The organism is Salmonella sp. SAL04157, assembly GCF_046551635.1.
Taxonomy (GTDB): Bacteria; Pseudomonadota; Gammaproteobacteria; order Enterobacterales; family Enterobacteriaceae; genus Salmonella; species Salmonella enterica.
Map to the genome: position 1 here is coordinate 57,008 of NZ_JBGDVS010000007.1, position 179,680 is coordinate 236,687.

General features: G+C 51.2%; 143 protein-coding genes and 9 pseudogenes. 54 read left to right on the forward strand and 98 right to left on the reverse strand.

Annotated features, from left to right (window positions below):
* The first annotated feature begins 947 nt into the window (after positions 1-947).
* Positions 948-1,208 carry a hypothetical protein gene (locus ACLJRE_RS16095; protein WP_222985083.1) on the forward strand — a complete coding sequence of 87 codons (261 nt, stop codon included), beginning with the start codon at positions 948-950 and terminating at the stop codon, positions 1,206-1,208.
* A 340-nt stretch (positions 1,209-1,548) separates the two neighbouring features.
* Here ACLJRE_RS16095 and ACLJRE_RS16100 read toward each other — a convergent pair whose 3' ends face one another.
* The 25 genes from ACLJRE_RS16100 to dnaB-PI all read right to left on the reverse strand — a co-directional run bounded on the left by ACLJRE_RS16100 (position 1,549) and on the right by dnaB-PI (position 25,962).
* Positions 1,549-2,961: a shufflon system plasmid conjugative transfer pilus tip adhesin PilV gene (locus ACLJRE_RS16100; protein WP_304988598.1), complete on the reverse strand. Its 1,413-nt coding sequence runs from the start codon at positions 2,959-2,961 to the stop codon at positions 1,549-1,551.
* Entirely contained in the window at positions 2,958-3,620 is a 663-nt protein-coding gene (locus ACLJRE_RS16105) for a prepilin peptidase (protein ID WP_071953602.1), read from the reverse strand. The genes ACLJRE_RS16100 and ACLJRE_RS16105 overlap by 4 nt, the downstream gene beginning before the upstream one ends.
* The gene (locus ACLJRE_RS16110; protein WP_024799088.1) at positions 3,617-4,093 is read right to left on the reverse strand and encodes a lytic transglycosylase domain-containing protein; all 477 of its coding nucleotides are present in this window, start codon (positions 4,091-4,093) and stop codon (positions 3,617-3,619) included. Before ACLJRE_RS16110 ends, ACLJRE_RS16105 begins: the two co-directional genes overlap by 4 nt.
* Before the next feature lie 9 nt (positions 4,094-4,102).
* Positions 4,103-4,699: a type 4 pilus major pilin gene (locus ACLJRE_RS16115; RefSeq protein ID WP_226649998.1), complete on the reverse strand. Its 597-nt coding sequence runs from the start codon at positions 4,697-4,699 to the stop codon at positions 4,103-4,105.
* A gap of 38 nt (positions 4,700-4,737) precedes the next feature.
* On the reverse strand, positions 4,738-5,823 hold the full coding sequence (locus ACLJRE_RS16120) for a type II secretion system F family protein (protein WP_071953603.1): 1,086 nt from the start codon (positions 5,821-5,823) through the stop codon (positions 4,738-4,740).
* Positions 5,820-7,535, reverse strand: a complete 1,716-nt coding sequence (locus tag ACLJRE_RS16125; RefSeq protein WP_071953604.1) for a GspE/PulE family protein — start codon at positions 7,533-7,535, stop codon at positions 5,820-5,822. The genes ACLJRE_RS16120 and ACLJRE_RS16125 overlap by 4 nt, the downstream gene beginning before the upstream one ends.
* A gap of 9 nt (positions 7,536-7,544) precedes the next feature.
* Complete coding sequence (gene pilP / locus ACLJRE_RS16130; protein WP_057520001.1) at positions 7,545-8,132, reverse strand: type IV pilus biogenesis protein PilP; 588 nt, start codon at positions 8,130-8,132, stop codon at positions 7,545-7,547.
* Positions 8,113-9,399 (reverse strand): type 4b pilus protein PilO2, encoded by a 1,287-nt coding sequence (pilO2, locus tag ACLJRE_RS16135; protein WP_222985086.1) that lies wholly within the window; start codon positions 9,397-9,399, stop codon positions 8,113-8,115. The genes pilP and pilO2 overlap by 20 nt, the downstream gene beginning before the upstream one ends.
* A 1-nt stretch (position 9,400) precedes the next feature.
* Positions 9,401-11,080: a PilN family type IVB pilus formation outer membrane protein gene (locus ACLJRE_RS16140; RefSeq protein ID WP_071953696.1), complete on the reverse strand. Its 1,680-nt coding sequence runs from the start codon at positions 11,078-11,080 to the stop codon at positions 9,401-9,403.
* A 14-nt stretch (positions 11,081-11,094) separates the two neighbouring features.
* Positions 11,095-11,532: a type IV pilus biogenesis protein PilM gene (pilM, locus tag ACLJRE_RS16145; protein WP_023226735.1), complete on the reverse strand. Its 438-nt coding sequence runs from the start codon at positions 11,530-11,532 to the stop codon at positions 11,095-11,097.
* Positions 11,533-11,534: 2 nt separating this feature from the next.
* The gene (gene pilL / locus ACLJRE_RS16150; RefSeq protein WP_222985087.1) at positions 11,535-12,788 is read right to left on the reverse strand and encodes a type IV pilin component protein pilL; all 1,254 of its coding nucleotides are present in this window, start codon (positions 12,786-12,788) and stop codon (positions 11,535-11,537) included.
* A 164-nt stretch (positions 12,789-12,952) separates the two neighbouring features.
* On the reverse strand, positions 12,953-13,891 hold the full coding sequence (locus ACLJRE_RS16155; RefSeq protein ID WP_071953607.1) for an Rpn family recombination-promoting nuclease/putative transposase: 939 nt from the start codon (positions 13,889-13,891) through the stop codon (positions 12,953-12,955).
* 65 nt (positions 13,892-13,956) lie between these two features.
* Entirely contained in the window at positions 13,957-14,493 is a 537-nt protein-coding gene (locus ACLJRE_RS16160) for a single-stranded DNA-binding protein (RefSeq protein ID WP_000157067.1), read from the reverse strand.
* 12 nt (positions 14,494-14,505) lie between these two features.
* Complete coding sequence (locus ACLJRE_RS16165; protein ID WP_000958171.1) at positions 14,506-14,724, reverse strand: hypothetical protein; 219 nt, start codon at positions 14,722-14,724, stop codon at positions 14,506-14,508.
* Positions 14,725-14,804: 80 nt separating this feature from the next.
* Positions 14,805-15,254 carry an STY4534 family ICE replication protein gene (locus ACLJRE_RS16170; RefSeq protein WP_000032520.1) on the reverse strand — a complete coding sequence of 150 codons (450 nt, stop codon included), beginning with the start codon at positions 15,252-15,254 and terminating at the stop codon, positions 14,805-14,807.
* 667 nt (positions 15,255-15,921) lie between these two features.
* The gene (gene topB / locus ACLJRE_RS16175) at positions 15,922-17,916 is read right to left on the reverse strand and encodes a DNA topoisomerase III (protein WP_222985088.1); all 1,995 of its coding nucleotides are present in this window, start codon (positions 17,914-17,916) and stop codon (positions 15,922-15,924) included.
* A gap of 38 nt (positions 17,917-17,954) precedes the next feature.
* A complete protein-coding gene (locus tag ACLJRE_RS16180) occupies positions 17,955-18,803 on the reverse strand; it encodes a PFL_4669 family integrating conjugative element protein (protein WP_078008812.1) in 849 nt (282 codons plus the stop codon).
* A 589-nt stretch (positions 18,804-19,392) separates the two neighbouring features.
* The gene (locus ACLJRE_RS16185) at positions 19,393-20,703 is read right to left on the reverse strand and encodes an STY4528 family pathogenicity island replication protein (RefSeq protein WP_410957462.1); all 1,311 of its coding nucleotides are present in this window, start codon (positions 20,701-20,703) and stop codon (positions 19,393-19,395) included.
* A gap of 29 nt (positions 20,704-20,732) precedes the next feature.
* Positions 20,733-20,981, reverse strand: a complete 249-nt coding sequence (locus ACLJRE_RS16190; RefSeq protein WP_000377626.1) for a hypothetical protein — start codon at positions 20,979-20,981, stop codon at positions 20,733-20,735.
* A complete protein-coding gene (locus ACLJRE_RS16195) occupies positions 20,981-21,538 on the reverse strand; it encodes a DUF2857 domain-containing protein (protein ID WP_000144322.1) in 558 nt (185 codons plus the stop codon). The genes ACLJRE_RS16190 and ACLJRE_RS16195 overlap by 1 nt, the downstream gene beginning before the upstream one ends.
* A gap of 84 nt (positions 21,539-21,622) precedes the next feature.
* Positions 21,623-22,345: a DUF2786 domain-containing protein gene (locus ACLJRE_RS16200; protein ID WP_071953609.1), complete on the reverse strand. Its 723-nt coding sequence runs from the start codon at positions 22,343-22,345 to the stop codon at positions 21,623-21,625.
* A complete protein-coding gene (locus ACLJRE_RS16205; RefSeq protein WP_000838568.1) occupies positions 22,332-22,592 on the reverse strand; it encodes a hypothetical protein in 261 nt (86 codons plus the stop codon). Before ACLJRE_RS16205 ends, ACLJRE_RS16200 begins: the two co-directional genes overlap by 14 nt.
* Positions 22,589-22,831, reverse strand: coding sequence for a TraR/DksA C4-type zinc finger protein (locus tag ACLJRE_RS16210; RefSeq protein ID WP_306415879.1), 243 nt, complete (start codon positions 22,829-22,831; stop codon positions 22,589-22,591). The genes ACLJRE_RS16205 and ACLJRE_RS16210 overlap by 4 nt, the downstream gene beginning before the upstream one ends.
* Complete coding sequence (locus tag ACLJRE_RS16215) at positions 22,806-24,605, reverse strand: ParB family protein (RefSeq protein ID WP_222985089.1); 1,800 nt, start codon at positions 24,603-24,605, stop codon at positions 22,806-22,808. Before ACLJRE_RS16215 ends, ACLJRE_RS16210 begins: the two co-directional genes overlap by 26 nt.
* Entirely contained in the window at positions 24,598-25,962 is a 1,365-nt protein-coding gene (gene dnaB-PI, locus ACLJRE_RS16220) for an SPI-7-type island replicative DNA helicase (protein WP_304988601.1), read from the reverse strand. The genes ACLJRE_RS16215 and dnaB-PI overlap by 8 nt, the downstream gene beginning before the upstream one ends.
* Before the next feature lie 221 nt (positions 25,963-26,183).
* Here dnaB-PI and ACLJRE_RS16225 point away from each other — a divergent pair, with 221 nt between their 5' ends.
* Complete coding sequence (locus ACLJRE_RS16225; RefSeq protein WP_304988602.1) at positions 26,184-26,627, forward strand: hypothetical protein; 444 nt, start codon at positions 26,184-26,186, stop codon at positions 26,625-26,627.
* Positions 26,628-26,725: 98 nt separating this feature from the next.
* Here the strand turns inward: ACLJRE_RS16225 and ACLJRE_RS16230 are convergent, their stop codons facing one another.
* From ACLJRE_RS16230 to ACLJRE_RS16240, 3 genes and pseudogenes are all read right to left on the reverse strand, one after another.
* A complete protein-coding gene (locus tag ACLJRE_RS16230; RefSeq protein WP_071953613.1) occupies positions 26,726-27,070 on the reverse strand; it encodes a hypothetical protein in 345 nt (114 codons plus the stop codon).
* Positions 27,067-28,098: a ParA family protein gene (locus tag ACLJRE_RS16235; RefSeq protein ID WP_262411510.1), complete on the reverse strand. Its 1,032-nt coding sequence runs from the start codon at positions 28,096-28,098 to the stop codon at positions 27,067-27,069. Before ACLJRE_RS16235 ends, ACLJRE_RS16230 begins: the two co-directional genes overlap by 4 nt.
* Positions 28,099-28,311: 213 nt before the next feature.
* Positions 28,312-28,386 (reverse strand): annotated as a pseudogene (locus tag ACLJRE_RS16240) (helix-turn-helix domain-containing protein); the annotation flags it as partial.
* A gap of 556 nt (positions 28,387-28,942) precedes the next feature.
* Between ACLJRE_RS16240 and ACLJRE_RS16245 the strand changes: the two are divergent.
* A complete protein-coding gene (locus tag ACLJRE_RS16245) occupies positions 28,943-29,695 on the forward strand; it encodes a non-specific acid phosphatase (protein ID WP_410957466.1) in 753 nt (250 codons plus the stop codon).
* A 142-nt stretch (positions 29,696-29,837) separates the two neighbouring features.
* Positions 29,838-30,883, forward strand: a pseudogene (locus ACLJRE_RS16250) (IS256 family transposase).
* Positions 30,884-30,971: 88 nt separating this feature from the next.
* Here ACLJRE_RS16250 and ACLJRE_RS16255 read toward each other — a convergent pair.
* Together ACLJRE_RS16255 and ACLJRE_RS16260 are read right to left on the reverse strand one after the other, a co-directional pair.
* A complete protein-coding gene (locus ACLJRE_RS16255; RefSeq protein ID WP_023212833.1) occupies positions 30,972-31,973 on the reverse strand; it encodes a DUF1202 family protein in 1,002 nt (333 codons plus the stop codon).
* Positions 31,974-32,310: 337 nt separating this feature from the next.
* Positions 32,311-33,192 (reverse strand): annotated as a pseudogene (locus tag ACLJRE_RS16260) (IS3 family transposase).
* Between the two features lie 116 nt (positions 33,193-33,308).
* On the opposite strand from ACLJRE_RS16260, the pseudogene ACLJRE_RS16265 reads away from it, so the two are divergent.
* The 3 genes and pseudogenes from ACLJRE_RS16265 (at position 33,309) to rtsB (ending at position 34,954) form a co-directional block, all read left to right on the forward strand.
* A pseudogene (locus tag ACLJRE_RS16265) lies at positions 33,309-33,531 on the forward strand (hypothetical protein).
* A 263-nt stretch (positions 33,532-33,794) separates the two neighbouring features.
* On the forward strand, positions 33,795-34,670 hold the full coding sequence (locus ACLJRE_RS16270) for an AraC family transcriptional regulator (protein WP_000921676.1): 876 nt from the start codon (positions 33,795-33,797) through the stop codon (positions 34,668-34,670).
* Positions 34,667-34,954 (forward strand): transcriptional regulator RtsB, encoded by a 288-nt coding sequence (gene rtsB, locus ACLJRE_RS16275; RefSeq protein WP_001269916.1) that lies wholly within the window; start codon positions 34,667-34,669, stop codon positions 34,952-34,954. The genes ACLJRE_RS16270 and rtsB overlap by 4 nt, the downstream gene beginning before the upstream one ends.
* Here rtsB and ACLJRE_RS16280 read toward each other — a convergent pair.
* Positions 34,947-35,129 (reverse strand): ATP-binding cassette domain-containing protein, encoded by a 183-nt coding sequence (locus ACLJRE_RS16280; RefSeq protein ID WP_001527266.1) that lies wholly within the window; start codon positions 35,127-35,129, stop codon positions 34,947-34,949. The genes rtsB and ACLJRE_RS16280 overlap by 8 nt on opposite strands.
* Before the next feature lie 19 nt (positions 35,130-35,148).
* Here ACLJRE_RS16280 and ACLJRE_RS16285 point away from each other — a divergent pair.
* A pseudogene (locus ACLJRE_RS16285) lies at positions 35,149-35,248 on the forward strand (hypothetical protein); the annotation flags it as partial.
* Positions 35,249-35,358: 110 nt separating this feature from the next.
* A pseudogene (locus ACLJRE_RS16290) lies at positions 35,359-35,493 on the forward strand (hypothetical protein); the annotation flags it as partial.
* Between the two features lie 294 nt (positions 35,494-35,787).
* Here ACLJRE_RS16290 and ACLJRE_RS16295 read toward each other — a convergent pair.
* Positions 35,788-36,693 carry an SdiA-regulated domain-containing protein gene (locus ACLJRE_RS16295; protein ID WP_023212836.1) on the reverse strand — a complete coding sequence of 302 codons (906 nt, stop codon included), beginning with the start codon at positions 36,691-36,693 and terminating at the stop codon, positions 35,788-35,790.
* A 303-nt stretch (positions 36,694-36,996) separates the two neighbouring features.
* Between ACLJRE_RS16295 and ACLJRE_RS16300 the strand changes: the two genes are divergently transcribed.
* Positions 36,997-38,397, forward strand: coding sequence for a DUF1996 domain-containing protein (locus ACLJRE_RS16300; protein ID WP_023212837.1), 1,401 nt, complete (start codon positions 36,997-36,999; stop codon positions 38,395-38,397).
* An 83-nt stretch (positions 38,398-38,480) separates the two neighbouring features.
* Here ACLJRE_RS16300 and ACLJRE_RS16305 read toward each other — a convergent pair whose 3' ends face one another.
* The 4 genes from ACLJRE_RS16305 to ACLJRE_RS16320 form a co-directional block, all read right to left on the reverse strand.
* Positions 38,481-39,074 (reverse strand): molecular chaperone, encoded by a 594-nt coding sequence (locus ACLJRE_RS16305; protein ID WP_001542855.1) that lies wholly within the window; start codon positions 39,072-39,074, stop codon positions 38,481-38,483.
* A 75-nt stretch (positions 39,075-39,149) separates the two neighbouring features.
* Complete coding sequence (locus tag ACLJRE_RS16310; RefSeq protein ID WP_000544920.1) at positions 39,150-39,923, reverse strand: dimethyl sulfoxide reductase anchor subunit family protein; 774 nt, start codon at positions 39,921-39,923, stop codon at positions 39,150-39,152.
* Positions 39,916-40,542, reverse strand: a complete 627-nt coding sequence (locus ACLJRE_RS16315; RefSeq protein ID WP_000816143.1) for a DMSO/selenate family reductase complex B subunit — start codon at positions 40,540-40,542, stop codon at positions 39,916-39,918. The genes ACLJRE_RS16310 and ACLJRE_RS16315 overlap by 8 nt, the downstream gene beginning before the upstream one ends.
* Before the next feature lie 13 nt (positions 40,543-40,555).
* A complete protein-coding gene (locus ACLJRE_RS16320) occupies positions 40,556-42,985 on the reverse strand; it encodes a DMSO/selenate family reductase complex A subunit (RefSeq protein ID WP_023207450.1) in 2,430 nt (809 codons plus the stop codon).
* Between the two features lie 374 nt (positions 42,986-43,359).
* Between ACLJRE_RS16320 and ACLJRE_RS16325 the strand changes: the two genes are divergently transcribed.
* The 5 genes from ACLJRE_RS16325 (at position 43,360) to fumA (ending at position 49,519) form a co-directional block, all read left to right on the forward strand.
* Positions 43,360-44,991 (forward strand): sensor histidine kinase, encoded by a 1,632-nt coding sequence (locus ACLJRE_RS16325; RefSeq protein WP_023212838.1) that lies wholly within the window; start codon positions 43,360-43,362, stop codon positions 44,989-44,991.
* Positions 44,988-45,707, forward strand: coding sequence for a two-component system response regulator DcuR (dcuR, locus tag ACLJRE_RS16330; RefSeq protein ID WP_000611307.1), 720 nt, complete (start codon positions 44,988-44,990; stop codon positions 45,705-45,707). Before ACLJRE_RS16325 ends, dcuR begins: the two co-directional genes overlap by 4 nt.
* Positions 45,708-46,023: 316 nt before the next feature.
* Positions 46,024-46,290: a hypothetical protein gene (locus tag ACLJRE_RS16335; protein ID WP_001642024.1), complete on the forward strand. Its 267-nt coding sequence runs from the start codon at positions 46,024-46,026 to the stop codon at positions 46,288-46,290.
* A gap of 146 nt (positions 46,291-46,436) precedes the next feature.
* Positions 46,437-47,777 carry an anaerobic C4-dicarboxylate transporter DcuB gene (dcuB, locus tag ACLJRE_RS16340; protein ID WP_000899149.1) on the forward strand — a complete coding sequence of 447 codons (1,341 nt, stop codon included), beginning with the start codon at positions 46,437-46,439 and terminating at the stop codon, positions 47,775-47,777.
* Between the two features lie 95 nt (positions 47,778-47,872).
* On the forward strand, positions 47,873-49,519 hold the full coding sequence (gene fumA, locus ACLJRE_RS16345) for a class I fumarate hydratase FumA (RefSeq protein WP_000037190.1): 1,647 nt from the start codon (positions 47,873-47,875) through the stop codon (positions 49,517-49,519).
* Positions 49,520-49,607: 88 nt separating this feature from the next.
* Here the strand turns inward: fumA and melB are convergent, their stop codons facing one another.
* Positions 49,608-51,038, reverse strand: a complete 1,431-nt coding sequence (melB, locus tag ACLJRE_RS16350) for a melibiose:sodium transporter MelB (protein ID WP_000028070.1) — start codon at positions 51,036-51,038, stop codon at positions 49,608-49,610.
* Positions 51,039-51,121: 83 nt separating this feature from the next.
* Positions 51,122-52,477: an alpha-galactosidase gene (gene melA, locus ACLJRE_RS16355; RefSeq protein ID WP_023212841.1), complete on the reverse strand. Its 1,356-nt coding sequence runs from the start codon at positions 52,475-52,477 to the stop codon at positions 51,122-51,124.
* A gap of 268 nt (positions 52,478-52,745) precedes the next feature.
* On the opposite strand from melA, the gene melR reads away from it, so the two are divergent.
* From melR to pmrB, 7 genes are all read left to right on the forward strand, one after another.
* Entirely contained in the window at positions 52,746-53,678 is a 933-nt protein-coding gene (gene melR / locus ACLJRE_RS16360; RefSeq protein WP_000106992.1) for a transcriptional regulator MelR, read from the forward strand.
* 232 nt (positions 53,679-53,910) lie between these two features.
* Entirely contained in the window at positions 53,911-56,178 is a 2,268-nt protein-coding gene (gene adiA / locus ACLJRE_RS16365; RefSeq protein ID WP_001542850.1) for an arginine decarboxylase, read from the forward strand.
* A 297-nt stretch (positions 56,179-56,475) separates the two neighbouring features.
* Positions 56,476-57,237 carry an AraC family transcriptional regulator gene (locus ACLJRE_RS16370; protein ID WP_001217075.1) on the forward strand — a complete coding sequence of 254 codons (762 nt, stop codon included), beginning with the start codon at positions 56,476-56,478 and terminating at the stop codon, positions 57,235-57,237.
* A 139-nt stretch (positions 57,238-57,376) separates the two neighbouring features.
* Positions 57,377-58,714, forward strand: a complete 1,338-nt coding sequence (gene adiC / locus ACLJRE_RS16375) for an arginine/agmatine antiporter (RefSeq protein ID WP_000093130.1) — start codon at positions 57,377-57,379, stop codon at positions 58,712-58,714.
* 133 nt (positions 58,715-58,847) lie between these two features.
* Positions 58,848-60,491 (forward strand): phosphoethanolamine transferase EptA, encoded by a 1,644-nt coding sequence (gene eptA / locus ACLJRE_RS16380; RefSeq protein ID WP_000919298.1) that lies wholly within the window; start codon positions 58,848-58,850, stop codon positions 60,489-60,491.
* Positions 60,488-61,156, forward strand: coding sequence for a two-component system response regulator PmrA (gene pmrA / locus ACLJRE_RS16385; protein ID WP_000697894.1), 669 nt, complete (start codon positions 60,488-60,490; stop codon positions 61,154-61,156). Before eptA ends, pmrA begins: the two co-directional genes overlap by 4 nt.
* A gap of 9 nt (positions 61,157-61,165) precedes the next feature.
* Positions 61,166-62,236 (forward strand): two-component system sensor histidine kinase PmrB, encoded by a 1,071-nt coding sequence (gene pmrB / locus ACLJRE_RS16390; RefSeq protein WP_071777313.1) that lies wholly within the window; start codon positions 61,166-61,168, stop codon positions 62,234-62,236.
* A gap of 7 nt (positions 62,237-62,243) precedes the next feature.
* On the opposite strand, the gene pmrR is transcribed toward pmrB, so the two are convergent.
* Together pmrR and proP are read right to left on the reverse strand one after the other, a co-directional pair.
* Complete coding sequence (pmrR, locus tag ACLJRE_RS16395) at positions 62,244-62,333, reverse strand: LpxT activity modulator PmrR (RefSeq protein WP_000844399.1); 90 nt, start codon at positions 62,331-62,333, stop codon at positions 62,244-62,246.
* Between the two features lie 69 nt (positions 62,334-62,402).
* Positions 62,403-63,905 carry a glycine betaine/L-proline transporter ProP gene (proP, locus tag ACLJRE_RS16400; RefSeq protein WP_000919710.1) on the reverse strand — a complete coding sequence of 501 codons (1,503 nt, stop codon included), beginning with the start codon at positions 63,903-63,905 and terminating at the stop codon, positions 62,403-62,405.
* A gap of 467 nt (positions 63,906-64,372) precedes the next feature.
* Here proP and ACLJRE_RS16405 point away from each other — a divergent pair, with 467 nt between their 5' ends.
* The 6 genes from ACLJRE_RS16405 (at position 64,373) to yjcO (ending at position 70,408) form a co-directional block, all read left to right on the forward strand.
* Positions 64,373-64,708, forward strand: a complete 336-nt coding sequence (locus ACLJRE_RS16405; protein WP_000056482.1) for a zinc ribbon domain-containing protein YjdM — start codon at positions 64,373-64,375, stop codon at positions 64,706-64,708.
* A gap of 119 nt (positions 64,709-64,827) precedes the next feature.
* Complete coding sequence (gene yjdN, locus ACLJRE_RS16410; protein ID WP_001131301.1) at positions 64,828-65,271, forward strand: VOC family metalloprotein YjdN; 444 nt, start codon at positions 64,828-64,830, stop codon at positions 65,269-65,271.
* Between the two features lie 151 nt (positions 65,272-65,422).
* The gene (phnO, locus tag ACLJRE_RS16415) at positions 65,423-65,857 is read left to right on the forward strand and encodes an aminoalkylphosphonate N-acetyltransferase (RefSeq protein WP_001527229.1); all 435 of its coding nucleotides are present in this window, start codon (positions 65,423-65,425) and stop codon (positions 65,855-65,857) included.
* Between the two features lie 257 nt (positions 65,858-66,114).
* Positions 66,115-67,023 (forward strand): lipid A hydroxylase LpxO, encoded by a 909-nt coding sequence (lpxO, locus tag ACLJRE_RS16420; RefSeq protein WP_000457029.1) that lies wholly within the window; start codon positions 66,115-66,117, stop codon positions 67,021-67,023.
* 371 nt (positions 67,024-67,394) lie between these two features.
* Entirely contained in the window at positions 67,395-69,542 is a 2,148-nt protein-coding gene (locus ACLJRE_RS16425) for a formate dehydrogenase H subunit alpha, selenocysteine-containing (protein WP_011233236.1), read from the forward strand.
* Positions 69,543-69,718: 176 nt separating this feature from the next.
* Positions 69,719-70,408 carry a Sel1 family TPR-like repeat protein YjcO gene (gene yjcO, locus ACLJRE_RS16430; protein ID WP_000803307.1) on the forward strand — a complete coding sequence of 230 codons (690 nt, stop codon included), beginning with the start codon at positions 69,719-69,721 and terminating at the stop codon, positions 70,406-70,408.
* A gap of 76 nt (positions 70,409-70,484) precedes the next feature.
* On the opposite strand, the pseudogene ACLJRE_RS16435 reads toward yjcO, so the two are convergent.
* The 9 genes and pseudogenes from ACLJRE_RS16435 to nrfA all read right to left on the reverse strand — a co-directional run.
* Positions 70,485-70,561: pseudogene (locus tag ACLJRE_RS16435) on the reverse strand (hypothetical protein); the annotation flags it as partial.
* A 4-nt stretch (positions 70,562-70,565) separates the two neighbouring features.
* Entirely contained in the window at positions 70,566-71,876 is a 1,311-nt protein-coding gene (gene gltP, locus ACLJRE_RS16440; protein ID WP_000793278.1) for a glutamate/aspartate:proton symporter GltP, read from the reverse strand.
* Between the two features lie 344 nt (positions 71,877-72,220).
* Positions 72,221-72,841: a heme lyase NrfEFG subunit NrfG gene (nrfG, locus tag ACLJRE_RS16445; protein ID WP_023212842.1), complete on the reverse strand. Its 621-nt coding sequence runs from the start codon at positions 72,839-72,841 to the stop codon at positions 72,221-72,223.
* Positions 72,838-73,257, reverse strand: a pseudogene (gene nrfF / locus ACLJRE_RS16450) (heme lyase NrfEFG subunit NrfF); the annotation flags it as partial. The pseudogene nrfF and the gene nrfG, both read right to left, overlap by 4 nt.
* A gap of 82 nt (positions 73,258-73,339) precedes the next feature.
* On the reverse strand, positions 73,340-75,076 hold the full coding sequence (locus tag ACLJRE_RS16455) for a heme lyase CcmF/NrfE family subunit (RefSeq protein WP_031610690.1): 1,737 nt from the start codon (positions 75,074-75,076) through the stop codon (positions 73,340-73,342).
* Positions 75,069-76,025, reverse strand: coding sequence for a cytochrome c nitrite reductase subunit NrfD (gene nrfD, locus ACLJRE_RS16460; protein WP_023207446.1), 957 nt, complete (start codon positions 76,023-76,025; stop codon positions 75,069-75,071). Before nrfD ends, ACLJRE_RS16455 begins: the two co-directional genes overlap by 8 nt.
* Positions 76,022-76,693, reverse strand: coding sequence for a cytochrome c nitrite reductase Fe-S protein (gene nrfC / locus ACLJRE_RS16465; protein ID WP_001278030.1), 672 nt, complete (start codon positions 76,691-76,693; stop codon positions 76,022-76,024). The genes nrfD and nrfC overlap by 4 nt, the downstream gene beginning before the upstream one ends.
* Positions 76,690-77,256, reverse strand: a complete 567-nt coding sequence (nrfB, locus tag ACLJRE_RS16470) for a cytochrome c nitrite reductase pentaheme subunit (RefSeq protein ID WP_000115067.1) — start codon at positions 77,254-77,256, stop codon at positions 76,690-76,692. Before nrfB ends, nrfC begins: the two co-directional genes overlap by 4 nt.
* A gap of 44 nt (positions 77,257-77,300) precedes the next feature.
* Positions 77,301-78,737: an ammonia-forming nitrite reductase cytochrome c552 subunit gene (gene nrfA, locus ACLJRE_RS16475; protein WP_000101786.1), complete on the reverse strand. Its 1,437-nt coding sequence runs from the start codon at positions 78,735-78,737 to the stop codon at positions 77,301-77,303.
* Between the two features lie 431 nt (positions 78,738-79,168).
* Here nrfA and acs point away from each other — a divergent pair, with 431 nt between their 5' ends.
* The 3 genes from acs to actP all read left to right on the forward strand — a co-directional run bounded on the left by acs (position 79,169) and on the right by actP (position 83,327).
* The gene (gene acs / locus ACLJRE_RS16480) at positions 79,169-81,127 is read left to right on the forward strand and encodes an acetate--CoA ligase (protein WP_000083874.1); all 1,959 of its coding nucleotides are present in this window, start codon (positions 79,169-79,171) and stop codon (positions 81,125-81,127) included.
* A 239-nt stretch (positions 81,128-81,366) separates the two neighbouring features.
* Positions 81,367-81,681 (forward strand): DUF485 domain-containing protein, encoded by a 315-nt coding sequence (locus ACLJRE_RS16485; RefSeq protein WP_023212845.1) that lies wholly within the window; start codon positions 81,367-81,369, stop codon positions 81,679-81,681.
* Positions 81,678-83,327, forward strand: coding sequence for a cation/acetate symporter ActP (gene actP / locus ACLJRE_RS16490; RefSeq protein ID WP_000832536.1), 1,650 nt, complete (start codon positions 81,678-81,680; stop codon positions 83,325-83,327). The genes ACLJRE_RS16485 and actP overlap by 4 nt, the downstream gene beginning before the upstream one ends.
* 38 nt (positions 83,328-83,365) lie before the next feature.
* Here actP and ACLJRE_RS16495 read toward each other — a convergent pair whose 3' ends face one another.
* Positions 83,366-84,055 carry an LrgB family protein gene (locus tag ACLJRE_RS16495; protein WP_001067096.1) on the reverse strand — a complete coding sequence of 230 codons (690 nt, stop codon included), beginning with the start codon at positions 84,053-84,055 and terminating at the stop codon, positions 83,366-83,368.
* Positions 84,048-84,458: a CidA/LrgA family protein gene (locus ACLJRE_RS16500; RefSeq protein WP_000257347.1), complete on the reverse strand. Its 411-nt coding sequence runs from the start codon at positions 84,456-84,458 to the stop codon at positions 84,048-84,050. Before ACLJRE_RS16500 ends, ACLJRE_RS16495 begins: the two co-directional genes overlap by 8 nt.
* A 103-nt stretch (positions 84,459-84,561) precedes the next feature.
* Between ACLJRE_RS16500 and ACLJRE_RS16505 the strand changes: the two genes are divergently transcribed.
* Positions 84,562-85,449 carry a LysR family transcriptional regulator gene (locus tag ACLJRE_RS16505; RefSeq protein ID WP_000354962.1) on the forward strand — a complete coding sequence of 296 codons (888 nt, stop codon included), beginning with the start codon at positions 84,562-84,564 and terminating at the stop codon, positions 85,447-85,449.
* Positions 85,450-85,543: 94 nt separating this feature from the next.
* On the opposite strand, the gene ACLJRE_RS16510 is transcribed toward ACLJRE_RS16505, so the two are convergent.
* The 4 genes from ACLJRE_RS16510 to soxR form a co-directional block, all read right to left on the reverse strand.
* Complete coding sequence (locus ACLJRE_RS16510; protein ID WP_023212846.1) at positions 85,544-87,190, reverse strand: Na+/H+ antiporter; 1,647 nt, start codon at positions 87,188-87,190, stop codon at positions 85,544-85,546.
* 149 nt (positions 87,191-87,339) lie between these two features.
* Positions 87,340-88,689: a guanine/hypoxanthine transporter GhxP gene (gene ghxP, locus ACLJRE_RS16515; protein ID WP_000106907.1), complete on the reverse strand. Its 1,350-nt coding sequence runs from the start codon at positions 88,687-88,689 to the stop codon at positions 87,340-87,342.
* A gap of 346 nt (positions 88,690-89,035) precedes the next feature.
* Positions 89,036-89,704: a glutathione S-transferase family protein gene (locus tag ACLJRE_RS16520; RefSeq protein WP_000958575.1), complete on the reverse strand. Its 669-nt coding sequence runs from the start codon at positions 89,702-89,704 to the stop codon at positions 89,036-89,038.
* 292 nt (positions 89,705-89,996) lie between these two features.
* A complete protein-coding gene (soxR, locus tag ACLJRE_RS16525; RefSeq protein WP_000412686.1) occupies positions 89,997-90,455 on the reverse strand; it encodes a redox-sensitive transcriptional activator SoxR in 459 nt (152 codons plus the stop codon).
* 86 nt (positions 90,456-90,541) lie between these two features.
* On the opposite strand from soxR, the gene soxS reads away from it, so the two are divergent.
* Positions 90,542-90,865: a superoxide response transcriptional regulator SoxS gene (gene soxS / locus ACLJRE_RS16530; RefSeq protein WP_000019483.1), complete on the forward strand. Its 324-nt coding sequence runs from the start codon at positions 90,542-90,544 to the stop codon at positions 90,863-90,865.
* Here soxS and ACLJRE_RS16535 read toward each other — a convergent pair.
* The gene (locus ACLJRE_RS16535) at positions 90,853-92,454 is read right to left on the reverse strand and encodes an EAL domain-containing protein (protein WP_023212847.1); all 1,602 of its coding nucleotides are present in this window, start codon (positions 92,452-92,454) and stop codon (positions 90,853-90,855) included. The genes soxS and ACLJRE_RS16535 overlap by 13 nt on opposite strands.
* Positions 92,455-93,016: 562 nt before the next feature.
* On the opposite strand from ACLJRE_RS16535, the gene ACLJRE_RS16540 reads away from it, so the two are divergent.
* Entirely contained in the window at positions 93,017-93,298 is a 282-nt protein-coding gene (locus tag ACLJRE_RS16540) for a YjcB family protein (RefSeq protein WP_023212848.1), read from the forward strand.
* Between the two features lie 277 nt (positions 93,299-93,575).
* Here ACLJRE_RS16540 and siiF read toward each other — a convergent pair whose 3' ends face one another.
* The 7 genes from siiF to ssb1 form a co-directional block, all read right to left on the reverse strand.
* Positions 93,576-95,642: an SPI-4 type I secretion system protein SiiF gene (gene siiF / locus ACLJRE_RS16545; protein WP_000358574.1), complete on the reverse strand. Its 2,067-nt coding sequence runs from the start codon at positions 95,640-95,642 to the stop codon at positions 93,576-93,578.
* Between the two features lie 39 nt (positions 95,643-95,681).
* Entirely contained in the window at positions 95,682-112,367 is a 16,686-nt protein-coding gene (siiE, locus tag ACLJRE_RS16550; protein ID WP_023212849.1) for a non-fimbrial adhesin SiiE, read from the reverse strand.
* 16 nt (positions 112,368-112,383) lie between these two features.
* Complete coding sequence (siiD, locus tag ACLJRE_RS16555) at positions 112,384-113,661, reverse strand: SPI-4 type I secretion system protein SiiD (RefSeq protein WP_001081935.1); 1,278 nt, start codon at positions 113,659-113,661, stop codon at positions 112,384-112,386.
* The gene (gene siiC, locus ACLJRE_RS16560; RefSeq protein WP_023212850.1) at positions 113,658-114,977 is read right to left on the reverse strand and encodes an SPI-4 type I secretion system protein SiiC; all 1,320 of its coding nucleotides are present in this window, start codon (positions 114,975-114,977) and stop codon (positions 113,658-113,660) included. The genes siiD and siiC overlap by 4 nt, the downstream gene beginning before the upstream one ends.
* Positions 114,967-116,355 carry a MotA/TolQ/ExbB proton channel family protein gene (locus ACLJRE_RS16565; protein ID WP_000875198.1) on the reverse strand — a complete coding sequence of 463 codons (1,389 nt, stop codon included), beginning with the start codon at positions 116,353-116,355 and terminating at the stop codon, positions 114,967-114,969. The genes siiC and ACLJRE_RS16565 overlap by 11 nt, the downstream gene beginning before the upstream one ends.
* On the reverse strand, positions 116,352-116,984 hold the full coding sequence (gene siiA, locus ACLJRE_RS16570) for an SPI-4 type I secretion system auxiliary protein SiiA (RefSeq protein WP_000389239.1): 633 nt from the start codon (positions 116,982-116,984) through the stop codon (positions 116,352-116,354). Before siiA ends, ACLJRE_RS16565 begins: the two co-directional genes overlap by 4 nt.
* Before the next feature lie 1,187 nt (positions 116,985-118,171).
* Positions 118,172-118,702 (reverse strand): single-stranded DNA-binding protein SSB1, encoded by a 531-nt coding sequence (gene ssb1, locus ACLJRE_RS16575; protein WP_000168322.1) that lies wholly within the window; start codon positions 118,700-118,702, stop codon positions 118,172-118,174.
* A gap of 247 nt (positions 118,703-118,949) precedes the next feature.
* On the opposite strand from ssb1, the gene uvrA reads away from it, so the two are divergent.
* From uvrA to ACLJRE_RS16590, 3 genes are all read left to right on the forward strand, one after another.
* A complete protein-coding gene (gene uvrA, locus ACLJRE_RS16580; RefSeq protein WP_000357722.1) occupies positions 118,950-121,775 on the forward strand; it encodes an excinuclease ABC subunit UvrA in 2,826 nt (941 codons plus the stop codon).
* A gap of 131 nt (positions 121,776-121,906) precedes the next feature.
* Positions 121,907-122,362 carry a hypothetical protein gene (locus ACLJRE_RS16585; RefSeq protein WP_000432213.1) on the forward strand — a complete coding sequence of 152 codons (456 nt, stop codon included), beginning with the start codon at positions 121,907-121,909 and terminating at the stop codon, positions 122,360-122,362.
* Complete coding sequence (locus ACLJRE_RS16590) at positions 122,349-122,687, forward strand: hypothetical protein (protein ID WP_000146586.1); 339 nt, start codon at positions 122,349-122,351, stop codon at positions 122,685-122,687. The genes ACLJRE_RS16585 and ACLJRE_RS16590 overlap by 14 nt, the downstream gene beginning before the upstream one ends.
* On the opposite strand, the gene ACLJRE_RS16595 is transcribed toward ACLJRE_RS16590, so the two are convergent.
* From ACLJRE_RS16595 to dnaB, 6 genes are all read right to left on the reverse strand, one after another.
* Positions 122,688-123,044 (reverse strand): MmcQ/YjbR family DNA-binding protein, encoded by a 357-nt coding sequence (locus ACLJRE_RS16595; RefSeq protein WP_000155665.1) that lies wholly within the window; start codon positions 123,042-123,044, stop codon positions 122,688-122,690.
* A gap of 2 nt (positions 123,045-123,046) precedes the next feature.
* The gene (locus tag ACLJRE_RS16600) at positions 123,047-123,463 is read right to left on the reverse strand and encodes a secondary thiamine-phosphate synthase enzyme YjbQ (RefSeq protein ID WP_000270392.1); all 417 of its coding nucleotides are present in this window, start codon (positions 123,461-123,463) and stop codon (positions 123,047-123,049) included.
* A gap of 128 nt (positions 123,464-123,591) precedes the next feature.
* Positions 123,592-124,305 (reverse strand): acid phosphatase AphA, encoded by a 714-nt coding sequence (gene aphA, locus ACLJRE_RS16605; RefSeq protein WP_000724436.1) that lies wholly within the window; start codon positions 124,303-124,305, stop codon positions 123,592-123,594.
* 186 nt (positions 124,306-124,491) lie between these two features.
* Positions 124,492-125,685, reverse strand: coding sequence for an aromatic amino acid transaminase (gene tyrB, locus ACLJRE_RS16610; RefSeq protein WP_023212851.1), 1,194 nt, complete (start codon positions 125,683-125,685; stop codon positions 124,492-124,494).
* A gap of 185 nt (positions 125,686-125,870) precedes the next feature.
* The gene (gene alr / locus ACLJRE_RS16615; protein WP_023212852.1) at positions 125,871-126,950 is read right to left on the reverse strand and encodes an alanine racemase; all 1,080 of its coding nucleotides are present in this window, start codon (positions 126,948-126,950) and stop codon (positions 125,871-125,873) included.
* A gap of 31 nt (positions 126,951-126,981) precedes the next feature.
* Entirely contained in the window at positions 126,982-128,397 is a 1,416-nt protein-coding gene (gene dnaB / locus ACLJRE_RS16620; protein WP_000918353.1) for a replicative DNA helicase, read from the reverse strand.
* 64 nt (positions 128,398-128,461) lie between these two features.
* Here dnaB and ACLJRE_RS16625 point away from each other — a divergent pair, with 64 nt between their 5' ends.
* Positions 128,462-129,445: a quinone oxidoreductase gene (locus ACLJRE_RS16625; protein WP_000235555.1), complete on the forward strand. Its 984-nt coding sequence runs from the start codon at positions 128,462-128,464 to the stop codon at positions 129,443-129,445.
* A gap of 174 nt (positions 129,446-129,619) precedes the next feature.
* On the opposite strand, the gene pspG is transcribed toward ACLJRE_RS16625, so the two are convergent.
* The 3 genes from pspG to ACLJRE_RS16640 all read right to left on the reverse strand — a co-directional run bounded on the left by pspG (position 129,620) and on the right by ACLJRE_RS16640 (position 132,425).
* Positions 129,620-129,862, reverse strand: coding sequence for an envelope stress response protein PspG (pspG, locus tag ACLJRE_RS16630; RefSeq protein WP_000891414.1), 243 nt, complete (start codon positions 129,860-129,862; stop codon positions 129,620-129,622).
* A 167-nt stretch (positions 129,863-130,029) separates the two neighbouring features.
* Positions 130,030-131,028 (reverse strand): tRNA dihydrouridine(20/20a) synthase DusA, encoded by a 999-nt coding sequence (gene dusA / locus ACLJRE_RS16635; RefSeq protein ID WP_023212853.1) that lies wholly within the window; start codon positions 131,026-131,028, stop codon positions 130,030-130,032.
* Positions 131,029-131,114: 86 nt separating this feature from the next.
* The gene (locus tag ACLJRE_RS16640; RefSeq protein ID WP_001039341.1) at positions 131,115-132,425 is read right to left on the reverse strand and encodes a conjugal transfer protein TraF; all 1,311 of its coding nucleotides are present in this window, start codon (positions 132,423-132,425) and stop codon (positions 131,115-131,117) included.
* 246 nt (positions 132,426-132,671) lie between these two features.
* Here ACLJRE_RS16640 and zur point away from each other — a divergent pair, with 246 nt between their 5' ends.
* Positions 132,672-133,187 carry a zinc uptake transcriptional repressor Zur gene (gene zur, locus ACLJRE_RS16645; protein ID WP_000416271.1) on the forward strand — a complete coding sequence of 172 codons (516 nt, stop codon included), beginning with the start codon at positions 132,672-132,674 and terminating at the stop codon, positions 133,185-133,187.
* Between the two features lie 99 nt (positions 133,188-133,286).
* Here the strand turns inward: zur and ACLJRE_RS16650 are convergent, their stop codons facing one another.
* The 5 genes from ACLJRE_RS16650 to ACLJRE_RS16670 form a co-directional block, all read right to left on the reverse strand.
* A complete protein-coding gene (locus ACLJRE_RS16650) occupies positions 133,287-133,496 on the reverse strand; it encodes a CsbD family protein (protein WP_001030592.1) in 210 nt (69 codons plus the stop codon).
* Positions 133,497-133,517: 21 nt separating this feature from the next.
* Positions 133,518-133,631: a hypothetical protein gene (locus ACLJRE_RS16655; RefSeq protein ID WP_001575282.1), complete on the reverse strand. Its 114-nt coding sequence runs from the start codon at positions 133,629-133,631 to the stop codon at positions 133,518-133,520.
* The gene (gene dinF, locus ACLJRE_RS16660; RefSeq protein WP_001128113.1) at positions 133,628-134,953 is read right to left on the reverse strand and encodes an MATE family efflux transporter DinF; all 1,326 of its coding nucleotides are present in this window, start codon (positions 134,951-134,953) and stop codon (positions 133,628-133,630) included. Before dinF ends, ACLJRE_RS16655 begins: the two co-directional genes overlap by 4 nt.
* Before the next feature lie 178 nt (positions 134,954-135,131).
* Positions 135,132-135,740: a transcriptional repressor LexA gene (lexA, locus tag ACLJRE_RS16665; protein WP_023212854.1), complete on the reverse strand. Its 609-nt coding sequence runs from the start codon at positions 135,738-135,740 to the stop codon at positions 135,132-135,134.
* Positions 135,741-135,848: 108 nt separating this feature from the next.
* Positions 135,849-136,217: a diacylglycerol kinase gene (locus ACLJRE_RS16670; RefSeq protein WP_000002900.1), complete on the reverse strand. Its 369-nt coding sequence runs from the start codon at positions 136,215-136,217 to the stop codon at positions 135,849-135,851.
* A 170-nt stretch (positions 136,218-136,387) separates the two neighbouring features.
* On the opposite strand from ACLJRE_RS16670, the gene plsB reads away from it, so the two are divergent.
* Complete coding sequence (plsB, locus tag ACLJRE_RS16675; protein ID WP_000017360.1) at positions 136,388-138,808, forward strand: glycerol-3-phosphate 1-O-acyltransferase PlsB; 2,421 nt, start codon at positions 136,388-136,390, stop codon at positions 138,806-138,808.
* 98 nt (positions 138,809-138,906) lie between these two features.
* On the opposite strand, the gene ubiA is transcribed toward plsB, so the two are convergent.
* The 5 genes from ubiA to malK form a co-directional block, all read right to left on the reverse strand.
* Positions 138,907-139,779 (reverse strand): 4-hydroxybenzoate octaprenyltransferase, encoded by an 873-nt coding sequence (ubiA, locus tag ACLJRE_RS16680; protein WP_000455249.1) that lies wholly within the window; start codon positions 139,777-139,779, stop codon positions 138,907-138,909.
* Positions 139,780-139,792: 13 nt separating this feature from the next.
* Positions 139,793-140,290: a chorismate lyase gene (gene ubiC, locus ACLJRE_RS16685; RefSeq protein WP_000019216.1), complete on the reverse strand. Its 498-nt coding sequence runs from the start codon at positions 140,288-140,290 to the stop codon at positions 139,793-139,795.
* A 180-nt stretch (positions 140,291-140,470) separates the two neighbouring features.
* Positions 140,471-141,388: a maltose operon protein MalM gene (gene malM / locus ACLJRE_RS16690; RefSeq protein WP_023212855.1), complete on the reverse strand. Its 918-nt coding sequence runs from the start codon at positions 141,386-141,388 to the stop codon at positions 140,471-140,473.
* Between the two features lie 163 nt (positions 141,389-141,551).
* A complete protein-coding gene (locus ACLJRE_RS16695; RefSeq protein WP_000973678.1) occupies positions 141,552-142,910 on the reverse strand; it encodes a maltoporin in 1,359 nt (452 codons plus the stop codon).
* 88 nt (positions 142,911-142,998) lie between these two features.
* Positions 142,999-144,108, reverse strand: a complete 1,110-nt coding sequence (gene malK, locus ACLJRE_RS16700; protein ID WP_000179176.1) for a maltose/maltodextrin ABC transporter ATP-binding protein MalK — start codon at positions 144,106-144,108, stop codon at positions 142,999-143,001.
* A 361-nt stretch (positions 144,109-144,469) separates the two neighbouring features.
* Here malK and malE point away from each other — a divergent pair, with 361 nt between their 5' ends.
* Positions 144,470-145,660, forward strand: coding sequence for a maltose/maltodextrin ABC transporter substrate-binding protein MalE (gene malE / locus ACLJRE_RS16705; protein ID WP_000695415.1), 1,191 nt, complete (start codon positions 144,470-144,472; stop codon positions 145,658-145,660).
* Here malE and ACLJRE_RS16710 read toward each other — a convergent pair.
* Positions 145,609-145,749 (reverse strand): annotated as a pseudogene (locus ACLJRE_RS16710) (hypothetical protein); the annotation flags it as partial. The gene malE and the pseudogene ACLJRE_RS16710 sit on opposite strands and share 52 nt — an antisense overlap.
* A 42-nt stretch (positions 145,750-145,791) precedes the next feature.
* Here ACLJRE_RS16710 and malF point away from each other — a divergent pair.
* The 3 genes from malF to xylE all read left to right on the forward strand — a co-directional run bounded on the left by malF (position 145,792) and on the right by xylE (position 150,036).
* Positions 145,792-147,336, forward strand: a complete 1,545-nt coding sequence (gene malF, locus ACLJRE_RS16715; protein ID WP_000382569.1) for a maltose ABC transporter permease MalF — start codon at positions 145,792-145,794, stop codon at positions 147,334-147,336.
* 14 nt (positions 147,337-147,350) lie between these two features.
* Entirely contained in the window at positions 147,351-148,241 is an 891-nt protein-coding gene (gene malG, locus ACLJRE_RS16720; protein WP_001252085.1) for a maltose ABC transporter permease MalG, read from the forward strand.
* A 319-nt stretch (positions 148,242-148,560) separates the two neighbouring features.
* Positions 148,561-150,036: a D-xylose transporter XylE gene (gene xylE / locus ACLJRE_RS16725; RefSeq protein WP_001091898.1), complete on the forward strand. Its 1,476-nt coding sequence runs from the start codon at positions 148,561-148,563 to the stop codon at positions 150,034-150,036.
* A gap of 45 nt (positions 150,037-150,081) precedes the next feature.
* Here xylE and psiE read toward each other — a convergent pair whose 3' ends face one another.
* The 6 genes from psiE to pgi form a co-directional block, all read right to left on the reverse strand.
* On the reverse strand, positions 150,082-150,492 hold the full coding sequence (psiE, locus tag ACLJRE_RS16730) for a phosphate-starvation-inducible protein PsiE (protein WP_000982752.1): 411 nt from the start codon (positions 150,490-150,492) through the stop codon (positions 150,082-150,084).
* Positions 150,493-150,634: 142 nt separating this feature from the next.
* A complete protein-coding gene (locus tag ACLJRE_RS16735; protein WP_000750812.1) occupies positions 150,635-152,731 on the reverse strand; it encodes a YjbH domain-containing protein in 2,097 nt (698 codons plus the stop codon).
* A complete protein-coding gene (locus ACLJRE_RS16740; RefSeq protein WP_000977972.1) occupies positions 152,731-153,468 on the reverse strand; it encodes a capsule biosynthesis GfcC family protein in 738 nt (245 codons plus the stop codon). Before ACLJRE_RS16740 ends, ACLJRE_RS16735 begins: the two co-directional genes overlap by 1 nt.
* Positions 153,465-154,103 (reverse strand): YjbF family lipoprotein, encoded by a 639-nt coding sequence (locus ACLJRE_RS16745; protein ID WP_000824808.1) that lies wholly within the window; start codon positions 154,101-154,103, stop codon positions 153,465-153,467. The genes ACLJRE_RS16740 and ACLJRE_RS16745 overlap by 4 nt, the downstream gene beginning before the upstream one ends.
* A 63-nt stretch (positions 154,104-154,166) precedes the next feature.
* The gene (yjbE, locus tag ACLJRE_RS16750; protein ID WP_001541297.1) at positions 154,167-154,409 is read right to left on the reverse strand and encodes an exopolysaccharide production protein YjbE; all 243 of its coding nucleotides are present in this window, start codon (positions 154,407-154,409) and stop codon (positions 154,167-154,169) included.
* 443 nt (positions 154,410-154,852) lie between these two features.
* Entirely contained in the window at positions 154,853-156,502 is a 1,650-nt protein-coding gene (pgi, locus tag ACLJRE_RS16755) for a glucose-6-phosphate isomerase (protein ID WP_000790032.1), read from the reverse strand.
* A gap of 387 nt (positions 156,503-156,889) precedes the next feature.
* Between pgi and lysC the strand changes: the two genes are divergently transcribed.
* From lysC to ACLJRE_RS16785, 6 genes are all read left to right on the forward strand, one after another.
* The gene (lysC, locus tag ACLJRE_RS16760) at positions 156,890-158,239 is read left to right on the forward strand and encodes a lysine-sensitive aspartokinase 3 (protein WP_000136392.1); all 1,350 of its coding nucleotides are present in this window, start codon (positions 156,890-156,892) and stop codon (positions 158,237-158,239) included.
* 376 nt (positions 158,240-158,615) lie between these two features.
* Positions 158,616-160,205, forward strand: coding sequence for a PTS sugar transporter (locus ACLJRE_RS16765; RefSeq protein WP_000716846.1), 1,590 nt, complete (start codon positions 158,616-158,618; stop codon positions 160,203-160,205).
* Positions 160,206-160,228: 23 nt separating this feature from the next.
* Positions 160,229-161,068, forward strand: a complete 840-nt coding sequence (locus tag ACLJRE_RS16770; protein ID WP_000472329.1) for a hypothetical protein — start codon at positions 160,229-160,231, stop codon at positions 161,066-161,068.
* Between the two features lie 16 nt (positions 161,069-161,084).
* A complete protein-coding gene (locus ACLJRE_RS16775) occupies positions 161,085-161,948 on the forward strand; it encodes a Cof-type HAD-IIB family hydrolase (protein WP_000924644.1) in 864 nt (287 codons plus the stop codon).
* Positions 161,935-162,693 (forward strand): DeoR/GlpR family DNA-binding transcription regulator, encoded by a 759-nt coding sequence (locus tag ACLJRE_RS16780; RefSeq protein ID WP_001068171.1) that lies wholly within the window; start codon positions 161,935-161,937, stop codon positions 162,691-162,693. The genes ACLJRE_RS16775 and ACLJRE_RS16780 overlap by 14 nt, the downstream gene beginning before the upstream one ends.
* A 210-nt stretch (positions 162,694-162,903) precedes the next feature.
* Complete coding sequence (locus ACLJRE_RS16785; RefSeq protein WP_001207628.1) at positions 162,904-163,176, forward strand: DUF3811 domain-containing protein; 273 nt, start codon at positions 162,904-162,906, stop codon at positions 163,174-163,176.
* On the opposite strand, the gene rluF is transcribed toward ACLJRE_RS16785, so the two are convergent.
* The 3 genes from rluF to ACLJRE_RS16800 are packed head-to-tail and all read right to left on the reverse strand — an operon-like array spanning position 163,173 to position 164,764.
* On the reverse strand, positions 163,173-164,042 hold the full coding sequence (rluF, locus tag ACLJRE_RS16790; RefSeq protein WP_023212856.1) for a 23S rRNA pseudouridine(2604) synthase RluF: 870 nt from the start codon (positions 164,040-164,042) through the stop codon (positions 163,173-163,175). The two genes, ACLJRE_RS16785 and rluF, sit on opposite strands and share 4 nt — an antisense overlap.
* Before the next feature lie 46 nt (positions 164,043-164,088).
* Positions 164,089-164,628, reverse strand: coding sequence for a DUF2058 domain-containing protein (locus ACLJRE_RS16795; RefSeq protein WP_001096724.1), 540 nt, complete (start codon positions 164,626-164,628; stop codon positions 164,089-164,091).
* A gap of 34 nt (positions 164,629-164,662) precedes the next feature.
* Positions 164,663-164,764 carry a hypothetical protein gene (locus ACLJRE_RS16800; RefSeq protein WP_031603453.1) on the reverse strand — a complete coding sequence of 34 codons (102 nt, stop codon included), beginning with the start codon at positions 164,762-164,764 and terminating at the stop codon, positions 164,663-164,665.
* A gap of 71 nt (positions 164,765-164,835) precedes the next feature.
* Between ACLJRE_RS16800 and pepE the strand changes: the two genes are divergently transcribed.
* Positions 164,836-165,525: a dipeptidase PepE gene (pepE, locus tag ACLJRE_RS16805; RefSeq protein ID WP_000421776.1), complete on the forward strand. Its 690-nt coding sequence runs from the start codon at positions 164,836-164,838 to the stop codon at positions 165,523-165,525.
* A gap of 74 nt (positions 165,526-165,599) precedes the next feature.
* Here pepE and ACLJRE_RS16810 read toward each other — a convergent pair whose 3' ends face one another.
* Together ACLJRE_RS16810 and metH are read right to left on the reverse strand one after the other, a co-directional pair.
* Positions 165,600-167,231: a Na/Pi cotransporter family protein gene (locus ACLJRE_RS16810; RefSeq protein ID WP_000956811.1), complete on the reverse strand. Its 1,632-nt coding sequence runs from the start codon at positions 167,229-167,231 to the stop codon at positions 165,600-165,602.
* Between the two features lie 266 nt (positions 167,232-167,497).
* Positions 167,498-171,181, reverse strand: coding sequence for a methionine synthase (gene metH / locus ACLJRE_RS16815; RefSeq protein WP_023212857.1), 3,684 nt, complete (start codon positions 171,179-171,181; stop codon positions 167,498-167,500).
* A 304-nt stretch (positions 171,182-171,485) separates the two neighbouring features.
* On the opposite strand from metH, the gene iclR reads away from it, so the two are divergent.
* Positions 171,486-172,310: a glyoxylate bypass operon transcriptional repressor IclR gene (gene iclR / locus ACLJRE_RS16820; RefSeq protein ID WP_000226430.1), complete on the forward strand. Its 825-nt coding sequence runs from the start codon at positions 171,486-171,488 to the stop codon at positions 172,308-172,310.
* 10 nt (positions 172,311-172,320) lie between these two features.
* On the forward strand, positions 172,321-172,728 hold the full coding sequence (locus ACLJRE_RS16825) for an ASCH domain-containing protein (protein ID WP_010989091.1): 408 nt from the start codon (positions 172,321-172,323) through the stop codon (positions 172,726-172,728).
* Here ACLJRE_RS16825 and aceK read toward each other — a convergent pair.
* The 4 genes from aceK to metA all read right to left on the reverse strand — a co-directional run bounded on the left by aceK (position 172,692) and on the right by metA (position 178,680).
* Positions 172,692-174,443 (reverse strand): bifunctional isocitrate dehydrogenase kinase/phosphatase, encoded by a 1,752-nt coding sequence (gene aceK / locus ACLJRE_RS16830; protein WP_001137275.1) that lies wholly within the window; start codon positions 174,441-174,443, stop codon positions 172,692-172,694. The genes ACLJRE_RS16825 and aceK overlap by 37 nt on opposite strands.
* A gap of 101 nt (positions 174,444-174,544) precedes the next feature.
* Positions 174,545-175,849 carry an isocitrate lyase gene (gene aceA, locus ACLJRE_RS16835; RefSeq protein ID WP_410957472.1) on the reverse strand — a complete coding sequence of 435 codons (1,305 nt, stop codon included), beginning with the start codon at positions 175,847-175,849 and terminating at the stop codon, positions 174,545-174,547.
* A gap of 31 nt (positions 175,850-175,880) precedes the next feature.
* Entirely contained in the window at positions 175,881-177,482 is a 1,602-nt protein-coding gene (gene aceB, locus ACLJRE_RS16840; RefSeq protein ID WP_001069371.1) for a malate synthase A, read from the reverse strand.
* A gap of 268 nt (positions 177,483-177,750) precedes the next feature.
* Positions 177,751-178,680: a homoserine O-succinyltransferase MetA gene (gene metA, locus ACLJRE_RS16845; RefSeq protein WP_001122767.1), complete on the reverse strand. Its 930-nt coding sequence runs from the start codon at positions 178,678-178,680 to the stop codon at positions 177,751-177,753.
* A gap of 156 nt (positions 178,681-178,836) precedes the next feature.
* On the opposite strand from metA, the gene ACLJRE_RS16850 reads away from it, so the two are divergent.
* Entirely contained in the window at positions 178,837-179,274 is a 438-nt protein-coding gene (locus ACLJRE_RS16850; protein WP_000973248.1) for an acetyltransferase, read from the forward strand.
* Positions 179,275-179,680: the final 406 nt, after the last annotated feature.

Below are 179,680 nucleotides of genomic sequence, written 5' to 3' on the forward strand. Positions count from 1 at the left end.
GGCCAGACCTGGAATGTCCCCCCGATTTTGAATGAAAATTTAATGCCTTGCCAGATACCGGATTGGCACGTTTGCCCGTGCCAATCCGGTATCTGGATTTCTTACCGGCTGAATTTCAATATTCAGACATTTAACGTCGGTAAAAATGTAGGAAATCAGTACCTAGGAGTACATGCCTATTGTGCATGGACAAATCTCAATGGCTCACCTCTGGGCGGGTTTCAGGAGATACACTCGAACGGTTCCAACGGCTGGTATGTCTCTAACTACAGATGGGGGAACTACGAATCCGGAGGTACTATTTCGGTAACTTGTTTGAACTTACCTGGCGCCGGATTATGAATTAAAGCCCTGCACCCGGCAGATTCAGGCATGTTACGGAAACGGTCGATCCTGTTTGAAAACCTCCGTAAGGGGTGTTCGTAACATACCAGGCGTTCCCAACATTGTAGACCCTCTGGCGTCCCCCTAGAGGAGCAGAAAATAGATGTGTCCAACTGCAATAAGCATGAATGCCTATGTACTGCGCATTCACATTCTGCCCTATGTCGTAGAGCTGAGTGGTGAACTTGGTTTTCCCCGAAATCCAGATACCGGATTGGCACGGGCAAACGTGCCAATCCGGTATCTGGACACTACTGGGTAGTTATACATTCAGTTTCGAAACTCTAGTGCCGTCCACCGGGCAACTTATTCGACCTGTATCGACTCATGTTTGTTATCCTTCAGGCTGGTTAAAACACCCAAATTCACGAAAGGGAGAATTTTTCCTCAAGGTACTAAACGGATGGTGGGTGGTAACTTCACACAATGGGCGACGACTTGAAATCACTTGTGCCCAATACAGAAATTGATTTACTACACACTGTTATCAGATCTTCGACAGAACTCGGTCAGCCGGTATTGTATACACGTCTTTTGAGTCGCAAAATAACTGACCAGGAAGCATGGGAAGCAACGAAACACCTTGTAATTTGCAAGATAATCAAAAGCATAAGGCATGTACGATTATCGATGCGTTTCTCTCTTTTGTCGTATCGCAAGTCGCAACCCAGCCATTATCACCAGCCGGGGCTGAATGGACTAGCCAAATACTACCGCCTGGTGTAAAGCAGTTTGCACCGCCACCGGTAACTTTTTTACCTACTGGACACCATGCAGTTGCGGATGGAAAACGCCATGCTTCAGCTGTAACACTGACCACCTGAATATCGCCATCTCCTACATTTTTCCAGATACCGGATTGGCACGGGCAAACGTGCCAATCCGGTATCTGGACATCGAGCGAAAAAATGTCCTTATTTGAAATGGCTACAGGTAATGATGCGTGTGGGAAGTACATTTACTCAAAGGCCTACTGCCCCACAGGAAAACAGCTAGTCTCCGGAGGTTTTATCCTTTCAAAGTGGAGTGGTGGTAGCGGCTGGAATAGTCCCGATCTATCCATGCCGTCACCATCAGAGAATGCCTGGCAAATATATACGGGTGGTGGTGTTACGGGGGGAACATGTCTGCGCGCAATTGCATGGTGTGCCAAAAATTAAAAAGCTAATGATATCGAAATACGCTGAAAGTACCGTAATCACATCCATAGGCCATCATGCCATTTGATGTAATCGAAAATGATGCTCCATTAGGTACATCAAATGAAAAACTTCCAGATTTATGCCACTCAGAATTCCCATCTACTGAGTTTGCCACCGTCAAGCCTCCCACACTGGCAGTTAGTGAAAACGTATTTGCACAGTTATCAGAGTTACCGAAGTTGATTTTTCTCGGAGGAGGGTTGCCTCCCCATACATAGATTTTAAATTGCTTTCCGGTTGTGTTGTTTCCGCTAAAAACCCCATTAAAAGCACCAAGATATGCGTAACTACCATCTTCTGGGTCAGAGGAACGCCACAGACCGGATTGGCACGAAAGTGTGGCACCTGCTGTATCACGACTTATTGCACCATTTACAGGACAAGCAGTGCCGGCAACATTAATCTTATCCAGCGTTAAAATACCGCCTGCCGATACGTCCCCATCCGCGCGAATCTTCCCACCGCGAATTTCACCACCGGTATAAAACCCCTTGTTATTCAGGATCCGTAACCAGTCGTTATCTGACATATACAAACCACCACCATGGGTCTCATCCATCCAACCTTTACCACTGCGGGTTACAATCCATCCCCCTGTGCTTCGAATATCTCCCCCCGCAGTGATCGGACCATTACTGACCAGACTTACGCCAAAATTCCCATTCTGGCCTGCCACATTACTGGCCGTAACAGTGCCGACGCTATTCAGGTTATTTCCTCCCATATCAATAGCTGTGTGCATCTTGTTCAAATCCGGACGACCATTGACCTGAAAACGATACAGCCTGTCCCCGTCTTCACGCGCACCTGACAGGTCATCCGTGCTCAGCATGACGGCCAGGTGACCTCTTCCGGTGCTGGTCCCGTAGGAGGACAGAGCAATTCGCCAGCTGCGCATCGCTCCTACCGCCGTTTGCCCATCTTCAACGTATCCCCCGAAGCCGGCGGTAATGTCTTTCGAGATCTGGCTTAGCGCTTTAAAGGGCATAGCATGACCACCGCGGCTGACCACCATGCCCTGAAGCAACTCCTGATTTTGCTGATTCCGGACTATCATCGCCTGATACTGCTGGCCATAACTGTTGGTCTCACTAAAGCTCGCCGGCAGCAAACCTGTATTCTTCAGCATTTGAGTTGTTACCACGGCAGGTGTAGTTGTGGTCGCTGATGCCAGCACAGTCGGATAAAACTTTCCGACATAGGATGAGACTGCCTGAGTGAAACGATTGGTTTGCATGGCTACGACCTGCCACTCACGGGATTTAAGATAATCTCCCATATATCGGGCAGCCAACGAGGCCATCACCAGAACAATGAGTAACCCGGCTCCCACACTCATCGCCACAAAGCCGCCATCATGTTTTTGTTTTTTCATCTCAGTATCCACTCAGGCTGGTACAACCTATCCACAATGACTGGTATGCACCCTGCACACAGCCAGGGGCCCAGAACCCCGCAACGCAGAAAGTCCCGATGGACTATCCACTGCCACAACATAAAACCACTCAGCCCAAAAAACGCCGCCTGCAGTGCATCCGTTACCCCCATCCAGCCTACCAGGGCACAGACCAGCCAGACATCTCCCACGCCAAGCTGAGGTCGCCGTCGGTTAACACCGTGACAAATAGACCCCATCACCACCGCCATCGCCGCGGTTTCCATAAAGCGAAGTTCCGGCTCCCGATGAAAAGCGAGACAGAACAATAATCCGCTACATAAACAGGCTGCGGTAAACGGTCGTGGCAACCAACCGCTGGTTGCATCCATCACTCCCAGTTGCAGCAAAAAACTGCACATAAACAGCATTCCGATACGTATCATCCAGACCTGAGGTGCCATAAGTATCAGCAAACCCGTTACCGCAAACAGCCAGATACCCACCACGACGGCACAATGGCGTGAGATATCCACCTCCGCTGCAGCCAGATAAAGACGTACCGGCCTTAACAGTACCGCCCCGAAAATGGCGCACCCGATAAAAGCAGGTATGGCATACACAGGAGGAAAAATGGTACCGATAAGAGAGACTGTCATTGAGCCCCCGTTTGCCGCTGATAAATTTTCCAGATCCGGTTTGCATAACGCTCCCGTGTTTCATGCCGGTCAGGCCGGAAGCCTGCGTTATAAGAGCCAAGGCAGTTCCAGCTCACCCCACAGACCTGAAAATGTTTCGCAAGGATCCACGTTCCAATCTGCACATTCAGGCAGGGTTTATTCAGTAAATCATTTTTGTCCCTGATGACGCCCATCGAGACAAGACGGGGAATATGCGTCGAATTAACCATCATCAGTCCATAATCCGTGCTTTTGATTTTCCCCGTTTTTTTGTCCCGGTTATCATTTGTTGCATGCGGATCGAGATTACTTTCACCAATGGCCATGGACTTAATCAGCAGCGGGGAGACATGGTATTTCGCCGCAGCAGCATCAAAGCAGAACGCCTGTACCCACAGCGGCACACTGCACAGCGCCATGAATAAAGCCAGTCGGGAAAAATATCCACACATCCCGCCTCCTCAGCCGTTGTAGGTAAAAACCAGCGTATTGGTACCGGCCCGGCCATTATCTGCCGTGCATTCACCGCTCGCGATTTCTGCCGTTACTTTCGCATCGGTGTGGTTATTGCCGTTTATTTTAATACCGGACGTGCCGCCTGAACGGCTCATACCTGTTGAAATGGATACGCAGGCAGATTGCGGAACTTTGTTTGTGGTAATGGTGAACCCATTATTAAACCCGGTTCCCCCCGCTGTATCCGGCGCCACCACAATCTGGCCACCCCATGAGTTCCACAGTGTCGCGGAACCGGAAGCAGGGTCTCCACTGACCGTCATCCCTTTTGCCGCCCCGGCCTGAATTAACGTACCGGTCATTTTAGCGCCACTGGTAAAAGCATAACCGTCAACGCCTTTCATCATGCCAATGGTGTTCGTGGCCAGGGTCTGATAGTTTGTCAGCTCCGTACCCGCATCCTTTTTGCCCCACATCGACCAGACCGCCGCGGCTATCACCCCAATGATCACCAGAATAAACAGTGCAGTGGCACCGGCATCTGCCGACATTCCCCGGTCAGGCCTGTTGCATGGATTTAATGTTGATACCTCATTCATCATCTTTCCCTCTGTTTCATTTTTCATTGAATTGCTTAACATCAGTACTGCCCCATACTCTCGGTCATCGAAGTCACCTCAATCACCGCCACGACCACAACGCCAATAAGCGCAAATAACATCACCATTGAGAACAGCATCACGGCTATTCCTCGTCGGTTAACTCGCTTCACAGTTTCCTCGAGCCATTCCTGCCCAAAGCGCGCAATCATCTGAGCGGCCCCGTCCCCACTGACCATAGAGAGATAGTTCACGGCTTCTTTTGAGGGGAAGGCATAACCACATTCACGCAGCGCCATACCAAAAGAGGCCCCCTCCTCCACTTCCTCCATCACCGCGGTCAGACGTACAACGAGCCAGGGAGAAGCAAAGCGGTGGATAACCTGCAGCGCAGTCAGGGTTCTGACCCCGGCGCACAGCAGAGCCCCCATATTGATGAGAAAAATCGCGCCCTGAATATCACTGTAAACCGCCCAGGGTACATGTCTGTCCGCAAGACGACGCAGACGGTCCGGACGTATCCAGTTCGACAGGGACCATCTGGTCCATGCGACCAACAGTGCCAGCCCGGCCCCCATCACCACGCCATGCTCAGTAAAAAAAATCAGCAGGCCGTTAAGGCTTCCCAGCACTCCGGTCCATGTCTGCGGATCTGACATCCCGGCCAGCGTTGGAATAAGCTGCGTCTGAATAACACCCAGCGTGCCACCGAGCATCGCAATGCAACCCAGGGGATAAATGGCCATCCTCATAATCGCCTGTCGGATACGCCGCCGGCAGTCAATGAGGATTTCCGCCTCTGCGAGCGCCTCAGGTAACCGACCACTGAACATACCCGCGCTGATGAGCGCCGCCTCCTCCGCCGGAACCCAGTTCGCAAGAGCATGCTCAAGGGAGTTATCCCCGCTGTTGTCAGTGAGTGCCGCCCGGCAGTCGTCCACCAGAAAACCGAAACCATGAGTCCGCTGCCCAAAATCGGTATACATATTGCTGATTTGCTCCAGCGCCTCTAACAACTTCACGCCATTTCTCATCTGCAACGACAGCATGCGGTAAAAACGCATACGGTATCCGGACGTAAAAAAACGTCGCGCCAGCGCCCGGCGAAGACGGTATAAAGGACTCATGCAACCTCCTTCAGCGCAGCCATCCCGGCAGCAACACCTTCTTTAATGGCTTCCTCAACGCCCTGCTTCAGTCCCTCTCTGACGCTGGCTGCAATTACCATGGCAAGGCGTTCAATCAGCGACGTATCAATGTCAGTCGATGATGTAACCTGATCACTTACCACCTGCATCACCTCATCCTCATCAAGAGGGATAATCAAATCGGCATCCAGCGGGTCAACCATCCCCTCGTTCAGTTTGTGAAGTAGATGAATACGACGGGTAATCCCCCCCATTTCACGGATCCAGTAAGCTTTTGCAGCTTCCTTACCCTGCTGTAATAACAGCCTGAAAAGCGTGGAATCCGTGCGAACCACCTCCGCCACCACACTGCGTCCGGCCACTCCCTTACCGACTGTTGCCACCTGTTTGCCACCGATAATGACCGCCTTCCGGCAAGTCGGGCACCCCTCCTCATTTCTGAAATGAAGATTTTCGGGCTGACAAACCCCCTCCACTGAACAGTACTTTTCCAGATATTCACGTTCTTCGGTGGTGAGATGTTCTTTTTTAACCGACCAGGGAATACGGCACTCGGGACACAGCACCTGAACCAGACGCTGGCTGATAAGCCCGACCAACAACTGGGCATCTGCTACCAGTCCGGCATTTGCACCCATCGTTATCATTCGCTCAGGGATGGAAAAGGCCGAGTTTGAATGCAGGGTACTCAGCACCAGATGGCCGGTCTGGGCGGCAAAAATCCCGGCCAGAATGGAGATAAGGTCACGAAGTTCACCAGGTAAAATGGCATCCGGATCGAGACGTAACGCTGAGGTCAGCGCCCGCTGCCAGGCCAGCCTGACTTCAGCCTCATCGGCTTTGTCACAGATAATAGGAGTCTGTATTGCCCCCACGATGCGTCCCTCCGGCGGATCTTCAACCGTCAGCAGGCGCTTTTTATACCGGGTACGCTTCAGATAGAGGTCGCTGCAGGCACGCAGGGTGGTGGATTTCCCGGCTCCGGTCGGGCCGGACAAAATAATCATCCCTTCCGGCAGGCGCAAAGTGCGCTTTATCAGGCGGATTTGTTCCGGCAGAAAACCGAGTTTTTCGAGCGTGGGAACCACATCACCATCATCCGGGATCACGCGCATCACAAAGTGAAGGCCATCTGCTGTCGGGGTGTGGCTGTAACGAGCGCCAAATAACCCCACCTTTCGCAGAAACTTTGCAGCCACACGACCATCCTGTTTTCGGCCGGCGTAGAACTGTGGTTCGGTCACATCACACATGGAAAGAATGATGGTGGCCGCCTGTGCTTTTCCGTCTTCTTCAGCCAGTTCCGAAACGGTCTCCAGTTCACCGTGCACACGCATCTCGATGCGCGTCAGTCCTGGCCGGGTAGTACCGTGAATATCAGACGCGCCGATATCTTTCGCGACCATAAAATAGTTGAGAACATCGCCCTGACGGCTGCTGACCTCTTTTTTGATGTCCTCAAGGCGCAGTCCTTTTTCTCCCTTCTCTGACTGCTGGCGAGCCATTTCACTGTACCTGAGCAACTCTGAACGGGTGACCAGCCTCATTGTGACACCGGGGTTTTCCTCCATCACAGACATCACCTTCTGCTGCACCGCCACGTCGGTACGCCGCTGGCTGTCAACCAGCAGCTCGAGGATCGTGGTGTCCGGGTTGTGGTAAAGCAGAACCGCATCGTTGTGTTCAGACATAATTCGTCCCTAAAACGTCAGTTGCTGACCGTCGCTGAGCGTGACGGATGAGAGAGTTATTGCCTTAACCTTCAGCGATGTTCCTGGCACCAGGCTGCCTGTGTGTACCTGACTTTGTCGGCCATCCGGAAATGACAGCGTGGCCTGCAGGGCGTTACCACGGCCACTCACTTCCAGAACCGTAATTCGGCCAGTTGCAGGGGGGGTGTGAACAGGAGTCGCATTCATGTCTGCCGGCATTCCCATAACGAACGGACTGGCCGAGGGCACATTGCCAACATCCCCCGGAGTTTGTGCCGAAGTCAGCTCTTTTAGCAGCCGGGCTGCCTGAACCTTTGCCTCCAGGAGCAGGTTTTTCCCCTGCAGCGCCTCCAGCTGTCCGGCCGTCACGCTGTTACCGGGGAAAATGGGGACTGTCTCTGATAAGTCTGCAGAGGACATCGATGCCTCTGCTTCCGTAGCGGGTTCACTGGCAGACATTGCAGAAATCACCTCTGCGGAAGGAGGAATTGCGGGTGTGGGCTGCGAAAATACCCCTGCGCTGAACGCCATCAGGAGAACACCACTGATGAAAACACTATTTTTTGGCATAAGCATAAAGATGCCCCTCAATCTGATAAGTAAACTGTCCCTGAGGACTCAGGGTGTAGCCCACAGAACTCAGCCGTACCCCCTGCATATCGAGTCCCTGTAAAATCCACTCAGGCATGTGTTTATCAGTGATACTGAACGTGTATTCATGCCAGTCCTGTATAGGCTGGGGCGCATCGTTGCCGATGCCATCACCGGGCATCGCGGGAGGAGTTTTCACTTCGGACAGAGAAAAACTGACCTGGCGTGACTGAAACCACGACACCGCCTGCATCAACTGGGTCCCCGCATCCGGCGCAGGCTCATCCTGTAATGTGAATTTCGCCCATGGAATAAACACCACACCTTCGTTGCCACCTGAAACAAGGTTGAATACTGGTGTACGCTTAAATACCTGCTTCACCCGCTCAGCAAAGCGTGCCGCCGTCCCACCGGGTTGCCGCTGATACACCGTCTCCAGCCCTTCAGCACTGCAACGAATCCGTTCAAGACGCCAACGGTCAAGACTTACAGGAACTGCGGCACGCCAGCGCTGACAGCGGCTCAAAAAGTGTCTGGCCACAGGCATATCTGCCCAGGGATGGGGAAGGTAAACAGGTTCAGGTGCTTTTTTAAACACATCCTGCACCGGTGGCGGTAACTCCTGCACGACAGGCACGACCGGAGGTTCGGGTAACCTGCTCCACCAGACTGCACCACCAAGCAGGGCAGTCACTGACAGCACTCCCGCACCGTATGCCCGCAAAGGATTAGACAAGCCCGCCACTCTGGCAAACCGGAGCTGTGCCGAAGATACCTGATCGACCAGAGTGTCCCAGGACTGGGGGAATTCCGGTGATGAAGGTATCGTCCATCCGTCCTCAGGAGCAGGGTTGAAGGACAGAAAGAGCTCTCTCGCCCGGATAATTTGATCTGGCGTTCCGATCACATCTGCCATCGGAGATGGCATCCCCTTCACCGTGGCCAGAAAGACCTGCCTGCCATCATCAAGCTGGTACACACCATAGCCATTGGGCGTACACTGCTGGCTGAACAGCGCCGCCAGGGAATACAGCTTCTGGTGACGCCAGCCGGCCTCAATTTGCCCCAACGCGGTCAACCGGCTCTTGCCCTCCTTCACCGTCAACACAACGTTCAGAACACCCCGACGTTGTACAGGGGCTCGACGTACCGACTTTTGCTTTTCTTCCCAGCGAAGCCCCACTACCCAGTTCTGGCGCTGCCAGCGCAAAACCTGCGTACGGGGTTTGCCGGATAACGGAATATCTGCCATATCAGCCACCGTTCCCCATCAGCTCCGGGGTGATAATAATGACCAGCGTACTGCGAGAATCATCGCCGTCCCGGCCTCCACCCAGCAGGAAATTACCCGGGGTAAAGGTGCCATTTTTGGTCATCCGGGTATTACTCTGATCAAAACCTGTCAGCACCAGTGCCTGCCCTGCGCGAAGGTTAGTTTTCTGACTGAGCGAGCGGAGTTTCGTGTACGGCATCTCGATGTACGAGTTGCCGTCTTTGGACGTAAAGTTACGAATAGTCGGTGGATCAGACAGGTTGAATGCCACCTGCAGTTGCACGTCACCACCATCCTGAATCAGTGGCAGTAACGTCATGTTGAAGCCGGTAGTCATCATACCCGGCGTCAGGGATGTGGTTGCACCCACATCGGTTGTGGTAGTAGTTGAACTCTGTGCCACGTAGACCGTCTGGTCGGCCATCTGAATAGGTACAGGTGTAAGGTTCGTGGTCACGCTACCCTGCGAGGTGACCACACTGACATCGCCCTGCTCTGACAGAGCTTTAATCAGCAGACTGGAGCCGGCAAATTTAGCCGCACTTCCGGTTGCTGAATCCAGAATAGATACCGACGCCGACGTGGCGTTGGTGATATCACCGCTTACATTATTGAGTGAAGCACCGGCTGAGCGCAGGGACTTGTAAACGATATTCCAGTCCAGTCCCAGTTGCTCCTTACGTGAAGTACTGACACTCAGTACCTGAACGTTGAGCCTGACCTGGCGGTTCATCTGACGGTTCTGCTGCTCAACATACGCCGCGATACTGTTGAGTACAGAAGAGGTATCCGTTACCGTCAGAGTGCCGGTACTGGCCGACAGCCAGAAACGTCCCTTTTGCGGAGTCACCATGGTTTCCAGCGTCTTTTTCATATCGTCATAGACATTACGGCTCTGGTCGACCGTCGTCTGCTGCGAAGAGCTTGAATCCCCTGACACCGAACTGTTTGTACTGCCACCACTGGTTCCCATACTGCTTGTTGAACCCGAGGTAACACTGGCATTACTGGTAATATTGGTATTCAGAAATGTGAACTGGAAAGTACGCGTCTCCAGGAGTGAAAACAGAATTGCCCCGTTATCCATACGCGGGGTGAGGCCTGTCCTGGCCGAAATCATGTCCAGCAGGCCGGACAGTTTGCCCTGCCAGCGCAGGCCACTCAGCACCACTGGTGTGGCAGTCGCGCGTGCCGAATCAACAGCGCCGCCCAGTTGATCCAACGGAATTCTTCCATTGTTATCCGGTACCGGTAATGGACCATTAAGTGCCCGCGTGGTACCGGACGACTGACCTGCTGCCAGCGCATCGGGTGAAAAAATTACCCTGACGCCGCAAAGCGCAGTGATTCGCTCTCCAACTTCCGGCAGGGTCAGTCCGTCCCGTGCCAGCGTTATCTGACAGTCAGGGAAGTTTTCCTGAGGGATACCCCGTGACACTGTCGGGACGGGTTTGAGATTGACCCAGGGTTTATCCGTCCAGACCAGCGCTCCCTGTGAGGATCGCATCTGCTCACTGACATGACCGCGGGCAATATCACCGCTGGCTTGCGCACTGCGCGACATCCTGTCCATTTCCTGAAAAGTACAGGCCGACAGCGAAAGTGCGGCGGCGATGGCTGTAGCTGCAACACGGAGCCTGACTTTGTAATATTTTCTTATCATTAAAGATTTTCCTAATTGAGGTAGACCACATCCCCGTTTTGAATACCTGCTGGTAAAGGCAACCCGGAAGCCACACCGGATAACCAGACCAGTTGCCCCTGCGTCACCGTGCCAGTTAATGCCGAACCACCTGATTGTTCACGCAAAGCATCCACCAGACCCGGGACCTCAGGCATCCAGACCCACAGCCGGTTAGCCACAATGACATGTCGGATACGGCTGTCAGGAGCCACCGGCAGGGCCAGTTCTGACAAGGCGACCGTTCCGTCCGTCAGGGTATGTCGGTAGCGCCAGTCATTAATGCCCGCGGCCAGCAATAACATCTGCCGGGCCAACAGATACGAACTCCCCGACTGTTGCGCTTTGACAACCTCGCTTCGCTGAGTGGTCTGGACATGTCCGACGACAAGCAGAAATACTGTGCCCAGAGCGACAATGAACCAGCCCATAGCTACGACCGGTCAGCCGGTTTATCCGCAACTGAAACCAGGCACTGCAGGCGGGAAGCTTCAGCAAATAAGGGCTTGTCAGCTTTCTTATAAAGGTCAAACACCTGAACCAGCGCCGTCTCAAAGTTGCCTTTAAATACCAGCGGTGCGTCAATGCGGTAATCCGTAGGGGTCTGCCAGATAACCACCCAGTGTCCTCCCCCCGGACAGTCAGCTCTTCCGGCCCAGTCAGTCAGGGACTCTTTGAGTGTGCTGCCAACAACCGCCTTCCACTCAGGGCCACTGGCCACCGCAGCTACAGGCGTGCCGGTTAACGGTTTTGTTGCCGTGGCCAGTACCGTAGCCGTCGCCGGATTTACAGCCTTAACGGTTGAAGGAGACGGTGTTTTGACCTGAGGCTTCTCTCCCACAGGCGCCGGTGAATGAGACGCCGACAGGGTGGTCCCGGTCAGGTTTTTTCCTGTGAACGGATTGCGCGGAGCCGGAGAAGAGACTGGTTTCACGGGGGGGACAGAAGACATTCCTGACGTTACCGGTGCCCCACCAGGTCTCAGGGCAGGGACAGGAAGTGACTGACTGACCGGTTTCAGTTCAGTACCTTTCTTTGCCGCCAGGAGCTGGCCGGCGATCACGGGTTCAGCTTTTTTCCCCGGCAGAACGCCGGTATAAGGATTGCGTGTTGTTTCCGGGGAGGAATAAACGCCGGCTCTTGCGGCGCCGGCCACGGCAGGTGCGACAGATGTCAGCGCTTTAGTTTTAGCCTGTACCAGATACGCATCACGCAATACGAAACAGACCTCCCGGTTGACTTCATCCACGGACATTCGCCAGGCAGGACCGGCGACGACCTGCAGTGCCTCACTGAGTCGCATCGGCCCAATTTTGCGCTGAACGGCCGGCAATGGCCGGTTAAGTAGCTCAGAAAAGTCAGCACCATAATGTCCGCACAGGGAATAACCAGACTGAAACAGCAGGTAGCGAAATCCGTCACCGACTGAGTTAACCAGTTGCCCAGGCATAGTAATATCGATGAGCTGGTTGAGCGGTTCCCGCTGCGCATCCTCACTTTTAATACTGACCAGCGTGTAACGCCCGCTGCGAGTCACCTCCGGTGATCGCTGGTAAATATCAGAGAAGACGGAAGGCTGCTGACTCTGTGCAAATGCGCTGTCGCGAGCGGTTTGGGTGGAGGTCTGCTGTGTACACCCGGCAATCACCAGCGGCAGGCTCAGGCAGAAAAGCGCTTGTGTGTTCATGAAAAATCCCGTGGATGACCGTAATTACGGCAATCGTGCGGAGATTTGGCTTAGCGCTCAATAAACAACTCTTTATGCAAAAATGAAAAAAAACGCCAGCATCATTGCTGGCGTTCTGCATACATGAATTTACTCAATGTAGAGAAGGTCGATAACCCTCGATGTTAATGACGCGGTTGTTCCAACGTCTCGCGGCTCAGACCTGTGGATTTAATCACCACTTCCAGGCTGACACCATTGTCAAGCAAGGCATACGCAGTTTCCAGTAACGTCTTCTGCTCACGCTCAAGGCTGGCCTGACGCTCCTGCTGAATACCCTGCTGGATACCTTCTTCTTTCAGTTGCTGTGCAATTGTGCCCATGATCAACTCCTTATACTCCGGGATCTCACCGGCCAGTTCGTATAAAAACGGCGTGATACTCTCGCTTGTCATGCCATTGTAGATAATATAACACAGGACGGCTTCCACCTGCTCCTGGGTATTTCCGGCTAGTCGAATCAGCTGTACAACATCACGCAGCAGCGATGCAGCGTCGCGATGCCGGATATCCCGCTGAACCAGCTCCAGTAATGCCATGCGTCGGTGAGACTGCAGGTCGCAGTCCTCCATGACGCTGACATCCACCAGGGGCCACGGCCGGGAGTAAACCTCCCGCGCCAGCGCCGGTACATCGAAACAGTCCATCCAGTCTGTACTGTATGGGTAAGGCCGCACCGTTCCCTGATAAAACAGCAACGGAACCACCACCGGCAGTGTCCCGTTACCCTTTTTCAGGTGGGCATCCATCACTGCCATCGAGTAACGCATCATCCGCCAGGCCATCATCCGGTCTGCGGTCGACTGGTGTTCCACAAGACAGTATATGTACCCGGCGTGACCTTCTGCGGTTTCCACCGAATACAGTACATCCGAGTGCAGTTCGCGAAGCTTCTGATCCACAAAACTACCCGCTTCAAGCTTCAGCGTATCGAGACGAACCTGCGCGCGGATATCTGCGGGAAGATGAACTGCCAGGAAATCCCTCGCAGTGTCCGGCTCACGCAGAAAAAGCTTAAACAGGCCATCGTGCCCGGGCCGGTTATGGCCCTTTTCGTTATCCATTCCGTATCCTTCATATGTTCAAAACATAATGCCTTCCACAGGAAGGCATTATTCAGCGACAATCTTCAGGACAGCACATAAAGCGCATGTCTGGCCACACTGTGCCCGAACGGCGCGAACGGGATATCATCGTCGAAGTCCATTGGCGGCTCATTTGCAGGATGCTGTTGAGGTGGCATCCCGCTGTGAGAAGGCGCTGCTGGTTGCTGAGGCTGACCCCAGCCGCCCTGTTGCTGCCCACTTCCCGCACTATTTCGTCCGCCCAACATCTGCATCGTACCTGACTGGCTGACGACCACTTCTGTAGTGTACTTTTCAACGCCAGACTGATCTGTCCATTTGCGGGTGCGTAATGCACCTTCGATGTATACCTGGGAGCCCTTACGCAGATACTCACTGGCAATTTCGGCCAGCTTGCCGTAAAGAACCACCCTGTGCCATTCAGTGCGCTCTTTTTTGTCACCGGTCTGTTTATCTGTCCAGGTATCTGAGGTTGCCAGACTGAGGTTTACCACGGCACCGCCATTTGGCATATAACGCACCTCAGGATCCTGTCCCAGATTTCCCACCAGAATAACTTTGTTTACACCTTTAGAAGCCATGAGTATCTCTCCTTAAGCCTGTTCACGCTGTGACCATGTGCCCTGTTTGAGCGCATGTTCTGCCTGAGACTGAGTGGAAAAGTACTCAACAGATTCACGGGATACCGGCCCTTCTTCATTTTGCGTGCCGATGTAATATCCGGCACCACTGCGAAGGACCTGTAAAGGTAAGGATAACCCGGCAAATTTTGCTGCCAGTAAACCAGTAGAAGATGATGGTGAAGTTAACATTGATTGTTCCTTTTACATTAAGTCAGGAACACACCTTCCTGACGGAAAGTGTGTTTCCATCAGGAAGGGTTAAGGAGAACTCAGAACGAATCTTCCGCGTACTGCTTCTGCGCGGGCTGGCTCTGGGCCGGAGGAGTGGAATCCGGTTTTTCTGCCTTATAGGCAATTGCACCGTCAATTTTTATCCAGTCAACCCGGATGAGGCGAGTCTTCAGGCTGACACGGTTTTCACCGGCATGATCACCTTTTGCTAGGGTAAAAATATCGGATTTGATCCCACTGAGAACAAAACCGATCATTACTTTTTTGTCCTCATCGCAGGACTTCTGGCAGCGGTTAATTAAACTCGTTGCGTCTTTGCCTGCGACTGTGACATCAAAGCGGGTGTAGTCTGCATTATCTGTCGGACCACTAAGGGCATTCAGCGTACAACAGGTAAACTTACTGTTACCGTTGACAACCTGACGTACATTCGTGATATAGCCCAGACCGTTGATATTCAGATTAAAGTAGTTAGTTTCTTTAGACATGATGTTTCTCCATGGAATGAAATCGTTGCGGAGAAAACATCTACCCTGGCGGGATGATGAATTCCCGCAGGGATATCAACGCTGGCTAAACGCTGATGATCAATAAGTTTAAAGTATCTTCATCGCAAAATGCTGCGACAGCCGTTTCCAAAGATTAAAGGGCTGTACCACCCGAAGGCGTCACCTCTCAGGCTGCGGTGACATTGGTGTGCAATCACCCGAAGGCGTCCCTCTCAGATTGCCGGAACATTGGTGTTGTGATCACCCGAAGGCGCTCCTCTCAGATCACTGGAACATTGGTGGTCGCTAAGCGACATAAGATGCGCGACCATTTTTAGAACATTAGTTAACCCTGTCAACCCGTTAAATGTTTTTTGTCTCGCCATAAAAAAATGGCCCTCGCTAACGCGAAGGCCATTTCTCAACCAAACTGTTGCACCTGAACATGAGGTAAAATCAAATCTCCGAAGCCGGTCAATGGCTCAGCGCGGTTTTCACGGAGTGATTGCGCTTTGAGGACGGATCCTTCGAGTAAAGATCGTTCTCCTGACTGGAGTTGCGAAAGGCATGCAAAGCTTTCGAACCGTTCCACAGCCATGGGTGCTGCTCTTATCAAAGCGATATAAGGCTACCAGAATTCAGCGAGAGAAAACAACCCGTTAGTCTTCTAGGCTGGCGAAGGTTTTCGTCTGCGTCCTCTGGGGCACTTGTTACTATTGTTCACGATACCTTTGCACTCCGGATATTTCAGGCAGCCCCAGAACAAGCCACTCTTTCCATTGCGCTGCAACGTCTTGCCGCCACATACAGGACAGGGGGGTGAAGGTGGCGCCTGCATAGTCAGTGGCTGTGCTCTCCCCTGAGCGACCAGCTGACTGACCCACTGACTTTGCTTTGCCATAAAGTCATCCAGGCTCACCCTGCCTGCAGCTACCTCATCCAGCATCTGTTCCCACAGTGCCGTAAGTCCTGGATTCGTTAACGTTCCTGGCAACACATCCACCAGGTTACGTCCAAGAGGTGTTGACTTAAGCGTCTTTTTCTCACGCACCAGAAACCCACGCTTCAACAGCGTGTCGATTATCCCGGCCCGTGTTGCTTCAGTTCCTATCCCCGCATTCTCTTTGAGCACCTTTTTCAGCGCGGCGTCAGTAACGAACGCCGCCGCATTGGTCATCGCGGCAATAAGAGTTCCATCGTTGTACGGTGCAGGCGGTTTTGTCTGCAGTACCTTCTGCTCAGCGCCCTGCACCTGGCAGACCTGGCCCGCCTGCATGGCGGGCAGTGTGGTTTCACCAGTATTGTCCTCATCATCTTCGGACATTTTGCCAAACAGAGATTTCCAGCCGGGTTTCACCAAAACGTTACCACGGGTACGGAAAAGCTGACCGCCAATATTAAATGTGGCCTCAGTCACATCAATTTCCATCTCGGGCAGGAACTGGGCCAGGTAGTGCAACCTGACCAGCTGATAGACATTGCGCTCAGCATCACTGAGTTTGCTCAGATCACCAGTATGTTTTGTCGGGATGATACCGTGATGAGCGGTTATTTTTTTATCATTCCAGATACGTGACACAAACTGAGTGTCCAGACTCGCGACTACCGGCTGTAGCGCCGGATCAGTTCCGACCACAGCAGACAGTACCTGTGGGATTTCTTCTCGCATCGATAACGGCAGATAACCACAGTCAGTTCTGGGATAGGTCGTCAGTTTGTGGGTTTCATATAACTTCTGGGCGATATCAAGTACCGTCTGGGCTGGCATCCCCCAGTGTCGGGAGCAGGCCTGTTGTAGTGTGCTCAGACTGAAAGCCAGCGGCGCTGATTGTTTTTTCCTCTCTGTCTGGCAATTGATTATCGCAGCCGTTGGCGTTTGCCGACACAACTGAACCACCTGTGCCGCTACACCCGACTGGATACAACGCTTCTCTTCATCGCAATACTGTGCAGCCGGTACCCATTTGGATGGAAACAACACGCCATTCACGGCCATCGTGGCAATAACTTCGAAGTACGGTTTCGACACGAAGTTATCAATTTCACGATCACGCTTTACCACTATCGCAAGCGTTGGCGTTTGTACCCGGCCAACTGAAAGAACGTTACCGATACCCGCTTCACGCCCCAGGAGTGTAAACAGGCGAGTCAGATTCATACCGATCAGCCAGTCAGCCCTGCTCCTGCCCACGCCAGCATAATAAAGCGATTCAGTTCGGGAAGACGGCCACAAATCAGCTAACGCTGACCGGATACTGGCATCATCCAGAGCTGACATCCACAACCGGAATACACGCCCCTGAAACTTGCAGTAATCCAGCAACTCACGGGCAATTACTTCACCTTCCCGGTCAGCATCCGTGGCAATTACCACCTCATCTACCTGCTTAAGCAGACGGTTAATTACCGCGAATTGGGCTTTTGCATCCGCTTTGACTACCAGTTTCCACTGCTGTGGTAATAAAGGAAGCACATCGGTGCGCCATGGCTTACCATACTGTTCGCCATATACTTCCGGTTCAGCTGTCTCCAGCAGATGGCCTCGAGCCCAGGTGACTGTAACTCCCGGACCACTCAGGAATCCTTCGCCTCTTTGAGTGGCGCCAAGAAACTTCGCAATATCTTTGCCCTGAGAAGGTTTTTCACACAACACCAGACGCATGATGATACTCCTTTCAGTAAACCCGCCTTTCTGCGGGCTTAACCATCGATGCGTTTCGAATCAGCGACAAATAAAGAAGGGTCAGCCACAATCTGCTCTTCTGACGGTTCTTCCAGGGATTGCACAGTATCTGCTTTGTCTGCTTTTGCATTTGCCGCCAGTAGAAGTTCAATACTCTCCTTACTGACTGGGGGTGAAAAAGAGGAACGTTTTTGCCCCAACAGAACAGCTTCGTCAATTTCGCCACCGTTCCTGATTGCCTCATGGTACTGAGCATTCTGTAATGCAAAATCGCGGCGGTTCACCTGAAAAAATCGATATTTCTGAGCGGCACCATAGATCTGACGGATTAGATGCCCTCCCCGTCGAAGGCTACGGTGTAGCTCTTGCCGGGAGATAAAACCATAATGCGCAGCCTGAAAAGCCTGCATTGCCAGTTGGTCAAAGCCAACCAGAAGCCATACACATCGATAACCCAGAGGTGTACGACTGAAAACTCCAATATTTAAAGGAGAAGTACAGTTGACTTCAGAAATAGTCGCCTGAGGGGGTAGCATTGACATTGACTTCTTGAGTGCAACAAGCTCTTCATTCATCTTGATCGAAGCGGACTGCAAAAGTGTCTCAAGCTCAAGCATCTTCTGATCAGCATACGGATTGTCATTAAATGAATCGGCATTAATACGACCTGCTTTTTGAATGAAGGCTGGCATACTGAAAATAAGACTCTGACGACGCTCTTTTTTCTTCCCCTCCTTTTCCCCCTCTTCTTCCGGAGGACGCCCCTGCCACAAATTTATTGCATAATCAGTATTCAACGCTATGTTCAGCGCCGAACGTAAAGCACCCGCTTTTCTGGACACTGATACCTGTTCGTTCTCACTCATCACCAAACCCTCACCATCGAATAAAACGTATTTAGTGAGGGCGATAATTAGTCAGGTAAGCCAGAAGTCACAATGCAAAATTCTTAATCCAAAGATTAGGTTTACAATAAGTGGTCGTTTTGTACCATGCAGCCTCGGGCAGTAAAGCTCGCTTTTTAACCAACAAGCCTTCTGGCAGACCCAAATACACTCACAGGTTATTTTTTATACCATGTTGCCACTGGCAGCAAAGCTCATTTTTTAACCAATACACTTTCTGGCAGACCTAAATACAGTCTCTGGTCATTTTTTATACCGCATTGCCACTGACAACAAAGCTCATTTTTTAACCAACACACTTTCTGGCAGACCTAAATACAGTCTCTGGTCATTTTTTATACCGTGTTGCCACTGGCAACAAAGCTCATTTTTTAACCAATACACTTTCTGGCAGACCCAAATATAGTCTCTGGTCATTTTTTATACCGTGTTGCCACTGGCAACAAAGCTCATTTTTTAACCACCACACTTTCTGGCAGACCCAAATACAGTCTCCGGTCATTTTTTGTACCATACTGCCACTGGCAGCAAAGTATATTTTTTTAACCAGTCATTGAGAGGAGTTCATTCTCTGACGAATTTGCTCCACCATCGCCTTCACGACTTCCTGACCTGCAGGGACATCAGCTTCAGCTGAGCATGTCGGGATTTTCCCGGCAGCGGATGGCTCAGCTGGCACGACAGATCTGCTCTTAACAGGCTGAGTGACAGCAGGTTCCAGACGATACAGTCCTGCCCTCGCTTGCCTGAGTGTAGTCAGCAAGTAGCCCACCGGATTGCTGATACGTTTCTGGTGCCAGCCATTCACCACGCTGAGGGCGATCTGTTCAGCCTGAACTGGTGATTTCTGTGCAAGCTGATTCAACTGTTGAGCCAGCATGGGTTGTTCACTTTCCGGCAGGATGGACTGCAGACCATCAGGCCACACGAACCCCTCGGGTATTCCGGCAACCGCATTTTTGCCGCTCTGGGGAGATACGTACGTTTTTTTAATCACACTTTGTGTAAAAGAACGTACGTTATTGCAGTCCGGTTGCCGGACTCTGTCGTAACTGTCTGATTTCAGGATGAGTCTGCTATCCGGACTCGGTGATTTCTCCCCCCTCTCACTACTGGGTCTGTTTACCGGACTAAGTGATTTATGCTCATTTTTTATGCTATTCAGACTGAGTCCGGTACCCGGATTTTGATGAGTGCGGGCAACATCACCCACCTTTGACGGGCGGGTCAGACGTTCCGCAATTTCCGTCATCCGCGAATGCCTGTGACGCATCATCGGATCATCAAGTATCCCGTTCAGTACATGAAAGGCCGTGTCGCTGACCTCTCTGTATTTGTGCTGGCAGGCTTTACCCACCATATCCAGCCATCCCGGGTCAAACATCTCTGCATCCTTCGCACTGACTGGCTCATCATGCTGGGCGTAAATATTTCCCCGTACCCGCCCCCCGTTATCACGCACCCGCTTGCACAAACTCAACCAGCCCGTTAGTCGAAGCATGGTCAGCGCACGGCTCACCGTATCGCGTGACGCCTGTCCGGAACCGGGGGAAGAAAGCAGTTTCTGAAGTTCATCATAAGAGGGGAAGATGGCACCGTCGTTCTGCAGGGCATACTGCCGTATCATTATCCAGCACATTTTATCCAGAGGAGAAAGGCGCATATCCAGGATTAGCGCCCGCGGGTAGGCGTCGTGAATATTACCTGTAAACAGCAGTCCGTTACGCTCCTGCCCCGACGAACCCGGCGTACCGTCAAGCCGTGCCTGCATCTTCGACAAGGTGTAGTCAATGATATCATCTGCAGGCAAACGGTGAACGGATGTACCGGGTTCTTCCATCACCTGAGCCGGTGTTTGCATCGTTCTTTCTGTTGTTATCGATGCGTCTCTCATCGTTTCAGTTCCCGGTTATAGGTCTGGTGAGACATAATTAACCAGCTTTTACCTGCATCCTTACTCAGCAGACGCCAGCGTAATCCCAGATCAATCTTGAGATATCCTGTCTGTCCTATCTGGCTGTAGACTCGCTTTCCCTGCTGGTACAGGGAAAGCAGTGTACGCGCCTTTGACGTGACAGCTTTACTCACATTTCTCGGGTCAGTACGGTAAAACTGAAAGGAGGGTGCCAGTGAATCCATCAGGCTACCTCCCCCGTACACCAGTTTTTGATTAATCCCCAGATCACAGTGAGACTGACATCGGCCTCTTCCGCAATAAGCATCATCGTTTCAAGAGAGTTAAGACTTTCTATATCGCTGATATTGGCCTCATGCCAGAGACGCCATATCTTCGCTTCACACTCCTCATCAGGTGACTGACAACGTCCCTGACGTGTCTGGATCCCCTCTAGCCGCCGTTTCGAACTGACATCTGAAGCATTCAGACCAAAGAAGATCCCCATCATCTCTATTGATGCACCAAGAGCAATAGCACGATCAATTCGTTCGCTACGCTTTTGCTCTCGATTGGCCTGGTCCAGCATTCGTTTTAGATTTTCATGATGTATTGCTACATTTAAAACAGAAACAGGGCTGCCTGACAGATAGTGCAGTTCTTCCATCGTCAGGCTTCTGAGGAGACGCATTTCTTCAGGTTTCAACCCCAGCGCCTCACATCGCCGAATGTTTCCACCTCTCAGTTCCATAACCAGATTAAACAAAAGACTGTTGGCACCCTGTGCAAGTGAAAAAGTCATATCGCCTCCTGAACGTGAACACTTTCATTATCCAAGACAATTAATTGATTACAGGCCCCTGGAGCGTGAAAAAACGCCAGAACGTTAACCATTGGATACCTCCTGAAGCGAATGTTCCTCACTGCGATAGTCCATAGCCGGATAAATCTCAGCCTGTCTTCCAGCTGTCCATGCAGCCTGCCTCACTTTTTTGGCGTTACGACACCCTTCCGGCTGCCGTACTTTCGCAGGGGTCAAATTGCGCTGCTGTTGTGTTAACCAGCGGTCGAGTAGAACTTTTTCTGATGTTTCAGGTTCAAATGACTCCAGAACCGTCCATACTCCGGCCACCCAGTACAAGCGGTATTCATCCATACGGCGACGGACAGTGGAAAGTTTCAGTAACGGATGTGCGCACGCGGTATGGAGATAATGTTCGGCATCACGCTTCAACTGACGGGAGACAACGCCAAACAGATAACCCGCCACCGCCGGACGCTCACCAAGCCCGTAAAATGTTACGCTGCGACGCTTCTTATGATCACTGTGCTGATACCAGCCGTAATAGCTGCGACAGCCCGCGGTCATGCAAACCACTGTAACCAGAGCATTCAGCCAACCCGGTACCGAAAGAGCATTACTGGGGATATTCCTGCAGGTCTCACTTGTTATTTCTCCCGGTACCACGCTCGCCGGGGTTACATCATATTTCATCATCAATGCCTGGGCCTGCCGTAAAGCCACTGATGCCTCATAGGGATTACCTGTTTTTTCGGCCAGTACCATTAGCTTCTTGATACGTGAAAGAACTTTTTCATTCGCCGACACGAGTCACCTCCTCAATTTCCGGATATGCCACAATATCAAGCATCTCAGGACGAATACGGGTCAGCCTTAGCTGAACACCGCAACACGGGCAGGCATCAAATATTACCGACAGCCCGCGCTTTGCTGCATTCACTACACCTCGACTTCCGACAGGAATAACCGCCAGTCCACTGCTCAACTCCTGTGTAGTAACAACCGTGGCACCGACCCACTGGTAATGTGAACGGGGCTTTTTCAGACTCTTCATGATTTTTTATCTCCTGATTCTCGCCATTCCTCACAGTGCATGCACAGGCTTACCCCGGGGATGGACTCACGGCGTGAGTCAGGGATTTCATCACCACAGTCCCGACAATGTCGTCGTGATACATGTCCCTGAATCCGAAGAGCAGCCCGGATTTCAGCAAACCGGCTGTCAATGTTTACCTGCGATTCGTTCTGAGCCATCGCATCATCAACATCAATGCTCATGCCCCCTCCCGTCATTTTGTTCAGCCGCCATATTTCTCTGCAACTCGCGCAGACGGCGAATAACACGAATAAGGCGCAGACTCTTCACTACATGCACATCGTCAAAAACAGGCGTATCTCCCGCTGATTGGGAGCCAAAGAAGTTGAGACAGAACATAAACATGTTGAATTGTTTATTAGGCACGTGACCGGAAAGCCCTGCCAGAAAAAGAGCAAATTCTCCGCCGTGTTCTGAAACAGAGAACCCGGCCGCACTGGCATTTTTATCTTCACTGACATGAACCTCACAGCCCATCGCCTCTGCAAGTTCATAAGCAAGCCGGTAAGCCATGTCCTGCAGATGTTCGATATCATCCTGCAGAGCCGGAATGGCCCAGATATCAGTAACAGGCTCGAGCCCTACGTTGGCAAACTCAACTGAGGAAAGTGCTGGTTCTGTGGGTAAAAGTGAGAGACCAGGCATCTCGCTGGCAATACTAACGGCGTCAGAAGGAGTATCCGCAGTCAATCCCACCTGAGCGCCAGCGAAAGCTGATGCACTGACAGCGATATTTCCGGCGTCGGGAATAAAGTGGTACCCATCAGGATTAACATCACCGGTTAAAACTGAGGGTCCCCCGAGGAAATCGTTCTGGACTTCAGTTTTAGGTAAACGAGGTGATCCACAAGAACCGAACCATTCGCCGGCCACATAATCGTTATCCCCATCGTCATTATCTGGATCTGGTTGTTTAGGTAAGACAGGGGCATTATTCAGCTTCGGTTTTAAAGAGGAACCGCCTTGTTGATTCTCATCGTTTGCAGTACCCGGCAATGATGCAGTGCTCTGCCATGTCTGGCGATCTGCATCCACCAGATGAGATGCCACAGGTTCTGGCTCACCAAATAACTTTCTCTGGTTACGTGCCTTAGGATCCAGCTCAAGTAGCCACCGATCATAGTTAAGAGAAGGGTGTGGTAAAACATTCACCAACATACCGATAAATTCATCTCTGAACATTTCGAAGGAATACACCTCCGGATCGTCAAACTGAGAACAGACACGACCGAACACCTCATTAAAATCACTATCAGTCTCAGTCATCACCGAATATTGCTGCCAAATTTTTAAAGCATCAGATCGCAGATTTAATAAATTAACTATCTGGGGCTTACCTAACCCAGAAATCAGCAACTCCGGCATAAAGGGATAAAGATACTCCACCGTATGTTCCATACGGCTGATCATTGAATAGTGAATGGGGTACCCCTGCTGTCCCAGCAGGTCCGCCAGCTCTCGCAGAGTTACCGTTCGCCCAAGAGTTTCTTCGTGAATGGCGCGGGCTTTTTTTATTCCCAACGCTTTGTCGATAAAGGTTAGATCCCCCCGTACATCATTCTCGGCCAGATGCCCTACCAGACACTCAAGCCTGCCAGGCCATGGCTTGAACAGTGCGTGAAAGCGGTAAAAGCGTTCATCCTGTGTTTCAGCAAACAGCTCTCGCAGAATGGCGTAGCGGGTGTTACCACCATCGCTGAAAATATAAGGAGAGCCGGGGATATCCGGGTTTTTCGTCACTTTAGGAACCGTATCCAGACCACGGGCTCGGATGGATTCCTTGATTTCATCGTACTTAGGATTGCGTGTTGTGCGAGGATTGTCCGGGTTAGGAGCTACCTCATCGAGCGTCAGCACCATCGGCATTTCACTGGTCGGCATAATCGCAACAGCAGCGGTTGTAGCTGCAGATGATTCCTTCGCCCCCTGTAGCAGCGCATTATTAAGATTTAACAATGGTGCTTTAGCCATAGCTCACCTCCCCATAACCAAGGTGATACTCCGAGAAGCGCATATACTCCCCCTCAAAGCGAACTTTGACAGTGCCCAGCGGTCCCTGACGTTGCTTGCCCAGAATGATTTCAGCTATGCCCCTGTCCGGGGAGTGTTCGTTATAAACTTCATCGCGGTACAGGAACATGATGACATCCGCATCCTGCTCCAGTGAGCCGGAATCCCGAAGGTCACTGACCATCGGACGTTTATCCTGGCGCTGTTCAACGCTGCGATTGAGCTGGGATAAAGCTGCCACAGGACACCTTATCTCTTTGGCCAGTGACTTGAGCGAGCGGGAAATCTCCTGAATTTCCTGAGTGCGGTTCTCGCGTCCTGGACAACTCATCAACTGTAGATAATCGACAAGAATGAGTGAGGGCTGACCGTATTTACGCACATTACGCCGCGCACTGATACGTAACGTGGAAGGCGTCTGATAACTGGTATCGTCTATCAGCAAACGTCCTTCCCAAGAGGTCAGTTTCGCTACGGCATCCGCAAGTAAACTCCACTGTCCTTCGCTCAGCAGACCTTTGCGCAGGTTATCGAAGGGCACTCTGGCCAGCATTGAAAGCAGACGCATTATCAGCTGCTGGGTTGGCATCTCTATGCTGTAGAACTGAACGGTCTTGCCGGGACTGCCTTCCAGCGCAGCAACGGCATGTTTCAGCGCTTCTGCTGTTTTCCCCATTGATGGCCGGGCACCCAGTAAAATCAGGTCACCGTCCTGCCAGCCACAGGTTTTCTCATCCAGTTCAGCAAAACCTGTCGCTGTACCGGTCACACCACTTCCCCCACTGACCGATTCCAGCCAGTTGACCGTGTCAGCGACCTGAGTCGTTACGCTCAGACAAATGTCGGGGTCACAGGCCTGCTGAGCCAGACTAAATAACTGCTTTTCGGCCTTTTCAATCAGACCGGGTATATCCGCATCGCCGACTGAGGCCAGTTGATGTAGCTCATGCCCCAGCTTAACCAGTCGTCGCTTACGACTGTACTCGCGCACAATTTCGGCATAAGCAACGATATTGGCGGCGCTGGGCGTGTTTTTTGACAGTTCAGCCAGATAAGCGAACCCCCCGCACCGCTCCAGCAGATCTTTTCGCTCCATGGATTCGGACAGGGTAATCAGGTCAATGGGCAGGCCGGCACTGACCAGACGCTCGATCTCCCTGAAAAGGAGTTGATGCTGGCCATAATAAAAATCACCGGAATTCAGAAGCGGCGCAATTTCATCCCAGCGGTCGTTATCGAGCATCAGGCCACCCAGAACGCCAGTTTCAGCACCGACGTTAAACAACATGGATTCTGCAGAAACAGCTTTCTGACTCATATCTCACCTCCGGTCGTTAAAAGACTTTTGGAGGTGTCCACAGAGCAGATGGCACCTGAGAAGTAAAGAACTGAAAACACAAAGTAAAAGGGTGTCGGACTCACCACTGCCGGGCGTATTATCCCGATTACTGACAGATCATTTTCTGACCGCAATGTTTGGCGACACCGGTCAGAACGTTCCGTCAGTAAAACCACATTCATCAGTATGAGGATTGGATAATGAATACCAATGAAAATTGGCGGGATGAACACGATCGTAAATATCAACAGTGGGAGTCCGACAAAGCGGTTATCAGTGACAAAAGCCGTACGTTTTACGCTCTTGTCGCGGAAAAATACCACGGGGTATATCCCGGCCCCGTTCTTGCGCAACAATATTTCCGTATGCTCTGGTTGGGAGAATACCTTCGTCAGAAATACAACTGGCATCACCAGTTCCACGAAATCAGTCCGCAAATGGCGCTGAAATACGCTTTGCTTAAGCAGTATGGGGAAAAATTCACAGACATTGATGCGCTTACACAGGAAGAAATGTCTCTGACCCTGACTGATTACTGGAGCGAATTTATGGCAGATAAGACATGGAAATCGAAGCGTTATGCTATCGAGAAAGCACTGGACTCTCTCGATTTCTGGACACCCGGATTTAGCTCCGCAGCCTGATGTACCTTCCTGCCTTCCCCGTCCTTCCTCAACGCAGGGCGGGGCGAAAACCGATATATACACGAGCTCATTCAGAGTCAGTTCGACCATAACATCGTTCATGATTTCACCTCCTGCAGAGCGTTCTCCAGGACTTCACGTAAGCGTGGTGATGCAACAAGAATCAGTGGATTTTGGTCATAAAAAACCTCACCATTTCCTCCGCCTGATTCCAGTAAGGGCAACCCTGTTGGTTCCTGAGAACCGTTAGCCATGTCCCGCAGTTCGGTTTCGTTCCAGAGGTTGTAGATATCGATAAATCCCCTCGCCACATTCCATTCTTCAGCAAGGCGTTCATAACAGCGTTTTTGTGCAGTAAGACTGTCCGGAGCTTCAACGAAGACATGTATTTCTTCGTGATTTACCGTAAATGCCACAGCCCGCCAGAGTAAGTTGTGATTCATACATCCGCCCCCTGACCAAATCCGGGCTGAGGCCGGTTAACCAGAACCGCATCAAACTTGTCTTTCCATTGAGGAAATAACTCACAGACCAGATGATGCATGGATTCCGCTGCCGGCAGGCTTACCCGGTCAGTTTTATATTCGAGACGATGAACTGGCTGCCCACACGCATGCCCACGTTTGTAGACTTCCAGTTGCTCTATTTCGGTATTCAGCATTGATATGGCAATACGGTCTGACTGGGGGTACTGACCTTTATCCACGATTGCCTTGAGTTCGTTGAGGGTGTTTCGATCCAGTACAGTGGGTTCAACACAGTTGGCGAGAATTCGAATATCGGGAATATGGATACCGTAGGGTTCCAGAACTAGAAGTTTGGATAAAAGACGTACAGTGCCGCGCAGGAACTCACGTACATCGGGTAAAATCGGTTTGATAACCCCCATGACACTTTGAGTCGCAGCGAGCACCACGAGCTCCACCATCACCCCGCCAGCGCCTTTGGAATCGACGATTATGACGTCATATTGTCTGAAAAGAGAATGCTGCAGGACATTACGCAGACGCATTCTGCCATCAGCTGCATGCAGCATATCATTGGAAAGACGATCGTCGGGGTCGTTGGAAATGATGACGTCAAGATTGGGAATAACCGTACGGGAAATGATGCTGTCAGGGTTGTTAAGGTCAGCAGTCTGCATGAGTAATTCATACAGTCCGCAGGGTGCTTCATAGTGGAGTTTAAAAATACTGCTGGCTGTTGGCTGATTATAATCACCATCGATTAGCAGTGTTTTCAGACCAGCATCGGCGGTGTAACCCGCAATATTGCCTGCCTTGGTTGACTTCCCTTCTCCGCCCTTAGTGGATACTACTGGCAATACTACCGGGAATTGTTGCTCATCAGGGAGTAACAACGAATGCGGTGAAACCTGCTGTGCCAAATGAATACTGGCGTCTGGTTTTCTTTCTACAGACTCCCCGGTTGAAACCTGGGGGGAACACTTAACGCGAGATACAGTTTGCATGCAATACACTCGAAATTTATTCGAATGTGTTCGCCTGCCTGCTACCAATTCAAAAAGTCAAAGCGGCGTCTAACTTTTTGACAAGGGGATTGAAAATCCCCGTGTCCTTGGTTCGATTCCGAGTCCGGGCACCACTTATTCAGAAAACCCAGCCTATGGCTGGGTTTTTGCTTTTCTGGGAATGGAAATCCGTAGCCCCCATCTCCGGCCTGACTAGCTATAACGAGAAGGCCAGATTTTCTCTGGCGCAACGCCCAGCGCTTCGGCGATCAGCCGCTCATCTTTGGGCCTGGGTCAAAAGCTTACTTAGCTACAGGGAGATTATTACCAGTAATAACGCGTATCACTCCATCTGACGGTTCGCTAGCCTCGACAAGTGAGTCCAATATCTCCGCCATGAACTTTTCCATCACTGACAACAACAATTCCTTCGCCAATTTTAGCATTTTTTCTTTTTCGGTTTCTTTATTCTTAAATACTGTTTCCGGCTCTTGTTCATAATCATAAATTAATACTCAGCACATCATAACTGGTGGTAACTGTCGGGGTAACAGGGCACATATTTTAAAATACTTATTCATACTTTGTTATTACGTAAACATTTTAACCTAATGCGTGTCAGTCAGGCACGCAGATAAAAAATAACCGGAGACAAAAGTTAAACAAAATGCTGTTAGCCGGAAATATCAGTATTGTTCTGTTGTCCGCTGCAGTCAGTCCGGTATGGGCAGACGATAATGCCAGTGCAGCGTCCTGCTTTTTTACCTGTATGTTGAATAACCATTGCAATAAATCATTATAGGATTACATCTGTTTATTATTTCCTGATCCGGAGTGAGTCTTTATGAAAAGTCGTTATTTACTATTTTTTCTACCACTGATCGTAGCTAAATATACATCAGCAGCAACAGTGCAACTCTTTCATTCTCCTGAAGAATCAGTGAACAGTCAGTTCTACTTACCACCACCGCCAGGTAATGATGATCCGGCTTTCCGCTATGATAAAGAGGCTTATTTTAAGGGCTATGCGATAAAGGGTTCCCCACGATGGAAACAAGCTGCTGAGGATGCAGATGTAAGCGTGGAAAATATAGCCAGAATATTCTCGCCAGTAGTGGGTGCTAAAATTAATCCCAAAGATACGCCTGAAACCTGGAATATGTTACAGAATCTTCTGAAAATGGGCGGCTACTACGCTACTGCTTCGGCAAAAAAATATTATATGCGTACTCGCCCCTTTGTCTTATTTAATCATTCCACCTGCCGTCCTGAAGATGAGAATACTTTGCGAAAAGATGGCTCTTACCCTTCCGGGCATACTGCTTATGGTACACTTCTGGCATTAGTATTATCCCAGGCCAGACCGGAACGCGCGCAGGAGCTCGCCAGACGAGGATGGGAGTTCGGGCAAAACAGAGTGATATGTGGTGCTCACTGGCAAAGTGATGTTGATGCTGGCCGTTATGTGGGAGCAGTAGAGTTTGCAAGACTGCAAACAATCCCGGCTTTTCAGAAGTCACTGGCAAAAGTCCGTGAGGAGCTGAACGACAAAAATAATTTATTGAGTAAAGAAGATCACCCCAAACTTAATTACTGAAGGTGAAAGTCTTCCCGCAAACTGGCCACAGCAAATGAAAGGAAGTGCAACTGCGTAGGGGCGACCGGGCGTGAGACTGTAATTAAAATTGTGTAAGTGCCTGTTTTTGATATGTTCACTCCAGTAACAGAGACAGGCAATTATGGACGAAAAGAAACTCAAAGCCCTTGCGGCTGAAGTGGCTGAAGGCCTTAAAACCGAAGCCGATCTCCATGCTTTTTCCCGCATGTTGACGAAGCTTACCGTCGAAACAGCGCTCAATGCGGAGCTGCCTGACCACCCCGGGTATGAGAAAAATGCGCCCAAAACAGGCTCAAACACCCACAATGGCTACTCGTCAAAAACGGTGTTATGCAATAACAGCGAGATCGAACTGAACACGCCGCGTGACCGTGAAAATACCTTCGAACCACAGCTGATTAAGAAGCACCAGACGCGCATTACGCAGATGGACAGACAGATTTTATCCCTCTGCGCCAAAGGCATGACTACCCGCGAAATCGTTGCCACCTTCAAAGAAATGTACGACTCCGATGTGTCGCCCACGCTGATATCTAAAGTCACCGACGCCGTAAAAGAGCAGGTCATTGAGTGGCAAAACCGACAAATGGATACGCTGTATCCCTTTGTTTATATGGACTGTATGTTGTCAAAGTTCATCAGAATGGCAGTGTGATAAACAAAGCAGTTTTCCCTGCGCTGGGGATCAATACCGAAGGTCAGAAAGCGTTGCCGGCATGTGGCTGTCCGGAAATGAAGGCACAAAGTTCTGGCTAAGCGTGCTGACGGAGCTGAAAAAGCGGGGCCTTCAGGACATCCTGATTGCCTGTGTGGACGGTCTGAAGGGCTTCCCGGATGCGATAAACAGCGTCTTCCCGAAATATCCGCAAATCAGCAAAAGCTGGCGTGCGCACTGGGAAAACCTCAATACGCTCTTCAGTTATCCGCCGGATATCCGCAAGACCATCTACCATCTACACTACAAACGCAGTCGAATCCCTGAACAGCGTGATCCGTGCCGCGATTAAGAAACGCAAAGTGTTCCCGACGGATGACTCGGTACGAAAGGTTATTTATCTGGCAATCAAGGATGCATCAAAAAAATGGAGTATGCCGATCCAGAACTGGCGGCTGGCGATGAGTCGCTTTATTATCGAGTTCGGTGACCGCCTGAGCAATCACCTTTAATATATTAGCAGTTACATAGAATTACTGACAGGCTCAAAAAAAGAGACCAGATTTCAGTCTCTTTTTTATCACTCATAATAATAGTCAGTTATTTTCTTTTATTTAGCTCTTCCATAAAATTTACCCAATTTTTATATTGATAATCAAGATTGCGAATCTCGTCTGAGATGGTTGATTGCTGCTGTATGAGACCACGTTTCTTTGCTATCAACTCTTGTAAACCATCATCGAGCACCTTCATTTTCGCTTTTATCTTCTCATTAATTTCATTATATTTTACGGAGTATTCTTCTTTATGTTTTTCTAATACAGCACGTTTCTCCGCCCTTATGTCATCAAAATCACTCAACCTGTAATTCTTTAATTTTTCCCGGCGAGCCTTCATTGCTGGGTCGAAAACTTCAGCATTGTACTTCTTCTCAAAATAATAAGGAGCATTTTCTTTATTAAAGAGTTCCAGCTCTTTATTCAAATCACGCTGAACAAAATAACGGCTTTGTGTTTTTCCATCTTCCCCTGTCCCCCAATACTCATCGATTTCTTTATTAATAACTAATATATTAGTTTTAACTTTTGCGATATCATTATTTAATTCGTTTAGTTTTGATTTCTTCCTGGCATATTCATCTTTAATTGCATTTATTTTATCATCAAAACCTGCTCCATCCATGATGATATATTTACCGTCAGTTTCAACATTAGGAATTGGATTGCCTTTTGGTGTTTCTGACATTTGTAATGAAGAAAATATTGTTTTCCATCCAGTATCTTTATTACCAAGACTGTTCAAAGTTGCTGAGAATTTAATATCTTTGCCTTTATCCCACGATTTTTGAACAACAATATAATCAGTTAACGAGGCAACTGGCGTATACAGATCGTAGCCAGTAGAAAGTAAGCCATCAGCAGCATATGTTCTCTTATTTCCATCAACCGATGTTTCCTTGATATCAATTGAATCAAGGATAAGACGCCCATGAAATTGATTACTAAATTGTTCTTTCAAGACTTTCTCTGTAGGGGTGTTATCGTCACCGCATCCGCTAATTAATAGCGAAACCAATAAACCACACAAAAATTTTCCTTTCATAACATTCATCCCAGAAATTAATAATATGCAATAAAATCATTTCAGCATCACACAACGAGTTAGCAAATTCAATATTTAATGATGTGTTATTTTCATTATAATACTGTGTCTTTATTTTTAAACCACCAGGACTCGCTATCTTAATGAAAGACAATACCTCTAATAAATCAGATAGTTGGAAAGTAATTTTTTAATGGGCTGGCTGAAGCCATTAAAATGATTTTTTCAATCATCCTTACTGTAGCCGGAGGTAAAGCTGTTACTTCAACTGACGATGAAGAACAACAGGCAGACTACAGAAATGGACTGATCCTACCCGCGTAATATGGACACAACCCTAAGCAAGGTTCTGGTTTTCAAATTGTTCCGGACTGAGACTGCCACAGGCACTGTGACGACGCCGTTGATTGTAATCACACTCGATATCATTAAACACTGCTGTCTGCATTATTTCCCAGCTGGCAAAGTCCTCTCCGTGGATACATTCCACCTTCAGCGTGTGAAAGAAGCTTTCTGCACAGGCATTGTCATAACAACAGCCTCTGGTGCTCATACTCCCCCGCAGATTATGTCGTTTCAGTAAGCTCTGCTAATCCGTTGAATAGTACTGACCACCTCTGTCTGTATGCACGCTGACTTTCCCAGTCGTTTACGCCGCCATTGCACCATCTGTAACGCATCGCAAGCTGGCCGCCACGGTTTTTATGTTATACATCCGTCAGGCGTGGCGCACCATAGCGCTGTTTGCGTCACTGAATGCCTCCCGGACGACGTTATCACAGATAAGGCGGAACTGCTGACGCTGGTTTATCTGATGACGACGCTGATGCCAGACGTACCAGCCACTACGGGCAACCTGAAGTACACGGCACATGGCTTTGGTACTGAATTCAGCCTGATGTTTTTCGATGAAGACATACTTCATTTCAGGCGCCTCGCGAAGTATGCCGCGGCCTTCTGGAGAATGGCCAGTTCCTCATCCCCTTCTGCCAGCGGACGCTTCAGATGGGCGATCTCTGCGGGCATCGCCTGTCCGCGGTCAGAAGAAGAGAGCTGATTTTGCTGTTTGCTTCGCCAGTTGTAGAGCTGTGATTCATACAGGTTAAGCTCGCGGGCGGCAGCGGCCCCCCAATGCGTTCAGCCAGTTTCAGGGCTTCCTGCGAAATTCAGGCGTGTGCTGCTTGCGTGGCTTTTTGGTGGTTGATGCTGGTTTTTTCATATGAGTCACCTCTTGCTTGAGAGTTTACTCACTTAGTCACGTGACCACTATTGCTGGGTAAGATCAAAGAACCTCAATAACGTGTTACACCGTTTTTCATAAAGCCAACCATACGATTGAATGCGTCCCCTCCCCCTCAAACTTCCGGATATCGCTACGCCATCTACCCGCCGCAGTATATATTTACCGCGTTGTATGCCTTTCCTAACCGAGAACGTTAATATTTACCTCCAGGATAAACCTTATCACAAATTAAAATCAGATCTTATACCTCATGCTAACTACCTCCATGAAATTAAAGAGCTATTCTCTAAAAGATTAAAGGAAATTATTACTTAATTCAAATTTTAAAGAGATAATTTGATAATAACATGAGCCAATTCTTGTAAATTTCCATCTTTTTTTTATACGCGACATAGTTTTTTAACGATACTATAATATGTAGAAATGCAATATAAAATAGCATTTTCCATAGAAAATGAAAAGATCGCCACCTGATACCTTAAGTTCGCAAATAATTATATAGCTATATATTAGTTTTTTTGAAATATTTTTCAGAATAATTTTTGATTTACACGCACATTTAATAAAAGGAAATTATCATGCTAAAAGTATTTAATCCCTCACCTGTCCAGGTGGGGAGCATTGAATGTTTACAATCAGCGCAAAACTGGCAGAGGAAATCCTTATCACTTCAGGGATTAAATTTACTGCAGTCCGTGCTCATCAAGCTCACCACGGGTAAAATTTCAATTACGACATCGTCCGGGGAGTATATTACGGCATCAGGGCCAATGTTAATATTTTTAGCTAAAGATCAAACCATTCATATCACAATGGAAGAGACTCATGAACAGTTAAATTATAATTTAATTGAATTAGATTCAGCGTCAATAAAAAATGCTTATAATTTTTTTCTGTATGAACATGCAGACTTTTCGGCCCCATTAACAAAACCGACGACAAAACATCTGTTAGCGCCAATAGAAACAGGCGTAGCAAGAGTATTCAACCTCTTACACTCTTCAAATAAAAGCCAAAAACTATCCCAAGATAAAAAGGAATATTTAATAAGATTTCTACTTTCAGAGTTCATCTATGAACCCGAAGCATTTGCTCTCTTCAGAGAACTATCGCAAAATACATTAGCCGAAAACATTTATAATATTATTATAAGCGACATAAGTCGAAAATGGGCGCTCAAGGATATTTCTGACTCACTCTATATGAGTTGTTCCACATTAAAGAGGAAATTGAAACAAGAGAACACCTCATTCAGCGAAGTTTACCTTAATGCGCGAATGAATAAAGCGACAAAACTTCTACGCAATAGTGAATATAATATTACCCGAGTGGCTTATATGTGTGGTTATGATAGTGCTTCTTATTTTACATGCGTTTTTAAAAAACACTTCAAAACTACACCATCGGAATTTTTAGCGTTTTTATCTTCCTCTCGTCATCAATATGTTAATTGAGATATCTGACAATGCAGTATAAGAACAAAGCAAAACATATTAATATAAGAGATGGGATTCTGTTGCTCGCTAAAAAATTCGACCTAACATTGAGCGAGAAAAAAGTCATTTATTACGTGGCAGCAGGATTATCTGTTAAAAGTTGCTCAAATTTATTAGATCGAAATATAAAAACGATTTCAACACAAAAGAGATCAGCCTATAAAAAAATGGATATTACTACTGATGTTGAATTAATCCATTTGATGCTGAATGAGTTTTACATATCAGTCGATATTACGTAATTTTTTCTAAAATGTTGCCAAAGTGGTAGGCAAGGCAATTCTGGATATCATCTTCAGAGATCGGTGTGATATCTACGTTGTTTAATTTAACTGTTCCCGTATAGCAATGACTGGAATTTGATAGTGCTTTGATTAAAGAAGATTTACCTGAACCTGATGTACCGATAATACCCATAAAATCTCCGGGAACAGCAGTGAATGAAAGCTGTTCAATCAGTGTTCGTTCCGCAAACGCTATGGGGTAATTCTTCGCTGTCTATCGGCTGGCTGACGATCGACTCTACTCCGCCAGTGTTGATAACGATACCGGTAACTGGCATGTTTCTGTTCCGCAATCCGCTATTCTGTCGGGGGGGGAGAATCAGTACATCATTACGGCCACCGATCCCGCCGGGAATAGCGCCACCGCCAATGGAACATTTACAGGCACATCGCCGACGTAAAACCCGGTTAACAAGAGTTCCGGCGTAGATGAAATGATTTCGCTTAGCGAGGCGACATGGCATTCGGTAAGTGTTGATGAAGAATATTATGCCTGATAACTAAACATCACCATGCGAGGTCTCTTCGGAGGCCTCCTGAAAAAAACAGAATAATATTTATTGTCTGTTAATTATTACAGAGAGAGTTAATTTATAAAAAAAAGCGGCAGACTACGCTGCCGCAAATATGAGGAGGACAATTACCGTTACGCTACACCACAAAGTAATCCGTTACTGAGGTAAGTAAAACATAAATATCCCCAACAATGAATCAACGAATCAAGCAATCGTCAAATCATGGTATTAATAACCTTGTTCTGTTTTAGCATACTGTGACAGTAAAAATAGATTTTAGCCATTCTGTATATCACACGAAAATTTATAAAACAGATTTGGTTCACTCACAATATACAAATTATTTTCATTATCCATGGCAATCCCTTCTGGTTGGGGGATATCGTCTCTGAGCCCTGACCACTCCGCCGTCAGGAACAATCGATCGCGCACCCGCCACTCGGAACTGACCTCCAGAATCATTTTTGACTCGTCCGACAACACCAGCAGCGAATCCGTTGGGGCATGGTATTCAAGTCCGGAGACATCGCTCACACTTGCAGTGATGGCAGAAGGCAACGCTCTGGTGATACCATTTTTGCTCATCTCTACTTCTTTGATCATAATGGGTTTTCTTTCTCTTGCGGCATATAATCTCTCATTTTTCGCATCCCATGCCGTACCTTCCAGCCCTTTATTTTTTGCTTTGTCATAACCCTCAAGCTTCACCATGGAGATTATCTGCATGGTGCCGCGCTGAATATCCACCTGTGTTTTATAAACCGCGCCATCTTTCTCACTGCCTATCTGGAACTGGTTGCCCCCACTCCATGCAATAGACTCCGGGTCGTGGATGCCCTGGAGCGGCATCCGCCCTACCAGCTGCCCTTCTGTCGTTAACCAGACCAGTTCAGGGGGATTATTAATAACGGCGAAAAGCATCCTGTCTTCGGCGGAGTAGGTCAAACCTGAAAGGTTACTCTTAACTCCTGCGACTGGTTTTTGCTGAATAACCGCTTTATAGCTACTCAGTGCTAGCGCCGAGGGTTTATCACCATATTTGAGGATCAGTTGATAAACATAGCGTATATCGTCCCTGACCATAAATAAAATCACGCCCAAGAGTACAACCACAATAACGCGTTTTAGTAATCTCATAAAAAATCCATAGCAGATCGCGCCACGACTGATGTCGTAACGCATTTCTTAAAAATAAAGCCGATGTCCGATAGAATCGTTATTCGGTTATGGCGAGCGCCATTAGCATAGGCAAAATGAAATAGTGAGGGTTATCACAAAAAGCCCGATTTTAATCACTAACGTACCCTTTTTGTAAATTGACATAATCAAGAGGAGGGTAGTTTCGGCTAATTATTTAAATAGTACGTCTGCAAATTCGCCCCTGTATGCAGGGCGAATGACAAAAAGTGATAATTAATGAGATGTAACACCGCAATCTGATCTGCTATTGCTGCTCCCACTTCTATTCAACCGGGCAGCAAAAAAATGAAACTCAACCTTATTACCGTCAGCCTGGCTACGCTCGTTGCCGCTGGCGCATTCCCGGCCCATGCCGGTCCTCAGGCGCATGTCGTGTGCGGCTATCACCACACGCTGGGCGATGACGCGATTATGATGTTTGGTAAAGCGAATCAGGCGATGTGGCATGACTTTTTTGGCAACACCCACACCGACGCGGTCTCTACCTACCAGACGTTGCGCGCGCAACCAGATACCACCTGTGATAATAAAGCCGACAGCTCCGCTTACTGGGCGCCGTCCATGAAATTACCCGATGGTGAAATCGTAAATCCGGCCTACCAAAAGACCTATTATCAATCTACAAATGTTGCGCAATATCCGCTCCATCCATTCCCGGCAGGGCTGGAGTTACTGGCAGGCGATCATCACGGTACTGGCCCCAGTTCCGCAATCACCTTTTTATGTGCCAACGGCAAAGGTTACACCAACAAGGTAGGCGAAATATGCGGCCTGCGTAAAGCGGGCGATGCCGTCCAGTTTAATATCGGGATCGCTTTCCCCAACTGTTGGGATGGCGTCAACCTGAAACCGACCCATAGCCACAATAACGCTATCTATGCCGACCACGGGAAATGTTCCGCAGACTATCCGGTCAAAATCCCGACGGTTAATATGAACATTGCCTGGGTACTCCCGCAGATCTCCTCGCTGGATACGTCCAAAGTAGAATTGTCGATGGACCCGGTAATGCATGGCGAAACCCGGGCAGATCGCTGGGGAAGTCTTTATACCGCCCATGCCGATTTTATGAATGGCTGGACGGAAGATGGCGCGCAGTTTATGACGGATCTGTGTATGAATCAGGGACTGGATTGCGGCACTACGGTTCCTTACGCCTACAGTAAAGCGGAAGAAAATACCTGGGTAAGCAGCGAAGATGACAAGCCTCATGCCAGCATCGATACCTTGTACGTACAGGATGACTGGACAAATGGCGGACGCACGCAGCACCCGGAAACGCTCACGCTGGTGAAATTTAAGATCCCGTCCCTGCCTACCAATATGGACGCTTCGCTATTCAAATACCGTATTCGCCTTTTTGGCGGCAAAACGGAAACGAACGGCGCCGATCAAATTTTCTTTTACCCGATCAGCAGTGACTGGCACGTCAGTACCGTGTCCTGGAACAATAAACCGACGATCAACTACCGTTCCGATGCCGTGTTATATCTGGACCATTCACATGAGTATCGTATGGTTGATGTCGATAAAACGGTGCGCAAAGCGCTGGCGGAAGGGAAAACGGAAATATCCTGGTATATCGGCGGCGACCGTCAGGGAAATCACTACGATTTCACGCCAGCGGACTCAAAACAGAGCCTGGTGCTGATGCTGACCGGTTTCAAAAAGACGCCGGAGCTGTAATAGTAAACTGTGCCCGCTGACACAACAGCGGGCACGATGGCGGCACAAGCATTATGGCACGCCATCAAAACCTGACCAATACCTCAGAAAAACAACCGTTTATTCTCAGGCTGTAGTCCCTGTTGCTGCTGAACATCCTGCAGATAACAGGTCGCTACGATGGCAAGCCGGGCATAGAAGGCGCTAACGGTATTGCGTTGCAGCAATTCCAGATAGCGGAATCCCCAGGGCAGCAGATGCGCCTCCAGTAACCGGTTGGCCGCCACGTTGTCGCCTCGTGCCAGCAGATCGCTACAGGCTAATAGCATCAGGCCAAACTGATCTTCCGGCTCGCGTTCACGGTCAGTGAATACCATGCCCTGCGCCTGTAAAAAAGCTCGATAATCGGCGGTGGTTTCCCCCATCAGCAAATTATCTTTTTCCAGATAGACCGATCCCCAGGGCGGGACGGGCATCTTTCCCTGGCCTTCAAACAACACGGAAAATTGCCATGTAAGCGCATCATCATCCGGTAGCGACCATGACGCACACAGTGATTCAATATGTCCGCGATCGCGCCAGGGGTAAAGCTCAGGCAACGTTGGCAAACAGTCGAACAACGCTTTCACCTCCGGCCTCTCAGGGGAGAAGTAAAACAGTGCGCCGAGGATACGCGGCAAAACAGCACGGGAAGGCATAGCAATAGCTCCTGAAATATTTCGCCTGATGACGCTACGCTTATCAGGCTTACATGGCATAAACCGGGCAAAAAACTACATTGGCAGCGTCCACAGATTGTAAAACGCAATCCTACCCGCCAACTCCGCCGCGATAACCACCACTGCCGTCATGGCCAGCACCGCAGCGCTCGATTTCAGGCGCGCGCAGGCCACCACCCCGACCACGCCCGCCGCCAGCAATATCGCCTGGGCGGTAAACCAGCTATGCTGCGCAGCGGTCAGAGCGCTATCGGCGCTCATCAGCGTCGCCATATAGCCCGGGCGCAGACAAAAGCTCACCAAAATCGCCAACACGCTGACCAGTAGCCCCAGACGGCGCACGCCAAACAATGCCGCCAACGCGCCGCCGCCAATCAACGGCGTCAATATCATCATTGCCGTGGTGTAAGATGAACGCCAGGTCGCCACCGTCGGCAGTTGGTAAATCTGCGGAACGGCGTATAAGAAGACCACCCCGACTATCGCCGCCAACCATACCAACGCGTTACACAGCGGCGTCGCCCGGTTCAGCAACAAACCGAGCGCCCCCAGACCGCCGAGCGCCGCAAAAGCCGCCGACAAGACAATCTCGTTACTCATCGGCGAATGTCCGACGCGCAGCAGCATATTCAGCGCGCGCAGCGGTTGCCCGACGTGGAAGATGCCGACAATGACGCCAAGCCCAAACAGGCACATCACCGAGAACAGACCGATAGCCTTACGCCGCGGCGCGACCAGCCCCATTGCGCCGCCAATCAGCAGCAGAATAAACGCGCCGACCGCGCTCTGGGTAAAGACCGTAAAAAAGACCAGCGGTAACTCATGCATGGCGCACCTCCCGAATGTTCATGATTGCGCCTTCCGTATCGCCCGTGGGTCTCGCTTTCGGATGCGGTTTAATAATGAGGTTAGGATGGGTGAACGACGCTGAAGGCAGCGGCGCGATTTGATTCTCCGTGCCATATTTTGCCCGTAATTCATCGACAGGGCCGAAATCCAGCGCTCGCTGCGGGCAAGAATCCACACAAATAGGGCGCAGATTGTTCTCCAGTCGGTCAAGACAACCGTCGCATTTACGCATCACGTTCGCCTGCGTATCAAACTGCGGCGCGCCGTAGGGGCAGCGCATTTCACAATAGCGACAGCCGACGCATACGCTGTCATCCACCACGACCAGACCATCTTCTTTGCGTTTATGCATCGCCCCGGTCGGACAGCCAGAGACACATACCGGCTCATCGCAATGGTTACAAGCAATAGAGAGGTAGTAGGTAAAGGTGTCGTGATGCCAGCTTTCCCCCTCTTTCACCCAGCTTCCGCCGCCATATTCATAGACGCGGCGCAGTTTCGGACCGACATCCAGATCTTTATTATCCTTGCAGCTTACCTGGCAGGTTTTACAACCTGAACAGCGCGAGGAGTCAACATAAAAGCCATACTGTTTCATCGTACATCACTCCTTAAGCGCGTTTAATTTCAACCAGATTGGTATGCTGCGGATTGCCTTTCGCCAGCGGCGAAGGGTGGTGGCTGGTCAGCGTATTGATACAGCCGCCGACATCAACGCCGTTGCCGTCAAGCCGCGTCCACGCGCCCTGCGGCATCGCCGCCACGCCGGGTAAAATGCGCTGGGTCACTTTACAGGGAAGCTCCACCACGCCGCGGTCATTGAATACATGCACCCGATCGCCGGACTTCAATTGGCGGGCGCTGGCGTCAATCGGGTTAATCCAGACTTCATCCGGCACCGCCTCATGTAGCATCAGCACATTGCTGTAGGTCGAGTGGGTGTGCCCTTTGGTATGGAAGCCGCTTAACTGCAACGGATACTTCGCCGTCAGCGCTTTGTTAAGATGCGACTCTTTCGCCGGACAAAATTCCGGCAATGCGGGAATTCGCTCGCCTTCTGGCAAAGTCCACGTTTGCGCCAGATCCGCCAGCGCCTGGGAGTAAATTTCAATTTTGCCCGACGGCGTGGAGAGTGGGTTAGCCTCGGCGTCGGCGCGGAAATCGGCAAACGCAAGGCTCTGCTGCTCGGTCGCGATACGCTGGTCAATCACGCCCATCTCTTTCGCCACGCTCCACTCCGGCAGGTATGGACGTTTCTCACGGATCTGCTGATAGTGCATCTCCGCCCACTGCGCCTGAGTTCGGCCCTCGGTATATTGCTCGCGCAGTCCAAGATGCCCGGCGATATCCGCGCAGATGTCATACGTGCTGCGCACTTCCCACATCGGTTTAACGGTTTTCTGAATCGCAATCATATAGTTATGCGATCCCGCCGCATAGGAGCTGTCCACCAGGTCTTCCGCCTCAAGATAGCTGGTCTCCGGCAACAGCAGATCCGCATACATCGCGCTGGGCGTCATATGGTTTTCAATCACGATAATGGTTTCACACAGCGATTCATCCGCGAGAATTTGACGGGTGCGGTTCGTTTCGCCGTGCTGATTCAGCAAGGTATTACCGGCCTGGTTGAAAAACAGCTTAATCCCGGTTTTTAGCCTGTCCGCGCCTTTCACGCCCATTGTCGTCGCGGTCATTTTCTCCGGATGCTGAATGGCGTCCGTCCATAAATAGCAAGGAATAGAGGTTTTGATCGGATTCTTACCGACAGGCAACAATGGCACGCCATACGGCGTACCGTAAGGCCAGTTGCCATTGTTGGTGCCGGGCCGCCCGAAGTGGCCGGTTAACGCTGGCAGCGTCTGAATAGCACGCACGGTTTGTTCGCCGTTGGCATGACGCTGCGGCCCCCAGCCCTGGCAAATATAGCAGGCGCGCGCCGAGGCGATTTCGCGCGCCAGTTGGCGAATACGCGTTGCCGGAATACCGGTGATATCCGCCGCCCATTCCGGGGTTTTCGCGATACCGTCATCGCCCGTGCCAAGAACATAATCTTTATAGCTGGCGTTAGGCGCAGCCGTGTCCGGCAAAGTGCTACGGTCATAGCCGACGCAATAGCGGTTTACCAGCGCCTCGTCGAGAAGCTGTTCGGTAATCAGCGTATGCGCGATGCCGGCGACTAACGCAGCGTCCGTGGTTGGGCGAATCGGTAGCCATTCGGCGTGTTCGGTAATCACCGAATCGGTATAGCGTGGATCGATAATAATGACTCGGGCTTTCGAGGTCTCCAGCGCCCGGCGCAGCTCTTCAACCTGACCGCCGCCGGACATCCGCGTTTCTGAGAGATTCAGACCAAATAGCACCACCAGATCGGAATGCGCGATCTGCGTAAAATGGCTACCGACATAATCGCCGTGGGTATAGGGCGTGGCGGTGGCGATTTGCGCCGTGGAATAGGTGTTGTGATAATTTAAATAACCGCCGGTGAGATTTAATAATCTTATCCAGGCGGGCCTGCCCTGCGTATGATAATATGCCCCGGATTGATAATTATAATAAATAGCTTCCCGGCCATATTGTTCACTAACGCGCGTTAATTCCGCTGCAATAAAGGCCGTGGCCTCATCCCATGAAATACGTTTAAATTTTCCTTCACCGCGTTTTCCCACTCTTTTCATCGGATACTTAATGCGATCCGGGCTATAGACGCGCCAGCGACTGGAACGCCCACGCAGGCAGGGACGAATCTGATGCTCGCCGAATACCGCGTCATCTTTCGCGTCTTCCGGCTCAATGCGCACGATGCGATCATTTTTCACGATAACCTTAAGCGGGCATCGGCTGCCACAGTTGACCAGACAGGCGCTGTGCCTGACGGTTTCGTCGTTGGCATCCTTCGGTATCGGGGTATCCTGCGCCTGGGCAGTGGTAGCAAAAGGCAGCGTAATCGCCTGGCTTAGCGTCACCGCCGCCCCTACTTTTGCAGTAGCGACAATAGCATCACGTCGGGTTATGGTTGTGTTCAGCCATTTTTTTATTTCCATGTTTTATTTCTCACATTGCTTCCATAATTATTAATAATATGTAATGAAAACTAATCATAATAGATTAAACATTAGCGCTGATTGATTGTGATCAAACGCATTCTGAACGTCAGTAAAAATAAAATGTGATATCGCATACGTTATTATAAAAATTAATGAAAAATTATTTTATGCAATTCTGATGAAAATAAATTACCCATCACGGTATCCGGCGATATTAATTAACGACATGACGTTTGCCAGTCGACATGAGCAGGTAGCGCCCCCTGCAAGGTAAGACGGGCTTTTCAACACTGGAGCAACATCGCCTATGCCTTTGAATTAGACGCCTCATCAGGGATAATAACCTTACGATTCGTCCGCTCAGGTCCACTATGAAACACTCCCTGCCATGCCGGGCGTTACGCAAACGCCCCATGAAACTCGGCACTACCGTCATTCTGATGGTCAGCGCCGTTTTGTTTTCGGTGCTCGTTGTGGTCCATCTGATCTATTTTTCGCAAATCAGCAGCATGACGCGCGACGCGCTGGCAGATAAAGCGCTGGCGGTGGCGCGCTCGCTGGCGGACTCTCCGGCAATTCGCGAGGGGCTGAAAAAACCGCCTGCGGAAAGCGGCATTCAGACGCTCGCCGAAGCGGTGAGCCAGCATAATGGCTTTTTGTTTATTGTGGTGACCAACATGCAGGGCATCCGTTATTCGCACCCAGAAACGCAGCGAATCGGTCAACCGTTCAAAGGCGATGATATTCTGCTCGCGCTGCAGGGAAAGGAAAACGTTGCCATTAATCGCGGCTTTCTTGCCAAAGCGCTGCGCGTTTTCACACCGGTTTATGATGAACATCACCGGCAGATCGGCGTTGTAGCGATTGGCCTGGAACTCAGTCACGTTACGCAGCAGATCAACAATAGCCGCGGCAGTATTATCTGGTCCATTCTGTTCGGCGCTCTGGTGGGGTTAGTAGGCACGTATGCGCTGGTCAAGGTGCTAAAACGTATCCTGTTTGGCCTCGAACCCTATGAGATCTCAACCCTGTTTGAACAACGCCAGGCAATGCTGCAGTCAATCAAAGAGGGCGTTATCGCCGTGGATGATAGCGGCGAAGTCACGTTGATTAACCATGCGGCGCAAGCGCTGCTCGATTATCGAAAAACGCAGGATGACGCCAGATTATCCACCCTGAGTCATGCCTGGTCGCAGGTGGTGGACATTAGCGAAGTGTTGCGTGACGGTACGCCGCGCCGCGATGAAGAGATCATCGTCAAAGGCCGCCTGCTGCTGGTGAATACCGTTCCGGTGCGCAGCAACGGCGAAATTATCGGCGCGATATCCACCTTCAGGGATAAAACAGAAGTTCGCCAACTGATGCAGCGGTTGGACGGGATGGTGAACTACGCGGATGCGCTCCGTGAACGATCCCACGAATTCATGAACAAATTACATGTGATTCTGGGATTATTGCACCTGAAGAGTTATAAGCAGCTTGAAGCGTATATTATCAAGACGGCCAATAACTATCAGGAAGAGATCGGTTTGCTGCTGGGTAAAATAAAGTCGCCGATTATCGCTGGCTTTTTGCTCAGTAAGATTACTCGCGCCTCTGATTTCGGGCACAGCCTGGTGATAAGCAGCGACAGCCAGTTACCGGATAATAACAATGAAGATCAGGTTACGGTGCTGATTACGGCGCTGGGTAATTTGATTGAAAACGCGCTGGAAGCGTTGAGCCAGGAATCCGGCGGCGAAATCAGCATCTCGTTACACTACCGTCATGGCTGGCTGCATTGCGAAGTGAGCGATGACGGACCGGGTATCGAACCTGAGCGCATCGAGGCGATTTTTGAAAAAGGCGTCTCGTCGAAAGGCGCCGAACGCGGCGTCGGTTTAGCGCTGGTTAAACAGCAGGTTGAAGCGCTTGGCGGCGTAATTTCCGTGGAGTCCGAGCCTGGGATCTTCACACAATTTTTTGTACAGTTACCCTGGGATGGAAAAAGGACCAGCCTATGATCAATGTATTAATTGTCGATGACGATGCGATGGTCGCGGAGTTAAATCGCCGCTATGTCGCGCAAATCTCCGGTTTTCATTGTTGTGGAACCGCTTCGACGCTGGAAAAAGCGAAAGAGTTTATCTTCAACAGTGAAAATCACATTGACCTAATCCTGCTGGATATCTACATGCAGCAGGAAAACGGATTGGATCTGCTGCCTGTCCTGCACAGCGCAGGCTGCAAAAGCGACGTTATTGTCATTTCTTCTGCCGCTGACGCCGCCACCATTAAAGATTCGCTTCACTACGGCGTGGTGGATTATCTGATCAAGCCTTTTCAGGCCACGCGCTTTGAAGAAGCGCTGACCGGCTGGCTACGTAAGAAAACGGCGATGGAAAAACGCCAGTATTACGAACAGTCTGAGCTTGACCTGCTCATTCACGGTAATTCATCCAGCGAGCAGGAGCCTCGCCGGCTGCCAAAAGGGCTGACGCAGCAAACGCTACGCACCTTATGCCAGTGGATTGATGCGCATCAGGAGCAGGAATTTTCTACCGACGAGTTGGCCAACGAAGTGAATATCTCGCGCGTCTCCTGCCGTAAATATCTCATCTGGCTGGTGAATTGCCATATCTTGTTTACCAGTATTCATTACGGCGTGACCGGCAGGCCGGTTTACCGCTACCGCGTTCAGCCGGAACATTACTCTTTACTGAAACAATATTGTCAGTAAGGATACCGCATAAAGCCGACGCGAAGCGTTATATCCTGGTAACATTTATTATAACAATGCCAATAAAAACGCTATCACATTAATAACAAATCTGGGAAATTGTGTCAGATCAAATATACTCAACCCAGGCCTGTTAACGTTATTTTCTATTATTACAGCGCTCTGCGCTGTTTTTAATTTCAAAACGCTAACAAAAGTTAATTAAGTATTATCCCATGCCGAGAGTGTGTATTTTTATTAAAAAAGGGATTTGTCCGGAATTTTCCTGACACTTAAATAAAATTATGTTTGTAGCAATGGAGCTTGTGCTACGCCTATGGACAATACGTATATTGGTGAGCAGATACGCGTCTCCACACGCCATACTAATAATTTAAAAAAATGGCGTGACAATGATCACATAAGTCACATTCTGTTGGATTTATCTCGTGATTTACCTGATGGCGAGACACAAAAATTAAATAATAAACGCCTGTTTTTAAAACAGACAAATCATAATTTACTGCTCTCGCTGACTCCACCTGCCCATCGCCAGAGGGTGCTTCCCTCTGAACATCACCATCGCAAGAAAATAATTACTTAAAGCAACTCTGTAAAAACCTTAATCGTTAATCGTCGCCACTGGCGCATTGAATATTCGCCATTTCCTGATGCTCATTCACACAAATCAGAGGATGGCTGTGATCCATTTATCAAAATTGACTGGGTTTATCGCGAGGATAAATAAAAATGTTATTTAGTATACAGCTTCTCATAATATTAATATGTCTGTTTTATGGCGCCCGAAAGGGCGGGATCGCGCTCGGGTTGTTGGGCGGTATTGGTCTGGTCATTCTGGTGTTTGTTTTCCATCTCCAGCCAGGTAAACCGCCCGTTGACGTAATGCTGGTCATTATCGCGGTAGTCGCCGCGTCGGCAACGTTGCAGGCGTCAGGCGGGCTGGATGTGATGCTGCAGATTGCCGAAAAGCTGCTGCGTCGCAACCCCAAATACGTCTCTATTGTGGCGCCGTTCGTCACCTGTACCCTGACGATTCTGTGTGGGACAGGCCACGTGGTCTACACCATTTTGCCGATTATCTATGATGTGGCGATCAAGAATAATATCCGTCCGGAACGTCCAATGGCGGCTAGTTCTATCGGCGCGCAAATGGGCATCATCGCCAGTCCAGTTTCCGTCGCCGTTGTTTCTCTGGTAGCGATGCTGGGCAACGTGACATTTGACGGAAAACATCTGGAGTTCCTCGATCTGCTGTCGATCACCATCCCGTCTACCCTGCTCGGTATCCTGGCAATCGGTATTTTTAGTTGGTTCCGCGGTAAAGATTTGGATAAAGACGAAGCGTTTCAGAAATTTATTTCCGTACCGGAAAACCGTCAGTACGTGTACGGCGATACCGCGACGCTGCTGGATAAAAAACTGCCGAAAAGCAACTGGCTGGCGATGTGGATCTTCCTGGCGGCGATTGCCGTGGTCGCTCTCCTGGGCGCGGACTCCGACTTACGCCCAACCTTCGGCGGCAAACCGTTGTCGATGGTGCTGGTCATTCAGATGTTCATGCTGCTGACCGGGGCGCTCATTATCATCCTGACCAAAACCAATCCTGCGTCTATCTCAAAAAACGAAGTTTTTCGTTCCGGTATGATTGCGATTGTCGCGGTATACGGGATCGCCTGGATGGCGGAAACCATGTTCGGCGCGCATATGTCGGAAATTCAGGGCGTGCTGGGCGAAATGGTCAAAGAGTATCCGTGGGCCTACGCCATCGTTCTGCTGCTGGTCTCCAAGTTTGTTAACTCCCAGGCAGCGGCGCTGGCGGCGATTGTTCCCGTCGCGCTGGCTATCGGTGTCGATCCGGCGTATATCGTGGCCTCTGCGCCGGCATGTTATGGCTACTATATTCTGCCGACCTACCCAAGCGATCTGGCGGCGATTCAGTTTGACCGTTCCGGCACAACCCGTATTGGCCGCTTCGTCATTAACCACAGCTTCATTCTGCCGGGTTTGATTGGCGTGAGCGTCTCCTGCGTCTTTGGCTGGATCTTTGCCGCAATGTACGGATTCCTGTAATGGCCGCGCGCGCCGCCAAGTTATGCGCGGCGCGCGACTTAGAGTCTGGCCCATGAGGCTCTTAATACATTTTCTTACTATTAGGCTGGAAGCACATGTCGAAAAAAGAGTTTATCTATCAGGCGCCTTTCCCGATGGGAGAGGACAAAACAGAGTATTATCTGCTCACCTCCGATTATGTCAGCGTCAGTGAATTCAACGGAGAATCTATCCTCAACGTTGAGCCGCAGGCGTTAACGTTGCTGGCTCAGCAGGCCTTCCATGATGCGTCTTTTATGCTCCGTCCTGAACACCAGCAGCAAGTCGCCGCCATTCTCCATGACCCCGAAGCCAGCGAAAACGACAAATATGTGGCATTGCAATTCCTGAGAAACTCCGAGATCGCCGCCAAAGGCATTCTGCCGACCTGCCAGGATACCGGCACGGCGATTATCATGGGTAAAAAAGGCCAACGCGTCTGGACGGGCGGCGGCGATGAAGCCGCGCTCTCCAAAGGCGTGTTTAATACCTATATCGAAGATAACCTGCGCTACTCGCAGAACGCACCGCTGGATATGTACAAAGAGGTCAATACCGGCAGCAACCTGCCAGCGCAAATCGATCTCTATGCCGTCGATGGCGACGAGTACAAGTTCCTTTGCGTGGCGAAAGGCGGCGGTTCAGCAAACAAAACGTATCTCTATCAGGAGACCAAAGCGCTGCTCACCCCAGGCAAGCTGAAAAACTTCCTCGTTGAGAAAATGCGCACGCTGGGCACCGCGGCCTGTCCGCCATACCATATCGCCTTTGTCATTGGCGGCACCTCGGCGGAAAGCACGCTGAAAACCGTTAAACTCGCCAGCACCCACTATTACGACGCGCTGCCGACGGAAGGTAACGAGCACGGCCAGGCATTCCGCGATCTCCACCTGGAACAGGAACTGCTGGAAGAAGCGCAAAAACTTGGCCTCGGCGCCCAGTTCGGCGGGAAATATTTCGCCCACGATATTCGCGTAATTCGCCTGCCGCGTCACGGCGCTTCCTGTCCGGTGGGGATGGGCGTCTCCTGCTCGGCAGACCGTAACATCAAAGCGAAAATCAACCGCGAAGGCATCTGGATCGAAAAACTGGAACACAATCCGGGCCAGTATATTCCGCCAGCGCTGCGTCAGGCGGGCGAAGGCGACGCGGTGAAAGTCGATCTCAACCGTCCGATGAAAGAGATCCTCGCCCAGCTATCGCAGTACCCGGTCTCGACTCGCCTGTCGCTGACGGGCACCATTATCGTAGGTCGCGATATCGCCCACGCGAAGCTAAAAGAGCGTATTGAATCCGGCGAAGACCTGCCGCAGTATATTAAAGACCATCCCATCTATTACGCAGGTCCGGCAAAAACCCCGGCAGGTTATCCATCTGGCTCATTAGGCCCCACTACCGCAGGCCGAATGGACTCTTATGTCGATCTACTGCAATCCCACGGCGGCAGTATGATCATGCTGGCGAAAGGCAACCGTAGTCAGCAGGTCACGGATGCCTGTAAAAAACATGGCGGCTTTTATTTGGGCAGTATCGGCGGCCCGGCGGCGGTACTGGCACAGCAGAGCATTAAGCATCTGGAGTGCGTCGAGTATCCGGAACTCGGCATGGAAGCTATCTGGAAAATTGAAGTAGAAGATTTCCCGGCCTTTATCCTGGTGGATGACAAAGGCAACGATTTCTTCCAGCAGATTGTCAGCAAACAGTGCGCTAACTGCGCGAAATAACCTGGCAGGCCCGGCGTTCACCCGGGCCGCGTTATCGGTTAATTGCCGGATGGCGCTACGCTTATCCGGCCTGCACGAGAGACCATGCTCACGCTTTTACATCGCTGGTCGCTACCACAGAAATCGCCGGGCTATCCGGCTGTTCGACGAATGGCGGCGTTTTCCGGTATTTATCCAGCAGGTGGATCTGAATCTTGCGCAGCATATCGCCGTTCAAACGGTAGTAGCGGAAGTAGAGAACCAACGTCATCATGAAAAACAGTACCGGCAGGACAATCATAATAAACTGCATCCCCTGCAGGGTTTGCGCAGACTGCGCCACGTTCGGCGTGTAGCCAATCAGCCCCAGCACCAGAGCGATAAAGAACGCCGCAAACGCCGAGCCGCCCTTCACGACCATCGTCTGTACGGAATAAGCGATACTCTCGCAGCGAATATTGAGCTTAAATTCCCCATAATCGACCGTATCCGCCACCATGATCACCTGAAGCACCCAAAAGAGCGCGGTCCCGATATTCAGGAAAATACCCGCCGCCACGATTAAAGCGGCATTATGGACATCCGCCAACGCCATCGCGAAGAGCCCTGCGCAACTCAGAACGGGCATCACGGAGGCGCCCGCCCACAATATCCGCCGCGATAACATTTTCACCAGCCGGGGGAAGACAATCAGCGTCAGCAGATTCGCCGCGCCGGCGTAAGAAAGGTAATAGGGAAAAAGATCGGCATCGCCAATCACATAGGTGAAGTAGTAGATCGCAAAGCCATTGATAATATTGGAGGCAATGTTATACGCCAGCGCCATTCCCAACAGGCAAGAGAGCTGATCGTTTTTGTATATCAATCCAACGATCGTTTTTAACGTCAGATGTGGGCGGCCCGCCGTTACACCGTTGTCGGAGGAGTACACCTCATGTACGTTGCGTAATGTCACGATAGTCGAGGCGATAAAGAACGCAATCAGTACCAGCGTAAACATCTGAAAGCCGAACCCACGATCCGCTCCGCCAACGTAGTTCACAAACGGCAGCGTTATACCGGCAGTGACGAAGCCAGCCAGACTGGCGAAGAAACGCGGGAACGGCACCAGTTGTTCGCGTTCTCGCTTATCAAGCGTAATGGTCGGCACCAGCGACCAAAATGGGATATCCATAATGGTATACGTCATGCCCCACAGGATGTAGGTTACGCAGACAAATACAACCTGCGCGGTTCCCTCAAAAAGATGGGCGCTGAACAGCAGGAAAAGCACCAGCGAATTGGTTAAGGTGCCGATCAATATCCACGGCTTAAATTTCCCCCACCGCGAACGCGTGGCGTTGACAATCCATCCCATGATGGGATCGTTTATCGCATCCCAGATTCGCGCGACCAGAAAAAGGGTGCCGACGAGGCCGACCGAGAGTCCCACCACATCGGTGTAGTAATACATCAGGTACATATACACAATGCCGATGGCGAAATCCTTACCAAACGCACCGAACCCGTAACTCAGCTTTGTTGTCAGAGAGATGCTCATAGGGTACCGGGTCGCTGTTACCAGCGCCCGCCTTCTGTTAGTAGAGGTTAAACGCCGGATCTGCCGTCCAGCGCGGCTGGAGATTAACGGCGTAACCAGGCCGGAAGCCAGTCGCCATGCGCGGCGATCAGATCGTCAACCAACGCATAGATTTCTTCGATACCCAGCACCGCTGCGGTATGAGGGTCCATCATCACCGCGTGATACACGCGATCGCGGTTTTCCGTGAGGATGGCTTCGGTCAACAGCGTTTGCACGTTGATGTTGGTCTGCATCATCGCCGCCAGATGAGAAGGGATCGTCCCCACCTTCGTCGGTTGAATGCCGTTGGCATCCACCAGACAAGCCACTTCCACGCAGCTTCCCTGCGGCAGGTTATCAATCAGCCCCTCATTACGCACATTGCCGTAAATCACGCTCGGCTCGCCGGTCCACAGAGCGTTCATAATGGTGCTGGCGTACTCGCGGGACGGTTTGATGTCGATACGCTCGGCGGTTTTATACTCCTCCAGCTCTTTATGCCAGTTCGCCAGTTGTTCTACGCAGCGTTTCGGATATTCATCCAGCGGCACCTTGTAGCGCGCAATCAGATCCTCGCGTCCCGGTTTAATAAACCACGGCGTGTACTCGGCAAAATGCTCTGATGACTCGGTGACGAAGTAGCCCAACTTTTTGAACATCTCGTAGCGCACAATGTTCTGGCAGCGTTCATTGCCGTGAATATTGGGCTTCGGCGCCTGTCCGGCGTCATAGGCCGCCAGCAATTCAGGATAGAGATCGACATAAGTCCCGTCAGCCGTTTTGCGCTCCAGTTCGAGGTAAAACGCCATGTGGTTAATGCCGGCGCAGCGGTAGCGCAGCGAGGCGGGATCGATATTCAGGTCGCGCGCCAGTTCTTCCGCCGTTCCCTGTACCGAATGGCACAGGCCGACCTGTTTGATATGCGGATAGCGGGCATACATAGCCCAGGTGTTCATCGCCATCGGGTTGACATAATTGAGCATGGTGGCCTTCGGACAGACTTCCGTCATGTCTTCGCAAATCCGCCACAGATGCGGGATGGTCCGCAGCGCGCGCATAATGCCGCCCGGCCCCAGCGTATCGGCGATCGTCTGTTCCAGGCCATGACGCTTACAAACCTCAAAATCGGTCACGGTGCAGGGTTCGTAGCCGCCAATCTGAAAGGCGACCACCACGAAATCCGCATCCTGTAGCGCCGCTTTCTGGTTGGTATGGCAGGTAATCCGGCCAGAAGCGCCCGCTGAGTCCATCAGTTTCCGTACCACAATGTGCGACTCTTCCAGCCGGGTTTCGTCAATATCCATCAGGGCGACATGCGCTGATTTTAGCGCCTCGCGGTGAAACACATCGCCGAGGATATTTTTGACGAAAATCGTAGAACCTGCGCCGATAAAGGTAATTTTGGGTGCCGTCATCATGACTCTCCAGAACAGTAGTGAACACCTTCATGGTGGCACGCGTTCCCGGTGAAAACCTCCGTCTTCCCCGATGAGCATTCCCGAAAACTCAGATCGTATGCTGACGCGCGGGAGATCTGAGTTTTTGGGACAAAATGGCGTAAAAAGCAGAGTATTCGGCCTGAAAGTCAGGCTACGCTCTACAATATCGACGGATTCTGTGTCCGGATTCCCGGTTTCCTCCCGGCTAAAGGGGCATAATTCTGATAATTCAGGAAATGGAGTGACGATGAGTACGCAAGCAATATCCCTCCTCCCGCCCGACCCGCACATGTGCAACGGCGATGAAAAGCAAACCCGTAGCCCGCTGTCGCTCTATTCCGAATATCAACGACTGGACGTTGAGCTGAGGCCACCGCACAGAATGGCCAGCAGTCACTGGCATGGGCAAGTAGAAGTGAATGTTCCGTTTGACGGCGATGTGGAGTATTTAATCAACAATGAAGTCGTGCAGATAAAGCAGGGACATATCACCCTGTTTTGGGCCTGTACGCCACACCAGCTTACCCGCCCCGGCAACTGCCGCCAGATGGCGATTTTCAGTTTGCCGATGCACCTGTTTCTCTCCTGGCCGCTGGATCGCGATCTTATCAACCACGTCACGCACGGGATGGTGGTTAAATCACTGGCGACCCAGCAGCTTAGCACCTTTGAAGTGTTGCGCTGGCAGCAGGAAACAAGCAGCCCGAATGAGCAAATTCGCCAGTTGGCGATCGATGAAATCGGCCTGATGCTTAAACGCTTTAGCCTTTCCGGCTGGCAGCCTATTTTGCTCAATAAAACATCACGCACCCACAAGAATAGCGTCTCACGCCATGCGCAGTTTTACGTAAGCCAGATGCTGGGATTTATTGCCGATAACTACGATCAGGCGCTCACCATTAACGACGTCGCGGAGCATGTCAAACTCAATGCTAATTACGCGATGGGAATATTCCAGCGGGTTATGCAATTGACGATGAAGCAGTACATCACGGCGATGCGCATCAATCACGTACGTGCCTTATTGAGCGATACTGACAAAACGATCCTCGATGTCGCTCTGACTGCCGGGTTCCGATCCAGCAGCCGTTTTTACAGTACTTTTAGCAAATTTGTCGGCATGTCTCCGCAACAATACCGCAAGCTAAGCCAGCAACGACGCCAGACGATGCCCGGCTAAAGCCGGATACCACTATCAGCCAAAAAAATAATTCACCTGTCGATAAACGGCAGGTGAAATCGCTCGATATCAATAATTAACCCATTGTTTATTAAACAATAATATCAATAACTGACCATTATTCCATCACTTTACACCCCCTATTTGACGGGGTAATACTTGCCCACGTCACATTCATACGGCGGGTCGGCAAGGCGTAAATTGCACGGCCTCCACAACCGGGTAAAAGATGATGAAAGTATTAATTGTTGAAAGTGAGTTTCTGCATCAGGACACCTGGGTTGGCAACGCGGTTGAGCGTCTGGCGGATGCCTTGAGCCAACAAAATGTTACCGTCATTAAATCGACATCCTTCGATGACGGCTATGCCATCTTGTCCGCGAACGAAGCCATTGACTGTCTGATGTTTAGCTACCAAATGGAACAACCGGATGAGCACCTGAGCGTCAGGCAATTGATCGGTAAGCTTCACGAGCGTCAGCAAAACGTGCCCGTTTTCCTGTTAGGCGACAGGGAAAAAGCGACGGCATCGCTGGACCGCGACCTGCTGGAGCTTGTCGATGAATTCGCCTGGATTCTGGAAGACACCGCTGACTTTATCGCCGGACGCGCTGTTGCCGCCATGACCCGGTATCGCCAGCAACTGTTACCGCCGCTGTTTAACGCGTTGATGAAATACAGCGACATTCATGAATATTCATGGGCGGCGCCGGGACACCAGGGCGGCGTCGGTTTCACTAAAACGCCTGCCGGTCGCTTTTATCACGATTATTATGGCGAAAACCTGTTCCGCAGCGATATGGGGATTGAGCGTACCACGCTCGGTTCACTCCTCGACCATACCGGCGCGTTTGGCGAAAGCGAGAAAAACGCCGCCCGCGTATTCGGTGCTGACCGCTCCTGGTCCGTGGTTGTCGGGACCTCCGGTTCTAACCGTACTATTATGCAGGCCTGTATGACGGATAATGATGTCGTTGTACTGGATCGTAACTGCCATAAATCCATCGAGCAGGGGCTGATCCTCACTGGGGCCAAACCGGTATATATGGTGCCAAGCCGTAACCGTTACGGCATTATCGGGCCAATCTACCCGCAGGAAATGCAGCCTGAAACCTTGCAGAAAAAAATCAGCGCCAGCCCGCTGACCAAAACCAAAGCCGGACAGAAACCGTCTTACAGCGTGGTGACCAACTGTACCTATGACGGCGTATGCTATAACGCCAAAGAGGCGCAGGATCTGCTGGCAAAAACCAGCGATCGCATTCACTTCGACGAAGCATGGTACGGCTATGCGCGCTTCAACCCGATTTATTGCGATCACTACGCGATGCGCGGCGAGCCAGGCGACCATAACGGTCCGACCGTGTTTGCCACCCACTCCACGCACAAACTACTGAATGCGCTTTCACAAGCTTCCTACATTCATGTCCGTGAAGGCCGTGGCGCGGTGAATTTCTCCCGCTTCAACCAGGCATATATGATGCATGCCACCACCTCTCCGTTATATGCCATCTGCGCATCCAACGATGTGGCGGTATCGATGATGGACGGTAACAGCGGCCTGTCCCTGACTCAAGAGGTGATTGACGAAGCGGTTGATTTCCGTCAGGCGATGGCGCGTCTTTATAAAGAGTTTACCGATGAAGGCGACTGGTTCTTTAAACCGTGGAATAAAGACGTCGTCACCGATCCACAAACCGGTAAAACGTATGACTTCGCCGACGCGCCGGCAAAACTGCTGGCAACCGACCAGAACTGCTGGGTCATGCGCCCCGGGGAAACCTGGCACGGCTTTAAAGACCTGCCGGATAACTGGAGTATGCTGGACCCGATTAAAGTCAGTATTCTGGCGCCGGGTATGGGCGACGATGGCGAACTGGAAGCATCCGGCGTACCTGCTGCGCTGGTCACAGCATGGCTTGGCCGCCACGGTATCGTGCCGACCCGCACCACCGACTTTCAGATTATGTTCCTGTTCTCCATGGGGGTCACTCGCGGGAAATGGGGAACGCTGATCAACACGCTGTGTTCCTTCAAACATCATTACGACGCGAATACGCCGCTGGCGCAGGTGATGCCGGAACTGGTGCAGGATTATCCTGACACTTACGCGAACATGGGTATTCATGACCTGGGCGATAAAATGTTTGCCTGGCTACGTGAAAATAACCCGGGCGCCCGTCTCAACGCCGCCTATTCCACCCTGCCGGTTGCGGAGATTACCCCGCGCGACGCCTACAACGCGATTGTGAACAACAATATTGAAATGGTGGCGATTGAAAATCTACCGGGTCGCATCGCGGCGAACTCCGTTATTCCTTACCCGCCAGGAATCCCGATGCTGCTCTCCGGCGAAAACTTTGGCGATGAAAACAGTCCGCAGGTGGGTTACTTACGCTCACTGCAATCCTGGGATCATCACTTCCCTGGCTTTGAGCATGAAACCGAAGGCACGGAAATTATTGATGGCGTATATCACGTTATGTGCGTGAAAGCCTAATCACAAAGAGTCTTTTTTTTGAGGATGGCATGTATTCCCTGAGTATTGCTGCAAAACAATAATACTGTCATACCTTTTTGCGCGGGCCCCATCCCGCGCTTTTTTTATACAAAAATGACAAGTTGCCACTCGCGTACAACTTTTTGTACACCCTAATTCATCGTACAAATATTGTAATATTATTCAGGAAAGTTATTTTAGTGCAGTTTCAATTCATCACACAATTGACTCAGTCCCCGTTATCTCTCCCGTTTGGCGAGATCCGGTATTTTATGTTCATATTCCAGGAGTTCGGGTATGAGGATTTGCAGCAACGAACCTTGCATAGTGTTATTAACCGAAAAAGATACATGGTTACGAGTAAATGGTAAGGAGCCAATCAGTTTAAAAGCGAATCATATGGCCATTCTGGCTTGTGAAAATAACGTTATTGACATTTCATCATTAAATAGCGTGCTAGTAATACAAGTGAGTCGCAATAATATTAAAGACTATTTACAATTCCTGAATAAAGATCTCTCACACCTTCCCGTCTGGCAACGCAACGCCGATCCCTTATTGACCGCCAACTGTCTGACGCCGGATATCTTCAGGGTCGCTGCCCGCTACAGCGCGATGGAAACACCGGATGAAATTGTTAGTGAACGTACCCGTGCGCTCCTTTTCACCGTTTTATCCCGCTTTCTTGACCACAAAAAATTTATTTCTTTGTTAATGCACATGCTGCGCAGCCGCATCAGTGACAGCGTTTACCACATCATTCAGAGCGATATTCATAAAGACTGGAATCTGAGCGCCGTTGCCAGTTGCCTGTGCCTGAGTCCAAGCTTGTTAAAGAAAAAGCTCAAAAACGAGAATACCAGTTATAGCCAAATAATCACGACCTGCCGAATGCGTTATGCCGTAAACCAATTATTAATGGACGGAAAGAATATCTCTCAAGTCTCACAGCTGTGTGGGTATAACAGCACATCGTACTTTATTTCCGTGTTTAAAGAGTTTTATGGTATGACCCCCCTGCATTATGTTAGCCAACATCGGGAACGATCGGCTGCCTAATTTTTCTACACTCAACGATAAGACACGATAATAACAGCATTGGCGATAACCCGTCTCCGACATAATTCAGCGGCATTCTGAGGGGGTATGATACGACGTAATTTATCGTAACGAAGTCACCTTTTCAGGAGTCCAAATTATGTCTTCGGATGCTGATGCTCACAAAGTGGGCCTAATCCCCGTCACCTTAATGGTATCGGGGAATATTATGGGTTCAGGGGTATTCTTACTCCCTGCCAACCTGGCGGCCACTGGCGGGATTGCAATCTACGGATGGCTGGTCACTATCATCGGCGCCCTGGCGCTGTCGATGGTTTATGCCAAAATGTCGTCCTTAGATCCCAGTCCCGGCGGTTCCTATGCCTACGCACGTCGCTGCTTCGGGCCGTTTTTGGGCTATCAAACGAACGTGCTGTACTGGCTGGCATGCTGGATCGGTAATATCGCGATGGTCGTTATCGGCGTCGGCTATCTGAGCTATTTCTTCCCGATTCTGAAAGATCCGCTGGTATTAACGCTTACCTGCGTCGCGGTGCTGTGGATTTTTGTTCTGCTGAACATCGTCGGGCCGAAAATGATTACCCGCGTACAGGCCGTCGCCACCGTACTGGCGCTGGTGCCTATCGTAGGGATTGCGGTCTTCGGCTGGTTCTGGTTTAAAGGCGAAACCTATATGGCGGCCTGGAACGTGAGCGGCATGAATACCTTCGGCGCGATTCAAAGCACGTTGAACGTTACGCTGTGGTCATTCATCGGGGTAGAAAGCGCCTCCGTTGCGGCCGGTGTGGTCAAAAACCCGAAACGCAACGTGCCTATCGCCACCATCGGCGGGGTACTGATCGCCGCCGTCTGCTATGTACTCTCCACAACGGCGATTATGGGGATGATCCCCAACGCAGCGCTGCGTGTGTCGGCATCGCCTTTCGGTGACGCGGCGCGTATGGCGCTGGGCGATACCGCAGGGGCTATTGTTTCCTTCTGTGCGGCAGCAGGTTGCCTGGGCTCTCTCGGCGGCTGGACGCTGCTTGCCGGTCAAACCGCAAAAGCGGCGGCGGACGATGGTCTCTTCCCGCCAATCTTCGCACGGGTTAATAAAGCCGGTACGCCAGTGGCTGGGTTGCTTATCGTCGGCGTGCTGATGACTATCTTCCAGTTCAGCAGTATGTCGCCGAACGCCGCGAAAGAGTTTGGTCTGGTCTCCTCCGTGTCGGTTATCTTCACCCTGGTGCCTTATCTTTACACCTGTGCCGCGCTGTTGCTGTTAGGCCACGGTCACTTTGGTAAAGCGCGCCCGCTGTATCTGCTGATTACCTTCGTCGCGTTTGTGTATTGCATCTGGGCGGTCATCGGTTCCGGCGCCAAAGAAGTGATGTGGTCGTTCGTCACGTTGATGGTGATCACCGCGCTGTATGCGTTGAATTACAACCGCATTCACAAAAACCCGTATCCGCTGGATGCGCCGGTTAAACAGGATTGACCACGTGTAGTTAATGTTATCGCAACAGGCCGGATAGCGCAGGTTATCCGGCCGCCACCAACATTAAGTTCTTAAGGTTCACTTAATTTTACTTTGTCACGATTAGCGTCACCGAATCGATGGACGCATCAACATGTTAAAGCGCTTTCTTAAAAGACCTGTTCTTGGGCAAATCGCCTGGCTTCTGCTTTTTTCCTTTTATATTGCCGTCTGCCTGAACATTGCGTTCTACAAGCAGGTACTACAAGACCTACCGTTAAACTCGCTGCGCAATGTGCTGGTGTTTATTTCCATGCCGGTCGTCGCGTTTAGCGTGGTCAATAGTGTGCTGACGCTGGCCTCATTTATTTGGCTAAACCGACTGCTGGCCTGCGTTTTTATTCTGGTCGGCGCTGCCGCGCAGTATTTTATTTTGACTTACGGCATCATCATCGATCGCTCCATGATCGCCAATATGATGGATACCACGCCTGCGGAAACCTTTGCGCTGATGACGCCGAGAATGGTGCTGACGCTGGGATTAAGCGGCGTTCTGGCAGCCGTGATTGCCTTCTGGGTCAAAATCCGCCCGGCGACGCCGCGCTTACGTAGCGGGCTTTACCGCCTGGCCAGCATCCTGATCTCTATTTTATTAGTTATTCTGGTCGCCGCCTTTTTCTATAAAGATTACGCCTCGCTATTTCGAAATAATAAACAGTTGATCAAAGCGTTAAGCCCATCGAACAGTATTGTCGCCAGTTGGTCATGGTATTCGCATCAACGGCTGGCGAATTTGCCGCTGGTACGCATTGGCGAGGATGCCCATCGCAATCCATTAATGCTGAAAGGTGATCGCAAAAACCTGACGATTCTTATCGTTGGCGAAACCTCGCGCGGCGATGATTTCTCTCTTGGCGGCTATCCGCGCGACACCAATCCGCGGCTGGCGAAAGACGATGTAATCTATTTCCCGCATACCACCTCTTGCGGTACGGCGACCGCGATCTCCGTTCCCTGCATGTTTTCTGATATGCCGCGCAAACATTATGACGAAGAGCTGGCGCATCACCAGGAAGGGCTGCTGGATATTATCCAGCGCGCGGGGATTAACGTACTGTGGAATGATAATGACGGCGGCTGTAAAGGCGCATGCGATCGCGTTCCGCATCAAAATGTCACCGAGCTAAACCTGCCCGGACAATGTATCGACGGCGAGTGCTACGATGAGGTGTTATTTCACGGTCTGGAAGACTATATCGACCATTTGAAAGGCGATGGCGTTATTGTACTACATACCATCGGCAGCCACGGCCCAACCTATTACAACCGTTATCCACCGCAGTTTAAAAAATTTACCCCAACCTGTGACACTAACGAAATTCAGAACTGTTCCCAACAGCAGTTGATCAACACCTATGATAATACCGTGCTGTACGTGGACTATATTGTAGATAAAGCCATTAACCTGCTGAAATCTCATCAGGATAAATTCACAACCAGCCTGGTGTATCTTTCCGATCACGGCGAATCATTGGGTGAAAATGGCGTTTATTTACACGGTCTGCCGTATTCCATTGCGCCGGATACGCAAAAACATGTCCCGATGCTCATTTGGCTTTCTAAAGATTATCAACAGCGTTATCAGGTGGATCAGGCCTGCCTGCAAAAACGGGCGAGCACGCTGGATTATTCACAGGACAATCTTTTCTCAACCATGCTGGGATTAACCGGCGTACAAACGACGTATTACCAGGCCGCAGATGATATTCTGCAACCGTGCAGGAGACTAAGCGAATGAAGATACTGATTGTTGAAGACGACACGCTATTATTACAGGGGTTAATACTCGCCGCGCAAACCGAAGGCTATGCGTGTGATGGCGTTTCGACAGCGCGTGCCGCCGAGCATAGTCTGGAGTCTGGTCATTACAGTCTGATGGTGCTGGATTTAGGGCTGCCCGATGAGGATGGCCTGCATTTCCTGACGCGAATCCGACAGAAAAAATATACTCTGCCGGTACTCATTCTGACCGCCCGCGATACGCTCAACGATCGCATTAGCGGGCTGGATGTCGGCGCAGATGATTATCTGGTAAAACCCTTCGCCCTGGAGGAGTTGCACGCCCGCATCCGCGCGCTGCTGCGCCGCCATAATAACCAGGGTGAAAGTGAACTGACGGTTGGCAATCTGACGCTCAATATAGGCCGCCATCAGGCATGGAGGGATGGACAGGAACTGACCCTGACGCCTAAGGAGTACGCGTTGCTCTCACGGTTGATGCTCAAGGCAGGCAGTCCGGTGCACCGGGAAATTCTTTATAACGATATCTACAACTGGGATAACGAACCCTCGACCAACACTCTGGAAGTGCATATACATAATTTGCGCGACAAAGTCGGCAAGTCGCGCATTCGCACGGTTCGCGGGTTTGGCTACATGCTGGTTGCCACTGAGGAAAGCTAAGTGAGCCTGATGCGTTTTCAGCGAAGAGCGATGACCCTTCGCCAGCGTTTAACTCTGACAATTGGTCTTATTCTGCTGGTGTTCCAGCTAATCAGTACCTTCTGGTTATGGCATGAAAGCACTGAGCAAATCCAACTGTTCGAGCAGGCGCTGCGGGATAATCGCAACAACGATCGCCATATCATGCACGAAATTCGCGAGGCGGTCGCCAGCCTGATCGTCCCCAGCATATTTATGGTTAGCCTGACGCTGCTGGTTTGCTACCAGGCGGTACGGCGTATTACCCGCCCACTCGCCGAACTGCAAAAAGAGCTGGAAGCGCGGACGGCGGATAATCTGACGCCGATCGCCATTCACAGCTCCACGCTTGAGATTGAGTCCGTCGTCTCGGCGATCAATCAACTGGTTACGCGTTTGACCACCACGCTCGACAATGAACGCCTTTTTACCGCCGATGTGGCCCATGAGCTACGCACGCCGCTGTCGGGGGTGCGTTTGCATCTGGAATTATTGTCAAAAACCCACAATGTTGATGTCGCGCCGCTTATCGCCCGTCTTGACCAGATGATGGATAGCGTCTCCCAGCTTCTGCAACTGGCGCGCGTGGGCCAGTCATTCTCTTCCGGGAATTATCAGGAAGTAAAACTGCTGGAAGATGTGATCCTCCCCTCCTACGATGAGCTGAACACCATGCTGGAAACGCGTCAGCAAACTCTGTTGCTGCCGGAAAGCGCGGCGGACGTGGTGGTGCGCGGTGACGCGACGTTACTGCGTATGCTGCTGCGAAATCTGGTGGAAAACGCGCATCGCTATAGCCCTGAAGGAACCCATATCACTATCCACATTAGCGCCGACCCCGACGCTATTATGGCGGTCGAAGACGAGGGGCCGGGTATTGATGAAAGCAAATGCGGGAAGCTAAGCGAAGCGTTCGTGCGGATGGACAGCCGTTATGGCGGAATTGGCCTGGGGCTGAGTATCGTCAGCCGCATCACCCAGCTACATCAGGGACAGTTTTTCCTGCAAAACCGTACAGAAAGAACAGGCACCCGTGCCTGGGTGCTGTTGAAAAAGGCATAACAGGCGTTTAATACGTCGTGACCCACACATAGATAAAACTGCTGACAATCAGCACACTACACAGGGTCGTCAAACTTTTATAAATATAGCTTTTCATGACGCTCTCCTCCAAAGGTATGGAGGAGAGTATGCCCGCGAGAGATTAAGCGAACCTTAAGCGCGAAATTTATTCATCGATGCGCGGATGTTGCTGTACCAGACGCGAACGTTTGACCTGCAGCTCCGCGATTTCCTGATCGATGTCGTCGATTTTCTGCTCAATATTATCGTAATGCTCGCCCAGAATTTCCTTCGCTTCCTGGATGTCCGACGCCGCTGGCGTTGCGCCTTTTAACGGACGATTGGCCGTCTCTTTCATGGAAATACCGGTAATCAAGCCTATCACCGCGATGACCATCAAATAATACGCCGGCATCATCAGATCCTGCGAGCTTTCCACCAGCCAGGCCGCCAGCGTTGGCGTCAGACCGGCAATCAATACAGAGATATTAAAAGCCGCCGCCAGCGCGCTGTAACGAATATGCGTCGGAAACATCGCCGGCAATGTCGAGGCCATCACCCCGGTAAAGCAGTTCAGAATCACCGCCAGCATCAACAAACCGGCAAAAATCAGGCCAATAACGTTACTGTTAATCAGGATGAAGGCCGGGATCGCCAGCGCAAACAGCGCAATGCTGCCCATAATCACAAATGGACGTCGACCGAAACGGTCGCTCAGCAGCCCCATCACCGGCTGCACAAACAGCATCCCGATCATAATGGCGATGATAATCAACACGCCGTGATCTTCAGAATAGTGCAGGTTATGCGACAGGTAGCTCGGCATGTAGGTGAGCAGCATGTAGTAGGTCACGTTGGTGGCAATCACCAGACCGATACATGACAACAGGCTACGCCAGTGTTTGGTGGCAATCTCTTTAAAGGAGACTTTCGGCCCATCCTGCAACCCTTCGCGGTCGCCCTGCTCCAGTTTATCCACGTGCTGCTGAAACGCTGGCGTCTCTTCCAGCGCATGGCGTAAGTAGAGACCAATAATTCCCAATGGCAGGGCGATAAAGAACGGAATACGCCAGCCCCACTCCAGGAAATTCTCCTCGCCGACAATCGTTGAGATTAAGACCACCACGCCCGCGCCCAGCACGAACCCGGCGATGGAACCAAAATCCAGCCAGCTTCCCATAAATCCGCGTTTACGATCCGGCGAATATTCCGCGACAAAGATCGACGCGCCGGTATATTCCCCGCCAACCGAGAAGCCCTGCGCCATTTTACACAGCAACAACAGTATTGGCGCCCAGATACCGATCGTCGCGTAAGAGGGGATTAACCCGATACAGAAGGTACTGATCGACATAATCACAATCGTGATCGCCAGGATCTTCTGGCGCCCGTATTTATCGCCGAGCATACCAAAGAATAACCCGCCGAGCGGACGAATCAGGAAGGGAACGGAAAACGTGGCCAGCGCGGCAATCATCTGGACGCTGGGATCGGCGCCGGGGAAAAAGACTTTACCCAACGCGTAGGCAACAAATCCATAAACACCAAAATCAAACCACTCCATCGCGTTGCCCAGCGAGGCGGCGGTAATCGCTTTGCGAAGTTTACCATCATCAATGATGGTCACATCGCCCAGTGTAATCGGTTTTATTTTTTTCCTTTTCAGCATAGCTGTCCTCATAGGCTAAGCCCTGTAGCGCTATATACGGCGGGCACTGGCATACCGCGCCAGCGTCGCCGTCGAGCGGAGGGAGGGGCGCGAACGCTATCCCTCATACAAGCGTAGCAGGTTTACTTACACTGTCCGGTTACGGACTGTACAACCGAACCTGTTGACGCCTGAATGGGCAGTTAATGACCTTTTTACCCTAACAGGGTTTAAATATGTGATCAACTTCACACATATATGTCAATTCGGTCAAAAGGTGTAAATAAGGACGCCCTAATGCGCTGTGGTGACAGTAAAAAAGCGGTTATTCGAGTGTAAACCATTGCTGACTGTCGTTGCGCTGACCCTTTTATAAAAGCGGCAATAGTCCCGACAACGCTAAGGATTTTGTGTATAATTGCGGCCTTTTTCGGCGATCTGCCATTTTTGGGCGCGTTTGCCCCCGCTGACTTTTTGAGGATACCAACATGTCATTACCCCACTGCCCGCAATGTAACTCCGAATATACCTACGAAGATAACGGCATGTTCATCTGCCCGGAATGCGCTCACGAATGGAACGATGCGGAACCCGCTCAGGAGAGCGATGAGCTGATTGTCAAAGACGCCAACGGCAACCTGCTGGCGGACGGCGATAGCGTCACCATCGTGAAAGATCTGAAAGTAAAAGGCAGCTCTTCCATGCTGAAAATCGGCACCAAAGTGAAGAACATTCGTCTGGTTGAAGGCGACCATAACATCGACTGCAAAATCGATGGTTTTGGCCCGATGAAACTGAAATCCGAGTTCGTGAAAAAGAACTGATTTACCGTGTCATTGCCCGGTAGCGCCTCGCTTACCGGGCCTGAGCGGCCCTGCCACCGGCAATATTGTGCCAATTTCGAACTACACTTAACGAGCATCTCTTACCTGAGGTAACCATCATGCCGTTAAGTCCCTATCTCTCTTTTGCCGGCAACTGTGCCGACGCCATCGCGTATTATCAACAAACGTTAGGCGCAGAACTGCTTTATAAACTCAGCTTCGGTGAAATGCCCCCCTCGGCGGCGGATAACGAAGAGGGCTGCCCGTCAGGAATGCGCTTTCCCGATACTGCTATCGCCCACGCCAACATGCGCATTGCCGGCAGCGATATCATGATGAGTGATGCCAGCGCGTCGGGAACGGCGCATTATTCCGGCTTTACGCTGGTGCTTGATACCCAGGATGTAGCAGAAGGGAAGCGCTGGTTTGATAACCTTGCCGCACAAGGGCAAATCGAAATGGACTGGCAGGAGACCTTCTGGGCGCAGGGTTTCGGCAAGGTCAGCGATCGTTTCGGTGTGCCGTGGATGATTAACGTGGTTAAACATCAGCCTGCCACCTAACTCCCCGGGAGGCTCGCCCTCCCCCTTGCCATCAGATTGAGCTTTGGCTGCACGTTATCCGCCGTTTAACTGCCATAGAATAAATAATGACGGTAGTTTGTTACAGTCTGTCGAAAGATGGTTGATCCTGATGAAGCGTCGGGAGGACATTATGCCAGTCTGTGAATTACGCCACGCGACAACAGAGGATACCGATTCTGTTTACGCGCTTATCTGTGAGTTACTTAAAGATGAGCTTGATTATCAGGCTTTCAGGGATGGGTTCGCCGCTAATTTACTGGACCCCAACTTTCATTATCGTTTAGCGCTGCGCAACGGAGAGGTAGTCGGCATGATCAGCCTGCATATGCAGTTTCATCTCCATCATGCCAACTGGATTGGCGAAATTCAGGAGCTGGTGGTATTACCGCAGATGCGGGGACAAAAAGTTGGCAGTCAGCTTCTGGCCTGGGCAGAAGAAGAAGCACGTCAGGCGGGCGCCGAGCTAACGGAGCTTTCCACAAATATTAAACGCCGCGATGCACACCGTTTTTATCTTCGCGAAGGTTACAAGCAAAGTCATTTTCGGTTCACGAAAGCATTGTGATCTGGCAGCCGTCATCGGGAGATAAGACATAACGTAATCAACCGTCACCGGGTGAAGTAGCGGAGCCATCTTAATTCTACTGTCGGCAAGCCTGGATAAAGATTAAACGGGCTGACTCGCTTCTTTAACAAAAATGGCCCTTTTAAGTTGTAGAAATGTAAATTTATTGTCAACGAACTACACTTTTCTCTTTGGCATCACCGGGAGGGTTGCCTGAAAATCCCGGGATGAGGTTTTCTTAGAAGGACAGTGACGTTATGTTCGCAGCAATCATTATCGGTATTTTTATTATCAGCGTCATTTATGCGCATTCACGCGGGGTGGAAAAACAAAAGCTTTCCCGTCAGCTCTTTGACCACTCGACGTTTATGGCGCCGATCAATATGTTCATGACTCGCTTCTCAACGTTACCGGCAAAGCAGCCGTACTTTGATACCACGGCATTTCCAGAGCTGCAGAAGCTGACGGAAAACTGGCAGGTGATTCGTGAAGAGGCGCTACGGCTTCAGCATCACATAAAAGCCGCGCAGGCCAATAACGACGCCGGATTCAACACCTTTTTCAAGCGCGGCTGGAAACGGTTTTACCTTAAATGGTATTCCGATGCCCACCCGTCGGCGGAAACGTTATGCCCGATAACGACAAAGCTGGTCAACAGCATCCCCTCTATCAAAGCGGCGATGTTCGCCGAGTTGCCTCCCGGGGCCTATCTGGGAAAACATCGCGACCCCTATGCCGGTTCAGTACGTTACCATCTTGGATTAAGCACACCGAATGATGACCGCTGTTTTATTGAAGTTGATCGACAGCGCCATAGCTGGCGCGACGGCGAAGCCGTCATCTTCGACGAAACCTACGTTCATTGGGCGGAAAATAAAACTGAGCAGACACGTATTATCCTCTTTTGCGATATTGAGCGCCCAATGAAATGGCGCTGGGCGCAGAGCGTAAACCACTGGGTCGGCGCATCGTTGATGTCCGCCGCCAGTTCGCCAAACGACGAGAACGATCGTACCGGTGCGATTAATCGCATCTTTAAATACGTTCACGCAGCACGCGATGCCGGGCAACGGCTGAAAAAGAAAAACCGCACTCTCTATTACGCGCTGAAATATCTCGTTATTGCCGCTATTTTTGCCGCGATAATCCTTTTCAGCCTCCTCTGAAGCCGGGCCGCGGTATGGAACTGCCTGCCGCGGCCCGTTCTATCCTGGCGTTAGTCTCAACGCGTTCCCTGGCCTTGAGTCTATCCATCCCCATCCGGACAATTTATTAAAAACCCCCACTTCAGGCAGAGCAGATTGCCGGATGGCGGCTCCGCCCTATCTGGCCTGCGCTCCGCGTTTCTCCCCATAATAAATGTCATACGGCATTTTCTTTCGACACGTCAAAACTGACGATAGCCTGTTTTTCGTCAGGGTTTTGAACAAAATTCGCCCGTAATATCAGGGAAAGCCCATACTAAAAAAGTGGCATAAAACATGCATACTGAGGGCGACAGCGCGTATGCGCGATTTGATTAACTGGAGCGAAACCGATGAAAAAAGTCGTCACGGTTTGCCCGTATTGCGCATCAGGTTGCAAAATCAATCTGGTGGTCGATAACGGCAAAATCGTCCGGGCTGAGGCGGCGCAGGGGAAAACCAACCAGGGTACCCTGTGTCTGAAGGGCTACTACGGCTGGGATTTTATTAATGATACCCAGATCCTGACCCCGCGCCTGAAAACCCCAATGATCCGTCGCCAGCGTGGCGGCAAACTGGAATCTGTTTCCTGGGATGAAGCGCTCAATTACGTCGCTGAACGTTTGAGCGCCATCAAAGCGAAGTACGGTCCGGATGCAATCCAGACAACCGGCTCCTCTCGCGGTACCGGAAATGAAACCAACTATGTAATGCAAAAATTCGCACGCGCCGTTATTGGTACCAATAACGTTGACTGCTGCGCTCGCGTCTGACACGGCCCATCGGTTGCAGGTCTGCACCAATCGGTCGGTAACGGCGCAATGAGTAATGCGATTAACGAAATTGATAACACTGATTTAGTGTTCGTCTTCGGGTATAACCCGGCGGATTCCCACCCTATCGTGGCGAATCATGTGATTAACGCTAAACGCAACGGGGCGAAAATTATCGTCTGCGATCCGCGCAAAATTGAAACCGCGCGCATTGCCGACATGCATATCGCGTTGAAAAACGGCTCGAATATCGCGCTGCTCAACGCCATGGGGCATGTCATTATTGAAGAAAACCTGTACGACAAAGCGTTTGTCGCCAGCCGTACCGAAGGTTTTGAAGAGTACAGCAAGATTGTCGAAGGCTATACGCCGGAGTCCGTCGAAGAGATCACTGGCGTGAGCGCACAGGAGATTCGTCAGGCGGCGCGGATGTATGCCAGCGCGAAAAGCGCAGCGATCTTGTGGGGGATGGGCGTCACCCAGTTCTATCAGGGTGTGGAAACCGTGCGTTCACTGACCAGCCTCGCGATGCTGACCGGCAACCTCGGCAAGCCAAGCGCGGGCGTTAACCCGGTTCGCGGCCAGAACAACGTTCAGGGTGCGTGCGATATGGGCGCGCTGCCGGATACTTATCCGGGCTACCAGTACGTTAAGTTCCCGGAAAACCGCGAGAAGTTCGCTAAAGCCTGGGGCGTAGAAAGTCTGCCTGCGCATACCGGCTATCGCATCAGCGAGCTGCCGCACCGTGCGGCGCATGGCGAAGTGCGCGCGGCGTACATTATGGGTGAAGATCCGCTGCAAACCGATGCGGAACTCTCTGCAGTACGTAAAGCGTTTGAGGATCTGGAACTGGTCATCGTGCAGGATATCTTCATGACCAAAACCGCGTCGGCGGCGGATGTGATTTTACCCTCCACCTCGTGGGGCGAGCATGAAGGCGTCTTCTCTGCGGCTGACCGTGGCTTCCAGCGCTTCTTTAAAGCCGTTGAGCCGAAGTGGGACCTGAAAACCGACTGGCAGATTATCAGTGAAATCGCCACCCGGATGGGCTATCCGATGCACTACAACAATACCCAGGAAATCTGGGATGAGTTGCGTCATCTGTGCCCGGATTTCTACGGTGCCACTTACGAGAAAATGGGCGAGCTGGGCTATATCCAGTGGCCGTGTCGCGACACGTCGGATGCCGATCAGGGAACCTCGTACCTCTTTAAAGAGAAGTTCGATACCCCCAACGGTCTGGCGCAGTTCTTCACCTGCGACTGGGTAGCGCCTATCGATAAACTCACCGAAGAGTACCCGATGGTACTGTCGACGGTGCGCGAAGTCGGCCACTACTCCTGCCGCTCAATGACCGGTAACTGTGCGGCGCTGGCCGCGCTGGCCGATGAACCGGGCTATGCGCAAATCAATACCGCCGACGCCGCGCGTCTGGGTATTGAAGATGAAGCGCTGGTGTGGGTTCATTCGCGCAAAGGCAAAATCATCACCCGCGCGCAGGTCAGCGATCGCCCGAACAAAGGGGCAATTTACATGACCTACCAGTGGTGGATTGGCGCCTGTAACGAGCTGGTGACTGAAAACCTCAGCCCGATTACCAAAACGCCGGAGTACAAATACTGCGCCGTACGCGTTGAGCCGATCGCCGATCAGCGAGCCGCCGAGCAGTATGTGATTGATGAGTACAACAAACTGAAAACCCGCCTGCGCGAAAGCGCAATGGGTTGATCTGCCGGATGGCGGCATCAGAATGCTTTATTCGGCCTGCGTCTACTGTAGGCCTGATTAGATGCATTAGCATCGCCATCAGGCATTTTCCCTATAACAGCCTCCGCCCGGAGGCTGTTTTTTTATCCATACGATCTCTTTATACTGTCTTTTCCGTACCCTAAATAAAATTCAAAATGAAACCACTTCTTGCATTGATGTTGTTTATGACATTCTTTGCCCATGCCGCAGATCCTGAGCCGGGTAGCCAGTATTTGCAGGCAGCAGAGGCAGGTGACAGACGCGCGCAATATTTTCTGGCCGACAGTTGGTTGAGCTATGGCGATTTGAACAAAGCTGAATACTGGGCGCAAAAAGCCGCCGACAATGGCGACGCCGACGCCTGCGCGCTACTGGCGCAAATCAAAATCACTAATCCTGTAAGCCTGGATTATCCCGACGCGAAAAAGCTGGCTGAAAAGGCGGCTAACGCGGGCAGTAAAGCGGGCGAAATTACGCTGGCGCGGATCCTGGTCAACACCCAGGCCGGGCGTCCGGACTACCCAAAAGCCATCTCGCTGCTGCAAAAGGCCTCTGAAGATCTGGATAACGACTCCGCGGTGGATGCGCAAATGTTGCTTGGCCTGATTTACGCCAACGGCGTGGGCATTGCCGCCGATGATGAAAAAGCCGCCTGGTATTTCAAACGCAGTTCCGCCATTTCCCGTACCGGCTATTCAGAATACTGGGCGGGAATGATGTTTTTAAACGGTGAACCGGGCTTTATTGAAAAGAACAAGCAGAAGGCGTTGCACTGGTTGAATCTAAGCTGTCTGGAAGGGTTTGATACCGGTTGCGAAGAGTTCGAAACGCTAACAAATGGCTGATGTTTATTGCCTGATGAACGTAGTCGTTGTAGGCCTGATAAGCGTAGCGCCATCAGGCAACCCGGAGCAGGTTGTCGGATGACGGCGTGAACGCCTTATCCGGCCTACATTTTCTTTCTCTGTAGGCCGGATAAGCAAAGCGCCATCCGGCAATCCGTTATTGGGCGGTCTTATCAAATTTCCCCAGTACGTCGCGCTCATAGGCCAGCGCTTTTTTACGGTCAAACTTGTGTTCCCACTTGGCAATCACCAGCACCGCCAGCGCATTCCCCACCACATTTAGCGCAGTACGCGCCATGTCGAGGATACGGTCGACACCGGCGATAAACGCCAGCCCTTCCAGCGGAATGCCCACGCTGCCCAGCGTCGCCAGTAACACCACGAAGGAAACGCCTGGCACGCCGGCAATCCCTTTCGACGTCACCATCAGCGTCAGCACCAGTACAATTTCCTGCCACAGCGACAGGTCGATACCGTATAGCTGCGCGATAAAAATGGCGGCGATGCTCTGGTATAACGTGGAGCCGTCGAGGTTAAATGAGTACCCGGTCGGCACCACGAAACTGGTGATAGAGGCTGGCGCGCCGTAAGCTTCCATCTTCTCGATAATGCGCGGCAGCACACTCTCGGAGCTGGCGGTCGAGTACGCCAGAATCAATTCATCTTTCAGAATGCGAATCAGAATCCAGATACTTAACCCGCACAGGCGCGCCACGATGCCCAGCACCACCAGCGCAAAGAAGATAATGGCAAAGTGTACCAGCAGCACCAGTTTCGCCAGCGGCCACAGCGACGCGAAACCAAAATTCGCCACCGTGACGGCGATCAGCGCAAAAACGCCCACTGGCGCATAGCGCATCACCATATGGGTGACTTTAAACATGGTTTCAGAGATGGAACGAAATACCGTCACCAGCGGTTCGCGGTGCGTTGCCGGCAGGGACGACAACCCCAGCCCAAACAGGACCGAGAAAAAGATAATTGGCAGCATATCCCCTTTGGCCATCGATGCGATGATATTGGTCGGCACCAGCGACAGTATTGTCCCCATCAGCCCATGCGCATGACTTTGTACTTCCGCCGTGGTGTTCTGGTATTTCGAAATATCGACGGTCGCCAGTTGCGACATATCAATGCCTGAGCCTGGCTGAAAGACATTCGCCAGCGTAATGCCGAGGATAATCGCCACCGTGGTGATCAGTTCAAAATAGAGAATGGTTTTGGCGCCGATACGGCCTAGCTGTTTCGCATCGCCAACGCCGGCGATGCCGACAATCAGAGTCGAGATCACGATCGGCACGACGATCATTTTAATCAGGTGGATAAAGATATCGCCAGCAGGCGACAGCAGGTTGGCAATCAGCCATTCACGACTGTCACTGTGATAATGCAGATAGCTGCCCAACAGAATGCCCAGCACCATAGCCAGCAAAATTTGCCAGGCCAGGCTGACTTTCAAATTTTTCATAACAACAGACTTCCTCGATGAAGCGTTGCTCTCCGCCGAAAGCATGAGAGCAATACATACTGAAAGGGTATGATTTGTGTTGCGTTGGTTTGTAGAGTTTTTTAACGCGCATAATCAGTATCATTTGCATAGCGTCTTGCGCAACCCTTTCATAACAGGGCTTTTGGCTGTTTTTATGCATAATAACGCGAGTTTATGGCGTTAATGATGAATAACTATTTGTTATGGAAAGTTTTTTACTTCGTCAAAAACGAATAATACACTGAGGTAATTAATTTTTACTTGTGTCTCATTCGCCGTTTTTTTAAACAGCACACATGACAAAAGTCACAAAAAAGAAAAAATTATTTCTGCCGATTTTGTAACAATTTAGCCAAATTAATGGCCTCTACCAGCTGCGCGCGGTTCACTCGCGGCGAGTTAGCGTCCAGTAAGGTTTGCCACAGCGACACGGCTTGCGCATAATCCGCCTGCATAAACGCATCCGCCGCCAGCAGCATCTGCGCGGTCACTTCTGTCGCATCCAGCGCTAACGCTTTATTAATCATTTCACGCGTCGCAGGCGTCATATGTTGCCCGGACTGGTAATACAGCACCGTTGCCAGCGCGGCGAAAAGCTGCGCGTTATCGCCTCGCAGACGCAACGCCTGACGATATGCCAGCAGCGCATTGTCATACGCATTGCGATAGAGATAATACTCGCCCAGCCGCGCCCATTGCTCGCTATCCTGCGGATTGGCGCGGATTTTTTCTTGCAGCCTGGAAAGCTGCGCCTCTGGCGTTTGCGGGTTCGTAAAGTCACGTAGCGGATCGGCCAGACGCTGTTGCTCGCTACGCACAGCCTGCCATTTCGGCGTCAACAGATAACCGCCGACACAGGCAGCCACCATCAACACCGCCGCAGCCGCCAGACGCTTTACGGGCATGGGACGTAACGGCGCAGTGGAGTGTTCAGACTGGCTCATTGTTCCCCCTTTTCTGCGTGCTGACGCTTTCTCACCCGCCAGACTACCACGCCCACCAGCAATAACAGCAGGTACGGCAGCGTCCACAACAGCAGCGTTTGCTCATTCAACGGCGGGTTGTAGCGCACGAAATCACCATAACGGTCGGTCATCCAGGCGGTGATTTCCGCTTCGCTTTTACCTCCGGCCACCATGCTGTAAACCTGATGGCGCATACTGACCGCCACGGGCGCATTGGATTCCAGCAAATTCTGGTTCTGACACTGCGGACAGCGCAGTTGACCGGCAATAGACAGCGCTTTTTCCTGCTGTTGCGGATTGTCAAAGCGCCAGGTATCCACCACCTGGGCGTGGGTGGCGAAGGTGATTAAAAACAGGACGATCGTTAAGAGTAAAAACTTTCTGCCGGATGGCGCTACGCTTATCCGACCTACGGTTTGCGCATCCTGTAGGCCGGATAAGGCGTTTACGCCGCCATCCGGCAACGCTGTGAGTAATTTACGCATCACGCTTCCTCCCCCGCCATCCGCTCAGCAGCGCGCCACACACCATCAACAATCCCCCACCCCAGATCCAGCGCACGCCGGTCTGCACGTATAAGCGCATGGCGTAACGATCCGGTCCGGTTTTTTCGCCCATCACCGCGTACCAGTCATGTAGCAGGTTCCAGTGAATCCCCGGCTCCATCATCTGTTGACGACGCGCGGCATAGAAGCGCCTTTCAGGCTGCAGGCTGCCAATGCGTTTTTCATTCCGCCACAACGTGATCCGCGCTTTTTCACTGGTGTAGTTGCCTTTGGCCTCCAGATCCAGACGCTCGAAACGAAAGGTATAGCCCGCCAGTACCACCTGCTGACTGGGGCTGAGGTTAAGACTGATTTCATGCCGACTGCCGCTGGAAACCATGATCCCAGCGGCGAAGATAAATACGCCCGTATGCGCCAGCAATGCCGGAAGCTGACGATGCACAGAGAGTTTGCGGCTTCTGATTGTCGCCAGCACGATAACTACCAGCATCAGCAGGCCAAACGGCAGCGTGACGCGATTAAAATAGGGCGCGCCCACCGAAAGCCTTCCCCAGCCCATCAAACCATAAATCATGGGGTAGAGCGTCCCGACCAGCACGATCAACAAGACGGCGCTAAAGAGCAGCAACGTCGCCAGAATGAGCGTTTCGCACTTTCCGCCGTCCAAACGCGTCGCCGGATACGGCTCCCGCGCCCGCCAGCCGTACAGAGCAAGCGATGCCAGACTTAACGCGGCAAAAAGGGTAAACAGCGGCACCGCGCGCACGTTATCTAACGCAAAAGCATGTACCGAAACAAGAATGCCGGAACGCACAATCAGCGTTCCCAGCAACGAGAGGATCAGCGTCAGTATCGCCAGCAGCAACGACCAGTGACGGAAGCTCCCGCGCTGGCGGCTGACATACAGACTGTGCAGCAAGGCGCTGGCGGCAAGCCACGGCAACAACGAGGCATTTTCCACCGGGTCCCAGAACCACCAGCCGCCCCAGCCCAGTTCGCAATACGCCCACCACGATCCGAGAATGATCCCCAGCGTCAGAGCGCACCAGCCGGGTAACGCCCAGCGCCAGCACACCCAGGCGGTTGCCGCGTTAAAGCCGCCGCACAGTAGCGAAGCCAGCGCTACGCTCGCCGCGATCATCAGGCCACCATAACCCAGATAGAGCAGCGGCGGATGTAAGATCAGCCCCAGATGTTGCAGCATGGGATTAAGGTCGCGCCCTTCCATGGCGGGAGGGAAAATACGCAGGAACGGATCGGACCACAGCACAATAAATAGCAGCAGCGAAGCCATAATGAGGGACAAGATGCTCAGGGTCAGCGGAAAAAGCGCGTCAGATTCATGCCGGGAGCGCCAGGCGAATAGCGCCGTCCACCCCGAAAGAAGCAGCGCCCACAGCAGGAGCGAGCCTTCATGACCGCCCCATACCGCCGCCAGTTTCAGTCCCCATGACAATTGACTATGGCTATGCTGCGCAACATAAACGACCGAAAAATCGCTGGTCAGAAAACAGCTAACCAGAATCGCAAACGCCAGTAGCAGCAGCGTGAACGCCATCCACGCGCCGCAGGTCGTCAGGCGCATGACGCCACGCCAGTGCTGACCCATCCCGCACCACGTCGCCAGCGGGGTCAACACGTTGACCCCGAGACTCAACAACAGCGCCAGAAATCCGGCTTCAGGAAGGAAGATGTCCAGATTATGCAACCGTTAGCTGTCCCGCATAAAGAATGAAAAAGCGCAGCAGCAGCACGCCGGTCAAACTGGCGCCGCAAACGGCCAGCACGCCGTGAAACGTGACGCTACGGTTAGCCCAGGGTTTCAGCAGCAGCGGGATAATCAATCCCAGCCCTACGACGCCAAGCCAGAACCACCAGCTCCAGAATCCGCCGCCCAGCGCCGCCGCCAGCGCGCGCATTTTGCCATCATCGCCCAGCGCCAGCCCGATAAAAAAGGCCGCCAGCAGGAAGATCTCCAGCCATACCACTGGGGTTTCCATGCGATGTACAAAACGCGCCTCGGTGCTGTGCGGGTTGCTACGATGGCGTAACGCCATAACGATCAGCGCCACCGCCGCGCCGGAGGAGATGCCGGAGAACAGAAACAGCGCCGGCAGGATCGGGTTATTCAGGAACGGATAGGATTTCAGCGCCGACAGCAGAAACCCGGTGTACGCCCCGAGCAGAACCGCCAGTACCAGCATTAACGTCTCCAGCACGCGATGAAACGGCGTTATTAGCGCCAACACTTTCTGCACGATCCCTAAACGCGGCAGCCAACGCTGTTGCAGGGCAATCACCTCTTTTCCAAAGATTTTTGCCAGCCACAGTACTAACACCACCATGTACAACTGGAACAGCATCACCCCCATCGACATCACCGAGGTAAAGCTGTAGTGGAACATCAGTTTCCAGAAGGTCCACGGGCGCGTCAGGTGGAAGACCAGAATCAGCAGACCAAGAATAATCGCCCCCGGCCCTAACACCAGCGTAGTGCGCAGCAGCGTGCTGTCCGAACCGCCCGCCTCCGGATGGAAGCGGCGCAGCAGAATAGCCAACGTAACCAGTCCGGCGGAGATGCCAATCAGAAACAGATAGATGGCGATGGGCCAGTCCCACACCAGTGATGCAAAATGAAATGCAGAAGCGGATGTCATTGGCTCACCTCCCCATAGTTAAAGGGAACGCGGTAGACCTTCGGTTTTGTGCCCAGCGCCAGCTTGTAACGATAGGTAGTTTTTTGCCGCAACAAACGGGAAATATCGCTGTTGGGATCGTCCAGATTACCAAACGTCAGCGCCTTCGTCGGGCATGACTCAACGCAGGCGGGCTGTTTGCCCGCTTTCAGGTTGGTTTTCCGGCAGAAATCGCATTTATCCGCCGTCTTACTGACCGGATGGATAAAGCGCACGCGGTAGGGACACGCGGCAATGCAGTACTGGCAGCCGACGCAAAGGTCCGGGTTCACGTCGACAATACCGCTGGCGGCATCGCGGAATGATGCCCCCGTCGGGCAGACGTCAACGCAGGGGGCATGGTCGCAATGCTGGCACGAGTGGCGGAAGAAGCGATACTTCACATCAGGAAACGTCCCCTGCGGCTCGCTGCGAATAATCGTCAGGCGCGATACGCCTTCCGGCACGGTGTTGACTTCCCGACAGGCATCCATGCAGGCCGTGCAGCCGATGCATAATGACTCATCGTGTACCATGCCATAACGCACGCCGTTAATATTCAACGTGTTCGCGACAACGCGTCCTGCCATCCCACTGACCGCCGCCAGCGCGCCGACGCGGGTAATAAATTGACGTCGGGTGCAACTCATGGCTGCTCCTTAAGCAACGGAACGGACGCCGGATTAAAGTGCGGGTTAGTACGCTGATCGCTGTGGCAATCCACGCATATTTTGATTCGCCCTTTCTCGCTTAGCGTCTGCATCGTGTCTTGCTGCGGATGCAGGGAATGGCAACTGGCGCAGGTCACTTTAGTAACATGAACATCGTGCGGCCAGAACGCTTTTTGCAGTTGTTCAGGCAAGTGGCAGGACATACAGACGCTGTTCTGCTGCTCTACCGTATACATCGGGTCGTTAAAACGCATCACATCTTTCACCCCTTCACGGTGGTGAAGCGACGGTTGACCGTGGCAGTTGGTACAGGTTATCGGCAATTTATTGTTCGGGTTGATAGCGCCCGTATGTTTACCGTGCATACCTTCGGTGTCCGGTTTGTGACAGTCCAGACAGGCAGCATCCGGATTACGCTGCTGGGTGACCGTCCAGCGTTGATCCGACCCCTGCGGCGTTGGCGTGGCAGTGATTCCACTCAGGCTCCAGAACAGGCCTGACGCCAGCACCCCAGCAGTTAATAACGAACGTAATACGCTCATATTCACTCCGTTGAGTTATCCGCCCCTTACGGGGCGGAATGGGGTTATTGGCTTAACAGACCGTTTTTACGCGCCTGATCTTCCCACTGCGGTACGACCGTTTTCAGGAAGTCCTGCTTCTCCGCGTTGATTTGTTGCATATTCAAACCAATCGCTTTCTGCGCCTTCTCTTTCGTCGAAATATCCGGCAGCGGAATTTCATGGGTAATGCCTTTGGTCGCCAGCAGTCGCGCCAGTTTAGTACGGGCATCCGCGGCTTTATCCATCGCACTGCCTAACATCCGTAGACCTTCTTCCGGGGCATGCATATGAATACCGTGTGACGCAATCGCCAGATCCCAACGCCACTGCGCGTGGCGAATATCGTTCAGAATCGGTTTCATTTCCGCGTCTGTCGCCCCCGCATCCCATGCGGCTTTCGCTTCGAAGTGCGCATGTACCAGCTGATCTTCAACCTTGATTTTCAGGTCATGAATCGCCTGTTTACGCTCGGCGACCACTTTTTGCAGGGACGCTTTATCCTGGGTGTGGCAGTTGGCGCAGGTTTGCGCGAAATTGTCGAACGGGTTGCCGATTTTATGGTCGGTGTAGAGCTTGCCTTCGGCGTTCTGTACTTTCGGCATGTGGCAGTCAATACAGGTCACGTTGTTCTTACCGTGAATGCCCGCGCTCCAGGTTTCATATTCCGGGTGCTGCGCTTTGAGCATCGGGGTTTTGGACAGAGAGTTAGTCCAGTCAGAGAAGGCGATAGTGTCGTAGTATTGCTCCATGTTCTCGACTTTCATGCCCTCATCCCACGGGAACTTAACGGCTTTGTTTTTACCGTCAAAGTAGTACTCCACGTGGCACTGGCCGCAGACCATCGATTGCTGATCAAATCGTCCCGCTTTATCAAACGGTTTGCCGATAGCCTCCATCGCCCGTTCAGCATAGGGGCGCGACAACGTTAACGCGGGCTTCCCCTGGGCGAAATCGTCCGACGCGGTGTTATGACAGTCGGCACAGCCCAAATCGTTGACAATTTCCGGGCCGCCGCGCGCCCATTTGCCATGGAAGTAGCCGTCTTCGCCTTCTTGTTGGATAAGGCGCGCGACATCGGGGCTTTTACAGCTCCAGCAGGCCATCGGCAGCGGGCCGTCTTCCGCCGTTTTTGGCGCGCCGGTACGCAGCGTTTCGCGCACGTCAGTTACCGCATACGCGTGGCCGCGTGGTTTGTTGTAATCACGGGAGAAGGGATAGCCCGCCCACAGGATCACCAGACGAGGGTCTTCCGCCAGAGCATCTTCACGGGCAGACTGTTCTGACGTCGCTTTCCATGACTGATATTGGTCGGGGTGTTGAGGCGCGAACGTTTCATTTTTCGCTTCAACAGTAACGGTTTTTGCGGATACAGGCGTTTGCTCAGCGTAAACAGAGGTAATGAAGAAAAAAGGAAATATAAGGCTGAAGAAACGGCGTGCGCGTAGTGTTTTCCTTGCCATAGAGGTCTCATCCAGATTGCGCCATTATCTTTAATGGCGATTTTTTATCGTTTTCCATAACAGCAACCGCACAAATACTGTTATTACATTGATCTCCTCTATGTGTAACAAATAACCACACTTAAAATGTTGTCTTTAATCAATTGTAATTGTATGTAAAATACCACTTTAGAGTTAGTAACCTGGACAAAACTCCCTCTCTTTTCTGATTTCCAGACACGGATCACTTTTTTAAAAAATTTCATATAACGTCATGTTATCCCGAAAATTTATCTAATTTTGCGGGACACAATCAAAAAATAGATTGCTGCTTATTTGCACAGTTCCCTTTTTGCGTGATCTGTCGCCCAAATACTAAACAAAACTTATTAAGACCCTACATTTAACGTTTATGCGACATATTATTAACATCCTACAAGGAGAACAACAGCATGAGCCAAACACATAAACACGCCATTCCCGCCAACATTGCGGATCGTTGCCTGATAAATCCAGAGCAGTATGAGACTAAATATAAACAGTCTATTAACGACCCCGATACGTTTTGGGGCGAACAGGGAAAAATTCTCGATTGGATCACGCCGTACCAAAAAGTGAAAAACACCTCCTTTGCGCCAGGCAATGTGTCGATTAAATGGTACGAGGACGGCACGCTGAATCTGGCAGCGAACTGTCTTGACCGCCATTTGCAGGAAAATGGCGATCGCACCGCCATTATCTGGGAAGGCGATGACGCGTCGCAGAGTAAACATATCTCTTATCGCGAACTGCATCGCGATGTCTGCCGTTTCGCGAATACACTGCTGGATCTGGGCATTAAAAAAGGCGATGTGGTAGCGATTTATATGCCGATGGTGCCGGAAGCGGCGGTGGCAATGTTGGCCTGCGCCCGCATCGGTGCGGTGCATTCGGTGATCTTCGGGGGCTTCTCGCCGGAAGCCGTCGCCGGACGCATTATCGACTCCAGCTCGCGGCTGGTGATCACCGCTGACGAAGGTGTACGTGCCGGACGCAGTATCCCGCTGAAAAAGAATGTCGATGACGCGCTGAAAAACCCGAATGTCACTAGCGTTGAGCATGTGATCGTCCTGAAGCGCACCGGCAGCGACATTGACTGGCAAGAAGACCGCGACCTGTGGTGGCGCGATTTGATTGAAAAAGCCAGCCCTGAGCACCAGCCTGAAGCGATGAATGCCGAAGATCCGCTGTTTATCCTTTATACCTCCGGCTCCACCGGCAAGCCGAAAGGCGTGCTGCACACCACCGGCGGCTATCTGGTCTACGCCGCGACCACCTTTAAGTATGTCTTTGATTATCACCCTGGCGATATTTACTGGTGTACCGCCGATGTGGGTTGGGTGACGGGGCACAGCTATCTGTTGTATGGCCCGCTGGCCTGCGGCGCGACCACCTTAATGTTTGAAGGCGTGCCGAATTGGCCAACGCCCGCTCGCATGTGCCAGGTGGTCGACAAACACCAGGTCAACATTCTCTATACCGCCCCAACGGCCATCCGCGCGCTGATGGCGGAAGGCGATAAAGCCATTGAAGGCACCGACCGCTCTTCACTACGCATTCTGGGTTCCGTCGGCGAGCCGATCAATCCCGAAGCGTGGGAATGGTACTGGAAGAAGATCGGCAAGGAAAAATGTCCGGTCGTCGACACCTGGTGGCAGACTGAAACAGGCGGTTTTATGATCACGCCGCTACCGGGCGCTATCGAACTGAAAGCCGGTTCCGCCACCCGTCCTTTCTTTGGCGTACAGCCTGCGCTGGTGGATAACGAAGGCCATCCGCAAGAAGGCGCGACGGAAGGCAATCTGGTCATCACCGATTCCTGGCCGGGCCAGGCGCGCACTCTGTTCGGCGATCATGAACGTTTTGAGCAGACCTATTTCTCTACCTTTAAGAATATGTATTTCAGCGGCGACGGCGCGCGTCGCGATGAAGACGGCTATTACTGGATCACCGGTCGCGTGGATGACGTGTTAAACGTCTCCGGCCACCGTCTGGGTACGGCGGAAATCGAGTCAGCGCTGGTGGCGCATCCGAAGATCGCCGAAGCGGCGGTGGTGGGTATTCCACACGCTATCAAAGGCCAGGCGATTTACGCTTATGTGACGCTCAACCACGGCGAGGAGCCGTCGCCAGAACTGTACGCGGAGGTGCGCAACTGGGTACGTAAAGAGATTGGCCCGCTGGCGACGCCGGACGTGCTGCACTGGACCGACTCACTGCCAAAAACCCGTTCCGGCAAAATTATGCGCCGCATTTTGCGCAAAATCGCGGCGGGCGATACCAGCAATCTGGGCGATACCTCGACTCTCGCCGATCCTGGCGTGGTGGAGAAACTGCTCGAAGAGAAGCAGGCCATCGCGATGCCGTCATAACCATAAATGCCGGATGGCAACGCGAATGCGTTTTATCCGGCCTACGACCCTACCCCTGCCCTCTCTCAAACCGGGAGAGGGAAATATAAAAAAACCTCCCCCAAAGGATTTCGTGTTACAGGAAGGCGGCAAGCGAGCACATCCTCAGCAGCATAGTTCACTATGTGGCTGGGGCGCGCGAGTGCGGCCAACGCGCCTGTAGCGCGAAAGACGCAGGGGGACCTCTGGAGAGCTCTGTGATGAATGACCAAATTTATCAGCGGATAGAAGACAGTGCGCGTTTCAGGGAATTAGTCGAAAAACGGCAACGGTTTGCCACGATTCTGTCGGTTATCATGCTGGTGGTTTATATCAGCTTTATTTTACTGATCGCCTTCGCGCCTGGCTGGCTGGGCACGCCTCTACATGCGGGAACCAGCGTCACCCGAGGAATTCCCATTGGCGTCGGGGTGATTGTGATTTCTTTTGTGTTGACCGGAATTTATATCTGGCGGGCGAATGGCGAATTCGATCGTCTTAATAACGCCGTACTGCATGAGGTGAAAGCATTATGAAGAGAGTTCTGACGGCGCTTGCCGCCGCACTCCCCTTCGCCGCTCATGCGGCGGATGCCATTAGCGGCGCGGTTGAACGCCAGCCCACCAACTGGCAGGCGATTATCATGTTTTTGATTTTCGTCGTGTTTACGCTCGGTATTACCTACTGGGCCTCTAAACGCGTACGTTCCCGTAGCGACTATTACACCGCAGGCGGCAATATCACCGGGTTCCAGAACGGGCTGGCGATTGCCGGCGACTATATGTCCGCCGCGTCATTTCTCGGCATTTCCGCTCTGGTGTTTACCTCTGGTTATGACGGGCTGATCTATTCGCTGGGCTTCCTTGTCGGCTGGCCAATCATCCTGTTTTTGATTGCCGAGCGCCTGCGTAATCTGGGACGTTATACTTTTGCTGACGTTGCCTCTTATCGCCTGAAACAGGGGCCAATCCGTATTCTTTCGGCCTGTGGCTCCCTGGTAGTGGTGGCGCTTTATCTCATCGCCCAAATGGTCGGTGCCGGTAAACTGATTGAACTGCTGTTCGGCCTCAACTATCACATCGCCGTAGTGCTGGTCGGCGTGCTGATGATGATGTACGTGCTGTTCGGCGGGATGCTGGCGACAACGTGGGTGCAAATTATCAAAGCCGTCCTGTTGCTGTTTGGCGCCAGTTTTATGGCCTTTATGGTGATGAAACACGTCGGCTTTAGCTTCAATAATCTGTTTACCGAAGCCATGGCGGTACACCCGAAAGGCACGGCGATTATGAGCCCAGGAGGGTTGGTGCAAGATCCGATTTCGGCGTTGTCGTTGGGTCTGGGACTGATGTTCGGCACCGCCGGCTTGCCGCATATTCTGATGCGTTTCTTTACGGTCAGCGATGCCCGCGAAGCGCGCAAGAGCGTGTTCTATGCCACCGGTTTTATGGGCTATTTCTACATTCTGACCTTTATTATCGGCTTCGGCGCTATCATGCTGGTGGGGGCGAATCCCGCCTATAAAGATGCGGCGGGCGCGCTGATTGGCGGCAATAACATGGCGGCGGTGCATCTGGCCAACGCGGTAGGCGGCAACCTGTTCCTCGGCTTTATTTCGGCAGTGGCGTTTGCCACCATTCTGGCGGTGGTTGCCGGTCTGACGCTGGCGGGCGCATCGGCGGTGTCGCATGATTTGTACGCTAACGTGTTCCGCAAAGGCGCAACCGAACGTGAAGAACTGAAGGTGTCGAAAATCACCGTCCTGGTGCTGGGCGTGATCGCCATTATCCTCGGCGTCCTGTTTGAAAATCAGAACATCGCCTTTATGGTGGGCCTGGCGTTTGCTATCGCCGCGAGCTGCAACTTCCCTATCATTCTGCTTTCCATGTACTGGTCAAAACTGACCACGCGCGGCGCTATGCTGGGCGGCTGGTTAGGTTTACTGACAGCGGTGGTGCTGATGATTCTTGGCCCTACCATTTGGGTGCAGATCCTCGGCCACGAAAAAGCGATCTTCCCGTATGAGTATCCGGCGCTGTTCTCTATCAGCGTGGCGTTCCTGGGGATCTGGTTTTTCTCGGCCACCGATAACTCGGCAGAAGGCAACCGTGAACGTGAGCAGTTCCGCGCTCAGTTTATCCGCTCCCAAACGGGATTCGGCGTACAACAAGGGCGTGCGCATTAATCTTACCGTTTCCTCCGGCCCTGTGGGTCGGAGGAAAATCAGAACATTACCCTCGCCACCAGCGGGGCTGCCAGCACCATCACCACGCCGGACAGCATCATTACCAGACTGGCGACGACACCCTCCTGCTGACCAAGTTCATAGGAACGCGCCGTGCCCGCCCCATGTGACGCCGCGCCAAATCCTGCCCCTTTTGCCATGCCTTCCCGGATAGAGAGACGCAAAAATAGCGCGTCGCCGACCGCCATGCCAAACACGCCAGTGACGACCACGAACAGCGCCACCAGATCCGGCTGCCCGCCCAGGGGTTCTGCCGCCGCCAGCGCAAACGGCGTAGTAACGGAACGTACCGCCAGACTACGCTGAATCTCATCCGATAACGTGAACAGACGCGCCAGCCAAACGGAACTGGTGACCGCCACCACCGTCGCCGTCACTACGCCCGCGGTGAGCGACATCCAGTGACGTTTGATAATCGCGAGGTTATCGTACACCGGCACCGCAAAGGCAATGGTCGCCGGGCCGAGCAGCCACAATAGCCAGTGCGATTCACCAATATAGTTTTGCCAGGAGATATGACCGAACACCAGCATTAACACCAGCAGTGCTGGCGTCAACACTAATGGCATCAACGGCAGTTTGCGAAAACGGCGATACAGACGCTTATTGGCGAAGTAAATCCCCAGCGTAATCACCAGGCACAGTACGCTTAACTGAACGTTATTCACGGTTTAGCCTGCTCATCTCATAGCGATACACTTTATCCACCACCCACGCCGTCGCACCGAGTACCATTAAGGTACTGATCGCTATCACCGAGAAGATGCGCCAGCCGTCCACCAGTAACAGATGGGCATAGTTCACTACCGCCACGACGGCGGGAACAAAGAATAACAGCATCTCCGCCAGCAGCCAGCGTGCGCCTGCGCGTACCCAGCTAAGCGGAATAATCCGGCAAACGATCAGCGCCAACATAAGTACCATGCCGACCAGATTCGCGGGCAACGGCAGGTGCAGCCAGGAGACAAGATATTGGGAAAAAATGAATAAACCTGCATAGAGCAGTACCTGAACCGGTACCTGGAGTCGTTGCACAACGGCAGGCGTAACGCGGCTTATCGCCACAGCCATGAGGGAATGTCCTGAAAAATAATACGGAGCGCCAGTATAGAGAACCTCCGTCACGGGCAGAAATGAATTAAAATCATTGCAGGCATAGTCGGAAGGAATAATCATGGATATCAGAACGCTGCGTTATTTTGTCGAGGTGGTGCGTCAGCAAAGTTTCACCCGCGCAGCGGAGAAGTTATTTGTCACCCAGCCCACCATTAGCAAAATGCTGAAAAATCTTGAAGATGAGCTTAACTGTACGCTACTGATCCGCGACGGACGTAAGTTATTGCTGACCGATACCGGACGCGTGGTGTTTGAACGCGGTCTGGCGATCCTCGCTGAGTTTCGCCAGTTAGAGGCCGAGTTGAGCGATATTAACCATCTCAATAAGGGCGTGCTGCGGCTGGGTATTCCCCCGATGGTCGGCATGTTGATGGCCGGGCCAATCAGTTTGTTTCGACAACGCTACCCTGGCGTTGAACTCAAAATTTCGGAGTTTGGCGGCCTGACGGTACAGCAGGCGGTAATGAATGGCGAGCTGGATGTTGCGATGACCGCGCTCCCGGTGGAAGAAGCGAGCGGGCTAACGACGTTATCGCTGTTCAGTCATCCGCTGTGCGTGCTGGTTCCCCGTTCCGGTCAGTGGACAACCTGCGACTCCATCGCGCCTGAAGCACTGGCGGAGCATCCTCTTCTTATCTACAACGAAGACTTTGCCCTGAGCCGCCAGTTGATGACCTTATTTAGCCAGCATGACGTAAAACCACGGATTGCCGTGCGCAGCGGGCAATGGGATTTTCTCGCCGCCATGGTGCAAGCGGGCGTCGGCATCGCCATTTTACCGGAGCCGATTTGTCAGCGTCTGGATAAGGCCACGCTGCGCTGGCTACCGCTGGAAAGCGATCTCCGCTGGCAGTTGGGCATGATTTGGCGAGAGGGCGTGTATCTGTCGCACAGCGCGCGGGCGTGGTTAACCTGTTGCGAAGGGTTTTGGCTGAAACAACCGTAAGCCATGGGTTAAAACCCTTGCCGGATGGCGGCGCAAGCACCTTATCCGGCCTACTTGTAGGCCCGGTAAGCATGGCGCCACCGGGCCACAAGGACTACTGATTTTCTATCAGTAACGCCTCCATCAAATCCAGGTCGTGCAGCAGCTTTTGCAATGTTTCATTGCTGATTTCTCGTGTGGCGCGCAGATGATACAACTCGGCGCGTTCGGAACGCAGCGCGGCAAGACGGAAACGTCGCTCCAGGTTTTCTTCCTGTATGGAGCTTTCGACATCGTTTCGCCCATCGGCACGGCGACGCAAGTTACCGATGACACGCGAGCTTACTTCAGTAAGCAACTGATTATCGATGTTTTCTTCGGTATCCGCCGCCAGACGCTCTTCCATTTTCTGAATGGCGACAATCGCCACTTCCGCCGTCGCCGCGCGGGCGATACGCTCCTCTTTCAACTGTTGCGCATGATCGGCGACTTCCAAATGTTGCAACAGCAGCGGCAGCATGATCACGCCGACAAATAACGAGAACAGAATGACGCCAGCCGCCAGGAATACCAGTTCATAACGCGCCGGAAATCCGCTGCCATCCGGCAAAAGTAACGGTATAGAGAGCACACCAGCCAGGGTGATCGCCCCACGAACGCCAGCGAAGGAAGCAATCAGAATTTCACGCGACGTCCAGCTGGCGAACTCCATCGGTTTCTTCTTCAAAAAACGCAGGCTGAACTTTTTCATGGCCCACAGCCAGCCGAAGCGAACCAGCATCAATGCCGCATAAATCAGCACGATATCGGTAAAGAGCATCCAGGTTTCGACATTCGGGTCAGCTTCCGCCGCCGCCAGCGAAGATTCCAGAATACCCGGCAATTGCAGTCCCAACAGCAGAAAGACCATACCGTTAAAGACAAATTCCAGCATCGCCCAGGTACTGTTCGCGCGCAAACGCATTGCCAGCGGCGCGCGGCGCATTACGCCAGAACGGGTGATGGTCATCCCGGCGGCAACCGCGGCCAGGATGCCTGAGACGCCAATATGCTCGGCAATCAGGTAAGACGCGAAGGGCAGCAGAAACAGCAGGACAATTTGCGTCGCGGGTTCATCGCCGCCCCAGCGGCTCAAAAAACGCAGCGAGCGGCCATACAGCCAACTGACCACAAAACCCGCCAGAATACCGCCGACAGCGACCTTAAAAAATTCCAGCGTCGCGCCGCCGACGGTAAAGACCATCGTCCCCATCGCCACCGCGACGGCGAATTTCAGCGATACCAGACCGGAGGCGTCGTTCATTAACGCCTCTCCCTGCAGAATGCCCATGATTTTTTTTGGGATACGCCCCTCGCCCACAATTCCGGAGAGCGCTACCGCATCGGTCGGCGACAGCACGGCGGCCAGCGCAAAGGCGGGGATCAGCGGAATACCGGGCACCAGCCAATAAATCAGGAAGCCGATTCCCACAACCGTTACCAGGACCAGCGCCAGCGCCAGCCCGAAAATCTCTCGTCCATGCTCAAGAAATTCACGGGTCGGCGTCTTCCAGCCATCCGCAAACAGCAGCGGCGGAATAAACAGCACCAGGAAGAGTTCCGGATCGAATTCCACATGCAAACCAAACGTCGGCCACGCCAACAGCGCGCCAATGGCGATCTGCATAAGGGGTAAAGGAAGCTGGAAGGGTAATACACGCGTAAATACCCCCGACAGCGAGACCACAAGGGTCATGATGAGTATTGTGAAGAAAATTTCCATGCGTTCCCTGTTTGCGATGTTTTTTATGATGGAGAAAGGCATCATGCCTCGGTTTCACCTTCTTCAGATTAACGCAAAAGGTAACGTGATGTGTCCTGAAAATGAAAACGGGCGACCAACGCCGCCCGTTTTTCAGAATGAAGGCAGAACTAGATAGCCCAGCCGCCGGCATAAAAAGCGACCAGCGCGACCGCAATGACGACAGTTCCGATATTCAGCTTACGCCATTCGCCGGAAACCAGACGCCCGACGACCAGCGTGGCAAAGCCGATCATAATCCCGGTGACAATGTTACAGGTCAGTACAATAAATACAGCCGTTACCAGCCCCGCCATCGCATCGACGAAATCAGCAAAATCGATTTTCGCCACGTTACTCAGCATCAGCAGACCGACATACATGAGCGCCGGGGCGGTTGCGTAGACGGGAACGAGATAAGAGAGCGGCGAAAGAAACAGGATCAGCAAAAACAGCACACCCACGGTAATCGCCGTCAGGCCCGTTTTACCACCCGCCGCCGTACCGGCCGCAGACTCGATATACACCGCGGCTGGCGCCGCCCCGACCAGGCCGGAGAAAACGCTACTCAGGGAGTCGGTGGTTAGCGCTTTACCGCCATCGATAATTTGTCCGTCTTTGTCCAGCAGATTAGCCTGCCCTGCGACCGCACGGATCGTGCCGGTCGCATCAAACACCGCCGTCATCACCAGCGCCAGTACGCTTGGCAGAACGACAGGGTTTAACGCGCCCATAATATCCAGGCTGCCGATCAGTGAGTTGCCGTTTTCATCGCTCAACGAAGGCATGGCGAAAATGCCGGAAAAATGGACGTTAGGATCGAAGAGCAAACCCACAATAGAAATGCCAATAATGGTCAACAGAATGCCGCCGGGGACTTTCAGCTTTTCCAGACCGAGAATAACAGCCAGCCCCACGAGCGACATAATCACCGGGAAGGTATCGAAATCGCCCAGCGCGACCGGCAGGCCATCCAGCGGGTTTTTAATGACCAGGCCGACGCCGTTGGCGGCAATCAGCAACAAAAACAGGCCAATACCGATACCGGTTCCGTGGGCCACGCCCTGTGGCAAGTTACGCAAAATCCAGCTACGAATGCCGGTGGCGGAGATAACGGTAAACAGTACGCCCATCAGGAATACGGCGCCAAGCGCGACCGGGACGCTAATATGCTGCCCCAGGACCAGGCTAAACGCGGTAAACGCCGTCAACGAAATAGCGCAACCGATAGCCAGCGGCAGATTCGCCCAAAGCCCCATAACGATAGAGCCGACGCCGGCGACCAGGCAGGTCGCTACAAAGACGGCAGCAGGCGGGAATCCGGCTTTACCCAGCATCCCTGGCACCACGATGACGGAGTAAACCATCGCAAGAAACGTGGTTAAGCCAGCAACGACTTCCTGGCGAACGGTGCTCCCGCGTTGTGAAATTTTAAACCAGGCGTCGAGTGAACCGCCGGTACGCGCTGAAGGCGTAGACATAGAAAACATCCCCTGAGAATTTATTATTCGTCGGTATACGTGGGAGGTAATCCACTAACAGCGCAACGTTATCTCCTTGTGCTACATTTACGACAACCGGGGCGCCGCAAAAAAGCAAACGTTTAGCTCCACGTATACAAAACGGGTGGCAAAAAAAAGCAAACGATTATCCAGCGATCATAAACGCTTTTTCAACTGAACTTTGCCGCTTTTTATGCTTTTCTGCTTAGTATGCTCAATAAATCGCCAGACGATGCGCAAACGTTATCGTCCCTGCGCAATCCAGCAACAATTTTTCGCATCGCTGTTAGCAAATACGTTGCGCAATCTGCTCACAAAAACGCCATTATCCGCCAGGAATGGTAAACGGACCGCCCTGCTGAATCGCTCGTTGCCAGGCTGGACGCATTTCTACCCGCGCTTTCCATGCGTTGATATGGTCGAGATGAGCGATCCCGCCTCGGGCAAGCAGCGCAAATAGCGGGAAGCTCATCTGGATATCCGCCATACTTAACTGCTCTCCGGCAAACCAGGGGTGATTTGCCAGATGCCCGTCAATAAAGCGCGCATGGGTTTCCAGTTGCGGATTGAGGTACGCTTTTTGCGCGCCCTTACCGATAACGCCGCCCAACGTTCGCAGGCCCAATGGTACCGGCGGTTTACCCAGAGAGGTAAAGAGCAGTCTCATCAATAGCAAGGGCATGAGCGAACCTTCAGCGTAATGTAGCCAGAATCGATAGTGTTGTTTCCCCTGCGCATCCGCAGGTTTAAAGCGTCCGATACTGTCGTAAGTGTCCTGCAAATATTCCAGGATGGCGCCCGATTCCGCAATAACCATACCGTGATCTTCGATAACCGGAGACTTGCCCAGCGGATGCACTTTTTTCAATGCCGGCGGCGCCAGCATGGTCTTTTCACGCTGGTAACGCACAATCTGGTAAGGCAACGCCAGCTCTTCCAGCGCCCAGAGGATACGCTGCGAACGAGACTGATTTAAATGGTGCACCGTCAGCATGGCTGTCTCCTGTAAGGTATGCCAACTAACTATAGAAAATTATGGCAGTTGCCGTAAAAATTTCGGCTAAAAAATCAGCATTTCGCTGGCGAACAGGGCGTCGTCGCTTACACTTACAGTATCAACACAAACCGGAACCTCCACCACGTGCTCGATATGAGGGGTGTTGACGTCGGGGGAAACCCTCCTGTAATCAGCGGGATAGAGCGAAAGACAAAGACCGGAAACAAACTAAAGCGCCCTTAGCGGCGCTTTAGTTTTAGGTGAACTCAGCCCGATGGCCGAGTGCATATTAATCATCTTCAAGCAGCCGGGCACCCGTCCCGTGTTCGCCAAGCCTGTCGCCTGGATTTCGCAGCGGACAGTCGCTACGCGATAAACAGCCGCAGCCGATACAACCGTCCAGCTCATCGCGCAACGCCACCAGCGTATGAATACGTCGGTCTAACTCTTCGCGCCACTGCGAGGAGAGCTGCTTCCACTCTTTCGCGCTTAACGTATGCCCTTCCGGCAAGATACCAAACGCGTCGCCGATAGTTGCCAGCGGGATGCCGATACGCTGGGCGATCTTGATAATCGCGACATAACGCAACACGTCACGCTTGTATCGCCGTTGGTTACCGCTATTACGGATACTGGTAATTAGCCCTTTGCTTTCATAGAAGTGCAGGGCGGACACAGCAACACCGCTACGTTTCGCAACTTCCCCCGGCGTCAGTAAGGCTTTTAAACGGGGAGATTTTTTTTCCATAAATCGCTTTACCTCAAGTTAACTTGAGGAATTATACTCGCCCGCAGACAAAACGACGAATCGAATACTGTTTAAGAGGCAACAATATGTCGCATCAGCAGATAATTCAGACCCTTATCGAATGGATTGATGAACATATCGACCAACCGCTAAACATTGATGTGGTGGCAAAAAAATCGGGCTACTCCAAGTGGTATTTGCAGCGGATGTTTCGTACGGTAACGCATCAAACATTAGGCGAGTATATTCGCCAGCGCCGTCTCCTGTTGGCGGCCGTTGAGCTACGAACGACCGAGCGCCCGATTTTTGATATCGCGATGGACCTGGGCTATGTATCGCAGCAAACCTTCTCGCGTGTATTCCGCCGCGAGTTCGATCGCACTCCCAGCGATTACCGTCACCGCCTGTAGGGCGTCTGCCCGCGTATCGTCAGAGGCGCGGGCGTTTGTTGTAGCCAGGAGATGAATTCCTGCGGTGGTAACGCCTTCGCAAAGTGCCATCCCTGACAATACTGAACGCCGCGTTTTAGCAACCAGCTAACCTGTTCAGCCGTTTCAACCCCCTCCGCAATGATTTTTAGCCGCAAACTTTGCGCCATTTCAATAATATGTTCCACAATCAAATGGCTGGCGCTATTAGTGGTTAGCGTGTCGACAAAAGATTTATCAATTTTTAAAAGGTCGACATTTAATGAGTACAGGTTATGCAAGTTCGAATAGCCGGTACCAAAGTCATCAATTGCCACCTCGTATCCCGCCTGGCGAAACGCCTGAATAATCGGCGTCATTTTAGGCACATCAATAAATCCGCGCTCGGTCACTTCAACCTTTATCTGTTGCGCAAGCACTGAATGCTGACGCGTTTTTTCATGAATCATCACAATTAGTCGGGAAGAGAGAAAATCGGCGGCAGAGAGATTGATAGAGACATAAAGATGCGGGTGCGCGGCCAGAAAACCACCTAAATCATTAAATACCTCTTCGACGACATAATCGGTGATCTGCTCAATCATCCCCTCTTTTTCCGCCAGCGGAATAAATTCGCACGGGCTCATCACCGGACCGTGATAGCCCGGCCAACGCAATAGCGCTTCGGCACCTACACATGTCCCGTTTCGGATATCAATGATCGGCTGATAATGAAGGCAAAGCTGGTGCCTGGTAATGGCCCGTTGCAGCAATCGACGCGGTGAGTAATATGCCTGCCGGGATCGTGACCACATAAATAAGACGATAATGCTACAGATGATCCCTAACGGTAGCGTTAACGTAAGCTGATGAAAGAGGTTCTGGTAAAAGCGTTGCTTTGAGGTTGACACAATCGCGGCAACCGGTCGTTTTGCTGATTTAACCAGAGTATAAAAACGCTCACCCTGTTGGAACACAGGTTCACTCCGTCGTACCAAAGGTAATAGGTGATCAGCCTGCGCCTGTTCACTCAGAGAGAAAAAGGTGTTGGTCACCGTATCATACATTCCCCAGGCCAACGCCGGATCGTCTGACATCACCTCGCTATAAGATAAGGGATTGATAACCGCGACATAGTTTCCCCGCTGCATATATGTCATTTTATAACCGTTGAAAAAAGGCGTATCACGATAGTAATAAATAGCGATGTCAGGCTTTCGTTTATAGTCAGCGCGGGGAATAAAATAAGGACTTGTTGGCGTCATAACCGTAGAGCATAGAAAACGCTGGCCCTTAGCATAAATCAACTCGTTAATGTACAAATGACCGCGGATAATATTCAGCATTCGCTGTTGATGGGCTGGCGTACAGGCTTGCCCCTGATATTGTTCAGCGGCATCGCGGGCTAAATCTGCTTGCAGGATAACCCGCTCCGTTTTATCTAATACCAACTGCGCAAATGAATGTAACTGATTTCTGGTTTCAGAGACTGCCCGGATATGAGCAAACCAGATCGCCAGCAATACAGGAAGTAACACCACAATGATCGTTCCGAGAAATCTCAACACCTTGCGTCGTGTGCTTTGACTCATTTTCAGCCTATTTCCCTGCATTATTTGTGACTATTGTTGGCAAAATAAGACGTGAACCAAACGGAGGTTTACGGTGCATGAATTTATCAATATTAGCAACAGACTTTTACCGATCAACATTTACCATTAATAACTAAGCGCAATCTCTCTCGCATACCAGGCAGGACGCTAAATATTTTTGATAACATCAGATTTATACCTAAGTAAACGATGGGGTATACATCTTTACTCCTTTCTTTTGATAAATAACTTGATATTTTTATCAGGTCTGAATTTCACGAAAAAAAATAAAAGAGTAGTAATAATACATCTTTGCTTTCCGGCTGTTTCTCTACGGACGCGCAGAAGTCACACAAAAAATAAGGTTATAAAACGCACAAAAAATACATTGCCGATCTGGCGAATAAGTCTGTTTTTGTGATATAGTTCACAAAAACAATGAAACAGAAACAATGTTTCATTCGATGTTGATGTGACGTCCGTTGATAGCCAGAATGTCCCACGTTTCCCGGGAACAACGCCGTGCTGTCCTGGACAAAGGTCTATTCAGAGGAAATGTTTCATGGCTGCCATAACCACTGGTGTCGTTCTTCTCCGCTGGCAACTGTTGAGCGCCGTGCTCATGTTTTTAGCCAGCACGCTCAATATCCGTTTCCGTAAATCAGATTATATTGGTCTGTCGGTGATCAGTAGCGGTCTGGGCGTGGTATCCGCCTGCTGGTTTGCCACCGGTTTACTCGGTATTACCATGATGGATCTCGCTGCGATCTGGCATAACATTGAAGCCGTAATGGTCGAAACGATGAGCCAGACCCCGCCAGAATGGCCGATGGTGCTGACCTGATACGCTATCGCTGCCGATGAAGCCGCCCACCGGTTATCTCAACGCGGAATCGCGCGCCAGGAGTAGCCTTGCGAACCATCACGTCCCTCGCATTGCCGTTGATGAGGGCCGCCAGGTGTGGTTATCCAAAAATGGCAAGTGGAATAGTCCTAACAGAATCGAGCTAAACTTATTGAAGACATTGCCGACTCGTTAAATGACAAAAAAGACCCGTTTGTGCAACGGGTCTTTTTTATTAAGCAGTACCACCTGATAACAGCGACAAGCGCTGCTTATTTTACATTAATAATTTATCCGGAGAACAATCACGGATTATTTTTCCACCTTTCATTACCAGAACCCGGTCAAAATACTTTATCAGATATCGACGATGCGTCACCATGATCAACGTTTTCCCATGAATAAACTCATCTAAGTTATCAAAAATTTGCTTCTCGGTATTTTCATCCAGATTTGATGTTGGTTCATCCCATAAAAAGACGCTGGCGTTACTGCTCAGACTACGTGCTAATAATAACTGCTGTTGCTGTCCGGATGACAGGTTTTTAGCCATAAAATTCACCGGAAACTTCAGCCCCATAGGATGTTGCAAGATAAAACCACAGTTCGCCAGATGGAGCGCCTTGAGTACCCGGCCCCTGTCGTTTTGCGGTTTTAACGCGAAATTACTTTCAATGGTTCCGGTGAATAAAACATCATGTGTCGTCACCACGCTTAAATGCTGAGAAAAAAAGTTCTGCGATAAATGCCCTAAGTTATATCCATCATATAAGATGGCGCCGTCTGTTGGCGAAAGGTAGCCAGATAGCATTCCCAGTAATGAGCTTTTTCCTGCACCGCATTCGCCTATCACTGCGACACGCTGCCCCGCAGGTATGTCTATAGACAGTCGGTTAATAATCATCGGAGATTGAGCGTCATACTGATAACTCACACCCCGAATAGAGATATCGCCATTGCACTTTGATATAGACTGTAATGCCGGTGTTTTTTCTGCCTGATCTTCATCAAAAAAAGAAAGCAGATCCTTACCGGTTTTTTCTGCTGATAAAATAGAGATTAATGTAGAAGAAAAATTCGAAATGATCCCGGAAATACGACCAGAGACAATGACAGATGAAACAATTGCGCCAGTAGTAACATCACCCTTGATTACCATAAAAAAGGCTATTACCATAATAGTTATTTGGGTAATAGATGACATACTCCCCAATATAGATTGATAGATAAGATTTAATTTCCTTATCTTCAGGTTAAGATACGACTGTTCATTTGATGTGTTGACCCAATCAAAAAGTAAACCTTGATTATTTAAGGTATGGATCATTTTAATAGATAAGAAAACCTCTGAGATGAAGATATTCCTGTTCTTCTGTCCTTCTTTTTGTTTGTTCATTAACTCATTAGTATAATGGTGGTTAACGAGGGAAATAATAATAGAGACGATAAACATGGTAACAGGGACAATAACGACCAGACCTAAATTTACATATATAACAATGAGAAATATAATAAATATTGGAATATCGGCTATACGTTGAAAGATCGAGTTTAATAAAACGGGTTTAATTTTCTGAAACTCATTCCATAGCACAAATGCTGATGACATGGATCTGCCATTTTTCTTTTTACTATAAAGTACCGCTTCAAGAAATGCGATATCAATATCGACGTCATCCTGCCTTGCTGTGATAGACTGATAAATATCTTTCGAAGTACGAAGGATAAACTCAAAAACAATAAATACAGCAACAATTATAGCCACGCCAAATAAAGATGAAACCGAAGCACTTGGAACAAGCTTATCATAGAACAGATTACTAAATACTGGAATAGTTAACGCAAAAATTGCCATAAAAAGAGATGAAAAGAAGTATTTAGTATAAAAAATCTTGTTCATCGATAAAGAGTTTTTTATGATATTTTTTACTCTTATACTATCAACAACTTTATTTAAAGGTAGTATACTAAATGCAGATAACTCTTTTAAATATTCATCTTCAATTTCAACATAGCAGAGTTCACCGCGCGCGTTTACCAACTTTATTTTTTGCCCGCCACTCACACACACCATCCACTTCATTTCTGGTGTTAATAGTAAAATCGGCATAGGCTCATTTAGTAAATCCTCACCATTATTAAATAATATATCCTGTAGAGAAAGCCCTAACGACAAAAAGAAATTCTTCATTTGTATAGAGTCGTCAGTGTTATTTCTGTCGTACTTTTTAAATCTTAAATTTATATCATCTTCTTTGATGTCAATTTTTATGTTGAATTTTTTAGACACTATAGATAATGCCGTTTCCGCACTTAAATAATAAGGTTCTAGTTTTTTATCCATAAGTAAACCCCCTCACCCAAAGGTGAGGGGTCTCCGTTATTATGCGTGTTCTTCTTGATTATCTACAGGTAACGTAACTTCATTAACGGCGAAAACTTCAATAGCGCCGTTATTGTTGTGCCCTACAGAACTCGTTGAAGGGGAATCATTAATATCATCCTCGGTCTTTCCTCTTGCATTCATTGCGTTCACAATATCCGCCGAGGAGTGATCGACTGAGAATGTTTTCTCCTTAATCAGGAAATCATCGTCCTTATCAAGGAATTTCACGTCCATAGTATATTCACCATCTTCCAAAGATAGCGGAACTTCGAATATTGCTTTCTGGTTAGTTATCGGCAGAGTAAACTCTTCTCCTTCAAACATAACACTGACATTAACAATATTCTCAGGTACTGATATTTCAAAAGAAGGTGTCTGACTAATTGAACGATCTATTTCATCCCCAGAGTCAGCGTTTAACAATGTAATACTATAGGCTGTCTCCTTCACCACGCTTTCTTCCGCCGCAGACGGCACTGTACGAAGATGCGTAGCGCTTTCGGCATTCACTGTTTCAGACTCCGGTGGAGTAACCGCTGTTGGCGTGGCGTCATCGCTCGCATCGTCATGCTGGCTATCCGCTGTTACCGTCACCGTTGAGTCAACCGTCACCTCCAGCGAAGCAGATTGCAGTGAGTTCCCCGCGCGATCCACCACCGTCACGCTCAGCGTGTAGGTACCATCATTCCAGGCGGCTGGCGGCGTGAAGGTCCAGCCATCCGCGCCTTGCGTCGCCTGATAGATGTCTGTCACGCCATTATGCGTCACGTTTACGGTCACCCCGGTCACGTCAGCATCAATATGCTGCAGCGTGAACTTAGGCTGGGTGTGATTGTGATTCGTCACGTTATCGCTGTCTGAAGCGCCATTGCCTTCACCTGCTGCCAGCGCAATCTCCGGCACGGTCAGCGTACTGTCGATCGTAACGGTAATGGGTAACGAGTTTTTCTGATTACCCGCGGCATCGCTTGCGATTACCGATATCGTATAGGAACCATCAGCTAACGGTGTACCTGGCGTAAAGAACCAAACGCCATCGGCATTTTTTTCAGCATTATATACGGTCCCATTGATATCGACCTGAACGACCACAACATCGCTTTCCAGATTCCCGATAATAAAGGTAGGCTGATTATCTCGCGTAATATTATCGCCCACCGTACCACTGTCTGAGTCTGGAGATAATGAAATAACAGGAGTCTCTTTCATGATATCGAGAGGGACATCATCACTCCGGTTACCAATCGCATCCACACTCGTAATGGTAAACTTCCCTTCCGATGGATACGGGATCGCCATACTCCATTTACCATTATCAGGAACGGTTAACGTATAAGTATTCCCATTACTATCGGTTATTATTAGCTGAGATTTGGCTTCCGCCGTTCCCTGCATAATAATTAGATCGTTGACAATATCTGAATAAGTTACGACCGGAGCGTTTGGCGGCGTTCGATCAATAAATATTTCATGTACTTCTTCCTTACGGTTGCCTGCGTTATCCTCAATACTCAAAGTGATATCGTATTTCCCTTCCGGAAGTTGATCGGTCGATAACTCCCACTGCCCATTAGCCGCAACGACAGCGGTTGCCAGCGTGACCCCTGCCACGATTAATGATACCGTAGCGCCAATTTCCCCCATACCTCTCATGGTAATAGTGGAGCTATTACTCCACCAGTCCGTTTTCGATGATGATTTATTGTCATCAAGCTCGCTGGTAAATACCTGGATATGCGTATCGACCCAAATGGAATACTTTTCCTGATTTACGTTACCAGCACGGTCCGTAGATTTAACAGTGATATCCAGCTGGCCTTCTGTGAAATAAAGCGGGTTCACCGGCATCTGCCAGTGGCCTTTGTCATTAACCCAAACTTCCCCCACATTTAAGCCATTAATGATGATTTCTATTTTGCTATTGGGCTCGGCACTGCCACTAAACAATAAGTTACGTGTCGTGTCCGTTATATATATTTTGCCATCACTACCGGTCATCTCTGCTAACGTTTGTCCACCGATAGAATCAATGGCGACAGGCGTCGTATTAAAGGTATCGATAGTAAAGTTTAGCGTTTTCGAGGTAGCCGTGTTGCCTGCTTTATCGGTGATAACATAATAAATGCTATGGGAACCATCGCCCAACGGTGACTCAGGTCGATAAACTTGATTTCTGTCCGTCACCGTGATCGTATCGACTAACACCCCATCAATGAAAATCTGAACACTCTGGTTCATTTCTCCATAAATACTAAACGCAGGCCGGGTTTGACTCGTTATACTATCATTACTGAAAATACCGTTATCAGAACCTGCCATCATAACAGGATTATCGATAAACGTACTGGTATCTATCGTGACGAGTAAGCGAGGCGATTCTGCCGTATTACCTGCCGGGTCTTCGGCAACCACTCGGATAGAATATTCACCATCTTTTAACGCATTATCAAACTGATAGGACCAGGTTCCATCTTCAAGCACAAGAACATTTGCCACGATCTTTTCATCCACATAAATATGGATTGTGGCTCCCGCTTCTGCGGTGCCAACTAACACAGGCTTGTTGTGACTAGTAATCAGATCGTCAAGTGAACCAGAGTTGCTCGCATCTTCAAGGTTGAGCGTTGGGAAGTCGGTTGATGAATCGACATCCACGCTATAATCCTTGCTCACTTCAGTGTTGCCAGCAACGTCAGTAATGCTGAAATGAATATTAAACGTACCATCATCTTGCAGCAGTATCGGCGCGCGCCATGTGCCATCAGCCTCAACCATAACAACGTTGACTAATTTACCATCGACAAAGATGCTGACCTGAGAACCTGCCTCCCCGACACCTGAGACTGACAACGCCCGGTTATTAGAGAGGGCCGGTAATGAATCTTCATCAATGTCAAAGACAGCAATTTGAGAATCGATTGTCACGGTTGTAATCGCAGACTCAACCCGGTTACCAGCAGTATCCGTAGCAACAAATTGCACCTGATACTCGCCGTCGGCGCTATTTGCCGGCATGGTATAGCTAATATTACCTGACGAACTCGCCTCTACTGTGCCTTGTAACACACCATTAATATAAACCTGTACCGTCGCGCCGGGATCGGTCATGGCAACCAGTACCGGAGACTTATTATTGGTAATCAGATCATATTTATCACCGCTATTAGTATCCCGACTTAATGAAATATCGCTGATTTCAATCTGCGTATCATGTTCTATCAGGATATCTTTTTGTTGGCTGTTGCCCGCTTTATCTTCCGATACCACGACAAAGGCATTACTACCTTCACGCAGATCTAATTCTGCGCTCCATCGACCATCATTGCCTACCACCAGGGTAGCAATAACCACCCCCTGTGGATTCCTGATGGTTAAAGTACTTCCGGCTTCGGCAGTACCATCGATGGTGACATGAGATTTATTGGTGATCCAGTCGCCAACTTTGCCACTGTCATCAGCTTCGCGTAATACCACGGTTAACGGCGAAATTACCGTATCCAGTATCACATTCTGCGGACCAAACTCTCTGATATTGCCGGCAACATCTTCAACTTTAAACGTTAATACATAATTACCGTCATTACCCAAAGCAGGTAATACTACGCCCCAGTGTCCTGCGCCTGTCGTATAAGCAATCGCTTTTTCAACGCCATTCACAAAGATAGTGATTTTGCTGTTTGGCTCACTGGTGCCGCCAATCTCCGGCGTCACCGTATTGATATATCCGCCCTCATGCATTCCAGATATATTCCATACCAGTTCAGCAACCTCGGTATCGATAGTGACATCAACGGCGGTGGAACGCAGTTCGCTATTATCGCGAGGGTTGACGATACCCACCTGGACGACATAATGGCCATCTTTCATTTCCGATAACTGGAAAGTATATCGACCCGCTGTATCCGCTGTCGCCTCGCCGACCTTCACGCCATCCACATAAATACTCACAATCGCATTAGGTAACGTGTTCCCAACCAGGGTCGGCGTTTTATTATTCGTGGTAAAGTCTCCTAAGGCACCACTATCGCTCTCCTCGCTGAGCTTTATGGTTGGAGGCGTGACATCAATAACAGGTATTACGACAGGAAAGTCGACCTGCGACGATTCATTACCCGCTTTATCTTTGGCAACAATGCTCACAACATAGGAGCCTGGCGCTAATACTGATGGCGGCGTCCAACTCCATTCGCCATTCGCATTGGCGTTTGCCGAGCCGACCACTTTCCCATCCCACTGAATCATAATCGTCGAGAACGCTTCGGCTAGCCCTTTGAACTCAGGACGCAGGCTGGTTGCTTCATACTGATCATCAATAGATGGATCCGAAAGGCGAATGGTAGGATCGATCGTAACCGTATCGATAGTGAATCTTTCCTGCGTTTGCGCAGTATTTCCCGCGACATCTGTTGCGACGACGTTGATGGTATACATGCCATCCGGCAGTATATTCGGCGTCACACTCCAGTTGCCATCGGCGCCAACCGTAATCGTGTGTTTTAGAACCTCCCGACCTGACTTATCATCAACAATGGTAATCACCAGTTTCGCATTAGGCTCCGCAGTACCTTCGAATTTGGGATTTTGCTTATTCGTAAGGTTATCGCTATTGGAGCTGCCGGTATCAGACGCTGGCTCCATTCTGACACTGACGCTTGTCGTGGTATCAATGGTAAAGGGCAGCTTAGTTTCAGAAGTATTTCCGGCAATATCTCTGAAGACAACAACGGCTTCATATACGCCATCGTTTAACGCAACGGGAACCTGAAATTCCCAGAGGTTATTGCCATTTGCCGTAACCGGATAAGAAACGCCGTTAATTCTGATTACAACAGTATCAATATCGGCGGGTACATTGCCAATAACGAAACGTGGTTTAGTGACACTCGTAATATTATCAACAGCGCTTTCGCCAGTATCATCCGCATCCAGCAAATCAATACTGGGATCAGAAACAATAGTGTCTATTGTGAATGATACCTCTTTGCTAATTTTATTACCTGCGATATCTTCAGCCACTATTTCTATTTTGTAAGTTCCATCCACTAACGGTGTATCAGGGGTAAACAGCCATTTATTACCTGCCCCCTGAGTCAGTGTGCTGGATTTCCCGTTTAAAATTACCGTCACGCTCTGCAGCGGTTCTCTGGCTGAAATTTCAAAACGTGGAGAGGTAATATTCGTAATACCATCCGTAGAATCCTTTCCGGCGTCGTCCAGCATCACGACGCTCAGGCCGTCAATCTGCGTATCCACGGTGAAGCCCAGCGTGGAATTTGCCGTATTTCCTGCCCGATCCGTCGCCTGGACATGGAGAGTATAATGACCATCAGGCAATGCGCTACCTGCAGTAAATTCCCACTGCCCGGCCGCATTTTTACTGATAGGCGTCCAGTTTACGCCATCGAAAGAAACCAGCACCGATGTCACATCATCAGGCGTTGCAATTTCAAAAGAGGGACGGGTAGCATTGGTGACATTATCGTGATCGTTGATGCCGCTATCTGTTGTTAACGTAACACTGTCAATCTGAACCTGCGTGTCGATTTCAATCTGCAGTTCGGCCGATGTTTTGGTATTACCAGCAATATCCGTTACGGTAACAGAGATCGTATGCTGACCGTCAGACAGCGGTTGATCCGGCGTAAAGGTTAAATTCCCCCCTGTGTTTTCAATGGTGTAATCCCGACCATCAATATGAACCACAATGTGTGATACATCATTATCGACATTACCGATAATAAACACCGGTTTGTTAATCCTGGTAAGATTATCATTAGTATCATCACCAGTATCATGGGTGGGATCGAGTACAATTGTCGGCTCTCGCAGAGTCGTATCAATCGTAAACTGCAGCGTTTCTTGCGCAACGTTGCCAGCGATATCAGTCACATCAACCAAGAGAGTGTGTTTCCCATCAGGTAATGCCGAACCGACATTAAATATCCAGCGGCCATCCCCTCCTTTTGTGAGTTCAATCCAATTAGCGGCGTTATCGATTTTAACGCGCACATGGGTAATATCATCAGCGGTAACAATACTAAACTGCGGCTTGTCGACTTTGGTAATGTTATCTACATCGCTATCACCGCTATCTGTAACCAACGTGACGCTTTCAATTTCAGCCGTCGTATCTATCACAACAGGTAATGGTTTCGATGTCGCGGTATTTCCGGCCTTATCTTCAACCGTAACGGTAATATTATAAGAACCATCCGGAATGGCATTGCCTGGTGTAAATTGCCAACCAGCCCCAACCTTAGTCGCGTTATAATCATGACCATCAATCGTCACCACGACTTTAATAACATCGGGGTCAACATTACCAATCGTAAAGGTGGGTCGTGAAATATTAGTAATATTATCGGCGGTATTCGCTCCGGTATCTTGTCCTGCATCTAAAGCAATAGTCGGAACCTGTATATTAGTATCGATATTAAATACTAAATCTTTATTCGCAATATTACCTGCCTCATCCGTGGCCTCTACGCGAAGGGTATATGTGCCGTCAACCAGAGTATTCGGACTGTCAAAAATCCATTGTCCGTCGGCATTTTTGCGTATCACATTCCAGTTAGCGCCACCATCCAGGGTTACGCGTACCTGGATGACATCACCGGGAACGTCAATTCTGAATGACGGTTTGGCAACATTCGTTAATTGATCATTCTGCACGCCAGTATCATTAAGCAATACGATATTGTTAATGGTTGTCGTGGTATCAATACGCACCTCTAATGGCGCAGATTCTTTTACATTCCCCGCCAGATCTTCCACCACAACGGCTAACTGATATGAGCCATCAGCCCAGCTCGCAGAAGGCGTAAAGCGCCATTGACCATTGGTGAATACCGCCGCTTCCTCGTGCGTTTTACCGTTGTAAGTTACTTTGACCATCACGCGCGTAACGTCAGAATCAACCTGGCGTATGTCGAACACCGGCCGATCGTGATTAGTGAGGCGATCGCCAACAGTACCGCTATCTTCGCCAGCTGCCAGTTCAATCACCGGCGTAGTCAACGTACCGTCTATCGTCACCTTTAAAGGCGCGGATGTTTGCTGGTTGCCTGCCACATCTGTTACCGTCACGGTGAATGTGTAGCTACCGTCCGCCAAAGCAGAATCCGGTCGATAACGCCAGCCGTCGGCTGATTCGGTGAGTACCACCGTTTTAAACGTGCCGTTATGCTCAATACTCAATTCCACGTGTCGAACATCTTTATCGATACTCCCCAACACAAATACCGGCTGAGTGACACTGGTCAGATTATCGTTCTTATTCTGTCCGGTATCCTGATCGGGCGCTAGCTCAATGGTTGGCGTCAACAACGTGATGTCGATAGTGAAATCGAGCGTCCCCGTCATCTTATTACCCGCACCGTCAGTCACTTCCACGATCAGGGTATGCTGTCCCTCTGGCATATCCGTCGGCCAGGTGTAATCCCAAATGCCAGCCGTCGAACTCTTGATTGCAGTAACCCAGGTCGTGCCGCCGTCAATACTCAGAAGAACCTTTTCCACATCATCCGGTACCGAGATCTGGAACTGCGGACGCACATGTTTTGTGATATTATCGCCAGGGACGCCGCTATCGTTGACTAATTCAATATGATCAATGGCTATTTGCGTATCCACTGTCACCGTCAGCGGCGTAGACGGACGCGTATTTCCCGCCCGATCCTCCACTGTCACCGTCAGCGTATAATCACCGTCGCCCCACGGTGCTGGCGGTGTAAAGCTCCATCCTCCAGCCCCCTGTGTCGCAGTAAACGAGGTTGTCGTTCCATTATGCGTGACGCTGACTGTAACGTTGATAACATCCGAATCGATATTCTGCAGAATAAAGGTCGGTCGGGTGCGATTGGTCATATCATCGCCAGGCGTACCGGTATCATCCGTGCTATCCAGCGCAATGGTCGGCGTCGACAACCGGGTGTCGATGAAAAATTCAAGCGTTTGCGTCGCCGTATTGCCCGCTCTGTCGGTGACCATGACGGTTAGGGTGTGTTTTCCATCGCCCATATCCGTTGGCCAGGTATAGCCCCAGACGCCTTCGATACCCTGCGCCGCGCTCACCCAGTTTGCGCCGCCATCAATGCTCAGTTGCACAGAATTCACATCCGCCGGCACCGTGATCTCAAACTGCGGACGGGTGCTGTTAGTTAGATTGTCATCCGGCACGCCATGATCATTGACCAATGTAATATCAGTAATGCTGGTTTGCGTATCTACCGTCACTATCAGCGGCGTGGACTGACGAACGTTTCCTGCGTTATCCGTTACCTCTACCGTCAGTGTATAGCTACCGTCCGCCCAGTCAGCATCTGGCGTAAAGCGCCACTGTCCTCCAACCTGGGTTAGTGTCACTTCCTGGCTATTGCCGCCCTGTGTGATCCGCAAAATGACCGATTGCGCATCGGAGTCAATATTGCCAATGGTAAAGCCCGGTCTTTTGACGCTCGTAATATGATCGCCAATGGCACCTGTATCGTCCCTGCTATCCATAGTGATGGTAGGCGTTGACAGCCGGGTATCAATGGTAAAATCGAGCGTCTGCGTCGTCTTATTTCCCGCCTTATCGGTCGCTTCTACCGTCAGGGTATGTAGCCCGTCGGTCACATCTTTCGGCCAGGTGTAATCCCAGATCCCTGCCGTGCCCTGTGTTGCACGAACCCACGTATTACCGCCGTCGATACTCAGACGTACCTCGTTGACATCCCCTGGCACCGTGACACGGAAGTGTGGACGAACGTCATTGGTCAGGTTGTCGCCGGGAATACCGTTATCATTAACCAGTTCAATAGCATCAATGGTGATTTGGGTATCAACCGTGACCGTCAGCGGCGCCGAGTATTTTACGTTACCCGCTTCATCCTCCACCCTCACCGTCAGCGTATAGTCGCCATCTGCCCATGTGCCGGTCGGTGTCACGCTCCAGATGCCGGTCGCGCCTTTGGTGGCCGTCAGCACTTCTTTCGTGCCGCCATGCTGCACCTCAACCGTGACATACCGCGCGTCTGCGTCAATATTGCCCAGTAAAAACGTCGGCTTATTCGCGTTGGTCAGGTTATCGCCTTTTATTCCGCTATCGTCCGTGTTGTCCAGCACGATAGTCGGTTCTGACAGTAGGGTATCGATGATGAAGTCCAGTTTCTGCGTCGTCTGGTTTCCCGCCTTGTCGGTCGCCTCCACTGTCAGGGTATGCTTCCCCTCTCCCACATCAGCCAGCCAGGTATAATCCCAGACGCCCGGCGTCGCGCTCTGGGTAGCGTTGAACCATGTCTTGCCGCCGTCAATGCTCAGGCGCACCTCGTTAACATCCGTCGGTACCTTCACCTGGAACTGCGGACGCACGTTATTAGTCAGATTATCGTCGGGAATACCGCTGTCATTGACCAGTTCAATGTTATTAATGGCGATTTGCGTGTCCACCGTCACCGTCAACGATGCAGAATGGCTGGTGTTCCCCGCTTTATCTTCGACTGACACACTCAGGGTATAATCGCCCGCCCCCCATGATGTCGGCGGCGTAAAGGTCCATCCGCCTACACCTTTCGTGGCGTCAAATGTGGTGGTGACGCCGCCATGCTCCACGCTGACCGTAACGCGAACGGCATCATCATCAATATGTTGCAGGTTAAATGTCGGCTGGGTGCGATTGGTCATGTTATCGCCCTGGATGCCGGTGTCGTCCGCGCTATCCAGTACGATGACCGGCGTCGACAGCGCGGTATCAATAGTGAAGTGGAGTGTCTCCGTCACCGTATTACCCGCATTGTCAGTCGCTTTCACATTCAGCGTATAGTCGCCATCCGGCACGGTGCCCGGCCAGGTATAATTCCAGACGCCCGGCGTCGCGCTCTGTGTCGCCTTAACCCAGGTCACGCCACCGTCAATGCTCAGACTGACTTCGTTAACGTCCCCCGGTACCGTCACGCGGAACTGCGGATGGGCGTCGTTAGTCATATTGTCGCCGGGAATACCGTTATCATTAACCAGTTCAATAGCATCAATGGTGATTTGGGTATCAACAGTGACCGTCAGCGACGCTGAGTGTTTTTCGTTCCCCGCCTCATCTTCCACCCTCACTGTCAGCGTATAGTCGCCATCTGCCCATGTACCGGTCGGTGTCACGCTCCAGTTGCCGGTCGCGTCTTTGGTGGCCGTCAGCACTTCTTTCGTGCCGCCATGCTGCACCTCAACCGTGACATACCGCGCGTCTGCGTCAATATTGCCCAGTAAAAACGTCGGCTTATTTACGTTGGTCAGGTTATCGCCTTTTGTTCCGCTGTCGTCCGTGTTGTCCAGCACGATAGTCGGTTCTGACAGTAGGGTATCGATGATGAAGTCCAGTTGCTGCGTCGTTTTGTTTCCCGCCTTGTCGGTCGCCTCCACTGTCAGGGTATGCTTCCCCTCTCCCACATCAGCCAGCCAGGTATAATCCCAGACGCCCGGCGTCGCGCTCTGGGTAGCGTTGAACCACGTCTTGCCGCCGTCAATGCTCAGACGCACCACGTTGACATCCGTCGGTACCGTCACCTGGAAGTGCGGACGCACGTTATTAGTCAGATTATCGTCGGGAATACCGCTGTCATTGACCAGTTCAATATGGTCAATGGCGATTTGCGTATCGATGGTAACCGTCAACGGCGCTGAGTGGCGAATATTACCCGCCTCATCTTTCACCGTTACCGTCAGCGTATAGTCGCCATCAGTCCACGCGCTGCCGGGTACAAAACGCCACTGCCCGTTAGTCTGCGTCAGCTCCACCTCCTCGCTGTGACCATCGCGCATCACCTGCACGACGACCTGAGTCACGTCAGAATCAATACCGCCGATAATAAAACCCGGTGTTTTAACGTTAGTCTTATTATCGTTGGCGGTGCCGCTATCATCTGCGCTATCCAGCGTGATGGTCGGTGTCGACAATGTGGTATCAATGATAAAATTGAGCGTTTCCGTCGCCGTGTTGCCTGCAACATCGGTTGCTTTCACTGTCAGGGTATACGTATTTTCGACCAGATCTGTCGGCCATATATACTCCCAAACGCCGTCGGGCGTCAGCGTTGCGTTAACCCAGTTGATGCCGCCATCAAGACTCAGTTGCACAGAGTTCACGTCCGTCGGTACCGTAATATGAAACTGTGGACGTGCTTCATTGGTCAGGTTATCCCCGACAATACCCGTGTCATTAAGAAGTTCAATGCGATCAATAGACGTTTGCGTATCGATAGTCACCGTCAGCGGCGCAGAATAATTTGTATTACCCGCCTTATCTTCTACCTTTACCGTCAGCGTATAGTCGCCATCGGTCCAGGCTGCGCCCGGCGTAAAGCGCCACACACCGCCGTTCTTAATCAACTCTATCTGTTGGTTCTTACCATCATGCGCCACCGTCACCACCACTTTGGTCACGTCGGCGTCGATATTACCGAGGGTAAAGCCTGGCATCTTAACGTTGGTGATGTTATCGCCAGCGGCGCTGTCATCCGCACTGTCCAGGGTAATCGTCGGTTCTGACAGCATGGTATCGATGATGAAGTCCAGTTTCTGCGTCGTTTTGTTTCCCGCCTTGTCGGACGCTTCCACCATCAGGGTGTGAGGGCCGTTAGCCACATTCGTCAGCCAGGTATAATCCCAAACGCCCGGCGTCGCGCTCTGCGTGGCGTCAAACCACGTTTTGCCGCCATCAATGCTCAGTCTTACACCGTTAACATCCGCCGGTACTGTCACCTGAAAGTGCGGGCGTGCTTCATTGGTCAGATTATCGCCGGGGATACCGCTGTCGTTAACCAGTTCAATACGGTCAATGGCGATGTGCGTGTCTACTGTCACCGTCAACGGCGCGGACTGCTTCACATTTCCGGCCCTATCTTCTACCTTCACCGTCAGGATATAGTCGCCGTCCGCCCAGTCGCTGGTCGGCGCAAAGCGCCACTGTCCGCCGGTCTGAACCAGTGGCACCTCCTGTTTAATGCCATTGTGCATTACCTCCACTGTTACCCGGCTGACATCGGTATCAATATTGTTGAGGGTAAAGCCCGGCGTTTTAACATTGGTGATATTATCGCCCGCGATGCCGCTGTCATCTGCGCTGTCCAGCGAGAGGGTCGGCACAGACAGAGTGGTATCGATGGTGAAATCGAGCGTCTGTGTTGTCTTATTTCCCGCCTCATCGGTCGCTTCTACCGTCAGGGTATAGCCTCCGTCGGCCACATCATCCGGCCAGATATAATCCCAGACGCCCGGCGTCGCGTTCTGGGTAGCGTTGAACCACGTCTTGCCGCCGTCAATGCTCAGGCGCACCACGTTGACATCCGTCGGTACCGTCACCTGGAAGTGCGGACGCACGTTATTAGTCAGATTATCGTTGGGAATACCGCTGTCATTGACCAGTTCAATGTTATTAATGGCGATTTGCGTGTCCACCGTCACCGTCAGCGATGCCGAATGGCTGGTGTTTCCCGCTTTATCTTCGACTGACACACTCAGGGTATAATCACCATCCGCCCACGCCCCTGTCGGCGTAAAGCTCCATCCGCCTACGCCTTTCGTGGCGTCAAATGTGGTGGTGACGCCGCCATGCTCCACGCTGACCGTAACGCGAACGGCATCATCATCAATATGCTGCAGGGCAAATGTCGGCTGGGTGCTATTCGTCATGTTATCGCCCTGGACACCGGTATCGTCCGCGCTATTCAGTACGATGACCGGCACTGACAGCGTGGTATCCACCGCGAAATCGATGGTCTTCGTCACTGTATTGCCTGCTTTATCAGTCGCTTCCACCGTTAGCGTGTATTGACCATCTGCCAGGTCTGTCGGCCAGATATACTCCCAGCTTCCTGCCACGCCCGGAGTTGCCTGAACCCACGAATTACCACCGTCAATGCTCAGACGGACTTCATTGACATCGGTCGGTACCGTCACACGAAAGTGGGGACGGTCGTCGTTGGTCATATTATCGCCTTTCACGCCGCTATCGTTGACCAGTTCCACCCCATCAATGGCGATTTGGGTATCGATAACGACCGTCAGCGGTGCTGAGTAGTTGGTATTTCCTGCCTTATCTTCTACTTTCACCGTTAACGTGTAGCTGCCATCCGCCCACGTATTCCCTGGTGTAAATAACCAACTACCATTGAGGTGAGAAAGTTCGATCTCTTCGCTCACGCCATTGTGCATCACCTGTACGACGACCCGATGCGCATCGGCATCAACACCGGAAATAGCAAAACCTGGCTTATTGATGTTGGTCAGGTTATCGCCTGTAACCCCCGTATCATCCTTAGAAAGCAGGGAAATCACCGGCGTTGATACTGTGGTATCGATAGTAAAATCGAATACCGCGCTGTTCGCTTTATTACCCGCAATGTCCTCAACCTTGACATAAACCTGATGCAAGCCTTCCGTTAAATCTGAAGTAAAGGTATAGGCCCATGAACCATCAGGTTGTTGCGTGGCAACACCGATCTGCGTATCAGACGCGGCATCCCATACCTGAACACTGATAATGTCCGGATCAATATCTTTTAGGTGCAAGGTAGGTTTAACGATATTCGTTAAATTATCATCTGAAATTCCCGAATCTGAATCCGGGCTCAATGAAACTATCGGTATTGAAATAGCAGTATCGACGCTAATTAAGAAAGGATCCGAATGGGCAATGTTGCCAGCGATATCTTCAACTGAAGCAGTTATTCTATGATCGCCATCAACCAAACCTTGATCGGCTTTCAGAGTATACTCCCATCTGCCATCTTTATTTGTTCTGACCTCAGCGATCAGCGCACCATCAATATAGAGTTTAACCGTTGAATAGGGTGCAGCGGTTCCTGTCAGTGCAGGATTCTTTTCATTAATAATATGGTCTGTATTATCAACCCCCGTATCGTTGACCAACTCTATTGTTGGTTTTTGCGTTTGCGTTACGATTTGGAAATTATACGCTGATGAGGAGGCAGTATTACCGGCAATATCTTCTACCTTTACCGTTACGTCATGCGAGCCATCGGATAACGCTGTGGTAAATTGAAAATTCCATACACCATCATCGCCAGCAATAGCCTCGCCACTTAACACACCGTCGACATAGATGGAAACCTTAGCATTAGCTTCAGCCATCCCGGTAAACAACGGCGTATTAATTTTAGTAATCATATCGCCTTTAACGCCAGAATCAGCGCTATCATGCAACATAACAGTAGGGATCGGCGTAAAGCTATCAATGGTAAGCTGATAATCTACAGATGACGTTCTTCCTAAAGGATCGATGGATTCAACCGTAATCTTATAAACATTGTCAGACAGATTTCGGGAAATATCAAAATTCCAGTTACCGTCTGCATCCGCAGTCGTCACGCCTATCGTTTTACCATCAATAAGGATATTTACGGTAGCAAACCTATCCGCTGTTCCCAGTAACGTCAGAGCATTATGTTTATTGGTAATCCAGTCGCCTTTTGCACCGGAATCATCACTGGCATCGAGTTCCGCTTTTGGAGGTACAACTTCAGTTTGAATAGTAAAAGAATATTTAACAGTAGAGGATTTATTACCGGCGGCATCCTGAGAAATGATTTCAATATCATAGGCACCCTGAAGAAATTTATTACTAAACTGATAATTCCAGGTCCCGTTTGAGTCAACCTCAATGCTGTCATATAATTTACCATCTCGCATCAATAAGATGGTAGACTTTGGCTCTGCCGTACCGACTAAAGCCGGTAAATCATTCCCTGATAAAATTATACCATTCGGTAAAACAACAAAATCCTCCAAAGAAACTGTCGGAGGTACAGGGGCAACAGTATCGATAACGTAACTAAAGGAAAAATCCTTTTTGTTGCCAGCGACATCTTCAACAGTGAACGTAAGATTGTTAACCCCTTCCACTGAGTCGGAAGTGAAATTGAACGTCCATTCGCCCTTGTCATTCGCTTTAAAAATAACCTCTTCGCCAGTCTCACTATTTATGACACTGATAATAGCATTTGGCTCAGTTTTACCTGTAAAGGTTGGGCGAGTATTGTTAGTAACGTTATCTCCGACAATACCGCTATCATCAGTCGTTTCAATCTCAGCGCTGAAATAGCTGATACGTGTATCAATAGTAAAAGGCAGATTTGCCGTCGCTGAGGTATGCCCGGCAATATCAGTAGCTGTTGCTGTTATATTGTATTCGCCATCCTTGAGCGGCGTAGTAAGCGTATAGCTCCATGTCCCATCTTTAGCAACAATGACCTCACCAAGATGTTTAAGTCCAAGATAAATAGAGACTGTAGAACCGGGTTCCGCCACACCAATAAATGTTGGCAGGGTGCTATTTGTAATGCTGTCATTTTTAATGCCGGAATCACTACTATCATCCAGCTCAATCGTCGGCTTTTCCGGAGCAATGGTGTCGGTTATGATACTATCCGTCGTTTCGTTTTTATTACCTGCTTTATCTACGGCAACGACTTTTATACTATTTTCGCCCTCAGATAGTTCATTATCTTTAAATTCATAACTCCAGTTTCCATCTTTATCGACATCAACGCTGGCAACCAGTTTATTATCTACATAAATGTCAACCTTAGCATTCTCTTCCGCCGTACCAACAATTGAAGGCGTCAAGGTCGGCGTTAAGCCCTTATGACCGGACACACTACTTTCAGGCGAAAGTTCAAATGTTGGCTTATCGGTAACGGAATCGATAGTAATGACAAGTTTGGCGCTACCGCTCCCATCAGCAGTCTTGGCCTCTGCCTCCAGATTGTATGTTCCATCAGTCAATGTTTCAGGCGCAGTGAAGGTGAAGTTACCCAAACTATCCGCTACAGCCTGACCGACAGCAATACCATTAATTTTAATAATGACCGTGGCATTGGGAGCAGTGCTACCTACAAACTGAGGTTTGGTAAAATTAGTTATACTATCATCTTTGCTACCGCTGTTACTCTCGGCCGCAAGCGCTAATGTGACTTTAAGCGGCTCTTTAACAGACTCGGCATCGAGCTTATTTTCCTCATTTTTACTGCTATTACTTTTGCCAGTGCTGGTATTTTTATTAATAGGTTGAGGAAGAACTTTTTCAGCATCGTTCTGTTTAGAAGCCTGCGTTGCTTTAGCCTGTGTATTTTGCTGGGAAGCATCGCTTTGCTGAGCCAGATTGTCTTTTGCTACATTGTCAGCCAAAAAGTTCTGCAGCATTTCTTCAATTTGCTTTGACGAGTTCTGTACTTCAAACGCTTCATTGAGCGCTTTTTCTGCAGCCTCCTTAGCTTTCTCAGCTTCTTCCTTCGCCTTATCAGCTTCTTTCTTTGCGTTTTCAGCCTCGTCAAGCTGCTTTTTTAATTCCTCTTCTTCCTTCTTATTTCGTCGTTTGCCATCACCTTTCTTTTCTACCTGAGCAGAATCAACCAATGAGCTGTCAATTCTCTCTAGTTGAATATCTTTTAAATCTACGCTGCCCAGAATTTTAGCGCCGGTAATAGTCTTATCTTTAAATTTAACAGCGAGGTTATTGCCTTTGATACTTGAATAAAGAGCGCCATTGACAATGATCACTGACCCATGCGGCGTCGTAATGTTCATGTCTGGCCCGGAAAGAGAAACTTTTGCGCCTTTGGCATTACCCAAAGAAGATAAATCAATTACAGAATTTTGATCGGCAAAAAACTTTTGTATGCTTTTATTTCCCATAATATTATATTCACTCTCAAGGTGTATCTAATCGTTTAGTATTAACGGGTTCTGAAAAGGCTTTGTCCACGCCTTTCATCAAGGGAGATAACAGGTATTCCATAATGCTGTGTTTTCCGGTAATTACACTGGCGTCAACAGTCATACCTGGTTTTAACCACCGTAAATCATCTTCATTAACATCGAATGCAATAATTACTTTATAATAACGCTGAATTGTTCCTCCGGTATTTTCCTCATAGGAATCAGGGCTAATATTATCGATAGTCGCATTATACGATTTTATCTTTGGTTGGATAATTGACTGGACATCCAGTTTAACGGCTTCATCTACATATATTTGGTCACGGTATTTGGGTAATATTTTCACATCGGCCAGCATAGTCCTTACTTTTGGTTTTATTTCAAAAAGTAAGTCCGCCGCCTGAATCACACCACCATGAGTAGTGGCACTTTTATTGATTTTATAAATTACACCGTCAACCGGTGAATAGATATCCTCCTCATTTATCTGCTTCTCTATTACTTTTAATGTAGAGTTAACAACCTCAAGTTCCTGAAGATTTTTAGATATTATTTTAGATAAAGATAGTCGCAATTCATTATTAAGCGCCTCAATATCATTAACAACCAACTCAATATCATCTTTTTTTAAAGTGATGCTACTTTCAATATCATTAATTTCAGACTTAACTTTTATATACGCCTGTTTCTTGTTAAGAAAATTGGTATATGGGCTAATTCCTTTTTTTACCAGTGGGGAAAGAATATTTATTTCTTCGGCAAGCAATGCGAGTTCTTTTTCTTTCGAACTCAGCTTCTCTTGTAATCCGCTAATCTCAGAATCAAGAGAGGTTTTTTTTAACTCTTTAGCTCTTATCTGACTATGCACTAATTCAATATTCGCTTTTACCTCTTTATTACTTAAAGAACGGGTGCCATCCAGGGTAATCAATCCACTCTCATTTTCTTTATCAAGAATGAAAGATATTTCGTTAACATCTTTATCCAGATACCCTTTTTGAGTTCTATACCTTTGATATTCTTTTTGCAGATCAAGGTTAACGACCTTTGCAAGGAGTTCTCCTTTTTTTACAGTATCACCCTCGGCTACATAAATATCTTGTATCGTCCCTCCCTTAGAAAGAGATATTAACTGAGCATTATCTTTAGTGGTGATAACGCCCTGACCATGAACCACTGAATTAATTTCTATAAAGTAGGTAAGGATAATAATTAAGATCGTCAAAGAAATAATTATCATCATGAGATGATCGCTTTGTCTTCTATTCATTTCATTACATTTAACTCACTTTCAGTATTTCCTTTTAAATAATCCATTAAATGAAAAATCAATGAGAGTTGCTGTAACTTTAAAATATACAGGCTATATTTGCTGTCGACCATGCTTACATATGCCTGAAATGCTTCATTACGGCTTGAAATTAAATCAAGCAAACTTTTTTGCCCTAACTGAAACTCCTGCTCATATAACTCAGTAAGCTGTAACGCGTTTGTATGTGAACGTTCCGCCACTGAGTAAGTCTCTTTTGCAGCGGTGTATTTTGAAAGTTGTGAATCAATGTTATAACGCGTTTTAATCAAAAAATCGTCAATTTGCAGCTTAGCCTGCGAGTAACTTGCCACCATTTTTCTTTCCTGGGCTGAATTTCTGAACCCATTAAAAATGTTGAAACTGACATTGATACCCGTTTTGAATTCATCTTCATAATCACTTTTTTTGGCACTACCGCTCGGGTTATTCTGTACATAGCTGGAAACGAGATCTACAGTCGGAAAATAGGATGATTTTGCGGCATTAATATCTTCGGTCGCGGCTTTTCGGGTATTGACAAGCATCTTATAGTCATCGTTGTATTTCATCACCATGTCCATAAGTTTTTCAGGGCTTTCGACAAAGATATATTTTTTGAAGAGGTTGAATTTTTCATCGCTTTGAATCTGAACTGGTGATAAATTCAGACCAGTCATATTCTGCATTTTATACATTTCATCATCCAACATCGACTGATACATAATGCTTCTGGTATTTAATGCATCGATAGATACTTGTACTTTACGCATATCAGATTGCATAGCTACACCGGAAGATACCAGCAGCGAAAAAGTTTCCAGCATCTTTTTATAAAACTCTTTCTCCAGATTTACGCCATCAATCATTTCACGATATTTACTGATGTTGTAATAGGTTGTCACAACCTCCTGAGACACTATATTCTTTGTTTTTTCATAGTCAGTTTTACTATTATCTCTTTCATATTCAGATTTCCTGATATTAGCCCCCCTCACTCCAAAATCCGTTATTCGGTATGATAAAGACACCTTATTTTCAACGTTTCTCTCGGTACCTGATGACTCTTTCCTGTTATTATTAAGGCCAGATGTTAGATCCAGGGTAGGATAAAGTGCTGCCCGTGAAAGATCTAAGTCACTGTTTTTCTTTTCAGTCTCATAATATGAAACAGCAACAGAGGGCTGATGCGTTAATGCGGCATTAACTAAATCTCTTAGAGGAATGACCGGAAGCTCGCTGGCGTATGTGCTTTGTGTAATAAAAGCAGTCGTCAGAAAAAACATCTTAATCTTCATTTTTTTCCTCCTTGTTTAACAAACGTTGCTTTACTATTTCCTGGTGCATAGATGTTATTTTTTCCATTAATGGCATATAGGTATCACGGTAGCTAACCATTTCAGCACTAATCTCTTTAGTATTGGCAATAATCTTTTTATCAGTAGCCGATAGATCGGATAGCGCTAAATGAACATTGTTCATATCCTCATCCATTTCTTTTCTCAGCCCATCGAGAGTATGAGAAATATCGGCACTGCCAGCGGCAATATCGTTTATGGTCTTACCATGTGAAAGAGATTCCTGATAACATTTATCAACTGATGCCATTATTGAATCATTCTTTTTGTCTATAATATTTTGTATTGTACTCATTGCCTCCAGTCGTGCATTATTATCAGCAAGCAGGATATTACCTTCAGATAAACGAGAGGTAATTGTTATTACACCGTCAGATAATTTTTTGAGATTTTCGTTACTGCTTACCAGATAACCATCAATCAGCGTAGAAAGTTGTTCCAGTTTTGCTGAGTTATCCAATAGCCGGTTTTGCAAAGTGACAAAGCTATCTGATAGCATCACTCGTTTCTTTTCTTCATCCTGCGTCCGTAAGTTTTCAACTGTCAGGTAGTTATCAAAAAACGCTTTAAACAACTCTTTAAATTCTACAAGCGTCTCTGATTCAACCCGCAGGCTTCGTTGTTTATTATTGGATCTGTTGCTTATGATTTTTAATTTTTTGATTTCCGTAGAAACAAGGGAATAGGAGCTGCGAACAAAAACACTTTGTGAGGTCAGGAGTATGGCGCAAACAACACCATAGATAGAAGATACAAATGCGGTATTCATCCCTTTCAATGGTTCAGAAAGCGACGCTACCATTGTCACGATCATATTGAGTGTATTACTTGCATTATCACCGCCAACATCTGATGGCGAGCTCAATAAATTCCCGATTGAACCAATCGTAATAGACAGACCCGCAAACGTCCCCAACAGGCCAACAAGCGTCGACACATTGCTACAACTCATAATAAATGACAATCGTTGGTTACGGGCGGTAGACACATTGTCATCTAATTCCATCAGCAAATTGAAATCACACTGTTTGGGTTCTCCGGAAAACAAAATCTGATTGAGATTAGAAAGAATACTATTTTTTCTGCTGGCGTCCTGAGCTATTAATATGTCTTTTGCTGAAATATTTTTAAAAATAGTGAATAATGCACACAAAGAGCCTGTAATATAAATGGCAATAATGACTCCATTGTAAATTGCAGAAACCATAAAGTTATCAAAAACATACTCTCTTATACCGGGAAAAGATAAAGCGGAAAAAGGGAGTATGGCAAGGAAAAAACAGACAAACAAATAGCGGTAATGATTTATATATTTCACTCTGACACCTTTTTATTAATAGTCGTGATAATAGCTTTACTCATTGTACTTGATGCTGCGGAGTTAACACTCATGTCAATAACTACATCAGGATATATCTTCTTAATCTCTTTCATTAAAATAATTCCCCGTTCATATCCCAGTCGTAAAGAGTCAGAGAAAGAGATGTCTGCCTGAGGAATAACCATTTCTATCAATAAATTACTATTGATTTTGTCTTCTAACCAAGCCTTTATTTTATGAGTGTCCTCTTCTGAAAAGCTTCTCAGCCTGCCATGATACGTAATAACAAGCTCATTTTTTGTAGATGTTATATCAATTTTCTGACCATCGGCGATATCGTATACTCCAACCTCCTTACCTGACATTGTAGTCATTCCGTCCGACACATCTTGAGTATTCACTTCCTTATTAACTATTTCATTAGGATTTGAATTGTCATTGGCTCCGCTATTTTGAGCAGTAGATTTAGTCTTATTCTCTATATTTGCTTTATAAACTTTAATTGAGTTGTCATACATAATAATCATATTATTAAGTGCAAACACCAACATAAGAAATATAAAAATGCACAATACCGTAGAGAATGTATCAACAAAACTAGGCCACGGATTACTTTCGTCTTCCATGTTGTCTCCTGATATTACATTGTGAATAAAATGTTTTTGTGGATTAGAAAGGATAAAGGATGCTCAACTTATTCAGAAAGTGAACGCTACCGCCCTTGGCTTCCTGCTACCAATACGCTTTATAGATTTCAGTTTTCCTACATCTCGTAATCAGAAAAATAAAAACAATGACGCCATTTTTATGCGCCCACAACAAAGATGAGTGCTTTAATTAAAAACACTCTTCATTTTTTTATTAGGTATACATCAATTATTGCACTAACTATATCTTCCCCAATAATAGGTATCGCATAAGCTCTCAGCTCATAAATAAAAAATAGTCATCAGCAAATTAAAACCACTCGCCGATAAATAGATTTGTTAGCTAATCATTGAAACTCTAAATCATTTTAAGGACATATTTCTTTTTAATACGCGTTATAATCATACGTATTTAATAAATTTGCCTCCAGAGGATAAAATGAATTTTCACAATTAAAACATAGGGTCATAGGGACTTCAATATAACTTAAATCATTAAAAATATAATAAGTGGGGAGTAAAAAATCAGAATTGCGTAAAAAAATACATAAATAAAACCATTTTTTATATAAAGCCAGCTATAAGTAACAAGTTTATCTTCAGCAATTAAAAATAAAGCAAGATGAACATATCATATTTGACCTCATCACAAGCTAAAGCAAACATTTAATTAACTATTGATAATACCGACCATTCTCTAACGTTATTTTATAATATCTTTTTGTTGTCAAAAAATGGCTATAAATTATATATTTTGCAGATGAGATTTCTCTTTCATATTTAAGACAATCCGGGTTATTGCAGTACATTTATGAACTTCGGCTGGATAATGATGTGCCGAGGCGAGTCGGCCAGAGGCGATAAGCGACATTTTTCCGTAAGATATGCGCTTCTCTTTTTTGAAAGGGATACAAAGAGCCTATCCCATTAGGGCTATTTTACTTGCCATTTTGGTCCTGGGCAGTGCTCAAAATCCTCACGTACTACGTGTACGCTCCGGTTTTTGCGCGCTGTCCGTGTCCAAACTGGCTGCGCCAATAACGCCTGGTGGGATAGGCCCTAAGACAATAATACCAGGTAAGAAAATGCCTGGTTTACACCAGGCATTTCAGCAGACGAGAACTATAGCGAAAATGCAAATAACCCTTTGAGTTTTTTACCAAAAATCAGAACGGAATGTCGTCGTCAAAATCCATTGGCGGTTCGTTAGACGGCGCTGGCGCGGATTGCTGTGGACGCGACTGCGCGCCGCCGCTGAACTGGTTGCCGCCCTGCGGCTGCTGAGGTTGTTGCGGTTGACCCCAACCCCCCTGCTGCTGACCGCCTGCCGGTGCGCCGCCGCCCTGGCGACCACCCAGCATCTGCATCACGCCACCGATCTGCGGAACGTTAATTTCAGTCGTATAGCGTTCCTGGCCACTCTGATCGGTCCACTTGCGGGTACGCAATTGACCTTCGATATACACCTGAGAACCTTTACGCAGATATTCGCCGGCCACTTCCGCCAGTTTGCCGAACATCACCACCCGGTGCCATTCAGTCTGCTCTTTCATTTCGCCGGTCTGCTTATCGCGCCAGGATTCAGAAGTAGCCAGCGTTAAGTTGGCGACAGCGCCGCCACTCGGCATATAGCGTACTTCCGGGTCCTGGCCCAGATTACCAACGAGAATCACCTTGTTTACGCCTCTGCTGGCCATAATTGAGTCTCCTGAATACGTTTCATAAATAGTGTAAACGCGTGAGTGTACCATTTCCACGTAGCATTTTAATAGCTGCGATGCAGGTTCCAGGTCACTCGCGCGAACCTCATATTGTTGCATACTTTAGCTGAAGATGCATTCCAATACTGTATATTCAAACAGGTTAAATTGTGTCATAATTAGCCGTTTCTGCCGTTTGTCCTTCAAACAAACCAGGCATCCGAGTCTCTACCGGGAAAGGTGAATGGATAAGATCGAAGTTCGGGGCGCCCGCACCCATAATCTCAAAAATATTAACCTCGTCATCCCACGCGACAAACTGATTGTCGTGACCGGGCTTTCGGGTTCAGGCAAATCCTCACTGGCTTTCGACACTCTGTATGCCGAAGGGCAGCGTCGTTACGTTGAATCGCTCTCCGCTTACGCGCGGCAGTTTTTGTCGCTCATGGAAAAACCGGATGTCGACCATATTGAGGGGCTATCGCCCGCGATCTCAATTGAACAGAAATCGACATCGCACAACCCGCGCTCTACGGTGGGTACTATTACCGAGATCCACGACTACCTGCGCCTGCTGTTTGCCCGCGTGGGCGAACCGCGTTGTCCGGATCATGACGTGCCGCTGGCGGCGCAAACCGTTAGCCAGATGGTCGATAACGTGCTGTCACAGCCGGAAGGCAAACGTCTGATGCTGCTGGCGCCGATTATTAAAGAGCGTAAAGGCGAACACACCAAAACGCTGGAAAATCTGGCAAGCCAGGGTTACATTCGCGCCCGTATTGACGGCGAAGTCTGCGATCTCTCCGATCCGCCGAAGCTGGAGCTGCAAAAGAAACATACCATTGAGGTGGTGATCGATCGCTTCAAAGTTCGCAACGATCTTTCCCAACGCCTGGCGGAGTCATTCGAAACGGCGCTGGAATTATCCGGCGGCACGGCGGTTGTTGCCGATATGGACGATGAGAAAGCGGAGGAGCTTCTGTTCTCCGCCAATTTTGCCTGTCCGATTTGCGGCTACAGTATGCGCGAGCTGGAACCGCGTCTGTTCTCGTTCAACAACCCGGCAGGCGCCTGCCCGACCTGTGACGGCCTCGGCGTTCAGCAATATTTCGATCCGGACCGCGTGATCCAGAATCCCGACCTGTCGCTGGCAGGCGGCGCGATTCGTGGTTGGGATCGTCGCAATTTTTACTACTTTCAAATGCTCAAGTCGCTGGCGGAACACTATAAGTTCGACGTGGATGCGCCGTGGGCAAGCCTCAGCGCCAACGTACACAAAGTCGTGCTGTACGGTTCCGGCAAAGAGAACATCGAATTTAAATATATGAACGATCGCGGCGATACCTCCGTGCGCCGCCATCCGTTCGAAGGCGTGCTGCATAATATGGAGCGCCGTTATAAAGAAACGGAATCCAGCGCGGTGCGCGAAGAGCTAGCGAAATTCATCAGTAATCGCCCCTGCGCCAGCTGTGAGGGAACGCGACTGAATCGCGAAGCGCGCCATGTATTTGTGGAAAATACGCCGCTGCCTGCTATTTCCGATATGAGCATTGGCCATGCGATGGATTTTTTCACTAATCTCAAGCTTTCCGGGCAACGGGCGAAAATCGCCGAAAAAGTGCTAAAAGAGATCGGCGATCGCCTCAAGTTTCTGGTGAACGTCGGCCTGAACTATCTCACGCTCTCCCGCTCGGCAGAAACGCTTTCCGGCGGCGAAGCCCAGCGTATTCGTCTGGCGAGCCAGATAGGCGCCGGGTTAGTCGGCGTGATGTATGTGCTGGATGAACCGTCCATCGGTCTGCACCAGCGCGATAACGAACGGCTGCTGGGTACGCTGATTCATCTGCGCAATCTTGGCAATACCGTGATTGTGGTGGAACACGATGAAGACGCCATCCGTGCCGCCGACCATGTGATTGATATTGGCCCCGGCGCGGGCGTTCACGGCGGCGAGGTGGTGGCGGAAGGCCCGCTGGAAGCCATTATGGCGGTACCGGAATCGCTGACCGGCCAGTACATGAGCGGTAAACGCAAAATTGAAGTGCCGAAACAACGCGTGCCGGCAAATCCAGAAAAAGTGCTCAAACTCACCGGCGCGCGCGGCAATAACCTGAAAGATGTGACCCTTACGCTACCGGTAGGGCTGTTTACCTGTATCACCGGCGTCTCGGGTTCCGGTAAATCAACGCTGATTAACGATACGCTGTTCCCCATCGCCCAGCGTCAGTTAAACGGGGCGACTATCGCCGAACCGGCGCCGTATCGGGATATTCAGGGGCTGGAACATTTCGATAAAGTGATCGATATCGACCAGAGCCCAATCGGGCGCACCCCGCGTTCCAACCCGGCGACCTATACGGGCGTCTTTACCCCGGTTCGCGAGCTTTTTGCTGGCGTGCCGGAGTCTCGCGCGCGCGGCTATACGCCAGGGCGATTCAGCTTCAACGTGCGCGGCGGTCGCTGCGAAGCGTGCCAGGGCGATGGCGTCATTAAAGTCGAAATGCACTTTCTGCCGGATATTTACGTGCCGTGCGACCAGTGCAAAGGCAAGCGCTATAACCGGGAAACGCTGGAGATTAAGTACAAAGGCAAGACCATCCACGAAGTGCTGGATATGACCATTGAAGAAGCGCGTGAGTTCTTTGATGCGGTTCCGGCGCTGGCGCGTAAGCTGCAGACGCTGATGGACGTGGGGCTGACCTATATCCGTCTTGGTCAGTCGGCGACGACGCTTTCCGGCGGCGAGGCTCAGCGCGTGAAGCTGGCGCGCGAACTGTCGAAGCGCGGCACCGGGCAGACGCTGTATATTCTCGACGAGCCGACCACCGGCCTGCACTTTGCTGATATTCAGCAGTTGCTTGACGTTCTGCATCAGTTGCGCGATCAGGGCAACACCATCGTGGTGATCGAACACAACCTGGACGTCATTAAAACGGCGGACTGGATTGTCGACCTCGGCCCGGAAGGCGGCAGCGGCGGCGGCGAAATTCTCGTCTCCGGTACGCCGGAAACCGTGGCGGAGTGCGAGGCGTCGCATACCGCCCGCTTCCTTAAACCTATGCTCAAATAACCTTCACGCCGCTTTCCGATTCGCCGGGAAGCGGCATCATTTTTCCTCATCCCACCTCATTGTATCCGTGTTGAGCATTTGTGATTTGCGTGCCGCCTCGCTCTGACATGTGATAGCGCAAACGGTCTGTTATGGAAAACACCATGAAGTTGCCCTACGCAATCACACTACTGCTGTGCCTGTTTTTATCCGCCTGTACGCTGCCTGACCGCTTTAGCGCCGTGGCTTTTCAACAACTGACGCTATTACAAGCGCGCTCAACCCGCTTCCTGCAGGACGCGGCGCGAATACCGTGGCAAAAAGAGACACTGCTCAAGGATGACCGCGATATCCGCCAGACATTTTTTCAGGCTGAGCGGGTCGCCCGTCAAGGTGGGGATAAACATCGACTCGATAATCTGGCGCTGCTGAAAAATCACTATTTGCGTCTTTATGCGCGGGTTATGCAACGTAAGCAACCACTTACTTACATCCAGGCTGAGAGATACCAACAGCAAAATAATCAGGTCTGGAAATTAGCCATACAGGGTGAGTGTCTGCATTGGGGCGCACGCTGTACTCAGGGAGAAGAAAATGGCGTCTATTAACGAAATACATAACCTGATGACCACCGCCCGGGCCGAACATCCTGTAGCCTCCTCGGCGATTGCCGAGTTTATCCAGGCGTATAAGCAGGCAAGAGAAGACAGCGACGACGGTATACGCGAGTCCGCTGCGTTTATCGCCCGCGCGCTTCAGGAACATGCTCGCGGCTGGCTGGACGACGACGATATGATTATTCTGCTGGAAGGACAGCGGGACCTCGCCAGGCTACGCGCCAATAATGCGCAAATCGCCCTCGACAGCCGTATCCGGTCTACGGTCATCCGCCTCATTGATATCGCCCTGGCGTTGTTGGTCGGCGCGCTATAATCAGGACTGCGGCAACTGCTTGCGTTTATCTTCCGGCAGCGCATTTACCGCCTGTTGATAAGAGGCATCGACCAGATAATAGAGTTGTGAATCCGGCAGCGATCCGTCCAGATAGACCGTGCTCCAGTGCGCTTTATTAAGGTGCCGACTCGGTCGTACATCGCTGTGCTGCTGACGTAACAACTCTGCCAGTTCCGGGCTGGTTTTGAGAGAGGCTGCCGGGCGTCCTTCAACTTCTTTTACCATCGCGAAAAGTACATCTTCCACTTTAATTTGCGTCGCTTTCCAGTCGCTGTGGACGCTCTGCTCTGCGCCAGGTTTTGCCATGCAGTATTGCAGTAATTCCGAAATGGTCATTATCATTCCCCTTGTAGTGTCGCGATGATTTTACGTGGACCGCCGTGAATACGGTGCTCTCCCAACCAGATACCTTGCCATGTTCCTAACTGTAAACGCCCCTGGCGTACAGGCAGCAGCAACGAGACGCCCAATACTGACGACTTAATATGCGAAGGCATGTCATCTGCGCCTTCGTAATCATGTTCATACGCCGCATTATCGGGAACGGTTTTCAGGAAATGGCGCTCCATATCAGCGCGCACGGTGGGATCGCAGTTTTCGTTTAACGTCAGCGAGGCCGAGGTATGTAGTAACAACAGATGCAGCAAACCCGTTTCGACAGGCGGTAAGCCAGACAATTTATCGATAATTTCATCTGTTATCAGATGAAACCCGCGCGGCTTCTCGCTCAGTGTAATGGTGCGCTGATACCACATAGGCTGCTCCTTCCTAAAAACAAACGTCTCCTGAATAGTGTGCAGCAAGTCTGGAAAAGGTAAAAGCCAGCGGGGCAAGTTTGTGCAAAAATCATGCAAAAAAGGAGAGCCTGTCGCTCTCCTGATTTTTAGTACTCCGAGTTGACAATGACTTCCTCGCCAAACGCTCCTGCCTGCGGCAGCGGTTTGTAGGTGGAGTTAGCCGCGCGCAGGATGCGAATACCGCGGATACCACAATCACGAGCCGCAGTAATATCGTTATCCGAATCGCCGTAGAAGATACGCATATTCTTCTCCTGCAGCCACTGAACTTTCGTATTTTGTCCCGGTTTATCGCCGGCGAAAATCACCGGATTCATATTCGCCGCCGGAATATGGAAGTTATCCGCCAGCGTTTTCGACACGGTTTCCGTTTTCGTCTGACTACGACCAGTGACAAAGTAAATACTGTCGCCACGGCGAACATGCATATCAATGAGCTGTCGGGCCACTTCTTTTGGAATACTGAACTCATCCCAGCCGTTGTTCATTTTTTCCCAAAAGGCCGGATTTTTCAGATAATCGTCGCTGTCCGGGGAGTAGGTTTTCTTTCCGCGCCAGAATCCGGGGCTGGAAAATAACACGGTGTCGTCAATATCAAAGCCGACCGCCATCGGCGGGCGTCCGGTGAGGCTGTTTTCAATCTGGGCGACAGAGACCCAATGGACAGGCGCTTGTTCCGCGAGTTTTGCAACGTTAGTGCCCGGATTGAGCGTCGAAGGGGAAGATACTAACGCATTCGCGGAATGGTTTAGCGTAAACAACAAACAGACGGCACTCAGCGCCAGGGTTATTTTTTTCATGCTTTTCCCTTAAAATTCAGAATATTATAGTTATTAAGATGAGTCTTTGCTCAAAAAACTATCTGACCATAACGCCAGTAACGGTCAAAAGGAAGGATTATCTGCGGTTTTGTTACGAAAAAAGAGGATGATCACAACAGCTATTGTCAGGCCGGAGGGCACTGTTATCGCCGTCCGGCCTGAATATTACATGACAGCGGCAAATGCCTTCGCCACGCGGTGTACATTTGAATCATTAAGCCCGGCGACACACATGCGGCCACTGGCAATCAGGTAAACGCCAAACTCATCGCGCAACCGCTCGACCTGCTCCTCGCTTAACCCGGTATAGCTGAACATACCGCGCTGCTCTAACAAGTAATCAAAGTTGCGGTCAGGCATCTCCGCCTTCAGCTCCTTCACCAGCGTCTGGCGCATCGATATAATGCGGTTACGCATCGCGTCGACTTCCGCCAGCCAGCTCGCTTTTAACGCCTCATCGCCCAGGACCGTAGCGACCACCTGAGCGCCGAAACACGGCGGACTGGAGTAAATTCGGCGCACCGTCGCTTTTAGCTGTCCCAGAACCCGCGCGGCAATTTCAGCATCTTCACACACCACGGACAGGCCGCCGACGCGCTCGCCGTACAGCGAGAAAATCTTCGAAAAAGAATTACTGACTAACGCAGGTAACCCGGCGCTGGCAATGGCGCGAATAGCGTAAGCATCCTCGTCCATGCCTGCGCCAAACCCCTGATAGGCAATATCAAGGAACGGAATCAGATCGCGCGCTTTCACTATCTCAATCACCGCATCCCATTGCGAAGGCGTTAAATCCGCCCCGGTCGGGTTGTGACAACAGGGGTGCAGCAGCACGATACTGCGCGCAGGTAACGTATTCAGCGTGGTCAGCAGATCGTTAAAACGGATGCCGTTAGTCGCGTCGTCATACCAGGGGTAAGTACTCACTTCGAATCCTGCCCCGGCAAATATCGCAATATGGTTTTCCCAGGTGGGGTCGCTCACCCATACGCCTGCGTCGGGGAAATAACGCTTCAGGAAATCCGCGCCCACTTTCAGCGCGCCGGAACCGCCTAATGTCTGGATAGTAGCCACGCGCTGTTGCTGAAGAACCGGGTGATCGGCGCCAAAGAGCAAAGGCGCGATAGTATGGCGATAAGTATTGAGTCCTTCCATCGGCAGGTACAGCGAAGCGCCATGCGGCTGCGCGTTAAGCCGGGCTTCGGCTTCGGCCACCGTTTTGAGCTGTGGGATAATCCCGTCTTCGTTGTAATACAGGCCAATGCTCAGATTTACTTTGTCGTGACGGGAGTCGTCTTTAAAACGCTCCATCAGTGAAAGAATCGGATCGCCGGCATAGGCGTCAACTTTTTGAAACACGCGATGGTTCTCCAGGTTTACAGAGGGCAGGAAATAACACAATAAACCGGAAGGACGAGAAGATCGAGAGGATGTTGTGGTGGATGCGCATATTGCCGGATGGCGGCGTGAACGTCTTATCCGGCCTACAGCCAATGCGCGAGACAAGCCGGATAAGCGCAAGCGCCACCCGGCCTGCCGCGTATTTAATCAATATACTTCATCGCCACCCTTGAAGTCAGGCGCGTGATAAGTTCGTAAGCACTTACTTTTGTCATTTCAGCGATACGTTCAACCGGCAGACCTTCGCCCCATAAGACCACCGGATCGCCCGCGTTATCCTGCGCGTTTGGCCCCAAATCCACGCAAATCATATCCATCGCCACCCGCCCGACAATCGGGACTTCACGACCATTGACCAGTACTGGCGTACCGGAAGGCGCCGCTCGTGGGTAGCCATCGCCATAACCCATCGCCACCACGCCCAGGCGCGTGTCGCGCTCACTCACCCATGTCCCGCCGTAGCCCACCGGTTCGCCCGCTTTGTGGTCACGCACCGCGATCAAACTGGAGGTTAAGGACATCACCGGCTGAAAACCAAAATCAGGCCCCCAGGGTTTGTGTTCCAGCGGCGATACGCCATACAAAATGATGCCCGGACGCGCCCAGTCAAAGTGAGACTGCGGCCACAGCAGAATACCGCCAGACGCGGCAATAGAGCGCTGACCGGGTTTACCCTGACAGAAGGCATTAAAAATGTCGAGCTGATGTTCGGTAGCGCCGCATTCCGGCTCATCCGCACGGGCAAAATGGCTGACGATATTCACCGGCTGGCGTACATTTTTACAGTGCGTCAGACGCTGGTAGAACGCCTCCGCCTCTTCGGGACGCACGCCGAGACGATGCATACCGGTATCCAGTTTCATCCAGACCGTTACTGGCTCCGCCAGCTCCACCGCCTCCAGGGCGGCAAGCTGCTCCTGATTATGTACGGCGGTATGCAGACATTGCGCGGAAATGGTCGGCAGATCGGCGGCGTCGAAAAAACCCTCCAGCAGCAGGATAGGCTGCGTGATCCCGCCCACTCGCAGACGTAGAGCCTCTTCAAGACGCGCCACGCCAAAAGCGTCAGCATCAGGGAGCGTTCGCGCGGTCTCCAGAAGACCGTGTCCATAAGCGTTCGCTTTCACCACCGCAACCAGCTTACTGGCAGGCGCCAGTTCACGCAGACGTTGCAGGTTGTGTCGCAGAGCGCGGCGGTTAATGACGACTGTTGCCGCTTGCATTTGAATTCCTTGTTAAAAGAATGACGGAGAGTTACTCATCATCGTATTGCGGTCCCGCATAGTTATCGAAGCGCGACCACTGACCATTGAACGTCAGACGAACCGTACCGATAGGACCGTTACGTTGCTTACCAATAATAATTTCAGCAATGCCTTTTAAGTCGCTGTTCTCGTGATAAACCTCATCACGGTAGATAAACATAATTAAGTCGGCATCCTGTTCAATAGAGCCGGATTCACGCAGGTCGGAGTTCACCGGACGTTTATCCGCGCGTTGTTCCAGAGAGCGGTTAAGCTGTGATAGCGCCACGACCGGCACCTGGAGTTCCTTCGCCAGCGCTTTCAACGAGCGGGAAATTTCGGCGATTTCCAGAGTACGGTTATCAGAAAGCGACGGCACGCGCATCAATTGCAGGTAGTCGATCATAATCAGACTTAACCCGCCATGTTCGCGGAAAATACGCCGCGCGCGCGAACGGACTTCTGTCGGCGTAAGACCTGAGGAGTCGTCAATATACATATTGCGTTTCTCCAGCAGAATGCCCATCGTGCCGGAGATTCGCGCCCAGTCTTCATCATCGAGTTGACCGGTACGAATACGTGTCTGATCGACGCGGGACAGCGAGGCCAGCATACGCATCATGATCTGTTCGCCGGGCATCTCCAGACTGAAGATCAGTACCGGTTTATCCTGCAACATCGCCGCATTTTCGCAGAGGTTCATCGCAAAAGTGGTTTTACCCATGGAGGGACGCGCCGCGACGATAATCAAATCCGAACGCTGTAACCCTGCCGTCTTTTTATTGAGATCCTGATAGCCGGTATCCACGCCTGTAACGCCATCGTGCGGTTGCTGGAACAACTGCTCAATACGCGCCACGGTAGCGTCGAGAATCTGGTCGATGCTTTTCGGGCCTTCGTCTTTGTTGGCCCGGTTTTCCGCGATCTGGAAGACGCGCGACTCCGCCAGATCCAGCAGTTCGTCGCTATTACGCCCCTGTGGATCGTAACCAGCGTCCGCAATTTCATGCGCCACCGCGATCATATCGCGGACCACGGCGCGTTCGCGCACAATGTCCGCATAAGCACTGATATTCGCCGCGCTTGGCGTGTTTTTAGACAACTCCGCCAGATAGGCGAAACCGCCGACGCTGTCCAGTTGGCCCTGCCGCTCCAGCGATTCCGCGAGCGTAATCAGGTCGATAGGACTGCCGCTTTCCTGCAAGCGCCCCATCTCCGTAAAGATATGGCGATGCGGGCGGGTATAGAAATCTTCCGCCACCACGCGCTCGGCCACATCGTCCCAGCGCTCGTTATCCAGCATTAAACCGCCCAACACCGACTGTTCCGCTTCAATCGAGTGCGGCGGTACTTTTATCCCGGCAACCTGCGGATCGCGGTCGCGGGCATCAGTCTGTGGTTTGTTGAAGGGTTTATTTCCTGCCATAGTGAATGGAGTTACCGAGATAGTGATTGGGTCGAAAGATTACCACATTTCTTTTGGAGGAAGCATGGCAACGCGTATTGAATTTCACAAGCATGGTGGTCCGGAAGTGCTTCAGACCGTGGAGTTTACGCCAACGGAACCGGCGGAACACGAAATCCAGGTTGAGAACAAAGCCATTGGTATCAACTTCATCGACACCTATATCCGTAGCGGACTCTATCCGCCCCCGTCGTTGCCTGCGGGCCTGGGAACCGAAGCTGCGGGTGTGGTCAGTAAAGTCGGCAACGGCGTGGAGCACATTCGCGTGGGCGATCGCGTCGTCTACGCGCAGTCAACGCTCGGCGCTTACAGTTCCGTCCATAACGTCCCCGCAGATAAAGCCGCGATTTTACCTGACGCCATTTCCTTCGAACAGGCGGCAGCCTCTTTTCTCAAGGGATTGACCGTTTTTTACCTGTTGCGCAAAACCTATGAAGTGAAACCCGACGAACCCTTCCTGTTTCATGCCGCTGCGGGCGGCGTCGGTCTGATCGCCTGCCAATGGGCGAAAGCGCTGGGCGCGAAGCTTATCGGTACCGTCGGTAGCGCGCAAAAAGCGCAGCGGGCGCTGGACGCCGGCGCCTGGCAGGTAATTAATTACCGTGAGGAGAGCATTGTAGAACGGGTAAAAGAGATCACCGGCGGCAAAAAAGTCCGCGTGGTCTATGACTCCGTGGGGAAAGATACCTGGGAAGCCTCACTGGACTGCCTGCAACGTCGGGGACTGATGGTCAGTTTCGGCAACGCGTCCGGCCCCGTCACCGGCGTGAATTTAGGTATTCTGAATCAGAAAGGTTCCCTGTATGCCACACGACCTTCACTACAGGGGTATATTACGACGCGTGAAGAACTAACCGAAGCCAGCAATGAATTGTTCTCATTGATCGCCAGCGGCGTGATTAAAGTTGATGTGGCTGAAAATCAACGCTATGCGTTAAAAGATGCCCGTCGCGCGCATGAAGTGCTGGAAAGCCGGGCCACACAGGGCTCAAGCCTGCTGATTCCGTAATAGCTCTGCAAAGAAATTGGGCTTCCACCCGGGAAGCCCTTTCTTTTTTTGTTCGGCTGTATGTAGGGTACAGCGCGATGAATTCGTTACCTGCGCAATCATGACAGATTTAATAATCGATTCCTATTTGCCTGTGAGGGCAAAGTTCCAGGTTGTGACGAACCGCTCAATACCTTAGTAAAACCGACGGTTATTGCGCTGATACTGTGGGATTTTTGGCGTTTTTACTGCTTTGATCACCCACACCACAGCCACCGCCAGCAGTAGCCACGGTAACAGCTTGATCATCAGGGCGAACATTCCGCCCAGGAACATGACGGCAGTCGCTACAACCAGCGCGGCCAGAATGCCCAGCAAGGAGACGCCCGTCACCATTAACATCAGAAAAAAGCCAAGCACAAAAAGTAGTTCCAGCATAGTCGCTCCCCATAAAGATGGCATTGCCCGGCGGCACGGCGCTTACCGGGTTTGGTCAGGTAAGCTATTACAAAAATCATGCCAATATTTATGTTTTTGATATATAAAGAAAACGCCCTGCAAGACTGCACAGAGCGTGGTGAGATTGACTAATTTTTGGCGAACTTTTAACGCTTGTCTGCTACCAGTTTTAGCGCCTGCTCCAGTACAGCAACATCCGCGCCAGCTTTATGGGCGTTTTCGCTCAGATAGCGACGCCACTGCCGCGCGCCGGGGATGCCCTGGAACAACCCCAGCATATGGCGAGTGATATGCCCCAGATACGCTCCCTGGCTCAATTCACGCTCAATATAGGGATACATCGCGCGAACCACCGTAACCGGGTCGGCATCGGTGGTATCGGCGCCAAAGATCTCCCGATCCACCGCGGCCAGTATACCCGGATTCTGATAAGCTTCGCGGCCAACCATGACGCCATCCATATGGCGCAGGTGCTCCTTCGCCTCTTCCAGCGATTTGATGCCGCCGTTAATGGACATGGTCAGGTGCGGAAAATCCCGCTTTAGCTGATAGACGCGCGGGTAATCCAGCGGCGGGATCTCACGATTTTCTTTCGGGCTTAAGCCAGAAAGCCAGGCTTTGCGCGCATGGATAATAAACATCTCGCATTCGCCCTGACCGGAAACCGTATCGATGAAATCACACAGAAACGCATAACTGTCCTGATCGTCAATACCAATGCGGGTTTTTACCGTCACCGGAATCGAGACGACATCACGCATGGCTTTAACACAATCGGCGACCAGTTGCGCATTGCCCATCAAACAGGCGCCAAACATACCGTTTTGCACGCGATCGGAGGGGCACCCTACGTTGAGGTTAATTTCATCGTAGCCACGCGCTTCCGCCAGCTTTGCACAATGCGCAAGCTGAGCCGGATCGCTTCCACCAAGCTGTAGAGCGACCGGATGCTCTTCTTCGCTGTAAGCCAGATAGTCACCCTTACCGTGAATAATCGCGCCCGTGGTCACCATTTCGGTGTAGAGCAGCGTCTGGCGAGACAGCAAACGCAGGAAATAGCGGCAATGTCTGTCCGTCCAGTCGAGCATAGGCGCGATGGAGAAGCGATAAGCAGGAAAAGCGGAGGACTGGGTTTCAGGCTGCATGGCGAATAAATAAGCATCCGGTTAAAAAAGGGCGTTACTATAGCATAACGCTAAACCGGAGGCGTAGCGCCTCCGGTGAAAGCACCTCAGAATGTCATTGTAAGCTGCGCGCCTGCCCCCCAGGTTTCATCTTCGCCGTACAGTCCCATTAAGTCGAGATGCACACGGTTAAAGGGCGCAAAACCAAGACCGCCGGTAACTACATTGCTATCGTTATTTTTCACATCCGCACGATACCCTGCGCGCACCGCCAGCCATGACAACGGTCGAACTTCAGCGCCGACACCCACGTACTGTGAATTGTCTTCGCTCTTAAAGCCTTTCGTTTCCGTCAGATCGCCATCGGCGCTTACGGTCAGCAAATCGTTATGCCATGCGACGCCCGCGGTAACCAGGGGGCGGATTTGGTATGTATCTTTGTAGTTGGTGGTTTCTCCCGTCATACCATTAGTGATGTAAATATCTTTCGTATCGATATCGCGAGATACCAAATTTTGCCCGCTCAGCCCCAGCGTCCAGTTTTCACCGATATCGGCAGCAAGCCCCGCATCAATATTAAAACCCGTATCGTCATTGCGATAACGGCTGCTATTCCAGTCGCTACTGTCGTAGTTATAAATTGAGGTGGTGTAGTTATAGAGCCAGGTTTTTTGCAGTTTTGGCGTAACGCCAATGGAAACAGGCACCTCGCCCATCACAAACTGCTTCGCCAGCGCAATACCGTAGTCAGATACAATCGCTACCCGCCCCGACGCGGTAGAGTTTAAATGCTTTGTAATTTCGTCAGACCCCAGCAAAGCAGCGCGTCCTGCTTCACGAAGCGCGACACGTTCATCATGCTGGATATCGCGCAGATACTGAATATCGTTCTGATCAATGGACGAACTGACGCGCCCATGCGCATAACCTTTGGCGATAAACGCCACGGAAAGCGTTTGCCCTGGAATACTTACCGCCAACCCGGCGCCGGCATTGGCGCGGGCGGTTTTTCCGTTGAGATATTCCAGCTCATCGGCCAGGTCGCGCGCGGCGCCCTGAAATTGACTCAGCACGCCTCGCGGATTGAGTAGAATTTGCCCCAGCGTAAGGTTATCGACGACCTCATCGTAGTAATCCACTTTATCGCTGATATCGTCAATTTCATCCTGGAGATTGTCTTTATCCGTAATCTGGACGCCGACCGCAGGAAGGACAACAGTGATATTGTCTTCCGGTTTGGCTTTTGCCAGTAACGCCGGATTTAACAGTACTCCGCTGCCATAATTCGCGGACGCAACGCCCGTCCCGCCCATTGCGTCATTACGCGCTTCCGTCCAGGTATTGGCGGCGCTCGCCTGCTTTGCCATAAAAAGCGAGACCGCGATAGCAATCAGTGAAAGTTTGACGTTTTTGTTCACAGTTAGCCCATCTTATTATCAGGTGAAGTAATCCCTCCGCCACGCTTTACCGGACAGAGGCGAACTATTGCTGTGAAATAGTGATGTTAAATCCTGTTGTTATAATATCGACCCTCATTATGTATAGATGAGAATACTGGCGCGGAAAAGCTTAGCAGGCGATATATTGTCGCGGGGTAATTTCAGAGTTTTAAGCAGCTCGTGGTAAAGTAACGGATTAGACTTTCATGCCATTCGAGGTGCTACATGGAAAAGACCACAACGCAAGAGTTACTGGCGCAAGCTGAAAAACTCTGCGCGCAGCGCAACGTGCGCCTGACGCCTCAGCGCCTCGAAGTGCTGCGCCTGATGAGTCTGCAGCAGGGTGCCATCAGCGCATACGATTTGCTCGATTTGCTGCGCGAAACGGAACCACAGGCCAAACCGCCCACTATCTACCGCGCGCTGGATTTTTTGCTCGAACAGGGTTTTGTCCATAAAGTGGAATCCACCAATAGTTACGTGGTTTGCCACCTGTTCGACCAGCCAACGCACAGCTCGGCCATGTTTATCTGCGATCGTTGCGGCGTGGTGAAGGAAGAGTGTGCCGAGGGCGTGGAAGACATCATGCATACGCTGGCGGCTAAAATGGGCTTTGCGCTACGACATAACGTTATTGAGGCGCACGGTCTGTGCCCTGCGTGCGTAGAAGTGGAAGCGTGTCGCCATCCGGGCGACTGTGGTCACGATCACTCGGTGCTGGTGAAGAAAAAACCGCGTTAGCCTGAACGGAAAAACGGGCGGCAGTAGAGAGGGGCACGCCCGCATTCATAAGCAAACAGTGGGAAGCACATCCATGTACTCCTGGTAGGGGAAAACATATTACCAGCGATAGTTGTTACGGGTTTCCCAGTCAACAACCTCTTTTTCCGCCTGATCTTTCTGGTAACCGTAACGCTCCTGGATTTTACCTACCAGTTGGTCACGTTTACCTTCGATAACGGTCATATCGTCATCGGTCAGTTTGCCCCATTGTTCTTTCATTTTACCTTTAAACTGTTTCCAGTTACCGCCGGCTTCGTCTTTATTCATCATCTTGTCCTCATCATTCGGTTAGGAATAGCAGGTGTTATTCGCCCAAATGCACTGCAATTTCTGCTGGACGTGATAATAATTGTAGGCAGGAATTCGGCCTTCGGTTTTATATTCAGAATTTTTAACCGTCACGATCTGGCAAACCATGTACCCTCGCGCCAGTGACGACGCCAGATAAGGCTCAACGACAGACCGCGAAGCGCCAGGAACACGGTTAATGCCAGCCATAAACCATGATTTCCTAATACCGGCAGGGCGAAGAGCGTCAGCGCAAATCCTCCCGCGGCGACTGCCATGCTATTGCGCATTTCGGCGGCGCGCGTCGCGCCAATAAACATACCGTCGAGCAGATAGCACCATACGCCCACCAGCGGTAATACCACCTGCCAGATAAGATACCGATCCGCCAGTAGCTGTATTTGCGGCAATGAGGTCAGTAACGCGACAATATGTTCGCCTGCCAGGGCATAGACTGTGGAAAACAACAAGGCCACAATTCCCGACTGACGACACGCCGCTCGCCAGACGTCCAGTAGCTTGCTACCGTCACGCGCGCCGTAAGCCTGACCGGAGTGCGCCTCCACCGCATAAGCAAAACCGTCCAGCGCATAGGCCGTAAAGGTGAGTAAGGTCATCAGGACTGCATTTACCGCGATAATATCGCTGCCCAGCCGCGCGCCTGACACCGTGATTGCGCCAAAACAAAGCTGAAGGAGCAATGAGCGCAGCATGATATCGCGATTGAGCGCCAAAAGGCGGCGCACGTTGCCGCGCCAGGCCTGTTTTAGCATATCCAGCGACACACCGCGGAGATGGAGAACTTTACGTACCATCATGAGGCCGATCAGTAACGTGGCATATTCTGCGATGACCGTCGCCAGGGCGGCGCCCTGCACGTTCATATGAAGTCCCATTACCAGCCACAGGTCGAGCGCGATGTTGAGGATATTGCCCACGACCAACAAGATAACCGGCGCCCGCGCATATTGAACGCCTAACAGCCACCCGAGCAGCACCAGATTCGCCAGTGACGCGGGAGCGCTTAGCCAACGAATTTCAAGGAAGCGTCTCGCCTGCACCAGGACAGCGTCGTTCCCGCCGACAATATGTAAAGCCAGCTCGATAAGCGGCGTGCGAAATAGCACAATCATCACGCCAGCGCCCAGCGCCAGCAATAACGGTTGAATGAGCGCCCGGGCTAACGCCTGCGGATTTTTGGCGCCAAATGCCTGCGCCGTTAGTCCGGTGGTGCTCATACGTAGAAATAGCAGCAGCATGAAAAGAAAGCTGGTGGCAGTCGCGCCCACCGCCACGCCGCCAAGGAAAACCGGGCTGTCCAGATGACCAATCACCGCCGTATCGACCAGCCCCAGTAAGGGGACGGTGATGTTAGAAAAAATCATCGGCAGCGCGAGACGCCAGAGAGCTTTATCAGAGGAGGTAAAAAGCGGCATGGAGAAAAGCCTGACAAGGAGTTAAAGGAAACGAGCGCATTGCCGGATGGCGACGTAACGCCTTATCCGGCCTACAAATTAATCATCTCAGGAACTGCATTCCCGTGGGCCTGATAAGCGCAGCGCCATCAGGCTGCACGATTGCCGGATGACGGCTTACAAGGAGATTAAAACGAGATTACAACCATTCCCCGTTGCGAATGACGCCTACCGCCAGCCCTTCAATCGTAAAGCTTTGTTCGCGCAGATCCACCACTATCGGTGTAAACTCGCTGTTTTCCGGCAGCAGCTCCACTTTATTGCCCTGCTTTTTCAGCCGTTTTACTGTCACTTCATCGTCAATGCGAGCGACAACCACCTGGCCATTACGGACGTCCTGCGTTTTATGTACCGCCAGCAAATCCCCATCCATAATACCGATGTCTTTCATCGACATACCGCTCACGCGCAGCAGGAAATCGGCGCTGGGTTTGAACAGTGAAGGGTCGACCTGGTAATGGCCTTCAATATGCTGCTGCGCCAGAAGCGGTTCACCCGCCGCGACACGCCCGACAAGCGGTAATCCGCCCTCTTCTTCCTGTAACAGACGGATACCTCGCGATGCGCCGGAAACGATTTCAAGCACCCCTTTGCGCGCCAGCGCTTTAAGGTGTTCTTCCGCAGCGTTTGGGGAACGGAACCCCAAACGCTGCGCGATTTCCGCACGCGTCGGTGGCATACCTGTCTGGCTGATGTGATCCCGGATGAGATCAAACACCTCTTGTTGCCTGGCCGTTAACGCTTTCATTCCGCCCCCTGGGTGTATATACAGTCATGCTGTGAGTATATACAGTTAAAGGTGATTTTGGAACCACAAACGGCGCAAAAAACAAGAGATTTATAAAATTTGGAACCTTTATCGAAAATGTGACCATAACAGGATGCCCCAGGTCATCAGGGCAACGAAAATAGACAGTAGCACCGCAGCCGATCCCATATCTTTCGCACGGCCGGAAAGCTCATGGTATTCAGAACCGATGCGGTCCACGACCGCTTCAATAGCGCTGTTGAGGATTTCAACAATCATGATAAGTAAAACGGAACCTATCAATAACACACGGGTAATCGCATCCACATCCAGCCAGCAGGCGATGATGACGCCCAGCAATACCGCGATACTTTCCTGGCGAAACGCTGCTTCGTGAGTCCATGCGGCGCGAAATCCTTTCCAGGAATATCCTGCCGCTTTGATAATTCTGGTGAATCCAGTGGTATTATTGGCCATCAAAAGAACCTTTTTACATTATTAACGTCAATGACATTATACGGTTGCCCTGCACGATTCGGACTGCCGTAACGCAGCGCGAAGTATGACGGGATACAACAGAAATTCGCTAAACTTTCTGATATCCTTGCACCGCATTTGCATTATTAACCAGAGGCTTTACATCGTTTATGTCCGGCTGGCCACGAATTTACTACAAATTACTGAATTTACCATTAAGCATACTGGTAAAAAGCAAGTCTATTCCGGCGGAACCCGCCCAGGAATTGGGGCTCGATACTTCTCGCCCCATTATGTATGTCTTGCCATACAACTCAAAAGCGGACTTACTGACGCTGCGGGCTCAATGTCTGGCGCACGATCTCCCGGATCCGCTGGAGCCGCTGGAGATCGACGGCGCGCTGCTGCCACGCTATGTATTTATTCACGGCGGACCGCGTGTCTTTACCTATTACACGCCAAAAGAAGAGTCGGTGAAACTTTTTCACGATTATCTCGATCTGCATCGGAGTAATCCGGCTTTGGACGTGCAGATGGTGCCCGTTTCCGTGATGTTTGGCCGCGCGCCGGGTCGTGAAAAGGGAGAAGATAACCCGCCTTTACGTATGCTGAACGGCGTACAGAAATTCTTTGCCATCTCCTGGCTGGGTCGCGATAGCTTTGTCCGATTCTCGCCGTCCGTCTCATTGCGTCGTATGGCTGATGAACACGGCACCGATAAAATCATCGCGCAGAAGCTGGCTCGCGTGGCGCGTATGCACTTTGCCCGCCAGCGCCTGGCGGCGGTTGGCCCACGCCTGCCAGCCCGTCAGGATCTGTTTAACAAACTGCTGGCCTCGAAAGCGATCGCCCGCGCGGTAGAAGACGAAGCGCGTAGTAAGAAAATCTCTCATGAAAAAGCGCAGCAAAACGCCATTGCGCTGATGGAAGAGATCGCGGCGAACTTCTCTTACGAGATGATTCGTTTGACCGACAGGATTTTGGGGTTTACCTGGAACCGACTGTACCAGGGGATTAACGTGCATAACGCCGAGCGCGTACGCCAACTGGCGCACGACGGGCATGAAATCGTCTATGTGCCCTGTCATCGCAGCCATATGGACTACTTGCTCCTTTCTTATGTGCTGTATCACCAGGGACTGGTTCCGCCGCACATTGCCGCCGGTATTAACCTTAATTTCTGGCCCGCTGGCCCGATTTTCCGTCGTCTGGGCGCGTTCTTTATTCGTCGCACCTTTAAGGGGAATAAACTCTATTCCACCGTCTTTCGCGAATACCTGGGCGAGCTGTTCAGCCGCGGCTACTCGGTTGAGTATTTTGTCGAAGGAGGACGTTCGCGTACCGGACGTTTGTTAGATCCGAAAACCGGCACCCTGTCGATGACTATCCAGGCGATGCTGCGCGGCGGTACCCGTCCAATTACGTTAGTGCCTATTTACATCGGCTATGAGCACGTCATGGAAGTGGGCACCTATGCGAAAGAACTGCGCGGCGCGACAAAAGAGAAAGAGAGCCTGCCGCAGATGCTGAAAGGCTTGAGCAAGCTGCGCAATCTGGGTCAGGGCTACGTTAACTTTGGCGAACCGATGCCGCTCATGACGTACCTGAACCAGCATGTGCCGGAGTGGCGCGAATCTATAGACCCTATAGAGGCCATACGCCCAGCCTGGCTGACGCCGACGGTAAATAGTATCGCCGCCGATCTGATGGTGCGTATTAACAACGCTGGCGCGGCAAACGCGATGAACCTGTGTTGTACCGCGCTGTTAGCGTCGCGTCAGCGCTCGCTCACCCGCGAGCAGCTCACCGAGCAGCTTGATTGCTATCTCGATCTGATGCGCAATGTCCCTTATTCCACAGACTCAACCGTTCCTGCCGCCAGCGCTGGCGAGCTCATCGCTCACGCGCTGCAGATGAATAAGTTTGAGGTCGAGAAAGACACCATTGGCGATATCATCATCCTGCCGCGCGAGCAGGCGGTGTTGATGACCTACTATCGTAACAATATCGCGCATATGTTGATTATGCCTTCGCTGATGGCGGCGATTATCACCCAGCATCGTCGCATTTCGCGTGATGCGTTGCAGCAGCATGTTGAAGCGCTCTATCCGATGTTAAAAGCGGAGCTGTTCCTGCGCTGGGAGCGCGAGGAGTTAGCCTCGGTCATCGACGCGCTGGCCAGTGAAATGCAGCGTCAGGGGCTAATTACCCTGCAGGATGATGAACTGCATATCAACCCGACGCATTCCCGTACGCTGCAACTGCTGGCGGCAGGCGCGCGCGAAACGCTACAGCGTTATGCCATTACGTTCTGGCTGTTGAGCGCCAATCCGTCCATCAACCGCAGTACGCTGGAGAAAGAAAGCCGTACCGTGGCGCAACGTCTGTCTGTCCTGCACGGTATTAACGCGCCGGAGTTTTTCGACAAAGCGGTGTTCAGTTCACTCGTGTTGACGCTACGGGATGAGGGTTATATCAGTGATACGGGCGATGCCGAACCGGCAGAAACGATGAAGATATATCAGATGCTTGCCGATCTGATTACCTCTGATGTCCGTCTGACGATTGAAAGCGCGACGCAGGGCGAGTAAGCCAGTGCCTGAAATGCCCGATGGCGTAAGCTTATCGGGCAACTGATATGACGTATTGAAAATTTTGGCTTTGTAGGCCGGGTCCGCCCGGCATGACATCAGAAGTGCCAGTAACTCATCGCCAGCCCTAAAAATAGCACCAGGCCAACGTAATTATTGTTCATAAAGGCTTTAAAGCAGGCTTCACGTTCACGGTTCGCAATCAGTTTTTGCTGGTAGACAAACAGCGCGCCCGCCACCAGCACAGCCCAGTAATATCCCCATCCCAGACCATTCAACCAGCCGATCAGCGCCATTAACGCCATGACGCCAAGCTGCAGAATCCCGATAATCAATGTGTCATAACGACCAAACAGGATCGCCGTCGATTTAATGCCTATCTTGATATCATCATCTCTGTCGACCATCGCATATTGCGTATCGTAAGCCACCGCCCAGAGAATATTGGCGAGGAACATCAGCCAGCAGCTCAACGGCAGGGATTCGCTCACCGCGGCGAACGCCATGGGGATTGACCAGCCGAAAGCGGCCCCCAGCACGACCTGCGGCAGGTGGGTGTAGCGTTTCATAAAGGGATAAACCCAGGCCAACGCCAACGCCGCCACGGAAAGCAGAATCGTCATCGCGTTCAGCGTCAGCACCAACAGAAACGCCAGCAGCACCAGTACCACAAACAGGTTGCGCGCTTCTTTCTCTGTCACGGCGCCGCTGGGTAAAGGCCGGTTGACCGTACGTTTTACATGTCCGTCAAATTTACGATCGGCGTAATCATTTACCACGCAGCCCGCCGCGCGCATTAACCACACGCCAGCGACAAAAACCGCCAAAATCCACAGCTGAGGCATACCCGGTGTCGCCACCCATAGCGCCCAAAGCGTCGGCCAGAGCAGCAGCAACGCGCCAATAGGCTTATCTGTACGCATCAAACGGTGAAACGCCAGCAGCTTACTCTGCGTCAGACTCCACTCCATCTTTATCTTCCTCTCAGTACAGCGGCGATGCAGGTAAAAAAAGCTCGGTAAGCAACAGCGGTTTTCCGCTCAACCGCAGTCGAGAGCGGCGCCCCCACAGCGTTGCATCGCGTCCAATTTCAATAAAATCGCGGGTCAGTGTCGATGATGTAAATAGATAACGTCCAAGCGGGGTTTTACCCAGATGTTGTAAGACCTGTTCAGGTCCGCACAGCGTGGATTCCGGTACCACGGTACGTCCGGCAAGCCAGGGCTCGCCGTCAGCGCAAAGCAGTATCTCACGTAACCAGTAGCGGGATTCGGATGGCAGTAAACCTGATGCTTCCTCGACCTCGCTTTGGTCGACAAACGCTTCCCGAATCAGCGTCACGCTTACCCGCTTTCCCAGTTGCTCAAAACGTTTAGTCATAGAATCTTCCAGCAACAGCCAGTCCAGCAAATGGGGTTCAAGCGCAGGAATCGCATCAAAATAGCGCAGCGCACGCAGTTGCGTTAACGCAGGGTGTGACATGCCTTACTCTCCGATTCATAACCTAAAGTCATTGTATCTCAGAAAAGACATTACGGGGGGCGCAATCACAATTAAGTGATCTGTTGCGCAACAAAAAAATAACAATTCGCATGAAATGATAAAAAAAGGTGCGCCAGGAGACGCACCAGTTGCTGCAAAATCAGCACTGTGGGGAAACAATTACCCCTTGCCTTTTACACTGCTGATAAAGGTGGAACGGGCAGATGTCGATCCCAGACGTTCGGCCTCATCAAGCAGTTTCAGCGCTTTATCGACGTCGCCTTTCGCTACGGCATCCTTAATCGCTTTATTAAAGTAGCTTTCCGTATCGTTCAACATCGGTTCGCTTTTCTTCGGCGCGACTGGCGTTGGCGCAGCGACCGGCGCGGCGGTATTGCCTACCGTTACCGGCCCGGTACCGGACGAGCCAAACAACGGCCCGACCAATACGCTGGAGCTACTGTTGGTTTTCACCTTCAGTTTCACCACGCCGTCAGTGGTATGGCGAGCAACTGGATCGGGAATATCCGGGATAGAGTTACCGACGCCTTTGGCATAGGCTTTTGCCGGATCGAGCAGCGTAGTGGTTTGCTGAAGATCTTTTTCGGTCGTAAACACCAGAACATAGAGTTTCTGCTGCCCCAACGCAGGCGTCAGGCGCATCACGCCTTCCAGCCGGTCTGCGCTCATGACGCCCGGCTGCTGATAAGTAAAGTAACTGCTGGGGAAGAATGCCGAAGGCGTCATATTTTGGTCAAGAATCAACACGTTTGGCGCAAAAACGCTGGCTTGCTTATTGACCTCGCTGGTGAGAGTTAATGTCAGCTCGCCGATATTCGCCGGAACGCTATAAGCGGCGACCGGGCCGGTAATGCCGGCGACGTCAAGGCGCTGGCCGCCCGTCGCCAGTTGGGTAGACTGCGTTTTTGACTGATCTACAGGCGTCCAGGTTAATTGCTGTAGCGCAGCAGCAGGAATAGCGGGCGCGGCGCTGGTATTTTGCGGTACATAGTTCACTTCCGCCAGGCTGATACCCGGCACGCTGGCGAACAGCCCTGCGGTTAAACAGAGGGCGACGAGACTTTTCTTCATTTTCATTATTCTCACCTCAATAAGGCGGGTTCAGCGGTAGCCAGGCAATAGCGCGCCAACCCAAACATATCGCCGAATGGCGGCTGGCGCCTTATTCGGCTTACAAGCATCATCAGACCTGATGTTTCAGAGGGGCTTGCGCCCCTCGTTACGTCAGATGACCATCGTATTACCACCAGATTTCCATCTGGGCGCCGAAGGTCCACTCATCGCTATCGCCACGGCTGTTGGTGGAAATGCCGGAGTTAGTCGCTGCGGCATAACGGGAAATGTTATCGCCGTCTTTGATATAGCCCCATTTCTCATCCCATTTCGCGTAGGTGGCGAAAATACGGATAGCCGGACGCGACCAGATGCTGTCGCCCGCCTGCCACTGTTGCGCCAGGGTGATTTTATATTGATTGTTACGATCGCCGGTCTGCTGAGATTTCACGTTGTCGTAGCCGACTTCCAGCAGGGTACTCATGATTGGCGTCCACTTGTACATTGGACGTACGCCCACGGTCCACCACTCAGTACCCAGGTTATTATCCCAATCGATATTCTGGTACATACCGACGTACATCAAATCCCATTTATCACCAAGCGAGATGGCGCCATGATCCAAAATACGCCACATATCGCCATTATTATTGATGACCTTATTGGCATAATTAATTTTGGTTCCATCAGGCAATTCTTCAGTGAAAGATGAAGAACCGTCGGAACCACGCGCCTGGCCTTTACCCTGCGTGGTCATGGCATCGGTGGCATATTGCACGACAAACTTGTTATAGCCTTTCAACATACTTTGCGTGTGTTCGGCGGTGAACATCCAGCCGTCTTTCGATGCCCCATCAGCCAGCTTATAACCATCGGTCGTATTGGCGCGACCGTAATCAACGCCCAGCTCCAGTACGCCGTCCGGGTTCGTTTGCAGACCAGCCAGACGTACGTCAAAGACGTCGTTAGCGGTATCTTTCACTTCATCATAAATATTCTGGCTGCTGAAGGTGTAAGAGCCGCCCGCTTCAGTAGAGCGGGTCGCCGCCAGTGAAAGCTTACCGAAGCCCAGATCGATATTTTCGATACCCGCGCCAGGACCTGAAATATCCCAGTAGTAGAAGTCGATCATGTGTACGTCATGACGCTGATAGAAGCGCTTACCGGCCCAGATGGTAGAGCCCGGCAGCCATTCAATCAGGTTTTTACCCTGCACGTTCGCTTCGCGGAAGGCGGGATCGGTCGATTCCCAGTCGTTCTGCTGGTTAACCGAATAGGCGACGTTGGTGTCGAAATAGAAGCTCTTATCGCCCTCTTTCCACACTTCCTGGCCCAGTTTCAGTTCCGCATAGGTTTCACATTCGTTACCGAGACGGTATTTACTTTGTGCACCGGTCACCTGGAAACATTGTTGTTCGCCGCCGCTTCCCGTCCAGCCAATACCGGAACGGGCGTAACCGTGGAAATCGACAGCCATTGCCTGAGCGGACATTACGCCCGCTGCGACAGCAACCGCCAGAGGGAGTTTGCGCAGAGTAATCATCATTCTATCTCCTGAGATCATTGCTTTTCTTTAAACGCTGCCACCTTCTAAAACTGCGAATGGTTTTGCGTTTCGTTTTTTTATGGAGGCCTTAAACACCCGGCTCTTGATGCAGACGACGACATGCGCTGCCATCCTCGCGGAACAGATGACAGCGCTCTGGCGGCAGGCCGATAGCGAATGTGGCGCCCTCTTCTACCAGCACCACGTCATTCTGGCGATAAACCAGGTTTTGACGGATGGCGGGGATCTGGATATGAATTTGTGTTTCGTGCCCTAACTGCTCGACCACCTGGACTTCACCTTCCAGGGTGACATCGGCGATATCGCTCGGCAGCAGGTGTTCCGGCCGAATGCCTAAAGACATATTGGCGCCGACCTGCACGCCGCGACTTTCGACCGGCAGCCAGATTTGCTGGCGATTCGGCAGTTCGACCTGGACTTGTTCAATCGCGGTGGCGGTCACTTTCACCGGCAGGAAGTTCATCTTCGGCGAGCCGATGAAGCCCGCGACAAAGCGGTCCGCCGGATAGTGGTACAGCTCCAGCGGCTTACCGACCTGCGCGACGCGACCGGCGTCCAGCACCACGATTTTGTCGGCCAGCGTCATCGCCTCGACCTGATCGTGGGTGACGTAAATCATCGTGCGGCCCAGACGTTTATGCAGGCGAGAAATTTCAATGCGCATCTGCACGCGTAGTGCGGCATCCAGGTTAGAGAGCGGTTCATCCAGCAAAAACACACGCGGCTCCGCTACCAGCGTGCGGCCAATCGCTACGCGCTGACGCTGACCGCCGGAAAGCGCTTTTGGCTTACGTTCCAGCAGATGCGCCAGTTGCAGCACTTCCGCCACCTGGTTGACGCGTTGATTCATAACCTCTTTTTTGGCGCCCGCCAGCTTGAGGCCGAAAGACATGTTTTCTGCAACGGAGAGATGGGGATAGAGCGCATAAGACTGGAATACCATGCCCACGCCGCGCTCGGCAGGCGGAATATCATTCATACGGGTTTCCCCGATAAACAGGTCGCCACTGGTAATGGTTTCAAGCCCGGCGATCATACGCAGCAAGGTCGATTTACCACAGCCTGACGGTCCGACAAACACCACGAACTCCCCGTCATGGATATCGAGGTTAATATCTTTCGATACCACCACGTCACCCCAGGCTTTCGTTACATTTCGTAGCTGTACGCTCGCCATGCCCTTCTCCCTTCGTTACAACCTGTCATTGACAGCAACATTCATGATGGCCTGACTATGCGCGATCCCTGACTGGGGTAAATCCTCCACCCCCCGGCTTTTTTATGGGGGAGGAGGCGGGAGGATGAGGGCACAGCGCCTGAGACCACGGGCGCGGGCAGAAAAGGAATTTCGTGATGCCGCCCGCAAAAATCGGCGTGTTTTTATGTGCGCCAGCACGCATTACTCACATTTATGTAACACAGATCACATAAAGCCGGGGTGGGGCGTAGGGGCGGGGAGGATGGAAAGAGGTTGTCGTATAAAGAAACTAGAGACCGTTAAACCACCTCTGTGTACATCACCAAAAAGGATGGGAGATATGAAGATTAAAACTGGCGTAGGCATCCTCGCATTATCCGCACTTACGACGATGATGATTTCCGCCCCGGCTCTCGCCAAAATTGAAGAAGGTAAACTGGTTATCTGGATCAACGGCGACAAGGGCTATAACGGTCTGGCCGAGGTCGGTAAAAAATTTGAGCAAGACACCGGCATTAAAGTGACCGTTGAGCACCCGGATAAGCTGGAAGAGAAATTCCCGCAGGTGGCTGCCACCGGCGACGGTCCTGACATTATCTTCTGGGCGCACGACCGTTTTGGCGGCTACGCGCAGTCTGGTCTGCTGGCGGAGGTCACTCCGGATAAAGCGTTTCAGGACAAACTCTATCCGTTCACCTGGGATGCGGTACGTTATAACGGCAAGCTGATCGCCTACCCCATCGCCGTTGAAGCCCTCTCCCTGATTTATAACAAAGACCTCGTCCCGAACCCGCCGAAAACCTGGGAAGAGATCCCGGCGCTGGATAAAGAACTAAAAGCGAAAGGGAAGTCGGCGATAATGTTCAACCTGCAAGAGCCGTATTTCACCTGGCCGTTGATCGCCGCTGACGGCGGTTACGCGTTCAAATTTGAAAACGGCAAGTATGACGTGAAAGACGTTGGCGTCGACAACGCCGGCGCGAAAGCGGGCCTGACTTTCCTGATCGATATGATCAAGAACAAAAATATGAGCGCCGATACCGATTACTCCATCGCCGAAGCGGCCTTCAATAAAGGCGAAACGGCAATGACCATCAACGGCCCGTGGGCATGGTCGAACATCGACAAGAGCAAAGTCAACTACGGTGTCACCCTGCTGCCGACCTTCAAAGGCAAACCCTCGAAACCGTTCGTCGGCGTGCTGAGCGCGGGGATTAACGCTGCCAGCCCGAATAAAGAGCTGGCGAAAGAGTTCCTCGAAAACTACCTGCTGACCGATCAGGGTCTGGAAGCGGTGAACAAAGATAAACCGCTGGGCGCCGTGGCGCTGAAATCTTTCCAGGAGCAGTTAGCGAAAGACCCCCGTATCGCCGCCACCATGGATAACGCCCAGAAAGGCGAGATCATGCCGAATATTCCGCAGATGTCCGCCTTCTGGTATGCGGTACGTACGGCTGTGATCAACGCCGCCAGCGGCCGTCAAACCGTGGATGCCGCGCTGAAAGATGCACAAAGCCGTATCACTAAGTAATGCCGCGAGCCTGTGCCGGATGGCGGCATAAATGCCTTATCCGGCCTACAACACACCGTAGGCCTGATAAGCGCAGCGCCATCAGGCACATCTCCGGCCAGGAAGTTTCAACGCTGTAGAGGAAAACCCCCATGGATGTCATTAAAAAGAAACACTGGTGGCAAAGCGACCAGCTTAAATGGTCAGTAATTGGTCTGCTGGGCCTGCTGGTGGGTTACCTTGTAGTTTTAATGTACGTACAAGGGGAGTATCTGTTCGCCATCATGACGCTGATTTTAAGCTCTGCTGGCCTGTATATTTTTGCAAATCGTAAAACCTACGCCTGGCGCTACGTTTACCCTGGCCTCGCCGGCATGGGGCTGTTTGTGCTATTCCCGCTGGTGTGCACCATCGCCATCGCCTTTACTAACTACAGCAGCACCAACCAGCTCACCTTTGAACGCGCCCAGCAAGTGCTGATGGACCGTTCTTATCAGGCGGGAAAAACCTATAACTTCGGTCTTTACCCGGCCGGCAACGAGTGGCAACTGGCCCTCACCGACGGAGAAACGGGCAAACATTACCTGTCTGACGCATTTTCCTTCGGCGGCGAACAAAAATTACAGCTGAAAGAGACCGATGCCCTACCGGGCGGCGAACGCGCCAATCTGCGGATAATCACCCAGAACCGTCTGGCGCTGAACCAGATAACCGCCGTCCTGCCGGATGAAAGTAAAGTGATTATGAGCTCGCTACGTCAGTTTTCCGGTACCCGTCCGCTGTACACACTGGCTGATGACGGCCTGCTTACCAATAACCAGAGCGGCGTAAAATACCGGCCAAACAACGATAGCGGTTATTATCAGTCGATCAACGCCGACGGAAGCTGGGGTGATGAAAAACTCAGTCCTGGTTATACCGTTACTATCGGCGCGAAAAACTTTACGCGCGTCTTTACCGACGAAGGGATTCAGAAGCCCTTTTTCGCTATCTTCGTCTGGACCGTGGTCTTTTCGGTCCTCACTGTGGTGTTAACCGTGGCGGTTGGGATGGTATTGGCCTGCCTCGTACAGTGGGAAGCGCTGAAAGGTAAAGCTATCTACCGCGTCCTGCTGATTCTGCCCTACGCCGTACCGTCGTTTATTTCAATTTTGATTTTCAAAGGGTTATTCAACCAAAGCTTTGGCGAAATCAATATGATGCTGAGCGCGCTGTTTGGCATTAAACCGGCCTGGTTCAGCGACCCCAACACCGCGCGGGCAATGGTGATTATCGTGAATACCTGGCTGGGCTATCCCTACATGATGATCCTGTGTATGGGGCTGCTGAAAGCGATTCCGGATGACCTGTACGAAGCCTCCGCAATGGACGGCGCCGGTCCATTTCAGAATTTCTTTAAAATCACCTTACCGCTGCTGATTAAGCCGCTAACGCCGCTGATGATCGCCAGCTTCGCCTTTAACTTTAATAACTTTGTCCTGATTCAGTTATTGACCAACGGCGGGCCAGACCGCCTCGGCACCACCACGCCTGCCGGTTATACCGATCTGCTCGTCAGCTACACCTACCGTATCGCCTTTGAAGGCGGCGGCGGTCAGGACTTCGGTCTGGCGGCGGCCATTGCCACGCTGATCTTCCTGCTGGTAGGCGCGCTGGCAATAGTGAACCTGAAAGCCACGCGTATGAAGTTTGATTAAGGGAGATAATAACAATGGCTATGGTCCAACCCAAATCTCAGAAACTGCGTCTCCTGATCACGCACCTGGGGCTGCTGATTTTCATCGCGGCGATTATGTTCCCGCTGCTGATGGTCATCGCTATCTCGCTACGTGAAGGGAACTTCGCCACCGGAAGCCTGATCCCGGACAAAATCTCCTGGGAACACTGGCGGCTGGCGCTGGGTTTCAGCGTGGAACATGCGGATGGTCGGGTAACGCCGCCTCCCTTCCCGGTCCTGCTGTGGCTGTGGAACTCGGTGAAAATCGCCGGTATTACCGCCATCGGCATCGTGGCGCTCTCCACCACCTGCGCCTACGCTTTCGCACGAATGCGTTTTCCAGGTAAAGCAACACTGCTCAAAGGGATGCTGATTTTCCAGATGTTTCCGGCGGTTTTGTCTCTGGTAGCGCTGTATGCGTTATTTGATCGCCTGGGACAATACATTCCATTTATCGGTCTGAATACGCATGGCGGCGTGATCTTCGCCTATCTTGGCGGCATCGCGCTGCACGTCTGGACGATTAAAGGCTACTTCGAAACTATCGACAGCTCGCTGGAAGAGGCCGCCGCGCTGGATGGCGCAACCCCGTGGCAGGCATTTCGCCTGGTGCTGCTGCCGCTTTCCGTACCGATTCTGGCGGTGGTGTTTATTCTGTCGTTCATCGCGGCGATTACCGAAGTTCCGGTCGCCTCGTTGTTACTGCGCGATGTGGACAGCTATACGCTGGCCGTGGGTATGCAGCAATATCTCAACCCGCAAAACTATTTGTGGGGCGACTTTGCCGCCGCCGCCGTCCTTTCCGCTATTCCTATCACCCTGGTGTTCCTGTTGGCGCAGCGTTGGCTGGTCAACGGCCTGACGGCAGGGGGTGTGAAAGGTTAAGTCTTATCGAAGTACCTGCCCGGCAACGGGCAATGCCACTGCCCTCAACTTATGTTATCCCCACTTATGGTCGTATTTTGGCGCTCTTCGGAGCGCTTTTTTTATGTTATTTTGCATTGCTGTTACGATTATTTTCTTTCGTGGCCCCCATCACTGCAATTATATTTACCGTCTGAAAACAGACAAATTAAACAGAATTAAGATCACAGAAAAGACAAAACATAATTGCAATGTAAAAAATGATAATTGTTTTCCCTGCCTGTTAAATTCACCATCACGACACTGATCAAAAGAGCTGTATCCTCTAAGGCAGGTCTGAATGAACACCCACTATAATTCCCGCTATATTTTTTCCATTACCTTAGTCGCAACATTAGGAGGGTTATTATTCGGCTATGACACTGCCGTCATATCCGGAACGGTAGAATCCTTAAATACCGTGTTTGTCGCTCCGCAACATTTAAGTGAATCCGCCGCCAACTCGCTATTGGGCTTCTGCGTCGCCAGTGCGTTGATTGGCTGCATCATCGGCGGTGCGCTGGGCGGTTATTGCAGTAACCGCTTTGGTCGTCGGGACTCGCTGAAAATCGCCGCTCTGCTGTTCTTTATTTCCGGTATTGGCTCCGCATGGCCAGAATTAGGATTTACCACGATTAACCCAGATAATGCCGTACCTGTTTATTTGGCCGGATATGTCCCCGAATTTGTTATTTATCGCATCATTGGTGGTATTGGCGTTGGTTTAGCCTCAATGCTCTCACCGATGTATATTGCTGAACTGGCTCCAGCGCATATTCGTGGGAAACTGGTTTCCTTTAACCAGTTCGCCATTATTTTTGGTCAACTGTTGGTGTATTGCGTTAACTATTTCATTGCCCGCTCTGGTGACGCTAACTGGCTGAATACCGATGGCTGGCGATATATGTTTGCTTCAGAAAGTATTCCCGCCCTGCTGTTTTTACTGCTGCTGTATACCGTACCGGAAAGCCCGCGCTGGCTGATGGCACGTGGCAAACACGAACAGGCGGAGGGCATTCTGCGCAAAATTATGGGTAGCAGCCTCACTACCCAGGCCATGCAGGAGATCAACCAGTCTCTGGAGCATGGTCGTAAAACCGGCGGACGCCTGTTGATGTTTGGCGTGGGCGTGATAGTCATTGGCGTGATGCTGTCCGTCTTCCAGCAGTTTGTCGGCATTAACGTCGTGCTCTACTACGCGCCGGAAGTGTTTAAAACGTTAGGGGCCAGCACCGACGTGGCGCTCTTGCAGACCATTATTGTCGGCGTAATCAACCTGAGCTTCACCGTGCTGGCCATCATGACGGTAGATAAATTTGGTCGCAAACCGCTGCAAATTATTGGCGCATTGGGTATGGCTCTTGGGATGTTCAGCCTTGGCACCGCGTTTTACACCCAGGCTTCCGGGCTGATAGCGCTGCTGTCGATGCTGTTTTACGTCGCCGCATTTGCCATGTCCTGGGGACCGGTTTGTTGGGTGCTGCTGGCAGAAATCTTCCCGAACGCGATTCGTGGCAAAGCGCTCGCCATTGCCGTCGCCGCGCAGTGGCTGGCGAACTACTTCGTCTCCTGGACCTTCCCGATGATGGACAAAAATTCGTGGCTGGTTTCCCATTTCCACAACGGTTTCTCCTACTGGATTTACGGTTGTATGGGTATTCTGGCGGCGCTGTTTATGTGGAAGTTCGTGCCGGAAACCAAAGGCAAAACGCTGGAAGAACTTGAGAAGTTATGGACGCCAGCAGAAGAGAAAACGCCGAAAGCCGCCATACAATAAGCTGATTTATCGCCACGCCGTACGTCCGTTACGGTGTGGCGACGCCTATTCTCGCCGTAGTCGGTTCGAATTACATAACCACAACGTGATAACCAACAGGAGGATCGCCGCCGAATAGAGTAATACATCCATTGGCGTTTTATGATCGACAATGATCAGGCGCACAATCGCCGTGATCCCAATGTACACGAAATAGCGCAGCGGAAAGTGAAGGCCAGACTTAAAGTACTTCACAATCAGCGCAATAAATTCGAAATAAAGAAAGTAGATCACCAGCCCTTCCACCAGTTCATATTTGCTGGCTTGCTCAGGCACGAATAATGCATCCGCCAGATGCACCGTCTCTTTACCGAGAAAAACGACCAGGATCAGACCGAGGGTAAGCAGCCCCAAATTTAGTACGTTTTGTAAAATCGTGGCGATAAACTCAAGACGTGAGCGCGATAATGGCATCATAACAGCCCCCTCTTTCTCTGCGGCGAGGTTTCTGTATAACGCACAAATGTGACGAGCATCTATATTTTTTATTTATGTTTATATTTTGTTCAATAAGATAATTTGCCGGATAGCGCTTTGAACGCCTTATCCGGCCTGAGTATTAACGGAAATTTACGCTCCTGTCACTGGTCATATCATACAGGCCAAACTTACGCCCAAGCTGTTGACCACCGTCACGCGTCAGCGGCGTCCAGCCAATTGCCGCACGACTTCGGGTTGGGCCGGACGAGAAGAGATCCAGCGGCACGGAAACATATACGCCTTTGGTAAAATCCCCTTCCCCATATTCATCCGGCGACGCATCGGTAATCGTCGCGTAACCGCCGACAACGACGCCGCTATCGAAGCGTTTGGCGATCTCCAGCGTACCGCCTTTATCGCCCGCCAGATACTGACCAACGCTGGCTTTCACCAGCACATCCTGGGCGAACGACGGCGTCCAGTATGCGGTCAAATGTCCGGTCTTCACGCTGTAATCGGTAAACTTCATCATATCCTGCGCGCTACGCCAGTCACGCTGTTTCACGTAGTTGGCATCCAGACCAAACGCCCAATTGCTGTCTATCGGGCGATACAGGACTTCCGCCCCGGCACCGCCAAACATGGTCTCCAGATAACCACCGTAGACCTGCCCATAGAAACCATTGCCAAAATACTGGAAGTAGTTGGCCTGTAGGTTATTCACATAAACATCATTCTGCACATACTCACGGACATGCGTACGCACCCGCGGCAGATGTGAATCCTTCGGCGGATTGGTGTAGTTAAATTTGTCGTAGTTGTTGGCGATATTGGCAAACACGCTGCCCGTGGTGAGCAGATGATCCGTGACCCACAGATCCGCAGTTCCCATTACGCCCAACTGATACATATAGAAGTTTTCCGGGCCGCCTACCGACTGATTCAGCACGGGATCAAGATGAAAATCAATGCGCGACTTGTCGATATACCAGCCCTGTTCAGTACTCTCTGGCACGATCGGCTCTACGCGTTTTTGCGCCAGCGGGGTTTCATGTCCCAGCGGTTCGCCTTCCAGATGGCGTTTCAGGCTGGCGACATCGGTTTCAGTGGTGACCTGCGGCAGATTAAGGCGGTTTTCCGTCACGCGGATCGTGCGGATCCCCTCCGGCAGATCGTTCATGACGATCCGGTTAGCGCGCACGATCCCTTCACGGGAGTCGCGGTACTTCACCTGTTCACCGGTAACGTACAGCGTATCGCCTTTGACCTGGATTTTCGGGTCCGCCAGACCAGCATTATATTTCAATAACGTTAATTGATTAGCCACTACCGAATGTTGCAGGATGGCATCCTGCGGCTGTGGTCGGTATTGCGGGCGTGAATTGTCATGATACGCGGGACGTAAATCGTTGAAATTGGTGCGCAGCGTAACACCAAACATAAAGGTGTTGCCGCGCTCGTAGCTGAGGTTAACGTCGGCCCAATCGGTGACGCGGTAAATGGCGCCGACGTTAAACTTGCTCTTCTGTTCCAGTTTACCCGCAAAATCCTGCTGATAGTTATTGCCTTCATACTCCAGCTTCAGGCGTAGCGGTTGCCACGGGGTCTGGTATTCCACGCCGCCAAACAGCGAGGCCGGGCCGTGAAACATATCGCTACCGTCGACGGAACCTGCCTCTTTATAACGGTTATCACGTGAACAGAATTTATCACTATACGAACAGAAAGGATTAGACACATTGCCGCTGGTGCCAAGATAGCCCCAGCCGAGACCTAATGAAAAATCAAACGGCCCCCAGGCCTTACTCGCTACAATATATTCCGCATCAAACAGCCCCGTCCCGCCGATATCGCGCGCGCCAACCGCCACCTGCGGCATCCAGTAACTCTCTTCCCACAACCGCAGTTTCACATCAAACGCTTTATCTTTGTAAGTCTGGTCGCCGGAGAATGATTCCACGCTGCTGTACTTTTTCGTACGGACATCGGTATAGCGCAACGTGGTTTCCAGCCACGGGAAAAGCTGAACCGAAGCCGAGTAGTAGCGGTACTGATCGTTATCACGATAGTTCAGGCTCATCTCCCCTTCACGCGCCATACGCGCTGTCGGCGTTTGCAGCAGGCCCACGCCGCCAAAGTCAGATTGTGAAGGCCCAATAGGGGTTGGATATGTTTCGGCATGGCAGGCCGCGCTAATACCCAGCGCCAGCACGCTGAGCAGATGTGTTTTTTTCATTATTCCGGTATCCGCTGCGTCAGGGTATGAAGAATGTCGGCATTTATCGCCTCCGGCGTGCCGCGCCAAAGGGAATCGGCAAAACCGACAAAAATAATACTGCCGGGCATTGGCTCGATATGACGTTTATTCCAGTAAGCCACCGGCGCTTTTTGGCTGCGTCCATCAGGGTAAACCACCCAGGCATAGCTACGATCCGCGCCGCTGAGTAAGCGCTGACCCTCGAGATAACTGGCGACGTCCCGCCCAGGGACGAACGGCTGGCTGCCCGGCTGGCTAATCAAGCCAAAGAGCGTCACCTGCGTGGGTTGCGGCCCGACCCAGAGCGTGTAGTGACCTTGCAGCGGCGGGTTACCTCGTTCGCTCACCCGCACCACGTCAGGATCAAGATTCACGAATTGTCTGCCCGTCACCTTCAGCGCCTGAATCTGTCGGCGCAGTGTGTTTATCGCCGCCGCCGCATCACCGTCTTCCTCAGCGCTGAGCGCCGCCAGTCGCCCGAGAAGTTCCTGTTGCTGCTGACGCGCCGTCACGGTCGCCTGTTCTTCGCCTATCACCGCCGCAGGCCACCAGCTCGTTGCCAGGCGCGGCTGTCCGACTAAATCGAGCAGACGCTCAGCGTCTGTCAGCGTTTTAGGCTCGCTATTACCTTGGGTAAAAACGGTAACAGTGCCGCTGGCAAAGGCGGATGACGCGACAAAGGCCAGCGCCAGCGCGCTTATCGTCCTTTTCATCATGATTTTGCCGCCTTAATCAGCGTGGTTTTCACCGGAAAGTAATTCGCGCCCAAATACTGTTCCGTCTGGCGAATTTGGCCTTCGTTATCAACCCAGTAGCGATTACGCCAACGCGTTTGATCGGTCGTCACTTCTTCATCCAGCACCCGCACGGCGGTCTCTTCACTGCCGACGCTAACGCTATCGGTCCCTCGCCATGTAAAAACGGAACGGGCGGTGGCGTAACGCACCTGGCGATGTTCGGTCCAGCCCAGGGTGCGAGTCCAGGTCGCGCCATCGATAATCTGTCCTGGTTTCGCCAGCGGGTCGGCCGCCAGATTATTCACATCGATCAGGTTGTCGCCGCTGAGCAGCGTTTTGACCAGACGGCCATGCTGCGTCACGATCGTCGCGCCATCCTGCGTCACCCATTTCTGCTGCCCGTTTTCCGAGAAAGCGAGCACCACAAACAGTTGAGGACCGCCGTTAAGCTGCATGTACTGGCTGGCATAAGGCATGTTTTGAATATCGTCATCCGTTAGCTGTACGCCTGGCGTACCGAACAAACTGTCCCACAGTGAATCGCCCAAGCCTTTAGTGGTGGCCGAACACGCCTGTAATAGCAGGCAAATCAGGATAAGTGCGAGTCGCTTCACGACGCTTCTCCAGAGGGGCAAAATAACCACACCGGAGTGTGGTTATGGTTAAACGTACCGATACTACTGGGTACTGGTGGTCGTGGTGGTCGTGGTTCCGGTATTGGAACCATCGCCGCCGCCGGTTGCCGCTAACGCGACGCCCACCGCCGAACTTACGGTGCTAACGCTGGTGGCGGAGGAACTTCCCGCCGATACCGACGTCGCTGCCGACCCTGCCGCTTCACCCACCTGAACGGGGGCTGCCGAGACAGATGTCGCCGCAAGCGCGGTTATGGCAAAAATGCCATACAGTACTTTTTTCATCATAATTTCCCTTCATTGAATGAATGGAGATTTACCCAAAAGAATTTCGGGCGCTACCGAGTATACACAACCAAAGCAGGCGGATTATGTCCGGGAGAAATAACAGCGAGGTTTTAGGATAATTAAACTTTAAAGAAGTAACGCCTACATTGTTTAATTAACAAACAAATAAAATCAATAAGTTAAAATTAAAATAAAAGACATCGGCATCCGTATAATCTGAAAGTAACGCAGAGTGATTTTCTGGTTATTGCTTATTTTAGGATTAAGCTCAATATAAAATTGTGGGGATAAAGACGGACAAGCGGAATTATCTTATAAAAAAAGCCGATGTGAATATCGGCTTTTTTATTATCTTATTCTCTTTTTGCTGGATGGCGGGGAAACGCCTTATCCGGCCTACAGACGCTATGCATTACGTAGACCGGATAAGCGCAGCGCCATCAGGCGCGCCAGGCTTTATAACGGTTAATCAGACCGTTGGTAGAGCTATCATGGGACGAAATAGCTTTATCATCGCCCAGCTCCGGCAGAATACGGTTAGCCAACTGTTTACCCAACTCAACGCCCCACTGGTCGAAAGTAAAGATGTTCAGGATGGCGCCCTGCGTAAAGATTTTATGCTCATACAGCGCAATCAGCGCGCCCAGGCTGAATGGCGTAATTTCGCGCAGCAGGATAGAGTTGGTCGGGCGGTTGCCTTCAAACACTTTGAATGGCACAACGTGTTCAAGCTGCGCCGGATCTTTACCCTGATCGCGATATTCCTGCTCAACCACCTCGCGGGATTTACCAAACGCCAGCGCTTCGGTCTGCGCGAAGAAGTTAGACAGCAGCTTCTGATGATGATCGGATAGCGGGTTATGGGTGATAGCCGGGGCGATAAAATCACACGGCACCATTTTAGTACCCTGGTGAATCAATTGATAAAACGCGTGCTGACCGTTGGTGCCTGGTTCGCCCCAGATAATTGGGCCTGTCTGGTAATCCACGGCGTTGCCGTTACGGTCAACGTATTTACCGTTGGATTCCATGTTGCCCTGCTGGAAGTAGGCGGCGAAACGGTGCATATACTGGTCGTACGGCAGAATGGCTTCGGTTTCCGCGCCGAAGAAATTGTTGTACCAGATGCCAATCAACGCCAGCAGAATGGGTAGGTTTTTCTCCGCCGGAGTGGTGGAGAAATGCTTGTCCATCGCGTGCGCGCCGGAAAGCAGCTCGACAAAGTTGTCGAAACCGACGGACAGAATAATGGACAGCCCGATGGCAGACCACAGCGAGTAACGACCGCCGACCCAGTCCCAGAACTCGAACATATTGGCCGTGTCGATACCAAATTCGCCGACCGCTTTGGCGTTAGTGGAGAGCGCAGCAAAGTGTTTCGCCACGTGTTTTTCATCGCCTGCACTTTTCAGGAACCAGTCGCGCGCGCTGTGGGCGTTGGTCATGGTTTCCTGCGTGGTGAAGGTTTTCGACGCCACCAGGAACAGCGTGGTTTCCGGGTTCACTTTTTTCAGCACTTCAGCGATGTGGGTACCATCAACGTTAGAGACGAAGTGCATAGTCAGATGATTTTTATACGGACGCAGCGCTTCCGTCACCATGAACGGGCCGAGGTCGGAACCGCCGATACCGATGTTCACCACGTCGGTGATGGCCTTACCGGTGTAGCCTTTCCACTGACCGGAGATAATCGCTTGCGAGAAAGTTTTCATTTTCTCAAGCACGGCGTTCACTTCCGGCATCACATCTTTGCCGTCCACGATGATCGGCGTATTGCTACGGTTACGCAGCGCCACGTGCAGCACGGCGCGGTCTTCGGTGCGGTTGATCTTCTCGCCGGAGAACATGGATTTAATCGCGCCGGCCAGATCGGTCTCTTTCGCCAGATCCTGTAATTTTGCCAGCGTCTCTTCGGTGATGCGGTTTTTGGAGAAGTCCACCAGCATCAGATCGTCAAACGTCGCGGAAAATTTAGCGAAACGGTCGCTATCGTTCGCGAAAAGCTCAGCGATCGTAACGTCTTTCATTTCATCGTAGTGTTTCTGGAGCGCCTGCCAGGCAGAAGTCTGCGTTGGATTGATGTTTTTCATTAGCAATACTCTTCTGATTTGAGAATTGTGACTGGGATCGATTGTAACGCCAGTCACAGAAAAGTGTGATTGTTTTAGTGCCGTTGCCCCAGGCACTGTCGAATGAGGATAAAAAGTATATACCCTAAATAATTCGAGGTGCAGAAAGGCAGCAAGTGGGTGAGTCGCCGGGCGCATAGATAAGCCAACATACTACAAACGGGTATCGGGGTTATAAGCGCTGTTACTGAGCCTAAACTCAGCATAAAAAATCCGCATAATCCCAACGTTGACAGTCCAGGCCACAACTTTTATTTATAAATACGTTACTTGCATTTGCGCCTGCACCGGTTTCTGTTCTGCCCTTGTGCCATGGTCGCGTTTTTCATTTCCTGACACGAGGTTGATATGACAGAGATCGTTGTTTCCAAATTTGGCGGTACCAGCGTCGCTGATTTTGACGCCATGAACCGTAGCGCGGATATCGTACTTTCCGACGCCAATGTTCGTTTAGTCGTGCTTTCCGCGTCTGCCGGCATCACTAATCTGCTGGTGGCGCTGGCCGAAGGGATGGAGCCTGGCGAACGTTTCGCTACGCTCGACGCCATCCGTAAAATCCAGTTCGATATCCTTGATCGTCTGCGTCATCCGAATGTCATTCGCGAAGAGATTGAACGCCTGCTGGAAAACATCACTATTCTGGCGGAGGCGGCATCGCTGGCGACATCGGCAGCCCTGACCGATGAACTGGTCAGCCACGGCGAGCTGATGTCTACCCTGCTATTTGTTGAGATCCTGCGTGAACGCGACGTACAGGCCCACTGGTTCGACGTGCGCAAAGTGATGCGTACCAGCGATCGCTTTGGTCGTGCGGAACCGGACGTCGCAGCGCTTGCGGAACTGGCCGCGCAGCAGTTGCTCCCGCGCCTGAACGAAACTTTGGTCATTACTCAGGGCTTTATCGGCAGTGAAAGCAAAGGCCGCACCACGACGTTAGGCCGCGGCGGCAGCGACTATACGGCAGCGTTGCTGGCTGAAGCGCTCCACGCCGCGCGGGTTGATATCTGGACAGATGTGCCCGGTATTTACACCACCGACCCGCGCGTGGTGCCCGTCGCGCAGCGAATTGATGAAATCGACTTTGAAGAAGCGGCGGAGATGGCAACCTTCGGCGCAAAAGTACTGCATCCAGCCACCTTACTCCCGGCCGTGCGCAGCGATATCCCGGTCTTCGTTGGCTCCAGTAAAGATCCGCAAGCGGGCGGTACGCTGGTGTGCAATAAAACCCAAAACCCGCCGCTGTTCCGCGCGCTGGCGCTGCGCCGCAATCAAACGCTATTGACGCTGCACAGCCTGAATATGCTGCACTCGCGAGGTTTCCTGGCTGAGGTGTTCGGCATTCTGGCGCGGCATAATATTTCGGTAGATCTGATTACCACTTCGGAGGTGAGCGTCGCGCTGACGCTGGATACTACCGGCTCCACCTCCACGGGCGATACGTTACTGACCCAATCCTTATTGATGGAGCTTTCCGCGCTGTGTCGGGTAGAAGTCGAAGAAGGACTGGCGCTGGTCGCGCTGATTGGCAACAACCTGTCAAAAGCCTGCGGCGTTGGTAAAGAAGTGTTTGGCGTCCTGGAACCGTTCAACATTCGCATGATTTGTTACGGCGCCTCCAGCCACAATCTGTGCTTCCTCGTGCCGGGAGACGATGCCGAGAAAGTGGTGCAAAAGCTACATCAGAACTTATTTGAATAATCGCCCTGACACGACAGCGGGTGAGCGCTATCAGGCAATACGCTGCCGGATGACGACGCAGGCACGTCATCCGGCGGTTCCCGCGCCAGGCGCTGCCGGCGGAATACTGCTCAGGAATCCGCAACACCCTACTCGTCCCACCAACATGGGCAACTTTCCCCTATTTATGCACTCCCCATTTTGAACCTCGTCACAAAACCACACAAAACAACACAAAGCAAAAACATAAATTAATCATTATATTTTAATGAGTTACATTTAAAAATTGATATCTTTTGGTATAACCCCACTTTTTCATTGTTGCTTTATTTTGTTTTGGTTGGAATTATGATTGCACTACAACACAGATAACCCCCTTACCCTATTTGAGGCCGCTATGAAAAAAATTGCGATTATTGGAAGCAGTGGAGGCAACCTCTACAACCTGGGTGGCGCCGAGCCAGAGAAGTTACTCCAGGAGATTTATCAGCAGTGTGAGGCTGCGGGCGTGAATGTGGCCGCCGTACAGTTTATCGCGGCAGAAGCCTCGATGGACGTCGCCAAACCCGATACCCCGGCATCGGTTTATGCATTAACCACAGAAAACCAACAAAAACCACAGCGCATATTTCAGGGCAAACTTTCGGAGGTAAACACCTCGGTAGTAGAAAGCGATCGCCAAATCGCTGAGATGATCCGCTGCGGTGAGATCGATGGGATCGTGGTAATGAGCGCCGATCCGGTAAAGGCGAACCAGGCCGTTTTTGCCGCCGCCGTTGAGATGAAAACACCGATTGTCGGCACCGGGGGAACCTCCATGGCGCTGGTGGCGGCAAAGGGGGCGAATGTGGTCGCGACCTCCGGAACAACCGGCACCACCAGCCGTACCCGCGCCGTCTCCTTCGTGGCGTCACTGTGTAAACATTGGGGTATCAAGTACAAACCACAGTTGGGTAGCGCTTCGCCCTCGCAGAGCGGTTCCGGAAAAAGCCTGCTCAAACGTTTTAACATTCGTAGCATCATGATCCCTGCGCTACCAGGCTTTATCGCCATGGCGATTGTACTCGCCCTGAGCCACATACCAGGACTGGAAAAACTTAACGATATCTTTGAAATCTTACTAAAAGGTCTGCCGGTGTTAGTCGCGGTACTGGCGGCAAAACAGATTTCCGAACTGGATGAAGTTTCAATTGTGGCCGGGGTCGTCGCTGGCGTGCTTTCCGTAGAGGGCGGTCTTATCGGCGGCATTATCGGCGGTGTAATGGCGGGGATTTTCGTCCGTTGGCTGTTCGAGCTGTGCCTGAACTGGCGCTTCCCAATGACTACCGTCAACATCGTCGCCGGTGGGATATCGGGCCTTGCCGCTGGGTTAATCATGCACTATCTGCTGAGTCCGCTGGCGCTATCTGCGGGTAATTACATCAAACTGGCTATCGAAAGCACGCTGGCATTCAGCCCAATTCTTGCCGGGCTGCTGGCTGGTCTGGTTATCTGGCCTGCCATTCTCGGCGGCGTCTATCACGCGGTGATCCTGCCGTTGGTACTGCTGGAGATGGAAAAATCCGGCGTCAGCTTCCTCGGCGCGGTCGATATGGTCGGTCTGGTGATGGTGGCCGCAGGTATTAACCTTGCCAATGTGATCGCCCCGCGTGAAAAAAGCGAAGCTGCCGTTGCTACGCCGGGCCTGCTCATTAACCTGGGCTTTGGCACCTTTGTTGAATCCGCCTATCCCTTCATGTTCGCCAACAAAATTGTTTTTGGCTCCGCCATTTTTTGGGCCGGAATGGGCGGCATGATGCTGGGCTTTTTTAACGTCAAAGGGGTGGCCTATGTTCCGGCTTTCGCCTCACCGTTCTTATCCAACAATGCGCTCCAGATGGCCATCGTAATGATTGCCACAATGGCGATGACCTGCCTTACCACCATTATTGCTAACCGTTTCAAACCTGTCGTACAGAGCGAATCAACAACGACAGCCGTTAATTAATGCACCAACACCAGAGGTACACCATGTTTAAAGGCGATATGAATAAAAAACGCGCCAAAGCGTTACAGAAAGTGAAAGAAGCCATCACACTTCACGGCGGGCAAACCATCCTCAGCACAGGAATAACCGGCGACGATGCGCGCCTGGCGAAAGCCGTGTGTGAGGCTGGCGTTAAGCTACTGGAGCCGAACCACCCTGCGTTGGCGCTGGCGCGTGGACACAAAGGCGTGAACAACATGCACGCGGCGGAGCAGATTCGTCACGAAATCACCAATAGCCAGATGGCTGAGGCCGTACACGGTGTGCGTAATGTGGTCCCGGACGATATTTTTATCACCGTTGGTATCGCCGGCGGTTTTACCGAAACCTTACCGGTGCCGCTCAGCGAAACGGAAATTCTGGAGATTGCCCGCGCTGGGGCCGACGGTTTACATACGCATAAATCCGACTGGGACGATCTGCAGGACATCGTTAATCTCGCCCATCAGTATGGTCTGACTGTCGATGCCTACATTGGCCATCCTGACGATCTGCATACTTTCGGTATTCCTGCACGCACGCCGGAAGAGGTCGCCAGCGTGGCGAAGCGAATGCAGGATATCGGCGTGGATATGATTGGTCTGATGACAGGCATGAGCTATGAAGGCGTAGCGGCAGGCGATATCCCGCAGATGATTAAAGATCGCCTGCGGGCGTTGGTCGGCGCGGTGGATGTTCCGACGCTGGCGGAAGGCGGGATTAACCTCGCCAACGCGAAAGCGTTTAAAGATACCGGGGTCAATATTCTGGTGGTCGGTACGGCTATCGACAACATGGTGTGCAACGCCGCCAAAGAAGCCGTTACGCCGTTTATTGTTCATTGATATCAGGGAACGAGAGATGTTGTTGATCACCGATCTGGATGGAACATTACTCACCTCGCAGAAAACAATCAGCCCGCGCACGCGTCAGGCGCTGATTGCGTTCCGCCAGGACGGTGGTCTGCTGGCGGCATGTTCCGCCAGACCGGTCTCCTCAATGGTACGCCTGCTACGCCAGCAACAGGTTGATACGTTGTTTAGCTGGTGCGCCGGTTTTAACTGCGGACGCCTGCTGGAGATGGCGGGGCCGCGCATTATTCATGCTGCCCCGCTGACCGCCACAGATCTATGGAATATTGACCAACATATTTCTCTTTCCCGCTATCACCACCACTTTTTTAGCGCCGAAGCAATTCACCATCGTGACGATAGACTAATTGCACCCTGGACAACATATGAAGCCCGCTTATTTGAGTTACCGCTTATAACTGAAACTGCAGAAAATATCTTTAATCGTCGCAATATATATAAAATTACACTTGTTGCCGCATCTTCGGAGATAGATACTCTGTGTACAGAAGTGAATAATCACCTGCCTTGTGGATATTATGCGGTTGTCACGGGAGAAAATTATATTGATATTCAAAGATCCGATGTAAATAAAGGGTGCATAATAGAACAATTAATTCATTATTTAAATATATCTTCTGACAAGGTGGTCGCGATTGGCGATCAGCAGAATGATGTCAGCATGTTTGCCGCCGCCGGAATCAGCATCGCAATGGGCAACGCGCCGGATGCAGTAAAGCGGCAGGCCGGCTATGTGACTGCCACGAATGATGAGGAGGGTATCGTCCATGCATTGGAGTGGTTGCGTTGCCTGACGCATCCAGTTACCATGCGCCAAAGGTTGACGGCGGCGAAAGATAATGAATCCAATTAAAAGACGAAAACATATTCTTGATGAATTAAACAAATTCGGTGAAGTCACCGTTATTAAATTATCGGAAATGCTCAACGTCACCTCGGAAACCATTCGTCGCGATCTCTCCTTACTGGAGTCTGAAGGCAAAATCACTAAGATTCATGGGGGCGCAGTCAAAAAGCAAGTTGTCCAGGAGGATGCGTTTAGCGCAAGAATAGAGGCGCATCGCGAAGAGAAAATAGCGATTGGCAAACTTGCCGCCGAAATGGTCAGTGAACGGGATACATTGTTTATTGATTCCTGTACAACTAACCTTATTCTGGCCGAGCAATTACCGCCTCTCGCTTTTTCCGTGATTACCAATTCAGCCCTGATTGCCGATAAAATTAAAGAGCATAACCTGCAGGCCCGCGTGTATGTATTAGGCGGCGAATATGATTACCATTTTCGCGCCAACCTCGGCGTCTCGGTTTGTCAGCAGATTAACGCGATTCACGCGGATATCTGTTTTATTGGCGCTGGCGGCATTTCTCCCCAGCATGGCGTGTTGGTGAAGAGCTTTGAAGAAGCCTACGTTGCCAAAGCCATGATTGCGATGAGCAAAAAATCAGTGATTCTTGCCGACCATACCAAATTTGGTCAGGACGGTGTGATGTGCATCGCAAGCGTAAAAGAAATCGATAACATCATCACGGATAAAGGATTTACGTCAACGGGTTATACGCCACAGGATTTCGCCGGAAAGCTGCGGATTGCTGACTGAGCGCTATCCGCCCGTTGCGTATTGCCGTAGACTAAGAGCCTATCCCACCAGGCGTTATTGGCGCAGCCAGTTTGGACACGGACAGCGCGCAAAAACCGGAGCGTACACGTAGTACGTGAGGATTTTGAGCACTGCCCAGGTCTAAAATGGCAAGTAAAATAGCCCTAATGGGATAGGCTCTAAATGCATCGGCTAACTGAGGGCACCCGTATGGCACTCCCCCGCATTACTCAAAAAGAGATGACCGAGCGCGAACAGCGCGAACTGAAAACGTTGCTGGACCGCGCCCGTATTGCGCACGGGCGTCCACTGACCAATTCTGAGACCAACAGCGTAAAAAAGGAGTACATCGATAAGCTGATGGCGCTGCGTGAGGCTGAAGCGAAAAAAGCCCGCCAGTTGAAGAAAAAGCAGGCGTATAAACCCGATACGGAAGCGTCATTCTCCTGGTCGGCGAATACGCCGACGCGCGGCAGACGTTAACGTCCTTTCTTCTTTCGTCCCGGCGAGGTAAAGCGCTTACCGCTTGATGTCGGGCGCGCTTTCTCATTGCTTTTTTCGATCGCAACGACCGGTCGCTTAATACCCGTGGTCTTCGGCTTCGCTTTGGCCTTTGGTTTGGCTTCGGAAGAGGAACGCTCAATCAATTTAAACAGATCGATCAGCTCATCGTCCGTCAGATCGCGCCACTCGCCCAGCGGAATCCCGCTCAGGCTGACGTTCATAATGCGCGTACGCTCCAGTTTCGTCACTTCATAACCAAAGTATTCACACATACGGCGGATCTGACGGTTTAATCCCTGCACCAGGGTGATGCGAAAGACAAACGGCGCCTCTTTTTTCACCTTACATTTTTTGGTGACGGTACCCAGAATCGGCACGCCAGCGCCCATACCGCGAATAAACTCGTCGGTAATCGGTTTATCCACCGTCACCAGATACTCTTTTTCGTGATCGTTACCGACACGTAGAATCTTATTGACCAGATCGCCGTGGTTAGTCAGAAATATCAGCCCCTGCGAGTCTTTATCCAGACGACCAATCGGGAAGATACGTTTGCTGTAGTTCACAAAATCAACAATATTGTCGCGTTCGCCGTCTTCAGTGGTACTGACAATGCCAACCGGTTTATTCAGCGCAATCAGCACTAAATCATCCGCTTCTCGCGGCTCAATCAACCGACCATTTACTTTAACAACATCCCCGGCGACCACCTGATCGCCAATGGCGGCGCGTTTGCCGTTGATAAAGACATTGCCCTGTTCGATAAAACGGTCCGCCTCGCGACGCGAACAGATGCCGCTTTCACTGATATATTTATTAAGCCGGGTAGATGTGTCAGTCAGCATATTTACTCTCTGAGAAATTTTTCTACATAAACGTCGGGAATGTGACTTACCACATCAAATCGTCAGGAACTTTAAAATCGGCATACGGATCATCTTCGTCCTGCTCTTCCTGACTCAGCGCACTGTTTACGACAATACTGTCCGCATCTCGTTGTGCGATTTTATCAGCGACGCTCGCGGGAATAATCGCATATTCACATTCACCGCTGTTATTGATAACCAGACGCGCAATCGCGAGACGCCCATTAATCAGTTGCGTCTGGGTGAGCTTATCCACGTCTATTTTTTTGATGACGTTATTATCGGTGAAGTTAAAACCAATATCGCCTTTAGAGACATTGATTCTATTCATTTCAATAAGTTGCTTAACCTGAGCTTTAAACTCTTTCGCTAAAACCGCTTGTTTTTGCTGTTCACTAAGTTGTTTATCACGCTCAAGTTGCGCCTTTTTATTTTCTTCCACCGCTTCTCTGGCCTCACGAGCCTGAACGCGTGATTTTTTAGCCGTGCGCTGGACTTTGGCCATTTTTTTGCTGGTCACTAATCCCGCTTGTAGCAGTTGCTCTTGTAAGGTCAGTTTTGCCATTTTCGTCTCTAAACGTGTTAAATAATTTTGCGGATTATACCTGTAATTTTTCAGGCGATACCAGATGGCAGATCTGGCCTGGCGTCACTTTTAGCAACCGCGCTTTGCCTGTAACACGCGTAACATCATGAGCCATATCAGTAAGACATTAAATGGATAATGGTAGCATTATTACGTTTTGACATTTCCTGATGAGGTGGAGAAGTAATGGAACTGCTTTTATTAAGTAACTCGACGCTGCCGGGCAAAGCCTGGCTGGAACACGCTCTGCCGCTGATAGCGAATCAATTGAACGGTCGACGCTCAGCCGTGTTTATTCCGTTTGCCGGCGTCACGCAAACATGGGACGAGTACACGGATAAAACCGCAGAGGTACTTGCGCCATTAGGGATAAACGTCACAGGGATTCATCGTGTCGCCGATCCGCTTGCGGCGATTGAGAAAGCGGAAATCATTATTGTCGGCGGCGGAAATACCTTTCAGCTACTGAAAGAATCGCGTGAACGCGGGCTGCTGGCGCCGATGGCGGACAGGGTAAAACGCGGCGCGCTGTATATCGGCTGGAGCGCGGGCGCCAACCTTGCCTGCCCGACTATCCGCACGACCAACGATATGCCGATCGTCGATCCAAACGGTTTCGACGCGCTGGATCTGTTCCCGCTGCAAATTAATCCTCACTTCACTAACGCCTTGCCGGAAGGTCATAAGGGCGAGACCCGCGAGCAGCGTATTCGCGAACTGTTGGTGGTCGCGCCGGAACTGACAGTGATTGGTTTGCCGGAAGGTAACTGGATTCAGGTGAGCAACGGCCAGGCAGTTCTCGGCGGCCCGAATACTACCTGGGTGTTTAAAGCGGGCGAAGAGGCCGTGGCGCTGGAAGCGGGTCATCGCTTTTAATCCCTGGCACATTGAATGCCGAATGGCGGGCCTACGCGCATGTTCTCCGTAGGCCCCGCCATCCGGCATTTCACTTAATACTCGCCCCGTTCCTCGTCCTGATCCGGCTGTTCCAGTACGCTATAGGCGACCGAACAGAACAGTGAGTTAAGACGCTTCATATCGCCCAGCAGCCCTAAATGGAGCGAGCTGGTTTCAATGCTTTGCACGTTCTGCTGGTGCAGGCGGTCGACATGCGCATGTGAGTATCGGCGATTAAGTATACGGAAGCGATGTTTACTGCGGCGCAACCGACGGGCGCTGGTGACATCACCGGAGAAAAAGACCGACATCGCCAGTTGCAGATTACTGAGCAGTTGATCGTAAAGCGCATCCAGCTCTTTCAATCCTTCTTCTGAAAATGCCCGACGCGCCGCCAGCGACTTGTCGGCAATCTCGCTGCCCATTCGCTCGATAATATCCGACGCCTGTTCGAGATTCAGGGCCATCTCAATAATCTCCGCCCACCGGCGGGACTCCTCCGCTGCCAGCTCGTCTTTCGGCATTCGCGCCAGATAAAGCTTAATCGCGGTGTAGAGCACGTTAACGTCATCCGCCAGCTTGCGCAGCGCTTTCTCTTCACGCGGCTCGCCGTGCATGACCTTTTTTAGCCCTTCCATCATCTGTTCCATCGCATCGCCAATGCGCAGCACCTCGCGGGCAGCATTAGCCAGCGCCAGCGTTGGCGTATCCAGCGCGCTGACATCCAGATGTTTCGGCTTCAGATGGGTATCCAGTTCAGGCTCATCACGAATAATTCGTTTACAAAAACGCGCCATCAGCTCGGCAAATGGCACCATCGCCAGGCAGCGCACCAGGTTATAGAAAACGTGGAAATAGATCACCAGCTCTGATTTCGGTAGCGATAGCTCATCCATCAGATTCGCCAGCGGATGGACAAACGGCAGGATGACCAGGCTGCCGATCAATTTGAACAATAGGCTGCCGAGCGCTACGCGACGCGCGGCAGCATTGGCGGCGCTGTTATTGAGCATCGCCAGCAGCCCCGATCCCAGATTGGCGCCGATGACCAGGCACAACGCCACCGGGAACGATATAATCCCCGCCGCCGTCAGGGTCGCCGTCAGCAACACCGCCGCCAGGCTGGAATAACTGATAATAGCGAACATCGCGCCAATCAGCGCATCCAGCATAATGTCACCCGTCAGCGACGCGAAAATGACCTGCACGCCATTAGCTTGAGTGATCGGCGTCACCGCCTGCACAATCAGCTCCAGCGCCAGTAGAATCAGGCCAAGCCCGATACCGACGCGACCCAGCTGCCCGGCGCGGGACTGCTTACGTCCCAAAAAGAAAATCACGCCAATAAAAATCAGCAGCGGCGATAGCCACGACAAATCAAAGGTGAGAATACGCGCCATTAGCGCAGTACCCACATCGGCGCCCAGCACAATCACCAGAGCTGGCGTCAGGGCGACAAGATCCTGGGCGACAAACGACGTTACCAATAAAGTGGTGGCGTTACTGCTTTGTACCAGCGCGGTAACACCGATACCCGCACAAAAGGCGAGCGGTTTCTTTTCCACGCTGCGGCTGAGGACAGTACGTAGACGCGCGCCAAACACGCGCATTACGCCAGTACGAACGATATGTGTTCCCCATACCAACAGCGCAACGGCAGAAAGTAGATGGAGCAAAGTTAACACGGCGTCAGGTTCTCCTTATCGTTATACGTTTTCCTGAAGCTCACTTGCGATAAATTGCCTGATGGCGCACAGCGTTAAGGCCTGCTGGCGTTGCACGCCACCGGGCTTACCATACGTAATACGGTATGCTGGATAAGGCGTTTACGCCGCCATCCGGCAAATTCAGCGTAGAGCCTTCCTTCAGTATAAGGGTTTAATTGTAAGAAAGAGACAAGGCACCCAATGAGTGCCTTGTATGTTGTAAGGAAAAGTGACGATTTTATGAATCAGTCCGCATCGTAACCCAGGTTCGGCGCCAGCCACCGCTCAACGTTCTCAACGCTCATTCCTTTACGGAAAGCATAATCTGTCACCTGATCGCGTTGAATCTGCGCTACCGCGAAGTATTTGCTCTCAGGATGGCTGAAGTACCAGCCGGAGACCGACGCGCCAGGCCACATGGCGAAAGATTCGGTGAGCTTCATCCCGGTGTGTTTTTCGACATCCAGTAGCTGCCAGATAGTGCCTTTTTCGGTATGTTCCGGGCAGGCAGGATAACCCGGCGCCGGGCGAATCCCCTGGTAGTTTTCGCGGATTAATTCGTCGTTACTCAGGCTCTCGTTCGGCGCATATCCCCAGTAAACCTTACGTACACGCTCATGCAGGTACTCGGCAAACGCTTCCGCCAGACGGTCGGCAATCGCTTTCACCATGATCTTGTTATAGTCGTCGTGTTGCGCTTCGTAAGCATCAGCCAGGGCGTCTTCTTCAAGACCGCCGGTGACGGCAAACGCGCCGATGTAGTCCGCTTTTCCGGACAGTTTCGGCGCGACAAAATCCGCCAGACAGTAGTTGGCAAAACCGACTTTCTCGGTCTGCTGGCGCAGGTGGTGGCTGACCGTCAGAACATGAGTACGGGTTTCGTCGCGATAGATTTCGATGTCGTCACCCACACGGTTCGCCGGGAACAAGCCCACCACGCCACGCGGATTCAACAGTTTCTCCGCGCTCAGTTTATCCAGCATGTCGTTGGCGTCTTTAAACAGGCGCTGCGCCTCAACGCCCACCACTTCATCTTCCAGAATACGCGGGTATTTGCCGGCCAGCGACCAGGTCATAAAGAACGGCGTCCAGTCGATGTAGTTGCGCAAAGTTTCGATGCTGGCTTCCACCTCCTGCACGCCCAGACGGTGGGCTACTGGCGGAGTGTAGCGTTCCCAATCGAACGCCAGATCGTTATCGCGCGCCGCTTCCAGCGTGACCGGCGGCGTGCGCGGTTTTTTGCGGGCGTGCTGAATACGCACGGTTTCGTACTCTTTGCGGGTACGGGCGACAAAGTCATCGCGCTGGGTGTCGGAGAGTAGCGCCGCCACCACGCCCACGGTACGCGAAGCATTCTGCACGTAGACCGTCGGACCGCTGTAGTTCTGCTCGATTTTTACCGCCGTATGCGCTTTCGAAGTAGTTGCGCCGCCGATCAGTAGCGGGATAGTAAAGCCCTGACGCTCCATCTCTTTCGCCACGTTGACCATTTCGTCCAGCGACGGGGTGATAAGCCCGGAAAGACCAATCAGATCGGCATTCACTTCACGCGCCGTTCTGAGGATTTTCTCCGCTGGCACCATCACGCCAAGATCGACGATTTCGTAGTTGTTGCATTGCAGCACCACGCCAACGATGTTCTTGCCAATGTCGTGCACATCGCCCTTCACGGTGGCAATCACCATCTTGCCGTTGCTGGAGCCTTTTTCTTTGCTGGCTTCAATAAACGGCTCCAGGTAGGCCACCGCTTGTTTCATCACGCGAGCGGATTTCACCACCTGCGGCAGGAACATTTTCCCTTCGCCGAACAGGTCGCCGACCACGTTCATGCCGTCCATCAGCGGCCCTTCGATCACCTCAATCGGGCGGGCGGCCTGCTGGCGGGCTTCTTCAGTATCCTGTTCGATAAATTCGGTAATGCCTTTCACCAACGAGTATTCGAGGCGCTTTTTCACGTCCCAGCTACGCCATTCCGCCTGCTGGGCACTGGCAGCCTCGTCGGTTTTACTGCCGCGATATTTCTCCGCCAAATCCAGCAAACGCTCGGTGCCGTCATCGCGACGGTTAAGAATGACATCTTCAACCGCATCGCGCAGCTCGGCGGGCAGGTCGTCGTAGATAGCCAACTGTCCGGCGTTGACGATGCCCATGTCCATGCCGTTGCGGATGGCGTAGTAGAGGAATACCGCGTGGATAGCCTCACGTACCGGGTCGTTGCCGCGGAACGAGAAGGACACGTTAGACACGCCGCCGGAGATCAGCGCGTGCGGCAGCTCGCGTTTGATGTCTTCGCAAGCGCCGATAAAGTCCTGCGCGTAGTTGTTGTGCTCTTCAATACCGGTCGCCACGGCGAAGATATTCGGGTCGAAGATAATGTCTTCCGGCGGGAAGCCCACCTCTTCGGTGAGAATTTTGTAAGCGCGGCGGCAAATTTCGATTTTACGCTCGCGGGTGTCGGCCTGGCCCTGCTCATCAAAGGCCATCACCACCACTGCCGCGCCGTAGCGACGTAGCAACTTCGCATGATGAATAAAGGCTTCCACGCCCTCTTTCATCGAAATAGAGTTGACGATGCCTTTACCCTGAATGCACTTCAGCCCTTTTTCGATAACCTCCCATTTGGAGGAGTCGATCATGATTGGTACACGGGCAATATCCGGCTCACCGGCAATCAGGCTGAGGAAACGCACCATCGCCGCTTCGGCGTCGAGCATCCCCTCATCCATATTGATATCAATAATCTGCGCGCCGCTTTCGACCTGCTGACGGGCGACATCCAGCGCTTCGCTGTATTTCTCTTCTTTGATCAGCCGTTTAAATTTGGCCGAGCCGGTGACGTTAGTACGTTCGCCGACGTTCACAAACAGGCTATCGTCGCCAATGTTCAGCGGCTCCAGGCCAGACAGACGGCAGGCCACCGGGATTTCCGGCAGCTGGCGCGGCGGCAAACCGACAACGGCGCGGCTCATGGCGGCGATATGCTCCGGCGTAGTGCCGCAGCAGCCGCCAACAATATTCAGGAAGCCCGCTTCCGCCCATTCGCGAATCTGTTTCGCCATGGTGTCGGCATCGAGGTCGTACTCGCCGAAAGCGTTCGGCAGGCCGGCGTTCGGGTGCGCGGTGACGTAGCATTCGGCAATCCGCGACAGTTCCTGGACGTACTGGCGCAGTTCATCAGGCCCCAGCGCGCAGTTAAGGCCAAAAGTGAGCGCCTCGGCGTGGCGCAGCGAGTTATAAAAGGCTTCGGTCGTCTGGCCGGAGAGGGTACGACCAGAGGCGTCGGTGATGGTGCCGGAAATCATGATCGGCAGATCAACGCCCAGCGCTTCAAACTCTTCTTTCACCGCAAACACCGCCGCTTTCGCATTCAGGGTGTCAAAGACGGTCTCAATCAGAATCAGATCTACGCCACCTTCCACCAGCGCTTTAGTGGATTCACGGTAGGCCGCCACCAGCTGATCGAAGGTGATATTACGAAACGCCGGGTCGTTGACGTCCGGCGAAATGGAGGCCGTGCGGTTAGTTGGACCAAGCACGCCCGCAACAAAGCGTGGTTTTTCTGGTGTTCGCGCCGTCCATTCATCGGCGCAGGCGCGCGCCAGTTTGGCCGCCGCATAGTTAATTGCCGCCGACAGGGATTCCATCCGGTAATCCGCCATCGCAATGGTTGTCGAGTTAAAGGTGTTGGTTTCGATGATATCCGCGCCCGCCTCAAAGTAGGCGTTGTGGATAGCGGCGATCACCTCCGGCTTGCTGAGTACCAGCAGGTCATTGTTGCCTTTCAGGTCGCAGGGCCAGTCGGCAAAGCGCTCCCCGCGGAAATCTTCTTCATGTAGACGATAGCTCTGGATCATGGTGCCCATACCGCCGTCCAGCACCAGAATACGTTCATTTAACTGCGCACGCAGTTGTTCAACTTTGCTGCTCACACTCGCTCCCGACAACGCTCCACGTAACGAGCCATACTGGCACAAAGCGTGCTGGCGGAAAAGAGAACAACGGGCAACATGAGACATGTTCAGCTTACCACCCACTTCTGTCGCTTTGTCGGATGGCGGCGCAAGCGCCTTATCCAGCCTACAAATTACTTTGGCGGCTCCCAAAGCGTAGGCCTGATAAGCGAAGCGCCATCGGGCATCCTGTGATGTCACTCATCCGATCAGTTCAGGAACTCTTGCATTATAATTGAATAAAACGAAAATGATTTCCACGATACAGAAAAAGGAGTCTGCCATGGTTGCCCCTGTTCCCGCGAAACGCGGGAGAAAACCTGCCGCTACCACTGCACCCGTAACCGGGCAGGTTCAGTCTTTAACTCGCGGTCTGAAGCTGCTGGAGTGGATTGCCGAGTCCAACGGCAGCGTGGCGCTGACCGAACTGGCGCAACAGGCGGGTTTGCCTAATTCCACGACTCACCGTCTACTCACCACCATGCAGCAACAGGGTTTTGTCCGCCAGGTTGGTGAGCTGGGCCACTGGGCCGTAGGCGCACACGCGTTTATCGTCGGCAGCAGCTTCTTACAGAGCCGTAATCTGCTGGCGATTGTCCATCCGATTTTGCGCAAGCTGATGGAGGACTCCGGCGAAACGGTAAACCTTGCCGTACTCGACCAGAGCGACCATCAGGCCATTATTATCGACCAGGTGCAGTGTACGCAGCTGATGCGCATGTCCGCCCCTATTGGCGGCAAGCTGCCCATGCACGCCTCTGGCGCGGGCAAGGCGTTTTTATCACAGCTCAGTGAGGAACAGGTTACCAGTCTGCTGCACCGCAAGGGGTTGCACGCTTATACCCATGCGACGCTGGTGTCGCCGATCCATCTGAAAGATGACCTCGCCCAAACACGCAAGCGCGGCTATTCCTTTGACGACGAAGAACATGCGCTCGGTCTGCGCTGCGTGGCCTCGTGTATTTATGACGAACACCGCGAACCGTTTGCGGCCCTCTCTATTTCCGGCCCCTGCTCACGCATTACTGACGATCGCGTCACCGAACTTGGCGCCATGGTGATTAAAGCGGCGAAAGAGGTGACGCTGGCCTATGGTGGAACTCGCTGAAATGAGCAGCCTGAAATTATACTGGCAGGAGAAGTACCCACAGGCCTTCTGTTGGTCTTTCGGTGATTCGCCGGCGCTGGCCGACGAGCTGGCGGCGCTAGTGGTCGCCGGTAAAAAGCGTGGCACCTGTAGCTCGCTGGTTAGCTATCAGAAAGAGCAGCCCCCTGTCACGCCCGGGTCATATCACATTGTGCTCAACGGCACAGGCGACGCCGTGTGCGTCATACGCACGCTGGCGCTCAGGCTGATCCGTTTTAACGAGATGAGCGCCGATCTCGCCGCACTGGAAGGCGAAGGCGATCTTAGCCTGGCGTACTGGCAAGCGGCACACCGAGCCTTTTTTGAGCGCGAGGGTAATTGGTCGCCGGAGATGGAACTGGTTTACGAAGAGTTCGCCGTACTTGAGATCGCGCCGTAACGCACGCTAAAGCGCTGGCGACGACGATAGGCATACACATCTTCTACATGCCCTTCTTTAATACGCGTCTGTAGCGCGCGCCAGTAATCGGCGCGAAACAGGTCGGCATGCATCTCTTCAAACAATGGCCCGATACGCGGATCGGCACACAGCCAGTGACGAAACTCCTCCGGGAAAACATCACCCGGCGAGACGCTATACCAGGGTTCGCTGGCCAGTTCGTCTTCTGGATAACGCGCTGGCGGAATATCGCGGAAATTCACTTCCGTCATGTAGCAAATTTCATCGTAGTCATAGAACACCACGCGACCATGACGGGTAACGCCAAAGTTTTTAAACAACATATCGCCGGGGAAAATATTAGCGGCGGCAAGCTGGCGAATCGCATTACCATATTCTTCTATCGCATCGCGCAACTGCTGGCCTTCTACCTGTTCCAGCCAGATATTGAGCGGCACCATGCGCCGTTCAATATAGAGATGGCGAATGACGATATGTTCCCCAAGATCGGTAATCTTCTCTGGCGCTTCTTGCCGTAACAGCGCCATCAGCGCCGGATCAATTTGCCGTTTATCCAGTACGAAATTCTCAAACTCCTGGGTATCCGCCATACGACCGACGCGATCATGCTCTTTTACCAGTTGATAACAGGCACGCACATGGGCGGCAGACATCTCTTTCTGCGGGGCGAATTTGTCTTTAATGATTTTAAATACCCGGTCGAAACCTGGCAGGGTAAACACCAGCATCACCATGCCGCGGATACCAGGCGCCTCAATGAATTTCTCATCGCTTTCAGCCAGATAACACAAATATTCGCGGTAGCTTTCGGTTTTCGCATGTTTCTGGCAGCCAATCGCCATATACAGTTCGGCAGTGGTTTTACCCGGCAGGATTTCACGCAACCACTCAACCAGCGCGGCAGGCAGCGGCGCATACACCATAAAATAAGAGCGGGCAAAACCAAACACAATGCTCGCTTCTGCCGTGGTGGTCAGGCAGGTATCGACAAACAGTTCACCCTCATCAGTGCGATGAATCGGCAATAAAAACGGCAGCGTACCGTCAGGTGTGGTTAATTTACCTACCAGCCAGGCCGCTTTATTACGGTAAAACAACTCATTCGCCACCTGGACATGGCAGCGAGGTAGCGCGTCCTCGCCCAGTGTTTCAGTCAGGTGCGCGATAATATAGCGGATATCCCGGCTTTTATTCTGCCAGGGCAGACGCAGCGGTAAATCACTGAGTATGCGCATCAACAGCGTCTCCCAACCGTGATCGGGAAAGAAGTCTTTGGCCAGCGGGCGCGGGATAGTACGGAAGCGACGCTCCGGTTGCGAACTGAAAATAAACAACCGCTCGGGTGTTAACGAGCGGTGGTCAAATAACCGGCAATAAACGGAGTTGAAAAAGCTCTCCGCAATCTCGAAGCGCGGGTAATCCGGCAACAGCCGGGTGTAATGCTCTTTAACGCGTAAAAGGAAATCCGCGTCGGTACTTTTGCCATCGGTAATACAGCGCAGTTGCTCCACCACCAGACCCACATGATGATCATAGAGGTGGATACGGCTTTTCATCGCCTGTTGAACGGCGTGCCAGTCGGCCTGTTCAAAACGCTGCTGCGCGCCGGAAGTCACTTCCAGAAATCGACCATACTGCGCGTCAAAGCCTTGCAGGATGGTTTGAGCAATCAGTAATTCCAGGCCACGCGGCATTTTTTTCCCTCATCCGGCACCACGTCATGCCGGATGGCGCGTTCGCTTATCCGGCCTACGCTATCTGTAGGCCCGGTAAGCGCAGCGCCACCGGGCATCAATCAAAACTGCGATTCTTCGGTGGAACCCGTTAATGCGGTAACGGATGACGCGCCGCCCTGAATAATGGTGGTGACTTTGTCGAAGTAACCAGTACCCACTTCCTGCTGGTGGGAAACAAAGGTGTAGCCATCTTTCGCCGCGGCGAACTCGGGTTGTTGAACCTTCTCAACATAGTGTTTCATGCCCTCGCCCTGAGCGTATGCATGCGCCAGGTCGAACATGTTGAACCACATGCTGTGGATGCCCGCCAGGGTAATAAACTGGTATTTGTAACCCATGTCCGACAACTGCTGCTGGAAGCTGGCAATGGTCTTGTCGTCCAGATTCTTCTGCCAGTTGAAGGATGGCGAACAGTTATAGGCCAGCAGTTTGCCCGGATACTTCGCGTGGATAGCATCGGCAAAACGACGCGCCAGTTCGAGATCCGGCGTAGAGGTTTCGCACCACACCAGATCGGCATACGGGGCATACGCCAGACCGCGGCTGATCGCCTGCTCAATGCCCGCATGGGTGCGGTAAAAACCTTCGCTGGTGCGTTCGCCGGTAATAAAACCGCTGTCATAGGGATCGCAGTCGGAGGTGATCAGATCTGCCGCATCCGCATCGGTACGCGCAATCACCAGCGTCGGGACGCCCATCACATCAGCGGCCAGACGCGCAGCAATCAGTTTCTGAATCGCCTCCTGCGTGGGGACCAGCACCTTGCCGCCCATATGGCCGCATTTCTTCACCGACGCCAGCTGATCTTCGAAGTGAACGGCCGCTGCACCGGCTTCAATCATCGATTTCATCAGTTCGAAGGCATTCAGAACGCCGCCAAAACCGGCTTCCGCATCAGCAACGATCGGCAGGAAGTAATCCACATAGCGCGGATCGTTGGGTTCAATACCGGATGCCCACTGGATCTGATCTGCACGACGGAAAGTGTTGTTGATCCGATCCACTACCGCCGGAACAGAGTTTGCCGGGTACAACGATTGATCCGGATACATGCTGGATGCAAGGTTGGCATCTGCCGCCACCTGCCAGCCTGAAAGATAAATCGCCTCAATACCGGCTTTCGCCTGCTGCAACGCCTGACCGCCAGTCAGCGCGCCAAGGCTGTTGATATAGCCTTTTTTCGCTTCACCGTGCAACAGCCGCCACATTTTCGCGGTGCCGAGCTGCGCCAGCGTGCATTCCGGGTTAACCGAGCCGCGTAATTTCACCACCTCCTCCGCGCTGTACGGGCGGGTGATGCCTTCCCAGCGCGGTTGTGTCCACTCTTTCTGTAATTCTTCGATTTGTTGAGTACGGGTTTTCATGTGCAGATGCTCCATATTGTTATGTGGTGAATTAAGCCAGTAAGCGATAGCCCGGCAGGGTGAGGAAGTCGATTAAGTCATCTGAGGTGGTGATTTGCTCCATCAGACGTGCGGCATCGTCGAAGCGCCCGCTGCTGTAGCGGTGCTCGCCCAGTTCGTCCTGGATTACCCGCATCTCTTCCGCCAACATTTCGCGGAAAAGCGCTTTCGTTACGGGTTTTCCATTGCTCAGCGTTTTCTCATGGTGAATCCACTGCCAGATAGAGGTTCGTGAGATTTCCGCCGTCGCGGCATCCTCCATCAGACCATAAATCGGTACACAGCCATTGCCGGAGATCCACGCTTCAATGTACTGCACTGCCACGCGAATATTGGCGCGCATTCCCGCTTCTGTGCGTTCGCCTTCACATGGCTCCAGTAACTGCTCGGCGGTAATCGGCGCATCTTCATCACGGGTAATGAACAGCTGATTTTTGTGCTCGCCCAGTACCTCGTTAAAGACGGCCATTGCGGTATCCGCCAACCCAGGATGCGCAATCCACGTGCCGTCGTGGCCGTTGTTCGCTTCCAGCGCTTTATCCGCTTTCACTTTGGCAAGGACCTGATTGTTGCGTTCAACATCTTTGCTCGGGATAAACGCCGCCATACCGCCCATCGCGAACGCGCCGCGCTTGTGGCAGGTTTTGATCAGCAGGCGCGAGTAGGCGCTCAGAAACGGTTTGTCCATCGTTACCACCTGCCTGTCCGGCAGGACGCGATCCGGGTGATTTTTCAACGTTTTGATATAGCTGAAAATATAATCCCAGCGACCACAGTTGAGACCGACGATATGATCACGCAGCGCATGAAGAATCTCATCCATCTGGAAAACAGCCGGCAGCGTTTCAATCAACAGGGTCGCTTTGATCGTACCGCGCGGCAGGTTAAAGCGGTCTTCGGCGTAGCTGAAGACTTCGCTCCACCAGGCTGCCTCCTGCCAGGCTTGCGTTTTCGGCAGGTAAAAATACGGGCCGCTACCTTTAGCGAGCAGCGCTTTATAGTTGTGGAAAAAGTACAGAGCAAAATCAAACAGGCTGCCGGGAATGGCTTCCCCCCGCCAGGTAACATGTTTTTCTGGCAGATGTAGACCGCGTACACGGCAAATCAATACGGCCGGATCGGGCTTGAGCTGATAGATTTTTCCGGCTTCGTTGGTATAGCTAATGGTGCCGTTCACCGCATCACGCAGGTTGATTTGACCATCAATAACTTTATTCCAGTCCGGCGCCAGCGAGTCTTCAAAATCTGCCATAAACACTTTCACATTTGCGTTCAGGGCATTAATCACCATTTTACGTTCAACCGGCCCGGTAATTTCTACTCGGCGATCCTGTAAATCCGCCGGAATACCACGAATCTGCCAATTACTTTCTCTAATGGAAGTGGTTTCCGAAATAAAATCAGGCAACTTACCGTTATCAATATCCTGCTGTTGCTGGATACGTGCAGCCAGGAGTTTATTGCGTTTTGGGGTAAAACGGGTGACTAACTCCGTCAAAAACTCGACTGCCTCAGCGGTCAGGACTTGCTTTTCCAGCTCGCCTTGCGGCCTGGTAAAGGTTAATTCATCAGTTGTGGTTGCCTGTGGATTCATCATGCAGCTCCTCGTTGTTGATCCAGATACATCCCCAATGCGAACGAAGGATCACTGTGCGCTTTTCGTTCAACACAACTAAGACTACTCAATTAAATTTCAAAATCAAAAACAATTTCCATTTTTAATTTAATTATACATTAACCTATTGATAACAATATAAATTAAATTTAATTACATGATGAGGTGCGTTTCGGAAATAAAAAAGGCACCCGAAGGTGCCTGATTCAACATGCTGAAACGCTTTAGGATCGTCAGAAGCAGAAGATTAATCCAGGGTTGGATTCATGTGACGCAGATCATATGGCGTAATCTGGTAGACATAATAGTTGAGCCAGTTAGTAAACAGTAAATTACCGTGGCTACGCCAGGTTGCGCGCGGTATGTTTTGCGGATCGTTTTTTGGGAAATAGTTGTACGGAACCTCCGGATTTAACCCGGCCTCAACGTCACGAAAATATTCACCCGCTAACGTATGAGCGTCATATTCAGGATGACCGGTGACAAACGCAATACGTTTATCTTTGCTGGCAAACAGGTACGCATCCCCCTCTTCTGTTTCGGCCAGAATTTCAAGATCCGTATAATCCCGTATTAGCGCCGCCGGGAAATCGGCATAGCGTGAGTGTGGCGCCAGAAACGAATCATCAAAACCACGCGTCAACAGAGCATGAGGATGAAGGATGTGATGTTCATAGACGCCGGAAAGTTTATCTGTACGGGTCTGCTTAGGGATACCATAAAGAATATTGAGTGCAGCCTGGACGGCCCAACAGACAAATAGCGTCGAAGTAACGTGATCTTTCGCCCATTCCAGCACCTGCCTAATCTGCGGCCAGTAAGCCACGTCATTAAATTCCACCAGACCCAGCGGCGCTCCGGTCACGATAAGCCCATCAAAGTTCTGATCGCAGATATCGTCGAAGTTACAGTAAAAGTTGTTCAGGTGCTCAGCTGGCGTGTTCCTCGACTCGCGGGCATCTATCCGCAGTAGTTGAATATCGACCTGCAATGGCGAGTTCGATAGCAAGCGCAGAAACTGATTTTCCGTTTCAATCTTCTTCGGCATCAGGTTAAGGATAAGTACCTTTAGCGGGCGAATTTCCTGACCTGATGCGCGAGAAGTCGTCATGACGAAGACATTCTCCTCACGTAAAAAATTGACGGCGGGTAGCTCGTCCAGCACGCGAATCGGCATAACCTGATAACCTCACGACATACGTTTAAACGTTTAGACATCCAGATAGCTGAAGATACTCAGAAATTAGGCGAATGTCGAGTCTGCAAGTTCAAGGTGAGAAAGTTTCACGACAGCATTTGCATTAGAATAGAAGTAAGCAAAAAAGGAGTGAAGATGATGATTAACATTCGCCGTTCAAGGCATGAGGAAGGGGAAAAACTGATTGCGATCTGGCGTCGCTCAGTCGATGCCACGCACGATTTTCTGTCAAACGCTTATCGGGCCGAACTGGAAGAGCTGGTGAGCGATTTTCTGCCAGAAGCGCCACTATGGGTTGCCGTGACCGATCAGGATGAGCCGGTAGGATTTATGCTGCTTACCGGCGAACATATGGATGCGCTGTTTGTCGATCCAGACGTGCGTGGTCAGGGTATCGGTAAGAGATTAGTTGAACATGCGTTAACACTGGCGCCGGGGTTGACAACCAATGTTAACGAGCAAAATACACAAGCTGTTGGATTTTATAAGAAAATGGGATTTAAGGTGACGGGACGTTCGGAGGTTGACGATCTTGGGAAACCGTATCCATTGTTGAATTTAATTTATCCGTGAGTAGTGGTGCTGCCTGATAAGTGCATACAGGCCGGATAAGGCGAAACTGGCATCCGGCGGTGCCGGTTGCCTGATGGCGCTGCGCTTATCAGGCCTACATTTTTACAGTTACCACACACGCAAAGAAGCCCGTCCAGACGGACGGGCTTCTTCACTTGTCTGATGCCTGGCAGTTTATGGCGGGCGTCCTGCCCGCCACCCTACGGGCCGTTGCTGCGCAACGTTCAAATCCGCTCCCGGCGGATTTGTCCTCCTCAGGAGAGTGCTCACCGACAGACTACAGATAAAACAAAAGGCCCTGTCTTCCGACAGGGCCCTTCGCTTAATTCGATGCCTGGCAGTTCCCTACTCTCGCATGGGGAGACCCCACACTACCATCGGCGCTACGGCGTTTCACTTCTGAGTT

Excerpts from the sequence above, each read along its gene's own strand:
- ACLJRE_RS16095 (WP_222985083.1), top strand. The coding sequence starts at position 948 with ATGGGAAGCAACGAAACACCTTGTAATTTGCAAGATAATCAAAAGCAT.
- ACLJRE_RS16100 (WP_304988598.1), bottom strand. The coding sequence starts at position 2,961 with ATGAAAAAACAAAAACATGATGGCGGCTTTGTGGCGATGAGTGTGGGA.
- ACLJRE_RS16105 (WP_071953602.1), bottom strand. The coding sequence starts at position 3,620 with ATGACAGTCTCTCTTATCGGTACCATTTTTCCTCCTGTGTATGCCATA.
- ACLJRE_RS16110 (WP_024799088.1), bottom strand. The coding sequence starts at position 4,093 with ATGTGTGGATATTTTTCCCGACTGGCTTTATTCATGGCGCTGTGCAGT.
- ACLJRE_RS16115 (WP_226649998.1), bottom strand. The coding sequence starts at position 4,699 with ATGATGAATGAGGTATCAACATTAAATCCATGCAACAGGCCTGACCGG.
- ACLJRE_RS16120 (WP_071953603.1), bottom strand. The coding sequence starts at position 5,823 with ATGAGTCCTTTATACCGTCTTCGCCGGGCGCTGGCGCGACGTTTTTTT.
- ACLJRE_RS16125 (WP_071953604.1), bottom strand. The coding sequence starts at position 7,535 with ATGTCTGAACACAACGATGCGGTTCTGCTTTACCACAACCCGGACACC.
- pilP (WP_057520001.1), bottom strand. The coding sequence starts at position 8,132 with ATGCTTATGCCAAAAAATAGTGTTTTCATCAGTGGTGTTCTCCTGATG.
- pilO2 (WP_222985086.1), bottom strand. The coding sequence starts at position 9,399 with ATGGCAGATATTCCGTTATCCGGCAAACCCCGTACGCAGGTTTTGCGC.
- pilM (WP_023226735.1), bottom strand. The coding sequence starts at position 11,532 with ATGGGCTGGTTCATTGTCGCTCTGGGCACAGTATTTCTGCTTGTCGTC.
- pilL (WP_222985087.1), bottom strand. The coding sequence starts at position 12,788 with ATGAACACACAAGCGCTTTTCTGCCTGAGCCTGCCGCTGGTGATTGCC.
- ACLJRE_RS16155 (WP_071953607.1), bottom strand. The coding sequence starts at position 13,891 with ATGGATAACGAAAAGGGCCATAACCGGCCCGGGCACGATGGCCTGTTT.
- ACLJRE_RS16160 (WP_000157067.1), bottom strand. The coding sequence starts at position 14,493 with ATGGCTTCTAAAGGTGTAAACAAAGTTATTCTGGTGGGAAATCTGGGA.
- ACLJRE_RS16165 (WP_000958171.1), bottom strand. The coding sequence starts at position 14,724 with ATGTTAACTTCACCATCATCTTCTACTGGTTTACTGGCAGCAAAATTT.
- ACLJRE_RS16170 (WP_000032520.1), bottom strand. The coding sequence starts at position 15,254 with ATGTCTAAAGAAACTAACTACTTTAATCTGAATATCAACGGTCTGGGC.
- topB (WP_222985088.1), bottom strand. The coding sequence starts at position 17,916 with ATGCGTCTGGTGTTGTGTGAAAAACCTTCTCAGGGCAAAGATATTGCG.
- ACLJRE_RS16180 (WP_078008812.1), bottom strand. The coding sequence starts at position 18,803 with ATGAGTGAGAACGAACAGGTATCAGTGTCCAGAAAAGCGGGTGCTTTA.
- ACLJRE_RS16185 (WP_410957462.1), bottom strand. The coding sequence starts at position 20,703 with ATGCAAACACCGGCTCAGGTGATGGAAGAACCCGGTACATCCGTTCAC.
- ACLJRE_RS16190 (WP_000377626.1), bottom strand. The coding sequence starts at position 20,981 with ATGGATTCACTGGCACCCTCCTTTCAGTTTTACCGTACTGACCCGAGA.
- ACLJRE_RS16195 (WP_000144322.1), bottom strand. The coding sequence starts at position 21,538 with ATGACTTTTTCACTTGCACAGGGTGCCAACAGTCTTTTGTTTAATCTG.
- ACLJRE_RS16205 (WP_000838568.1), bottom strand. The coding sequence starts at position 22,592 with ATGAAGAGTCTGAAAAAGCCCCGTTCACATTACCAGTGGGTCGGTGCC.
- ACLJRE_RS16210 (WP_306415879.1), bottom strand. The coding sequence starts at position 22,831 with ATGACGGGAGGGGGCATGAGCATTGATGTTGATGATGCGATGGCTCAG.
- ACLJRE_RS16215 (WP_222985089.1), bottom strand. The coding sequence starts at position 24,605 with ATGGCTAAAGCACCATTGTTAAATCTTAATAATGCGCTGCTACAGGGG.
- dnaB-PI (WP_304988601.1), bottom strand. The coding sequence starts at position 25,962 with ATGAGTCAGAAAGCTGTTTCTGCAGAATCCATGTTGTTTAACGTCGGT.
- ACLJRE_RS16225 (WP_304988602.1), top strand. The coding sequence starts at position 26,184 with ATGAATACCAATGAAAATTGGCGGGATGAACACGATCGTAAATATCAA.
- ACLJRE_RS16230 (WP_071953613.1), bottom strand. The coding sequence starts at position 27,070 with ATGAATCACAACTTACTCTGGCGGGCTGTGGCATTTACGGTAAATCAC.
- ACLJRE_RS16235 (WP_262411510.1), bottom strand. The coding sequence starts at position 28,098 with ATGCAAACTGTATCTCGCGTTAAGTGTTCCCCCCAGGTTTCAACCGGG.
- ACLJRE_RS16245 (WP_410957466.1), top strand. The coding sequence starts at position 28,943 with ATGAAAAGTCGTTATTTACTATTTTTTCTACCACTGATCGTAGCTAAA.
- ACLJRE_RS16255 (WP_023212833.1), bottom strand. The coding sequence starts at position 31,973 with ATGAAAGGAAAATTTTTGTGTGGTTTATTGGTTTCGCTATTAATTAGC.
- ACLJRE_RS16270 (WP_000921676.1), top strand. The coding sequence starts at position 33,795 with ATGCTAAAAGTATTTAATCCCTCACCTGTCCAGGTGGGGAGCATTGAA.
- ACLJRE_RS16280 (WP_001527266.1), bottom strand. The coding sequence starts at position 35,129 with ATGGGTATTATCGGTACATCAGGTTCAGGTAAATCTTCTTTAATCAAA.
- ACLJRE_RS16295 (WP_023212836.1), bottom strand. The coding sequence starts at position 36,693 with ATGCGTTACGACATCAGTCGTGGCGCGATCTGCTATGGATTTTTTATG.
- ACLJRE_RS16300 (WP_023212837.1), top strand. The coding sequence starts at position 36,997 with ATGAAACTCAACCTTATTACCGTCAGCCTGGCTACGCTCGTTGCCGCT.
- ACLJRE_RS16305 (WP_001542855.1), bottom strand. The coding sequence starts at position 39,074 with ATGCCTTCCCGTGCTGTTTTGCCGCGTATCCTCGGCGCACTGTTTTAC.
- ACLJRE_RS16310 (WP_000544920.1), bottom strand. The coding sequence starts at position 39,923 with ATGCATGAGTTACCGCTGGTCTTTTTTACGGTCTTTACCCAGAGCGCG.
- ACLJRE_RS16315 (WP_000816143.1), bottom strand. The coding sequence starts at position 40,542 with ATGAAACAGTATGGCTTTTATGTTGACTCCTCGCGCTGTTCAGGTTGT.
- ACLJRE_RS16320 (WP_023207450.1), bottom strand. The coding sequence starts at position 42,985 with ATGGAAATAAAAAAATGGCTGAACACAACCATAACCCGACGTGATGCT.
- ACLJRE_RS16325 (WP_023212838.1), top strand. The coding sequence starts at position 43,360 with ATGAAACACTCCCTGCCATGCCGGGCGTTACGCAAACGCCCCATGAAA.
- dcuR (WP_000611307.1), top strand. The coding sequence starts at position 44,988 with ATGATCAATGTATTAATTGTCGATGACGATGCGATGGTCGCGGAGTTA.
- ACLJRE_RS16335 (WP_001642024.1), top strand. The coding sequence starts at position 46,024 with ATGGACAATACGTATATTGGTGAGCAGATACGCGTCTCCACACGCCAT.
- dcuB (WP_000899149.1), top strand. The coding sequence starts at position 46,437 with ATGTTATTTAGTATACAGCTTCTCATAATATTAATATGTCTGTTTTAT.
- fumA (WP_000037190.1), top strand. The coding sequence starts at position 47,873 with ATGTCGAAAAAAGAGTTTATCTATCAGGCGCCTTTCCCGATGGGAGAG.
- melB (WP_000028070.1), bottom strand. The coding sequence starts at position 51,038 with ATGAGCATCTCTCTGACAACAAAGCTGAGTTACGGGTTCGGTGCGTTT.
- melA (WP_023212841.1), bottom strand. The coding sequence starts at position 52,477 with ATGATGACGGCACCCAAAATTACCTTTATCGGCGCAGGTTCTACGATT.
- melR (WP_000106992.1), top strand. The coding sequence starts at position 52,746 with ATGAGTACGCAAGCAATATCCCTCCTCCCGCCCGACCCGCACATGTGC.
- adiA (WP_001542850.1), top strand. The coding sequence starts at position 53,911 with ATGAAAGTATTAATTGTTGAAAGTGAGTTTCTGCATCAGGACACCTGG.
- ACLJRE_RS16370 (WP_001217075.1), top strand. The coding sequence starts at position 56,476 with ATGAGGATTTGCAGCAACGAACCTTGCATAGTGTTATTAACCGAAAAA.
- adiC (WP_000093130.1), top strand. The coding sequence starts at position 57,377 with ATGTCTTCGGATGCTGATGCTCACAAAGTGGGCCTAATCCCCGTCACC.
- eptA (WP_000919298.1), top strand. The coding sequence starts at position 58,848 with ATGTTAAAGCGCTTTCTTAAAAGACCTGTTCTTGGGCAAATCGCCTGG.
- pmrA (WP_000697894.1), top strand. The coding sequence starts at position 60,488 with ATGAAGATACTGATTGTTGAAGACGACACGCTATTATTACAGGGGTTA.
- pmrB (WP_071777313.1), top strand. The coding sequence starts at position 61,166 with ATGCGTTTTCAGCGAAGAGCGATGACCCTTCGCCAGCGTTTAACTCTG.
- pmrR (WP_000844399.1), bottom strand. The coding sequence starts at position 62,333 with ATGAAAAGCTATATTTATAAAAGTTTGACGACCCTGTGTAGTGTGCTG.
- proP (WP_000919710.1), bottom strand. The coding sequence starts at position 63,905 with ATGCTGAAAAGGAAAAAAATAAAACCGATTACACTGGGCGATGTGACC.
- ACLJRE_RS16405 (WP_000056482.1), top strand. The coding sequence starts at position 64,373 with ATGTCATTACCCCACTGCCCGCAATGTAACTCCGAATATACCTACGAA.
- yjdN (WP_001131301.1), top strand. The coding sequence starts at position 64,828 with ATGCCGTTAAGTCCCTATCTCTCTTTTGCCGGCAACTGTGCCGACGCC.
- phnO (WP_001527229.1), top strand. The coding sequence starts at position 65,423 with ATGCCAGTCTGTGAATTACGCCACGCGACAACAGAGGATACCGATTCT.
- lpxO (WP_000457029.1), top strand. The coding sequence starts at position 66,115 with ATGTTCGCAGCAATCATTATCGGTATTTTTATTATCAGCGTCATTTAT.
- yjcO (WP_000803307.1), top strand. The coding sequence starts at position 69,719 with ATGAAACCACTTCTTGCATTGATGTTGTTTATGACATTCTTTGCCCAT.
- gltP (WP_000793278.1), bottom strand. The coding sequence starts at position 71,876 with ATGAAAAATTTGAAAGTCAGCCTGGCCTGGCAAATTTTGCTGGCTATG.
- nrfG (WP_023212842.1), bottom strand. The coding sequence starts at position 72,841 with ATGAGCCAGTCTGAACACTCCACTGCGCCGTTACGTCCCATGCCCGTA.
- nrfD (WP_023207446.1), bottom strand. The coding sequence starts at position 76,025 with ATGACATCCGCTTCTGCATTTCATTTTGCATCACTGGTGTGGGACTGG.
- nrfC (WP_001278030.1), bottom strand. The coding sequence starts at position 76,693 with ATGAGTTGCACCCGACGTCAATTTATTACCCGCGTCGGCGCGCTGGCG.
- nrfB (WP_000115067.1), bottom strand. The coding sequence starts at position 77,256 with ATGAGCGTATTACGTTCGTTATTAACTGCTGGGGTGCTGGCGTCAGGC.
- nrfA (WP_000101786.1), bottom strand. The coding sequence starts at position 78,737 with ATGGCAAGGAAAACACTACGCGCACGCCGTTTCTTCAGCCTTATATTT.
- acs (WP_000083874.1), top strand. The coding sequence starts at position 79,169 with ATGAGCCAAACACATAAACACGCCATTCCCGCCAACATTGCGGATCGT.
- ACLJRE_RS16485 (WP_023212845.1), top strand. The coding sequence starts at position 81,367 with ATGAATGACCAAATTTATCAGCGGATAGAAGACAGTGCGCGTTTCAGG.
- actP (WP_000832536.1), top strand. The coding sequence starts at position 81,678 with ATGAAGAGAGTTCTGACGGCGCTTGCCGCCGCACTCCCCTTCGCCGCT.
- ACLJRE_RS16500 (WP_000257347.1), bottom strand. The coding sequence starts at position 84,458 with ATGGCTGTGGCGATAAGCCGCGTTACGCCTGCCGTTGTGCAACGACTC.
- ACLJRE_RS16505 (WP_000354962.1), top strand. The coding sequence starts at position 84,562 with ATGGATATCAGAACGCTGCGTTATTTTGTCGAGGTGGTGCGTCAGCAA.
- ACLJRE_RS16510 (WP_023212846.1), bottom strand. The coding sequence starts at position 87,190 with ATGGAAATTTTCTTCACAATACTCATCATGACCCTTGTGGTCTCGCTG.
- ghxP (WP_000106907.1), bottom strand. The coding sequence starts at position 88,689 with ATGTCTACGCCTTCAGCGCGTACCGGCGGTTCACTCGACGCCTGGTTT.
- ACLJRE_RS16520 (WP_000958575.1), bottom strand. The coding sequence starts at position 89,704 with ATGCTGACGGTGCACCATTTAAATCAGTCTCGTTCGCAGCGTATCCTC.
- soxR (WP_000412686.1), bottom strand. The coding sequence starts at position 90,455 with ATGGAAAAAAAATCTCCCCGTTTAAAAGCCTTACTGACGCCGGGGGAA.
- soxS (WP_000019483.1), top strand. The coding sequence starts at position 90,542 with ATGTCGCATCAGCAGATAATTCAGACCCTTATCGAATGGATTGATGAA.
- ACLJRE_RS16535 (WP_023212847.1), bottom strand. The coding sequence starts at position 92,454 with ATGAGTCAAAGCACACGACGCAAGGTGTTGAGATTTCTCGGAACGATC.
- ACLJRE_RS16540 (WP_023212848.1), top strand. The coding sequence starts at position 93,017 with ATGGCTGCCATAACCACTGGTGTCGTTCTTCTCCGCTGGCAACTGTTG.
- siiF (WP_000358574.1), bottom strand. The coding sequence starts at position 95,642 with ATGGATAAAAAACTAGAACCTTATTATTTAAGTGCGGAAACGGCATTA.
- siiE (WP_023212849.1), bottom strand. The coding sequence starts at position 112,367 with ATGGGAAATAAAAGCATACAAAAGTTTTTTGCCGATCAAAATTCTGTA.
- siiD (WP_001081935.1), bottom strand. The coding sequence starts at position 113,661 with ATGAATAGAAGACAAAGCGATCATCTCATGATGATAATTATTTCTTTG.
- siiC (WP_023212850.1), bottom strand. The coding sequence starts at position 114,977 with ATGAAGATTAAGATGTTTTTTCTGACGACTGCTTTTATTACACAAAGC.
- siiA (WP_000389239.1), bottom strand. The coding sequence starts at position 116,984 with ATGGAAGACGAAAGTAATCCGTGGCCTAGTTTTGTTGATACATTCTCT.
- ssb1 (WP_000168322.1), bottom strand. The coding sequence starts at position 118,702 with ATGGCCAGCAGAGGCGTAAACAAGGTGATTCTCGTTGGTAATCTGGGC.
- uvrA (WP_000357722.1), top strand. The coding sequence starts at position 118,950 with ATGGATAAGATCGAAGTTCGGGGCGCCCGCACCCATAATCTCAAAAAT.
- ACLJRE_RS16585 (WP_000432213.1), top strand. The coding sequence starts at position 121,907 with ATGGAAAACACCATGAAGTTGCCCTACGCAATCACACTACTGCTGTGC.
- ACLJRE_RS16590 (WP_000146586.1), top strand. The coding sequence starts at position 122,349 with ATGGCGTCTATTAACGAAATACATAACCTGATGACCACCGCCCGGGCC.
- ACLJRE_RS16595 (WP_000155665.1), bottom strand. The coding sequence starts at position 123,044 with ATGACCATTTCGGAATTACTGCAATACTGCATGGCAAAACCTGGCGCA.
- ACLJRE_RS16600 (WP_000270392.1), bottom strand. The coding sequence starts at position 123,463 with ATGTGGTATCAGCGCACCATTACACTGAGCGAGAAGCCGCGCGGGTTT.
- aphA (WP_000724436.1), bottom strand. The coding sequence starts at position 124,305 with ATGAAAAAAATAACCCTGGCGCTGAGTGCCGTCTGTTTGTTGTTTACG.
- alr (WP_023212852.1), bottom strand. The coding sequence starts at position 126,950 with ATGCAAGCGGCAACAGTCGTCATTAACCGCCGCGCTCTGCGACACAAC.
- dnaB (WP_000918353.1), bottom strand. The coding sequence starts at position 128,397 with ATGGCAGGAAATAAACCCTTCAACAAACCACAGACTGATGCCCGCGAC.
- ACLJRE_RS16625 (WP_000235555.1), top strand. The coding sequence starts at position 128,462 with ATGGCAACGCGTATTGAATTTCACAAGCATGGTGGTCCGGAAGTGCTT.
- pspG (WP_000891414.1), bottom strand. The coding sequence starts at position 129,862 with ATGCTGGAACTACTTTTTGTGCTTGGCTTTTTTCTGATGTTAATGGTG.
- dusA (WP_023212853.1), bottom strand. The coding sequence starts at position 131,028 with ATGCAGCCTGAAACCCAGTCCTCCGCTTTTCCTGCTTATCGCTTCTCC.
- zur (WP_000416271.1), top strand. The coding sequence starts at position 132,672 with ATGGAAAAGACCACAACGCAAGAGTTACTGGCGCAAGCTGAAAAACTC.
- ACLJRE_RS16650 (WP_001030592.1), bottom strand. The coding sequence starts at position 133,496 with ATGAATAAAGACGAAGCCGGCGGTAACTGGAAACAGTTTAAAGGTAAA.
- dinF (WP_001128113.1), bottom strand. The coding sequence starts at position 134,953 with ATGCCGCTTTTTACCTCCTCTGATAAAGCTCTCTGGCGTCTCGCGCTG.
- lexA (WP_023212854.1), bottom strand. The coding sequence starts at position 135,740 with ATGAAAGCGTTAACGGCCAGGCAACAAGAGGTGTTTGATCTCATCCGG.
- ACLJRE_RS16670 (WP_000002900.1), bottom strand. The coding sequence starts at position 136,217 with ATGGCCAATAATACCACTGGATTCACCAGAATTATCAAAGCGGCAGGA.
- plsB (WP_000017360.1), top strand. The coding sequence starts at position 136,388 with ATGTCCGGCTGGCCACGAATTTACTACAAATTACTGAATTTACCATTA.
- ubiA (WP_000455249.1), bottom strand. The coding sequence starts at position 139,779 with ATGGAGTGGAGTCTGACGCAGAGTAAGCTGCTGGCGTTTCACCGTTTG.
- ubiC (WP_000019216.1), bottom strand. The coding sequence starts at position 140,290 with ATGTCACACCCTGCGTTAACGCAACTGCGTGCGCTGCGCTATTTTGAT.
- malM (WP_023212855.1), bottom strand. The coding sequence starts at position 141,388 with ATGAAAATGAAGAAAAGTCTCGTCGCCCTCTGTTTAACCGCAGGGCTG.
- ACLJRE_RS16695 (WP_000973678.1), bottom strand. The coding sequence starts at position 142,910 with ATGATGATTACTCTGCGCAAACTCCCTCTGGCGGTTGCTGTCGCAGCG.
- malK (WP_000179176.1), bottom strand. The coding sequence starts at position 144,108 with ATGGCGAGCGTACAGCTACGAAATGTAACGAAAGCCTGGGGTGACGTG.
- malE (WP_000695415.1), top strand. The coding sequence starts at position 144,470 with ATGAAGATTAAAACTGGCGTAGGCATCCTCGCATTATCCGCACTTACG.
- malF (WP_000382569.1), top strand. The coding sequence starts at position 145,792 with ATGGATGTCATTAAAAAGAAACACTGGTGGCAAAGCGACCAGCTTAAA.
- malG (WP_001252085.1), top strand. The coding sequence starts at position 147,351 with ATGGCTATGGTCCAACCCAAATCTCAGAAACTGCGTCTCCTGATCACG.
- xylE (WP_001091898.1), top strand. The coding sequence starts at position 148,561 with ATGAACACCCACTATAATTCCCGCTATATTTTTTCCATTACCTTAGTC.
- psiE (WP_000982752.1), bottom strand. The coding sequence starts at position 150,492 with ATGATGCCATTATCGCGCTCACGTCTTGAGTTTATCGCCACGATTTTA.
- ACLJRE_RS16735 (WP_000750812.1), bottom strand. The coding sequence starts at position 152,731 with ATGAAAAAAACACATCTGCTCAGCGTGCTGGCGCTGGGTATTAGCGCG.
- ACLJRE_RS16740 (WP_000977972.1), bottom strand. The coding sequence starts at position 153,468 with ATGATGAAAAGGACGATAAGCGCGCTGGCGCTGGCCTTTGTCGCGTCA.
- yjbE (WP_001541297.1), bottom strand. The coding sequence starts at position 154,409 with ATGAAAAAAGTACTGTATGGCATTTTTGCCATAACCGCGCTTGCGGCG.
- pgi (WP_000790032.1), bottom strand. The coding sequence starts at position 156,502 with ATGAAAAACATCAATCCAACGCAGACTTCTGCCTGGCAGGCGCTCCAG.
- lysC (WP_000136392.1), top strand. The coding sequence starts at position 156,890 with ATGACAGAGATCGTTGTTTCCAAATTTGGCGGTACCAGCGTCGCTGAT.
- ACLJRE_RS16765 (WP_000716846.1), top strand. The coding sequence starts at position 158,616 with ATGAAAAAAATTGCGATTATTGGAAGCAGTGGAGGCAACCTCTACAAC.
- ACLJRE_RS16770 (WP_000472329.1), top strand. The coding sequence starts at position 160,229 with ATGTTTAAAGGCGATATGAATAAAAAACGCGCCAAAGCGTTACAGAAA.
- ACLJRE_RS16775 (WP_000924644.1), top strand. The coding sequence starts at position 161,085 with ATGTTGTTGATCACCGATCTGGATGGAACATTACTCACCTCGCAGAAA.
- ACLJRE_RS16780 (WP_001068171.1), top strand. The coding sequence starts at position 161,935 with ATGAATCCAATTAAAAGACGAAAACATATTCTTGATGAATTAAACAAA.
- ACLJRE_RS16785 (WP_001207628.1), top strand. The coding sequence starts at position 162,904 with ATGGCACTCCCCCGCATTACTCAAAAAGAGATGACCGAGCGCGAACAG.
- rluF (WP_023212856.1), bottom strand. The coding sequence starts at position 164,042 with ATGCTGACTGACACATCTACCCGGCTTAATAAATATATCAGTGAAAGC.
- ACLJRE_RS16795 (WP_001096724.1), bottom strand. The coding sequence starts at position 164,628 with ATGGCAAAACTGACCTTACAAGAGCAACTGCTACAAGCGGGATTAGTG.
- ACLJRE_RS16800 (WP_031603453.1), bottom strand. The coding sequence starts at position 164,764 with ATGGCTCATGATGTTACGCGTGTTACAGGCAAAGCGCGGTTGCTAAAA.
- pepE (WP_000421776.1), top strand. The coding sequence starts at position 164,836 with ATGGAACTGCTTTTATTAAGTAACTCGACGCTGCCGGGCAAAGCCTGG.
- iclR (WP_000226430.1), top strand. The coding sequence starts at position 171,486 with ATGGTTGCCCCTGTTCCCGCGAAACGCGGGAGAAAACCTGCCGCTACC.
- aceK (WP_001137275.1), bottom strand. The coding sequence starts at position 174,443 with ATGCCGCGTGGCCTGGAATTACTGATTGCTCAAACCATCCTGCAAGGC.
- aceA (WP_410957472.1), bottom strand. The coding sequence starts at position 175,849 with ATGAAAACCCGTACTCAACAAATCGAAGAATTACAGAAAGAGTGGACA.
- aceB (WP_001069371.1), bottom strand. The coding sequence starts at position 177,482 with ATGAATCCACAGGCAACCACAACTGATGAATTAACCTTTACCAGGCCG.
- metA (WP_001122767.1), bottom strand. The coding sequence starts at position 178,680 with ATGCCGATTCGCGTGCTGGACGAGCTACCCGCCGTCAATTTTTTACGT.
- ACLJRE_RS16850 (WP_000973248.1), top strand. The coding sequence starts at position 178,837 with ATGATGATTAACATTCGCCGTTCAAGGCATGAGGAAGGGGAAAAACTG.